Source organism: Mesorhizobium prunaredense, assembly GCF_900156895.1.
Lineage (GTDB): Bacteria > Pseudomonadota > Alphaproteobacteria > Rhizobiales > Rhizobiaceae > Mesorhizobium > Mesorhizobium prunaredense.
Window position 1 is genome coordinate 323,570 of the sequence record NZ_FTPD01000067.1, and the last position, 223,061, is coordinate 546,630.

Sequence of the window (223,061 nt, forward strand, 5' to 3'; positions counted from 1 at the left end):
GGCCAATCTCCGCCCAAGTGGGGGAGATGTCCGGCAGGACAGAGGGGGGCGCGAAGGATCGCCGACCGTGACATAGCGCGCCCCGTGTGACCCCAGGCCCGGCTACCGCACCGGCGCCGTTAACGCGAAATGAGCACTCTGCGGATCCGTGCACATCACGATCCAGCCGCCGCCGGGGACCTCCATCGGTTCCATCAGGATGTTGCCGCCATTGTCGGTCACACGCTTGGCCGCCGCGTCGATTGCGGGAACATTGAAATAGAACTGCCAGACCGGCACCGGAACCTGCTCGGGCTTGTTCATCATGCCGCCAATAGGTTCGCCGCCCGCGGCAAACAGCTGGTAGGTGCCCATCGGCCCCATATCCATGGCGTCGCCCTTGGTCCAGCCGAATTGCCCGGCATAGAAATCGAACGCGGCGCGCCAGTCGGTCGCGTAAAGTTCATGCCAGCCGATATGGCCGGGAGTCGTAGCCGGCACCGGCGGCTGGTCGGCGCCAATCGGCTGCAGGAAGTTGAAGACCGCGCCTTGCGGGTCGGCGACGACGGCAAAGCGTCCGACGCCCGGAATGTCATCGGGTTCGCGGTGAACCGCACCGCCGGCCTCCTTCAGCGATTTCGTCGAAGCATCGACATCCCTGGTGTGGATGTAACCGACCCAGGCCGGCGGCATGCCCGTCTGGCGCACTTCGTCCGGCTGCGTCATCAGCCCGCCGACGCCGTGCTCGCCGACATTCATGACGATATAGCGCGGCATGCCGGGCGCGCCGTCGAAGGGCTGCGCATTCCAGCCGACCACGTCGGTGTAGAACGCTTCGGCAGCGTCGAGATCGGTGGTCATCAGCTCGTACCAGAAGAAGGACATCGGGGAGTTTGGCATTGTCGTGCTCCTTGGGTTTCAAGTCATCGATCATGCGTGATCCATCTAGGACGATCTTCGCGACGGAATTCCGACAGCCAAGCGAAAAGACCATAGAGATGCGCGCCAAGTGATCGCGCGCGGATCTCCAAAAACATGAGTATGGTTATCATGTTTTATCAGCCTTTTCAGCAACTTGGCTGAAAATTGACCAATTGATAAAAAAACAAAACGTGCTAGCCTTCCGCAAAACAACAAGGAATGGGGAAGCGGAATGGCGACTGGTCATTTCAAGCAGGGCATTGCCGGCGGCCGGCTTTCGCCCGAGCAATATGCGGATAATTTTTCCGACCTGCATCCGCCGCTCGATCATCACGAGGCGCTGGTCGAGTCCGATCGCTGCTATTTCTGCTACGATGCGCCGTGCATGAACGCATGCCCGACCTCGATCGACATCCCGCTGTTCATCCGCCAGATCTCGACCGGCAATCCGATCGGCTCGGCCAGGACGATTTTCGACCAGAACATTTTGGGCGGCATGTGCGCCCGCGTCTGCCCGACCGAGACGCTGTGCGAAGAGGTCTGCGTGCGCGAAGTAGCGGAAGGCAAGCCGGTGCAGATCGGCCGCCTGCAGCGCTACGCCACCGATGCCGCGATGGTTGAGAATAAGCAGTTTTACCCGCGCGCCGCCCCGACCGGCAAGACAGTGGCCGTGGTTGGCGCCGGGCCGGCCGGTCTTGCCGCCGCGCATCGGCTTGCCCGCCATGGACATGATGTGACCATTCTCGAAGCCCGCCCGAAAGCCGGCGGTCTCAATGAATACGGCATCGCCGCCTACAAGAGCATCGACAATTTTGCCCAGGCCGAGGTCGATTATATCATTTCGATCGGCGGCATCGACATCCAAAACGGCAAGGCGCTTGGCCGCGATTACCAGTTGTCGGACCTGACCAGGAATTACGATGCGGTGTTCCTCGGCATGGGGCTTGGCGGCGTCAATGCGCTGCGTGCCGACGGCGAGGATGCGCAAGGCGTCACCAATGCGGTGGAGTTCATTGCCGAGCTTCGCCAGGCCAGCGATCTTGCCAGCCTGCCGGTCGGCCGGCGCGTCGTCGTCATCGGCGGCGGCATGACGGCGATCGACGCGGCGGTGCAATCAAAACTGCTCGGCGCCGAAGAGGTGACGATCTGCTACCGGCGCGGCCAGGAGCACATGAACGCTTCCGAATTCGAGCAGGATTTGGCGGCCGCCAACGGCGTCACCATCCGCCACTGGCTGCAGCCGAAGCGGGTCATTGCCGAAGGTGGCAAGGTGTCGGGCATCGAGCTCGAGTATACGGCGATGGATGGCGAAAAACTCGTCGGCACCGGCGAGCGGCTGACGCTCACCGCCGACCAGGTGTTCAAGGCGATCGGCCAGAGCTTTGTCCCGGCTGCGCTGAACGGCAGCGGCGCCTTGCTGGCGCTGGAAGCCGGCCGCATCAAGGTCGATGCCGAAGGCCGCACCTCGCTGCCAAACGTCTGGGCCGGCGGCGACTGCATCTATGGCGGCGACGACCTCACAGTCTCGGCCGTCGCGCAGGGGCGCGACGCGGCCGAATCGATCCACCGGGCACTGACCTCGAACGGGAGGGCATGAGCATGGCAGACATACGCAACAATTTCGTCGGCATCAAATCGCCGAATCCGTTCTGGCTGGCCTCGGCGCCGCCGACCGACAAGGCCTACAATGTCATCCGCGCCTTCAGGGCGGGCTGGGGCGGCGTTGTCTGGAAGACGTTGGGCGAAGAGGGGCCGCCGGTGGTCAATGTCAACGGCCCGCGCTATGGCGCGATCTGGGGCGCCGACCGCCGCCTGCTCGGCTTGAACAACATCGAGCTGATCACCGACCGCGACCTGCAGGTCAATCTGCGCGAGATCAAGCAGGTCAAGATGGACTGGCCCGACCGCGCCATCGTCGTCTCGCTGATGGTGCCTTGCGAGGAGCATGCCTGGAAGGCGATCCTGCCGGTGGTCGAGGAGACCGGGGCCGACGGCATCGAGCTCAATTTCGGCTGCCCGCACGGCATGTCGGAACGCGGCATGGGTGCCGCCGTCGGCCAGGTGCCGGAATACATCGAAATGGTGGTGCGCTGGTGCAAGGCCAACACCCGCATGCCTGTCATCACCAAGCTGACGCCGAACATCACCGACATACGCAAGCCGGCGCGTGCCGCCCTTGCCGGCGGCACCGACGCGGTGTCGCTGATCAACACCATCAATTCGATCACCGGCGTCAATCTCGATAGTTTCGCACCGGAGCCGACGATCGACGGCAAGGGTTCGCATGGCGGCTATTGCGGCCCGGCGGTGAAGCCGATCGCCATGAACATGGTGGCCGAAATCGCCCGCGATCCGGAAACGCATGGTCTGCCGATCTCCGGTATCGGCGGCATCACCACCTGGCGCGACGCTGCCGAATTCATGGCGCTCGGCGCCGGCAATGTGCAGGTGTGCACGGCGGCGATGACCTATGGCTTCAAGATCGTGCAGGAGATGATCGCCGGCCTGGAAAACTGGATGGACGAGAAGGGCCATGCCTCGCTCGCCGACATCGTCGGCCGCGCCACGCCCAATGTCACCGACTGGCAATATCTCAACCTCAATTACGTCGCCAAGGCGCATATCGACCAGGAGGCCTGCATCAAATGCGGCCGCTGCCATATCGCCTGTGAGGACACCTCGCACCAGGCGATCACCAGCATGGTTGACGGCAAGAGGCATTTCGAGGTGATCGAGGCCGAATGCGTCGGCTGCAACCTCTGCGTCAATGTCTGCCCTGTCGAGAACTGCATCACCATGGAGCCGCTGGCGGCCGGCGTGATGGACCAGCGCACCGGCAGACCGGTGTCGCCGGTCTACGCCAACTGGACAACGCATCCGAACAACCCGATGGCCAAGGTGGCCGCGGAGTAAGTTTCTCCCCGGTCGAAGCACCAGATCGGTTTCGTCCGGTTTAATTGTCGAGGTTGGCGCTGCCCCTCATCCGCCTGCCGGCACCTTCTCCCCGTATAGTGACGGGGAGAAGGGAGAATTGCCGCAACCTCGCCGCCCTTTCTGCGACGCCGACAATTGGCGAAAATCTTTGGTGATAGCGTCTTTCTCCCCGTCACTATACGGGGAGAAATGCCCGGCAGGGCAATGAGGGGCAGCGCAACCCTTTGAAAGGAACCGGAGGCCTATTGCGGATAAAAATTATCCACGATAAAATGTATCCATGAATAGGAGATCAGCACGATGAAGCTGGGCGAGGGCGTCGAAGCGGCCATGCACTGCGCCGCCATGCTTGCCGGCGTGGAAGGCGCGGCGACCATGCCGGGTGCGGCCATGGCGGAAGCGTTCGGCCTGTCGCCAAGCTATCTGCTCAAGCATCTCAACGCGCTGACGGCGTCGGGCATCCTGGAATCGGTGCCCGGGCCGTCGGGCGGTTACCGGCTGGCGCGGCCGGCGGGGCGCATAACGCTGCTCGACATTGTCCTCGCCGTAGAAGGACGCGAACCGGCCTTCCGCTGCGGCGAAATCCGTCAGCGCGGGCCGGCCAGGCTCGATGCCTCGGTCTACGTCAAACCCTGCGGCATCAGCGTCGCGATGCTGAAGGCCGAGCGCGCCTATCGCGCGGCACTCGCCGAGGCCCGGCTGTCCGACATCGTGGCGGACTATATGAGCGACTCCGATCCCCGTTCACTCGCCGCCAACTGCGCCTTCGTCGAACGCCATCAACGACCGCAGAAATCGAGTTCAACCAAGCAAGCGTGAAGGGAAAGAGAATGAAACAGAGGCTGCAATTCTTCGGCGCGGCGCCGGAAATCATGAAAGCGGTGTCGGCGCTCAACAAGGCGGTCGACGAATGCGGGCTCGAGAAAAGCCTGCTGCACCTGATCAAATTGCGGGCGTCCCAGATCAACGGCTGTTCCTATTGCGTCGAGATGCACAGCCGCGAGGCGCGCCGTGACGGCGAGACCGAACAGCGGCTCTATCTCGTCTCCGCCTGGAAGGAATCGCCGCTGTTTTCCGAGCGCGAACGCGCCGCCTTCGCCTGGACCGACGTGGTGACGAAGATCGCCGACAGCGGCGTGCCGGACGATCTCTACGCAAAAACGCTTGAACACTTCTCGGAAGAGGAACTGGTCAAGCTGTCCGTCGCGATCGGCATGATCAACACCTGGAACCGGCTCTGCGTGTCCTTCCACGCCATTCATCCAGTAGCGGCGGCCAAGGCTGCCTGAGCGAACGAAACTGGATGCGCGGGCTTTACACCGCGCGTCTCTTTTTGCTTTGGGATCAAGACCATGTTGTCGAATTTTGAGAATGAGATTCTGGTTGCCGCACGCCTGCTGCTTGGCGGCGCCTTTGTCTTTGCCGGCCTGCGCAACATCCAGAATGCAGGCTTCCTGACCCAACTGATGACGACGCGAGGCGTGCCGCAGGCGCGGCTGATGCTGTGGCTGGGGATCGTCCTGCAAATCGTTTCCGGAGCCCTGGTGATATCAGGTGTCTGGACCGCCGCCGCCGCTCTGTGCCTTGTGCTGTTCCTAATTGTCGCCACGCCGATGTTCCACAATTTCTGGGATCATCAAGGGCCAGAGCGCGCGTCCCGCATCAACGGCTTTGTCGGCAACGTGGCGTTGACCGGAGGAATTCTGGTGCTGATGGGCCAGGCGCTTTAAGGGGTACCGCGCAGCCGATTTGGTATGAATCGTCGCCTGCGCATTAATCGCTCCGTTGCGATTGCCTCGTATGATTGGCTCAGTTTCGCTTGTCGGAGCGTTTATGGAGCAAAGCTGGAATAGCTTCTGGGAAAGCGTTTCGCAGGCCCTTCACCTCGCGCTCTCGCCGCTTCGGGCGCTTGCCGAAACATTCGGCTATTTTCCGAGCGATATCCAACTCTGGTGCTTCGTCTGCGGTCTCTTTTTCCTGGTGCTTGTCGTTCCCCACACCTATGGCGATCTGGTGCTTCGGCGCCGTCGCGCCTACGCGACCGGGAAGGTGGTAAAGATTGACATGTCGGACGACGGGCCAAGCACTCCGATCATCGAATTCGTCGATCGTCTCGGCAAGGTCCGGCGTTTCGACTCGAACCTGCCGGTCAATGACGCGACCGGTTCGGTCGGGGTTGAGGTCGAGGTGATATACGATCCGCTGCATCCGAACCGGGCTCGAGAGGTCGGGCGGCCGCTCATGAAGATGGCCCACACGGTGTTTTGGTATGCGATTATCACCGCGCTGATGACCCTGGCCTTCTGGCCCGGTCTGACGTCCGATTGAGCCTTCGTCTGCGACCGTGCGCTACTTACGCTGCAAATCGCAGACCGCCGTCGCAGGTCAGTACCTGGCGCTTCCGGCCGAGCGGCGCAGCGCACTGGACTATCGAGGTCAGCTCTTCGGCTTCAGCCCGTCGATGAACAATTGTTCGAGAAACCTTGCGGCATCCTCGAAGCGGCCGTCGCCGCCGCGGTCGGGGCCGAGCACGGCGCGGACCTGAACGTCGAAATCGGCATAGTGCTGCGTCGTCGCCCAGATCGAGAAGATCAGGTGCCAGGGGTCGGTGGGCGCGATCTTGCCGGCGCGCATCCAGCCCTTGATGACGGCGGCCTTCTCGTCGACCAGCGTCTTCAGCTCGCCTTCCAGCATCGGCATGATGCGCGGCGCGCCCTGCAGGATCTCGTTGGCGAACAGGCGGCTTTCCCTGGGGAAATCGCGCGCCATTTCGAGCTTGCGCCTGATATAGCTGCGCAATTCGGTCAGCGGGTCGCCGACGTCGTCGAGTTCGCGCAGCGGCGCCAGCCAGGTATCCAGAAGCCGCTGCATCAGCGTCTCGTGGATATCCTCCTTGCGGCGGAAATAGTAGAGCAGGTTCGGCTTCGACATGCCGGCTGCTTCGGCGATCTGGTCGATGGTCGAGCCGCGAAAGCCGTTGGTTGCGAACACCTCGAGCGCCGCCTCCAGGATCAGCTCGCGCTTTTCCTGCTGGATGCGGGTACGGCGAGGGGCCGGAATTTCCATGTCGGCCGTCACCGCGGCATACCATGGGTTGGAGAGCGATCTGGACCAATTCTCTGGACCAGTTTTTCTCCGGCCTGTGGAGCGCGCCTCAGCTGCCGCATTTCCGCTAGTAATCCCTTGACCGCCGACAGGGCGGTGCTAACGTTTGTCCAATCGGTCAAAATTTGCGTAGCACGAAAACGCAGCAGAGACCAAGTGTCGGGAAGACCAAGCGTTAGCCGCACCGAAACAGGTTACAAGGGGAAGTCTTGGTCATGTCCAACCGGCTGAAAGTCACGCCGAACGATCTCAGCGCATTCTGGATGCCGTTCACGGCAAACCGGCAGTTCAAGCAGGCGCCGCGCATGATGGTGTCCGCCAAGGACATGCATTACACGACGAGCGACGGGCGCAAGGTTTTAGACGGCACCGCCGGCCTGTGGTGCGTCAATGCCGGCCACTGCCGGCCGAAGATCACCGAGGCGATCCAGAGCCAGGCCGCAGAGCTCGACTATGCGCCGGCATTCCAGATGGGTCACCCGATCGTCTTCGAATTGGCGAACCGTTTGGTCGACCTGGCGCCGGAGGGCATGGACCACGTGTTCTTCACCAATTCCGGATCGGAATCGGTCGAGACCGCGCTGAAGATGGCGATCGCCTATCACCGCGCCAAAGGCGAGGGCTCGCGCACCCGCCTGATCGGCCGCGAGCGCGGCTATCACGGCGTCAATTTCGGCGGCATCTCGGTCGGCGGCATCGTCACCAATCGCAAGATGTTCGGCACGCTGCTCGGCGGCGTCGACCACATGCCGCACACCCACCTGCCCGAGAAGAATTCGTTCACCAAGGGCGTGCCCGAGCATGGCGCGGAATTGGCCAACGAGTTGGAGCGCATCGTCGCGCTGCACGACGCCTCGACCATCGCGGCCGTCATCGTCGAGCCGGTGGCGGGTTCCACCGGCGTCATCCTGCCGCCGAAGGGCTATCTTGAGAGGCTGCGCGAGATTTGCACCAAGCACGGCATCCTGCTGATCTTCGACGAGGTCATCACCGGTTTCGGCCGTCTCGGCACGCCGTTTGCCGCCGACTATTTCGGCGTCACGCCCGACATCATGACCACCGCCAAGGGCGTCTCCAACGGCGTCATTCCGATGGGCGCGGTGTTCGTCAAGAAGGAAATCCACGACGCCTTCATGACCGGCCCCGAGCATATGATCGAGTTCTTCCACGGCTACACCTATTCGGGCAATCCGATCGCCTGTGCGGCAGCACTCGGCACGCTCGACACCTATAAGGAAGAGGGCCTGCTGACCCGCGGCCAGGAACTGGCGCCGTATTGGGAAGACGCGCTGCATTCGCTGAAGGGCGAGCCGAACGTCATCGACATCAGAAACATCGGCCTGATCGGCGCGATCGAGCTGGCGCCCATCCCCGGCAGTCCGACCAAGCGTGCCTTCTCGGCTTTTGTGAAAGCGTTCGAGCGCGGCGCGCTGATCCGCACCACCGGCGACATCATCGCGCTGTCGCCGCCGCTGATCATCACCAAGGGCCAGATCAACGAATTGATCGACCATGTGCGTGAAGTGCTGAGGGCGGTGGATTGAGAAACGCGGCGCAGCTTTCCCTGGGGGACGCTGCACAATCGATGAGGTTTTAGAAAATGGCCGCTCCGGGCGAGAATCTGCGAATCAATTCCGACCGTTTGTGGGATTCGATAATGGAGATGGCGAAGATCGGCCCCGGCGTTGCCGGCGGCAACAATCGCCAGACGTTGACCGACGCGGACGGCGAGGGGCGGCAGCTGTTCAAGCGCTGGTGCGAGGCGGCGGGACTTGAAATGGGCCTCGACGAGATGGGCACGATGTTTGCCCGTCGCGAGGGCACCGAGCCCGATCTGCCGCCGGTCTATGTCGGCAGCCATCTCGACACCCAGCCGACCGGCGGCAAGTATGACGGCGTGCTTGGCGTGCTCGGCGGCCTGGAGATCGTGCGCTCGCTCAACGAGCTCGGCATCAAGACAAAACATCCGATCGTCGTCACCAACTGGACGAACGAGGAAGGCGCGCGCTTTGCGCCGGCGATGATGGCGTCCGGGGTTTTCGCCGGCGTCCTCGACCAGGCCGACGTGTACGAACATGTCGACAAGGACGGCAAGAAATTCGGCGAGGAGCTCGAACGCATCGGCTGGAAAGGCAGCGAGAAAGTCGGTGAGCGCAAGATCCACGCCTTCTTCGAGCTGCATATCGAGCAGGGCCCGATCCTCGAGGACGAGGGCATCGACATCGGCGTCGTCACCCATGGCCAGGGATTGAAATGGCTGCAGGTGACGCTGACCGGCAAGGAGGCGCATACCGGCTCGACGCCGATGCCGAAGCGCCGCAATGCCGGGCTCGGCATGGCGCGGGTGATCGAACTGGTGCACGAGATCGCCATGGACTACCAGCCCGACGCCGTCGGCGCGGTCGGCCACATGGAGGTCTATCCGAACTCGCGCAACATCATCGCCGGCCGCACCATGTTCACCATCGACATCCGCTCGCCGGAAAAGGAAGTGCTCGACGCCATGGACGGGCGCATCCGTGAAGGCATCGACACGATCTGCGAAGCGCTCGACATCCAATATCAAATCGACCAGGTCGGCCATTTCGACCCGGTGACTTTCGATCCCGGCTGCGTCAAGGCTGTGCGGGATGCGGCCGAGCGCCTGGGTTATACGCATCGCAACATCGTTTCCGGCGCCGGCCACGACGCCTGCTGGATCAACCGCGTCGCGCCGACGGCAATGGTGATGTGCCCCTGCGTCGACGGGCTGTCGCACAACGAGGCCGAGGAAATCACCAAGGAATGGGCGGCGGCCGGCGCCGACGTGCTGTTCCACGCGGTGGTGGAGACAGCGGTGATCGTGGGGTGAGCTAGAAACCAAGATTCCGAACGCCGCTCACCAAGAAGCGCGAGAAAAACAAGGGAACAAAAAAATGTCCAAAGTCATCAAGAACGGCACCATCGTCACCGCCGATCGCAGCTGGAAGGCCGACGTGCTGTTCAAGCACGGCAAGATCATCGCCATCGGGCCGGACCTGCATGGCGACCACGAGTTCGACGCCACCGGCTGCTACGTGATGCCGGGCGGCATCGATCCGCACACCCATCTCGAAATGCCTTTCATGGGCACCTATTCGGCCGACGATTTCGAGAGCGGCACCCGCGCCGCGCTTGCCGGCGGCACCACGATGGTTGTCGATTTCTGTCTGCCGGCGCCGCAGCAGTCGCTGCTCGAGGCCCTGCAGATGTGGGACAACAAGACTTCGAAAGCCTCGTGCGACTATTCCTTCCACATGGCGATCACCTGGTGGGGCAAGCAGGTGTTCGACGAGATGGCCACTGTCGTCGACAAGGGCATCACCTCGTTCAAGCACTTCATGGCCTACAAGGGCGCGCTGATGGTCGATGACGACGAGATGTATTCGTCGTTCCAGCGCTGCGCCGATCTTGGCGCGCTGCCGCTGGTCCATGCCGAGAATGGCGACGTGGTTGCCGCCCTGTCGCAGAAGCTGCTGGCCGCCGGCAATAACGGCCCCGAAGGGCACGCCTATTCGCGGCCGCCGGAAGTGGAAGGCGAGGCGACCAACCGCGCCATCATGATCGCCGACATGGCCGGCGTGCCGCTTTATGTCGTGCATGTCTCCTGCGAGCAGGCCCACGAAGCCATTCGCCGGGCGCGGCAGAAGGGCATGCGGGTGTTCGGCGAGCCGCTGATCCAGCATCTGACGCTCGACGAGAGCGAATATTTCAACAAGGACTGGGACCATGCGGCGCGGCGCGTGATGAGCCCGCCGTTCCGCAACAAATTGCACCAGGATTCGCTGTGGGCCGGCCTGCAGGCGGGATCACTGCAAGTGGTGGCGACCGACCATTGCGCCTTCACCACCAGCCAGAAGCGCAACGGTGTCGGCGATTTCACCAAGATCCCGAACGGCACCGGCGGGCTCGAGGACCGCTTGCCGGTGCTGTGGACCACCGGGGTCAACACCGGCCGGCTGACGATGAACGAATTCGTCGCGGTGACCTCGACCAATATCGCCAAAATCCTCAACATGTATCCGAGGAAGGGCGCCATCGTCGAAGGCGCCGACGCCGACATCGTCGTCTGGGACCCGAAGCGCACAAAGACGATCACCGCCAAGAAGCAGCAATCGGTGATCGACTACAACGTCTTCGAAGGTTTTGAGGTGACCGGCCTGCCGCGCTTCGTCTTTTCGCGCGGCGAACTGTCGATCCAGGAAAACGAGGTCAAGGCGAAGCCCGGCAATGGCGAGTTCGTCGGCCGCGAGCCGAATGCCGCGGTCAATCGGGCGCTGTCGACCTGGAAGGAAATCTCCGCGCCGCGCAAGGTGGAACGGTCAGGTATTCCGGCGACCGGGGTGTGAGCTTGCGCGGGTTTGTCGACGTCGGCGCTGCCCCTCAGGGGCAGCGCAAACCTGAAGCGATTGCACTGAAGCCGGCCTCAGGCGACCAGCCCATCCAGTTCCGGCAGCAGGACGACGCTTTCCTGTTCGTTGGGATCGGTGCGGGCGATGACCGCCGAGGCCGGACTGTCGCTCAGATTGGCCGGCAGATGCGGCACGCCGGCGGGAATGTAGAAGAGGTCGCCGGCCTTGGCCACGATCTGCTGCTCGAGCCGGTCGCCGTACCAGGTATGGACCTCGCCGGAGAGCACATAGATCGCCGTCTCATGGCTTTCGTGCATATGCGCCTTGGCGCGGGCACCGGGCGGCATGGTGAGCAGGTGCATGCAGATGCCGGTAGAGCCGACCGTCTCAGTGGCGATGCCGGTGAAATAACTCAGTCCCTGCTTGCCTTCATAAGAGCTTTCGGGGCGGATAAGATGGCAGGTGGGTTTGGACGACATCGGGCAAACTCTCGATCGAGTGGGACAAGATAAGTGGAAAGCAGCATTTTGGCAAAAGCAACGGGAGTCCGGCCGGCGCGGCGGCGACGCGAAAAGCCAGGCTGCGGCCTATGACGGGACAGTCGCCAGCCGTCGTTTCGGCAAGCAAGGTCGACCTGACCTTCCAGACCAGTGACGGTCCGGTGCAGGCGCTGTCGAATGTCGACCTGACCATCGGCAAGGGCGAATTCGTCTCCTTCATCGGGCCGTCCGGCTGCGGCAAGACGACCTTGCTGCGGGTCATCGCCGATCTGGAAAAACCGACATCGGGAAGCATCGCCGTCAACGGCATGACGCCCGAGCAGGCGCGCCAGAGCCGCGCCTATGGCTATGTCTTCCAGGCGGCCGCACTTTATCCGTGGCGCACGATCGAGCGCAATGTGGCGCTGCCGCTGGAGATCATGGGCCTGTCGAAGGCAGAGCAGGCGGCGCGCATCAAGCGCACGCTCGATCTCGTCAACCTGTCCGGCTTCGAGCAGAAATACCCGTGGCAGCTTTCCGGCGGCATGCAGCAGCGTGCCTCAATCGCGCGGGCGCTGGCCTTCGATGCCGATCTTCTGTTGATGGACGAGCCGTTCGGCGCGCTGGACGAGATCGTGCGCGACCACCTCAACGAACAGCTGCTGGAGCTTTGGGAGCGGACCAACAAGACCATCTGCTTCGTCACCCATTCCATTCCCGAGGCGGTCTACCTTTCGACGCGGATCATCGTCATGTCGCCGCGCCCGGGCCGCGTCAGCGACGTCATCGAATCGACGCTGCCGAAAAAGCGGCCGCTCGACATCCGCGAGACGCCGGAGTTTTTGGCGATCGCGGCGCGGGTGCGTGACGGGCTCAGGGCAGGGCATAGTTATGAGGATTGAGGTGGATGAGCTCCCTCCTCTCCCCGACGGGGAGAGGGTGGCCGGAGCGAAGCGGAGGTCGGGTGAGGGGGCGGTCACCCGTGCCTTCGTCATCCTAGGGCGGAGCAAGGAGCGAAGCGACGCGGCGCAGACCCTAGGATCCATGCCGTTACCTCCCCGCTCCCCAACGGTGCGGAACGTCGCTCCCTGTCTTGCGGGAACGTCGGCTGCCGTGGCTTGCCTGGCGGATATTTTGCACCGCTTGGGCCTTTCGGCCGAGGTCACGGAATGGATCCTAGGGTCTACGCCCGCCGCTTCGCGGCGGCTCCGCCCTAGGATGACGAAAGCGCGTTACCCGGAGCGTGTGCCAGTCTGGCGAGGACTGCTACGTGGATAGTTTTCGCGACAAGATCGTTCCGGTGACCTCGATCCTCGCAGGCGTGGTGGTCGTCTGGTATGTTTTCGCCGTCATCCTCAACGCGCCTTTCCAGCGCGATCTCGACCGCCGTGCCGGCGAGACGCCGGGGATTGTGGAATTCATCGGCAAGACGATGTCGCAGCCGAAGCCGACGTTGCCGGCGCCGCATCAGGTGGCGGTTAATTTCTTCGAGAACACCTTTCTGCGCAAGGTCACCAGCAATCGCAGCCTTGTCTACAATGCCTGGGTGACGCTGTCCTCGACGCTGCTCGGCTTCGCTTTCGGCACGGCGCTCGGCATCCTGATTGCCGTCGGCATCGTCCATGTGGCAACGCTCGACCGCAGCCTGATGCCGTGGATCATCGCCTCGCAGACCATTCCGATCCTGGCTGTGGCGCCGATGATCATCGTCGTGCTGGCGGCGATCGGCGTTACCGGCCTGATCCCGAAGGCGCTGATCTCGACCTATCTGTCGTTCTTCCCGGTGGCGGTCGGCATGGTCAAGGGCCTGCGCTCGCCCGAACTCACCCATCTCGACCTGATGCACACCTACAATGCCAGCGCCTCGCAGACCTTCTGGAAATTGCGGGTGCCGGCATCGGTGCCGTTCCTGTTCACCTCGATGAAGGTGGCGGTCGCCGCCAGCCTGGTCGGCGCCATCGTCGGTGAGTTGCCGACCGGTGCCGTCGCCGGCATCGGCGCCAAGCTGCTTGCTGGCGCCTATTACAGCCAGACCATCGACATCTGGTCGGCGCTGGTGGCGGGCTCGGTGGTGGCGGCCCTTTTGGTGATGGTGGTCGGCATAGCCGGGCGCCTCGTCGACCGCGCCATGGGCGGGAGGCCGGCATGAGCGGTCTTCTGAGCCTTTCGTCGATCACCCCCCGCTCGTGGCAAGGGTATGCTGCGCTTGTCCTGCTTGCGGGCGCGCTGCTTCTTTGGCCGCTTGTCGATGCGGCGCCCGGCTATGGTGTCGGTACCGCGGCTTTGATTTTTTTGTTGCTGCTCCTGGCAATCGAGGCCGATAATTTCCCACCGGCAATCGGGGTGGTGTTGCTCTTCCTTGGCGCGCATGGCGCGGCGTGGCTATTGCTCGCCGGCATAACCGGCAACGAAGGCACCGCTCGCGCGTCGTTCTATCTGCTGCTTGCCGCGGCATGGCTTCTCGCCTGGCGCTGCGTGACGGTGCTGTCCGCGCTTCGCCCGGCCTCGCGCTGGGCGGCGACCGCTTTGAGGTTGATCATCCCGGCGATCTTCGGCGCCTGGATCCTGATCATCTGGGAGGCGGTAACGCGCGGCGCCGGCATCCCCTTCATCCTGCTGCCGCCGCCAAGCGCCATCGGCGTGCGCATCGCCAATTCGCTGCCGGTGCTGGCCGCCGACGTGCGGCAGACCATCTTCAAGGCGGTGATCTTCGGCTACATCGTCGGTAGCGGCGCCGGCTTCATCGCCGCCATCGCGGCCGACCGCGTGCCGTTCCTGCGCCGCGGCTTGCTGCCGATCGGCAATATGGTGTCGGCGCTGCCGATCATCGGCGTGGCGCCGATCATGGTCATGTGGTTCGGCTTCGACTGGCAGTCGAAGGCCGCCGTCGTCATCATCATGACCTTCTTCCCGATGCTGGTGAACACCGTCGCCGGGCTTGCCGCCTCCGGCCATATGGAACGCGACCTGATGCGCACCTATGCGTCGAGCTACTGGCAGACGCTGTTCAAGCTGCGGCTGCCGGCGGCAGCGCCCTTCATCTTCAACGCGCTGAAGATCAATTCGACGCTGGCGCTGATCGGCGCCATCGTCGCGGAGTTCTTCGGCACGCCCGTGGTCGGCATGGGGTTCCGGATTTCGACCGAAGTCGGACGGATGAATATCGACATGGTCTGGGCCGAAATCGCAGTTGCAGCACTTGCGGGTTCGGTCTTTTATGGCGTGGTCGCTCTTTTCGAGAGAGCAGTCACGTTTTGGCATCCCTCCGTCCGTGGTGGATAGGGCGGTGGCGGGTTTGGAATCAGGGGTTGGATTGAAGGTCCTGGTCCTAAAAGGGTGAACACTTAACTCCAGAGGGTAAAAGCATGAAAAGACTTGTTGTTTCGATGCTGGCCGGCGCGATGTCGCTTGCCGCGTTTCAGGCGATGGCCGCAGACAAGGTGACGCTGCAGCTGAAATGGGTCACGCAGGCCCAGTTTGCCGGCTACTATGTCGCCAAGGACAAGGGCTTCTATGAGGCCGAAGGTCTCGACGTCGAGATCAAGCCGGGCGGCCCCGATATCGCGCCCGAGCAGGTGATCGCCGGTGGCGGCGCCGACGTCATCGTCGACTGGATGGGCGGCGCGCTGGCCGCGCGCGAAAAGGGGGTGCCGCTGGTCAATATCGCCCAGCCGTTCAAAAAGGCCGGCATGCAGCTGGTCTGCCCGAAGGACGGCCCGGTCAAGACCGAAGCCGACTTCAAGGGCCATACGCTCGGCGTCTGGTTCTTCGGCAACGAGTATCCGTTCTACGCCTGGATGAACAAGCTCGGCCTGAAGACCGACGGCGGCCCGGACGGCGTCACCGTGCTGAAGCAGAGTTTCGACGTGCAGCCGCTGATCCAGAAGCAGGCGGATTGTATTTCGGTCATGACCTACAACGAATACTGGCAGCTCATCGATGCCGGCTACAAGCCGGAAGAGTTGATCGTGTTCAACTACTCGGCCATGGGCAACGACCTGCTTGAGGACGGTCTCTACGCCCTGGAGGACAAGCTCAAGGATCCGGCCTTCGAGGACAAGATGGTGCGTTTCGTGCGCGCCTCGATGAAAGGCTGGAAATACGCCGTCGACAATTCCGACGAGGCGGCCGGCATCGTCATGGACAATGGCGGCCAGGACGAGAACCACCAGAAGCGCATGATGGGCGAAGTCGCCAAGCTGATCGACAATGCCGACGGCAAGCTCGACCCGGCGACCTACGCGCGCACCGCCAAGGCGCTGCTCGACCAGAAGATCATCACCAAGGAGCCGACCGGCGCCTACACGACCGCCATCACCGACAAGGCCATCAAGTAAGCCGTCAACCGGGGCCTCTGGGGTCCGCAGTTCGAAAAAAGGGGACGGGCGACCGCCCCCTTTTTTAGCATGTAAAATAGCCGTTACCGGTGGAAACATCCGCTCGCCACAACAGTTGTTCCAGTGCATCCTGCTTCAGCGGATGTCATCGCCACAACGGAGAATTCCATGCGCATGCAATCCTTCTCGCCGATGCTTTCGGCGCTGGCCGTTTCGGCTTCCCTCCTGTGCGCTTCACCAGCCTCGGCCGACATGATGAAGATGAAGGCGACGCTCGATGGCGCTCAGCAGAATCCACCCGTCACCACGGAGGGCAAAGGCGAGGCCACTCTCGGCTTCAACACCGAGACGAAACAGCTCACCTGGAACGTGATGTATTCAGGTCTCAGTGGACCGGCGACGGCCGGACATATTCACGGTCCGGCCGCAAAGGGTGAAAATGCCGGCGTCGTCGTCCCGTTCAAGGGCGCTCCGAAAAGCCCGTTCAAGGGGGCGGCGATCCTGACCGACGCGCAGGCTGCCGACCTGATGGCCGGCAAATACTACATCAACATCCATACGGCGGCCCACAAGGACGGCGAGATCCGCGGGCAGATCGAGAAGGCGGCGACGATGTAGCGCAACGTCGCCCGAGGGATCGCTGCATTAGCCTGTCGAAGTTTGCGGGACAGCGCTGCGAAGGAACTCGGCCTACGCCTCTGCGCTCACGACCTGTCCCTTATCTGGGTCATTGTCCGGGTCGGCGTGATGGCCTCGGGGTCGAGCCTGATCTCGACGATCGACGGCTTGCCGCTGGCACGGGCGCGTTCGAAGGCCGGCGCGAAATCGGCCGTCTTCTCGACGGTTTCGCCATGGCCGCCATAGGCGCGGGCGAGCGCCGCGAAGTCGGGATTCTTCAGGTCGGTGGCGACGACGCGGCCGGGATATTCGCGTTCCTGGTGCATGCGGATGGTGCCGTAGATGCCATTGTTGACGACGACGACGATGATCGGCAGATCGTACTGCACGGCGGTGGCGAATTCCTGGCCGTTCATCAGGAAGCAGCCGTCGCCGGCAAAGGCGATCACATCGCGCTCGGGGAACAATTCCTTGGCGGCGACCGCTGCTGGCGTGCCGTAGCCCATCGAGCCGGAGGTCGGCGCTGCCTGCGTGGCAAAGCGCCGGGAACGGTGGAAGCGGTGCACCCAGGTGGCGTAGTTGCCGGCGCCGTTGGTGAGGATCGCATCGTCGGGCAGCATTTTTTCGAGATAGTTCATGATCGGCCCCATCTGGACGGCGCCGGGGCCGCTTTCGGGCGGTGTCGACCAGTCGAGATAGGCCGCGTGCAGCTTCGGTGTTTCATCCGCCCAGACCGGCGTGGCGGCCGGCTTGCGCCCGGCAACGGCTTCGACGAAGGCGGACGGCGAGGCGTTGATCGCCAGCGTCGGCCGGTAGACACGGCCGAGCTCGCCAGCGTCGGCATGGACATGGACCAGCGACTGGTCGGGGTAGGGGCTCTTGAGCAGCGTGTAGTCGGAGGACGGCATCTCGCCCATGCGGCCGCCGATCAGCAGCACCAGGTCGGCCTGCTTGATGGCGGTCGCCAGCTTCGGGTTGATGCCGATGCCGACATCGCCGGCGTAGTTCGGGTGGAGATGATCGAACAGCATTTGGCGGCGGAAGGAGCAGCCGACCGGCAGCGACCAGGCTTCGGCGATCGTCCGCATCCGCGCAACGGCCGCCGCATCCCAGCGCGTGCCGCCGAGGATGACGAAGGGGCGCTTTGCCTTGTTGAGCAGCGTTTCCAGAGCATCGAGCTCGGCCTCGCCCGGCCGCGTTTCGACCGGCGTGTGGGGCAGGGCTGCTGGCGCCTCGGCAAGGCTGGTCAGCATGTCTTCCGGCAGCGAGATGACGACCGGCCCGGGACGGCCGGACGTCGCTACCGCGAAGGCGCGGGTGACGAATTCGGGAATGCGCGCGGCGTCGTCGATCTCGACCACCCATTTGGCGATGTCGCCGAAGAACCTGACGTAGTCGACCTCTTGAAAAGCCTCGCGCTGCTTGGCGTGGCTGGCGACCTGGCCGATGAACAGGATGACGGGAATCGAATCCTGCATGGCGATGTGGATGCCGGCCGAGGCGTTGGTGGCGCCGGGGCCGCGGGTGACGAAGCAGATGCCTGGCTTGCCGGTCAGGCGGCCATGGCAGTCGGCCATCATCGCGGCGCCGCCTTCCTGGCGGCAGACGATGGTGCGGATCGGCGAGTCGTGCAGCGCGTCGAGCACCGCAAGGTAGGATTCGCCGGGCACGCAATAGATACGGTCCGTTCCGTTGGCTTCGAGCGCATCGACAATCAGTTGTCCGCCGGTCTTCATTTTCCTGACCTCTCCAGTTCGGCAAGGATTTCTTCGGTGTGTTCGCCGAGGCGCGGCGAGGGCCGCTCATAGACCAGCGGCGTGCCCGACATGACCATCGGCGCGCGCACCGAGGGCAACAGATTGCCATGGCTGTCGTCGAGGTCGAGCCGCATGCCGCGCGCGATGGTCTGCGGGTCGGCGAACATCTCGCCGATCGTGTTGATCGGGCTGCTAGGCACGCCTGCCGCCTCCAGCTTGGCCAGCAGCGGATCGCGATCGAAGGTTTTTAGTGCCTCGATTATACGCTCGCGCAGCTTCGCCCGGTTGGCGACCCGGGCGGGGTTGGTGGCGAAATCGGGGTTCGATGGCAGCTCGTCCAACCCGACAGCCGCGCAGAATTTGGCGAACTGGCCGTCATTGCCGATGGCCAGGATGATATGGCCGTCCTTGACCGGCACCACTTCGTAGGGCGCGATGTTCATATGCGCATTGCCCATCTGCACCGGCGATTTTCCCGAGACCAGATAGTTGAGGTTCTGGTTGCCGAGCGCCGAGATCTGGCTGTCGTATAGCGCCATGTCGATATGCTGGCCTTCGCCGGTCTTTTCGGCATGGCGCAGTGCGGCCTGGATGGCAATCACCGAATAGAGGCCGGTGAAAATGTCTGAAATGGCGACACCGGCTTTTTGCGGCTCGCGGCCAGCCTCGCCGGTGATCGACATCATGCCGGCCATGCCCTGGATGATGAAGTCGTAGCCGGCACGCGGCGCATAGGGCCCGTCCTGGCCGAAGCCGGTGATCGAGCAATAGATCAGCCGCGGGTTGATTTTGCGCAAGCTGTCATAGTCGAGCCCGTATTTCTTCAGTCCGCCGAGCTTGAAGTTCTCGATCAGCACGTCCGATGTCGCGGCCAACCGGCGCACTGTCTCGGCGCCCTCGGGCGTCGAGAAATCGATGGCGATGGAGCGCTTGCCGCGATTGCAGGAATGGTAATAGGCGGCCGAGAGGTTTTCGCCGTCATGGCTCATGATGAAGGGCGGACCCCATTTGCGGGTGTCGTCGCCGCCATCCGGGCTCTCGACCTTGATCACGTCGGCGCCGAGATCGGCAAGCAGCTGCCCCGCCCACGGTCCAGCCAGGATACGGGCGAGCTCGATTACGCGGATGCCTTTCAGCGGAGGCTCAGTCATGGATCACCGTGATTGATCGGGAACGCAGCCTGTATCAATCCCGCGTGCCGAAGTCACGGCTCTTGCAATGGGCCAAACCCGATCATGCCCCCGATCATGCCATTGCCGACCGTGCCAATCTCGATCAGGCTTGTTTGAGCACGCTGTCGGCCCATGCGGCGAAATCGTCCATGATGATATTTCGATTCACCTCGTTCAGGCTTTCGTGGCGGGTCTCGGCGTAAACCTTTGAAACGAGATTCGAAAAGCCCATCCTGCGCAGGCGCCCAGCGAGATGGCTGACCGCCTTGCCGCCGCCGGTTGCGGGATCCTTTTCGCCGCCGACCAGGCAGATCGGCAGGGTCTTGCGGATGCCGGAAAATTTGGTGTCGTCGGCGCCGTCGAAGACAAAGCCGAACAGGTCGCGCCACATCGACACCGAGGCATCCCAGCCGCACAGCGGATCGGCGATGTATTTGTCGACTTCGGCCGCGTCGCGCGACAGCCAGTCGAACGGCGTGCGGTGATCGGGGACGGCTTTGCCCCAGGCCTGGAAGGTCAGTCTCGGCAGCATGCGCGACGGCATGTCGGAGCCGAGCCGGAATTTTTCCCAGGCCAGGATGCCTTGCGCTGCACGGCCGGCGAGCCCGGCGGAAAAATTGGCGTTCCAGATGGCGGCGGCGTGCAGCCGGTTCGAATGATGAAGCATGAAATTCAGCGCGACGAGGCCGCCCATGGAATGGCCGAAGACGATGACCGGCAGGCCGGGATGGTCGCCGGCGATCAGGTCATGCACGGCGGCGACATCGGCGATGACCTTGGCGCCGCCATTCACTTTGGCGAATGTGCCGAGCGGAGCGTCTGGCGCCTTGGTTGCGCCATGGCCGCGATGGTCATGGGCATAGACATGGAAGCCGCACTCGCCCAGAAAGGTGGCGAAGCGGACATAGCGCGCCGCATGTTCGGCCAGTCCGTGATTGATCTGGACGACCGCGCGCGGGCGGCCCTCGGCGCGTTTCACGTAAAGGTTGAGCTCGGCGCCGGTCGGCGATCGGAGCACACGCTGCTGGCTGAATGACATTGTCGCTTCGTCTCCAACGCGTCTTTTGCGCCTGAACATTTGTGTGCGCCGACGCCGGTTTTGCGTCAATCCGCTGGCGGTGTTTTGCGCAGCGCAGTTCTTGCCCGCAACGCGGAGCATCGCAATTCTGACATGGAGAATTTGCTACCGAGAGGGCGGCAGTCTGTTGCCCCAGCATTATTCAACCGGAGAGTACCCATGCGTACGCTGACAGGTGTTGTTTTCGGATCGGCGCTTGCCGCCGCGTCGCTGACGGGTGCTGTGCGGGCCGAGGTAAAGATGAGCGGCTCCTTCGTCGCCGACGCCACCTGTCCAGCCACCCAGGCCATCAAGAGCGGCAAGAACCCAGGCAATATCGCGACCGATGCGGGACGGAGCTACGAGCTGCTGGCTGGCAACAAGGATGTTCCCACGCACTATCTGATCCGCGTGCCCGGGGCCGATCCGGAGCGCCGCTGGGTGAAGGTCGATTGCGGCCATGTTTCGGGTGGCAGTGCGTCCACGGAACCGGCAGCACCCGTGCCGGCCGACCAGGAGAAGCCTGCTGCGCCGGCTTCGCGAAAACCCGAATATGTCCTCGCACTGAGCTGGCAGCCGGCGTTTTGCGAAACCAAGCCCGGCAAGACCGAATGCAAGGTGCAGACCGCGGCCGGTTTTGAGGCGACGCATTTCACCTTGCATGGGCTGTGGCCGCAGCCGAACGGAAATTTCTATTGCCAGGTGGCAGCGGCCGACAAGGCAAACGACAATCCGGCGCACTGGCAGGACCTGCCGCCGGTCGAGCTTGAGCTGAACACGCGGTCGGAGCTCGATCGGGTGATGCCAGGCACCGCATCCGCTCTCGACAGGCATGAGTGGATCAAGCATGGCACCTGTTACGGCAAGAGCCAGCAGGCGTATTTTTCCGATGCGCTGAACCTGATGCGTGCGGTGAATGCGTCATCGGTGCGTGATCTTTTCACGCAAAACATTGGCCGGGATCTGACCTCCGACCAGATCCGCGCCGCCTTCGACAGTGCCTTTGGTCCCGGTGCCGGCGAGCGGGTTCGCGTCTCCTGCGTGAAGGATCCTTCGAGCGGTCGGCGGCTGATCGACGAGCTGACGCTCGGCCTAACTGGCCCGATCGGCCCGAACTCTTCGCTCAATGAACTGTTGCTGGCATCAGTGCCGACGAACAATGCCGGCTGTCCGAAAGGCATCGTCGATCCGGTGGAGTTCCAGTAACACGCCGAGCCCCTCTCGGCCCGAAGACAGATCCGAAATGCCAAAACAGTTTGCCGTTCGGCGCCGCATCGCCTACATAGCGCGCAACTTCCATTCAATCCGACATTCCAGTCGACTTTTCAGGGAAAGCTCGCGTGGCACGCCAGTTCATCTATCACATGGCCGGCCTCAACAAGGCCTATGGCACCAAGAAGGTGCTCGAGAATATCCACCTCTCCTTCTACCCGGACGCCAAGATCGGCATCCTCGGGCCGAACGGCGCCGGCAAGTCGACCATCCTCAAGATCATGGCCGGCATCGACAAGGAGTGGAGCGGCGAGGCGTGGTTGGCCGAAGGCGCCACCGTCGGCTACCTGGCGCAGGAGCCGGCGCTCGATGCGAGCAAGACCGTGTTCGAGAACGTCATGGAAGGCGTCGCCGCCAAGACCGCGATCATCGAACGCTACAACGAATTGATGATGAACTATTCCGACGAGACGGCCGACGAGTCGGCCAAGCTCCAGGACGAGATGGACCGGCTCAACCTGTGGGATCTCGAACAGCAGGTCGAGATGGCGATGGAAGCGCTGGGCTGCCCGCCCAAGGAAGCCGACGTCGCCAAGCTGTCGGGCGGCGAGCGCCGCCGCGTGGCACTGTGCCAACTGCTGCTGCGCCAGCCCGACCTTCTGCTGCTCGACGAGCCGACCAACCATCTCGACGCCGAGACGACGGCGTGGCTGGAAAAGCATCTGCGCGCCTATCCCGGCGCGGTGATGATCATCACCCACGATCGCTACTTCCTCGACAATGTCACCGGCTGGATCCTCGAGCTCGACCGCGGCCGCGGCATTCCCTATGAGGGCAACTACACCAAATATCTCGAAGCCAAGGCCAAGCGGCTCAAGCAGGAGGGCCGCGAGGACGACGCGCGCCAGCGGGCGATCGGCCGCGAGCGCGAGTGGATCCAGTCCAGCCCCAAGGCACGGCAGACCAAGTCGAAAGCGCGCATCCAGGCGTTCCAGGATCTGCTGGATGCGGCCGACAAGCGGCGTCCGAGCGACACCCAGATCGTCATTCCGCATGGCGAGCGGCTCGGCAATGTGGTGATCGAGGTCGACGGCCTGTCGAAGGGCTTCGGCGACACGCTGCTGATCGACGATCTCGAATTCAAGCTGCCGCCCGGCGGCATCGTCGGCGTCATCGGCCCGAACGGCGCCGGCAAGACGACGCTGTTTCGCATGATCACCGGTCAGGAAAAGCCGGATGCCGGCGCGATCCGCGTCGGCGAGACGGTCAAGCTCGGCTACGTCGACCAGAGCCGCGATGCACTCGACCCGACCAAGACCGTCTGGGAAGAAATCTCGGGCGGCGCCGAGGTGGTCAAGCTCGGCAAGTTCGAGGCCAACACCCGCGCCTATTGCGCCTCGTTCAATTTCCGCGGCGGCGATCAGCAGCAGAAGGTCGGCAATCTTTCCGGCGGCCAGCGCAACCGCGTGCATCTTGCCAAGATGCTGAAGACCGGCGGCAATGTGCTGCTGCTCGACGAACCGACCAACGATCTCGATACGGAAACGCTGGCGGCGCTCGAAGACGCGCTGGAAAACTTCGCCGGCTGCGCCGTCATCATCTCGCACGACCGCATGTTCCTCGACCGGCTGGCGACGCACATCCTGGCGTTCGAAGGCGACAGCCATGTCGAGTGGTTCGAGGGCAATTTCGAGGATTACGAGCAGGACAAGATCCGCCGGCTCGGCCCCGACGCCGTCAATCCGCACCGCATGACGTACAAGCGGCTGACGCGGTAAGGTTCGATCCATTGCAGGCGATCGTCGTTTGACCTAAATTGATCGAATGGAGTTGCCATGATCACGGTCAAATTGCCGCAAAAAGCCGAGAAGCTGCTGGCCGATATGGCCAGGGCCAGCGGCCGTACTGTCGATCAGGTTGCAGTTGAAGCGATCCTCGAGACAATCGAGGATTGGCAGGATGCCAGGATTGCCGAGGAACGCCTGAAGGATGACGACGGGGCGCGCATTCCGCTGGAGGAAGTGATCCGGAAGCTTGAGCTTCGCGAAGCAGCGGAACGGCGCAAGAAACCTGCCGCTGAATGACTTGGCGTGTCGAGTTCACGCGGCAAGCCGAAAAGGATATCGAACGGCTTTCAACGAAAGATCAGCGGCGCATCCTCGAGTTCCTGCATCAAAGAGTTTCGGAGCACCCCAATCCAAAGGCACTTGCCAAGCGCCTGACCGCGACCAAGCAAGAGGCTTGGCGTTTTCGCGTCGGCGACTACAGAATCATTGCCCAATTCGAGGATAGCCGGTTTGTCGTGCTCGTTGTGGAGGTCGGCAACCGTCGCGAGGTCTATCGATGAACAGCACTGCCGCAAAAGCAAAACCCGACTGGTCCGCCGCCCAATATCTCAAATTCGAGGACGAGCGCACGCGTGCGGCGCGCGATCTCGTCGCGCAGCTGCCGGTGGCGGCGCCGCGCCGGGTGGTCGATATCGGCTGCGGGCCGGGCAATTCGACGCAATTGCTGGTCGAGCGCTGGCCGAGCGCGCAGGTCAGCGGCTTCGACACCTCGCCTGACATGATCGAGAAAGCGAGGGCGCGTCTGCCTGAAGTAACCTTCGAACTGGCCGATGCGGCGGCGTGGCAGCCCGAACAGCCGGTCGACGTGATCTTTGCCAATGCAGTGTTCCAGTGGCTGCCCGAGCATCCGGCGATCTTCCAGCGGCTGATGGGATTTCTGGCGCCCGGCGGCGCGCTTGCCGTGCAGATGCCGGACAATATGGGCGAGCCGTCGCACCGGCTGATGCGCGAGACGGCGGCCGAAATGCCGTTTGCCGAAAAGCTTAGGGGTGCTGCGGGCGGGCCGCTGCCGCCGGTGTCGTTCTACTACGATCTTTTGTCGCCGTTCTCGGACCGGCTCGACATCTGGCACACCGCCTACAATCATCCGCTGGCCGATGCCGGGGCAATCGTCGAGTGGCTGAAGTCGACGGGGCTGAAGCCGTTCCTCGATCCGCTCGACGCGGACGAGCGACGGTTTTTTCTCACGCGCTACACCGCTGGGATAACCGAATCCTATCCGAAGACGGCGAACGGCAAGGTGCTGCTGCGTTTCCCGCGCCTTTTCATCGTCGCACGGCGCGCTGCCTAGAAACGATTGGCCACACCGAGACGCACTGCTGCGCTTGATTCGGTTTCGCCACAATGCGCATTTCAGCCACGCAAGGTTGTGGTCTTTTGCCTCAGGCCCTTGATTTAAGCCGGCTTAAACTAGCTTGATGCGAATAATGTTGCGCCGAACTCTCGCGGCGCCCACATCAAGCCGCAGCGCCTGCGCATGGGGACGAACTGAAAATGCATCGCGTCATCATCAGCGGCATCGGCGTTGAAATCCCCGAACCTTCGATCACCAATGAGGAATTGGTCGACAGCTTCAATGCCTGGGTCGAGATGGAGAATGTCCGCCGCCAGGCTTCGGGTGAGACGCTGCTGCAGAAATCGGACAGCGCCTTCATCGTCCATGCTTCGGGCGTGCAGACGCGCCATGTGATCGAGCGGGAAGGCATTCTCGACCCGACCCGCATGGCGCCGCGCATTCCGGCGCGGCCGGACGATGCGCTGTCGCTGGAAGCCGAGTTCGGCATCGCATCGGCCAGGAAAGCGCTCGACCATGCCGGCCTGGAACCACCTGATATCGACCTGGTAATCTGCTCGGCCTCACATCACCAGCGGCCCTATCCGGCGATCGCCATCGAGATGCAGCAGGCGATGGGCACGAAGGGCGCCGGTTTCGACATGGGCCTTGGCTGCTCGTCGGCGGCGGCGGCATTGCATATCGCGGTCAATCTGGTGCGGGCGGGCGCACACAGGCGCGTGCTGGTGACGACGCCCGAGATCATCACCGGCCATCTCAACTTCCGCGACCGGCAGACGCATTTCATCTTCGGCGATGCTTCGGTCTCGATGGTCGTCGAGGGGCTTGCCCAGGGCGACAAGCGGCCGGGACGTTTCGAGGTGCTCGACACCCGGACCTGGACGCAGATGTCCAACAACATCCGCACCAATCTCGGCTATTACACGCGCACCGCCCAGGACGATCCGTATATGATCAACCTGGAAGGCAACCTGATCAAGCAGGTCGGCAACAAGGTGTTCAAGGAAGTCACCGTCGCCGGGCACAAGTTCATCGTCGAGTTCCTGGCCGAGCACGGGCTGACGCCGCAAGCGATCCGGCGCTTCTGGCTGCATCAGGCCAATGCCCGGATGAACGCCATGATCCTGAAGCTGTCGTTCGGCCACGAGGTCGGCCATGACCGCGCGCCGATGGTGCTGGAGCGCCTCGGCAACACCGCCGGCGCCGGTGCGGTCGTCGCCTTGTCGGAAAACCACGCCGACATGAACGCCGGCGACTATGGCCTGCTCTGCGCCTTCGGCGCCGGCTACTCGATCGGCGGGGCGCTGTTGCGCATGCTCTGATCGGTGCGTGTGCCCGAGCAGTGGATTTACCGGGCCTGAGGCCAGGGAATGGTCAGGGATAGCGCACCGGGCTCGACCAGGCCGGGTCTTCGTGCTTTCGCCAATAGATCGCCATGAGGCGACTGGTAATCGCGCCGACCTTGCCGTCCGCGACCGGAATACCGTCGATCATCGTTACCGGCATGATGCCGCCGGCGGTCGAGGTGATGAAGACCTCATCGGACTGACGCAGCGCAGCGACGCTGACATCGGCCGCTGCAACGGCAAGCCCTGCCTCCGCGCCGAGATCGAAGACGGTGCGGCGGGTGATGCCTGGCAGCACGCCGACAGCCGGCGTCGACAGTTTGCCGTCATCCACGCAAAAGACGTTGAAGCCGGGGCCTTCCGCGACATTGCCGTTGAAATCGAGGAGCAGTGCGGTCTCGGCGCCGCGGTCATAGGCGTCGTAGAGGCCTCGCACCAGGTCGAGCCAGTGGTAGTTCTTGATTGTCGGGTCGATCGAGGCTGGTGGGATGCGCACCTTGTCGCTGATCGCCACATGCAGGCCGCGCTGCAATTGCTCGGCATCGGCAACCGAGCCGAAGGGAACGGCGAACGCCATGAAGCGGTTGACCGCGTCGCGCGGGTCGCGGCTGAAGGTCGGCGAGGCGCCGCGCGTGCACAGCATCTCGACATAAGCGGCGCGATGACCCGACAGCGCCACGCAGTTGTGGAGGATCTCGGCGACGCCATCGCGGTCGAACGGGATCGTCATGCGCAGCTTTTCCAGCCCGCCGAAGAAGCGATCGAGATGCAGGTCGAGGCGGAAGAAGCGACCGCCCCAGACATGCACCGTGTCGTAGGTGGCGTCGGAATGCAGGAAGCCCCAATCCAGCACCGAGATCTTGGCTTGCGACATCGGCAGATACTGCCCGTGCAGGAAGGCAACACCATCCGGGTAGGAGTGCGGGTCTATGTGACGGGCGGAGAGCGAGGGCAGTGGTTTGGCGTGCGGATCGATCAAGTTGCTCATCACGTCCTCCGTCAGGTCGTTTTTCGCCAATCAGATAGCGGGATAGAGCGGCACGGCGGGTGGTACAAGACACAGGCCGGGGTTGTGGATGAGCCATCGGGTATCTGGTTATTCCTCGCCGTCATCCTCGAGCAGACGTGTGGCGCGCCAGCGGGTCAGCACCATGTTGGTCTGTTCCATGACGAAGAAACGCGCCGAGTCGCGGTCGTAGCCTTCGGCCAGCAGTTTCTCGTAGTCGGTGTGCACATGACGGATGTGGGCTATTGTCGCCAGCCATACGGCAATGCTCGGCGGCAAGCTCTTCATATGCACCGCGCCGGCGTCGGCGCGGATCTTTTCCATGTCGGCATAGGGCGCCAGCGGCAAAAGCGCTGTCAGCGCCTTGGCGATGGCGCGGCGGCGGCCGGTCGGCGCGCTCATCGCACGACCTGTCCTGGCACGACCTGTCCGGGCTCGTCCCGCCCGGCAAAGGTCGCGTCGGCAAAGGCATCGGTCGAAGCGAAATAAGGCTTGATGTCGATCACCGGCGTGCCGTCGAGCAGGTCGATGGCATCGAGATCGATACGGCCCGTGTCGATGTCGAGGGCGACGAGCCTGGCGATATGCAACCCGACCGGGTTCGGCCGGGCCGGGGAGCGCAGCGAAAAAACGCCCTTCGGTTCAGCCGCATGGCGGGGTTTCTGAACAATCAGGGTCCGCGGTGCGTGGTGCAGCCAGGACAGGATGATGACGTGGCTGGCGCGTTCAAGCCCGAGCAGGCCCTCGCGATAGGGCAGGTCGATCGTGAGAACCGCCGGCTGTCCGGTTTCCCGCGCGGCTTTCATGTTCTTGGGGCAAGTTTCCCGCGTGGTCCAGGGCGAGGCGATGCGGCCGATGAAGACGACATGGCCGTCCGGCGGCATATCGGCGGGATCAGTTTCCAGAAGCTTTTCGCCGCTGCGCGTTTCGAACATGGTTTTCGCCCCGATCCTGCTTCCGGCTGTGCGCGATCCGCCACGCATGCGTCATTTTCTTGTCCGGAAGCGACATAGCGCTTGCAAGCCCATCAAAATCGACATAAACATATGTTTATATCTTTTTCAAAGAGAATGCTCGCATGCACGTCGCGCTCGACACCATGGTAGATACATTGAAGGCGGCGGCCGAATCCAGCCGGTTGCGCATCCTGGCGTTGCTGTCGCGCGGCGATCTCACCGTTTCCGATCTCACCGAAATCCTCGGCCAGTCGCAGCCGCGCGTCTCGCGCCACCTGAAGCTTTTGCTGGAGGCGGGGCTGATCGGCCGCTATCAGGAGGGCTCATGGGCCTTCTTCCGGCTGTCGGATACGGATGCGGCGCGGGACTTCGTGCTCAGGCTGGTCTCCGGTATCCGGGGCGCCGATCCGCAGGTCGAGCGTGACCTCGAGCGGTTGGCGGCGGTCAAGCGCAAGCGGCAGGATCGCGCCGCCGAATATTTCTCGGTAAATGCCGCAAGCTGGGATCACATCCGCTCGCTGCATGTGCCTGACCGCGCCGTGGAGGCAGCGCTGCTCAAGCTCGTCGGCAAGCGGCCGTTCCAGTCGATGCTCGACCTTGGCACCGGCACCGGGCGGCTGCTCGAGATCTTTTCGCCGCTCTACCGGCGCGGCATCGGCATCGACATGTCGCGCGAGATGCTGACGGTGGCGCGCGCCAACCTCGACAAGGCCGGCATTTCCAATGCGCAGGTGCGCCAGGGCGACATTTTTGCGCCGCCGGTCGAGCGCGACGCCTTCGATCTCGTCACCATCCACCAGGTGCTGCACTATCTCGACGATCCTGCCCGCGCCATCCGCGAGGCAGCAAGGCTGCTACGTCCGGCAGGCCGGCTGGTGATCGTCGATTTCGCTCCGCATTCGCTGGAGTTCCTGCGCGACGCCCACGCGCATGTGCGGCTCGGCTTTTCCGACCGGCAGATCACCGAGTGGTTTTCCGAGGCCGGGCTCGACCTCGAGGAGAGCCAGGAATTCGAGCCGCGCGCCGGCAACGAGCCCAAGCTCACCGTAAAATTGTGGCTCGGCCGTGACCAGCGCATGCTGATCGCCGATCCTTCCAACCACGCACAACCGGCCAATGTCTATCCGATAGGGGAAACCGCCTGATGAACCAGTTCCGCTTTTCCCGCCGCCCTGACATTGGCGACAAGATCAGGGTTTCGTTCGAGTTCTTCCCGCCGAAGAGCGACGAGATGGAAGCAAGGCTGTGGGACACCGTTACCCGGCTGCAGCCGCTCAAGCCGAAATTCGTCTCCGTCACCTATGGCGCCGGCGGCTCGACCCGCGAGCGCACGGCGCGCACGGTCAAGCGCATCCTCAACGAAACGGCGCTGACACCGGCGGCGCACATGACGTGCGTCGATGCGGCGCGTCACGAGGTCGATGAAGTCATTCAGGAATTCGCCGACATGGGTGTCACCCGCTTCGTCGCCCTGCGCGGCGATCCGGCCGAGGGCGTCGGCGCCGCCTACCGTCCGCATCCGGACGGCTATGCCAATGGCGCCGAACTGGTGGGGGCGCTGAAAGGTGTCGGCGATTTCGACATCTCGGTCTCCGCCTATCCGGAAAAGCATCCGGAGAGCCCGGACTTCGCCACCGATATCGATATGCTGAAGCGCAAGGTCGACAATGGCGCGACGCGGGCGATCACCCAGTTCTTCTTCGACAATGACCTCTACGAGCGCTATGTCGAGCGGGCGCGGCGGGCCGGCATCTACATACCGATCGTCCCGGGCATATTGCCGGTCCACAATTTTACCCAGGTCGCCAACTTCTCGGCGCGTTGCGGCGCGCTGGTGCCGGCATGGATGGCCGAGCGCTTCGACGGGCTGCAGACCGACCCGCAGACGCATGCGCTGGTGGCGTCCGCGGTGGCGGCCGAGCAGGTGCTGGACCTTGTCGAGCGCGGCGTCGGCGATTTTCATTTCTACACCATGAACCGCGCCGATCTGGTCTTCGCCGTCTGCCACATGATCGGCATCCGCTCGCATGAGGCCGAAGCCGCGGGGTCCGCCGCGGCGTAAGTCCCTGGCAAATCTGGGATGCAAAAAGGCCGGGTAAAAACCCGGCCTTTTCAATGACTTGGACTATTTTGTGCTGATCTTCCGTTGCTTGGCGGGTCTATGGAAGAAAGCCCATAATCAGCGCCCCGATGAATGCAAATGCAGCACAAATCATCAATGCGTTAATTGGCCTCGTGAGTCCCATGTCATAGCCTCCTCTTAAAGAGCTATGGCCAGAGTCTAGGGGCATTTCTGCCACAGGCAAGCGGAAACTATGCTGCAATGCGACGACATTGTGGAATTTACGACAGGCCATTTGCCGTTAGGCATTGAAATTCTTCGTCAAAATCCCGCTTCGGCCCTGTGCACAAAATGTGACGAAGCTGGGGCGAGGATAGAGATGGCCGCGCTACCGTCGCCGAAAGTCGGAATCGATTTCGGGTCGATGCGAAGATTCGACCAGTTGGAGCGTCGTGCGCGCCGATCGGATGCGAAGCTCTCAAGCGTGTCGCGCCTGGGAAGCGACGCGCCTGGGGTTCTGATGCATGTCGTTATCCGCGACAGGCATTAGCGTCGGCCGAACAGGCGGCCGTCGATGGTGACGAGGCCGAGCGCGATCAGCGCCATGCCGCCGAGTTCGAACAATTCGAGCCGTTCGCCCAGGAACAGAAAGCCGAGCAGGATCGCGCTGGCCGGCACGATGAGCGTGACCAGCGAGGCGTTGGTGGCGCCGGCCGAGGCGACGAGGTTGAAATAGAGGATGTAGGCGAAGGCGGTGGACAAAAGGGCCAGCGCAAACACTGCCGCCCAGACCGGCGGCGAGGCCGAAAACAGGTTGGCAGTGCCGTGGCCAAGCAGCACGATCGGGATCATGATGATGGTCGAGGCGGTCAATTGTCCAGTGGCGATGACCGGTGACGGCACACCCTTGAAGCGCCGGGCGATCATCAGGGCCACCGCATAGGACAGCGAGGCGCCGACCAGCGCGAATTTCGCCCAGACCGGCCCGCCCAGCCCGGCAAGCAGGCCCGGACCGATCATCACCGCAGTGCCGACGATGCCGAGCGCGATCCCGGCAAGCTTGTTCCAGGAGAGTTTTTCGTCTGATGTCAACGCGTTGGCGAGGATCAACGTCCAGAACGGCGTCGTCGAATTGAGCACCGAGGCGACACCGGCGCCAAGCTCGGTCTGGCCGGCAAAGATCAGCGAGAACGGAATGACGTTGTTGACGAGCGCCAGCAGAAAGAACAGGCCGGCTTGCGGCAAGGCGAGGCGGAAGGACGGACCGCGCAGGCCGAGATAGAGATGCAGCGCCAGCGCCGCGATGGCGACGCGAAACAGCACCAGCACCAGCGGCGGAACCTCGGCAACCGCAATGCGGGCGAAGAAGAACGAGCCACCCCAAATCGCACCGAGCAGCAGAAGCTGCGCCCAGTCTTTCAAGACCATGGGGCCGCGCATTGCCGTCGTCGTTGTGACCGCCATGGATAATCCTCCCGGATGGCTCTGAATGCCAAGCCAATCAGGCGTCTGTTCAGGCCATATCCTGTTCGACGGCAAGGGCCACCCGAAACCAGATCAGTGGGCTAGCATTCCATCATCTGCCGTAGCGCCGCAGCGTCAGGGGTGCGAGACACAGAATTGTTTTCATTCCCGCATAGGTTGGATTAATTGTGCGCAGTCTAAGCCAAGGGATTCGTCCATGCAGCAATTCGAAAATGCGCGCGAAGCGGCGCTGGCGCTTCGCCCGGACGATCCAATCTATTGCTTTCGCCCACAGGTGCTGAAGGCGGACGCCAGGCAGTTCATGGGCATGTTTCCCGGCAAGACCGCCTATGCGGTCAAGACCAACGGCGAGCAGATCGTGCTGAAGGCGCTGGTCGAGGCCGGCGTCGGCGCTTTCGACGTGGCCTCGCCCGGCGAATTCGCCGCCGTGCGCGCGGTCTCGCCGGACGCCGAGATGCTCTACATGCATCCGGTCAAGGCACAGTCGGACATCAAGCTGGCGCTGGAGAAATATGGCATCCGGGTCATCTCGCTCGACCACGAGGACGAGATCACCAAGCTGACCCGCGTGGTGCGGGCGCTCGATATCGATCCGGGTGCGATCACCGTGTTCGTGCGCATCCAGACGAAAGGATCGGCCGCCTACGAACTGTCGAAGAAATTTGGCGCCGGACCGGCCAATGCGGTCGATCTGGCCGAACGGCTGAACCGGACCGGCTACAAGGTCGGCTTGTGCTTTCATGTCGGCAGCCAGATCGAGGATCCCGACACCTATGAGCGGGCGCTGGCCTCGGCCGACTGGGTGCGCAACCGCGTCAGCTTCGACATTGCCGGCCTCGACGTAGGTGGCGGTTTTCCCGCCGAATACGGCCATGATCCCAACCGCAAGCAGATCGAAATGCCGTCGCTCGGCCAGATCATGTCGCGGCTGTCGGGCGACCTCAAGGAATACCAGTTCGACCAGATGCCGCTGGTGGCGGAGCCGGGCAGGGTGATCGTGGCGCGCTGCCTGTCGCTGATCGTGCGCGTGCTGCTGCGCAAGGGCAAGCGGCTCTACATCAATGACGGCATCTGGGCGTCGCTGTCGGATTCATGGACCGGCAAGATCACGCTGCCGGCGCGCTTCATTCCAGACCCGGCGATCCGCTCGCGCAATGGCGAGGAGAAGACCATCGTGCCGTTCAAGGTGTGCGGCGCGACCTGCGATTCCGTCGACATCCTGTCGCGGCCGTTCTGGCTGCCGGAAACGGTCGATACCGGCGACTGGATCGAGATCGGCCATATCGGCGCCTATTCGCTGTCGCTGAGGACACGGTTCAACGGCTTTTATCCCGACACGTTCGTCGAGGTGACGACGCCGTTCGATGAAGGCGATGCGCCACAAGGGTTTGCCAGCCTGGAGACGATGGCGGATTGAGGTGTCGTTAGGTCGTGAACTGCACGGCCGGCCGCGTACGGAGGTCTGCTTTCGATTTGAAGATGCTTCTTCTTCACGACTGCCTCCATGTCGCGGAAGTGCTAAATGCAGACACGTTGTCGAACCCAAGCCCATGTGCAACATAGACCAGAATGTCCACATGCCACTATGACTGGATCGCCCATCATGCCGCCCGTCGGCCGGAGGCGGTCGCGGCGGTAAATCTGGAAGACGGCCGCCGCCTCACCTACCGCGTGTTTGATCGGCGCATCGCGACCCTGGCGCGGCACCTGCAGGAGGCCTGCGCCGTCTCGCCCGGCGTGCGCGTAGCGCTGCTGGCGCACAATTCGACAGACACGTTCGAGCTACAATTCGCCTGCTTCCGTCTCGGCGCCATTTTTGTCCCGCTCAACTGGCGGCTGGCGCTTCCCGAACTGGATGCCATTGTCGCCGATTGCACGCCCGCTGTGCTCATTTACGACCCCGAGCTTGCCGGTGTCGCCGATGAGCTGACGCGCCGCCACGGGATCGTGCATCGCCTGCTGCGCGGTCCAGAGAGCCCCTACGAGCGCGCCATCGCCGCGGCGAAGCCGCTCGCAGCGCCGCACCGGCTGATGCATGACGACGTCTGCACGATACTCTATACCTCCGGTACGACAGGCGTGGCCAAGGGCTCCATCGCGACCCACGGCATGAACTTCTGGAACGCAGTGAACTGCATTGGCGTGGCCGTGCTGTCGCCGCAGACCGTGCTGCTCTGCGTCCTGCCGTTATTTCATGCGGCTGGCCTCAACATCTACGCAAATCCCACCTTCTATGCCGGCGGCACTGTCGCGGTGACACGGCGCTTCGAGGCCGGCGAGGCGCTGCGCCAGCTGGCCGATCCCATGCTTGGCGTGACGCATCTGCACGGCGTGCCGGCGCATTACCAGGCCATGGCGGCGCACGCGGATTTCGCCACGGCTGACCTCTCCCACGTCGTGGGTGCCTTCGTCGGCGCGGCACCCGTTCCCGTCCCGCTCCTCGAAACCTGGCGGCGCAAAGGTGTAGTACTCAGACAGAACTACGGCATGACCGAGACAGGTCCGCTGATCCTCAACCTCGAGGCGGCAGATGCTGCGCGCAAGGTGGACTCGGCCGGAAAGCCCGTCATGCATGTCGAAGTGCGCGTGATGGCCGATGCGGCGCGTGATGCCGCCCCGGGCGAGGTCGGCGAGCTCTGGGTCCGTGGTCCCGCCGTCACGCCGGGCTATTGGAACCAGCCGGAAGCGACGCGCGCCGCCTTCGCCGAAGGCGGCTGGTTGCGCACCGGCGATGCCGTGCGGGTCGACGAGGAGGGTTTTGTCACGATCGTCGATCGCTGGAAGGACATGTACGTCTCTGGTGGCGAGAACGTCTATCCGGCCGAAGTCGAAAATGTTCTCTACAGCCATCCTGAGGTGGCCGAGGCGGCAGTGATAGGTGTGCCCGATTCGCGCTGGGGCGAGGTGGGCTGCGCCATCGTTGTGAGAAAGAATGGTGCGGCGGTCACAGAGGCCGAGTTGCTGGCACACTGCGCCACCGCCTTGGCGCGCTACAAGGTTCCGCGCACGGCGATGTTCGTGGAAGCTCTGCCCCGCAGCGCGGTCGGCAAAGTGCATAAGCCTACGCTGCGGCACCAGTTCCGAAGTGCTGTCTCCGGGGATTCGCAAACATAGCGCGATCATTCTCCCGGTCGAAATCGGGCGGACGTCCGCTCTGGGGTCATTCTCGTTGCTTCGGGGCTTTGCGACGAGTTTGAGTGCGGCGACATAGTTCTCGGGTTGCCGTAACCAGAGATCGATCTCGATCTCGGCTTTTGCCGTCGCACTGAACGACGTTTGTGGGTTTGGGGCATAGGCTGCGGTCGGTCAGGCCACGCCGCCGCCGGCCTGGATGTTCTCACCAGTCACCCAGCGGGCCTCGTCGGAGGCGAGGAAAACCGCGACATCGGCGACGTCGCGCGGCGCTCCGATCCTGCCGAAGGGCGACATGCCGGCGGCCACGGCCCGGTCCCGCTCCGGCAGCAGATCGGTGTCGGTAAAGCCCGGCGAAAGCGCATTCACGGTGACGGAGCGCGGTCCGAGCTCGCGCGAGAGGACGCGGACGAACTGCTCGACGGCTCCTTTGCTGCCGAGATAGAGGGCGGTCTGGGTGAAGAACATCTTGGTTCCACCGGTGGAAACCGCGATGATACGGCCACCGTCGCGCACCCGGCGCACCGCTTCCTGAAGCGTGAAGAAGGTGCCTTTGGCATTGGCGCCGAAGACGTGGTCGAAGTCGGCTTCGGTGGCCTCGACCAGCGGTTTTATGACTGCGACGCCGACATTGGCGACAACGATGTCAAGTGCCCCCATCTGCTTTTCGGTTTCGTCGAACAGCCGGCGGATGTCGGAAACACTGGAGATATCGGCCCGAATGGCGACCGCCTCTCCGCCATTCTCGCGGATGGCGGCAACGGCTTCCTGAGCGGCGTTCTCGTTGCCGACATAGTTGACGACCACGGCCGCCCCGTGTGTCGCGAGCCCCTCGGCGCCGGCGCGTCCGATGCCGCGCGAACTGCCGGTCACGAGCGCGATTTTGCCTTCAAGCGAATGATACATAGCTGTCCCTTTCTCGTCTGGCTACGGCCGTTCCAAATCAGCCGGCGGTTCCATGTTGAAGTTAGGGGCATGCTATTGCTCAGATAATAGCCTATGATCGAACAGGCTTGTTAAGTCTGGGGTACATAATGCGAGGGACCGAGTTTTCCGAGCTGAAGGCGTTCGCGACGATCGTCGAGGAAGGCAGCTTTGTCCGCGCCGCGGCCAGGCTCAGGATTTCGCCGCCGGCGCTCAGCCAGACGATACGCGGGCTGGAGGAGCGTGTCGGTGTCCGGCTGCTCAACCGCACGACCCGCAGCGTGTCGCCGACCGCTGCAGGCGAAACGCTGTTTGCTCGCCTCGCTCCGGCATTCAGCGAACTCGAAGGGGCTGTCGCCGACGCGCATGCATCACGCGATCGACCGGCAGGTTCGCTGCGCATCAACGTTCCACGCATCGCCGCCATGCGGTTCATCGTGCCCATGCTCGGCGATTTCCGCCGCGCCTATCCCGATATTGCCCTCACCATTATCGTCGACGACATGCTGACCGATATTGTCGAGGGACGATTCGATGCCGGAATCAGGCTTGGTGAGCGGCTGCATAAGGACATGGTGGCGGTGAAACTCAGCGACGAGCTGGAGATGGCTGCGGTGGCGGCGCCCAGCTATCTCGAGGATCACCCCATGCCCCGTCATCCCGCCGACCTGCACCATCACCAATGCATCAGTTTCCAGTGGCCCGGTGGCGGCAACATCTATCGATGGGAGTTCGCGCGAGGCCAACGCGCTTTGGAAATAGCCGTGAACGGCGGTCTGACTGTCAACGACACGGAACTGATGATCAGGGCGGCCCTGGATGGGATCGGCGTGGCTTACATGCTGGATTGCCAGGTTCGGCCGTGGATCGAAACCGGCAAGCTCATCCGTTTTCTCGAAGCCTGGTCGCCCAGATTTCCGGGCTTTTACCTCTATCATACAAGCTCCCGGCAGGTTCCGCCGGCCTTGCGTGTCTTCATCGACTTCCTGCTTGCCAGGCGATGACGCTATTCGATGAAGGACACACCGCAGGGGTTTGCCGGCTTGGAGACGATGGCGGATTAGCCGCTAGCGAACCGTAGTGGCGAGGTGGCCGTATCAGCACCAGATCGATGGCCAGCCTTCGTGCCAGCGCGCCGCCAGGTTGGCGCGGCTTTCCTGCTTCGGCAGCGCGACGTTGAGGATCAAATTCTCGTCACGCCAGAACAAGCGGTAAGGCTCCATCTCCTCGACCAGGTCGGCGATGTCGCGTTCGCTGCAGCCAAGCTCCTGCGCGACATTGCCGACCGATCTTGGCTGCGACGCGAATGCCAGGAACACGGCGCGCTGCCAGCCGTCGAGCGCGACGACGGTCTCGTCCGCGGAAAAGCGGGTATCCGACACATAGATAGTCCCGTCGCGTTCCTCATAGTCGAGCCAAACGTGGCGCTCGCGAAATTGCCGCTTCCAATGGTTCACCTGCCGCACCAGCAGTGAGTGCGCCTGCGCCAACTCTTCGGGTGGGTGCACGTATGAACGGAAATAATAGGCATAGTCGTTGAGGTTTATCCCGTTCTCCGTCTTGTACTCGCCAGAGAAGAGGATTTTGTAGCAGTCGTGATGGACGATCTCTCCTTCATATCCAAATCGCTTCGGATTCGAATGCAGGGGCGCAAACCGTGTTACAAATGCTTCCGACCGGCTGACGGGCGGGATCAGATGATAGATCCTCGGGATCATCTTGAGGACGTTGGCATAGTCCTCCACAGTCTCGCCCGGGATATTGAACAGCAGATTGTAGTGGATGATTACCCGGCGCAGGCAGCCGTTCTTGATCGTCGTGACATTGGCGGCAGAGGTAACGCCCTTGTCCATCAGCCGCAGAATGCGGCTTGAGAAGGATTCGATGCCCGGCTGCAGTTCGACGAAGCCGGCGCGCGCCATTGCCTCCATGCGCTCGGGTGTCTGGTTGGCCTTGATCTCGCTCGACAGTTCAAACCGTGGCGTATGCTCGGCAAGCTCAGGCAAGGCAGCAACCAGCTCGCGCGACATGATATAGTCGGAAAAGCGATACTTCATCGCGCCATATCTGGCGTGCATGCGGCCGAGCATATCGACCACCGCGGCGCGCGATTTCATGCGGTATTTCAGAGCCTTTTCATCGATGCCGCAGAACACGCAATGGTGCTTCTGGCCCCACCAGCAGCCACGCGAGGCCTCGACCGGCAGAAGCTTGGTCCTGACTTCGACCTCGGCTTCGGCCCTCAGTTCGGTGATGTCGGCGAACCAATCATCATATACGGGGTCCGGACTTTCCTCGATGATGCCAATATCCGCCGGCAGACTGACGCGGTAGCCATTCGCGCAAGACCATGTGACCCCGGCAATCTTCGGCCGTTCATCGCCGGGCGTCACCGAGGCGCGCGCCAAGGCCGCCACCACCGGTTCTCCGTCGCCACGCACGACCGCGTCGATCCACGGAAAGGCACGCAACACGACATCGCCTGGCGGACCTTCGAGCGCATAACCACCGAGCACCACCAGAACTTCCGGCCGCGCGGTCTTGATTAACCGCGCCAGTGCGATGGAGGCGACCGTCTGATCGAACATGCAGGTCAGTCCCACCATTGTCGGATTGATGGCGAGGATCTTCTGCAGCGCATGGTTGAGAAAATCAGGCACGATCTTCTCGCGAATGCGTAGCACGGCTTCAGCCACCTCCAGTGGCTCGCGGTAACGCGAGTGCCGCTGGCTCAACCCTTCCGAGAGCCTTAGCAACTCATCGTACTGATCGTTGCTGAGGGTTTCCTGCAATACGCCTGTGAACAAGAATTCGTTCAGGCCCCACTCTTCCGAGAAGAAGCGGTAGGTTTCCGCCGTCATCGTGCGGAGCATGTCGAGGTAAAGATGAAAAACGCGGCTTTCTATGCCGTCGCGTGCCAACTGCCCCTTGAGGATCGACAAGCCAAGGCTTGGCTCGGACACATCAGCCCAAGGCAGGGCGGCGAGTGCGACGCGCGGGCTGCGAGCAACGAACATCGCCCGCTACATCTTCAATTCGACGGCCTGCGAATGATCTATGATAATTTCACGGATGTCTCCGGGCTTGGCCGCGCAAGCAATGACGATCACCACCGCCACGACAATCGTCACGTCATTGCCCATCTCGGCAGGCATCGTGATGCTGGCTGCGCCGACGACGACATCGAGTGCTTTCCTGGAGACCTTGACGCCCAGCTCCTTGGCCACCTCCTCACCGCGATCGCGCAACTGCCAGATGTAACGGCCATCGGCCACGACCTTGTTGTAGAAATCGAGAGCCTCCATCGCCAGCTTTCGATCGACTTCCATCGACCTGAATTCCTTTCGGCGCGAGACGATATTGATGAATGCCTCAAGTTCGCTTGCGGACCGGACGAAATGATGCCGATCCCCCCAGCGCCTAACCAACTCCTCGCGTGCGAAGAGCGGCTGTTTGTAGCTTATCGACGGCAAGGCAAGCTTGGTAGCCATGGTTCACCCCCGCATGTTTGAAGGTTGCCACAGTATAGTTTCGCGTATTTCAGAGCGACGGGCGGATTAATATTTCTTTAGTGAAGGTAAATGATCTCTTACCAGCAACTTGACGTTGCAGCCGCAACTCGGTGTAGGTGCTCAAGCATTGATTCCACAACGCTCCTCACCGGTTTACAGCTTCGCCAAAAGCTCCGGTGTCGGCCAGCCGTCGACCGGCAGGCTTAGCCGCATCTGCTCCTTGCGGATCGCCTCGCGGGTGTTGGTGCCCAGGATGCCGTCGACTGTTCCCACGTCATAGCCTCTGGCCTCGAGCTTTGTCTGCAATGCCCTCATCTGATCTCCGTTGAGGCCGGGTTCGGGATTGCGCGGATCGAATTGCGGCGCACCCGCCAGCCGTGCGGCGAGATTTGCCGCGGTCAGCGCATAGGTGAAGGACTGGTTCCATTCGAGGTAGACGTCGAAATTGTCGTAGACCAGGAAGGCCGGCCCCTTGCGTCCCATAGGCAGCGCGAGGCCTGCCTTCAGGCCGTTGTCGACAAGCGGCATGCCGTTCGGGTTGGTGACACCCCACTGAGCCCATTGCGTCAGCGGCAGCTTGTTGGTGCGGCCGGTCTGGTCCCAGGGCAAGTCGTCGGGCACGCGGACTTCCTCGATCCAGGGCTGGTCGCGTTTCCAGCCGCGCGATATGATCTTGTTGGCCGTGGTCATAATCACATCAGGTGCGCTGCCGCGCAGGTCGATCACTTCGTCGCCGTCGCCGTCGACGCCTCGGCCGAGATAGTCGGAAGGCAGCATCTGCGTCTGGCCGATTTCGCCCGCCCAGGCGCCGGTGACGTCGGCCGGGACCACGCCGCGATCGATCAGCGTCAACAATGGCACGATCTGGGGCCGGAAGAGCTGCGGGCGACGACAGTCGTGAGAGAGGGTGACCAACGCGTTCAGCGTTTGGAAATCGCCCTGCACGGCGCCGAAATCGGTTTCCAGCGCCCAGAAGGCGGCAATGACCGGGGCCTGAACGCCGAATTCGCGATCGGCGCGGGCAAACACGTCGGCATATTTCTTTAAGATGACCGCGCCCTGCTTCAGCCGATAGGCCGATATCATGCGGTTCGAAAACTCGATGAAGGTCTGGGTAAAGACGCCTTGGCCGCGATCGCGCGCCAGCACCTTTCCATCGAGAGCGGCGGTTTCCAGCGCCTCAAGTCCGGCAGTGCCGACGCCGGCGTTCTTCGCCTCGGCCGTAACGCCCTGCTTCCATGCCTCGAAATCGCCGCCGCATTGCTGTGCCACCGCCGGCGCGGCAGTGGCGGCCAGAAACAGCGCCGCGAGAATTTCCAAGCGCAATCGCATCGCCATCCTCCCGAGAAGATTACCGGCGGTTGCAGGCGTCCTTCATTGGCTGTGTCGAAAAGCAGGCTGCGGGCCCGCTGTCAACGGGTGTTCTGCCGCAGCCATTTGTTCCAGGTGGCTTCCGTGCCGTTGAACACGTTGATATCGGCCTTCCCTGGGATGCCCGGCACAATACCGGTTCCGGTGTACTGCCAGAAGGTGAACGGGTGGCTGCCGTATCTCTTGCGCGGGTGGCCGGCCACCGAACGCAGCCAGTAGGGATAGCCGCGGAAGGCCGACAGGCCGTTGTCGTCGAAGAAATCGATCGAGGTGTAGATGATCGGCTTCTTGCCATAGTGCTTTTCGACGATTTCGAGGAAAGTGCTCATCTCGCTGCGCACCGTGGCCGCATTGGGGCGCAGCTTGCAGGTCGGCGATTGCGGGTTCCATTCCATGTCGAGAACCGGCGGCATTGCCGACCGGTCTCTGGGCACGTTCTGGATGAACCAGCGCGCCTGCGTCGCGGCCGGCGTGCAAAAATAGTAGAAATGATAGGCGGCGCGCGGGATTCCGGCGGCTTTCGTGCGGCTCCAATGCTCGTTGAAATATGAATCGAAGCGATCGCCGCCTTCCGTCGCCTTGATGAAAACGAAGGAAATGCCGCTGGCCCTGGTCGCCGGCCAATCGACCGAGGTCTGGTATTTGGAGACGTCGGTGCCATGAACGGCATAGTTCCACGGCGCGCCGCTGTCCCACTCATGCGGGTCGGAGTCGTCAAAACGGGGTGCACGCACCGCAACGGTCGGGGCGCTCGATGAGGGAGGCGCAAGATCGTCGACGGTCGAGCAGGCGCCCAGCAGCGTCAGCAAGATGAAAGCCGCGAAACGGCGCATCGCTACTCCTGAACCGGTTTCAGCCGGCCGCTGATGGGTTGTTGCTGCAGGTGGTCCCTCGACCGTGCCCCCAAGCGATCGCCCCACAGGACCGCTCTCCTATCTTAAGACGCGCCGCAACGGCGCGCCTTAATCGTTGTTTTTATGCATGTCGTTTGTCCCAAAACCGCTGCGCACTTTTGGGCCGACATGCATCAGTGATCGCCGATCATGGTTGATATTCCGTTGACAGCGCTCGACCAGAACCGCGATTTTGCCGAAGCAATGGCGGCAAATCAATGGCATGGATGAGCGTCCGGGGAGAGTCGGAAGAATGCAGACTGTTCTGAGGCTGGCGAAATGGCTGCTCGGGCTGGCTGTGCTGGCGGTCGCAGCACTCGCTGCCTGGCTGTATCTGGCGCCGCCGGAACTGATCCGTGTCGGCTCGGGCTATACGGCCAAGATCGTCTGCTCGAACGTCTTCATCGCCGGACGCGATGCCGATGAGGTGCTCGCCGTCGACGTGCAGGCGCCGGGCCATCCACTGCTGCGGCTGATGCGGGTGTCCGTCGACAAGGAGCAGGGCACGGTTTCGGCCGGGCTGTTCGGCGTGTTCGGCAAGAGCGTCGCTGTCGTTCGGGACGGGCTTGGCTGCACCGCGGTTCCGGGCGGCGACATCGCCAGGGCCAAAGCAGTCGCCGGGCCGGCGCTGACACCGGCGCCACCGCTCGACGCGCTCTGGCCGGAGGGCGACAAGGTCGATGCCTCACAAAACCCCGAAATCGCGAAAATCCTCGACGATCCTGCAATGACCGGCGCCGGTATGCGGGCTGTGGTGGTGGTCAGGAACGGCCGCATCGTCGCCGAGCGTTATGGCGAAGGCTTTACCGAAAAGACGCCGCTGCTTGGCTGGTCGATGACCAAGACGGTCAATGCCGCGATCGTCGGCACGGTGGTGAAGGACGGCAAGATGGTGATGACGAACCAGGGCCTGTTCGGACCCTGGAAAGCGGACGGCCGCGCCGCCATCAGCCTCGCCGACATGATGGCAATGTCGAGCGGGCTCGAGTTCAACGAGGATTATGGCGACGTCACCGACGTGACGCGGATGCTTTATCTCGAGCCTGATATGGCGGGCTTTGCCGGATCCAAGCCGCTGACCGGCGAGGTGGGCAAGGTATTTTCCTATTCAAGCGGCACGGCAGCGATGCTGTCGCGGCTTTGGCAGGATGCGGTCGGCGACAAGGACGAGGCGTTGGCGTGGCCGAGGGTTGCGCTGTTCGACCCGCTCGGCATGCGGAGCGCGGTGCTGGAGGCCGACGAGCACGGCACCTTCGTCGGTTCATCTTATCTCTACGCCACCGCTCGCGACTGGGCGCGCTTCGGCCAATTCCTGCTGCAGGACGGTGTCTGGAACGGCAAGGAGATCCTGCCTGCGGGCTTCGTCGCCTGGATGCGGGAGCCCGCGCCTGCCTCGAAAGTCTATGGCAGGGGCCAGGTGTGGATCGAGGGTCCGGGCGACGAAGAGAGCCCCGGCGCCGGCACCGCTGCGGGCCTTCCAAGGGATAGCTATTGGATGCAAGGCCATGACGGGCAGACGGTCGCCGTCATCCCCTCGCAGCAGCTTGTAGTGGTGCGGCTCGGCCTGACGCCGGCCAAGCTCGGCTACCGGCCGCAGATCATGCTGGCAGCGCTGGTGAAGGCGTAAGCAAACCGCTCGCATAACGCGCTCGTCGTAGGCAGCGATCACATCCTGCCGCGAGCGGCAAGATACTGCTTCAATCGCGCGATCTGGTCGGCAGACCAGCCCTGCGGATCAGTCACCGCGAGCCACGCGTCGACGTAGTGTTCGGGCGCAAAGACATGACCATAGCCCATCGGCGTATTGGTCGCGACGGCCATGTCAAGGGCCAACTGTAGCATCGATACCACCGGATACCACCGCAGTTCCGGCGAGACGTCCGGGCCGCGTGGAGCGTCCATCCACTCGGGACGACGATAGAAGTCGCGATAATCGAAAAACGTAATCGCATCGCTGGCATATTGGAGGTAGACAATGCGCATGGGACCCCAAGGCGCGTCCGCCGGACCGGTCTCGCCATTCTGGTTCATGAAGCGGACGAACGAACCGTTCCGGAACCGCGGCAACCAAGCGGGCGTACCGGCATTGCGATGCTCCGTTATGCTGCGCCAAATTCTGCTCTCAAAGGGCGGACCGCTCCACAGCGCCCCTTGGACAGGATCACCAAGGATCTCGAAAAGCTCCACCGATCTCTCGGAGTTCATCGCTCCGAGGCTCAGGCCATGCAGATAGAGTTTGGGTCGCCTGTCGTCGGGAAGCGTCGTCCAGTATTCATAGACTGCGGCAAACAAAGCCCTTGCTGCTTCCGAGCCGTATTCCGGCTCGACCAGCAACGATAGCGGGCTCGACAGATAGGAGTACTGCTGGGCAACACTCGCCACGTCGCCATTGTGGAGGTATTCAACCGTATCCATCGAGGCGGGATCGATCCAGCCACTTCCGGTAGGCGTGATGACGACCAGTACGGAGCGTTCGAAGGCCCCGACGCGCTTTGATTCCTCAAGGGCAAGTTGCGCCCTCTCTTCGGCAGTGTCGGCCGCCCGAAGCCCCACATAGACCCGGATGGGTTCGCGCGCATCCTTATGCGTGAACGTGCTTATCTCGCTAGCGGTAGGTCCCGTCGCGATGAACTCTCGTCCTGCCCGTCCAAGTTCTTTCCAGCTGACGAGGGAAGCGGCACTGCCGGTCTTGAGCGGAGGTGTCGGCTGCGCTCGATCCGGTTCGACGAGGGCATCAAACGTTGCGAAGGACGAATCGGCGACGTAGAGCGCGTAGCGGACGAGCACGCCATTTGCGACCGCCCAGAACAACAGTATCGCGACAGTGAAACCGATCACATTCGAAACCCTGCGGGGGACGAAGCGGCCCGACCTTTCTGAAATCAAACGGGAGATGCGTTTGAAGAGCCGGGCCAGCGCGATGAGCATCAGGAACGTGACGATCGCGATGACGCAGACTTCAAGCGGATGCGCGCTCGTCACAGGTTCGAGGTGCATCAGTTGACGGATTGAATTTTGCCATTCCGCTGCCCACCATAAAAACAAGATGGCGATTGCTGCGCAAATGGCCGCGACGGCGATCTTGAGAGCAAGCAGGAACCGCTCACGCGGTTCTGGAAGCTCCATATAGGCCCACAGCCAGCGCCACGCGACTCCGATGCCGTATCCGGCCGCGAAACATGCCCCGGAGAGCAGGCCCTGGGTCAGATAGGTTCGAGGAACAAGGGTCGGCGTAAGAGAAGCTACGAAGAACAGCGTGCCCACGACGAGGCCGCCGGCAGAAAGCGAGCGCCATAACTTTGTCACCCAGTTACGCATTTGGCCGCTTCGCTTCTCCCAGGATAGTGGTCTCGCGATGAATACGACCAGCCCATCATGGCTTGCTCTCGCGTTTTGTAGAAGGAGGGCAGGATAAATTTCCAGCTGCTCCGCGTGGCAAGTCGCAATATCTGGTTGAGTTGCATTGCGATCGCCAAAAATCCCCGTCGCTGTTGGAGAGCCGATGTTTGCAAATGGCGCGACCGCAACGGGAAGCCCGGACGAGTCAAGAGGATACTCGGTTGAGCGTTGGCCTTTCGCGCCGGAAGACATAAGCGGCGTTCGCCAGGTCTAGTCTAAGCCGATTCAGAGTTCGTTCTCGTGAAGAGCGTGGCGAGGTGGACAGCAAAGTCCGCTCCTGACGCGCGAAGTTGCCCGTCTTCGACTCCGGCTCGGCCTGACCTGAATTTCAACACACCCTGACTAGCTGCGCTGCCCGACCACGGCGAGCCAGGCGTAGCCGCGATAAAGCGTTCTGAACCGAAGGCTTGCGCCATTCCGCTCGGATTCCGATTCCAGAACGTCGCGCAGCGATGCACGCGGCTCGACATGGAATTTTCTCAACCAGCCGCGCAGCAGCGTGCGGAACCAGCGGGGCAGGGCCTCCTGCTGGCCGAAATCGACGACGTGCAGCGAACCGCCGGGTGACAGGGCTGCAAGTGCCGCGGATATGGTCTTCTCCCAGCCGGGGATCATCGACAGCGAATAGGAGACAAAAATGCGGTCGAAACTTTCGACGGAAAATAGCGCCTTCGCGTCGAAATCAGTGGCGTCGCCGCGCGCCAGCTTGACGCGGCCGGACAGGCCTTCGCGGGCAATGGCAGCAGTGGCCGTTTCCAGCATTTCGGCTGAAATATCGAGACCGAAGAAGCGGGCGTCGGGATAAAGGCGGGCGGCGAGGACGATGTTGCGGCCGGTACCGCAGCCGAGTTCAAGCACGGTGCCGCCGGCCGGAACTTCCAGCCCTGATATCAACCGGTCGCGGCCGAGCAGGTAATATTTGCGGGTCAGGTCGTAGATGTGGCGCTGCCAGCGGTAGACGCCGTCCATCAGCTCGCCGTGCCCGGCCGGCGGTTCGCCGTGCCTGGCCGGCAGTTCGGTCGCGCTCATGCCGCCTGCTTCACATAAAGGTGGAAGCCGCCATAGATGGCCGAACGGTCGCGGGCCGAGAATTCGCGCGAGGCCTCGTCCGCATAGCTCCACTGGTCGAGCAGCGAATTCGAGACCCGGCCGGGCAACAGGCTGGGTTCGGCCGCAGTGCGGAAGATGACGCGGGCATCGGTCGACGCGGTGCGGGTGATCTCGGCCCACAGCGCATTGAGCTGGTCGTCGGTCATCCAGTCCTGCGCGTCGAGCAGGACGAAGCGGTCGACCGAACCGGCATCCTTGCCGGCAAGGAATTCGATCAGATTGGCATGGTGGATGGCGACGCGGTCGACATGGTTGCGGATTGCCTGGTAGTTGCGTCTTTCGAGATAGGCAGGCAGCGCCGCCTCGCCGGGATTGGGGTAGCGGCGGGCAAAAGCCTGCCAGGCGAAATAGTTGTTCTCCAGCGGAAAGTCGCAGGCGAGCTTTTCCAGCCGGGCCTTCAGCACGCTGGCCATGGTGCCGTCGCCCGAGGTGATCAGCGAATCGTACTGCGCCGGCGGAATGCCGAGGCCGAACAGCGAGGCTTTTCGCGATGTTGCCCATTTCAGCAACGGTTTTTCGAAGACCGGCGCCAGCTCCTCGTCGAAGAAGCGGCGCTGGTCGGCCAGGCTTTTGGCTTCCATGATGCCGGCCGGATCGACGCCGAAGAATTTGGCGGTGCGATGGCCCATGGCGATGAACAGGCCGAGCAGGCCGGTCTGGTAGAAGTTGCGGTCGAAGACGGCGATGCGGCGACGCCGGCGCCAGTTGCGATGTTCCCAGTAATGGCGGCTGACCGGGTCGAGATGCGGCGCGATGAAACGGTCGTAGGCCTGCGAATTGTGACGGGTCTCGGCAGCACCGAAGAAACGGAACAGGTCGCCCTGCGACGGCAGATGGCGCACCGCTTCGAGCTTCATGCGGTTGAGCGCGATATGGGCGGCGTTGAGATCGACGGCGTCGATCCGTTCCGGCGACCGGGTGAGATAGGCAAGGATGTTGCAGCCGCCCGAGGCGATGGTGACGACGCGGTGGCCCTGGCCAAGCTGCATCGCCTCCATGTCGACGTCGGGGTCTTCCCAGATCTGCGGATAGACGAGGCCGGAAAACAGCAAGGCGAAGAGCCGTTCTGAGAGGCCGGCCTTCGACAGCGGGCGGTTCTGGTAGACGGCCTTGCCAACTTGCTTGCCGCGGCGAAAAACCAGTTCTCCGGAAATATCCGTCATGACAAGGCGATTCCCCGTTTGCTCTGGCGCAAGCGGGTAGCGCTCAGCGATGACAGATGGATGACAGTCTGTTGAGGCGAATTCAGGCCTTGCCAAATCCGCCCGGCGTCGGCGTCGTCACGATGACGGCTTCGCCGGCATCGAGCAGCGTCTGGTCGCAAGCCTTCAAAACTTCGATGCGGCCATCCTTGCGGCGGACCTTGGTCGAGCCGATCTCGCCATCGCCGCCGCCGTCCCGGCCTTGCGGCGGGCGGCTGCGATGCGAGGACAGGATGGCGCATTCCATCTTTTCGAGGAAACGTATGGTGCGCTCGGTGCCGTCGCCGGCACTCCATTTGCCTTTGCCGCCGGAGCCTTCGCGGATGTGGAAATCCTCAAGTAGGACGGGGAACCGCAACTCCAGCACTTCCGGGTCGGTCAGGCGCGAATTGGTCATGTAGGTGTGGACGCCGGAGGTGCCGGCAAAGCCGCGACCGTTGTTCATCCGGCCTGCCGGCGAGCCGGAGCAGATCGTCTCGTAATACTGGTACTGCTTGTTGCCGAAGGTGAGGTTGTTCATCGTGCCTTGCGCATTGGCCATCGCGCCCATGGCGCCGAACAGCGCATTGGTGACATGCTGCGAGGTCTCGACATTGCCGGCGACCACCGCGGCCGGGTAGGTCGGCTTCAGCATGCAACCCTCGGGAATGATGATGTTGATCGGTCTCAGACACCCGGCATTCATCGGGATCATGTCCTCGACCATGACGCGGAAGGCGTAGAGCACGGCTGCGCGGGCGACCGGCTCGGGGGCGTTGAAGTTGTTCTTCATGACCGGCGACGTGCCGGTGAAGTCGACGGTCGCCTCGCGCCTTTTCCGGTCGACCGATATTTTTACCTTGATGACTTGGCCGGTGTCGGTCGGATACTCGTATACCGAGCTGTCGGGCAACCGCTCCAGCACGCGGCGAACGCTTTCGGCGGCATTGTCCTGGACATGGCCCATATAGGCTTCGACCACGCCAAGGCCGAAATGCTCGACCATCTTGCGCAGCTCGGCAACGCCCTTTTCATTGGCAGCAATCTGCGCCTTGAGGTCGGCGATGTTTTGGTGCGGGTTGCGTGCCGGGTAGGGGTGGTCGGTGAGCAGCGTCTCCAGCTCGTTCTCGCGGAACCGGCCGCGATCGACGATGCGGAAATTGTCGAACAGCACGCCTTCCTCGTCGACGGTGGTGGCGAGCGGCGTCATCGAGCCGGGCGCGGTGCCGCCGATGTCGGCATGATGGCCGCGCGAGGCGACGTAGAAGAGGATCTTTGGCGATTGGCCCGGCAGGGCAGAGGGGGGCAACGTCGAGCGCTCAGCTTCGCGATATGCCGCCTCGCCACTTGGAGGCGTTAGCGGGACAGCGCCCCCCTCTGTCGGCTTCGCCGACATCTCCCCCACGAGGGGGGAGATTGGGCGCTCTTTCTCAAACACCGGCGTCACCACCGTAATGTCAGGCAGATGCGTGCCGCCATTATAAGGCGCATTCAGCGCAAAGACGTCGCCGGGGTGGATGTCGCCGGAGTTCAGCCGGATGATGGTTTCCACCGAACGGTCCATGGAGCCGAGATGCACCGGCATGTGCGGCGCGTTGGCGACCAGCGCGCCATTGCGGTCGAAGACGGCGCAGGAGAAATCCAGCCGTTCCTTGATGTTGACCGAATAGGCGGTGTTTTGCAGCGTCACGCCCATCTGTTCGGCGATCGACATGAACAGGTTGTTGAACACCTCCAGCATGACCGGATCGGCCTCGGTGCCGAGCGCCGCCAGCCGGCGCTTTTTCTCGATGCGACGCAGGAGCACGTGGTTCTTGGCGGTGATTTCGGCCTGCCAGCCCGGTTCGACGACGATGGTCTGGTTCGGTTCGATGACCAGGGCAGGGCCGGCAAGCTTGTGCCCCGGTTTGAGCGCCTCGCGGCGGAAAATGCCGGCGTCTCGCCAGGTGCCGTCGATGAAGATTTGCCGATTTTCCGAAGGGCTTGCGGCGATGTCCTCAAGGATTGAATCACTTTCCTCGCGGCCGGCGCCGCCGCTGTCGATACCTTCGACGCCGACCGATTCCACGATCATCGGCTTGTCGTCATAGACGAAGCCGAACTGCGCCTTGTGGGCGGCTTCGAAATCCGCCTTGGCGCGTGCGATCGAGCCGCGCTCGAAATTCACCGGCAGCGCGGTGTCGGTGCCGTCATAGCGGATCTGCAGCACCGGTTTCGAGGTGACCGCGTCCTCGGCAATGCCTTGCGCGGCAAGTTCGTCGATGACGGCTTTTCGCAATGTCGCGATGAGCTCGTCGATTGCCGGCCTGGACACTTCCGCCAGCGGTTTCAGCAGCGCCTGCTGGCGCGACGAAAAAATCGAGGACAACCCAATGCCATAGGCCGACAGCAGGCCGGAGAACGGATGGATCAGCACCGCCTCCATGCCGAGTGCGTCGGCAACGAGGCAGGCGTGCTGGCCGCCGGCGCCGCCAAAACAATTCAGGAGATACTCGGTGACGTCGTAGCCGCGCTGCACGGAAATCTTCTTGATGGCGTTGGCCATGTTTTCGACGGCGATGGTGACGAACCCTTCGGCCACCGCCTCCGGCGTGCGGCCGTCGCCGATTTCGGCGGCGAGTGCTGCGAATTCCTCGCGCACGGCTTGCACGTCGAGCGGCTCGTTCTGGCCGGGTCCAAAAATGGCCGGGAAGAAGTCGGGCTGCAGCTTGCCCAGCATGACATTGGCGTCGGTGACGGCCAGCGGGCCGCCGCGCCGGTACGCGGCCGGGCCGGGATTGGCGCCGGCCGAATCCGGCCCGGCGCGAAAACGGCCGGCCTCGTAGTGCAGGATGGAGCCGCCGCCGGCGGCGACGGTGTGAATGCGCATCATCGGCGCGCGGATGCGCACGCCGGCAACCTCGGTGTCGAAGGCGCGCTCATAGTCGCCGTCGTAGTGGGCGACGTCGGTTGAGGTGCCGCCCATGTCGAAGCCGATGACCTTGTCGAAACCGGCGAGCTTTGCAGTCTCGACCATGCCGACGACGCCGCCGGCCGGACCGGACAGCAACGCGTCCTTGCCCTGGAACATATCGGCGGCGGTAAGGCCGCCGGACGACATCATGAACATGAGGCGGGGGGATTCCCTCCCCCTTGAAGGGAGGGTGGCGGTGAAGCCGCCGGGTGGGGTCGGCTCGACTGGGTTCGACGCTCTGGCGGTGCCTTCTGAGACGACCCCCTCTGTCGGCTTCGCCGACATCTCCCCCTCGAGGGGGGAGATTGGCGCAACGCCCAGCTCTTCTGCCACCCTCTGCACATAGCGCGACAGAATCGGCGACAAATAAGCGTCGACCACGGTCGTGTCGCCGCGTCCGACCAGCTTGATGAGCGGCGAGACCTCATGACTGACCGAGATCTGCGAAAACCCCAGTTTCCTGCAGACTTTTGCAACCGCCTTTTCGTGGTCGGGATATTTCCAGGCATGCATGAACACGATCGCCACCGCGTCGATGCCGTCGGCCCTGGCTTGTTCGATGGCCGGGCGCATGGCGGCGATGTCGAGCAGCCTTTCGACGCGGCCGTCGGCGCGCACGCGCTCGTCGACCTCGATGACGCGCTCGCTGAGCTGTTCGGGAAGGATGATCTGCTTGGCGAAGATATCGGGCCGCGCCTGATAGGCGATCCTCAGCGCGTCGCGAAATCCCCTGGTGATGAGCAGCAGCACACGGTCGCCCTTGCGCTCCAGAAGCGCGTTGGTGGCAACGGTGGTGCCCATCTTGATGTCGCCGATCAAGCTGGATGGGATCGGCGCGCCGGATTTTAGTCCGAGCAGATCGCGAATGCCCTGGATGGCGGCGTCGGCATAGGCTTCGGGATTTTCGGAGAGCAGCTTGCGCGGGTGCAGCCCGCCTTGCGGGTCCCGGCCGATGACATCGGTGAAGGTGCCGCCGCGGTCGATCCAGAAATCCCATTTGGCGGTCACGGCAGCTCTCCCAGGCATTTTATTGATTCAAATGTGCTAATTCGCCATGGTTTGGTGTTAATTCGCCATGGCTTCGCCGGCAACGCAAAAGCAGATGATGTTACATACGGAAACGCAACGTTATGAAACCCATGGGGCATTTGGTGCATTCTGTCCTCGATCGTCACCGGTAGCGGGGGCGTGATCAGAGGAGAGATGTCATGAAGAAACTCATTCTTGCGTCGGTTTCGGCGCTTGCCCTGCTTGGCGTTGCGGCTTGCAGCGACAGCGGCACGAGCGGCGACGCCACCACCACGCAGAGCACCAATCCGCCGGCGAACGAACAGCCGATGCAGCCGGCTCCTGATGCGACCAAGCCGGCCGAGCCGGCTCCGGCCCAGCCTGCGCCGGCGCAGTAGTCCTTATGTGATGAACAGAAGGCCGGCATCGTGCCGGCCTTCTGACGTCAGGACAGTCTCTTGCGGCCGCCGCCGCAAGCTTGGGCGCGGCCCAGCAGAAGGGGCCGAAATGGCGAGGTGACGAAGGCTTGCAGTTTCGCGTGCTATGGCCGCTGCTGCCTGCTAATTTTCCATGATCGACGGTTGTGCCAGCTGCTCAGGCGGCCGCGAAATCGGCTGGGCCGGCCCTGCGGCATTGTCTTCAGCTTGATAGCGGTGGGCTTGATAGCGGTGGCCAGTTAGCCCTAATAGGTGCCCATGTCGATTTGGGATCGCCTCGGCGACTTCATCACACGCGTTTCGTCCTCAACCTCGTCCGGCGTCGCCGACGTGGTCGAGGCTGTGCGCACGGTTTTCTCCGGCGACCCCGACCTGCGCCGGCGCGTCGCCTTCTCGGTGGCGATGATCGCGCTGTCGGCCAAGATGGCCAAGGCCGACGGCATCGTCACCCAGGACGAGGTGCGCGCCTTCCAGCAGATATTCGAAGTGCCGAAGGAACAGACGCGCAATGTGGCGCGGCTCTACGATCTGGCCAAGCGTGACATCGCCGGCTTCGAGACCTATGCCGCACGGATGGCGCAGCTTTGCGGCTCCGGTCATTCGAACTGCGCGATGCTGGAGGACATTCTCGACGGGCTGTTCCATATCGCCAAGGCCGACGGGCTGGTCCACGAGCGCGAAGGCCAGTTCCTGCATCGCATCGCCGAGATCTTCCGGATCGAGGAGGCGCATTACCAGAGCATTCTGGCCCGGCACGTCGACCTGGGTGCGGCCGATCCCTATGTCGTGCTCGGCATCGAGCGGGGAAAAACCTTCGAGGAGGTCAGGAAGCGTTATCGCAAGCTGGTCTCGGACAACCATCCCGACCGGCTGATCGCACGCGGCCTGCCGCAGGAATTCATCAAGATCGCAACCAGCAGGATAGCGGCCATCAACGCGGCCTATGAGATGATCGAACGGGGCCTGCGGCACGCATGAGCGGCTTCCTGCCCGACGAGCCGATCGCCGAGGTAAGGGTATCGCCGAATTTCGGTCCACGACGCGAGAAGCCCGACATGATCGTGCTGCACTACACCGGCATGGAGACCGGCGCCGGCGCCGAAGCATGGCTGTGCGATCCGGCCAGCGAGGTTTCGTCGCACTATCTCGTCCATGAGGACGGCCGCATCGTCCAGATGGTCAGGGAAAGCGACCGTGCCTGGCATGCCGGCAAGAGTTCCTGGTTCGGACGCAGCGACATCAACTCCTGTTCGGTCGGCATCGAGATCGTCAATCCGGGGCATTCGCTGGACTACCGGAATTTTCCGAAACGGCAGATCGATGCCGTGATCGGCCTGTGCAAGGGGATTGTTCAGCGCCATTCCATCCCAGCTCAACGGGTGCTGGCCCATTCCGACGTGGCGCCGGGACGCAAGATCGACCCGGGCGAGAGATTCCCCTGGAAGGCCCTGTTCGAGGCCGGTGTCGGCCATCTCGTCGAAGCGGCACCGCTCAGGCGCGGCGCGGTGCTGAAGGCCGGCGACGCGTCTGCCGAGGTCGAGGCGTTGCAGTCGATGCTGGCGCTCTACGGTTATGGCGTGGAGATATCAGGCGCTTTCGACCGGCAAACCGAAATTGTGGTCGAGGCTTTCCAGAGGCATTTCCGGCAACGCAAAGTGGATGGCGTGGCCGACGGATCGACAATTCGCACGCTGGAACGGCTGCTCGACTCGGTGAGGGCAGTTCCGCCCAAGTAGTCTTTTCCTGGCTGTAAGTTACAGCCTGTCACTTAAAGTGACTTGCCTCGCCTTTTTTGCCGCCAATTCGGCCGTCAAAGGCGATCCGTGCAAGTTGTCGGACCTACAGCCTCCCAAATGTTCCGACGTTGATTGGCGTAGCTGCGTGAAGTTCTTCGCGCGGTTCAAACAGAACAGGATCCCATGCAGAAATTGACCGTTTTAACGGCAGCTGTTGCTGCCGGCGTAATAACTTTTGCCATCGGTGCGGCCAATGGCGCGCCTTTGAGCCAGCGAGCCGACCAGGGTTTCATGACCGCGTCCGATAAGACTGCCACGCCGAAAGCCGGGCAAGACGCCGGGGAAAAAAGGACAGCCTCCGCAACGGTGAAAAAAGCTGCTGCGGTGAAGGCGAAAAAGCCAGCATCCGCAAAGGCGGAAAAGGTCTCTGCAAAGAAGGCAGTCTCTGCAAAGAAGCCAGTCGTTGCAAAGAAGGCAGTCTCCAGGCGGCATGTGAAGCGCAACAGGACCCGCATCGACCAGGCGACGACGGCGTCGATCGGCCGGAAAAGCCAGGCGGCGGCGCCGAAGCCGGCGGCCGCTGGCGATAGCGGCCAGTATTCGACGATCATCGAGCGTCATGCGGCCAGCAATGGTGTGCCGGTCTCGCTCGCCAAGGCCGTCATCATGATCGAGAGCAGGTTTCAGCCGAACCAGGTCGGCAGCGCCGGTGAGATCGGCCTGATGCAGATCAAGCCGTCGACGGCGCGGATGATGGGTTACAGCGGCTCGATCAAGGGTCTCCACGATCCCGAGACCAACATCAAATACGGCATGAAATACCTCGCCATGGCGCGCAACCTCGGCGACGGCACGACATGCGGCACGATCCTGAAGTACAATGCCGGCCATGGCGCCAAGCGGATGAACCCGATTTCCGCGGCCTATTGCGGCAAGGTCAAAGTGCAGTTGGCCGCGCTTGGAGCGCCGGCGTAATAGACCGGGACCTGCTTTTTTGTTTGCGTTTTCGAATGTGAATCCCTTTATACGCCTTGCCAGCTGGCCGGGCGGCCGCACCCGCGAAGCCGAAAGGCTGCGGGTGAGGAAAGTCCGGGCTCCATGGAGACACGGTGCCGGTTAATGGCCGGCGGGGGCGACCCTAGGGAGAGTGCCACAGAAAGCAAACCGCCACGATCCGTCGTGGTAAGGGTGAAAGGGTGGGGTAAGAGCCCACCGCGCGACTGGCAACAGGAGCGGCACGGTAAACCCCACCGGGAGCAAGACCGAATAGGGGCGGTGCGAGGGGAAACCCTCGAGGGCTGTTTCCGGCTCACCGCCCGGGTAGGTTGCATGAGGCGCATGGCAACATGCGTCCAAGATGAATGGCCGCCACGTTCTCGCGCCGCAAGGGGCGAGGGCCATACAGAACCCGGCTTACAGGCCAGCTGGCAATTTCGTCCAGGTTCTACAAGGAAACTCCCTGATATCAGCGGGTTGCGTCTTCGGGCGCGCCTGCTGGTTCAGGCGCTTCATTGACTGAATCAGCTTTCACTGGGCTGTGCATCGAGCAAGCGTTTCTTGAAACTGGTACGATTAAATCGTACCATAGGCCGGGCAATATCAGGAGCGCATCATGGGCCAGGTCGACAAACGCAGCATCACGCTTTCGCCGGAACTGGCGGCGGCGGTCGACGATGTGGTCGCCGCCGGCGAATATGCTTCGGCGAGTGAGGTGATCCGCGACGCACTCAGGCAATGGAAGGACCGCCGTGACTTGCACGGCTACACAGTCGAGGAGTTGCGCAAGCTGGTGCAGGAGGGGATCGACAGCGGACCGGCGCTGGACGGGCCGCCAATCATGGAACGACTGCGCGCCAAATATCTGAAAATGGCCGAGGCCAAAGGCCTTGAGGAGTGAAATACCGCCTGCTTCCTCAGGCATTAATCGACCTCGAACTTATCGGCGACTACATTGCCGAACACAATCCTGATGCGGCGATCCGCCTCGTGAACATCCTGGAGAGGCGTTGGGATTTATTGGCCCGGCATCCTTTCTCGGGCGCACCGCGCGAAGACATTGCGCCCGGCATCCGCCATCTGGTCGTCGGCGAATACCTCACCTTGTACCGTGTCGGCGAGGATGCAGTCGAGATCCTGCGCGTGCTGCATGGCCGGCGCAATATCGAAGCCGACGATCTGGCTTCGTGATCGGTTCGTTCAACCGCCGGCGCCGTCTAGCCCCGGGCCAGTGACGCCTCGATCGCCTGCCAAAGCGCTTCCACCGGCTCGCAGCCGACCGACAGGCGAACAAAGCCGGGCGGCACCGCATCACCCCAACGGGCGCGCCGCTCGGCCGAAGAGTGGACGCCGCCGAAGGAGGTCGCCGGCTGGATCAGGGCGCAGGCGCCGATGAACGCTTCGGCCCTGGCCTCACTCCCCAGGTCGAGGCCGACAAGGAAGCCAAAACGTTCCATCTGGGTGGTCGCCAGATTGTGTGAAGGGTCATCCTCCAGTCCAGGAAAGCGGACGGATTTCACGGCTCGATGATTTGTCAGGCGTCGGGCGATCAGTTCGGCCGATCTGCACATGCACTCGAAGCGGACTTCCAGCGTCTCGAGGCCCCGATGGACCAGCCAGGCTTCGAATGGTCCCGGGATGGAGCCCGACAGTTTGCGCCACTCGCGGATGGCGGTGATGATGCCGGCGTCACGGCTGGCGACATGGCCGAACAGCGCGTCGGAATGGCCATTGGGCGCCTTTGTGTCGGCGGCAACGACGATGTCGGCGCCGAGGTCGAGCGGGCGCTGACCGTAAGGCGTCATCGTGGTGTTGTCGGCGACGACCAGCGCGCCGGCCTCGTGCGCAAGCCGCGCCACGCCGGCCAGGTCGCAAATGTCCAGCCCGGGATTGGATGGGGTCTCGACGAACACCAGCCGGAAGCCGGAAAAACCGCCGTCCACAAAGGACTTGGTCGGTCGTGTGTCGAACGACACGCCTAAAGGCTTGAGGAAGCGCTCGGCAAGCAGGCGCGGCGTGTAGTAGCCATCGGACGGCAACAGGATGCGATCGCCTGCCTTGAGCAGGGCGAAGAAGACCGCCGCGATCGCGGCCATGCCCGACGGGAACGCTACGGACGGCGCGTCCTCAAGGTGGCCGAGCATGTCTTCCACCGCCTCCCATGTCGGATTGTCGTAGCGCCCGTACTGGCTGACGCCGGCCGGGCTGCCGGGCAGATGGAAAGTTGTCGTCATTGTCAGCGGCAGCGAGACCGGATCGCCCTTGGCGAGCTTGACGCCACGCAAATGGGCGAGGGTGGCGGCGCGCGACTTCGCTGTTTCGGACATCGTTTTTCGAACCCTGACTTTGAGGAGAAGGATGCGCAGACGCTATGCCGGGTGACACCGGCAGGCAAGCGCTGAACCGCGCCGGAAAACCGCTCTAAACGCTTCGTTAGGCTTAATGGAGCATAAACACGGGAGTGCCGTCAAAGCTGCCCTCATCGGTTGTGGCGCGCGTTTTGTGAAGCCTATTCCCGTTGACGCCCATAGTGCCCCATGATATCCCATTCAGATATTCAAGCCTTCGTTCCGCGTCAGGGTGAAGCGTACGCCAATCGGGCAGCCGCGGCGCCTGCGCGTTTGCCTGTTTTCGCCTTTCGGAACGAAGTGAGTTTTGGGCGGAACGAAGCGAGTTTTGGGCAGGGACCGCGCTGCGGCGGCGCGGGCGGGAAGATGCAGAGGGGTGCGGCGGCGCAAGCGGCCGTAACGCGTAATGGACCGGTTTCTGTCAAGCGCGGTGAACAGGATCGATGCGAAGGGGCGGGTGTCCGTTCCAGCGCATTTCCGTGCGGTTGTGCAGAAGCGCGGTTATTCGGAACTCTATGCGCTGCGCTGCCTGGACCGTCCGGCGCTGGATGTCGGCGGGCTCGACCTGCTCGACCGCTACGAGCAGCGCATCGCGCAGGAAGACCCCTTCCTGCAGACCTCGGACGACATGTCGTTCTTCTGCCATGGCGATGGAACCTTTCTCAAGCTCGATCAGGACGGCCGCATCTCGATGACCGATTTCATCCGCGAGCACACCGGCATTTCCGCGGAAGTGGCTTTTGTCGGCCGCGGCAATTTCTTTCAGATCTGGGAACCTGGGCGGCTAACCGCCTATGGGGCGGAGGCACGCGCCCGGCTTTTGCAGCTTCGGCAGGGGACGAAGCCTGGGGAGCGGCCGGAATGATGGCGGGCTACGGCGATGACCCTCACGCCGTTGGCGGACCGGCCCGTCACATTCCGGTCCTCCTTGCCGAAGTGCTGGAGGCGCTTTCGCCCAAAACTGGCGAGGTGTTCGTCGACGGCACATTCGGCGCCGGCGGCTACGCCAAAGCCATTCTGGCGAGCGGCGCCTCGGTTGTCGCGATCGACCGCGATCCGGATGCGATTGCTGCCGGTCGTGTTCTCGAGCAACAATCGGGCGGCAGGCTCCGGCTCGTCCAGGCGCCGTTCTCGACATTGGACGAGCATGTCGAAAGCGCTGACGGCGTCGTGCTCGACATCGGCATCTCCTCCATGCAGATCGATCAGGCGGAGCGCGGTTTTTCGTTCCGTGCCGACGGACCGCTCGATATGCGCATGGCGCAAGCGGGCTTGAGCGCCGCCGATGTCGTCAATTCTTTCAAGGTGGGCGATCTTGCCCGCATCTTCGGGTTTCTTGGCGAAGAGCGCCATGCCGGCCGCATCGCCCGCATGATTGAAAGCCGTCGCGAAAAACATCCGTTCGAGCGCACGCTCGACCTTGCAGATGCCATTGAGACGCATATCGGCCGCGCGCCGAAGGACAAGATCCATCCGGCGACCCGCGTCTTCCAGGCGTTGCGCATTTTCGTCAACGACGAACTCGGCGAACTGGCCAAAGCGCTGTTTGCGGCTGAACGCGTGCTGAAACCGGGCGGGCGGCTGGCCGTGGTGACGTTCCACTCCCTGGAAGACCGTATCGTCAAGCGCTTCATCGCCGATCGCGCCGATGCGGCGAGCGGATCGCGGCACCTGCCCGAGGCGCAGGCGCGCAGCGCCACATTCAAAAAGATCGGCAGCGGCGTGACGCCCGGTGAGGCCGAGATATCGGCCAATCCGCGGGCGCGCTCGGCAAGGCTGCGCGCTGCGATCCGCACCGACGCGCCGGCGCGCGCCGGCGATTTTTCGATTTTCGGGCTTCCAAAACTTCCTGATCCAAAACTTCCCGGCCCAAAACTTCCCGGCGTCGAGCGGCCGGGAGAGAGGTGAGCACGTGTTTCGTACCAGCGACATAGTCCTTATCGCCGTCATGGTTTCGGCCGCGGCCTTGACCTTCAAGACCAAGCGCGAGGCCGAGGAGCAATTGGCGGCGGTGCACAAGATCCAGGCGCAGATCCGCTACGAGGAGGATACGATCGATCTCCTGAAGGCGGACTGGAGCCTGCTTACCCAGCCGTCGCGCCTGCAAAAGCTGGCCGAGATCTATAAATCGCAACTCGAGCTCGAGCCGGTCAGCGCCCGCCAGATCATCGGGCTGGACGATCTGCCGGCAAAACCCCTTACCATCGAGGACCTTTCGTCCGAGCGGCTGGGCGGCATGGCCGACAGTTCCGGCAAGGAACCGATGGGCAACGACCCCGTGATCACCGGAGGCATCGTCCAATGATCGCCAAACTTGCCAGGGCCGCAAGAGTTCCCTTGCTCGCCAGTCTGCTGACGCGCCGCGCCAAGTCCGGCGACGACGGATCGATTGTGGTCGAAGGCGCCCGCAAGGCGACCGGCGGCAAGGGCAGGACCCGCGTCGTGATGACGATGGCGGTGTTTTTCGGCATCTATCTGACCATCACCGGGCGGCTGGTCTATCTTGGTTTCCAGAACCCCGACCTGTCCGGCGGTCCGCAGAGCCGGGTGACGGCGTCGCGGCCCGACATCGTCGACCGCAACGGCGAAGTTCTGGCGACCGACATCAAGACGGCGTCGCTGTTTGCCGAACCGCGCCGCATTGTCGACGCCGACGAGGCGATCGAAAAACTGGCGACGGTGCTTCCCGAAATCGACTACGAGCAGACCTATCACAAGCTGAAGAGCGGCGCCGGCTTCGTCTGGCTGCAGCGGCAACTGACGCCCAAGCAACAATCGGAGATTCTGCAGCTCGGCATTCCCGGCGTCGGCTTCCGCACCGAAAAGCGCCGCTTCTACCCGGCCGGCGAAACCTCGTCCTACATTGTCGGCCTCACCAACATCGACAACCAGGGCATCTCCGGCATGGAGAAATACATCGACGAACAGGGGCTGAGCGATCTTCAGGCGTCCGGCTTGGCGGTGGCCAAGGATTTGAAGCCGGTGCAGCTCTCGATCGACCTGCGCGTCCAGCATATCGTGCGCGACGAGGTCGCCACCGGCATGGAAAAATACCGCGCAATCGCGGCGGGCGCCGTCGTTCTCAATGTCAAGACCGGCGAAGTGGTCGCGATGGCCTCGGTTCCGGACTTCGATCCGAACAATCCCTATAATGCGCACGACAAGGACCGCTTGAACCGCATGTCGGCCGGCCTCTACGAGATGGGCTCGACCTTGAAGAGCTTTACCACCGCCATGGCGCTCGATTCCGGCAAAGTGACGCTGGAAAGCCGTTTCGACGCTACGCGCCCGATCAGGATCGGCCGCCAGACCATCCATGATTTTCATGGCAAGTCCCGGGTGCTGTCGGTGCCCGAAGTGTTCATCTATTCGTCCAACATCGGTTCGGCCAAGGAAGCCGAAGCGGTTGGTATCGAGGGGCACCGCGAATTCCTGCATCGCCTGGGCATCCTCGAGAGAATGCAGACGGAACTGCCTGAGGTCGCCCGCCCGACCGAGCCCAAAGTCTGGAAACAGGTCCATTCGATCACCATCGCCTTTGGTCACGGTGTGTCGACGACGCCGCTGCAGACGGCGGTCGGCTGTGCCGCGCTGATGAACGGAGGCTATCTGATCCAGCCGACATTCCTGAGACGGGCGCGGGAACAGGCGATGTCGGTGGCCAAGAAAGTCGTCAGCGACAAGACCTCCGAGAACATGCGCTATCTCTACGCACTCAATGCCGAGAAAGGCTCAGGCAGGAACGCCAGGGTTCCAGGTTATCGCGTCGGCGGCAAGACGGGAACGGCCGAGAAGGTTGTCAACGGCCGCTACTCAAAGGACAAGAACTTCAACGCCTTCGTCGCGGCTTTCCCGATGGACGATCCACAATACATCGTGCTTACCATCGCCGACGAACCGAAGCCGGAAAAACCCGGCATGGGTGCGACGGCCGCCTCGAATGCTGGCGTCATGGCTGCAAACATTATCCGACGTTCGGCTTCCATGCTTGGCGTGAAGCCAGATTTCAGCCATGAAAATGGTGCAACGCTGGTTTCCTATCAGTGATTCTGAGGGCGCGCCGGCAACTGCGCGCTATTTTGTTGCTATGAACGGGGTTCGATGAAGCTGAAAGACCTAGCCGGTATCCTGCCTGTCGAGGGGACAGCTTCCTTCGATACGGAGGTTACCGGGATTTCTTCGGATTCCCGCCAGGTAGGACCGGGCGTGGTCTTCTTCGCGCTCGCTGGCACCAAGACCGATGGCGCGGCCTATGCCGCCGATGCCGCCAAGCGCGGCGCCGCAGCGATCGTGGCCGGCAAGGGCAGCGCCGTCGCCGGACTGCCGGTGCTGGTTTTCGCCGTCGACGATCCGCGCTTGGCGCTGGCGCTGAGTGCGGCCCGCTACTTCGGCAGGCAGCCGCAAACCATGGTCGCGGTGACCGGCACCAGCGGCAAGACATCGGTTGCGGCTTTCACCAGGCAGATCTGGGAGCAGTCAGGCTTTGCCGCTGCTTCGATCGGCACAACCGGCGTGGTGGCGCCGCACCGCAACGAGTACGGCTCGCTGACCACCCCCGACCCGGTCGACCTGCACAGGCTGCTGCGCGAACTGGCGGATGCCGGCGTCACCCACGCATCGATGGAGGCCTCCAGCCATGGTCTCGATCAGCGCCGGCTTGACGGCGTGAAGCTCGCAGCCGGCGGGTTCACCAATCTCGGCCGCGATCACATGGACTATCATCCGACAGTCGAGCATTATCATCGCGCCAAGCTGCGCCTGTTCGACGCGCTGCTGCCGAAGGGCGCGCCGGCCGTCATCTTTGCCGACGATCCCTGGTCGGAGCCGACGATCCAGGCGGCAAGGGCCGCGGGACTGGATGTGCTGACGGTTGGCCGCCACGGCGAATTCCTGACACTGAAGCGGGTCGAGCACGAGCGCCACCGCCAACGCGCCGAGGTGGAAGTCGATGGCGTTCTCCACGAGATCGACCTGCCGCTGGCCGGCGATTTCCAGATCGCCAATGCCCTGGTTTCGGCGGGCCTCGCCATCTCCACTGGAACACCTGCCGCCAAAGCCCTGATGGCGTTGGAGAAATTGAAGGGCGCCCCGGGCCGGCTGGACCTTGTTGGCACCACTGCCAACGGTGCGCCGGTCTATGTCGATTACGCGCACAAGCCGGACGCGCTGGAAAACGTGCTGGCCTCGGTGCGGCCGTTCACCACCGGCCGCGTCATCGTCGTGTTCGGCTGTGGCGGCGACCGCGACCGCGGCAAGCGGCCGATCATGGGGGGGATCGCCACGCGGCTCGCCGATGTCGTCATCGTCACCGACGACAATCCGCGCTCGGAAGTGCCCGAAACGATCCGTGCCGCGATCCTTGCCGCTGCACCCGGCGGCATCGAGATCGGCGATCGGCGCAAGGCGATCCACCAGGCTGTCGCCATGCTCCATGCCGGCGACACGCTGATCGTGGCCGGCAAGGGGCATGAGGAAGGCCAGACCATCGGCGCCGAGACGCTGCATTTTTCCGACCATGAGGAGGTTCGCGCCGCGCTCCGGGAGCGCGCCGCATGAGCTTCCTGTGGACGTCAGAGGATCTCGTCGCCGCCATGGGCGGACGACCGCTCGGGCCGATGCCGGAGGGTATCAGCGGCATCTCGATCGACAGCCGCAGCCTTGAGCCGGGCGATGCTTTCTTCGCGATCAAGGGCGAGGCGATGGACGGCCATGATTTCGCGACCGCCGCCATCAAGGCCGGCGCCGGCGTGCTGGTCGTCGCCGAGGGCAAGCTGCCGTCGCTCGGGCGGCTGACGGCGCCGATGATCGTCGTGCAGGACGTGCTGGCCGCGCTGGAAAAGCTGGGGCTGGCCGCCCGCGCGCGCTCGAATGCCAAGATCATCGCGGTGACCGGTTCGGCGGGCAAGACCACCACCAAGGAAGCGCTGCGCCATGTGCTGTCGGTGGTCGGCAAGGTGCACGCATCGGCGCAGTCTTTCAACAACCACTGGGGCGTGCCGCTGACGCTGGCGCGGATGCCTGTGGATTGCGACTATGCCGTGTTCGAGATCGGCATGAACCATCCCGACGAGGTCCGGCCACTGGCCAAGATGGTCCGGCCGCATGTCGCCATCGTCACGCTGATCGCCGCGGCACATCTCGGCTTCTTCCGCAATCTGGACGAGATCGCCAAGGCCAAGGCCGAGATTTTCGAAGGGCTGGAACCGGACGGCGCCGTCCTTCTCAACCGCGACGACCCGCGCTGGAAGCTTCTGGACAAGATGGCGAGAGCCGCCGGCGTCGAGCACATCTACGGCTTTGGCGAGAACGCCCGTGCGACCTTCAAGCTGCTGACATGCGCGCTGCATGCCGATCATTCCGTCATCGCCGCCAAGATCGGCGGTCAGGAGATCACCGCCAGGGTCGGCGCGCCGGGCCGCCACATGGTGCAGAATGTGCTGGCCGTGCTGGGCGCCGCGCACCTGGTCGGCGCCGACATCGCCAGGGTGGCGCTGGCGCTGGCCGATCTTTCGGCCGAACGCGGACGCGGCAAGCGCCATGTGCTGCGCCACCCGAAAGGTCCGATCACGCTGATCGACGAGAGCTACAACGCCAATCCGGCGTCGATGAGCGCAGCAATGGCGCTGCTCAACGCGACGCCGGTGTCGGGCGAAGGCAGGCGCATCGCGGTGCTCGGCGACATGCTCGAGCTCGGCGACCATTCGGCGAAGCTGCACGCGGCCCTTGCCGATCTCATCGTCGGCACCGACACGCGCACGGTCTTTCTCGCCGGCCCGCAAATGCGGGCGCTGGCCGACATCCTGCCTGATGAGTTCGAGACAGAGTATCGCGCCGGCGCAGAGGATCTGAAACTGGTGCTTCTGTCGGCGCTGAAGCCGGGCGACGTGGTGATGATCAAATCGTCGAAAGGCATCGGGTTTTCCAAACTGGTCGACGCACTGCTCAGCAAATTTCCGGCGGCAGCCGCAACCGCCAAACAGACCTAGAGCCAGGTCGGGGGACCGAATCGCATGTTCACACTGCTCGTCGAATTCGCGGACAAGATCTCGGTCTTCAACGTCTTCCGCTACATAACCTTCCGCACCGGCGGCGCGCTGATCACCGCGGCGCTGATCGTCTTCATCTTCGGCCCGGCTATCATCAATTCGCTGAGGCTGCGGCAGGGCAAGGGCCAGCCGATCCGCGCCGACGGGCCGCAGACGCATTTCAAGAAAGCCGGCACGCCGACCATGGGCGGGCTGATGATCCTGTGCGGCATCATCGGCTCGTCGCTGTTGTGGGCGAACCTGTCCAGCATCTATGTCTGGGTGGTGCTGCTGGTGACCCTGGGTTTCGGCTCGATCGGGTTCTACGACGATTATCTCAAGGTGACGAAGCAATCGCATCTCGGCTTTTCCGGCAAGGCGCGGCTGGGGCTTGAATTCGTCATCGCCGGCATCGCCGCCTGGGTGATCATGCACAATGGCCAGGCGCCGTTCTCGTCGTCGCTGACCTTCCCCTTCGCCAAGGAGTTCCTCATCAATCTCGGCTGGTTCTTCATCCCGTTCTCGTGCTTCGTCATCGTCGGCGCCGGCAACGCGGTGAACCTGACCGATGGCCTCGACGGGCTGGCGATCGTGCCGATCATGATCGCGGCGGCGTCCTTCGGCGTCATCGCCTACCTGTCCGGCAATGCGGTGTTCGCCGAGTATCTGCAGATCCATTTCGTGCCCGGCACCGGTGAACTGGCGGTAGTCCTCGGCGCAGTGATCGGCGCCGGCCTCGGCTTCCTGTGGTTCAACGCACCGCCGGCGGCGATCTTCATGGGCGATACCGGCTCGCTGGCGCTTGGCGGCCTGATCGGCACGGTTGCGGTTGCCACCAAGCACGAGATCGTGCTGGTCATCGTCGGCGGCCTGTTCGTCGTCGAGATCCTGTCGGTCATCATCCAGGTCGGCTACTTCAAGATGACCGGCAAGCGGGTGTTCCTGATGGCGCCGATCCACCATCATTTCGAAAAGCTCGGCTGGACCGAAAGCCAGGTGGTGATCCGCTTCTGGATCATCGCCGTCATCCTGGCGCTGGTCGGCCTGTCGACCCTCAAGCTCCGATAGGAGGCCGCTTGATCCCCGCCGCATCCTTCGCAGGCAAGCGCGTTTCGCTCTTCGGGCTCGGCGGCTCGGGGATCGCCACTGCGCGCGCGTTGATCGAGGGCGGGGCGGAGGTGCTCGCCTGGGACGACAATCCCGGCAGTGTCGCCAATGCCGCGGCCGTCGGCATCGCGACCGGCGACCTGCGTGGCGCCGACTGGGCGAAGTTCTCGGCCTTCGTGCTGTCGCCCGGCGTGCCGCTGACGCATCCGAAGCCGCACTGGACAGTGGAACTGGCGCGCGCTTCAGGCGTCGAGATCATTGGCGACATCGAGCTGTTCTGCCGGCAGCGGACCTTGCTGGCGCCGGCAGCGCCGTTCATCGCCATAACCGGCACCAACGGCAAATCGACGACCACGGCGCTGACGGCGCATATCCTGAAATCGGCCGGACGCGACACGCAGATGGGCGGCAATATCGGCCGCGCGGTGATGACGCTCGATCCGCCGGAACCGGGCCGGCACTATGTCGTGGAATGCTCGTCCTACCAGATAGACCTGGCGCCCTCGATCAATCCGACCGCCGGCGTCCTGCTCAACTTGACGCCCGATCATCTCGACCGGCATGGCACGATGCAGCACTACGCCGCGATCAAGGAGCGGCTGGCGGCCGGCAGCGAAACGGCCATCGTCGGTGTCGACGATTCCTGGTGCGCCCAGCTCGCCGATCGGCTGGAGCGGGCGGGCCGGCACGTCATCCGCATTTCGAAGCGCCTGCCGCTCACCGACGGCTATTTCGCCGACGGCACCAATTTGATGGAGGCGGTGCACGGCCGTTACAGCCGCATTGCCTTTCTCGAGGGCATCGGCTCGCTGCGCGGCCAGCACAATGCGCAGAATGCGCTGGCCGCTCTCGCCGCCTGCCTCAAGGTCGGGCTCGAGCTGGGTGAGATCCAGTCGGGGCTGGAGAGCTTTCCGGGGCTGGCGCACCGCATGGAGCAGGTCGGCCGCAAGGGCCATGTGCTGTTCATCAACGATTCCAAGGCGACCAATGCCGATGCGGCAGCGCCCGCATTGTCCAGCTTTGCGCGCATTTACTGGATCGCCGGCGGGTTGCCGAAAGAGGGTGGCATCGAGCCGTTGCGCGGCCTCTTTCCGCGCATCGCCAAGGCCTATCTGATCGGCGAGGCCGCACCAGCCTTTTCGGCGACGCTCGGCGAGGCGGTGCCCTACGAGATCTCCGGCACGCTGGCCGCAGCAGTCGAGCATGCCGCAAGCGATGCGGCCAGGGACGATGGCAACGGCGAGGTGGTGGTGCTGCTTTCGCCGGCCTGCGCCAGTTTCGACCAGTTCAAGAATTTCGAAGTGCGCGGCGAAGCCTTTAGGCAAGCTGCGAGCACTGTTGATGGCGTGAAGCTCATCGGAGGGGCACGATAATGCAAAGCCGTCTCGACAAAAGTCCGGTTGCCACCTGGTGGTGGACGATCGATCGATGGTTCCTGGCTGCGTTCCTGTCACTGATGGGGCTCGGCATCGTGCTGTCCTTCGCGGCAAGCCCGGCGGTGGCCCAGCGCATCGGCCTGGACAGTTTCCACTTCGCCACAAGGCAGATCATCTTCACCATTCCCGCACTTGGCGTGATGCTGGCCGTCTCCTTCCTGGAATCGCGGCAGATCAGGCGCATGGCCCTGGCGATGCTGTGCATCACGCTGGTGCTGATGGTGGCGGTGCTCTACATCGGCGTCGAGGTGAAGGGCGCGCGTCGCTGGGTGTCGCTCGCCGGCGTGTCGCTGCAACCGTCGGAATTCCTGAAGCCTGCCTTCGTCGTCATCTGCGCCTGGCTGTTTGCCGAACACAAGCGCCAGCCCGACATTCCAGGCAACCTGTTCGCCATGCTGCTGCTGGCCCTTGTCATCTCGCTGCTGGTGGCGCAGCCCGATTTCGGCCAGACCATGCTGGTGCTCGGCACCTGGGGGGTGATGTTCTTCATGGCCGGACTGCCATGGCTGTGGATCATCGCGCTGGGCGCAGCCGGCGTCGGCGGCGTGTTTGCCGCCTATACCGTGTTCCCGCATGTCGCCGGCCGCATCGACCGCTTCATGACCGGCGAGGGCGACACGTTCCAGGTCGACATGGGCCGCGATGCGCTGATCAATGGCGGCTGGTTCGGCGTCGGGCCGGGCGAGGGCACCGTCAAGCGGGTGATACCCGACAGCCATGCCGATTTCGTCTACTCGGTGGCCGGCGAGGAGTTCGGACTGATCATGTGCTTCTTCATCATGACCATCTTCGCCTTCATCGTGCTGCGCGGCCTCGGCACCGCGCTCAAGGAGCAGGACGATTTCACACGCTATGCGGTCGGCGGCCTGGTCACGGTCTTCGGTCTGCAGTCGGTCATCAACATGGCCGTCAATCTGCAATTGATGCCGGCCAAGGGCATGACCTTGCCGTTCATCTCCTATGGCGGCTCTTCGCAGATCGCCATCGCAATCTCGATGGGCATGGTGCTGGCGCTGACGCGCAGGCGGCCGGAAAAGCGCAAGCAGTTGGGCTTCGCGCCGTCGCAGCGCGCCATGCCGGCGGAGTGAAATGTCGAGAGGCGCGATCCTTCTGGCGGCCGGCGGCACGGGCGGGCATCTCTTCCCGGCCGAGGCGCTGGCGCACGAGCTGATCAGGCGCGGCTGGACGGTGCATCTCGCCACCGATGATCGTGCCGAGCGTTTTGCCGGCCAGTTCCCGGCCGCTTGCATCCATCCGATCCAGTCGGCGACCATCGGCTCGAAAAACCCTTTCGCCGTGCTCGCCGACTTCTGGAAGATCTGGGGCGGCGTGCGGCAGGCATCGGCGGTGATCGGCCGGGTCAAGCCAGCCGTCGTGGTCGGTTTCGGCGGCTATCCGACGCTGCCGCCGCTCTATGCGGCGACGCGGCGCAAGGTGCCGACGCTGATCCACGAGCAGAACGCGGTGATGGGGCGCGCCAACCGGGCGCTCGCCGGCCGTGTCGATGCCATCGCCGGCGGGTTTTTGCCGGAAGATTCAAGCGCCGCAGGCGCCAGGACGGTGACGACCGGCAATCCGGTCAGGCCGCAAGTGCTGGAGGCGGCAAAGACGCCCTATGCGGCGTCGACCGGGAACCAGCCGTTCCGCTTTCTGGTGTTCGGCGGCAGCCAGGGCGCACAGTTCTTTTCCGATGCGGTGCCGGCGGCGGTTCGACTGCTTTCCGATGCGCAACGCAAGCGGCTTGATATCACCCAGCAGGCGCGTGCCGACGACGTCGAGCGGGTGAAGGCGGCCTATGCCGCCCTTGGCGTCGAGGCTGAGGTGTCGCCCTTCTTCACCGACATGGCGGCGCGCATGGCTGCGGCGCACCTGGTGATGTCGCGGTCCGGCGCATCGACCGTATCGGAAATCGCGGTGATCGGCCGGCCGGCGCTGCTGGTGCCCTATCCGCATGCACTCGACCACGACCAAGCGGCCAATGCCGCCGCATTGGCCGCGGCAGGTGGCGCCGAAGTGCATCCGCAATCGACGCTTTCGTCCGAGCGCATCGCCGCGCTCGTCGGAGCCCTGATGGACGATCCAGAGCGGCTGACGACAATGGCAGCGGCGGCGAAATCGGCCGGAAAACCGGACGCGGCACGGTTGCTCGCCGATCTGACAGAGGCTATTGCGTCGAAGAAAAGCGTATCGGAATTCAGGAAGGAGACGCACGTATGAAGATGCCGCAGACGATCGGCCTCGTGCATTTCATCGGCATCGGCGGTATCGGCATGAGCGGCATCGCCGAGGTGCTGCATAATCTCGGCTACCAGGTGCAAGGGTCCGACCAGGCCGACAGCGCCAATGTGCAGCGGCTGCGCGACAAGGGCATCGAGTGCTTTGTCGGTCATCATGCCGACAATATCGGCGATGCCGAAGTGGTGGTCGTCTCGACGGCGATCAAGAAATCCAATCCGGAGCTGAAGGCCGCACGCGAGAAACTGCTTCCCATCGTCCGTCGCGCCGAGATGCTGGCGGAACTGATGCGCTTCCGGCAGGCGGTGGCCATCGGCGGCACGCATGGCAAGACGACGACGACCTCGATGGTGGCGACGCTGCTCGAAGCCGGCGGGCTCGATCCGACCGTGATCAATGGCGGCATCATCAATGCCTACGGCACCAACGCCCGCATGGGCGATGGCGAATGGATGGTGGTGGAAGCCGATGAGAGCGACGGCACGTTCCTGAAGCTGCCGGCCGAGATTGCCGTCGTCACCAACATCGATCCCGAACATCTCGACCATTACGGCTCCTTCGACAAGGTGCGCGAGGCCTTTCGCCAATTCGTCGAAAACGTGCCGTTCTACGGCTTCGGCGTCATGTGCACCGACCACCCGGAGGTGCAGGCGCTGGTCAGCCGCATCGAGGACCGGCGCGTCATCACCTATGGCGAGAACGCACAGGCGGACGTGCGTTTCATCAATCACCGGATGGATGGCCCGACCTCGGAATTCGACGTGGTGATCCGCGACCGCAAGACCGGCGGCCAGTCGACGATATCAGGCCTGCGCCTGCCGATGCCCGGCCGTCACAACGTCGCCAATGCGACCGCGGCGATCGCCGTCGCGCATGAACTCGGCCTTTCGGCCGAGGCGATCAGGAAGGGCCTGTCGTCCTTCGCCGGCGTCAAGCGGCGCTTTACACGTACCGGTTCGTGGAACGGCATCGATGTGTTCGACGACTACGGCCACCATCCGGTCGAGATCACAGCGGTTCTGAAGGCGGCGCGCGACGCCACCCAGGGCCGCGTCATCGCCATTGCCCAGCCGCACCGCTTCACCCGGCTGCATGATCTGTTCGACGAGTTCTCGGTCTGCTTCAACGATGCCGACACGGTGATGGTGGCGCCGGTCTATGCGGCAGGCGAAGAGCCGATCGACGGAGTGACGTCCGAGGCTTTGGTGTCGCGAATCCGCTCCGGCGGCCATCGCGACGCGCGCTACATCGAAGGCCCCGCGGCGATTGCGCCTGTTATCCGCGACCTGGCCAAACCAGGCGATTTCATCGTCTTCCTCGGCGCCGGCAACATCACCCAATGGGCCTACGCGCTGCCGAGGGAACTCGGCGGGACGGCCTCATGACGCGCGGCCAGGCGTTGATCGACAAGCTTGGCGGCCGGCTTGCCGGCCTGCGCGGTCGCATCACGCCGAATGCCGAGATGGACAAGATCACCTGGTTCCGCGCCGGCGGGCTGGCCGACGCACTGTTCCAGCCGGCCGACGAAGACGATCTCGCTGCGTTCCTGAGAGCAGTGCCCGAAGACATACCGCTGACCACCGTCGGTATCGGCTCGAACCTGCTTGTCCGTGACGGCGGTATTGCGGGCTTCGTCATCCGGCTTTCGGCCAAGGGCTTTGGCGAAGCCGAAGTGATTGCGCCGACCACAATCAAGGCGGGCGCGGCCACGCCCGACAAACGCCTTGCCGCTGTCGCCTATCAGGCTGATATAGGCGGCTTTGAGTTTTACCACGGCATTCCCGGCGCCATCGGCGGTGCGCTGGGGATGAATGCCGGCGCCAATGGCGTCGAGACGCGCGAGCGCGTCGTCGAGGTGCGGGCGCTCGACCGCAAGGGCAATGTGCATACGCTGAGCAACGCCGATATGGGCTACGCCTATCGCCATTCGGCAGCACCTGCCGGGCTGATCTTCACATCGGCGGTGTTCGAAGGCGTCTTGGCAGACAAGGCCGCGATCAAGGCGGCAATGGACGCCGTCCAGCACCATCGCGAGACCGTGCAGCCGATCCGCGAAAAGACCGGCGGCTCGACCTTCAAGAATCCGGAGGGCACCTCGGCCTGGAAGGAGATCGACAGAGCGGGCTGTCGGGGGCTGATGATCGGCGGCGCGCAGATGTCGCCGATGCATTGCAATTTCATGATCAACACGGGAACCGCCACCGGCTACGACCTTGAATATCTTGGCGAGACGGTGCGCACGCGCGTGCTCGAAAGGTCGGGCATCCGGCTGCATTGGGAAATCAAGCGTATCGGCAAATTCCGGCCGGGGCACGAGGTCCAGGAATTCCTCGGACAGTTGCTATAAGGACTCAACAACGCAGTTTTCGAGGCCGTTTTTGCGGAAAGTGAATCTCGCGGAATCGTAAGGACTTGCCAGCGATTCAACTCTCTGATTCTCTGCCCTCAAGCGTTTCCTGATTTGAGTCGTTTCGACGCGTCACCAGCGTTTTTCCGTCAGGGGCAGCCCGCCGGGAGACTTGGGGACTCGATGGTGCAGAAATCATCAGAGCAGGGGCTGCTCCGAGCGTTTGAGTGTATGGCCCATTCCGGGGCGTGTGAGATGCAGACCCGCCGTGAAAGGGCCCGCCGTGAGAGGGAATGACGGGAAATGAAAAGCAAGCACGTGGCCGTCCTTCTGGGTGGATTCTCGTCCGAGCGGCCCGTGTCCTTGTCTTCGGGGAAAGCCTGTGCCGATGCGCTCGAGACGGAAGGCTACCAGGTCACTCGCGTCGACGTCTCGCGCGATGTTGGATCGGTGCTGGCTGAGCTCAAGCCTGATGTTGTCTTCAATGCGCTGCACGGTCCATTCGGCGAGGACGGCACCATCCAGGGCATCCTCGAATATCTTGCCATCCCCTACACCCATTCCGGCGTGCTCGGCTCGGCGCTTGCCATGAACAAGGAACAAGCCAAGAAGATCGCCAAGTCCATGGGCATTCCGGTTGCCGAATCGAAGGTGGTCAATCGCTTCGCCATCCAGGACAAGCACCCGATGAAGCCGCCCTACGTCGTCAAGCCGGTCAATGAGGGGTCGAGCTTCGGCGTCGTCATCGTGCACGAAGGGCAGTCGCATCCGCCGCAGGTCATCGGCTCGTCCGACTGGAAGTATGGCGATACCGTCATGGTGGAGCGCTATGTGCACGGGCGGGAGTTGACCTGCGCGGTGATGGGCGATGTGGCGCTCGGCGTCTGCGAGATCATCCCGACCGGCCATTCCTTCTACGACTATGATTCAAAATACGTCGCGGGCGGATCAAAACACGAATGCCCTGCAAAAATTTCACCGAATATTTACCAAAAAATACAGACACTGACGCTCAGGGCTCACCAAGCTATCGGCTGCCGGGGCGTTTCCCGGTCGGACTTCCGTTATGATGATCGACACTCCGAGAACGGCGAAATTGTCTGGCTCGAGGTCAACACTCAGCCGGGCATGACGCCGACATCCTTGGTGCCTGAGATCGCCGCGCAGGCGGGACACTCGTTCGGCGATTTGTTGAGTTGGATGGTGGAGGACGCTTCGTGTCTGCGTTGAGGTGGGGACAGGGCAAGGGGAAGGGCGCGGCCGGGCCGACGCTGTTCGGTGTGTCGTTGTCGTTCGACCATTTCGTGCTGCCGCGCCTGCTTCGCCGGCCGGCGCGCCTGCTGGCGCGTCTTGGCGAGGACGACTTCGAGGTGCCGCCGTTTTCCGCAGCCGTGCTGTCGGCGGCGCTGCTCGTATCGGGCAGTGCTTATGGCGCCTATCTCGGCGGGCATGTCGACGGTATCGTCCAGGGCATCACCGCCCGCACCGGCTTCGCCGTCGACCAGATCAAGGTCGTCGGCAACCGCGCAACCTCCGAGATCGACATTCTCGACAGGATGCAGCTCGATGGCTGGACGTCGCTGATCGGCTTCGATGCCGAAGCCGCGCGGGAACGCATCGCCACGCTGCCCTGGGTCGAGGTTGCCGCGGTGCGCAAGGTCTATCCGCACATGCTGGAGGTGCGCATCGAGGAGCGTGAGCCCTTCGCGCTCTGGCAGCAGGGCAGCGAGCTTTCGGTCATCGAGCGCTCCGGCGCCGCGATCGCGCCATTCTCCGGCGGCAAGCAGTCGCTGCTGCCGCTGATCGTCGGCACCGGCGCCCCGGCCAAGGCGCCGGATTTCCTAGCCAGGATCAAGAAATATCCAGAGCTTGCCGCACGGGTCAAAGGCTATATCCGCATCGGCGAACGGCGTTGGGACCTGAAGCTGGAAAACGGCATCACGGTCAAGCTTCCCGAGGATGGCGAGGACCAGGCGATCGCCGATCTGGTCAGGATGGACCGAGAGAACGGGTTGCTGACGCGCGATATCGCCGCCGTCGACATGCGCCTTTCCGATCGCCTCGTCGTCCAGTTGACGCCGGAGGCGGCGACGCAGCGTCAGGCCGCGCTCAATGAAAAGCCGAAAATGCCGAAGCGCAAGCCGGAGACGAAGATATGAGCTGGCTTGGCGGCAACAGCGATGCCTCGTCGCGCCGGTCCGGCATCATGACGGTGCTGGATGTCGGTTCGAGCAAGGTCTGCTGCGTGGTGGCCAAGCTCAAGCCGCGCGAGGACGGCATGCTGCTGCGCGGGCGCTCGCATCGCATCCAGGTGATCGGCATCGGCCACCAGAAATCGCAAGGCGTGAAATCGGGTGTCGTCATCGATCTCGACAGGGCCGAGCACGCCATCCGCCTTGCCGTCGATGCCGCCGAGCGCATGGCCGGGCTGACCGTCGATTCGCTGATCGTCAACATGACGGCCGGCCGGCTGAAGAGCGAAAGCTTCTCGGCAACCATCAACCTTGGCGGCCATGAGGCCGACGAGGCCGACATCAAGCGTGTGCTTGCCGCCGGCGCCAAGCAGGCGCTGCGGGCCGAACGCGAAGTGATCCATTCGCTTCCCGTCGGCTTTTCGCTGGACGCCGAGCGCGGCGTGCGTGATCCGCGCGGCATGGTCGGCGACCAGCTCGGTGTCGACATGCACGTGCTGACGGGTGACGCGGCACCGTTGCGCAATCTGGAGCTTTGCATCAACCGTTCGCACCTGTCGGTCGAGCGCATGGTGGCGACGCCCTATGCCAGCGGGCTTGCCGCGCTGGTCGACGACGAACTCGAGATGGGCGCAACCTGCATCGACATGGGCGGCGGCACCACGACGATCTCGATGTTTTCGGAAGGCAAGTTCGTTCATGGCGACGCCATCGCCATCGGCGGCAACCACGTCACGCTGGACATGGCCAAGGGCCTGTCAACCTCGCTCGACGCCGCCGAGAGGCTGAAAGTGATGCATGGCTCGGCGCTGCCCGGCAGTGCCGACGACCGCGACCTGGTCTCGATACAGCCGATCGGCGAGGATGGTGAGGTGCCGCTTCAGATTCCGCGTTCGGTGATGACGCGTATCATCCGGGCGCGCATCGACGAGACGCTCGAACTGTTGCGCGACCGGCTGAACAGGTCCGGCTACGGCAACGCCGTCGGCAAGCGCGTCGTGCTGACCGGCGGCGCCAGCCAGCTTTCCGGCCTGCCCGAGGCAGCGCGCCGCATTCTCGGACGCAATGTGCGCATCGGCCGTCCGCTCGGTGTGGCGGGCTTGCCGGAGGCGGCCAAGGGGCCGGCTTTCTCGACGCCGGTCGGGCTTCTGATCTACCCGCAGATGGCGAATTTCGAGAGCCATCCGGCGAAAGGCATTTCTGGTCTCAGGATGACCGGAACAGGCGGAAAACTGCATCGAATGAGTCAGTGGTTGAGAGACAGTTTTTAAATTGACGGGGACAGCCCCATAGGCGGCCGCAGCGGCGAAGCGGCGGGAAAGGCAAAGGACGGAGACAATGACCATCAATCTGCAAAAGCCGGATATCACCGAGCTGAAGCCGCGTATCACCGTGTTCGGTGTCGGCGGCGGCGGCGGCAATGCCGTCAACAACATGATCACCGCCGGCTTGCGCGGCGTCGAATTCGTGGTGGCCAATACCGATGCGCAGGCGCTGACCATGTCCAAGGCGGATCGTCTGATCCAGCTCGGCGCGCATGTCACCGAGGGCCTGGGTGCGGGGTCGCAGCCGGAAGTCGGACGCGCCGCGGCGGAGGAATGCATCGACGAGATCGTCGATCATCTCTCCAACACCCACATGTGCTTCGTCACTGCCGGCATGGGCGGCGGCACCGGCACGGGGGCCGCGCCTGTCGTTGCACGTGCCGCGCGCGAGAAGGGGATTCTCACCGTCGGCGTCGTCACCAAGCCGTTCCATTTCGAAGGCCAGCGCCGCATGAAGACGGCGGATCTGGGCATCGAGGAATTGCAGAAATGCGTCGATACCCTCATCGTCATCCCCAACCAGAACCTGTTCCGGCTGGCCAATGACAAGACCACCTTTGCCGACGCTTTCGCCATGGCCGACCAGGTGCTCTATTCCGGCGTCGCCTGCATCACCGACCTGATGGTCAAGGAAGGGCTGATCAACCTCGACTTCGCCGACGTCCGCTCGGTCATGCGCGAGATGGGCAAGGCGATGATGGGGACGGGCGAAGCTTCCGGCGAGGGTCGCGCCATGGCCGCCGCCGAAGCCGCGATCGCTAATCCGCTGCTCGACGAGACCTCGATGAAGGGCGCCAAGGGGCTGTTGATCTCGATCACCGGCGGTCGCGACCTGACCCTGTTCGAAGTCGACGAGGCGGCGACCCGAATTCGCGAGGAGGTCGACCAGGAAGCCAACATCATCCTGGGTGCGACGTTCGACGAGGATCTCGAAGGCGTCATCCGCGTCTCGGTGGTCGCTACCGGCATCGACAAATCGGCAGCAGAAATTGCTGCCGCGCCGATCGCCATCCGCACGGCTCCGCCAAAGCCTGTCAGCCGCCCGGCCGCTCCGGTCACGGAAAGCCGTCCGGCGCCTGTCCAGCAGGGAGGCTACGAGCCGCGCGCCGCCGATCCTGTCGCCGAGGCAATCCAGCTCGCCGAGGCGAATGCGGCGGCGATGGCGCGTCCCGCGCCGGCTTCCCAGGCGGAAGATTTCCGCCCGCAGAGCAAGATCTTCCAGGCGCCGCCGGCCCAGCCGCAGCCGATGCTGCAGCCAATGGTTCAGCAAACGATGCAGCCCGCTCCGCAGCGTGAAGTGCTTCAGCCGGCAGCGCCCCAGCGCATGCCGCGCGTCGAGGACTTTCCGCCGGTGGTGAAAGCCGAGGTGGAAGCCAAAAGCCGTCCGGCCGACCACGAGAACAGCGGACCGATGGGACTGCTCAAGCGCCTGACCAACGGCCTTACCCGTCGCGAAGAAGAGCCCGCACGGCTGCAGCCGGCGCAGCCGCGCGAGCCGAAATTGCGCCAGGCGGCACCCGAAGTGCGCCGCCTTGCCAGCCAGGATCCGCAGCTTTACGCGCCACGCCGCGGCCAATTGGACGACCAGGGCCGGCTGACGCCGCAGAGCAGGGCTGTCCAGGAAGACGATCAGCTGGAGATTCCGGCATTCCTGCGCCGCCAGGCCAACTGACCTGTTAACGGACCGTAACAGTTGTTAACAGACAGACAAGAAATTGTTTGCCTGTTAACGCTAAAAGTGCCTGTAAAACAAGGAGTTATGAGACCGTATCCGCTTCGGATCGCGGTTACAGAGAGTAAGAAACCGTGATTTGGAGACTTCCTGCCGGACCACTATCTTCGCCGCGATCAATTTCGGTTTGCTGGGATTCGGGGAAGTGGCCCTGCCTGCCGATCAAAGAGCCGCGCCCTTGGGCTTATGAAGCGGACGTAGGCGGTATGGGCTATGGGGTTTGTTTTGCACGACTATCAGACGACACTTAGATCGCGTGCGACGCTGACGGGCACCGGTGTTCACAGCGGCAATTCTGTTACCGTTCATTTCCTGCCGGCAGACGCTGATACGGGTGTCGTGTTCCAGCTTTCGAATGGAAGCGAAGTCCGGGAGTTCCGTGCGCTCGTTTCCGAGGTCGGCGCTACCGATCTGTGCACCATGCTCGGCGATCCGGCAGGCGAGCACATCGCCACAGTCGAACATCTGATGGCCACGGTTTTCGGGCTCGGCATCGACAATGTCGTCATCGAGATCGACGGCCGTGAGGTTCCGATCCTTGACGGCAGCGCCATGGCGTTCGTCGAGGCCATCGACCAGGCGGGCATCGATACGCTGCCGATCAAGCGCCGCTACATCAGGGTGGTCAAGCCGGTTCGCATCGAGAACGGTGCCTCCTGGGCGGAGTTCAGGCCCTATGACGGCACGCGATTCGAAATCGAGATCGATTTCGAAAGCCCGGCGATCGGCCGTCAGCTGTTTGCATCCGACATGAACGCCGACATTTTTCGCCGCGATATCGCGCGGGCCCGTACCTTTGGTTTCATGAAGGACGTCGAGCGGCTGTGGGCAGCCGGCTATGCGCTCGGCTCCTCGCTGGAAAACTCCCTGGTGATCGGCGACGACAACCGCGTGATCAACATCGGAGGTTTGCGCTATCCCAACGAGTTCGTGCGCCACAAGACGATGGACGCCATGGGCGATCTGGCGCTGGCCGGCGCCCGGTTCATTGGCTGCTTCCGTTCCTATCGCGGCGGCCACAGGTTGAATGCGGCAGCGCTGCGGCGCCTTTTGTCGGACCGCTCGGCCTTCGAGATCGTCGAGACGACACGCCGCGAGCGCGGTCGCACCGTCGAAAAGAGCGCCGTCTATGCACCTGTCTACGCGCCCTGGATGATCTGATTCTTAACGTTTTCGGGTATTATGGCCGCCGGCCTGTGTTGCATGAATGCACCATCGGCCGGCGAAATCACGCAAGTGTGCGGGCTGCGCCAGGCTGCCACAAAAATGTGCGAATGGCCGGAGATAGCGTTGCCGGGCACGGCGATTATGGTTATGCCTGCTGCCCCAGGGCGAAATGTCGACTGAAATGACGCCGAAAGGGCGGAATCCAATCATGTTCTTCAAGCGAATTGGTCAATCGAAAGCGCCGCATCGGGCTGTTTTCCTGGCGCTTTCGGTGGTTGTTCCATCGCTGTTCCTGTCGGCCTGCATGTCGTCCGAAAAGGATGTCGACCTGTCGACCTATGTCGAGCAGACCGAGCCGGCAGACGTTCTCTACAATCAGGGCCTCGCCAATCTGAATGCCGGGCGCCTGCAGGAGGCGAGCCGCAAATTCAGTGCGGTCGACCGCCAGCATCCTTATTCCGAATACGCCCGCAAATCGATGGTGATGGGCGCCTTTGCCGACTATCGCCAGGGCAACTATACCGAGGCGATCGGTTCGGCCAAGCGCTATCTCACGCTCTATCCGTCGACCGACGACGCTGCCTATGCCCAGTACATCATCGGGCTCAGCTACTACCGGCAGATCAGGGATGTCACCCAGGACCAGAAGGAAGCGCGTCAGACCGTGCAGACGATGCAGGATCTGGTGACGCGCTGGCCCGATTCCGAATATGTCGACGACGCCCAGGAAAAGATCCGCTTCGCCAACGACCAGCTCGCCGGCAAGGAGATGCAGATCGGCCGCTACTATCTCGAGCGCCGAGAATACATCGCCGCCGTCAAGCGGTTCCGCGTCGTGGTGGAGACCTATTCCAACACGCGCCATGTCGAGGAAGCGCTCGCGCGCCTTACCGAAACCTATTACGCGATGGGGCTGACATCGGAAGCGCAGACTGCCGCTGCCGTGCTTGGCACCAACTATCCCGACAGCGTGTGGTACAAGGATTCCTACAAGCTCCTGCAGACTGGTGGGCTGGAGCCGCGCGAGAATGCGGGCTCGTGGATCGCCAAGGCCGGGAAGCTGATCACCGGCGCCTGAGCGGCGCGTCACCATGCTTTCCAGACTGTCGATCCGCGATATCGTTCTGATCGAGAAGCTGGACATCGACTTCTCGTCCGGTCTTTCAGTGTTGACCGGCGAAACCGGTGCTGGAAAATCCATCCTGCTCGACGCGCTGTCGCTGGCGCTTGGCGCCCGCGGCGACGCCTCGCTGGTGCGGCATGGCGCGGCACAGGGCCAGATCATCGCCGTGTTCGACGTGCCGCGCAACCATCCTGCCCGCATGCTGCTTGCCGACAACGCCATCGAGGACGATGGCGACATCATTCTGCGCCGCGTGCAGACGGCGGACGGCCGTACCCGCGTCTTCGTCAACGACCAGCCTTCCAGCGTGACACTGATGCGCGATGTCGGTCACGCGCTGGTCGAGATCCACGGCCAGCATGACGAGCGAGCCCTGGTCGATCCCGGCGCCCATCGCGAATTGCTCGACAGTTTTGGCGGTCATCTCGGCGCTGTGCGGGCGACCGGCGAGGCATGGCGGTACTGGCGGGCCTGCGAGCAGGAGCTTTCGCGGCATCGCGCCAAGGTGGAAGCGGCGGCCCGTGAGGCCGACTATCTGCGCGCCGCGGTCGCCGAATTGACGAAGCTCGACCCCCAGCCCGGCGAGGAAGCCGAGCTTGCCGAGCTGCGCGCCTCGATGATGCGGGCGGAAAAGATCGCCTCGGAAATCCACGATGCGCAAGATGTGCTCTCGGGCCCGTCTTCACCCCTGCCGCAACTCGCCAGCCTGTTGCGGCGGCTGCAGCGCAAGGTGACCGAGGCGCCCGGCCTGCTCGACGATGTTGTCAGATCGCTCGATGAGGCGATGCTTTCGCTCGACGCAGCGCAATCGGGCGTGGAAGCGGCACTTCGCGCCACCGAATACGATCCGCGGCGGCTGGAACAGGCCGAGGAGCGGCTGTTTTCGCTGCGCGCCGCCTCACGCAAGCACAGTGTGGCGGTCGACGATCTGGCGCAATTGCGCGATACGATGGCCGCCGATCTCGCCGATCTCGACGCCGGCGAGGAGCGCCTGCACGGGCTGCAGAAGCAAGCCGCCGCCGCGCGCGAAACCTATGACATTTCCGCAGCCCAGCTTTCGTCGCATCGCCATGCGGCGGCGGTCGGATTGACCAAGGCGGTGATGGCCGAACTGCCGGCGCTGAAGCTCGAACGGGCAGCCTTCATCGTCGAGATGGCAAGCGAGGCCGAGAGCCGCACGGAAGATGGCATCGACCAGGTCGAGTTCTGGGTGCGTACCAATCCCGGCACAAGACCGGGCCCGATGATGAAAGTCGCCTCCGGTGGCGAACTTTCGCGGTTCCTGCTGGCGCTGAAGGTGGCGCTGGCCGACCGCGGCTCGGCGCCGACCCTGGTGTTCGATGAAATCGACACCGGCGTTGGCGGCGCGGTGGCGGACGCCATCGGCCAAAGGCTGGCGCGGCTGTCGAAGCGCGTGCAGGTGCTTTCGGTCACGCACGCGCCGCAAGTGGCGGCACGCGCGGCGACGCATTTCCTGATCTCCAAATCCGGCGGCGCCGATCGTGTCGCCACCGGCATTGCCGAGATGGATCGGGCGGCGCGCCAGGAAGAGATCGCGCGGATGCTCGCCGGAGCGACCATCACCGACGAGGCGCGTGCGGCCGCCGAGCGGCTGCTTCGCGAAAACACCGCGGCCTAAAGCGCGTCGCATTTGAACGGATTCATGTGACGCGCTTTAGGTTCTTGTTTTTATGCATGTCGTTATCGCAAAACCGCTGCGCACTTTTGCGCGACATGCATTAGCGGAGCTCATGCTCGGCGTTGTGGATCGAGTCAGGATGTGGCTCCATCCTGCTGTTCAGCAATGATTTTCCCGTGCCTGGTCTCTCCCTTATGAGAGAATCCTGTTCTATTGTGTCGCGCCACCGCTACAGCGCCGCGCGTCCTTTCGGACGCGCAAAGGACGCTGTAGCAATTTGATTTTTGCGCATGATCCTTTCCGAAGATCGTTCCGATCTTCGGGGTCATGCGCCAGGGAGCGGTGCATGGCCGAAATACCAGTCGATTCGCTCAGCGAAAGCGAGGCCGCAAGCGAGTTGAAGCGGCTGGCGGCGGAGATCGCCGAGCACGACCGGCGCTACCACACCGAGGATGCACCGATAATCACGGACGCGGAATATGACGCGCTGACGCGGCGCAACCTCGCCATCGAACAGCGCTTCCCCGCTTTGGTGCTAGAGGATTCGCCGTCGCTCCGAGTGGGCGCGCCACCGGCGGAAGGCTTTGCCAAGGTGCGCCATGCGGTGCCGATGCTCAGTCTCGCCAAGGCCTATACCGACCAGGACGTCACCGACTTCATCGAGCGCGGCCGGCGATTCTTTGACCGCGACAAGGATCTGGACATCGCATTCACGGCTGAGCCGAAGATCGACGGGCTGTCGGCGTCCCTGCGTTATGAAGGCGGTGTGTTCGTGCAAGGCGCAACGCGCGGTGACGGCAATGTCGGTGAGGACATCACCGCCAATCTCAGGACAATCGCCGACATCCCCAAGCACCTGAAAGGCTCAGGCTGGCCTGACATCATCGAGATACGCGGCGAGGTCTACATGACCTATGCGGAATTCGAGGCGCTGAAGGAACGGTCGGCGGCGGTTGGCGGCCAGGATTACGTCAATCCGCGCAATACGGCGGCCGGATCCCTGCGTCAGAAGGATCCTTCGGTTACGGCAAGCCGCAACCTCAAGTTCTTTGCCTACGCTTGGGGCTACACGTCCGAGGATCCCGCTCCGACTCAATACGGTTCAGTGCAAAAATTCGCTGAGTGGGGGTTCAAGATCAGTCCGCTGATGGTGCGAGCGAGATCGGTCGAGGAACTGGTCGCGCACTACCACCTGATCGAGGCCCGGCGCTCGTCGCTTGGGTACGACATCGACGGCGTCGTCTATAAGGTAGACCAGTTGGAATTGCAGCGCAGATGGGGTTTCGTCACCGGCGAGCCACGCTGGGCCATCGCCCACAAATTTCCGGCCGAACAGGCGATGACAACCGTGCTTAGGATCGACATTCAGGTCGGCCGTACCGGCACACTGGCGCCCGTTGCGCGGCTTGCGCCCGTCACGGTTGGCGGCGTCGTGGTCGAAAATGTCACGCTCCACAACGAAGACTACATCAAGGGTCTGGACAGTAACGGCCAGCCGATCCGCGACGGCTACGACGTGCGTATCGGCGACACTGTGGTCATCCAGCGGGCAGGCGACGTCATTCCGCAGATCGTCAGCGTCGTCATCGACAAGCGTCCGCCCGATGCCGTGCCTTACGAATTCCCGCACACCTGTCCGATCTGCGGCTCACCGGCGACGCGCGAGATCAACGAGAAGACTGGCAAGGAAGATTCCCGCCGACGCTGCACCGGCGAACTGATCTGCCCCGCGCAGGCCGTGGAAGGATTGCGCCACTTTGTGTCACGCGGCGCCATGGATATCGAAGGCTTGGGCGCTGAAAACATAGACCTGTTCTTCAATGGGGGATTGATCAAGACAGCCGCCGATATCTTCACTCTCAGGGATCGCCGTCCCGCCGTCACCAAGGCGCTGGCCGAGCGGCGCGAGGAGCAGGCCAAGCAGCGCGAGGCCGCATCGGGCAAGACGCGGAAGAATGTACGCGGTGTCGAGGAGCGCAATTACGAAGGCCTCGACAAGCTCTTCGCTGCCATCGACGCTCGCCGCGAACCCGAATTGGACCGCTTCATCTTCGCGCTGGGCATCCGCCATATCGGCGAAACGACGGCAGCCGTGCTTGCCCGAACCTTCTCGACCATCGAAGAGGTGATCCGCATCGGCAAGGAGACAGCAGCGGCAGCCGATCCGCACACCGTTTTCCCATCGATCAACGGCATCGGCGACACGGTGATAGGCGCGCTTCGCGATTTCTTCGGCAATGAACGCAACGACGACGTGCTTGAAGCGCTGCTCGCACAGGTCCACCCGAAGCCGTACATTGTCAACGTCTCGGCCGACAGCGTAGTCGCCGGCAAGACGATCGTGTTTACAGGTACGCTCGAGAAGATGACGCGCCCCGAGGCCAAGGCGATGGCCGAACGTCTCGGCGCGAAGGTCGCGGGCTCGGTTTCCGCGAAGACCGATCTCGTCGTGGCCGGACCAGGTGCGGGCTCCAAGCTCAAGCTCGCCACCGAGCTCGGCATCGAAGTGATCGATGAGGATGCGTGGTTGGCGCGGATCGGCAAGGCGTGACGGTGGCATTTAACGGTTTCGGCCAAAAGGCCATTCCCTTCCTCAAGGCGCTCGATTTTCACCAGAGCCGGGAGTGGTTTCTGGAAAACCGCGACCTTTTCGAAGGCGAGCTGCGCGACCCCTTCGGCGATCTGGTCGAAACGCTCTCCGAGCGCTTCGCGGCGGCAGGGCTGGGTTTGCGCGGCGATCGCAAGAAGTCGCTGTTCCGGATCAATCGCGACGTGCGTTTCGCCAGGGACAAGCGGCCCTACAACCGGCATCTGTCGGCAATCCTCTCGCCTGACGGCACCAAGATGGAACAGGGCGTGTTCTTCGTCCATATCGGGCTTGAGCGCTGCTTTGCCGGCGTTGCCTGGTGGCAGCCCGGACCGGCGCTGCTGCTGGCGATGCGCAACGCCATCGCGACGCGGCCGGGTGAATTCCGGGCGCTGATCGAGGCGCTGAAGCAAAACCGCCTCGAACTCGACGCGGAAGGCTGCATGAAGCGAGCGCCACGCGGCTTCGAGCATGTCACGGCGGCCGATCTCGCGGCGGCCATCCGCAACCGGCATTTCGCCGTCCGGCACGAAGTCGACCCGGCGGGAATCCACGCACCGGCGCTGGTCGACGAGCTTGTCGATTTCGCCTTGCGCGCCAAGCCGCTGCTCGACTGGGGCAGGGCGATCGAAGCCAAGGTCCCGGTGGACTGAGCACTGGCCGAAACGCGCACGCCTGAACCTGCGACCAGGGATCACTTCCGCTGATCGTTGGCTCAAGCGAATTGGTGTGACAAGGCTGACAGCGCTCCCTACATACGATCTTTCTCCCCGCATCGGCCCGAAAATCGGGATCGATTTTCGGATGGCCCGACGCGTGGATTCAAAGTGTTAGAGCGTCCTTTGCTCGTCCAAAAGGACGAGCGGCGCTCTAAGGAGTGGCTGATGTCGGCGGAAGCAATCTCCGAAAACCGCGCAAAAAGCGATTTCTGGCAAGGCGTGCGGCTCAGCCTGCCTGTCGTGGTGGCGGCGGCGCCGTTTGGACTGCTGTTCGGGGCGCTCGCCGTCGACAACGGCTTTTCGGTGCTTGAAGCCTTGCTGATGAGCGCCATGGTTTTCGGCGGCGCCAGCCAGATGGTCGGCATCGAATTGTTCGGGCAGCATGTCGCGCCATGGCTCATCGTGCTGTCGATCTTCGCCGTGAATTTCCGCCATGTGCTCTACTCCGCGGGTATCGGCCGCCGCATCGCGCACTGGCCGCCGGTGCAGCAGGCGGTCGGCTATTTCCTGCTCACCGATCCGCAGTTCGCGGTGGCCGAGCGCAAGGCGGAGGCCGGCGAGACGGTCGGCTTCGCCTGGTATATGGGGCTTGGCCTGCCGGTCTATGTGTTCTGGGTGGCCGAAAGCGCGCTCGGCGCGGCGTTCGGCAGGCTCATTCCCGATACCCATGCGCTGGGCATCGATTTCCTGCTGCCGATCTATTTCCTCGGACTGGTGATGGGCTTTCGCAAGCGGCCACTGTGGCTGCCGGTGGTCATCGCCAGCGCTGCTGCCTCCATCATTGCCTACAAGACGGTGGGCTCGCCCTGGCACGTCTCGATTGGCGCCGTGGCCGGGGTGCTGCTCGCGGTCATTCTGCCGCCGCGCCACAGCGGCGTGGAGGGGCGGCCATGAGCACGACCTTGTGGATCATCATCGCCGGCGCGATAGCGACCTATCTGACCCGCATCGGCGGCCATCTGGTGATCTCGCGCTTCGAAAACATCCATCCGCGCGTCGAGGCGGGGCTGAACGCCGTGCCTGCCGCGGTGCTGACGACGCTGGTGGCGCCGGCAGCACTTGGCGCCGGGCCGGCGGAATGGGCGGCATTGATCGTCGCCGGGCTGGTCTCGCTGCGCGGCGGGCTTATGGCGATGTTTTTGGCCGGCGCCGCCGTGCTGGTGCTGGCCCGGCAGTTCGTCGGGTAGACGAAACCCCTACACGAAAAATCAAATCTTCTGGTCGTGCGGCAGCGGTGCGGTTGCCTTTTCCAGCCAGGCCAGCGCCTCGCCGTCGAGCATCGGCCCGATCTCGGCCAGCACGCGGGCGTGGTATGTGTCGAGCCAATGCAGCTCGTCGCGCGTCAAAAGATCCGACCGCACCAGCCTGGTGTCGATCGGCGCCAGCGTCAGTGTCTCGAAGCCGTGCATGGCGATGTCGCCGCCCTCTATCGGCTCGGCCGGCGTCACCAGGATGAGATTCTCGATGCGAATGCCGTAAGAACCCTCCTTATAGTAGCCCGGCTCGTTGGAGACGATCATGCCCGCCAGCAGCTTTTCGGTGCCGGTCCTGGCGATGCGTTGCGGGCCCTCGTGCACGGCCAGATAGGAGCCGACGCCATGGCCGGTGCCATGAGCGAAATCGCAGCCATGTTTCCACAGCGCAAGGCGCGCCACGGCATCGATCTCGGAGCCGCGCGTGCCCGGGGGAAAGCGCAGCATGGAAATGCCGATCATGCCCTTCAGCACCAGCGTGAAGCGTTCGCGCATTTCCTCGGTCGGCGTGCCGATCGGCACGGTGCGGGTGATGTCGGTGGTGCCGTCCTGATACTGCCCGCCCGAATCGAGCAGGAACAGTTCGCCAGACTGAAGCTTTCGGCTGGTGGCGCGGGAAACGCGGTAGTGCATGATGGCGCCGTTCGGGCCGGCGCCGGCGATGGTGTCGAAGGACACGTCGCGCAGCGGCATCTGTGTTTCCTCGCCGGTGCTGCGGCGGCACTCCTCGAGCTTGGTGACGACCGCGATCTCGTCGAGCTTGCCGGGTTCCTGGCGGTCGAGCCAGCAAAGCAGCTTGGCCACCGCGGCGCCATCGCGGCGATGCGCGGCGCGGGCGCCGTTGATCTCGGCCTGGTTTTTCGTCGCGCGTGGAATGCGGGCAGGGTCTGGCGCGGCAATGACGGTGCCGCCATTGTCCTCGACCAGCATCCTGAGCTTCTCCGCCGCCAGCACCGGATCCAGCGCGATCTTCGCGCCGCCTTTGGCCAGGGCTGCGATAACAGCTTCGAATTCACCGGGTTGGTGCAATTCGGCGAGCTGCGTCAGATAGGCCGCGACGGTGCGTGAAAACTTGCGCTGATCCATGAAAAGCAGGTGCGATCGATCGGCGGCGAGCACGGCGAAGCCGAGCGCCAGCGGGGTGTGCGGCACGTCGCCACCGCGGATGTCGAAGGCCCAGGCGATGGAGGACGGGTCGGTCAGCACGGCATGAGTGGCGCCGTCCTTGCCGATGGCCTCGGCCAGCCGTGCCAGCTTGTCCTTGGCCAGTTCGCCGGCAAAGCCAATCGGATGAATCTCGACCGGGGCCAGCGGCGGTTCGGGCTGGTCCTCCCAGATGGCGTCGATCGGATTCTTATCGAGCGGCACCAATGTCGCCCCCGATTTTTCGGCCGACGCTTTCAGCGCTTTCACGTCGCCGATCGTCTGCAGCCACGGATCGAAGCCAAGCCGCACGCCCTTGCCGAGATTGTCCTTGATCCAGGTGGCGGGCGGATTGTCGACCAGGCTTTCGATCGAGAAGATGTCGAGATCGACCTCCTGGCGCACCTGCAGCGTGTAGCGGCCGTCGATGAACATAATGGCACGGTCGCCGAGCACGATGGCGACGCCGGCCGAACCGCTGAAGCCGGTCAGCCATTTCAGCCGCGCCGAGCGGTCGGCGACATATTCGCCCTGATGCTCGTCGGCACGAGGCACGATGAAGCCATCCAGCCCATTGGCCGCCAACCATTGACGCAGCAACGCCACACGCGGCTTGCCGACGGCGGGGTCGCCTGCGGAATCAAAGGTCTGGAACATCATGGCCTCTCCTCGGATGCTGGCGCGACCGTAGCGCATGACCCCGAAAATCGGAATCGACTTTTGCTGCGCCGATCTTCGGTCCGGATTCGATCCAACAGGGCAATCGCTTCAGGTCTGCGCTGCCCCTCATTGCCCTGCCCGTCCTCCGCAGCTGCTGCGCCGCAGCTGCGGAGGGTGGACCGGGCATTTCTCACGGGGAGAAAGACGCTATCACCAATGATTTTCGCCAATTGTCGGCGGTGCAGAAAGGGCGGCGAGGTTGCGGCAATTCTCCCCGTCACTATACGGGGAGAAGGTGCCGGCAGGCGGATGAGGGGCGGCGCCGGCATCGACAGTGGCCATCGACGTGCGCTTTTGCGCATGGACGCCATGCAGAATCGGCGATTTTCAAAAAGGTCAGCAGACCTTACCTTTTCCACGTGGAGGAACGAGTCTTACTGCCCTGCAAAGGAGACCATCATGTCCACGATTTCAGCCAGACGCGGATTTTTCAGAAGCGCCATGAACGCTCTCATCGAAGCGCGCCAGCGCGAAGCGCGTCGTTATGTGAGCGGCGTTCTGCTTGGCTTTAACGACGAAACGCTGAAAGCGAACGGCTACGATCGCGAAGAACTGAAGAAGGCGGCAAGGTCGCGCTATGTCTGAGCGAATTTGCGGCTTGCGTTGGAAGGCGCTACGCGTCACCGCTTGAGGTGGATCGTCACCCAGCCTTCGCGATGCAAGGTCCTGACATGGCGGAACTGCTGGCCGACATAGGCCGAGATCACCGCGTCGCGCTGCCGGTCGAGGATGCCTGACAGCACGATCGATCCGCCCAAGGCGATATGCCTGGCCATTTCGGGCGCCAGCCGCATCAGCGGCCGCGCCAGTATATTGGCGACGATGAGGCCAAAAGGCCCGCGCGCGGCAAAAATCGGATGGTGGAAGCCCGGCGCCGTCACCGTCTCCACCAGCGCCTTGACGTGGTTGAGCCGCGCGTTGGCGGCGGCGACTTTTGTGGCGACCGGATCGATGTCGGTCGCCAGCACCGGAATATGGGCGAGCTTGGCCAGCGCGATGGCCAGCACCGCGCTGCCGGTGCCGAGGTCGAGCGCGTTGCGCGGGCGCTCGCGCCGCACGACCTGTTCCAGCATTTCGAGGCAGCCGGCGGTGGTGCCGTGATGACCGGTGCCAAAGGCGAGGCCCGCTTCGATCTCGATGGCGAGCTCGCCGCTGTGGCGCTTCCTGCGGTCATGCGCACCGTGGACGAAGAAACGGCCGGCGCGCACCGGCTTCAGTCCCTCCAAAGAACGTTTCACCCAATCGATGTCAGGCACGGGCTCGCGCGCAATCGGCCTCGACAGGGCCAGCCCGGCAAGGATCTCCTTCAAGCGCGCCTCCACGGCATCGACATCGCCGTCGGCATAGAGTGACACTTCGTGGATGTCGCGGTCCTCGTCGACTTCGACCAAGCCAATCGGCAGGCCCTCATCTTCGAATGCCGCTTCGAACGCCGCGAAGATACGGTCGGCCTCGATCTTTCCAGTGGTGAAATAAAGCCGCGTTTGGGTCATCAAACGATTTTCTTTGTGAACATGATCTTATCCGAAAACCGTTTCCCACTTTTCGCTGGCGCGGACCTTCGGTACGGGATCATGCACTAGCCTGCCGCCGCCAGGCGCTTGAGCTTGGCGATGGCGGCGTCCGGGCTTTCGCCATAAGCGATGGTGCCGGCGAAATCGCCCCTGGCGTTGAGCAGCAGCACCGAAGCGGTGTGGTCCATCGTGTAGTCGCCGTTGCCGGTATCGACCTTTTTCGAATAGATGCCGAAGGATTTGGCCATGGCGCGGACCTTGTCCGGGTCGCCAGTGATGCCGAGGATGCGATCGGAGAAGTTGCTGATATAAGCGTTCATGATTTCGGGCGTGTCGCGCTCCGGGTCGACCGTCACGAAATAGGCGCGCAGGTTCTTGCCATCGTCACCCATCGTCTTCAGCCAGCCGGCCAGTTCGAACAGCGTGGTCGGGCAGACTTCCGGGCAGTGGGTGAAGCCGAAGAAGACGACGCTGGGGTGGTCGCGAAAGGCAGCCTCGGTGACCGGAGCGCCCTTCTGGTCGACCAGCGTGAACGGCGCGCCGAACGGCTCGCCGCCATAATGCCCACGGTACCAGTCGAAGGTGAGCCAGCCGATGCCCGCCGCCATCAGGACGAGAATGCCGACCAGTATTGAACGCATCATCAATTGGCTGTCCGTCGCGATTTTCATTGGCGCCGTATCGGCGCCTTTGCACTTTGTTGGGCGAACACTCTTAACGGTTTGATCTCGCTCGCGCAAAGATGTCGCGTTGCCGCAACCGGCTTTCCCTTAAAAAATGATCCGCTTGCAAAGTGCTGCCCGCCGTCCCACCTGAGGTCGGCAAAACTCGAACGGCAGGAGGCTTCCTTGCAAGGACTGATTGGGCAAGGACTGATTGGGCGAAAACTGATCGCCGGCGCTTTGGCCGCGTGCCTTGTCGTCGGTGCTGGTGCGGCTGTCGCCCAGGAGGTCGGCAAGGTCGGCGTCGACTGGCTAGGCAACGACATCATCATCGAGGCGATCAAGGACCCGAAGGTCGAAGGCGTGACCTGCCATGTCTCCTATTTCGACCGTGGCGTGATCGATCGCCTGCAAAAGGGCAACTGGTTCGAGGACCCATCCGATTCCTCGATCGCCTGCCGCCAAACCGGGCCGATCACCATCGGCGACATCGACATGAGCGAGGCCGGCGAGGAGGTGTTCAAGCAGGGCATCAGCCTGATCTGGAAGAAACAGGTGGTGAACCGCATCTACGATAAAGCCAACGAGACCCTGATCTATCTGTCGCATTCGCGCCAGGTGCAGGACGGTTCAGCGAAGATGTCGGTCACCACGGTGCCGCTCTATGGCCAGAACGTGGTGTGGAGCAACGGCAAGCCGAAATAGGCTCTGGAACAGGTGACGGACGATTGCTCCCGCTTGCGGGACCAGTCGCTCGGGCGTAAAGCCGCCGGCATGGACCGTCCCGAAAATCTTGTCCTGAAAGACCCCGAGCCGCGCATCCATCCGACCGCGGAATTGAAGGCATGCAAGCTTGGGCGCTACGCCTCGATCGGCGAGCGGGTCATCTTGCGCGAAGTCATAGTGGGTGACTTCTCCTATTTCGAGCGCCACGCCGAGGCGATCTACACGACAACAGGCAAGTTCTGTTCGATCGCCGCCAACAGCCGCATCAACGCGCTCGAGCATCCGATCGATCGGTTGACCCAGCACAAGGTCAGCTACCGGCCAAACGAGTATTTTCGCTGGCTCGGCGTCGATGCGGCGTTCCGCGAACGGCGGCGGGCGACGTCCGTCACCATCGGCCACGACGTCTGGATCGGCCATGGCGCGGTGATCATGCCTGATGTGACCATCGGCAATGGCGCGATCGTCGGCGCCAATGCGGTGGTGACGCGCGATGTACCTGCCTATGCGATCGTCGCCGGGGTTCCGGCCAAGCCGCTGCGCCAGCGTTTTGCCGAGAAAACCGCTGCGCGGATTGAAAGCCTCTGCTGGTGGGACTGGTCGGTCGAAAAGCTCGCCAGGGCCATTCCCGACATGCAGGCGCTTTCCATCGAGGCCTTCCTCGACCGCTGGGAGCACGAAATCCCGTGATCCTTGCGGGTCTCTGAACGGCTACGTCGGTGAAAGGAGGGAACCCGGAGCGGATGCCGGTTGTTTCTCCTGCCATGATGGAGAAGCTTTTCACCAGGATCGCCAACTATGTTGCGCATCTAGCCGGTCTGCCGTCGACATTCGCCGTCTGCTTCCTGATCATCGTTGCCTGGGGGGCAAGCGGACCGATGTTCGGGTTTTCCGATACATGGCAGCTCATCATCAACACCGGCACGACGATCGTCACCTTCCTGATGGTGTTCCTTATCCAGAACACCCAGAACCGCGATGGCGCCGCGATTCAGACGAAACTCGACGAGTTGATCCGGGTCGGCAAAGCTCACAATACTTTTATCGGCATCGAGCACCTGACCGAATCCGAGGTCGAGGAGATCCGTAGAAAATGTGAACAGGCGGCAAAACGGCATGATACGGCGGTCAAGAAAGCCGCTGCGCAAAAGCACGGCTCGAAGACGCATGTGGCGTGAGCGTCAGCTTTCCATGAACGCCGCGAAAGCGTCCTTGTGGTCCGGGTGCCAGCGCGACAGAGCAGGGCGGTTGTCGATGATGTCGCCGATCGCCCAGGCCATGCGCTTTTCGTCCATGGGCCGCGTCGCTTCGTTGTCAGGACAAAGAATGTAGAAATCGCCGCGCACCAGCGAGGCCAGCATGAAGTCGATCACCTGCTCGCCGGTCCAGGCGCCGGCGGGCTTTTCGGTCGCACCTTCGGTCAGGCCGGTAAAAGTGAACCCCGGAATGAGCAGATGCGCGGCGATGTTGGCGCCGGGCTCGTTACGCAGCGCATGTGCCAGGCCTTCGGTAAAGCTCTTCACGCCGGATTTGGAGACGTTGTAGGCAAGGTTGCCGGGTGGTGTTGTGATGCCTTGCTTGGAGCCGGTGTTGACGATCAGGCCCGGTTTTCCTGCAGCCAGCATGCGTGGCACGAAGGCCTCGACGCCATGGACGACGCCCCAGAAATTGATGTCCAGCAGCCGTTTCCAGCCGTCGCGGTTCTCCCAGGGCTTGCCGGGGTTGCTGCCGACGCCGGCATTGTTCATCAACAGCGACACGCCGCCGAAGGCATCGAATGACTTTTCGGCCAGCCGGTCGACGTCGTCGGCTTTCGAGACGTCGGTGGCGACAGCAAGCACGGCGCTGCCGCCGGCAATCGTGGCAACGGCGCGGGAAGCCTCATCGAGCCGCGCGCCGCCGATGTCCGCAAGCACGATTTTCAGGCCCATTGCCGCCAGCCGCCTGGCCGCGGCAAGGCCGATGCCGCTGGCACCGCCGGTGATGACGGCTACGCTGCCGGAGCCAAGGGCAGGCAAAGCGCTCTGGATTTCGGCGTCGGTGGTCATCGATGGTGTCCTCGTTCAGGTTGCGCCGAACTTAACGCGGCGACAGACTCGCGCAAGCCCGTTTGGGCGTCCTTGGGTTGACCACATCGGCAGGCGCTGCGCATGTTGTCCACGTAAGAAGGAGATTACCGATTGACCGACTGGATCGAGATCCTGAAAGAACAGACCGCCACCGGCGACCAGATGAGCCGCGAGGTGCCGCAAATGCTTGCCAATCCCGACATCAGCGAAGCGCAAGTGAGAACGCTGTTTTCGGCGCTCGAAAAACAGGCGGAATTCGTCGAGAAGCTGCGCATGGCGCTGGAAAAATTCGGCCATGATTTTTCGGTGATCAAGGCGGCCGAGCGGCTGGAGGAGCGCTATGCCGACCTTGCGGCCTCGGTGGCGGAAAAGCTGAAAGCGATGCGGAAATAGGCAGTCCTATTTTTCGATCTGCCTTTCGAACCGCTTGTCCGGCACGAACCAGATCATGGCAACCAACACATAGAGCGCGACGCTGATCCATTGATTGACGAAGGTCAGCGGAATGGCGGCGATGTAGAGGACCACCGAGATCTTTTCCTTGCGGTCGGTGCCTGCCGCTCTGGCGAAGGCAGTGTCGTTGCCATGCAGCCGGTGCAGCATGACGACCAGAATGAAGTAGGCGGCCGCGCAAAGCGCCAGGACAACACCGTAAACGGCGACAGGCACCGGCGCGAAATGGTTTTCACCCATGAAGGCGGTGGTCACGGGCATCAGCGACAGCCAGAACAGCAGATGCAGATTGGCCCACAGCACGCGGCCATCGACCCGCTGCACGGTGTGGAACATGTTGTGCAGATTGTTCCAGTAGATGCCGACATAGATGAAGGACAGCACGTAGCTGAGAAAGGTGGGCCATAGCGGTGCCAGCGCGGAAAACTCCGCGCCATGCGGCACCTTCAATTCCAGCACCATGATGGTGATGATGATGGCCATGACGCCATCGGAAAATGCCTCGACCCGTCCCTTGCCCATGGATTTCCTCTACTGCGCCTGGCTCATCCTAGGCGATCGAAGTGCCTGGAGGGAAGGCTTGGGCGTATCAATCGCTGTCGCGCGCGATCAGCTCCAGCGGCCAGACCTCACGGATGATCCGCGCGCCTTCGGGGCCGGCGAAGGCCGGGATCGACGCCAACAACATTTCGGCAAGCCGCCGTCCCATCGGCTCCAGGCGAGGGCGGAAGCCGGTCAGTGCCGGTGAAAAATAGCGGCAGAGCGGCGAGTCGACGATGACGATCACCGCAATGTCGTGGCCCGGCTTGATGCCCATCTCGGCCAGCGCCTTGCAGCCGCCGAGCGCCATCGCGTCATTGTTGAAGATGATGGCGGTCGGCGGGTCCTTGGAGCGCATGACCTGAGGCGTCACCGCGTCGCCGCCGGCCTCGTTGATGAAGCCTTTCGCGATCAGCCCGGGGTCGACCTCGATGCCGTGCCGCCGCAAGGCCTTGCGATAGCCGGCTAGGAACAGATAGCCGAAATTGAGGTTGAGGGACGGGCGGATGGCGGCGATGCGGCGGTGGCCGCGCGCCACCAGGCGGTCGACCGCGTCGGCCCCGGCTTTTTCGAAATCGAGGTCGAGCGACGGATAGGTCTTGCCGCCGGAGCGGCTGCGGCCGAGCGTCGCGAACGGGAAGCCGACCCTGGTCAGGTAATCGATGCGCTCGTCCTCGCGACGCGTATAGGCCAGCACCACGGCGTCGGCCCGGCGCGTCTCGACCACCCGGCGCAGGCGCTCCTGCTGGTAGTCGCCCGGCGCACCCATCACCACGATCAGGTCGAGCCCGCTTTCGGCGAGTTTCGCCTGCAGCCCGGTCAGGAACGGAATGAAGAACGGCTCGCCATATTGCTGGTCGCCCGGGTGCGGCTGCAGCATGAAGGCGATCGAGTGGGTGGCGCCGCGCCGCAGGCTGCGGCCGGACTGGTTCGGCGAATAGTTCAGCTTTGCCGCCGCATCGAGCACGCGCTGGCGTGTATCGGCATTGACGTCGGCGCGGCCGTTGAGCGCGCGCGACACGGTGCCGATCGAAATGTTCAGGTGACGCGCAAGGTCGTGGATGCTGGACGCCAAAGGACGGTTCTCCCCTTTCTTGGCTATCACCGGCCGCTCTTCAGGCCAAGGTGATTTTCGCGAGCGGCCAATTGACATTCTACGCCTTCCGGTGTGTTCTCGTAAACGTTTACGGAAAAACGTTTACGGTCATGCCGTGAATGTCGTGACGATCGGTCTGGAGGGCCGAGCGGAGGAGGAGCGCTGGATGATGAATGTCGTCCTGGTCGGCTGCGGAGCGATGAGCAAGCACTGGCTCGATGCCGCGAGGCAGATCGACGGGTTGGCTATTGTCGGCCTTGTCGACCTCGATGCCGACAGGGCGCAGGCAAGGGCGCGCGAATACGAGCTTGCCGGCGCCATTGTCGGAACCAATCTTGACGCCGTGCTCGACCAGACCAAGCCCGACGCTGTGTTCGACGTCGTGGTTCCCGCGGCCCGGCGCGATGTCGCGCTTTCGGCCTTTGCCCATCATTGCCATCTCCTGACGGAGAAGCCGCTGGCTGACAGCCCGGAGAACGCGCGCGCCATCGTCGAGGCTGCCCGACGCGCCAAGCGCGTGCACGCCGTCGTCCAGAACCGCCGCTATGTCGCCAACGTCAGGCGCATCAGGCGTTTTCTCGATTCCGGCGCCATCGGTGCGCCAACCAGCATCCACGCCGAATTCTTCGTCGCGCCGCATTTCGGCGGGTTTCGCGAGGAGATGCGCCATGTCCTGCTGCTCGACATGGCGATCCATACTTTCGACGCCGCCCGCTACATGGTCGGCGGCGCGCCGGCCGGCGTCTACTGCCAGGAATGGGAGCCGGTCAATTCCTGGTACCGGCAGGGATCGTCGGCCACCGCAATCTTCGAGCTCGGCGGCGGCAAGCTGTTCACCTATGCCGGCTCCTGGTGCGCCGACGGGTTCCGCACCAGTTGGGAGAGCACATGGCGCATCGTCGCCGAGCACGGCAGCCTGGTCTGGGACGGTGAGGATGGGCTGAGGGTGGAAGTCGCGCGGCCTATCCGTGAAGGCCTGTTCGATCGCACAGAGCCGCTCGCCGTGCCGCCGCTCGATCCGAGAGACCGCATCGGCGGCCATCTCGGCATCCTTCAGGATTTTGTGCGCGCCGTCGAAACCGGCAGCGAGCCGGAGACGCGCGGCGCCGACAACATCAAGAGCCTGGCCATGGTCTTTGCCGCGATCGAAAGCGCCGAAACCGGGCGCCGGGTCGCGATCGCACAGGAAGGGTGACGATGCCAAACCCGCTTCTCGACATCAGGATCGGCACCATGGTGCGGGCCAATCTCGATGACCCGGCCGCCTATATCAAGGCGATCCTGCCGCTCGGCTTCGAGAGCATCCAACCCTTCTTCTGGCAGACGCTGGGCGGCAAGGATCTTCCACGGCTGGCCGGCCAGATCCGCGAGGCGATCGGCGACGCCGACGTCGTCGTCTCCTCGCTCGGCGTCTTCGGCAATCCGTTGGAAAGCGGCGATATCGATCGCGGCGTGCTTGACGCCTGGGAAACGGCCATCGACCATGCGCATCTGTTCGGCACCTCGATGGTCAGCGGCTTCACCGGCCGCCTCCGCGGCAAACCGCTGCCCGACAGCCTGCCGCGCTTCCGCGAGGTCTGGGGACCACTGGCCCGGCGCGCCGCCGACAAGGGCGTGCGCATCGCCTTCGAGAATTGCGCGATGGACGGCAACTGGGCTGATGGAGACTGGAACATCGCCCACAATCCGGACGCCTGGGAGCTGATGTTCAACGAATTGCCAGATGACAATCTCGGCCTGGAATGGGAGCCCTGCCACCAACTCGTCTACCTGATCGATCCGATCCCGCAGATCCGCAAATGGGCGCCGCGCATCTTCCATGTCCACGGCAAGGACGCGACGGTGCGCTGGGACGTCATCCGCGAGCATGGCGTGTTCGGCCGGCTGCCGTTCGTGCAAATGCGCACGCCTGGCTTCGGCGACAGCGACTGGACGCGGGTGATCAGCGAATTGCGGCTGGCCGGATACAGGGGCGCCATCGACATCGAAGGTTGGCACGACCCGGTCTATCGCGGCGACCTTGAGATTACAGGGCAAGTGCGGGCGTTGGACTACCTCAAGCAATGCCGGGGAGGTGCGAAGTATCTGCCGAACCCGGCGTGAGGCTAATGCATGTCGCGCAAAAGTGTGCAGCGGTTTTGCGACAACGACATGCATCAAACAGGGAGCCGGCCAGCGAAGCATTGCGGCGAGAAGCCGAAGCATTCGTCGAAGACCCCTCGGCTTGCGAGGGAACAAAGGGAGGAACGTGCATGAGCATCACGATGAGAAGGACAGTTCTGCGCTCGACCGTCATGGGCGCCGCCACGGCGCTCGCCGCCGCAATCTCCACCTTGCCTGCCCAGGCGCTCGATGCCCAGTGGTGCAAGGACGTCCACATCCGCTTCTTCGTCGGCGGCGCCGAGGGCGACGCCTTCGGCACCATCGTCTACAATGGCGCCAAGCAGGCCGAGGCCGATCTTGGGCCGAAGGTCGACTACATCTTCTCCCAGTGGGATGTCGAGAAGATGGTGCAGCAATTGCGCGAGGCCGTCGCGGTCAAGCCCGGCGGCATCGCCATGATGGGCCACCCGGGCGATGCTTCGATCATGCCGCTGGCCGAACAGGCGCACAAGGACGGCATCAGGATGATGTACCAGAACGTGCCGGTGCCGAAGGTCACGGCAGCGTTCGGCGGCGGCTATGTCGGCGCCCAGCAGGAAGAGCAGGGCCGCGCGCTCGGCGCCGAGGCGTTCAAGCTGGCCGGGCTCAAGGCAGGCGACAAGGCGATCATGATCGGCCCGTTCGAGAACGAGAGCCGCGGCGCGCGCGAGCGCGGCACGGTCGCCGCCCTGAAAGAGGCGGGCGTCGAGGTCATCCAGCTCTCCTCGCCGCCGAGCGGCGAATGGGCTTCCGACCCCAATCTGGCCATTCCGGTGATTACCGCAGCACTCCTCAACAATCCCGACGTCAAGGCGGTTGGCTATCCCGGCGGACAGATGCTGGGCAACGTCCCGACCTACATGCAGGCGGCGGGCAGGAAGGCGGGCGATATCTTCAATTTCGGCTTCGACACCAGCCCGCAGATCGTCGAGGGCTTCAAGGGCGGCTGGGTGCAGCTGACGGCCGACCAGCAGCCGTTCCTGCAGGGTTATCTGCCGATCCTCAGCCTCTGCCAGCAGGTGGTGCTGGGCCTGGCGCCAATGAATGTCGACACCGGCGCCGGCTTCGTCACGCCTGACAATTACGAGATCGTCGCCGAGCTCGCCAAGCAGGCGCTGCGCTGATCTTTTGACACGGCTGGCGGTCTTCCGACCGCAGCCGGAACCAAGCGAGGATCGTCATGGCAGAACGCCTCATCGAACTGCGCGACATCAGCAAGTCCTACGGTCAGGTCTATGCGCTGGGCGGGGTCAATCTCAGCGTCGACCGCGGCGAGGTCGTCGGCCTGATCGGCGACAACGGCGCCGGCAAGTCGACGCTGATCAAGATTCTCTCCGGCGTCGTCAAGCCGACCAGCGGCGAGATCCTCATCCGCGGCCAGCCGGTGACCGGCTGGAGCGCCGCGCGCTCGCGCGACGCCGGCATCGAGACGGTATTCCAGGATCGGGCGCTGGCCGTGCAGCAGACGATCGTGCGCAACATCTTCATGGGCCGCGAACTCACCGGCTTTCTCGGCTGGCTGAAGGTCAACAAGGAAATCGAGGAGGCGAGCCGGCTGATGCGCGAGATCGGCTTCACCTCGAAAGTGTTCACGCCGCAGTCGATCGTCGGCCAGCTCTCCGGCGGCGAACGCCAGGGCGTGGCGATCGCCCGCGCCATCTACAAGCAGGCCGACCTGATCATCCTCGACGAGCCGACGACGGCGCTGTCGCTGACCGAGACCGCCAAGGTCTTCCATTTCGTGCGCCAGGTGCGGGCGAGCGGACGGTCGATCCTGTTCATCGGCCACAACATCCACCACGTCTTCGACATCGCCGATCGTTTCGTCGTGCTGGATCGCGGCAAGGTCGCGCTCACCGCCGACCGCAGCCAGGTCAAGTCGGCCGAAGACCTCATCAACTTCATGGAAGACGTCGCGCATCCGGGCGGATTGCCGGGACTGCACGACGCCGGCGACCCGGAGCAGAGAGCACGATGAGCAAGACGATGGAGCCCGATCTGCACGAGCCGTCCGCCGGCATCTCCCGTCCCGGCAATCCCCGGAAGGAGTGGAAACACCCATCCGATCACTGGATGCGCGGCTTCATCCTCGACAACCGCGCCGCACTCGGCACGCTTGCCGTGTTCGTGGTGATGATGACAGTGTTCATGATCGCCAACCCGACCGTCTTCACCACCTGGTACCTCTACAGTTCCGTGCTCACCACGCTGCCGGTTGCGCTGTTCGTGGTGGTGCCGCTGGTCTTCGTCGTTACCTGCGGCGAGATCGACCTGTCGTTTCCGGCGACGATGGGCTTTGCCTCATGGGTCTTCGCGCTGGTCGTGCAGTCCGGCTACGACCCGTTTCTGGGCATCGCCGCCGCCATTGCAACGGGCACGTTGCTCGGCTTCCTGGTCGGGTCGCTGGTCGTCTATGGCGGGCTGTCGTCGCTGATCGCCACGCTCGGCATGAATTTCCTGCTGCGCGGCCTGATCCAGATCATCAACGAAGGCAAGTCGACGGCGCTGACCAGCCTTGCCGACAGCTGGGCCTACAAGATCTTCTCCAGCCAGCTCTACGGCATCCCGGTGCAGATCTTCTGGGCCATCGGCTTCGTCGTGCTGTCGGCGCTGCTCTACAACAGGCATCGCTTCGGCGCGCAGGTGAAGGTGGTCGGCGACAATCCCGACAGCGCCCAGCAGATGGGCATCGACGTCAAGCGCGTGCGGGTGAAAGTGTTCGTCTTCGTCGGCATCGGGGCGGCGATCGCCGGCACCTTCTCGGTGATGATCAACTTCACCTGGTGGCCGACCGCTGGCGACGGCTATTTGCTGCCGGTGCTGGCATCGGTGTTCGTTGGCGGCACGCCGACCTGGGGCGGCGTCGGTACCGTCGTCGGCGGCGCCATCGGCGCCGTCACCGTGTCGTTCATCCAGACCGGCGTCGTCGCGGCAGGCCTGAGCGGCTTCTATGTCCAGTTCTTCAACGGGCTGATCATCATCCTGTCGCTGCTCGGCCACAAATGGAACCAGGCGCGGTATCGCTGAGGGGGAGACTCACACCCCGGTGACAAACCCGTCCAGCACTCGTTTCTGGCCGGCCTTGTCGAAGTCGATGGTCAGCTTGTTGCCGTCGATGGCGGCAATGTTGCCGTTGCCGAATTTCTGGTGGAAGACGCGGTCGCCGACGCTGAAGGCCGACGGCTTGTCGGCAACGGATTTGGCAACCAGCTCGCCGTCGATGGTGCGGCCCTTGATCGAGGTGCGGCCGGCGCCATAGCCACTGTCGGTCTCGCCATATCCGATGCGCTCGACCTGGTGGCCGGAGCGCGAGCCCCAGTTGCGGTCGGTCGCCTCGGTGCGGTTCTGCTGCGCGCGCTGCCAGCCCGGCGTCGCATAGGTGCTGGAGAAGGCGCCGGACTTTTCTGCGCCGACATTGTCGAAGCGCGAAGCGCCGTAAGGATTCTGCCGTCCTGCCCCCTGGCCGCCCCGTCCGGAGGCGAAGGAGCCGCCGCCATAGGCATTGCCGTAACCGCCATAGGAGTTGCCGCTCTCGGCGACCTCGACATGGGCTTCCGGCAATTCATCGAGGAAGCGCGACGGGATCGTCGATTGCCACAGGCCGTGGATGCGGCGGTTGGAGACGAACCACAAATGCAGGTTCTTCTTGGCGCGGGTCAGCCCGACATAGGCCAGCCGCCGCTCTTCCTCCAGCCCGGAGCGGCCGCCCTCGTCGAGCGCGCGCTGATGCGGGAATAGTCCTTCCTCCCAGCCGGGCAGAAAAACCGTCTCGAATTCGAGGCCCTTGGCCGAATGCAGCGTCATGATGTTGACGGCGTCGAGCTCGGCGTTCTGCTCGGCGTCCATCACCAGAGCTACATGTTCGAGGAAGGAGCGCAGCGATTCGTACTCCTCCATGGAGCGGATCAGTTCTTTGAGGTTTTCCAGCCGGCCGGGCGCTTCTACCGAGCGGTCGTTCTTCCACATGTCGGTGTAGCCGCTCTCCTCCAGGATGGTCTCGGCCAGCTCGGTGTGCGGAGTGGTCTCCAGCGCCTTCTGCCAGCGCTCGAAATTGGCGGCGACCTCGCGCAGCGCTGCGCGCGGCTTTGGCTTCAGCTCGTCGCTTTCGGCGAGTTTTTCCGCAGCCTCCAGCATCGGGATGCGCAGCGCCCTGGCGGTGTCGTGGATCTGGCGGATGGTGGCTTCGCCCAGCCCGCGCTTCGGCACGTTGACGATCCGCTCGAAGGCGAGGTCGTCTGCGCCTTGCGCGACGACGCGGAAGAAGGCCAGGGCGTCGCGGATTTCGAGGCGCTCGTAAAAGCGCGGGCCGCCGATGACGCGGTAGTTGAGCCCGAGGGTGACGAAGCGGTCCTCGAACTCGCGCATCTGGAACGAAGCGCGGACAAGAATGGCCATGTCGTTGAGATTGTGCTTCTGCCGCTGGTAGGCCTCGATGGTTTCGCCAACGGCGCGGGCCTCTTCCTCGGAATCCCAGGCGGCATGGACATGCACCTTCTCGTCGTCCTCGGCAATTTTTTCGGTGAACAGCGTCTTGCCGAAGCGGCTTTCATTGTGGGCGATGAGGTGGGAGGCGGTGCCGAGGATGTGCGCGGTGGAGCGGTAGTTGCGCTCCAGCCGGATGATCGTGGCGCCGGGGAAATCCTTGTCGAAGCGCAGGATGTTGTCGACCTCGGCCCCGCGCCAGCCATAGATCGACTGGTCGTCGTCGCCGACGCAGCAGATGTTGACTTTGTAATCGCTCACGGGCTGTTCCGCGCCTGCCGGCGCGGGCCCTCCGCGGGGGCCTCGCAACGGCTCGGACGGACGGTCGTCCTTGCGGCCTTTGGCCGGAATTCCCGATTCATCGTTCGGAGTTGCCGGTCTATAGCTACCCCCCTCCGTTCTATCCGGAACTCCGGAAAGACTTGGAACGCGACCACCCGGAGAGCCACTTCGTGGTCCGCCCGGCCGCTGCGCCAGCAGCCGCAGCCACATGTATTGGGCGGTGTTGGTGTCCTGGTACTCGTCGACGAGAATGTATTTGAAGCGCTTGTGGTATTCCTTCAGCACGTCCGGATTGGCGCGGAAGATGCGGATCGGGTGGCACAGGAGATCGCCGAAGTCGCAGGCGTTCAGCGTCTTCAGCCGCTCCTGATAGGCCTTGTAGAGCTCGCGGCCCTTGCCGTTGGCGAAGGCGCGGGCGTCGCCCTCGGCAATCTCGGCGGGGCCAAGCCCCTTGTTCTTCCAGCCGTCGATCATCTGGGCGAACTGCTTGGCCGGCCAGCGTTTGTCGTCCAGTCCTTCGGCCTGGATGAGCTGCTTGATCAGGCGCACGACGTCGTCGGTGTCGAGAATGGTGAAGTCGGATTTGAGCCCGGCAAGCTCGGCGTGGCGGCGCAGCAGCTTGACGCCAATCGAGTGGAAGGTGCCGAGCCACGGCATGCCTTCGACATTGCCTTCGCCTATTAAGAGGCCGATGCGCTGCTTCATCTCGCGCGCCGCCTTGTTGGTGAAGGTGACGGCGAGGATCTGCGACGGGAAGGCCTTGCCGGTGGCGAGGATGTGGGCGATGCGGGTGGTCAGGACGCGCGTCTTGCCGGTGCCGGCGCCGGCCAGCACCAGAACCGGGCCTTCGGTGGTTTCCACCGCCAGCCGCTGCTCGGGGTTGAGCCCGTTGAGATAATCAGGCGCATTGGTGTGGCCGCTGCGGGCAGCCATGGCGCGCGCAGCAATGCCCGACGGGGCCACGGGCCGCGCGTTCGGTTCGTCAAAAAAAGGCATATCTTCCGAAAAGCCGGACATCTCCCCCGAATGTAGTGATTCGGCAGCGAAAGGCCAGAAGTGTCTCCGTTTTGTTCTCTGTCCAGGGCCAGAACCTGCAAACGGGTAGATTTAACCAGCCGACCTCGTGGAGCGCTGCATGCTGGGCCTCACTGATCCGTGACTGGACCATGCCGCCCTCGGCCCTATCTTGCGCGGCGGGATTGTTTCCCGAAGCCGAGGAGAGCGCCATGACAAAACCGAGCCCTGCCAGCCCAGCCGTGAAGAGACCCGCCATTACCCAGGCGATGATCGACGCCTATGACGAATACACGCATCTGACGCTCGACCGGCGGCGCTTCATGGAACAGTTGACCAGGCTTGCCGGATCAGGTGCCGCTGCTGCCGCAATCGCACCGCTGCTGGCGGCGAATTCGGCCCGGGCGGCGATTGTTGCCGAGGACGATTCACGCGTGACCGGCGAGGACATCAGCTATCCCGGCAGCGGTGGCGAGATGAAGGGCTATCTGGTCAAGCCGGTCGGCCAGCCCGGCAAGCTCGGCACCGTCATCGTCGTGCATGAGAACAGGGGGCTCAACCCGCATATACGCGACGTGGCGCGGCGCGTGGCGCTGGAAGGATTTGTGGCGCTTGCCCCGGACTTCCTGTCACCGCTCGGCGGCACGCCGGCCGACGAAGACAAGGCGCGTGACCAGTTTTCCAAACTCGATCCGGCTCAGACCACCGCCAATGCGGTCGCAACGGTCGCTTTCCTCAGGGGCCGCGAGGATGGCAACGGCAAGATCGGCGCGGTCGGCTTCTGCTGGGGCGGCGGCACGGTGAACGCACTGGCTGCCAACGCGCCGGATCTGGCTGCCGCTGTCGCCTATTACGGCATGCAGCCGAAGGCCGAGGATGTGCCGAAGATCAAGGCGGCGCTGCTGCTGCATTATGCCGGGCTCGACACCCGTATCAATGCCGGTATCGACGCCTTCAAAAAGGAACTCGATGCAGCCAAGGTCGAGCACACGATCCATGTCTATGAAGGCGCCAATCATGCCTTCAACAATGACACGTCAGCGGCTCGCTACGACAAGAACGCGGCGGACCTCGCCTGGGGCCGGACGATCGCCTTTCTCAAGGAGAAACTTGCCTGATCAGGCATTTGCCGGTTTGTGAAGAACGACGCCGGCTACCACCAGCGCGATGCCGATGCAATCGGTAGGGCTGGGTATCTGGCGGAGCACAATGACGCCGATCAGCGTGGCGGTGACAGGCAGCAACGACAGCATCAGCGCGAAGCTCGATCGCGGCAGCCGCGACATGGCAAGCTGGTCGCAGATATAGGGGATGACCGACGAGCAGATGCCGACGCCGATGGCGGCGATGAGCAGTGGCGGCGCCGTGAAAGCCGGCAGCGCATCGGTGAAGCCGATCGGCAGCACGATGAGGCAGGCGACCGCCATGGCTGCGCCGAGGCCGGCGATGCCGTCGCCAGCGCCGGCGCGGGCAACGCGATGGCCAAGCACGATGTAGCCGACGAACAGCGCGCCGTTGAGGAAAGCCCAGAACAGGCCGATCGGGTCGCTTGACCATTTGACGTCGATCAGCAGCAAGGTGCCGATAACGGCAACGGCAAGGGCTGCGAGATTGCGCGGGCTTCTGACGCCGACCAGTGCAACGCCGATGGTGCCGACGAATTCGACCGCCGCGACCAGCGAGATCGGCAAGCGGTCGAGTGCCAGGTAGAAGGAGCAATTCATCACGCCGAGGCAGGCGCCGAAGGCGAGAAGCAGCAGCCGTGTCGGCCGGTCGGCGCGGGCGAAGGCCGTCCACGGCCGGGTCAGCGGCGCGAAGACAAGGGCGGCCGTGACGATGCGCAGCCAGGCCATGCCAAGCACGCCGACATGCGGGAAAAGCAGCACGGCGAAAGCCGGCCCGAGATAATGGAACACAGCGCTGACGCCGAACCAGACATGCGGCGGCAGCGATGTCGCCAGCCTGCCAAAGACAGGGCGGGCGAGGGCAGGGGTAGCAGCTGGGGCTTGCGCTTGATCATCCATAGGATCATTATCGCAGGCAGATTTACCTGTTTATATGGGCAACGGCCAACCAAAGAGATCATTTATTTTCCAGAACCAAGGAGTTTTTCCTGAAACGCATTCGAAACGAAAATGCTGATCTGGATGCGGCGGATCTGAAAATCCTGCGCCTGCTGGAAAAGGATGCGCGCACCAGCACCGCCGAACTGGCGCGCTCGGTCGGCCTGTCGGCGCCGAGCGTGGCCGAACGCATCAAGCGGCTGCAGGAGAGCGGCGTGATCGAGGCCTACACTGTGCGGATCAACCCGGCCGCGCTCGGCATGAAGCTGTCGGCATGGCTGCGCATCAGGCCGGTGCCCGGGCAGTTGGCTGTGGTCGCCGAGATCATCCGCGACTTGCCGGAAATCGCCCAGTGCGATCGGGTGACCGGCGAGGACTGTTTCATCGCGCTGGCGCATGTCGGCTCGGTGGCCGAACTCGAACGGGTGATCGACCGCATCATTCCGTTTGCGATGACCAACACCGCAATTATCCAGTCGTCACCGGTGGTGGCGCGTTCGCCGCTGGCGGCGGTGAAGCACGAGCCCTGATGCTGAAGGGCGAGTGAGCATCTGTCAGCAAGGCACCATTGGCAAAGCTGCCAATCTCCCCCTTGCGGGGGAGATCGGACTTCGCTTCGGCTTTCGCCCACGACCGACGCTGGAAGGCAAGCGGGGCGGGGCAACCGGAAAGTATTTCTTTCCGCACCGATCAGGCGTGGCCGCGCTTCATCCGCGCTTGCTTCAGGATGGCGCGCCAGCGGATCATGGCGAACGGGATCGGCTCGTTGTTGTTGGCGATGGTAAAAATCTCGTTGTTGAGGTTCTTCAGCGAGCGCCAGAAATCATAGTCGCTGATGCGTGGGTCGGCCGCCAGCCTGTCCGCCTCGACCTTGATGTCGGTTTTCATGCAATTTCCCCGATCCGCTTCAGTCCCCGCCGCCCGTATCGCAACTCGTCTTCGACCGCCGCGCTGAGTCGTTCAACGCCTCAATTCGGCTTGTTCACGTTAAAACCCTGGTAAGGTTAACGGCGGTCTGACTGCGGTTCTGGCGCCTTGCGACGAATACCGATCGAACGGCCGGCGCGCTCAGGCATCGGCAGCGCCGCATGGGCGGCGCGCATGACTTCGACCTTGGCCAGGACATCGGCCGGGAAGGGCGCCACCTTCGGTCCGGACATGTCGACATGCAGCGACAATGATTCGGAGGTGGCGGCGAGCCAGCCGTCGACATGGCGGATTTCCTGGTAGGCTCTCAGCCGCTTGTCGTCATGGTCGAGGAGTTGGAACGAGACATAGACCTTGTGGTCGAGATGCAGCTCCCTGATATAGCAGACATGGACTTCCGCCGTGTAGATGGTCAGCCGGCGCTGCTTCGCATAATCCGGTCCCATCCCCATTATTTCGAACGCCTCGTCGGAGCAGCGGTCGAACAGGACGTTGTAATAGGCCATGTTGAGATGGCCGTTATAGTCGATCCAGTCTTTTTCGATGGCCATGGCAGGAGAGACGAAGGGGGCGGCGGTGGACATCGAAACTTCCTTCTGGCTGGACAGGACGTGGTTGGTGAGACTAGAGCGACGTGCGTCCAATTGGACGCACAAAGTACGCTCTAGCACATTGAATCTTCGCATCGTGCTTTCCGAAAATCGATTTCGATTTTCGGGCCGATGCGATAGGCATCCATAAGTCCATAACAAGGGTGGACACTGGTCCATTCGCGGAGGAATAGATGGCTCTGAGCGACCTCAATCCGGTCGAGCGCAACGAAGGAGGCATCGCTGCGGTGCTCGGCATCCTCAAGCAGCGGCTCGGCGAGCGGTTCCAGACCGGGCAGGCGATCCGCGCCCAGCACGCGCATACCACCACCTACATTCCGACCCAGGCGCCGGACGGCGTGGCATTTCCAGAGACGACGGCGGAGGTGCAGGAGATCGTGTCGGCATGCGCCGCGCACCGCGTGCCGGTGATCGCCTTCGGCGTCGGCTCCTCGCTGGAGGGCCATACCAACGCGCCGGGCGGCGGCATTTCTGTCGATACGTCGCGGATGAACCGCATCCTCGCGGTCAACCCGCAGGATCTCGACTGCACGGTCGAGCCCGGTGTGACGCGCGAGGATCTCAACCGGCACCTGCGCGACACCGGCCTGTTCTTTCCGATCGATCCGGGCGCCAATGCGTCGCTCGGCGGCATGGCGGCGACGCGGGCGTCGGGCACCAACGCGGTGCGCTACGGCACGATGCGCGAGAATGTGTTGTCGCTGACGGCGGTAATGGCCGACGGCGAGACGGTGACGACCGGAAAGCGCGCAAAAAAGAGCTCGGCCGGCTACGATCTGACGCGGCTCCTGATAGGCTCCGAAGGCACGCTCGGCATCATCACCCAGCTGACGCTCAAGCTGCAGGGCATTCCGCAGGCGATTTCCGGCGGCGTCTGTCCGTTTCCAAGCGTCGAGGCGGCCTGCAACGCGGTGATCGCGACAATCCAGATGGGCATTCCGGTGGCGCGCATCGAACTGGTCAATGCGCTGCAGATGCGGGCGATGAAGAGCTATTCGAAACTCGACTATCCCGAGAGCCCGTGCCTGTTCGTCGAATTCCATGGCAGTGATGCCGGCGTTGCCGAGCAGGCCGAAACCTTCGGCACGATCGCCGAAGAATATGGCGGCGGACCATTCCTGTGGACCAGCGTCGCCGAGGAACGGACGAAGCTGTGGAAGGCCAGGCACGACGCCTATTGGTCGTCGCTGACGCTGCGGCCGGGCGCCAAGGGGCTGTCGACCGACGTCTGCGTACCGATCTCGCGCTTTGCCGAATGCGTCACGCAAACCGAGGCCGACATCGCCGAGATGGGGTTGATCGCGCCGATCGTCGGCCATGCCGGCGACGGCAATTTCCACGTGCTGGTGCTGATGGACGCGGACGATCCGAAGGAAATCGAGCAGACGGAAGAGTTTGTCGCGCGGCTGAACATGCGGGCGATCGGCATGGATGGAACCTGCACCGGCGAGCACGGCATCGGACAAGGCAAGATCGGCTTCCTGCGCCATGAACTCGGCCACAGTGTCGACATCATGCGCACGATCAAGCAGGCGCTCGATCCGCAGAACATTATGAACCCTGGGAAGATACTGCCGGCCGACTAGAGCCTTTTGCTCCTGGGGCGATCGATTTGCCTCTTTATAGACACGCTGATGCGGGTAGAGTGCGGCTGATTTTCAATCAACTGCTTGGGGGTTGATGCTCGCACGCCTGTTCGTGATCTTCGGTGGCTTTTTCGTGCTGGTGCTGTGTGCGGCGCTGGTGGTGCCGTATTTTATCGACTGGACGGGCTATCGGGCCGATTTCGAGCGCGAGGCGAGCGCCATTCTGGGCCGCAAGGTCACCGTTCAGGGCGATGCAACGGCGAAACTGCTGCCGTTTCCCTCGGTGACCTTCTCGAATGTCACTGTCGCCGGCGGCCCCCGCGGCCAGCCGGCAATGACCGTCGAGACCTTTTCGATGGATGCCGAACTGGCGCCCTTCCTGAGCGGCGAGGTGCTGATCTTCGACATGCGGCTGGTGCGGCCGAAGGCGACGATCGACATTGCCGCCGATGGCACAATCGACTGGGCGATACGCCCGTCATCGCCCTTCGATCCCAGCCAGATCTCGATCGAGAAGCTGACGGTGACGGACGGAGAGATCGCGCTACGCCATGCCGCCGGCGGCCGCAGCCACCTTCTTTCCGAGATCAATTCGACAATCTCTGCCAGATCGCTGGCCGGACCCTGGCGGATGGATGGTTCGCTGCGGCTCGACGGCCTGCGCAGCACGGTCGTCGTCTCCACCGGCAAGGCTAGTGGCGACGGACAGTTGCGGCTCAGGCTCAAGGCCGATCCAGACGCCTATCCGCTGGTCATCGAAGCGGATGGCAATGCCGGCATTGTCGACGGGGCCGCGATCTATTCGGGCCAGTTCAAGGTCACAAGTTCTGACAAGAATGGCGCCGACAAGCGTTTGGCGCAGCTTGACGGCACCGACGGTGAGATGATGAAGGCCAGCGCGGCCAAGCCGGAGCCGGGGTTCAGGCTGAACGGCAAGTTCTCGCTCGACCACCGGAAGCTTGGTGTCGAGGAATTCCGCTTCGAGACCGGGCCACTCGACAATCCCTACACCGCCGACGGCAAGGCTGCCGTCGACCTTGGGCCGAACCCTCGCTTTTCGATCGAGGCCGATGGCGCTCAGGTGCAGTTCGATGAAGCCGTCGGCGCAGCGACCGGACTGACGCTATCCGAGCGCGTCGCGGCGCTGGAGCAGGCGCTGCTCGCCCTGCCCAAGCCGACCATACCGGGGAGCGTCGAGGTGAAGCTGCCGGCAGTGGTGGCCGGCGACACGACGGTTCGTGACGTGCGCCTTTCGGCCGAGCCGGCCGATGCCGGCTGGTCGGTGAAGTCGCTGGGCGCGACGCTCCCGGGCCGCGCCAGGCTGGAAGCAAACGGCATGCTCAGCCTCGAGGATCAGTTCGGCTTCAGCGGTTCGCTGCTTCTGGCCGTGGGGCAGCCTTCCGGCTTCGCCGCCTGGCTGTCGAAGGATGTCGACGAGGCGATCCGCCGGCTTCCGGCCGCCGGCTTCAAGGCCAAGGTTGACCTGACCGGGAACCGCCAGGCCTTCAGCGACCTCGAGCTCGTTCTCGGCAAGGCGAAATTTTCCGGCCGCATCGATTCCAGCCAGGGCGAAGACGCCAGGCCGTCGGTGCTGATGCGGCTCGACGGCGGCGAGCTCGACGTCGACGGGCTCGCCGCCTTCGCCTCGATCTTCATCAGTGACAAGGGCGCCAACCGTTTTTCCGACCGCGACCTCGATTTCCAGATCAAGGCCGGGCCGGTCAGAGCCGGCGGACTGACCGCCGATACGGTCGATACGGCGCTCAGGCTGCGCGACGGTCTGCTCGAAATCGACCGGCTCTCGGTTGGCGGGCTTGCCGGCGCCTCGATCAGCGCCACCGGCCGGATCAAGGATTTCCCAGCGAGCCCGACCGGCAAGCTCGATGCCTCGGTGGTTGCCGTCGATCTCAAGCCGTTGGTCGACGTCGCGGCGAAGCACTATCCCGGCAATGCCGTGCTGAAGGGGCTGGCGGGGCGTGTGGCCGCCTATCCCGAGCTGTTCCAGAATGCGCGCATCGATCTGGTGACAAGTGCCGCCGCCAATGGCGACGGCACGACGGGACTGGCGGTCAGCGCGCAAGGCAGGGCAGGCGGCTCGGCGTTTTCAGCATCGCTGTCCGGCAAGGGACTGGCCGATCGGCTTCTCGAGGCGCCGGTGTCGGTGACCTTCAACGCCAGGAATACCGACGCCACCGCGCTTCTGGCGCTTTACGGCCTGCCGGCGCTGCCGCTCGGCATGGTTGGCGAGGCGACCACCGAAGTTTCGGCGAAAGGCACGCTTGGCGGCGGCATGGCGACGAGCTTCAACCTGACCGGCGACGACTTCAAAGCCGGTTTCGACGGGACGATCGCCAGCACGCCACAAGGCGCCACCGCCAAGGGCAAGGTCAGCCTGGAAGCCGCCGACATCGAGCCGTGGCTGATGACGACAGGCATCGGCCTGCCGGGCCTGGGGACAGGCATGTCGACGTGGCTCGCGGCCGACGCCGACTTCGGCAACGGCCTTCTGGTGCTGTCCGGCCTCAGCGGCGCCATCAACGAGGCGGCAGTTTCCGGTGACCTCAATGTCGACGTCAAGGACGGGCTGCCGCATCTTGCCGGCGCGCTGGCGCTCGATGAGCTGGATCTCGACCCGATGGCGGTGGCAGTGTTTGGCGACCAGGCCTTTCTGGGCGCCGGCAGGGCTTGGCCGACTGCCCCGTTCAGCCAGAAGGCCAGCCTGCCGTTCACCGCCGAACTCGAGCTGACCACGGCGTCGCTGGTCGCCGGCCCGTTGGCCGCGGCCTATGACGCGGCACTTTCGCTGAAGCTCGACCAGGAAGGCATCCGCGTTTCGGACCTCAAGGCAAAGTTCGCCGGCGGTGCGCTTTCCGGACTGTTCGAGCTGAAGAACAATGACGGCACCGGGCTTTTCTCCGGCCAGCTGAAACTTGCCGGCGCCGATCTGGCCACGGTGCTGCCAGAGACTGGCATCAGCGGAACCGGCGCTTTCTCGGCGGCGCTCTCGACCAGTGGCAAATCGGTCGATGCGATGGTTGCGGCGCTGTCCGGTTCCGGCACGGCGGCGCTGAAAGGCCTGACCATTGCCGGCGTCAATCCCGACGCCTTTGGCGCCTTCATCGCCAAGGCCGACGCCATTGGGCGCGATATCGACGCGGCCAAGACCGCCGGCTTTGCGCCGCAGATCGCCGCGGACGGCAGTTTTCCGGCTGGGGATGCCGACATCGCCTTCACGATCGCCGGTGGAACGCTGAGGGCGCCGCCGGTCAATCTTGAAAATCCGGCGGCGACGCTGTCCGCCGACATCACGGCGGACCTGAAGGCCAGCATGGTCGCTGCCAGTGGTTCGATCACTTATCGGCCCGGCGACGAAGCGCTGGTCGGCTCCGATCCGACCGTGAGTTTCAGCGTCGACGGGCCGTTCGGCGCCGCGAAGCGGCGATTCGACAGTGAGCCGCTGGCGCAGTTCCTGACCCAGCGCGCGCTGGAAAAGGAGCAGCAGCGGGTCGAGGCGATGCAGGCGGCGCTGCTTGAAAAACAGCGGTTGCGGCGCGAAGTGCGTTACTACGCGGCCCTGCAAGCCGAGCGCGACAGGGCAGCCGAAGAATTGCGCAAGCAGCAGGAGGCGGCGCGGCTGAAAGCCGAGGCAGATGCCAGGGCGAAAGCCGAAGCCGAGGCAAAGGCTAAAGCCGAAGCGGAGGCGAAGGCCAAGGCGGATGCGCAGGCGAGGGCTGAAGCCGAGGCTAAAGCCAAGGCCGAGGCGCAGGCGAAGGCTGAAGACGAGGTCAGAGCCAAGGCGGATGCCGAGGCCAAGGCTAAGGCGGATGCCGAAGCGAGAGCCAGGGCGGCGCAACAAGCGGCGGACGAGGCAGCGAAGGCCGAAGAACAGCGACGCCGGAAAGCGGAAGAGGCAAGGCGGACGGAAGAGGCGAGGCGGATCGCTGCGGAACAAAAGGCAAAGCTCGACGCCGAGCGCAGGGCTGCCGCTGAGCAGGCGCAGAAAATCGAGCGGGCGCGTCAGTCACCGGTCAATGTCAACCCGGGGCCAGCAGAGTCCGCGCCAAAACCCACGCTTGAACCTTCGTCGATCGACAATCTGCTGAAGTCGCTGGGCGGCGGATAGCGCCTACCTAGACATCCGGGCTAGACCGGTTTCATCCCTCGCTTCGCCCATTCCAGGACGTAGAGCCTGAGCGCCGAGGACAGGTTGGCATCGCGCGGCCGGGCCTCGTCGATTTCGGCGACGAGGGCGGCGAGAGTCAGTTTGCGTGCGGCAGCGATGGCGACGAGATCGTCGAAAAACGGCTTTTCGAGCGAATAGCTGGTGCGATGGCCGCGAATGGTCACCGAGCGTTTCTCGACCGGGCTCACCGGACCTGACTCATTTCACTTCAGGCATCGGACTTATCCGAAGAACCCGCCGCATTTTTCGGCCTGACACCTGGGGAATCCGCATCGCCCGAGGTTTCGCGGCGATGGCCGGCGACGAATTTTTCTGCCTTGTCGGAGATCGAACGGTCACGCTCCCGGTCGGCCTTGGAGCGGCCGTGCAGCGCCCGGTTCTGTTCGGCCAGGCGCTCCTGCTCGGCTCGTGCCTTCCGCTTGCGGGCCTGGCGGAGGTTGACGATGTCGGCCATGTCGCGCGGCCCGTCGGTCACTTCTTGCGGAAGGCGTCGAGCGACACCACTTCGGCGCCCTTGGCGGCGGCGTCGGCTGCGGCAGGCTTCTTTTCGGCCTCAGCGGTCTTCTTCTTCTCAGGCTTTTTCTCGGCGACGACGGCCAGCGGTTCGGAAGCGGGCTTGCCGGCCAATTCCCCTTCTGCCGAGATTTCCGTCTTCACGTCGAATTCCAGCTCGAAATTGACGGACGGGTCGTAAAAGCCGCGCACGGCCGAGAACGGGATTTCCAGCTTTTCCGGCACGTCGGAGAAAGACAGCCCGACCTCGAAGCCGGTGTCGGTCACCTTCAGGTCCCAATACTGGAACTGGATGACGATGGTCATCTGTTCGGGATAGCGCTCGCGCAAGCGGGAAGACACGCGCACGCCGGGGGCGCCGGTCAGGAAAGTGATGAAGAAATGATGGTTGCCGGGGAGGCCGGTGCGCGCGACTTCGGCCAAGACCTTGCGCATAACGCCGCGCAATGCCTCCTGGGCCAGAATGTCGTAGCGAATGTGGTCGTCGGCCATGTCGCTGTCGGGTTCCGTTGAATCGTCCGCATAGCTGTAATCAAGCTTGAGCGCGGCGTAAACCGGATATAGATGCCGGCAGGCCAGATGCGAGAGGGCATGCCTCAGATTTGATCGCTCAGGCGCCAGCGAGCGCGCTGTGCTTTTGCGCATCGGCCGCCGGCTGCCGCTTAGCGAAGGCGCGCAGGAAGGTGCGCACGCCATGTGTCGCGGATTGCAGCACTTCATCATCGGTCGGCGTGCCGCCGAGCATGAAGGTCGTCTGCAATTCGGCATTGGCGAGGGCCTGGAACTGGCGCGCCGCGACATCGGGGTCCTCGATGTCGAGGAAACCGGCATGGGCGAGGCGGGCGAAACGGGCGGCGATCGCCGGCCATGTCCTGCCCGGTCCCTGTTCGCGCCATTCGGCAAACAGCTCGGGATAGCGCTCGCCCTCGGTCTGGATCAGCTTGCGCAGGAATTTTCCGTCGCGGTTGCAGATGCAGTTGCGGGTCATGCGCACGGCGAAGGCGATCAGATCGGCCTCGAGATCCTTCGGCTGGTCGGGAAAGGTGGAAATGGTGGCGAAGATACCGGCATTGCAGCGCTCGGTGAGGTCGCGGACGATGGCGACGAAGAGTTTCTCCTTGTCGCCATGGTGATTGTAGATCGTCTGGCGCGAAACGCCGGCCTCGGCGGCAATCATGTCGATATTGGCGCCGGCGAAGCTTTCGCGGCAGAACACCTCGCCGGCAGCGTCCATGATGGAGGCGCGCTTTGCCTCATGGCCGCGTGGCGGGATGCTGTCAGGAGGAACGTCGTGCTTCATGAAAACTATATAGAGGTGATTGACGAATTAGACAAGAGTGTCTAAATTTATGGACTTAACCTTAGAGGAATTCCCTCCGCAGGAAGTCGGAATTCCACGGAATGGGACGTCCCAGGATTACACGCCGGTCGGCAAACCAGATTGAAAGAAGCCCGCTATCATGAATCCCCAATTCCTCCGCATCGCGGTTGTGCTCGGCCTGTTGTCGGCCATCGGTCCGTTCGCCATCGACATGTATCTTCCGGCGCTGCCTTCGATCGGTGCCGATCTGCAGGCCAGCACCGCTGCCGTGCAGATGAGCTTGCTGATCTTCTTTCTGTCCATGGGTTTTGGCCAGATCGTCGTCGGACCGATCTCCGACATGGTTGGGCGCAAGCTGCCGCTCTATGGCGGCCTCGCCCTGTTCATGGTCGGCGGCATCGGCTCGGCGCTGGCGCCCTCGGTCGAATGGCTGATCGCCTTCCGTTTCCTGCAAGGGCTCGGCGCCAGTGCAGGCATGGCGGTGCCGCGCGCCATCGTGCGTGACCTGCACACCGGCACCGAAGCTGCCAAGCTGATGTCACTCTTGATGCTGGTGTTTTCGGTGTCGCCGATCCTGGCGCCGCTGACCGGCAGCGTCATTATCGAGAATTTCGGCTGGCGTGCCGTGTTCTGGACGGTGACGGGTGGGGCGATGCTCGCCGCCATCCTGCTGGCGACCTCGCTGAAGGAGACGCGGCCGGTCGAGGCGCGTGCAGGCAGTTCGTTCGGCACCGCGCTGTCGGCCTACCGCTTCCTGATGGGCGACCGCAACTTCCTTGGCCTGGCGGCCATCGGCGGCTTCGGGCTGGCGAGCTTCTTCGTCTATCTGTCGAGCTCGTCCTTCATCCTGATAGAACACTACGGGCTGTCGCCGTCGGTCTACAGCGTGTTCTTCTCGATCAACGCGGTCGCCTTCATCGGCATGTCGCAACTGACGGGGATGCTGTCCGAAAGGTTCGGGCTGAGGCCGGTGGTGCGGGTCGCGGTGGTCGGCTATGCGACGACGATGGTGGTGCTGTTCGCGGTGATGGCGTCCGGCGTCGACCGGCTCGACGTCATGGCGGCGCTGCTGTTCGTCGGGTACGGGTTCCTCGGCCTGGTGATCCCGACGACTTCGGTGCTGGCCATGGAGGAGCATGGCGCGATCGCCGGCACGGCCTCGGCGCTGATGGGCACCCTGCACTTCGCCATCGGCGCGGTCGCCATGGGCATCGCCGGGGTGTTCTTCGACGGCACGCCGCTGCCTATGGTGGCCGGCATCATGCTTTGCGCGGTGATCTCCTTCACGCTGACCAAGGTGACGCTCGGCCGTGGACGGCAGGTTGTTGAGGCGCCGGCGGAATAGATGCTTTCCAGCGAGAGCATGAACAAGGCCGGTCAGTCCCGGCCTTTTTCATGTCTGGGCGCGGCCAGCAGCCTGCTGCCGTCACAATATCCGAGGGGGAGATGGGGAATCGGAGGGGAAGTCGGAATCGAAGCGTGAGAAGTGGAGGTTTCTGTTGCCAGGTACCTCCGAACCCCGCCTAGAAGTGCGAACCACTAGGGCTTGAATTGAAGCTGTCGCACCGCTTACGCGGCGAGACGTGCTTCCGCATAGTTGTCGTTGGCAACTATAAGTTCAGCCCGATAACGGTGGTACAATGCCGGGCAAAAGTACGATCTTTACACCTTCGTCGATCCTATTTCGCCCCCAGCAAAAGCCGCTCTTCGCAGAGCGGTTTTTGGTGGAGGCGCCGGGTACCGCCCCCGGGTCCGAACGGCTTATTTCATCGCCTGTTTATCGCCATAGTCGGTCGAGCCGACGAAACAGATATAGGGACGGATCGTGGAAAATGAAAGGCCTCAATGATGCTTTGTCTGCTGTGTCAAACAGCATCGCCAAAGGCTTGACTTGTCAACGCTCTCAACCGAAGCTTTGCGGCGGTGAGGAGTTGCCGATTGGCGCATACTTTGCGGCAGCGCGCCACAGCCTCATCGACTGGATCCATGGCGCCGACGAGGGGAGAATTTGATGGCCGATTATCTCGCAGACGTGAAGAAGTACGACGCCGCGGCGGATGCCGACGCCGTCGCCAAGATCGTGAAGCATTTGGGCATTGCGCTCAGGAATCGTGATTCCTCGCTGGTCTCCTGCACGGACCCCGACGAACTCGGTCGCGTCAAGGCCAACTGGGTTGCCAAAAAGCTCGGCATCGCCGACGGCGGCAAGGCGGACGCGGCCATCGAAAAGACCTGCAAGGCGATGGAGGCCGACAACACCAAGAGCCGCGTGACCTTTTATTACCTGGTCGCCAAGGATCTGGGCAAGCTCGCCAGCCTCTGAGGATCGCATGTCAATTTGCGGATGTGACGCGGCAGGGCAATCGCTTCAGGTTGAAATCGCACGGCCAATCACTAGCGTTGCAGGAGAGGCACCGCCGTTGCGGGCAGCTCTTTTCTCCCCGTCACTATACGGGGAGAAATGCCCGGCAGGGCAATGAGGGGCGGCGCGAACGTCCGGTGGGGGAAAGCGACGCTGGTGCCGTTATGGTATGTTCGGCCGGCAGCCAGTCGGATATGATCGCCGGTAACCCGAATCGAGCAGAAGCCGATGCGCCAGTATCTCGACCTCTTGAAGCACGTGCTGGAAAACGGCGCCGATCGCGGTGACCGCACCGGCACCGGAACGCGCTCGGTGTTCGGCTACCAGATGCGCTTCGACCTCGCGCGCGGCTTTCCGGTCACCACCACCAAGAAGCTTCACCTGAAGTCGATCGTGCATGAACTTCTGTGGTTCCTGGCCGGCGACACCAATATCAAATATCTCAACGACCACGGCGTCTCGATCTGGGACGAATGGGCCGACGAGAATGGCGACCTCGGCCCGGTCTACGGCAAGCAATGGCGCTCCTGGCCGGACGGCCATGGCGGCACCATCGACCAGATTGCCAATCTCTTGAAGGAGATACGCAAGAATCCTAATTCCCGACGGCTGATCGTTTCGGCGTGGAACCCGGCCGAAGTGGAAGCCATGGCGCTGCCACCCTGTCATTGCCTTTTCCAGTTCTATGTCTCGGAAGGCAGGCTATCCTGCCAGCTCTACCAACGTTCCGCCGATATCTTTCTCGGCGTGCCGTTCAACATCGCTTCCTATGCGCTGCTCACCTTGATGGTGGCGCAGGTGACGGGGCTGAAGCCTGGCGATTTCGTCCATACGCTGGGCGATGCGCATCTTTATGCAAACCATTTCGAGCAGGCGCGCGAACAGTTGCAGCGCACGCCCAAGGCGTTGCCGACGCTTTGGATCAATCCGGAGGTGAAGGACCTTTTTGCCTTCCGCTTCGAAGATTTCCGGCTGGAAAACTACCTCGCCGATGCGACGATCAAGGCGCCCATCGCGGTGTGAGCCGCAAAAATCGGGCCCTTTACCCACCCAGTCTCGAAATCGCTCGGCTGCGGCGCTGCGCCGTCCTCCCGTCAATGCCGACCGCGACATCTCGATGCTTTGACCCGCGGCATCGGCCTGCAACGTTGCGCTGTATCCACCCCAATTGATCGCGAGCGGTGGCGGTGTCATGCAATGCCGTCGGCGGGCTATCGGGCTGAGTCTGGCAAAAAGCCTTCCCTTGTTATATTCAGGCGGATATATCGACTGGCAGGGTCGCGCCGATCGGATTTCAAAGTCCAGGAGAGTTTCATGCTGGTGCGCAAAGGTTTCGGATTGAAGGCGGTCGCCATTGGCGGTCTTGCGATATTGATCGCGGCCATGCCGGTTACCCATGCGGATGACAGGCTGATCGTCTTTGCCGCCGCAAGCATGAAGAACGTACTGGATGCAGTGAATACCGCCTGCGCCGCCGATGTCGGCGAGGCGGCGATCATTTCCTATGCGGCAAGCTCCGCATTGGCCAAGCAGATCGAGGGCGGCGCGCCAGCCGATGTCTTCATCTCGGCCGACCGCGACTGGATGAACTATCTGTCCGACAAGAAGCTGACCAAGCCGGGTTCCGAGGTGAAGTTGCTCGGCAACCAGATCGTGCTGGTGGCGCCGGAGGGTTCGACGGTCGAAACCAGGATCGAAAAGGGTTTTGATCTTGCCGGGCTGATCGGTGACGGCAGGCTTGCGATGGGCGATTTCAAGGCGGTGCCGGCCGGCAAATATGGCAAGGCGGCGCTTGAATCGCTCGGCGTCTGGTCCTCGGTCGAAGGCAAGTTGGCACAGGCCGAGAACGTGCGCGCCGCGCTCAAGCTCGTCTCCACAGGTGAGGCAGCGCTCGGCATCGTCTACGCCACCGACGCGCATGCCGAGCCCGGCGTCAAAGTGATCGGCACCTTCCCGCAGGATTCGCACCCGCCGATCGTCTACCCGGTTGCCCAGATCGCGGATTCGAAGGACAAGGATGCGCCGGCATTCCTGAAATGCCTGCTATCCGCCAAGGCAGGCGAACTCTTCAAGGCGCAAGGTTTTACGGTCCTCACGCCGAGCAACTGAGGCACGCCAGAAGATGAATTGGCTGCTGGACCTCACTCCCGACGAATGGAACGCGGTCCGGCTGTCGATCAAGGTGGCGACAGTGGCGATGGTCGCCAGCCTGCCGCCCGGCATATTGATCGCGCTTGTGCTTGCCCGTGGCCAATTCTGGGGCAAGACGCTGCTCAACGGGCTGGTGCATCTTCCGTTGATCCTGCCGCCGGTGGTTATCGGCTATCTGCTGCTGCTCTCCTTCGGCAGGCGCGGCCCGGTCGGAGCGTTCCTGGCCGAGCATTTCGGCATTGTCTTCTCCTTTCGCTGGACGGGTGCCGCATTGGCCTGCGCTGTCATGGGCTTTCCCCTGATGGTGCGGGCGATCCGGCTGTCGATCGAGGCAGTCGACCGCAGAATCGAGGCGGCGGCCGGGACGCTTGGCGCCAATCCGCTGTGGGTGTTCGCGACGATCACGTTGCCGCTGATCCTGCCCGGCCTGATTACCGGCGCGATCTTGTCGTTCGCCAAAGCGATGGGCGAATTCGGCGCAACGATCACTTTCGTTTCCAACATCCCCAACCAGACGCAGACGCTGCCGTCGGCGATCTACACGTTCACGCAGGTGCCGGGCGGCGATGCCGGCGCGTTCAGGCTGACGCTGATCTCGATCGTCATCTCGATGGCAGCACTTGTCGCATCGGAGGTGCTGGCGCGGCGCGTCGGCAGGCGGATGGATATCGAATGACGGTCGTGGTCGACATCAGCCATCGGCTTGGCGACTTCGAGGTCGACGCCCGCTTCGAGAGCGCCGGGCGGCTGACCGCGCTGTTCGGACCCTCGGGCTCCGGCAAGACGACGCTGATCAACATGATTGCCGGACTGATCCGGCCGGACAAGGGGCGGATCGAGGCCGACGGCCGTGTGCTGGTCGATACGGATGCGGGTCGGTTCGTGCCGAAGCACAAGCGCCGCATCGGCATGGTGTTCCAGGACGCGCGGCTGTTTCCGCATATGAGCGTGGCCAGCAATCTGCGCTACGGCCGCTGGTTCACGCCGACGGCGGAACGCTATGCGGACATCAGTGCCGTTGTCGACCTGCTCGGCATCGGTCCTTTGCTCGACCGGCGGCCGGCAAAGCTTTCCGGCGGCGAGAAACAGCGCGTGGCGATCGGCCGGGCGCTGCTCGCCAGCCCGAAACTGTTGCTGATGGACGAGCCGCTGGCTTCGCTCGACGAGGCCCGCAAGGCAGAAATCCTGCCTTACATCGAGCGGCTGCGCGACGAGACGAAAATCCCGATCGTCTATGTCAGCCATTCGGTCTCAGAGGTCGCGCGGCTGGCAAGCAACGTCGTTGTGCTGGCGCAAGGCAAAGTCGCTGCTTGCGGCCCGACCGGGGCGATCATGCAGCGGCTCGACCTGTTGCCGGCGGAGGAGCGCGGCGAGGGCGGCGCAGTACTGGATACCGCGGTGCTGCGCCACGACGATGTCTTTGGCATGACCGTGCTCGGCTCGGTGGCGGGCGAGATCCGAGTGCCGCTTCTGGCAGTGCCGGTCGGTGCGCCGATGCGCATTCGCATCCGTGCCCGCGATGTGATGATCGCCACCGAACAGCCGACGGGTCTCAGCGCGCTCAACATCTTGCAGGGCACGATCGTGACGATGGCGCCGGGCGAAGGTCCCGCAGTCGAGATCGGCATCGACTGCCATGGAGCAACCGTGCTTGCCCGGATCACCGAGCAATCGCGACAGACGCTGAAACTCCGGCTTGGTCGAGAGGTCTACGCGGTGGTCAAGACGGTTAGCTTCGACCCGGCGAATATGAGCGCCGGCCTGCCAGTCGAGGCGGACGGATGACCGGCGGATGATTGTCGCTATATCATTTTGGAATAGCGGTAGCGCCGGAGAGCATCTAGGATGGATGGCGGGACTGCGGAGGAGCAAATGCCGTCGCTGAGCTTGCGGATAAACCTCGATCCAGAAGGGCGCATCGGGCCGGGCAAGATCGAGCTTCTGGAGCAGATTGCCGCCTTCGGCTCGATCTCGGCGGCGGCGCGCGGCATGGAAATGTCCTACAAACACGCCTGGGATCTGGTCGAGGACATGAACCGGGTGTTCGGCAAGCCGCTGGTCGCGGCGCAGACCGGTGGCAAAAAGGGCGGCGGCGCCCAGTTGACGCCGGCGGGGCTTGCGGTGGTCAGCCGCTTTCGCGCCATCGAACGGGCTGCGGCTTCCGCGGCGGCGGCGCATCTGGAAGCTTTACAGGCGGAGATCGATGCCGGGTGAGGCTGGTGGAACCTGTATCGGCCGAACCTAAAGCGCGTCGCATTTGAACGGATTCATGTGACGCGCTTTAGGTTCTTTTTTATGCATGTCGTTATCGCAAAACCGCTGCGCACTTTTGCGCGACATGCCTACTCCTCCGGCTCGCCGGGTTTGCGCAGCAGATAAGTGTCCATGATCCAGCCTTTTTTCCGACGCGCCTCGTCGCGGGTCCTGACGATCTCGTCGCCGACGTCGCCAAGGCGGCCGGAAATGAGGATCTCGTCGGGCGTGCCGAGATAAGCGCCCCAGTGGATGAGGAGGTCGTTGTCGTCCAGCGTGTTGAAGGCGCACTTGCCGTCCAGCATGACGACGGTGCTGCCGGCATTGTCGGGCAAGCCTTCCTCGGTGAGCCGGCGGCCGGTGGTGATCTGAACCGCATCGCCGATGCGGTTCAGCGCAATCTTATGGCTGGCGGCGAGCGCCTGGACGGCAGTGATGCCGGGGATCACCTCGAGCTCGAACTCGACATTGCCTCTCATGCGCACCCGCTCCAGGATGCGCAGCGCGCTGTCGTAGAGCGAGGGATCGCCCCAGATCAGGAAGGCGCCGCAGCCATCTTGCGAAAGCTCGTCGCGGATCAGGCTTTCATAGATCGCGGCGATCGCCTCGTGCCAGTCATCGACGGTCGAGCGATAGGAGGGCGCTGGCTCGGCCCGCACCGGCACGTCGAATTCGACCCGGCGCGAGTTTGGATTGGTGACGAATCGATCGCAGATATGGCGGCGCAGTTCTGCGAGATCGCTCTTCCTGGCACCCTTGTCGGGAATGAACAGCACGTCGGCGCGGTTCAAGCCGTCGACCGCCTGCACGGTCATGTGGTCGGGATTGCCGGCGCCGATGCCGATGACGAGAAGCTTGCGCATGGGCGAACTCCTGCCCGATCGGAACGTCACTGTCCAGACTGGCCCGGCAGGTCGGCATGGCATGTGCGCAAGCGCGGAAGGGCTTTGAAACTCCACATTGAAACGTCTAGAGCGACGTGCGTCCACTTGGACGCACAAAGTATGCTCTAGCACCTTAAATCGTCGCATCGTGCTTTCCGAAAATCGATTCCGATTTTCGGGCCGATGCGATAGAGCGACGTGCGTCCACTTGGACGCACAAAGTACGCTCTAGCACCTTAAATCGTCGCATCGTGCTTTCCGAAAATCGATTCCGATTTTCGGGCCGATGCGATAGAGTCGTAGCGGCATCTCGCCCAGGGAGCTTCCATGTTCCGTTACGTCCTGACCGCCGCGCTGGCGCTTTCGGCCACGCCCGTGTTCGCCAATGATTCGATCGCCGAATTGGGGACGGGCGGCCTGATCCTGTCGCGCAGCGACGCGGTCGCCATGGAGAGCGAGGACCTCTACATCTCGCCGGAAAAGGTGACGGTCGACTATGTCTTCCGCAACAACACCGACAAGGATGTCGACGCGATCGTCGCCTTTCCGATGCCTGACATCGAAGGCGATCCGAACGAGATGCCGGCAATTCCCGACGGCCAGAGCGACAATTTCCTCGGCTTCGAGGTGACGATAGACGGCGTGGCGGCAAAGCTGCAGCTCGAGCAGAAGGCGTTTGCGCTCGGCATCGACATCAGTGCCGATCTCGAGTCGCAGAACGTGCCGTTCTACCCGTTCGGCGATGCGGCCAGGGCGGCATTGGCGAAGCTGCCGCAAGCGGTTGCCGACGACTGGGTCGACCGCGGCCTCATCATCGAGGACACCGCCGACGACGGGTCGGGCATGAAAACCGTCTATGTGCCGTTCTGGCAATTGCGTTCGACCTATTGGTGGCGCTCGACCTTTCCAGCCAGCAAGGCAGTCCGCGTCGCCCATCGCTACAAGCCCAGCGTCGGCGGCACCTCCTCGGTCAGCTTCTTCTATGACGGCCAGTTCCAGGGCCAATACGCCGCCTACAAGACCCGTTACTGCATGGACGGCACGTTCGAGAATGCGATTCGCAAGGCGGCGAAGAGCAATCCCGACGGCACTCCGAGATATTTCGAAAACCGCATCGCCTATGTCCTGACCACTGGCGGCAACTGGGCGACGGGCTCGATCGGCAAGTTCAAGCTGACCGTCGACAAGGGCGATCCGAAGAACCTGGTCTCGTTCTGTGGCGAAAACGTCAGGAAAGTCGGGCCGACGCGTTTCGAGATGACGGCAGACAATTTCTACCCTGAGCACGACATCGACATATTGCTGCTGGCACCTTCGCGCGATGGCGGGAGCGGCGGCTGATGGACGTCGCGATCTATGTCGCCATCGCCGAAAACGGTGTGATCGGGCGCGATGGCGGTTTGCCGTGGCGGCTTTCCAGCGATCTCAAGCGGTTCAAGGCCGACACGATGGGCAAACCTATCGTCATGGGTCGCAAGACCTATGAAGGCATCGGCCGGCCTCTGCCTGGCAGGCTCAATATCGTGGTGACCCGCGACAAGACCTGGCGCGCCGAGGGCGTCGAAACCGTGCATTCGCTCGACGAGGCGATCCGCCTGGCGAAGGCGCGCGGGCGCTGCATGGCCGGCGCCGACGAAATCTGCGTCATCGGCGGCGGCGAGATCTATGCCCAGGCGCTGCCGCTGGCCGACCGCCTGCATGTCACCCATGTCCTTGCCGCGGTCGACGGCGACGCGCATTTCCCGCCGATCGACCCGGATTTGTGGCGCATCGGCCGCTCGCAGGACGTTCCGGCCGGTGAAAAGGATAGTCATGCGACACGCTATTCGGTTTACGAGCGACGCCGCGACGTGCATTGAGAGACGGTAAAGGGTCGCGACGGTCCAAAACGGACGGTGACGACGACCGATCGCGTTGAAAGCGCGCCGTCGCATCCCTATAGAAGGACAACACTGGATTTTGCGTCGTCAGGCCGGCGCGTGAGGGAGCGAAAGGACATTCATGCCCTGGAACGACAAAAGCGGCGGAGGCGGCGGCCCATGGGGCGGCGGCAACAATCCAGGACCCTGGGGGCAGGGACCAAAGGGGCCCAGCGGTCCGCAGGGCTCACCTCCCGATCTCGAAGACATCATCCGGCGCGGCCAGGACAGGTTGCGGCGTGCTTTGCCGGGTGGCGCTGGCGCCAGCCCAGCCGTGTTCGGATTGATCGCGGCAGCGCTTATAGCGCTGTGGGCGTTCAAGGCGGTCTATACCGTGCAGCCCGACGAGGTTGCGGTCGAACTCAGATTCGGCGTGCCAAAGGCGGAGTTCTCGCAGCCAGGCCTGCATTTCCATTGGTGGCCCATCGAGACGGTCGAGACGGCCAACATTGCCGAACAACTCGTCAACATCGGCGGCGGCACCGCCTCCGGCAACGGTTCAGGGCTGATGCTTTCGGGCGACCAGAACATCGTCAACGTCCAGTTCTCGGTGGCCTATCAGGTCTCCGATCCGAGGGCCTATCTGTTCGACGTGTCCGATCCCGACGGCATGCTGCGCCAGGTCGCCGAAAGCGCCATGCGCGAAGCGGTCGGCCGGCGGCCGGCGCAGGACATCTTCCGCGACGATCGCGAGGGCATTGCAGCGTCCGTGCGCGAAATCATCCAGACGACGCTGGACGGCTACAAGGCCGGCCTGAACGTCAACGCGATCTCGATCGAGGATGCCGCACCGCCGCGCGAAGTGGCCGACGCCTTCGATGAGGTGCAGCGCGCCGAACAGGACGAGGACAAGTTCGTCGAGCAGGCCAACCAGTATTCCAACCAGAAGCTCGGCCAGGCGCGCGGCGAGGCCGCACAGATCCGCGAGGAGGCGGCCGGCTACAAGAACCGGGTCGTGCAGGAGGCCGAAGGCGAGGCGCAGCGCTTCATCTCGGTCTATGACGAATACGCCAAGGCGCCGGATGTGACGCGCCAGCGGCTTTATCTGGAAACGATGGAGAGGGTTCTGAGGGATTCCAGCAAGGTCATTATCGAGCAAGGCAGCGGACCAGGGGTCGTCCCCTATCTGCCGCTGCCGGCATTGCAGCAGAAGGCGCCGGCGCCGGCGCCGGTGCTGGGAGGAAACCAGTGATGGCCAACCGTCTTCCCATCATCGCCGTCATCGCCGCGGTCGTCCTGTTCCTGCTCTATTCATCGGTCTTCGTTGTCAATGCGCGCCAGCAGGCACTGGTGCTCAGGTTTGGCGAGATCGTCGACGTCAAGAGCCAGCCGGGCATCTATTTCAAGGCGCCGTTCGCCTTTTTCGATGCCGACAGCGTGCAGTTGATCGAAAACAGGGTGCTGCGCTTCGACCTCGACAACATCCGCGTCCAGGTTTCGGGCGGCAAGTTCTACGAGGTCGACGCCTTCATCGCCTATCGGATTTCGGATCCGCGCGTGTTTCGCTCCGCGGTGTCCGGCCAGATCGAGCTGGCCGAGGCACGCTTGAGGACGCGTCTCGACGCCGCCTTGCGCCGTGTTTACGGTCTGCGCGACTTCGAGGCGGCGCTCTCGGAAGAGCGAGCCGTGATGATGCGCGAAGTGCGCGATCAGCTGAGGCCCGACGCCACGTCGCTCGGCCTGCAGATCGAGGATGTCCGCATACGCCGGACCGATTTGACGGCGGAAGTCTCGCAACAGACATATGACCGCATGAAGGCTGAGCGTCTGGCCGAAGCCGAGCGGCTGCGGGCGCGCGGCAACGAGGCGGCGCAGCGCATCAGGGCGCGCGCCGACCGCGAAGTGGTGGAGATCGTAGCCGAGGCACGGAGGGAGTCTGAAATCCTGCGCGGTGAAGGCGAAGCTCAACGCAGCGCCACCTTCGCGAACGCCTACCAGCGCGATCCAGCCTTCTTCGACTTTTACCGGTCGATGAATGCCTACGGCACGGCGCTGGACAATACCGGGACGACGATGGTGCTGTCGCCGAATTCGGAATTCTTCCGTTTCTTCCGCAATCCCGCCGGCGCGGCAGCGCCGGCTGCACCAGCAGCGCCTGGTGCAGCAGCAGCACCCGGTGCACCGGCAGCGCAGCCAGGCACCGGCCAGTAACGGCCGGTGCAGGACTTTCTGGCCGCAATAGGCCTGGTTCTCGCGCATGACCCCGAAAATCGGAATCGATTTTCGGAAAGGATCATGCGCCAAATTAAAGTGCTACAGCGTCCTTTGCGCGTCCAAAAGGACGCGCGGCGCTGTAGTGTCGAGGGCCTGGTCTATGGCGGCTTTCCCGGCCTCGCCAAAAAACTTGCCGGCGAGGTTCTGTCGATGCCGGAGAAGACGCTGCGGATCGCCGGGCTGATTGCAATCGCCGTAGGTGTCGGCCTGGTCTGGCTGGTGCGTGGTGGATGACGATGATTTCGGGATAACGGAGGATTTATCCTCCGCCGATAGCCATAGCCGCAAACGTGCCGTATTTCTTGCCAACATGGCTCGACGCAGCGTTTTCGGCGAGCGCTTTTCTTCTCAGAGACACCGGGAGACTTCTCGATGACATCCAACAGCTTTTTGCGCGCGGCGAGGCGGACGTTGACCGCGGGTGCTGCAGCACTTCTTATCGGCGCCGCTACCGTCCCGTCGCTGGTGACGCCCGCGGCCGCCGACGACGGTCCGGCTTCGGTCGCCGATCTCGCGCAGGGCCTGCTCGGCGCCGTGGTCAATATATCGACCTCGCAGAGGGTGAAGGGCACGGAAGGCCCGGGCGCGGTGCCGATGCCGCAGCTTCCAGAGGGCTCGCCCTTCCAGGACTTCTTCGACGATTTCTTCAAGAACCGTCCCGGCGAACAGGGCAACCCCTCGCAAAAGGTGCAGTCGCTGGGCTCAGGCTTCGTGGTCGACGCCGAGCAAGGCATTGTGGTGACGAATAACCACGTGATCGCCGATGCCGACGACATCGAGGTGAATTTCTCCGACGGCGTGACGCTGAAGGCGACGCTGGTCGGTACCGACACCAAGACCGACGTGGCGGTGCTGAAGGTCGATCCGAAAGGGCACAAGCTGACGGCGGTGAAATTCGGCGATTCCAGCAAGATGCGCGTCGGTGACTGGGTGATGGCGATCGGCAATCCGTTCGGCCTCGGCGGCACCGTGACGGTCGGCATCGTCTCGGCCCGCAACCGCGACATCAATTCCGGCCCGTATGACGATTTCATCCAGACCGATGCCGCGATCAACCGCGGCAATTCCGGCGGGCCGCTGTTCAACAGCGCCGGCGAGGTGATCGGCATCAACACGGCGATCATCTCGCCGTCCGGCGGCTCGATCGGCATCGGTTTTTCCATTCCCTCGCAGCTGGCGTTGGGCGTCGTCGACCAGCTCCGCCAGTTCGGCGAGACGCGGCGCGGCTGGCTCGGTGTGCGCATCCAGCCGGTGACCGACGACATTGCCGAGAGCCTCGGCATGGCGACCGCCAAGGGCGCGCTGGTCGCCGGCGTCATCAAGGGCGGGCCTGTCGACAACGGCACCATCCTGGCGGGCGACGTCATCATCAAGTTCGACGGCAGGGACGTCAATGAAATGCGCGACCTGCCGCGCGTCGTCGCCGAGAGCACGGTCGGCAAGGCTGTCGACGTGGTCATCGTGCGCAAGGGCGTCGAGCAGACCGTGAAGGTGACGCTTGGCCGGCTCGAAGATGGCGAAAAGCTTGCCAGCGGCGAGAACGGCAATACCGACAAGGACACTGGCGACGAGGCGCCTGCCGTCTCGACGGCTTCCGTGCTCGGCATGACCGTTGGCGAGCTCAACGACGAGACGCGGACGAAATTCGGCATCGCCGCCGAAGTCTCCGGCGTCGTCATCACCGACGTCGCCAAGGATTCGGCCGCTGCCGAACGCGGCATCCAGGCCGGCGAGGTGATTACCGAGATCGCGCAGGAATCGGTCGCCACGCCCAAGGATGTCATGGACCGGATTGCTGCGCTGAAGGAGCAGGGACGTAAGAATGCGCTGCTGATGCTGGCGTCGAAGAGCGGCGAATTGCGGTTTGTGACGATCCGGATGGACTGAGCCGGAGGCACGTGCTGATGGTGTGTCGCTGAACCAGTGGATCGCGTCGGCCGCGGCGCAAAAGGTTGGAGCGATGGAGACAGCGGCCGATTTCCTGCGTCGACGGGCTGGTGATGCATCGGGCGATGATTTCGCGAAAGTGCTCGATCGGGTCGGCGCCAAACCGCCGCAACCCGGCGACGAGCTGCCGTTTAACAAGCACTGATCAGGGCCGGTTTTTTTGCCAATCCGTGGCTGTCAGCCTGTAGAACACGTGCCGCTTGAGCATGGCGTGGCTGTCCGGAATGCCGGGGTGGTCGAAATCGCTGGCCGGGTCGGGGGTCATGCCCAGGCGTTCCATGACGGCGGTGGACCGGCTATTGTCCTTCACGGCGAAGGATACGATTTCGTCGAGGCCAAGCGTTTCGAAGCCATAGGCGAGCCAGGCTTCGGCCGCCTCGGTGACATAGCCATGGCCCCAGAATTCGGGCGCCAGACGCCAGCCGATCTCGACGGTGCCGGCCGGCAGGAACGGCAAATGATCGGTGTCGAGGAGACCGACAAAGCCGATGCATTGGCGCGTTTCAATTATCTCGGCGGCAGCGAAACCGTAGCCATCCTCGGCAATCCAGGCGCGGAACTCGTCCATCTTGGCGTCGGCCTGCGCGCGGTCGCGGCGAAACGGAAAGAATTCCATGACGCGCTCGTCGGAGTTGATGCGGTAGAAGAGCTCGCGGTCGCGATCCTCCCAGTTGCGCAGGATCAGGCGTTCGGTGCGGATCGGCGTCACTCCACAAACTCCTCCCGCCGGTAGCCCTGCAGATAGAGAAGCGCGGTCAGGTCGCCATGGTCGATGCGGAATTTTGCCTCCACCGCCACGACCTGCTTGGCATGAAGCGCCACACCGGTGCCGGCAAGGCGGATCATGTCGAGGTCGTTGGCGCCATCGCCGACAGCAATGGCGTCGGCGGTCGTCAGCCCGAGGCGCGCCGAAACCTCAAGCAGCGCATCGGCCTTGGCGGCACGCCCCAGGATCGGCTCGGCGACCAGCCCGGTAAAGCGGCCATCCTGCTCGATCAGGCGGTTGGCGCGGTTCTCCTGAAAGCCGAGCATGGCGGCGATGCGTGAGGTGAAGACGTTGAAGCCACCCGACACGAGTGCAGTCCACGCGCCGTTGGCCCGCATGGTCTGGACAAGCGCGCGGCCGCCGGAAGCGAGCGTCAGGCGATTGGCGATGATGCGGTCGACCACGGCAGTGTCGAGACCTTTCAGCAGCGCCACCCGCTCGCGCAAGGCCGGCTCGAAAGCGATCTCGCCATTCATCGACCGCGCCGTGATGGCGGCGACGTAATCCTTGACGCCGATCTCGTCGGCGAGCTCATCTATGCACTCCTGGTCGATAACGGTCGAATCCATATCGGCGATAAGGATTTTCTTCCGCCGTCCCTCGGGCCGCTGAACGATCACGTCAACCGGTTCGGGTGCAAGCACGGCGCGCAGGCTGGCGGTCGTTTCAGCGGCTTCGGCCGTCTCGGGCAGAGCGAATTCGCAGGCGATGCCTTCGGCCAGCCAGCGAACAGTGCTTGCGCCGACCGACCGTGACGCCATATTCGCAAGCGCCGGCGACAATGCGCGGCCGGCGGGATGGGATACAAGCGTGGCGATCAGCGGCATCGAAAATTCCGGCGGGCAGGCGGGCGAGGGCCGCGTTAAGAACGCGATCCTGATAGCCGGGCCGACCGCCAGCGGCAAGTCCACCCTTGCGCTCGACCTCGCCGAGCGCAACGGCGGCGTCATCGTCAACACCGATTCTATGCAAGTCTATTCGGTGCTCGACGTGCTGACGGCGCGGCCGACTGCTGCCGAACTCGCTCGCGTCCCGCATTTCCTCTACGGACATGTCCATCCCTCCACCGCCTATTCCACCGGCGCCTGGCTGCGCGACGTGATGAAGCTCATCGACGACGGTACGTTCGTCGAACGGCCGGTGATTTTCGTCGGCGGTACCGGGCTTTATTTCCGGGCGCTTGCGGAAGGCATTTCGGAAATGCCCGGCATTCCGCAGTCGATCCGTGATCGCTGGCGCTACGAACTCCAGGAGCAGGGCGCAGCCAAGCTGCACCGCATCCTGCTGCGCGAGGATTCTGCAGCCGGCATGATGCTGAAGCCGACCGACGGCCAGCGCATCGTGCGGGCGCTGGAGGTGCTCGACGCATCGGGCCGTTCCATCCTGGAATGGCAGGCGGCGCGCGGCCGTCCACTGATCGACAGGGCCAGCACGCGCTTCCTTGTGATCGAGCCGGACCGAGCGGAGCTGGTGGAGCGGATCGAGGCGCGGTTCGACCGCATGATGGAGAAGGGCGCTCTCGACGAGGTCAGGCAGATCACCGATCTTGGCCTCGATCCGGACTTGCCGGCGATGAAAGCGATCGGCGTTCGCGAGCTCCAGGCCGCAATGGCCGGCGAGCTGAGTTTTCCCGAAGCGATCGAGCGCGCGAAGATCGCGACGCGACAGTATGCCAAGCGCCAGGCGACCTGGTTCAGGCATCAGTTGGGTCCGGAATGGCTGAGATTTGCGCCCTGGTGATCGTGTGGAATCCACGATCCTGGATACCCTTTCCAGTGCAACCTGAAAAGTTGACTTTAAAGGAAGACTTCCCGTTGAAGTTGTCCTAATTAACTCTCCGTAAGGCCGTCGATGCCATAACGTCTTTGGGGTTTTGCAACGGGGAGCAGATGCGTTTTCACAAGGCGGAATCAGCCTTTTTCGTCTTCATCTTCGTGATCCTGGCCGCCGGCCTGGTGACGCTTCACGCCTATGGGCTTCTGCAGGCGCTCGCGGCGGAGATCAATACGCCTGCCGGGATTGAGAAGACCATTTATCTCAACAAGCTGTTGTTTGGGACCGGCGTTCTTTTGGCGACTGCCCTGTTCTTCGGCATTTTCTTCATCTACCCGCTGATCCGCAAGCAGGCGACGGAAGAAGGCAAGCTACGCGCCATGACGGTTTCGCTCAGCGCCCGTTCGGAAACGCTGGAGCATGCGGCGCTGACCGACGGCCTGACCGGCATGCAGAACCGGCGCTATTTCGACGATGCACTGAAGGAATATCTCGAGGAATTTCGTCGCATCGACAAGCCGGTCGGGCTGATGATCCTTGATCTCGACCATTTCAAGCAGGTCAACGATACCCACGGTCATGACGTCGGCGACGAGGTGTTGCGGGCGGTCGCCAATTGTCTCAAGGACATGACGCGTTATCACGACGTGGTGGCGCGGCTGGGTGGCGAAGAGTTCGCGGTGGTCACGCCCAACATGGATGGCGAACTTCTGTCCAAATTCGCCGAGCGCATCCGCAAGGCGATCGCCAGCATGTCGATACTATCGGGCAATGTCCGGCTGAAGATCACCACCAGCGTCGGTCTTGCCGTCTGGGATCGCAAGGAAACCGCCGAAGAGTTCTATCGCCGCGCCGATCGCCAACTCTACGAGGCCAAGAGGCAAGGCCGCAACCGCGTCTGCGCCTGAAATCCCGTCATTAAATTCGTGATGCTGGCCGTCTGGTGCCGTTTTCTGCGCTACTACAGCGCCGCGCGTCCTTTTGGACGCGCAAAGGACGCTATAGCATTTTGATTGTGCATGATCCTTTCCGAAAATCGATCTCGATTTTCGGGGTCATGCGCGTGCTCACGGACTAAATGTCCGCTCCGCTCCGGTTCTCGAAAACGACGCCATCCGACTCAGCCTGACGAATTTCCTGACGGGATTTACCCTGGGCTTGACAGGCTGACAGGTCTGCAACGGAAGCTCGATGGGCTCGGCGGCTTGAAGCCGCCCGATCAATCGTTCTGCGGGCGCAGGCCGAAGGTTGTCGGCCTGAGGCCATAGCGCATGTCGAAATCGTCGTCGGGTTGGACGCGCGGGGCGGGCGGCTTGCGATAGTCGGGATCGCCGGCCTGCCGGCTCGAATCGACGACTTCGGCGAAGGCCATCGCCTGCTGCGGTTTTGGCACGTTGCGAAGCCTTTCGACGATCGCCACCAGATCGACATCATTGCCAACCTTGGACGGCAAGGCTTCCTCGCGCTTGGCCGTGCCCGGGATCAGGCCCTCGGACAGTTTTTCGAATTTCATTCGCATGGTCGTCGCCACGCCTTCACCAAAGGCGATGGCTTCGCGCTGGCCCATCGAAGACAGGAATGCCAGTGTCGAGGCCGAGGAATCGGCGATCGCCGAGCGGATGATCGCCTGGTCCTGCTCGTTGGCGAGCCGCATCGCAAAAAAGGTCGAGCACTGCGACAGGATGGTGGGGTCGAGTTCGCCCGGGCGCTGGGTGACGATGCCGAGATAACAACCATATTTGCGGCCTTCCTTGGCGATGCGCGACAGCGCGTGCCGGGTCGGCGCGAAACCAAGGCGCGGATCGGCCGGCATGTAGCGGTGCGCTTCCTCGCACAGCAAAAGCAGCCGCAGCCGGCCTTCGCTCCACAGCGCCAGGTCGAAGGCCAGACGCGCCAGCACCGAGCAGACGGAATTGACCACTTCCGAAGGCATGCCTGCCATCTCGAAGCAGGTCACCGGGCGCCCGTGATGCGGCACGCGGAAAATGTTGCCGATCGTCTCGTGGATGGTGTCCTCGATCAGCCGCGAGTTGAACATGAAGCGGTAGCGCGGATCCGAGGCTGCCGATTCGATGCGCGTCTTCAGCGATTTGAGGGTGGGGCGGTCGTTCTTGCTTTCCAGAAGTCCCATGCGCTCGTCGATCTGCTTGATGAGATCGACAATGCGATAGGGCACTGGCGTGTCCGCGGTCAGCGCATCGCTGCCGCGCCTGAGATAAGTGCCCGAATTCGGGTTGCGATAAAGGTTTTTGGCCGCGGGAATGAGATCGCGCAAGGCGTCCACCTCTTCCGGCACGATCTCTCGACCGCGAAACAGCACTTCAGCAAACTCCTCGAGCTTGAACATCCAGAAGGGCAGGTCCAAGGTGGTCGAATCGACCCTGACGCAGTGCTCTGGCAACGATGCGGCGAACTCGTTGTGCGGATCGAGGATGAGAACGCGCAGGTCGGGTCGAGCGGCGATCGACTTGCGCAAAAGCAGCGAGACGGCGGTGGATTTGCCGACGCCGGTGGTGCCGACAATAGCGAAATGGCGCGCCAGCGTGTCGTCGATAGCGATGTGGGCGTCGATCGCCTCATCCTGTGACAGCGTGCCGATGGTGATCGAGTGACGCCCGGCAAGGTCATAGACCGCCTGCAGGTCGCGACTGCGGATGCGGTGGGCGATGGCGCCGATATGCGGATAGGTGGTGATACCGCGGTCGAAAATCGGTTTGGCGCCGGGCTCGGCGCCGTCGCGCACCTCGCCGATGAGCTCGATACTGACCTCGATCGGGTTCTGGCCCTCATCGTGCCAGGCGCGATCCGACTTGCCGACCGCGTAGACCAGCCCGACGGTTCGCGTGTTGCCAAGGTTGATGGAGATCATCTTGCCGACGCTCCAATGGCCGGTGACCGTGCCTACGATGTCGGCGGCATGGGCGCTGATGGTGGCGCGCGCGCCGTCGCACTGGACGACATTGCCCAGAACGCGCTTGTCGCTCTGCTCCGCCTTGCGGCGCTCCTGCAATGTCGGCTCTCCAACGGAGACTTCGCGGTCGACGAACATGGACAGGCTGTTCCCCATTTCCCTTTTCCATTTTCCCCAGAGCGATCGACCTTACGCCGACGGGGTTAAGGTGGGGTGAGGTCGGATGGTGTAGGGACCATTAAGCCGGTCGCGAAAATTGAACCGATCGGCATCAGCCAATCCCGGCGACAGCCTCGAATTTCTATCCCGCGTGGTGGACCTGCTGCAGCCCGTAGACCGGCGTCGCGATGCCCTCGTGCCGTGCTTTCAACTGCAGCGACAGGAACTGCGAATAGTGGCGTGACTGGTGCAGATTGCCGCCGTGGAACCAGAGCGCTTCCTGTTGTGTCGGCTTCCACATGTTGCGCTGCTCGCCCTCCCAAGGACCGGGATCCTTGGTGGTGTTCGAGCCGTGCCCCCAGCATTTCCCGACTTTGTCGGCGACCTCTTTCGAGATCAGCTCCGCCGCCCAGCCGTTCATCGAACCGTAGCCGGTGGCATAGACGACGACATCGGCCGGCAGCTCGGTGCCGTCGCTGAGCAGGACCGAATGTTCCTTGATCTCCTTCACGTCGATGCCGCTCTTCAGCTTGATGGCGCCGTCGATGATCAGCTGGGAGGCGCCGATATCGATATAGTAGCCGGAACCGCGCCTGAGATATTTCATGAACAGGCCCGAACCGTCGTCGCCCCAGTCGAGCATGAAGCCAGCTCTTTCCAGGCCCTCGTAGAAGGCGGCATCACGCTCCTTCATCTTCTCGTAGAGCGGGATCTGGAATTCGTGCAGGATCTTGTAGGGCAGCGAGGCGAAGATGAGATCGGCCTTGGCCGTGGTCATGCCGTTTTGCACGGCCTGCTCCGAATAGAGGGCTCCGAGCCCGATATCCATCAGCGTGTCGGATTTGACGATGTGCGTGGTCGAGCGCTGCACCATGGTGACGTCGACGCCGGCTTCCCAGAGTGCGGCGCAGATATCATGCGCGGAATTGTTCGACCCAATGACGACGACTTTCTTGCCAGCGTAGCTGTCTGGACCGGGATGTTTCGAGGAATGGTGCTGGTCGCCCTTGAAATTCTCCATGCCTTTGAACTGCGGGATGTTGGGCCGGCCCGACATGCCGGTGGCCAGCACCAGCTGCTTCGGCTTCAGCGTGATGTCCTTGCCGTCGCGATGGACGACGACCGTCCATTCCTTCTTCTGATCGTCGTAGGTGGCGCTCATGGCCTGCGTGGAGGACCAATAGTTCAGCTCCATGACCTTGGTGTACATTTCCAGCCAGTCGCCGATCTTGTCCTTGGGCGAGAAGACCGGCCAGTTCCGAGGAAAGTCGATATAGGGTAGATGATCGTACCAGACCGGATCGTGCAGGCAGAGCGACTTGTAACGTTTGCGCCATGAATCTCCGGCCCGCTCGTTCTTCTCGACGATGATGGTCGGCACGCCGAGCTGCCGCAGCCGGGCACCGAGCGCGATGCCGCCCTGGCCGCCGCCGATGATCAGCGTGTTGGGCTGATTGACAAAGCCGAGGTCGGTCGCCTCCTTCTCGCGCTCCTCCTTCCAGGTCGGCCGGTTTTTGCCGTGACCGTGCTTGGCACCCATCGGCCGGGCGAAGCCGGCGGGTTCCTCATGGCCCTTCAGCTCGACCATGGTGGTGAGCAGCGTCCAGATCTTGCCGTTCTTCAGCCTGATATGGCCGAAGCCGCGCGCAACCTCCGTTTCGAAACTGATCCAGCCTTCGAGCAGCCCGTCGCTCTCTGTGGCGTCTTCGCCTTTCGCAAGCGCCCAGTTCGATGGCTTTATCGTCGCCAACTGGCTCATCAGCATATCGCGCACCTGGTCGCGACCTTCCATGGTCTTGATGTTCCAGGTGAAGGTCACCAGATCGCGCCAGTAGCAGTCTTCCTGAAAGCACCCGACCGCCCCGTCGATGTCGCCGGCGGCGAGCGCTGCGCTGAATTGGTCGAGCACGTCGGATAGTTTCTTGGCTGGGGGCTTGTCGAGCATCAAATTTCCTCCCGTGAAGTGCTGGTCGTCATCGCGGCTTGCCGGACCCTCCCAGGCCGGTCGACCGGAGTATCGCGGCAAACTGTGCGCCGCGTCACGTCGTCAAATAGTTTGGCGCGGTTTCAATGGCTTATCGGGATGATCGCGGCCCTTTGTACTGCCGGCGATCGTACCGGAGCGGTGTCTTGTGGCGAAAATAGCTGGCTCGATGCGATGATGGACAACCGGCGCGTCTGATATGCAGGGTCAAAGCCTTTCTGGCGTCTTTCATATTCGCCGTTGACAGCGGCGCAAAACCAATTCTATTGTCCGCCACCATGAAAACGGCACTCATTCTCGTAGTAGGAAAGCGTGTGGGCAAGGCGGTGTAACCGCCGGGCGAAAACCTCCCATGCGCAGACACAGGCTCCCTCGGGGGGCCTTTTTTATTGCCCGAAACACGACTAAACGACCAGCAATCGCCCGATGGCGGACAATACGGGACCAGACCGATGAGCAGTGGACAGAACGAACGGCGCGAAATGCCAAGGACCGAAATGACTGGTGCCGAAATGGTGGTGCAAGCGTTGAAGGACAACGGCGTCAAGCATGTTTTCGGCTATCCGGGCGGCGCAGTTCTCCCGATCTATGACGAGATCTTCCAACAGGACGAGGTCGAGCACATCCTCGTCCGTCACGAGCAGGGCGCCGGTCATGCGGCGGAGGGCTATGCGCGCTCGACCGGCAAGGCCGGCGTCATGCTGGTGACATCGGGGCCGGGCGCCACCAACGCGGTCACACCGCTGCAGGATGCGCTGATGGATTCGATCCCGCTGGTCTGCCTGACCGGTCAGGTGCCGACCTCGCTGATCGGCTCGGATGCCTTCCAGGAGTGCGACACGATCGGCATCACGCGGCCCTGCACCAAGCACAATTGGCTGGTGAAAGACGTCAACGATCTCGCGGCGATCATCCATGAGGCCTTTCACGTCGCGACGACAGGTCGCCCCGGTCCGGTCGTCGTCGATATCCCGAAGGACGTGCAGTTCGCCAAGGGCATCTATGTGCCGCCGCAGACGGCGCCGCGCACGAGCTATCAGCCTAAGGTCCAGGGCGACCTGGAAAAGATCAAGGCCGCGGTCGAGCTGATGGCCAACGCGAAAAGGCCGATCCTCTATACGGGCGGCGGTGTCATCAATTCCGGCCCGGAAGCCAGCCATTTGCTGCGCGAACTGGTCGACCTGACCGGGTTCCCGATCACCTCGACGCTGATGGGCCTTGGCGCCTATCCGGCTTCGGGCAAGAACTGGATGGGCATGCTCGGCATGCACGGCACCTATGAAGCCAACATGGCGATGCATGATTGCGACGTCATGGTCTGCATCGGCGCGCGCTTCGACGACCGCATCACCGGCCGGCTCACCGCGTTCTCGCCGAATTCGAAGAAAATCCATATCGACATCGATCCGTCGTCGATCAACAAGAACGTCCACACCGATGTGCCGATTATCGGCGATGTCGGCCGGGTGCTGGAGGATCTGGTGCGGCTGTGGCGGGCGACCGCCAGGGCCGACAAGAAGGCGCTGCACCCGTGGTGGGAGCAGATCGCGAAATGGCGGGCGCGGGATTCGCTTGCCTACAAGATGAACCACGACGTGATCATGCCGCAATATGCCGTGCAGCGGCTCTATGCGCTGACCAAGGACATGGACACCTACATCACCACCGAGGTCGGCCAGCACCAGATGTGGGCGGCGCAGCACTATCATTTCGAGAAGCCGAACCGCTGGATGACCTCCGGCGGGCTCGGCACGATGGGCTACGGCCTGCCGGCGGCGCTCGGCGTGCAGATTGCGCACCCGGATGCGCTGGTCATCGACATTGCCGGCGACGCCTCGGTGCAGATGACGATGCAGGAGATGAGTGCCGCGGTGCAGCACGAGGCGCCGATCAAGATCTTCATCCTCAACAATCAGTATATGGGCATGGTGCGGCAATGGCAGCAGCTTCTGCACGGCAACCGGCTGTCGCATTCCTACACCGAGGCGATGCCGGATTTCGTCAAGCTTGCCGAAGCCTATGGCGGCCACGGCATCCGCTGCGAGAAGCCGGACGAGCTGGACGACGCCATCAAGGAGATGATTTCGGTGAAAAAACCGGTCATCTTCGACTGTCGGGTCGCCACACTTGCCAACTGCTTCCCGATGATCCCGTCGGGCAAGGCGCATAACGAGATGCTGCTGCCGGACGAGGCGACCGACGAGGCGGTGGCAAACGCCATCGACGCCAAGGGCAGGGAACTGGTGTAACGCCTAATGCCCGAGCCGAGGCAGGGCTGTCGGAAGAAGCCGTGCGGAAACAGAAAAACAGCTCAAAGTTTGAAATCGAGATTCATGTCATGAACGCGCACCTTCAACCCACCGGTTCCGCCTACTTCATCGCCAAGGAGACGGAAAGACCGGAAATCCACACGCTTTCCGTGCTGGTCGACAATGAGCCGGGCGTGCTTGCCCGGGTCATCGGCCTGTTTTCCGGACGCGGCTACAATATCGAGAGCCTGACCGTTTCCGAAACCGAGCACGAGAAGCATCTGTCACGCATCACCATCGTGACGCGCGGCACGCCGCATGTGCTGGAGCAGATCAAGCACCAGCTCGAGCGCATCGTGCCGGTGCACCGTGTCGTCGACCTCACCGTGCGCTCGCACGAGCTCGGCCAGGAACGGCCGCTGGAGCGGGAACTCGCGCTGGTGAAAGTGGCCGGCACCGGCGAGGGCCGCGTCGAGGCGCTGAGGCTGGCCGATGCCTTCCGCGCCAGCGTCATCGACGCCAACACCGAGCATTTCATTTTCGAGATCACCGGCAAGGGCTCCAAGATCGACCAGTTCATCGCCATCATGAAGCCGCTCGGCCTGGTTGAGATCTGCCGCACCGGCGTGGCGGCGATGAATCGCGGCCCGCAAGGGATGTAAACCGTCTGACGCTATGGCTCCAACGCTCTGTCGCCGCCTGTTTGTTGGCTGCGGTCGTGGGCGGCCTTTGTGCGCCAGAACTAAAAAGACAATATTGCTGACCTGCTTGGGAGGAAGCCATGACCCTCGATGCATTTCTTGCCCTGCTGGTCTATGCCTTCGTGACTTCGATCACGCCGGGTCCGAACAACTTCATGCTTCTGGCTTCCGGCGTGAATTTCGGTTTTGCCAAAACCATTCCGCACATGCTGGGCATCAGCATCGGCTTCCTCGTGCTGTTGCTTGCCGTCGGCTTCGGTCTTGGCGCGGCGCTGACTGCGTTTCCGGTTCTCCACACCGCATTGAAGATCGCTGGCGGCGTCTATCTTCTCTATCTCGCCTGGAAGATCGCCATGTCGCGTTCGCTCAGCAGCAAGGGCGAGACCAAGGCGCGACCGATGCGCTTCATCGATGCGGCAGCGTTCCAGTGGGTCAATCCCAAGGCGTGGGTGATGGCGATCACCGCCATGGCCGTCTATGCCGTTCCGGAGCATCCGTTTCTGTCGGTGGCGCTGGTTTCGATAGCCTTCACCGTCGTCAACCTGCCGAGCGTTTCGGTGTGGGCAGGTTTCGGCACGGCGCTGCGCGGTTTTCTGTCGGACCCGGTGCGGCTGAAATGGTTCAACATCGCCATGGGCGTGCTGTTGGCGGCGACGCTGTGGCCGATGCTGCGGTAGGTTTATTGATGTTCAGGTCATGCCGGCCTGCAAATGCGCTTCCGGTTGCCAACTATACGCTCCGTTCCGTTTCTCGGAAACCATCATTTTGGTCGCTTGCCGCCTGTCTTCGACTCCGGCTCGGCCTGACCTGCAGCTCAACACACCTTAAGGAAAAATTGCTGGACGAACCACAGAAGGCGGCCGCGGAATAAGCCGCCGCGAGGTCGTCGGTTTCGCCTATGCTCAAGTCGTCGCGCTTGCGGCCGGAGCGGTGCGGTCGTAATCTGACGCCATGTCCCACGACCACGACAACGAGCTTGATCCTTTTGCCGCCCGGGTGCGGGCGCTGGAGACGATCCTCACCCAGAAAGGGCTGATCGATCCGGCCGCGATCGACGTGATCGTCGACACCTATGAGACAAAGATCGGTCCGCGCAACGGCGCCAAGGTGGTGGCGAAGGCGTGGGTCGAGCCGGACTTCGCTGTCTGGCTGAAACGCGACGCGACGGCGGCGATCGGTTCGCTCGGCTACACCGGCCGGCAGGGCGAGCACATGCAAGCCGTGTTCAACACGGCGGACACGCACAACCTCGTCGTCTGCACGCTGTGCTCCTGCTACCCGTGGTCGGTGCTCGGCCTGCCGCCGGTCTGGTACAAGGCGCCGCCCTATCGTTCGCGCGCGGTCATCGATCCGCGCGGCGTGCTAGAGGAATTCGGGCTGACCTTGCCGGCAACGACAAGAATCCGGGTGTGGGATTCGACCGCCGAATTGCGTTACCTGGTCGTGCCGATGCGGCCGAAGGGCACCGAAGGCTGGAGCGAGGAGCGGCTGGCGGATCTGGTGACGCGCGACGCGATGATCGGCACCGGACTGGCGCGGGAGCCGGCATGAACGGGCCGCAGGATCTCGGCGGGCAGATGGCGTTTGGGCCGGTCGCGCCCGAAAAGGACGAGCCCTGTTTCCATGCCGACTGGGAAAGGCGGGCGCTTGGCGTGACCTTGTGCGCCGGCGCCATGGGCGCCTGGACCATCGACGAGAGCCGGCATGCGCGGGAATCGCTGCATCCCGCCGACTATTATGGCTCGAGCTATTATGAGATCTGGATCAAGGCGCTCGAAACCTTGCTGAAGCGGCACGGCTTCGTCAGCGACCGCGATCTGGCCGCGGGCAAGGCGGTCGACCCTGCCGCGATGCCAAAGCGGGTGCTGAAGGCCGAAAACGTGCCTGATGTGTTGGCCAAGGGCGGACCATGCGACCGGCCGATCGCCACGCCGGCCCGGTTCAAGGCAGGCGATCTGGTGCGCACGAAGAATTTCCATCCGGCCGGCCACACAAGGCTGCCACGCTACGCACGCGGCAAGCAAGGCGCGGTCGAGGCGGTGCGCGCTGGTTTTGTCTTCCCCGACACCAATGCACATGGCCAAGGCGAGAACCCGCAATGGGTCTATACGGTGGTTTTTGACGGCGCGGAGATCTGGGGCGAGGGCGCCGACCCGACGCTGAGCGTGTCGATCGACGCCTGGGAGAGCTATCTTGAGCCGGCGTGAGGCGAAGTCAGCCACCGCCACGCTGCCGGCGGGCGTCGATGCGCCGGTATTCGCCGAGCCGTGGCAGGCGGAAGCCTTCGCCATGACGGTCGCGCTGCACGGCAACGGCCTGTTCTCCTGGAGCGAATGGGCGGACGCCCTGTCCGCCGAGGTCAAGCAGCCTGATGCCGCAAGCGATGGCCACGATTATTACGAGCACTGGCTGGCGGCGCTGGAGAATTTGCTGTCGGCCAAAGGGGTTGCCGGCAAGGGCGACATCGATGCGCTCGCTGCCGCCTGGGAACGCGCCGCGCATGCAACGCCGCACGGCAAGCCGATCCTGCTCGAGAACGATCCCGGCCCGACCGGCTAGGTCGTGGCCCGCCCGACCGAAGGTCGTGGCGCCCCGGCCGGCTAGACCATCTCGAACCATGTTCGTTCTCTTTACGTTCTGATCTCTGCCTGATAAATTGCGTCATTGGCGGCGGTGCAGGCCGCCGCCGACGAACGTGGTGGCCTTGTCTTTCCCTCGCGAATCCGGTCTCTCGCGCTGATGGAATTCTCTCCTCAACAGGACGATGCGCTGAAGGCGGTCGCCACCTGGCTCAAGACCGGAAAGCCGCAGCTGTTCCGGCTGTTCGGCTATGCCGGCACCGGCAAGACGACGCTGGCGCGCTATTTCGCCGAGCATGTCGACGGCCAGGTGCAGTTCGCCGCCTTCACCGGCAAGGCGGCGCAGGTGCTGCGTTCCAAGGGCGCGGTCAATGCCCGCACCATCCATTCGCTGATCTACCGGCCGAAGGGCGAGGAATCGGTGGCGGATGAGGTGACCGGCAAGACTTCGATGTCGCCGACCTTTTCGCTCAACCGGCAAAGCCCGATCTCGCGGGCCAAGCTCGTCGTCATCGACGAATGTTCGATGGTCGACGAGCAGCTCGGCCGCGACCTGAAGAGTTTCGGCACGCCGATCCTGGTTCTCGGCGATCCCGGCCAGTTGCCGCCGATCTCGGGCGGCGGCTTCTTCACCGAGCATGAGCCGGATATTCTGCTCACCGAGATCCACCGGCAGGCGCGCGACAACCCGATCATCCGGCTGGCGCTCGACGTCCGCGAGGGCCGCGAATTCATGCGCGGCGACTATGGCGCGGCGCAGGTGATCGGCAAGGAAGACGTCACCCAGGAACTGGTGCTGAAGGCGGACCAGGTGCTGGTCGGCACCAACAGGACGCGGCGCCGCTATAATCAGCGGCTGCGCGAGCTGAAGGGGTTCAATGCCGACTATCCACAGGCCGGCGACAAGCTCGTCTGCCTGCGCAACGATCCAGCCAAGGGTCTGCTCAACGGTTCGCTGTGGAAGGTGATGACCTCGTCGCGCGAGACGGTGAAACCCGGCATCAATTTGCTGGTCTCACCGGAGGAGGACGATCCGGACCGCGGCGTCGCCAAGATCAAGCTGCTCAAGGCGGCGTTCGAGGACCCGGACGCCGACATTCCCTGGCAGCAGAAAAAACGTTTCGACGATTTCGACTATGGCTACGCGCTGACCGTGCACAAGGCGCAAGGCTCGCAGTGGAACGAGATCGTGCTTTTCGACGAAAGCTGGGCGTTCAAGGAAACCCGCCAGCGCTGGCTGTACACGGCAATCACGCGCGCGGCGGAACGGCTGACGATTGTCAGATAGGCCGATCGAGCAGCCCCCATGGACTCGGAATCTGGGTGGTACTGCGTCAGCGTGGGGCCAGCGGTCTGGCGCCGAGCCATTCCCAGGCGGATGCTTCGTCCTTTGCCTCGAAATGCCTGAGCTCGACAGGCGAGGAAGCAGGCAGCAAGCTCTGTGCGTTGGGTACCCAGTTCGGCTCGCCGACCGCAGCGCAGCGGCCGACATGCTCCACCGCATGGGCCGTGCCCTGTTCAAGCGTTTCGTCCGACACATCGGCCCAATCGACGCCTTCATGGTCGATCAGGCGCACCAGCACGTCGATTTTCGGGTGCAGCGCGTAAGCCGCCTCCAGCAAACCGAACAGGTTTTCCGCGTCGGCAGCCGTGACATGGCCGACGACGTCGATGGCGAACAGGTCGTCGCGGTCGGTGTCGATGCGGCGAACCGCCGGCACGTCTTCAAGATAATTCACGGGTCTTCCTCTTGCTGGATATTATACCTCCCCCTGGAACACCGGAAACCCCCTGTCTGTTCCCGCCAAAGGCGGTATAGATGCCGCGATTATATCCGGACCCGAGAAGCCATGCCTGCAAAACTCTCCGTCAATCTCAATGCCATCGCCATGCTGCGCAACCGGCGCGACCTGCCGTGGCCAAGCCTCATCGGGCTCGGGCGCCTGGCGCTGGCCGCGGGCGCGCATGGCCTGACCGTGCATCCGCGGCCAGACGAGCGGCACACCAGGCATTCCGACCTGCCGGCGATCAGGGCGCTGATCGATGACGAATTCCCCAAGGCAGAGTTCAACATCGAGGGCTATCCAAGCGAGGATTTCCTGGCGCTTGTGGAAAAGCACCAGCCGGAGCAGGTGACGCTGGTGCCCGACGACCCTGCCCAGGCTACCTCCGACCATGGCTGGAACTTTGCCGCCGAGGCGGCGTTCCTGACACCGATCGTCAAACGGCTGAAAAAGGCGGGCATTCGCGTGTCGTTGTTTTCCGACCCCGATCCGTCGGGCATGAACGCCGCGCGCGACACCGGCGCCGACCGGATCGAGCTCTACACCGGTCCATATGGCAGCTATCATTCTGATTCGGAAAAAGCGGCGAACGAGCTGGAAAGATTGGGAAAAACCGCGGATGCCGCGCTTGCCGCCGGGCTTCAGGTCAATGCCGGCCATGATCTGGTGGTGAGCAACCTGCCGGCATTGGCAAAACGCATCCCGGCATTGGCCGAAGTGTCGATCGGACATGGGTTGACAGCCGATGCGTTGGAGTATGGCATGGCCGGCACGGTCAAAAGATTTCTGAAGGCCTGTGGGTGGTAGAGATGGAAGCCTCGCTTTGCGGACATGGCAGCCATCACGTTGGGGCACTTGATATTGCATCGCAGCAAGCGTAGAGCACCGCGCGCTTATCGGAGTGTTGTCCATGGCCCTTACCAACAGTGGTAGTGAGGCAGAACCCGTCGAACAATCGAGCCATCCTGAGGTCGAACAGCACAGCACCAAGGTTCTGATGCTGGGCGCGCTCGGCGTGGTCTATGGCGATATCGGCACCAGCCCGATCTACGCATTCCGCGAGGCGTTGCACGCTTCGGCGGGCGGCAATGTCGCCGACCGCGGGGATATCCTTGGCGTGCTGTCGCTGATCATCTGGTCGCTGACGATCATCGTGACCATTAAATACATCATGTTCGTGCTGCGTGCCGACAATGGCGGCGAGGGCGGGGTGCTGTCACTGATGGCGCTGGCGCGTGGCAGTTTCCCGAAGCGGTCAGCGGCGATCCTCGGCATCGGCATCGTCGGCGCGGCACTATTTTTCGGCGACGCAGTCATCACCCCGGCAATTTCAGTGCTATCGGCGGTCGAGGGCATGAATGTCGTAACGCCCACGTTCCAGCCTTATGTGGTGCCGCTGACGCTGGTCATCCTGGCGATCCTGTTTGCGGTGCAGCGATTCGGAACCGGCGGCGTGGCGCTGATCTTCGGTCCGATCACCGCGGTCTGGTTCCTGGCGATCGGACTTTCCGGGTTGAACCACATCATGGACGACCCGGAAATCCTGCTGGCAATCAGCCCGCATTACATCGTTGCATTCCTGGTCAATTCGCCTGATGTCGCCTTCGTGACCATCGGCGCCATCTTCCTCGCGGTCACTGGCGCCGAGGCGCTCTATGCCGATCTCGGCCATTTCGGGCGCAAGCCGATCGTGCTTGCCTGGCTGGCGGTAGTGTTTCCTTGCCTGCTGCTCAACTATGCCGGGCAGGGCGCTTTCGTGCTGGCGCATGGTGGTACCGTCGGTCATCCCTTCTTCGAGATGAACGAAGGCTGGACGCTGATACCCATGGTGGTGCTGGCGACGGCGGCCACCGTGATCGCCAGCCAGGCGGTGATTTCAGGCGCTTTCTCGCTGACCAGGCAGGCGGTACAGCTCAACATGCTGCCTCGGCTGCAAATCCTGCATACGTCGGAAAAACAGTCCGGCCAGATCTACATGCCGCGCGTCAACTTGCTGCTGGCGCTGGTGGTGATGCTGCTGGTCGTCGGTTTCGGCGAATCCAGCAGACTGGCGGCGGCTTATGGTATTTCGGTGACCGGCAACATGCTGGTGACGACTGTGCTGCTCTACGTGATCATGGCCCGCATCTGGAAATGGCAGCTCTGGCTGGCCACCAGCCTGACGGCGCTGTTCGTATTTATCGATATCGGCTTCTTTGGCTCCAACATCGTCAAGGTGTTCGAAGGCGGCTGGGCGTCACTCGCTGTGGCCTTTGCAGTCGTGCTGGCCATGTGGACCTGGGTACGCGGCAGCCGCTACCTGTTCGACAAGACCCGCAGGAACGAGATTCCGCTCGATTTCCTTGCCGGCAATCTGTTGAAGAAGAAACCGCAGCTGGTGTCGGGAACGGCCGTGTTCCTGACCAGCGACCCCATGAGCGCACCGACTGCGCTGATGCACAGCCTGAAGCACTACAAGGTGCTGCACGAACAGAACGTCATCCTCTCGGTGGTGACAGCGCAGCAGCCTGTCGTGCCCGACAGTGACCGGGTCAAGATGGAAACGATCAACGATCTGTTCATGCGGGTGACACTGACCTTCGGCTACATGGAACAGCCCAACATCCCGCGTGCGCTGGCGATCTGCCGCAAGCAGGGCTGGAAGTTCGACATCATGACGACCTCCTTCTTCCTGTCGCGGCGTTCGCTCAAGGCGTCACCCAATTCCGGCATGCCGGTGTGGCAGGACAAGCTGTTCATCGGCTTGGCGCGCACGGCAGCCGATGCGACGGAGTATTTCCAGATCCCGACCGGACGTGTTGTCGAGATCGGAACGCAGGTGGCTATCTAGGGCATGCCGATATTCAGGTGATGCCGGCCTGCGAACGGCGGGTTCCTGCGCTTCCCTACAGCGCCGCGCGCCCTCTTGGGCGCGCAAAGGACGCTGTAGAACTTTGATTTGCGCATGACCTTTCCGAAATCGATCTCGATTTCGGGGTCATGCGCGGGCTCACGTACCCGAAAGTACGCTCCGCTCCGGTTCTCGGAACCCGCCATTCTCGACTCGGCCTGACCTGAATCTCGACATGCCCTAAACCACGGCCGACTTCAGCCGGCTAGAGCTGCCTTGTTCGCTTCAAGAAACTGCTTCAGCGATTGCGGCTTCCTGCCCGACAGTGACTCGATCGCGTCGGTCACCATGCCGATGCGGCCGGAGCGCGTGTTGGTGTCGAAGGAAGTGACGATTGGGGCAAAGCCCTCGGGAACGCCGGCAGCCTTCAGGCCCTCGGTCAACGCCTCGTCCGAAAGCTGGACGACCTCGATCGGCTTGCCGGTCACGTCGGTCACCAGGGCCGCGATCTCGGCGACCGTATGGGCCTGCGGACCGGTCAGCGTGTATGTCGTGCTTTCGGTGGCGCCCGAGGCAAGGCTGGCGGCGATCGCCGCGGCCATGTCGTCGCGAGCGCCATGGGCGATGCGGCCGTCGGCTGCGGATGTATACCAGTGTCCCGAGGCAATGGCGTGCGGCAGCGACATGAACAGGTTCTCCTGATACCAGCCGTTGCGGAAAATCGTGTAGGGGATGCCGCTCGCCTTGATCGCCTGCTCGGTCCCGTAGTGATCGCCCGCAAACAGCACCGGCGATCCCGGCTCAGGATTGGGCATTGAGGTGTAGAGCAGATGCGAAACGCCGGCCTGCCTGGCGGCTGCGACGGCATTCTCATGCTGCTTGAGCCGCTTGCCCCGAAGATCGATCTCGCCGGTTGAGACGATCAGGATCCTGTCGGCGCCCTTGAACGCTTCGACAAGCGACGCGGTGTCATCGAAATCGGCTTGCCTGATGATGACGCCGCGCGCTGCCAGTTCGGCGAGGTTGTCCGGATTGCGGGTGGCGGCGATGATGCGTGCGGGCGGAACCTTGAGCGTGTCCAGCAGATGATCGACGACGCCGCGGCCAAGCTGGCCGGAGGCGCCGGTGACGAGAAGGGTATCGGTCATGGGAAGTCCTGTCGTTGCGCCGGAGCGGCGGGTGCTTATATAAGTCTCAAAAAGAGACCAGCACTAAAATAGGAATTGACCGACCCTCGTAAAGAAGGCAGTTTTGCGGGAGGTAGGCAGGCGCAGGGAACCAGCGATGGACAGCAAAGTCGTCAGTCTGAAGTCGAAGCTCGAGATTTACAAAGCGTGCAGCGGCGGGGGCAACATTGCCGACTGTCCGGTGCGCGATGTAATCCAGGGCATCAGCAACAAATGGAGTTCGCTGCTGATGATGGCGCTGGCCGAAAAGCCGTACCGGTTCGGCGAATTGCGGCGGCTGGTGCCCGACATTTCACAGCGCATGCTCACCCAGACGCTGCACGATTTGCAGCGCGACGGTTATGTCCATCGCGAGGTCTTCCCGACCAAGCCGCCGAGCGTCGAATACAGTCTGACCGATCTCGGACGCTCGATGTTCGGACCCCTGCATCAACTGCTCCAATGGGCCGAGCTCAATCATGGCGCGGTGCGCGCCGCGCGGAACGCTTTCGACGCCGCCGACGCTTAACCAACTCCCAGAAGGATGGACGGTGGCTGGAACCGTGGTCGATCCGTTCAGGTATCAAGGAAGCGCAGTGGCCGCCTCGCTGCGGCGGATGAGTTTCGAAAGGTGCGAACCCTTCGCTTGCAGGAACGCATGAAGGCGCTGTGGATAGTCCGGGGTGACAGCGTCCTTCACCGACTGGCGTTCGTGCAATCGCTTTCGCCAGGCCTCGACACGAGGCTTTCCGCTCAGGATGCCGAACGCGCCGATCCGATCGAAGGCGTCGAAATAGCGGAAGATTGGCCCAAAGACAGCATCGACCAGTGAAAAGCGCTCGCCGGCAAACCATGGCCCAGCTCGGCCAGACGTCAGTTCTATTTCGAGACGATCGAACATTGCCGACAGAGCTTCGCTTTCGGCAAGGAAGGCGGCCTCGGTCGGTGCGGAATAGAACCGACCAATGGCGTTGAGGATGGCCGAGCCGAACTCGATCCAGGCGCGATGCCGGGCGCGGGCCAGCGGGTCGGCAGGGTGGAGTGGGTTGGCCAGCGTTTCCTCGAGAAATTCGAGGATGACCGCCGATTCGAAGATCACCGTTGCCTCGCCGTTCTGCGGCACGCGCAGCAGCGGTACCTTGCCGAGCGGCGATATCGCCTTGAACCAGGCCGGTTTTTTGGCGAGATCGACGGTGATCCGCTCGAACGGTACGTCCTTTTCGGCAAGCGAGATCGCCGCGCGCTGCACATAGGGGCAAAGGTGGTGGCTGACGAGAACGAGCTTGTCGGTCACCAGGCCGCCCGTCTCCGGGGTGTCGGCGATCTCGCAGATTTCATGTTTCATGGCAGTGCCTTCCGATATAAATGCATCTGCATCTATATAGATGCATTTGCATCCACTGGCAAGCTTGATGCAATTGCATCTATCACCTATGCTGCATCATGACGGAGAATCCTTCGCCGGCGGCCATCAAAGCCTGGGCGCGCCTGATGCGCGTTTCGCGCCAGCTGCTGGAAAGAGCCGAAGACGCGCTGAAGGACGCTGGCTTGCCACCGCTTGCCTGGCACGACGTGCTGCATGAGCTTGCCGAAGCCGGCGAGGGCGGCTTGCGGCCGTTCCAGCTGATCGAGCGCACCCTGTTTGCGCAGTACAACGTCTCGCGGCTGCTGGCGCGGCTCGAAGCGGATGGGCTGGTCGAGAAGCTCAGGGTTGCCGATGACGGTCGCGGACAGACTGTCCGCATTACGCGGAAGGGGCGCGAGGCGCGCCGCCGGATGTGGGCCGTCTACGGACGATCGATCGCCGAGCTGGTCGGCGCCAGGCTCTCCAATGATGACCTGGAAACCTTGTCGGCTCTGCTCGGGCGGCTGCGTCATCCGGCGACGCCGGAGTGATGTGGTCCCGTTGGCGCCGAAGGTCGATTGCAGCCGTCAGGCACTGCCCCAGAGGAATGCCAGTGCCGCCAGGACGCCAAGCATGACGCGAACCAGATGCAGATTGCCCCATTTGACGATCAATGACCGGGCCTGCCGATTGGAGGCGGCCGCGTCCATCGCTCCCAGCAATCGGTTTGTCGGCATCATTACGATCAGCGTCCATGGCCATGGCAGGATGATCAGCACCGCCCCGATGAGATAGGCGAGACTGCCGGTCTGCCACCAGGCAATGACACCAAGAACACAGGCGACGACGGCGATCGACGCCTGCATGGCGGCGCCGCGCTTGTAGGAAGGCTGCCATTCCTGCAGCAGTGCACGGTCGTCGAGGCGAAGCCGCGCCGGCTGCTCGGCAACGCTGATATAGATGGCGGCGCCCGCGAAAGCGGCGGCAACCGTCAATGCAAGCAGGCCGACGAGCATTTTTCTCTCCGCGACAAGTCGTTCGAGCGGTGGCCGTTCCGGTCGCGGCCGTCCCGGCCCAGAAGCGTCAAAAAGCGGAGATAGGGCTTGCACCGGGTCCGACAATACGTCATAGACACGCCGAACCGTAACGTACGGTACGGCCCTGGCGCCGCCGTTATCGAGCAGGAAAAGAGTTTGTTGCAGGCAAGCGTCGACAACGACACCAGCGAAGCGCTGACCGAGCGGCAGAAAGCCGTGCTCGACGCCGCACTTCGCCTGCTGGTCGAGGAGGGGGACCAGTTGACCATGACCGCTGTCGCGCGGCGGGCAAGCTGTTCCAAGGAAACGCTCTACAAATGGTTCGGCGATCGCGACGGGCTGTTGACGGCAATTGTTCAATGGCAGGCCTCCAAGGTGCGGGTGGTGCCGGTCGACGGCAAGGGGCTTACCCTTGCTTCGCTGACGGTGAGCCTGGCACGTTTCGCTTCGGACTGGCTCAAGGTGATTTCGAGCGACACATCGATCGCGCTGAACCGCGTCGCCATTGGCCGTGCTGGCGCAATCCGGCGCAAGGACGGCAACGACGATCTCGGCGCCATCGTGCTGGAGAACGGGCGTTTCGCGCTGGCCCGGCGCCTGAAGCCGGTGCTGGAGGCCGGTCGGCAGGCCGGGCTTCTCGAGTTCTCGGATGCCGAAGCGGCATTCCGCACCTTTTTCGGGCTGGTCGCCCGCGACGTGCAGATCCGCCTGCTGCTCGGCGACCGGCTAAAATTGACTGATGCGGCGATTGGCGGCGATGCCGTCCGGGCGACGCAGCAGTTTCTCGCTCTTTACGGAGCAAAAACCGGGCCGCAAGGCCTCTAGAGCCGGATGATTTCAGGTCAAGTCGACCTGAAATCTGAATCCGGCTCTAAATCAAAGAGATAGAGCATGATGTCGTCCGAAAACCGCTTCACACTTTTCGACATCATGCTCTGAATTCAAAAACGGGAAGGAAGAAAAATGCGTGTCTACTACGATCGCGATGCCGATCTCAACCTGATCAAGGGCAAGAAGGTCGCCATCATCGGCTATGGCAGCCAGGGCCGGGCGCATGCGCTCAATCTCAAGGATTCCGGCGTTAGGGAAATCGCCATCGGCCTCAAGGCCGGCTCGGCGACCGCCCAGAAGGTCGAGGCCGACGGGCTCAAGGTGATGGGTGTGGCGGACGCCGCCAAATGGGCCGACCTGATGATGATGGCGACGCCGGACGAGCTGCAGGCCGACATCTACAAATCCGAAATCGCGCCGAACATCCGCGACGGCGCGGCGATCGCCTTTGCCCACGGCCTCAACGTGCATTTCGGCCTGATCGAGCCAAAGGCCTCGGTCGACGTCGTCATGATCGCGCCGAAGGGACCCGGCCACACGGTGCGCGGCGAATACCAGAAGGGCGGCGGCGTGCCGTGCCTGGTCGCGGTCAACCAGGACGCTTCCGGCAATGCGCTTGATCTCGCTCTGTCCTATGCCTGCGGCGTCGGCGGCGGCCGTTCGGGAATCATCGAGACCAATTTCCGCGAGGAATGCGAGACCGACCTGTTCGGCGAGCAGGTTGTGCTGTGCGGCGGTCTGGTCGAGCTGATCCGCGCTGGCTTCGAGACGCTGGTGGAAGCCGGCTACGCGCCGGAAATGGCCTATTTCGAGTGCCTGCACGAGGTCAAGCTGATCGTCGACCTGATCTATGAAGGCGGCATCGCCAACATGAACTACTCGATCTCGAACACCGCCGAATGGGGCGAATATGTTTCGGGCCCGCGCATCATCACCGCCGAGACCAAGGCCGAGATGAAGCGCGTGCTGAAGGATATCCAGACCGGCAAGTTCACCTCGGAATGGATGCAGGAGTACCGCGCCGGCATGTCGCGCTTCAAGGGCATCCGCCGCAACAACGACAGCCACCAGATCGAGGAAGTCGGCGCCAAGCTGCGCGCGATGATGCCGTGGATTTCGAAGAACAAATTGGTCGACAAGGCCAAGAACTGATCGAAATCCACGTTCGTTTCCTTGCGCGTCCTCGGGCTTCGCCCTGCGGGCGCGCGGAGATTTCGAAGAACAAGCTGGTCGACAAGGCCAAGAACTGATCGAAACCCGCAATTTAGCACAGGAAAAGCCGGCGGAGCGCTCCGCCGGCCTTTTTCACATCAATGGCCATGTGATCTCGCCGGTCTCGGTGACGGCGCGCTTCTTCTTCGCCCGCCGTCGCGCTAGCATGTTCAGCCCCTCGACCAGTGCGGAGAAGCCCATCGCGGCGTAGATGTAGGCCTTTGGCACGTGGTAGCCCATGCCGTCGGCAATCAGCGTCATGCCGATCATCAGCAGGAAGCCCAGCGCCAGCATGACGATGGTCGGGTTCTTCTCGATGAAGTTGGCGAGCGGCGTCGCCGCCAGCATCATCACCGACACGGCGACGGTAACGGCAATGTACATGATGCCGATTTCGTCGGTCATGCCGACGGCGGTGATGATCGAGTCGATCGAGAAGACAAGGTCGAGCAGGAGGATCTGGAAGACCGCGCCAGCCAGGCTGAGCTGTAATGTCTCGCCCATGATGTTGTCCTTGTGGTCCTCGGGATCGACGGTGTGGTGTATTTCCTTGGTCGCCTTCCAGACCAGGAACAGGCCGCCGGCGATCAGGATCAGGTCTCGCCATGAGAAAGCGTGGCCGAAAGCAGCGAACACGGGCGCGGTCAGCCCAACAATGATTGAGATCGTCGCCAGCAGCACCAGACGCATCACCAGCGCCGCCGAGATGCCCAGCCGCCTCGCGCGGGCCTGCTGATTCTTGGGCAGCTTGTTGGTCAGGATCGAGATGAAGATCAGGTTGTCGATGCCAAGCACGACCTCGAGCGCGACAAGTGTCAGCAACGCGACCCAGGCTGTCGCGGATGACTCGCCCGATGTCCGATCTGACAGGCCGATATCCTTCAATTGTCTGTCCGAGAGGTCGCCGAGAAGCCGCGCGGTACGACGCGCGAAGCGCGGCAGCGAAACCAGCGAGGCCCCATCGCGGCCTTGTCGCGTTTTCGAAAATGCTCATGGTCCATCCTTTGTGTAGGTTGCGATTGGTGGCCGGATCGGGGACCGGATGTCATCCAAATCCATCCATGCGAGTCCGGTCGCCACCAGGTGCCGCAGATCCGCGGATCAGAGCCGCGCCTCGAGGATTAAGTTGAACGGCGTCGCGAAAGCGCGGCGGAAGCGGCTGAAGCCGGCTTTTCCTTTGCCCAGACGACGAGCGGAACTTCGGGCGAGACCTCCACGACCACGCCCAGCACCGATCAGGGGACTGACACCACCACCACCAGCGGCATGAACCCGAACTCGGCCAAGGATTGCGCGCCTGACCAGCAGGCCGGCAGCGCGCAGGAGGCCGCCCCTGGTCAGCAGGACACGGACGCCAAGACCGCCGCCCCGGCCAAATGAAGAAGACCACCGAAGATTGCTGATTGGCAACGCCATACAAGGGGAAGGCCGGCGCCGCTTGGGGGGCGTTGGGGTAGAATGCCTGCAGGGCGCCGGCCTGGCGGATTGGGGTCCGCCATTGGATAGTATCAAATTTGGCGATTCGAGTAATTCCGTGATCGCGGAATGTGAGGAGGCGGTCGACGACGCTCAGTCCTTGCATCATCACCGTCTTGCACAGAGCCATCGTTTTTATCTGCCGGGCTTTCTAACCCGGCCAGTTGCCGGTCGGCCATTTCTTTAGCGAGGCTCACCAGGGCATCGACCCTTTTGCATCTGGTCCGCGTCACCGCTATTGGCAACGCGTTTCCGGATCGTCTTATCGCAATGTCCCTTGGGCGGCTAATAGCCTGTACTTTTCGAAGATCGCCAGCTTCTGCGGATAGGTGATCCGTACCTTGGCGTTGCACCCGTCGCATCTGAAGTGCGCGATCGTTCTTAGCGCAGAGCCCTTCCTTACCGCCGGATGCGAGCAATTCGGACAATCGAATGCGAGCGCAACATCAGACAAATCTTGGGCTAGACCCATTTCCATCTCCTTCGCAAGCGCTGTGGCTATACTCTGGCGGGACTCAATGGGGCAATGCAGACGCCAATCCGGCTGCGCCAACGCGGGACAATTCGCCTCGGAACGCCGCCAAGCTAGTGCGCCTTCTCTGCGCCCCTCGAAAGACGAAGAGACCTAACTTCATCCAGCAGTTCGCGCTCCTTGGTAGTAATGTTTCGGAAGATTGCGACAATCGCCACCGCTAAGGCCTCGGCATCCCGGTTTGAAGAGTCGATGTTTTCATCTGCGCAAACCTGATCGAACACGCGTTCGCAAAGAGCCAGATCATGAGGGCTGAGGCAGGTGCGATTGGAACGCCGACGCAGCATCTGTGCGAACCTTTCAGGGCCCGTTGCCCATGTTTGCGGCGGGCTTTTTTTGCCGATGAACCGCTGAGGCGTGTATTGGAATAGGTTTACTCGCTGACCGACGATGGGCCTTTCAATAGTCCCAAAATCAGCGCGCACTCGCGAGCTCTATACTGTCCAGCAATCATAAGTTGTCGGTAATCTCGCAGTTTTTGTTCTGGGACATGAAATCCTCGCCGAAATTCCGCCGCCTCTTTCGGAGTTCGAGTGCAACCGAGTTTACTGGCGGTGACTTTCAAACTCGCCAGTGAGCATCCGACCTTGGCTGCAATATCTTTCAAAGGTTCGTTATTAAAATATCCATCAAGAATTATCTTGCGACGAGCTTCAGATTTGAGCTTTGCGTTCATTTCGTTGTCTCCTCAACTACGCTTTCACCGCGCCAGACTCTATACGCGCCAGGTTGAAGAGTGTCGTTATCGTCGCATCCAGAAACTTATCTCGGAATGCATTTCTTGCCGTAACCCAGCGTGATGGCGCTCTGTGGACTCGCGTTCCGCTGGTCTTGCCAGATGCCTGTGATACACCACATGATTGCGGTGGAGATGGGCATACCGGAATCGGATACGGCACTACGCGATGGACGCTAAGAGGCAGGACAAGGCGCTTGCGAGGCAGGCGATTGAGCGCGATCGACGTCGTTGGCCGCGCGAAGCTCAACCTGACAATGAGGCTGCCCCGTCACTTCCGCCGGCGCTCGAACCTCTGCCCTTTTCGACGCTCGGACTAGCGCCAGAGGATCAATTCGTCGCCTGGCAGGCGCATATGGCTCCGCTTGTCGAGATCAAGTTGCCGGATGACAAATCGCTCGACGATGGCTTTCCCGCCGACCACACGGCTTGGAACCTCGGCGGTATGCTGATCGTTCAACAGCGCGCACCGGCACATAGTTATATGCGTTCTGCTGCGAAGCTTCGGTCCAGCTCGATCGATCACTGGTATATCGCTTTGCCGTATACTGGCCGGTCGTGGACGGAGGTCGATCGTCGCGTAGCGGAAAACCAGCCGGGCAAATTGGAGATTAGATCGCTTGGCTACCCGTTTCGCGGGAGGGCAACGGAATCCCAAAGTCTCTTTCTCTATTTGCCGCGTGATTTGTTCGCCGATGCGGCGGCGACCCTGGACGCAAAGAATAATTCAATTCTGTCCGGCAACTTTGCCGACCTTTTGCTCGACTACCTCAACAACATCGAAGCAAGACTGCGCAGTCTCACGGCTGACGATCTGCCCCGCATCGTGCACGCAACACGCAGCATGATCATTGCCTGCCTTTCGCCCCCGGCGGAACATGCCGCGGCCACCGAACAATTGGTGAGTGTCGCGCTGATGGAGCGAGCCCGTCGATACGTCCACAACAATCTGGATGCGGCTCATCTGACGCCGGATTCAATGTGCCGGGCGCTCGGCGTCTCGCGCTCTCGTCTTTATCAGTTGTTCGAACCGAGCGGTGGTGTCCTCCACTACATACAAAGTCGCCGACTTCTGGCAGCCCATGTTGCACTTAGCGATCCGGCGGACAGCCGGCGCATTGTTAATATTGCCGAAGCCGTCGGGTTTAGTTCAGCGGCTAATTTCAGCCGAGCATTTAGCAAGGAATTCGGTTACAGCCCCCGCGAAGTCCGAAGTTCGGTGGTGTTGCCGCGCCCCGCCCACTCTGTTTCGCATGCCGGACACGAGGAGGCCTCTTCCTTTGAACATTGGCTCAAAGCGCTCGGAAGCTGAGTACAGGATCGCGGATGGTTGAAGTGGGGCGGGCTCAAAACAGGGGCGGGGAAGATCAGCCGCCTCATGGACAGAATATTTGTCGCTGCCAATCACAGCGGAGCATACATTGCAACTGCGCCGCATGAGACACTTGTTGAGACTGCGAGTTGTATGTTTGCCAAGCTTGACGGTTATGCTATTTCGGGGTGGGGGACGTGGATTCTCACCGCCTATGGAGATCGCTATTGCACCCGGAGGCATCAGGCTTCGGCGCGGAGAGTGAGGGGCCTTCCTCAAGCGATGCACCACGTCCCGGCGAAGCGCTGCTCGCTGACCTTTTGGCGAACACGACCGAACTTTTGTCGTTCTATGATCGCGACTTCTGTCTGACGCACTACGCAACCAAGCTCAAAGGCGTATACGGAGGCGCGGTGGTGCCGGGTGCCGCCGTTTGGGAAATCTACCCGGGCTTCCTCGATGCGAGGTATCGCGACGAATTTCTTCGTGTGTTCCGCGGCGGCTCACCGGCAAGCATCGATTTGCCGCGATCATCGGGCGAAGCGCCGCGGTCCGCTTTCGTTTTCGCGACCTCAAATGGTGTGGGAATCATTGAATCACGGGGGCGCGATGGGCGGAGCGTAGTGGAGGAGCAAGAGCATGTAATTCTGCTCCATCAGGCGACGCACGACGCGCTGACCGGACTGCAGAATCGGCGGCGATTCGGCGAGCGACTGCAGCAGGCAATGGCGGCCCTCGGCGGATCAAAGCCGAAAGCCGCCCTTCTGCAAATCGACCTTGACGATTTCAAAGCGGTCAACGACACGCTCGGCCATGGCGCAGGCGACACTCTTCTTCAACTCGCGGCGGGTCGTATTCGCGACGCGCTGCAGGACGGCGAATCCGCATACCGGTATGCCGGCGATGAGTTCGCTGTCATCCAATTGGGAAAGGAGCAGCCGGCAGAGGCTGAGCGCCTCGCCGGATCGCTAGTCGACGCGTTCAAGAAACCGTTCGTCATTAACGGCATTCCCGTCTTCGTCGGCTCGAGTATCGGAATTGCTTTCGGGCCGGAGCACGGGACCGATGGCGAACAGTTGATGAAAGCCGCTGACATTGCCCTTTATGCGGCCAAGACAGATGGACGCGGCTGCGCTCGAACCTTCAACCGTTCGATGCTGCTCTTGCTCGAGCAACGCGAGAATCTGAGGCGCAGCCTTCGAACCGCGCTGGAGCGGGGCGAGCTTTATCTGGAGTATCAGCCGCTCATCCGGCCTCCCTCGTCGGTGATGGGTTTCGAAGCGCTGCTGCGGTGGCGGCACCCCGAAGTCGGAACCATTCCACCCAACGTGTTCATACCGATCGCCGAAGCCGACGGTCTGATGGACGAGATTGGACGATGGGTGCTCGAGGAAGCCTGTCGCCAGGCATTGACGTGGCCTTCCTCGCTGACAGTCGCAGTGAACCTGTCGCCGGCTCAGTTCCTTAGCGGTTCGCTGACGGACACGGTCGCTCAGATCATCGACGCAGTGGGAATCGAAGCCGACAGACTTGAACTTGAGATAACCGAGACGGTCCTGCTTGAAAAGACGATCGACAATATCGACACGTTGAACACTCTGAACGTTTTGGGAATACGAATTTCGCTCGACGATTTTGGAACATACTATTCATCGTTAAGCTACCTTAAAAACTTTCCCTTCGATACTTTGAAGATAGATCGGTACTTTATTGCGGACCTGGAGACCGATCTCAAAAGCCAAACGATCGTGCGATCGATCATGACTCTGGCGCACGGCCTGGGGATAAATGTCACTGCCGAGGGGGTCGAGACGTCGGCACAGGCATGGTGGCTGATCAAGGAGAATTGCGATTGCCTGCAAGGCAACTTCCTGGGAAAGCCGCTTGGAGCCGAGGCGATTGGCGATTTCATCAGGCGGTCCCCGCTGAGGGTGGTTCGGGCGATGGAGGAATCAAATCGGGCGCTCTAGCGCCTTGCACCCTTTGTTAACGATGAAGTGGGGATTTGTAGAACGATCGAGGCAGATACCGCGCAATTCTTCGAGTTAGTGCGAGACTGACTCATCACGGGCGCGGTAAGACTTTTCGTCGCGGAGGCCATCACCCCGCGAGGGCTCAACACTGATGGAACAAGTAAGGATGCCGATGGGAACTGTTCATCATGACCTGGCTGGCGAGCCGAGTTTTGAGCCGATGATTCAGATCGACATGGAAATCAAAGCTTTTGTCTCCGCCTGGAAACATTGCGACTATGTCTCGACATACATGGCCCGGATGATCAGCCAAAACAGGTCAGACTCGGTCCGGCATTCAAATCTCTTTTCTTCCGCCTTTAACGAATTGCTGGAAGTCGCCTTTCGTACGCGCCATGCCGACGGCGAATTGGCATGCAGGGTGTCTCGCCATGGCGCGACGGACAGGATCGAGTTGACATTCCCTTGCGTGCCAGAGGAGCGTCAATTCTACGAACAAGCTGTGTCGCTGGTCGCAGGATCCGAGGTCCGGGAGCGATATCTCAATTCGGTATCCGGGGATCTCGCCCCGAGCCGGGAGGTGGTTCTTTTGGAACTGGCCATCGACTACAACGCGACACTCAGGGTCGAGGAAGCCGACGGTGATGCGATCAAGCTTGTCGTGGATCTCCCGCTCGAGGGCTTGCAAAATTGAACCCTTACGACCTTCTCCCACGTTTCAAGGCGCAATACGACGCCAACAATCAGGAGTTCTCCATATCGGGGGTGGTCCGGCCTCAGGCAATCGATGAACTTGGACCCAGCATAGCATTGCTTCGCGATGCGATCGGCCGTGTGCGCGGCGTTCTCTACGTCAATGTCAGACGTCTGACTCAGATGAACAACGCTGCGTTTCACGCCTTTTCGAGGATCATTCTCGACGCTTGTCGGGCTCGACCCGATCTCAAATTCATCGTCATCACGTCAAGCGTCGTCGGATGGACGTCACGAAAGTTCGGTCGCTTGAGCGGAATCGAACCGAACATCACGGTCGAGGAGTATGACAGCGAATTCTATCCGGGGCAGGGCTTCCTTGAGGAAGGCGGGTTCGTGCCGATCCTGCGCACACAAACAAAGATGACCTGGCGCCACGAGCGCGCAATCTTGCCCCGACACGGCATGAGGCCCGGGATCGTGATGGCCGACATCTGTTGCGGCATAGGTGATTTCGCCGTGCTCGTGCAGAAGGAGTTCCAGCCATCGCGGATCGTCGCCCTCGACCACTCCAGGTCGAGCCTCGCCTATGCGCGAAACGTGGCTGCGGAGTTCGATATCAAGGGCATCGAGTACACTTATGGCGATGCATCAGAAATGCTGCTCGAGGAAAATCAGTTCGACCTCGTCACGTGCCGCCATTCGCTGCAGGTGTTCAACAAGCCCGAACTGATCCTCAGGGAACTGTTTCGCATCTGCAAGCCGGGCGGACGTGTCTACATCACCAATGAAAAAAATTCGCACTGCCTGGGCGAACCACGCGCCGACAGCATCCAGTGGACCTATAACGAGGTCGCCAAGCTGTGGGCGCACTTCCAGATGGATATTGAGCTCGGCCCGAAGAGCAAACGCTACCTGACCGAAGCGGGGCTCGAAGACATTCGGGTCGAGTCCTTCATGGTCACCAACCACGACGGCGATCCACAGGACTTCGCGGACGTCATAGCGGCATGGGAGAATGTTTATGCAGGCGAGATGGCTACCAAGCGAGGTGACACACCGGCGTTTATCAGGCGGTTCCGACAGGGCTTCCAGGACCACATCTTCGCTGCGCTCCACTCCAAGGGCTATGCCGGCTGGCCGATCTGGGTTGCATCGGGACGCAAGCCGCTATGACCGATTTGGATGCAACACCGCCCAGACCCTGGCCTGTCCTCCGGCTTAACAGCTTCCGCGCTAAATTCTTGATCGTTGTGGGTGGGGCGGTGCTGTTCGACCTCCTCGTCGGCGGCGGCGTCGCGCTGTGGAATGTGAACCGGCTTTCCCGGGACGCGACGCACCAGATCGAGAGCGGCCTCACCAAGGCAAGCCAGGAATACCTCCAGAACTATATCGAGACGACGGCGCTGCGCGCCGATCTCCTGTTCGGCCGCATGCACTCCGAGGTGACCGCACTTGCAGCCTCCATGCAGAGACTAATAGATTATCCGGAAGCAAAAGATGCGATCGGCAGGGCGTTGGCGAAGAACCCCTATTTTAATGCGCCGCTTGCATATGACGCCACGGGAAACTGGGTACAGACCCGGCAAGGGTCACCTTCGGTCATGAGTGTCTGGGGATATCTCCTCTCCGCTGATCACCAACCGAAGCCCGAAATTCTCCGCGACATTCAGGAGAGTGCGATCTTCGATATTTTTGGCACAAGCCAGATGTCAACTGGCGCCAAGAAGCTGCAGGTCTACTACGTAGGGCCGAAGGCAGGGCCGATCATGCGCACGATTCCTTATTCCGATCAGGCGCAGACCTTCGACAAGCTTTATCCAGGCCACGACAAAGCGAATTTCTGGGATTTCTTCTTTCCTGGCGTCTATGAAGGCTGGGAAGGCTGGATCAGGGAGCCCGATTCGCGCCCCGTAAAGGGCGATGACATCACTGCGACTGCTCCTTATATCGACGCGATTACCGGCAAGCTCATAGTGAGCTTCTTCCACCCACTCTGGACGAAAGACCGCAGTAATGTCGCCGGCATGGTCGCTGCCGACGTTACGCTCGATCAACTCGCTGACATCGTCGAAAGCGTGAAGGTCGCCGATACGGGCTTCGGTTTTCTCACCATGTCGAACGGCAATGTGCTCGCGATCAAGCCTGAAGGCGAGAAAATGCTCGGGCTCAAGATCGCAAGTGGTGCGGCAGGTCAAGGCGTTACCGGCCTCGATCGCTCGCTCAAAAAGAGTACGCACGCGACCGTCGCAGCGCTCGAACTTCCCGCCGACGACAAGACAGTCATTAAGCATATTTCGATTGAGGAAAACGGCAAAGCCCAACCGTACATCGTCGCACTTCGCCGACTAAACCCAGTCAATCTCTGGAATAGTACGGGGTCCATCACGGCCGAAACTCTGATGCTTGGCTTCGTCGTCCCCGAACGGGAAATTTATGCTTCCCTCCTTGCAGCGCAGCAGAGCATTTCCAGCGCAACCAACCGGATCCTGATCACCCAAGTCATCGCAGTTATCGTTTCGCTCCTGATCGTCTTTTTGGCTGTCTTCGGAATTTCAAAGCGGATCACTGCAGGCCTCAGTGCGCTTGCCGGGGCCGCCAAGCGGTTGCAGGCGAAAGACTATTCAGTCCGGGTAAGCATTCCGACGCGCGACGAGGTTGGAGCGGTGGGGGTCGCTTTCAACCGGATGGCTGAGCAGATCAGCTTTCACACGGAAAACCTCGAGCAGCTCGTCGACGAACGAACCAGGGAGCTCGGGGACGCCAACCAGGAGATTTCGGCACTCAACGAAAAGCTGCGAGACGAGAACGTACGCCTCGGTGCCGAGCTCGCGGTTGCCAGGCAGATCCAGATGATGGTCCTGCCGAAACAATTCGAACTCGAAGCGATTCCTGGGCTGGAGATCGCAGCCTACATGCGTCCGGCTGACGAGGTTGGCGGCGACTACTATGACGTCCTGCAGAACGGGTCACGGGTCAAGATCGGCATCGGCGACGTGACCGGTCATGGTCTTGAGAGCGGCGTGCTGATGCTGATGGTCCAATCCGTTGCACGCGCGCTGCAGGAGACCGACGAAGCGAATCCGCACCAGTTTCTGGATCGGCTGAACAGAGCGATCTACAAGAACATCGAGCGGACGAACACCGACAAGCATCTCTCGCTGGCCTTTCTTGACTTCGAAGATGAGCGGGTAACGCTATCCGGCCAGCATGAGGACGTTCTTGTCGTGCGTGCGGATGGGGAAGTCGAACGTATCGATACGATTGATCTGGGTCTGCCGGTTGGCCTGGAGAATGACATCTCGAAGTTCATTGCCACGCGTGACATCCTGTTCGGAAGCGGCGACGTGATCGTGCTGCACACCGACGGTGTGACCGAGGCGGAAAACCACGAAAGAAAGTTGTTCGGGTTCGAGCGCCTCAGCCAGAGCGTACAAAGACGTCACGGCAGCAGCGCCGAGGACATCAAGACTGGGATCATCGACGATCTGATGGCCCATATCGGGATCCAGAAGATCCACGATGACATCACCCTCGTGATCATAAGGCACACATAGCAATGACAACGCTGTTCGGTACGCCTGACATTGCAATCGGGATTAAGGAGAGCGTCAGTCGCGTACGGCTGTTCGACGGACCTCTCGATTTGAGTTGGCGTCATTGTGCCACGACCTCGGACTTCATCGCCGATGTTTTCGCGTTGCGCTTCCGGTCGTCCCGCAATGATTACATGGAAGTGCGGCACAGCATCGTCTATCTGGTCAACGAGCTCATCGAAAATGCCGTCAAGTTTCGTGCACCGGGCGAGATCCTGATCGAGGCGTCGATGGATTCGGAGTGCTTCAAGCTCAAGGTGTCGAATGACGTCGATGGTAAAATTGCGTCTGGGTTCCAAAACCTCCTGGCGGACATCACGGCTGGCGACCCAGTGGACCTGCTGATACAGCGAATTGAGCTGAATGCCGCGAACCCCGAGGTGACAGGCTCCGGACTCGGATTGCTGACGTTGATGAGCGACTACGGCGCACGCCTGGCTTGGATATTCAGCGCCGCCGACGAAAGCGATCGGATTTGCGTGGAGACATATGCCTCTATTCCGATCTCGCAAATTCACAACTAAATGAAACGAAGCCAGGCTATGGAAATCAAGACAGACGACTACCGCGTGTGGACTGAAGGAAGCGAAATTTTCTTCGACGGTGCAATGCGGCTTGCCAGTTCCGACGCCGGTGCGCCTATCACGGCGTTGGCGGCCAGTGTTCTTGCCTCGAATCCCGCTTCTATTACGCTCAATCTGAAGGACCTTCACTTCCTCAACTCTTCCGGCATCAACCTGCTGGCGAAATTTACCATCGAGGTGCGCAAGCATCCCGATGTTCGACTCGTCGTGCGTGGAACGCCCGACATACCCTGGCAGTCGAAATCATTGCCGAATCTGAAGAAGCTGCACCCCGCTGTGGTGCTTTTGTTGGACTGACCAAGCTAGTCCGCAATCAGTGCAATTCCAGGAAAAGTGCGAACGGTTTTCCGTCCGGAATTGCAGTCAAGAAATAAAGAGATAGAGCGGTTCTGCGGTTCCGTGAAATGACGAACCGCTCTAGCCAAGGGCTGCGTAGGCTGGCGCAAATCCCGGACCCAATAAGCCGGTCGGGAACGGTGCAAGAGCGCCGCGCCGAGCAAGATATGTACGCCAGGATAAGTATTAGGATGCAAAGCTAACGACAGATCGGCCTCGTGCGTAGATGCTTGCAATGGCTTGGCGGGGGCTTGGCGGGGGCTCGGCACAGGTGGCAGGCATCATGTTGGGGTGATGTCGTGCTGCCTGTGCCGATTAGCCGCCGCTGCGCGGTCAAAGGTGGCGTCATTGAGTAAGCGTGCCAAGGTCAATGGCGGCCGGCTGAAGTTTCTTCCGCCGCAGATCCCGACTCGGGTCGGGCGGCCGCCTGAAGATGAGGGCTGGGTCCACGAGGCCAATCTTGACGGCTATCGAACCCAGATCATCATCGATAATGGCGGCGTGCGTCTTTACAGCAAGAACGGCCGTGACTGGACCACGAAATACTGGCCAATCGCACTAGCCGTCGATCTGCCATGCCGGACTGCCATTCTCGACGGCGAGGTCATTGTTCCCGGCGAGCAGGGCGCTTTCGATTGCCCTGCGCTGGAAGCCGCGATCTGGAACGAGCCGAGCCGGCTGGTGTTCGTCACTTTCGATATCCTCCATCTCGACGGCCGCGATCTAATCTCCTTGCCGCTGCTGCAGCGCAAGCAGGCGCTATGGCAACTGGTTGAGCCTGGCCTCGGCAAGATCCAATACAGTGAGCACTTCGAGGGCAGTGCGCTGGCGCTCTTCCGCACCGTCGAGAAGATCGGGCTCAATGGAATTATCTCGAAGCGCGCCGACAGCCGCTACAGGAGCGGACTGTCGAACACATGGCTGAAGGCCAAATAATTCGAAGAAGCCGACTCCCGAGTTGGGGTTCGTTTATGAGCTAGGTACGGCTCCAATGGCCCTGATCGCTGCTCACGGGGCGTCCTCACCGATTTGAGGTCGTGCAAGATTACCACAATAGGTATCCACGCTATGAAATAGCCAAGAAGAGATTCGCTCCGCTTGCTGCGTAACCGGCCTGCGCGGGCGGAGGCGACACGCATACCAATCTGGCGGAACAAATCATGATTCATTCTCATTGTGGTGATCATCAAGGGAGATTGATCATGAGTGACCGGCACAATCCAAAAATCGAGGCACCGGCAAATGTCGAAAAGGACCCGGAAGATTGGATCAGCGGAGATGATCCCATGACCCCCGCACAAGCCTCCTATTTGAGAACTTTGGCCGAACAGGCCGACGACCCTGACGCCTATGCTGACGGCCTCAGCAAGGCGGACGCCTCTAAACGCATTGATGCACTCCGGGAGAAGTTAGGCCTGTAGTGCCCGCTCGTGGCTGTTGGTCTCCAGCGACCGGGGGGCCGTTCCATCGAACCAGGCGACAGCGCTCTTCGCTCTGGGTCTGTTGAGTATCAACGCCGGGAATGAGCTGCATTGCGTTCTGCAACCGCTCGCTGGATAGTCCTGGCGATGTTGCAGACCTTAATGACTCATTGGCCCCAGATCCTCGCGATCATTCCGGTGGTGATGGCGGCCATCGGCATCGTCCACGCCATAATGACGAAGGAAGACGTCCGCGCCGCCACAGGTTGGGTCGGCGTGATGTTCCTGTCGCCATTCCTTGGCGCGATCATCTACGCCGTTGCCGGCATAAACCGCATCCGTCGTGCAACGATCAGCGCCATGCGGCCCCTTTCCAGCGAGGCGGCTTCCGCAAAACATGAGCGCAACATTGCCGCCGAGGAATTGATTGCCGAGCGGTACGGCCAACGCTTCACCGGCCTGAAGACATTGGGCGACAGGGTGGCCCGGCGTCCCCTGACCTCGGGAAACGCGATTGCGATATTGGAGACAGGTGACGAGGCCTATGCCGCAATGTGCCGAGCGATTGATGGCGCTCAACGCACTATCCTTCTCGAGACCTACATCTTCGACAATGACGATGTCGGGCGGCTTTTCGTGGAATCTCTCGCCGGAGCCGTCCAGCGGGGTGTCAGCGTTCGCGTGCTGATCGACGCCGTCGGGGCGCGTTACTCCGTCCCCAGCATTCTTGGGCGTCTGCGAGAGGCAGGAATCACAGCAGACCTCTTCAACGGCAACATTGTCATGGGCCTGCGTCTTCCCTACGCCAACCTCAGAACGCACCGGAAGATCCTGGTCGTCGACGGCACGATTGCGTTCACCGGAGGGATGAACATCCGAAAGGGATTCTCAGCCGAGTTCGCCGGCTCCTCCAGCGCGAGGGACACGCATTTTCAGGTCACCGGGCCGGTCGTGGCCGAACTTTTTTCGGTTGCCGCCGAAGATTGGCGCTTCGTGAGCGGCGAGCTCCTGAAAGACGACACCTGGCAAGTGGCCACGCTTCCCGCGGCTCCCGGACAACCGATGCTGGCGCGAGCGGTTGCATCCGGGCCGGATGCCAGCATCGAAACGAACCACAACTTGCTGATCGGGGCATTTTCCGTCGCCCGCAAATCGATCCGCATCATGTCGCCCTATTTCCTGCCGGATCGGGAACTGATCAGCGCGCTGACGACCGCGGCCAGGCGAGGCGTCGAGATCGACATCGTGGTACCGGCGGTGAACAATCTCTTCCTTGTCGACCGGGCGATGACGGCGCAATTCGATCAGGTCCTGAAGCACTATTGCCGCGTATGGCGCACGGAGGGCTCGTTCGATCATTCGAAGCTGCTGTCGGTCGATGGAGTTTGGGCTTATATAGGATCCTCCAATCTTGATGCCCGGTCCCTGCGGCTGAATTTTGAGATTGATATAGAGGTTCTTGATGCAGGCTTTGCCGTGGAGATTGAAGCGCGGATCGGATCGGCAATCGCCTCCGCCGCGTCTGTAACGATCGAAACCTTGAGAGCCCGGCCATTCATCGTCCGCCTGTTCGACCGAGTGTTGTGGCTGGGATCGCCCTACCTTTAGAGGCTTTCTCGTTCTGCCGGGGGGAATTCGGGTGACGCAGCCATCGCTCCTTTTGAGCGCCGCATCTCGTCAGGGCAGGGAAGCAGCGATTGCAGATCCTGTTTGAGTGAGACAAAGCTAAGTCTTGAAGGTAGTGAGGACGAGCAGCAGACTCATGCAAAGAACTGGACATAGCTTTCCTGCAAGTGTGCTCAAATCCATTCGCGACAGAAAAAAGCAGAAGGCGAAGGCTGCGCCGTCCGAAGCGACACGCCCCGCGGGGACTCTGGTCGCATCTTACAACGTTCACAAATGCGTGGGCGTCGACAGAAAATTCGATCCCGAACGAATCGGTCGCGTCATCCGGGAAATCGGCCCGGATGTCATTGCGTTGCAGGAAGCGGACAATCGCTTTGGAGATCGTGCCGGCCTTCTGGATCTGCTGCGTCTCGAATTGGAAACAGGCCTGGTGCCGGTGCCGGTGTCCGGAAACGGCAAAGGGCACGGCTGGCACGGCAACGTTCTGCTTTTCAAACGGGGCATCGTTCGCAATGTCCATCAGATAAAGCTCCCGGGGCTGGAGCCGCGCGGAGCCCTGGTTGCCGAAATCGATCTGGACGAGAAACGAACTCTGCGCATTATCGCAGCCCATCTCGGCTTGCTGCGCCGATCGCGCTCCGAACAGGCCCGTGTCGTGCTCGAAATCATGAACAGACCGGACGAAAAACCAACACTGCTGCTCGGCGATTTGAACGAATGGCGACTCGGAAACCGTTCCGCGCTGAATACGCTGCACACGACTTTCGGTCCCGCGCCGCCGGCGGTCCCCACCTTTCCATCGAGTCTGCCGCTGCTGTCGCTCGACCGGATCATGGCAAATCGACACGGAATGATCTCAACCGTCGAAGCCCATGACACGCCGCTTTCGCGGGTCGCCTCCGATCATCTACCGCTTACAGGATTCGTTCACCTATGATGTAGCTGCCCAGCCCCATGGATGGAGATCGGTTCAAAGGGAAGCTCTAGTCTAGACTAAGACTAGCGGAGCGGGGGCGGCCCAGCGGCTTTGGTTGCGGGGGGAGGCCGCTGGGCCTGACCAGCGAGCCTTCGGGGGGCGTGCTCACGTGGCTGGTGAATACGTGAGTCAATGCTAATGCAATCGAAACATGCGAACGAAGTACGTGTCGGTAATTCCGCTGCGCAGAAGCCATAAAGTGTCCTGCGATGGGTCAATAAGTCTGGCACGGCAGTTGCATGGTCAGGTATGGGGGAACGGGGCGGAGGCCCGTCGCTTCGCAAATGTAGCGGCGGGTCTTCTGCATAGAGGTCGCGTCCCAGCCTACGCGCCGCCGTCCGTCTCGCTTTCCTCGTCTATCGCCCGGACCGGCAGATAGGCGTTGGTTCCAGCCATTCGCGCAACACGATCTGGATGAGGTCGGATCGGCCGATTCCCATCTCGGCAGCGATGGAATCGAGCGTGTCTGCGGTGGCTGGCTCCAGCGGCACGCCGGAGACGTTTCTAAGCATCAATGCAGCGCGACGCAGGACGACCCGGAGATCCGCGCGCGACATATCGGCGATGGGGTCGGCGGCGCTTTCAAGCTCTTCCGAAACAGACAGGCGGGTCATTCAGAGGGCCGCATAGTCAGTGGCAGTGATAGCTGCCCGTCTTGTGGTTCGTCATGGTGCACTGCTGGGCGGCTTTCGATTCTTCAGTATGTTGGCCTCGCGCAGCAGTGATGATCGATCCGTTCCTAGCAATTCTATGAGCGTGAGAGCCTGATCCCGGGTGATCCCGGTTTCACGTGCGAGCGCCTGCGCCTGGAGTTCCTTTTGCCGCTCGGGTTCACTTTTTCTATCTTCGCCCATGGTTAGATGTTCCTTCCCACTACGGAACCCAACTTGCGACATAGCGCCTTGTTCCTCTTGTTCCGAAATTCGTTCGTCCGCTCTGTTGTTCGTGTTCAAGCTGGAACTAATGTCCGTTCGGTAGCTTATGCCCAGATGAGCGCACGCGGCATCACTTTCCTGCACAAGTGGATTGCGAACAGCGTTCCTAAAACGGCCCGGCCGGATGTGATTTCGATCAATGAGCTGACCCACAAGCTGTTTGCCGACGCGAAGTCAGTGGGCATCAGGCGTGAAGAGATCGACGAGGACGTCGACAGTCTCTACCGCACCATCCTTAATGCCATCGTGCATTTCGACCCGGGATTGTCGGAGTAATGGGTCATCCACGGGCGCCCGCCTGAAGCGCGCGCAGGTGAACGCGTATGGCAGGGCTTTGCCGTCGTCGAATTTCTCCAGGCCGGGAGGGAGATGACGCGCCGACATTTGCCGTCGAGCGTTCGTAGTAATTGGGTCCAGTCGGCATAACAGCGTCCGACGCCGGCCGCGCTAACCGCGCGTACTGGCGTTCGGTTCCGCCGCGCTTTCCGATGGATTTGCAATCAACCTTGCAGATCGCCGATCCCTTGCCAACAGCAACTTCTTTTTTTTGCCAGTGAATGCCGAGATGGAGCATCAGACTGCCAAGGACACCACCACAGGTGCGCAGCAGCCGATGGGTGCGCGAGGTGCCACGGTCGCCGACACGCTGGGCGGATCGGCCGATGCCGCCGACCAGCAGTCGCGTTCGGGCGAGCACAACACTCAGCGCGCAGATCACTTGGAATCTCCGCGCAACTTCGCTTGGCGCAATCACTGACATCAGCATTGGCGACGAGTTTGCAAGGACGGCTCATCATGGGCTATGGCAAGTCAGATCGCGAGCGTATGAATACCTTCAGGCGCAGTCCCCATCCTGCTCAGACCCCGCGGATGGCAAGCGCGACATCGCGGAGAACGGCGGCACATCAAGCTTCAGCCAGCCGTCCGAATTCGCTTGCCATTCCGCTGTTTGCCTGCCGGCGTTGGTACCCCAGGCGATGACGCGATAGGTGCCGCGAGCCAACCCGGGCAGCTCCAAGGCAGCCGGAACCGGCACAGCGCCGGCACGAAGCATACCGTTTCGCCCGATCGTGTCGCGGCGAACCAGCCAGACCACTGCCTGGGAATCGTCGCCGCAGGCGACAGTAAGTTAGCGGGTCGCCCGCCCAACCAGAAATATTTCAGCCGAAGGGGAACCTCACGGTCGCAGGCAAGTTCGGTACGCAATGTGGGGGAGATTGCGCCATCTCATCGGATGTATCGTTGTCGTGCTTGCGATATTCTCCTTCCTCGGATTCCATTAGGAGAGACCATGCAGCGCGACGACGATCAACGAGGCTCGGCTTGAGAGCGCCAGTCTGTCATCCTGAGGTCGACCTCTGCTCACCGACAATACCTGGACTCGGCTCCGCTCACGCTCGCTTGGTCAACATTCGACGCTTGCACCCGTACCACTCAGGCGACGTGATGGCGGCCCGAATGAAATTGTGGTGGAGGTCGAAACTAGCAATGGCCGATCGCCTAGCGGGAGCGCTGGCGCGAGCCTTGGCCGACGGGTTGCACTTATGAGCAACGAGCCGGCGCGTCTGCCAGGCGAATATCCGTCCGAGTTTGCCAGTTTCTTCATGGCTGGCTTCGAATGTTCCTCGCATCGGCGCGGCGACGGAGTGCGCCTCGATTTGAATCGCGCAACCGCACACGACAAACATGCTCTCGGCGACTATCGCAGCTGTGCTGCCCTTGGGCTTCGCACGATCCGCGACGGCTTGCGCTGGCACCTGATTGAAACAGCGCCAGGAGTCTTCGACTGGTCGGGTTGGATCTCAATGATCGAAGCAGCCCACGCGGCGGGGGTGCAGGTCGTCTGGGATATCTTCCACTATGGCTCACCAGATCACGTAGACCAAGGCGCCCCAGACTTTACAGAAGCCTATGTCCGCTTCGCCGCTGAAGCTGTCCGGGTCCACCGCTCCGTCACGGGAGTAGCTCCCTTGGTGTGCCCGATCAATGAGATCTCATTTTTCGCATGGGCGATAGAGGTCGGCTATTTCCCACGCGTGGGGCCGAAGAAGCGGGGATGGTTCAAGCGACAGCTTGTGAGGGCAGCGGTTGCCGGCGTCAAGGCGATGCGCGATGCCGAACCTGATTGCCGGTTCATATGGGCTGAACCGCTAATTCATGTTGCGCCCCGTGACCATAGTCGTGCCGAGCAGCGGCGCGCGGAAAATGTTCGTCAGGGCCAGTTTGAAGCCTATGACATGCTGACGGGCCGTGCCGAGCCTGAATTGGGCGGCAGCGAGGACTGTGTCGACGTCATCGGACTTAACTTTTATCCGCACAACCAATGGTACTTTCAGGGGCCAACGATACCGATGGGCCACCACGAATATCGGGCGCTTTCCGAAATGTTGGTCGAAGTCGCAGAGCGCTACAGAAAGCCCATGTTCATCGCCGAGACAGGCGCTGAAGGATCAGGCCGGCCGGCATGGCTCCATTATGTTTGCGATGAGGTCCGTGACGCAATGAGCCGTGGTGCCCCGGTTCAGGGTATATGTCTGTACCCGGTGACCGCGTATCCCGGCTGGGACAATTTGCGCCACGCGGAAGTCGGCTTGTTCTCTACGATTCATGCCGACGGTTCGCGCAGTCTTCGCCAGCCGGTTGCCGATGAATTGGATCGCCAGCGCAGATTGTTCGCGGCAGGTGTTTCGTAGCGGTCGAAGAAGGAGCGGGCCACTTAGGTGGGGAACTGCTCCGAATGTTGGCCGAGCATCGTCCGCTGCGTAAGCATCTGCACGGTGCCGGTTGCCGGCAGGCTCTGTTGAATGCGCGCGAACGTCGCCAAAGCTTGACCGACGACCTGATCCATATTGTAGTAGCGGTACGTGGCTAGGCGCCCGACGAACCACACGTCGGAGCACGCCGCTGCCAGTGCTTCATAGCGTTTGTACAGCGCCTCGTTTTCCGCCCGCGGCACCGGGTAATAGGGATCGCCGATATCGGTTGGATATTCGTAAGTCAGGCTGGTCTTCGGGCTCTGCTGACCGGTCAGATGCTTGTACTCGGTAATGCGGGTATAGTTTTCCGTCTGCGGATAGTTGACAACGGCGACCGGCTGAAACTGCTCGCAATCAAGCGTCGCGTGTTCGAACCGCAGTGACCGATAAGGCAGACGACCAAGGCTCCAATCGAAATATTCATCAATCGGCCCGGTGTAGATCATCCGCTGAAAGGGGATCTTGTCGCGAATTTCGCGATAATCGGTCTGCAGCATGATCTTGATCCTTGGGTTGTCCAGCATGCGCTGGAACATGCGTGTATACCCGCCAGCCGGCATATTCTGGAAAGTGTCGCCAAAGTAGCGATCATCGCGGTTGGTTCGGGTAGGGACCCGCGCAGTCACGGACTTGCTTAGTTGGGCCGGATCGACGCCCCACTGCTTCCTTGTATAGCCGCGAAAGAATTGTTCGTAGAGTTCTCTGCCAACGGTGCTCACAACCACGTCTTCGGCGGTTCGGACTTCCTCGACCGTTTCTCGCCGGGATGCGAAGAACTCCTCCAACTGCTCGGGCGTCAATTCAAGATCGTACAGGCGATTGATCGTGTCGAGGTTGATCGGTATCGGCAGCAGTTTTCCGTCGACCGAAGACAGTACGCGATGTTCGTAAGGCCTCCATTCGGTGAATTGCGAGAGATAGTCGATGATCGATCGGGCGTTGGTGTGGAATATATGCGGCCCATAGCGGTGGACCAGAATTCCCGCTTCGTCGTAACAGTCATAAGCGTTGCCGCCGATGTGATTTCGCCGGTCGATGAGCAGGACGCTTTCATGCCGTTGCGATGCGATGCGTTCGGCGAGCACGCTGCCAGCGAAGCCGGCGCCGACAATCAACCAATCGAACATGGTCAGGCTCCCCGGCGCAAAGGCACAATGCTTTTCATTGCATAGGCGCGCTGAATATGGGCAGCCATTGCTTCCCACGTTCGTTCCCAGGACATGTTAGCGAGGTAGGCATCGACTTCCTTCAGCAGGAAATTCCGGGGACGTGACAGAACGGACCGAAGCTTGGTTTCGATATCTTCGGCGTCGACGATGTCGACCAGGCCTTCAGCACCATAGGTGCGCACGACGTCCACAATCGCCGTGGAGACCACCGGCAGCCCGGCGGCCAGGAACTCAGGAGTTTTGGTCGGGCTGATATAGCGTGTCGCCTCATTGAGCGCGAAGGGCATCCAGCCGGCGCTCCAATGCCCGAGATAGCGAGGCAGGTCGGCGTAGGACTTGGCACCCAGCCAATGCAAGTTACTTGCGCGCGGCAGGCTTAGCGGGTCGATCTTGACCACCGGGCCGAGCATGACGAAATGCACTTCGGGCATTGCCGCAGCCGCCTGTGCGATCATTTCAACGTCGAGCCGTTCGTCGATCACGCCGAAGAAGCCCACTCTCGGTTGAGGTATGTCTGCCTGGTCTACAGGGTCATCGCCGGGCTCTCTTGCCTTGTGGAAATGCGCAACGTCGATGCTGCTGGGGAAGGGAAAAATCGACCTATGGAGGCTTCGTTTGGCCTCGTACAGACTCTGCCCGCCCGTGAACACGACATCAGCGCGCTGGAACAGCGCTTTTTCCATCTGCGTCAACTCTGCCGGTGCGTTCTTGAAGGCGGAGAGTTCATCCATGCAGTCGTAGACGCATACATCGCAGACTAGATGGTCACTGAAACGCAGCGCCATGGGCGTGTAGTACCATATAGTCAGCCGGTCATGCGGAGTTGAGTTGACGATCTGGTCGACGAACCTGCGCTGGATGGCGTCTGCCTTTGTTGCGGAAATGCCGACCGGAAGAACCGGGGTTACGATTGTGATCATTGCAGACGGATCGTTCACCCGCATCGAAGGATAGCGTGTTTCCTCGTAGACCGGCTCCTCAAAGTAAATTAGCTGCTGCTGTTTTGAGGCGTGCGTCAGAATATGCTGCGGGCGTTGGTGTACGAAATCCCACCTGAGGTGAGAAAAGCAAAGTAAAATAGACGATTTTAGGGGGATATTTGGTTTATTTTTTTTGCCGCCCGCTATTTTCATGTAAGAATCCCTTTAGTTATAGTTTACAATTCTCAGATTAACATATGTTAACCGAAGATCGCTCCTGCTGAAGCCTTCATCCGTACATCTAACTTTCATTTGAGTAAGTTGTTCCACGGATTTTAATTGGCTGGAGCCGCCGAGCCGGCCACTAGCGCACTTGTTCGAAGAGAAGCGGCGCTGCTACCAACACCCGACGGACAGCGCCTCGGCCAAGGCGGGGGCCCTTGCAGCTTCAGATCTCGCCAAATGTGGCGCATTGCCACAGAACGGCTGAAATCCGCTCAGTCGTTCAACAACCATTCATGAGCGCAGGTATAAAAGTTAATGAGCTGCGCATGATTCGTTTTGGTCGCCACAAATGGCCCAACGCATGGGCCAGGCAGCCACCGTGAGAGAGCCGCAAGGAATGAAGTTTAACTTTGAAACCAACGTCTTTCCGTTGTTTCACCCGCAGTCCGTGGATGATCTGAAGGATCCTTGTCCGGTGTTCGACGGCACGCTTTGGCACGTCTTCGGTTCCAGCGGCACTGTCACGACCGAGAGCTGGAAAATACTACATGCCACGGCTCCGGACCTTTATGGGCCGTGGACTGAGCATGAGGCGCTCGACTTGGCGGTAACCGGATCGGGCATAGCGGCGCCCGGCGTCATCCATGAGTGCGGCGTTTTCCACATGTTCATCCAGACCGAATTCATGAAGTCCGGCGGACGTTGCGAGCATGCGGTGTCCAATGATGGCTTTCATTGGGTGGTGCTGAATCCGGCGATATTGTCCCTGCCGGACACCGATGAGGACGGGATCTACGATCCCCATCCGGCGATCATCGGCGGCAAGCGCTACATCGTCTATTCAGGCATGCCTAAATTCACCAGGGTGCCGCAGCCTGACGTCTATCTGGCGCGCAGCCAATCCGATTCCTGGTTCGGGCCGTGGAAACGTCTCGGTAAGATATTGGACCATCTCGACGTTCCCCATCACAACGCGCGCGAGCATCCGGACTACGAATGGGGGATCGAGGGCGCCCAACTGGTCGAATTGCCTGACGGTCGCGTGCTTCTCAACGCCACCTGCTTCCTTCCCGACGGTCCGCGCGGAAGTCGTCAGCGCGTATTCTTCGCCATCGCCGACGAGGTCCAGGGTCCCTACGTGTCGGTCGGCCCCGTGCTTGATCCTGGTGAGCCTGGGGAGAACGGCCATTCGACAGTGATGATCGACGGCGGGAAACTGACCTTGTTTTACCAGAGCAGACGTGAGGCAACGAACCATCGCTGGCGTTTCGGACTGGCTAGGTGCGACCTGGATCAGCAAGTCCTTTCACGAGTCGCCTAACAGGGACGACCAGCCCACTTCAGATAATCATCTTTGTAATCGGGTTGCTGCCGCGTCCTCAATCAATCCCGATCGGTGAGGCCAGGCGGCGTCACGATTGGCGGGAGACATCGTTCTCGCAGAGAATTCTTTTAGGTGGAAGGGCTGGTCTCGCCGCCGGCGACTTTGGCGAGCAGCATCCCCAAGGTCAGGCGCGCTCGTTCATGGCTGCGCCGACAAAAATATTCTCAAGAATCTCGATAGATAGAGACGCCAAGTATCAGAGCATCACGCGATCCCTCGATAGCGAAATGGCTGGCGGAGCGGGAAGTGAATTGAACCAGGGGTTGACCCACGAAGTCAGAGTGACGTGCAGCGAGACGTCTCAAAGGAACCTTTCCGGCGTTGCGAGCTTGTTGAGCATGCGTTTCACAACCCCGTGAACGACAACAAAAAAACGCTGGAACCAAAAGGAAATCCGCCATGGCGAAAGAAAAGACATTGGATGATCTCTTCCTCGATACGCTCAAAGATATCTATTACGCGGAAAAGAAGATCCTGAAGGCGCTTCCCAAGATGGCGCGCGCCGCCTCATCGGCCGATCTGAAGGCAGCCTTCGAGAAGCACAAGGACGAAACCGACGGTCATGTCGAGCGCCTGCAGCAGGTTTTCGAGCTCCTTGGCAAGCGGGCACAGGGCAAGACGTGTCCCGCGATCGACGGCATCATCGAGGAGGGCGAGGAGATTATGGAGGAGTTCAAGGGAACTCCCGCACTGGACGCCGGTCTGATCTCCGCTGCCCAGGCTGTCGAGCACTACGAGATCACCCGCTATGGCACGCTGAAGCGCTGGGCCGAGGTTTTGGGCATGAGCGACGCCGCCAAGCTGATCGAACAGACGCTCGGCGAAGAGTCTATGACAGACGAGGCGCTCACCGGATTGGCGGACGCCTCGGCCAACGAAATGGCCAAGGCCGCCTGATCACACACCAGCCACCCCAACTGTGTTGGGGTGGCTGTTTTACTTCCAGCATCCGTTCTTTCGATAGGAGACAATCATGGGTCGAGGCATTCTACTCTGGCTGCTCGGAGTTCCTATTCCGATCATCATCCTTCTCGCGCTGTTCATGCGGTAGGAGGAATTCATGGCATCAACCATCCTGGGGACGGACGTCGCCGCGCCGGTCGAGTCCTCGTCATCCGCAGTCAACTGGGGACCGATCATCGCCGGCGCCTTCGCTGCCTCGAGCCTGACGTTCATCCTGATGCTTCTCGGGTCCGGCCTCGGGCTCACGATGGTGTCTCCATGGTCCAACGAGAGCGCCAGCGTGACGACCTTTGCCGTGTCCACCGCGATCTGGCTGGTCATCGTTCAATGGCTGTCATCGGGTCTGGGCGGCTATCTGACCGGGCGCCTTCGCACCAAATGGGTCGGCATTCACAGCGATGAGACCTTCTTCCGGGATACCGCACACGGCTTTATGGCTTGGGCACTCGCCACGCTGCTGGTTGTGTTCGTGCTCGGCTCGACCCTGTCCGCGGCAATCGGCACCGGCGCTCAGGCGGCCTCGACAGTGGCCTCGGGAGTAGCAATGGGTGCCTCGGCAGGCGCGACCGCAAACGCCGGGAGCGACGGAGGCAGCGATGCGACGTCGTATTTCGTCGATGCGCTGTTCCGCCCGACCGATCCTTCCAGGCTGGCGGCGCCGGGCGCGGAGAGCGATGCGACAGCAGCCGCACAAGCTTCCCGCATCCTCATTACGAGTGCGGCGGCCGGCGAAGTCTCGGCCGACGACAAGACTTATCTAGGCCAACTCGTGGCCGCTCGCACTGGCCTGTCGCAAGCGGATGCTACTGCCCGGGTTGATGCGGTGCTTGCTCAGGTCGAGGCGGCCAAAGTCCAAGCACAGGAAGCAGCCGACACAGCTAGAAAAGCCGGCGCCACCTTCGCGCTGGTTGGCGCGCTTTCTCTCATCATCGGTGCGTTCATCGCCAGCGCAGCGGCTGCGTTAGGCGGCAAGCAGCGTGACGACGAAGAAGACGCGCTCTATCTCACAGCTAGTCGAGGCTGAAGACCTCTACTCCCGGCCGACCCAGAGGGTCGGCCGGGACTCCATCTCCCGCCGCTCTCCCTTGCTATTGTGCAGTGCAGCAACGATATTGCTGCACGCGCGTTGCACAGATTGCCGTCCATTCCGGGCGTCAGAACAGGGACGGCTCCATTGCGAAAAATCTCCGAGACCATCGCCCGCCTCGCCGCGCTGGCGCGACATGCCACGCATACCGCGGAACTCGGTGCGTCAGACCATCTCCAGACGCTGGCCGACTTCGGTACCAATCCTGGCGGGTTGGGAGCGAAGTTCTACATTCCCAATGACCTATCCAAGGCCACCCCGCTCGTAGTCGTGCTGCATGGCTGCACACAGAACGCGGCCGGCTATAACCATCATTCCGGCTGGTCCCCACTCGCCGACGAGGCTGGCTTCGCGCTGCTCTTTCCCGAACAGCAACGCGGCAACAATCCGAACCTCTGTTTCAACTGGTTCCAGCCTGGCGACACCAAGCGTGGTTCGGGCGAGGCGCTTTCGATTCGCCAGATGATCGAGACGATGGTCGTCACCCACGGTCTCGACCGAAGGCGAATCTTCGTCACCGGCCTCTCGGCCGGAGGCGCAATGGCAGCGGCCATGCTGGCGACCTATCCGGAAGTGTTTGCCGGCGGTGCGTTAATTGCCGGCCTGCCCTACGGCAGCGCAACGACAATCCCGGAGGCCTTCGATCGCATGCGCGGCCACGGCGGTCCTTCGGAACAGGATCTGCAACGGGCCCTCCGCGGCGCAACGGATCATCGGGGACCGTGGCCGAGGATTTCGATTTGGCACGGTGCCGCTGACCACACGGTTTCGCCTTCCAACGCGGAAGCGATCGCAGGCCAATGGCGGGGAGTCCACCGGCTTGAGAAAGCGCCGACGCATCGGGAAGCTGCCGGACCGCACGAAAAGCAGGTCTGGCGTAACGCCGCGGGAGAAGCCTTGATCGAAATCAACATGATCGCCGGGATGGGCCACGGCACGCCGCTCGGCAACGGCCTCGGCGCTCCGGGGCCTTATATGATTGATGTCGGCATCGCCTCCACACGCGAGATCGCGCAGTTTTGGGGGATCGCGGCAACGGAGGAAAGCGACTCCCGGAAATCGAGGCCGCAAGTGCCCTTCAACCAACCGCCACTACCCCAGTCACCGGCGCCAGGTATAGAAAATGCGAAGACGAAGCCCCCACAGTCGACTGCCATCCATCAGTTCCCGCGTCACCCGGAATCGGGCCAACCCGGCGTGAAGAAGATCATCGAGGATGCCCTGCGGGCAGCGGGCCTGATGCGCTAGGCGGGCGGCGCAAATCGCTCGCCGACTGTCTCGCCGGCCCGCGAAGGTCGAGCGGCTCCGACCAGGCAAGGGAACGCGTCGTTCTTTGGAATCTGTCCGCTTTTCAGCGAGCAGCTTCCCCGCGCGGAGACGGCGATCGGTGATCCAGTGTTGGTAGTAACCGACTTGGCTGATAGCGCCATGAAGGCCGCGGGTGCACAAGGCATCGCCAGTGGCGACATCAACGAAGAGATCGGAAGCGTTTACGAAGTGATTATCCATGCCTTGCAAACGTAGCGGACGAGCGGATTGAGGGCACGCACAGGGACAGCGCGGTTACCTTCTGGAAATCTGACAAACACCCGAGCGAAGTATTCACCGCGGCTCCCGCACCATGCTGAGATAGGTTGGATCGAATTCGGCAATTTCCTGCAGTCGGTGCCAGTTCAAAATGGTCACAGTGTAGTTCGCCCAGCTTATCACCCCAACTTTACGCAACGCGCCGATCACCCGGTTCATATGAACAACAGACAGGCCAAGCACGTCGGCCAGCTCGGCCTGTGACAGTGGCAGGTGGAAACTCATGCCGCTGGTGCGCTTCACGACCTGCAGGCGCACGAAAAGCTCGCAGACAAGGTGAGCAAGATGCGCTGTCTTCGACCGCCGCCCCATGGCCACGATCCACTCGCGGTGGATCGCGCCGTCTACAAGAGTATCAAGCCACAATAGCCGGGTCAGATGTGGAGCTTCCTCTGTGATGACCCGCAGCCGGCTATGCTCTGCGATAATCACTCGACAGGGCGACAACGCCACTATGCCGTGGTCCATCGTTTTCAGAAGGAATGCGTGAAGGTCGACAAAATCGCCCGGCACCTGCAATGAGGTGAATTGCCGCCCGCCGTCTTCGAGCACTTTATAGCGGGCGGCCAGGCCCTCAAGAATCAACGTGCTGTTGGTTGGCCTGGATCCCTCCGAAACCAGGTCCTGTCCGGTCGAAAAATCCTTCTCGAACGACATGGCGCCGGCCAACAAAGCCTTTTCCGCATCGGAGAGGGCATCGTGCTGGCCGAGGTTGAGATATAGGGACTCAAGCATCCTAGCCTCCAGCAATCGCGCCTGAACGCCGATCGCCGAGAGGTTATTTGGAAGCGCACTGCACGGCTTCGGACTCTAGGCCTTCGGAAGATGGCGGACACTAACAATTGTTACAATGCACCCCATCATACTGAAATGCCATCGCCGCGGAACAATGGCGATCAACCCGAATTAGAACACGATGATAGCGTCGGGTTTTCCGAAGATGCAGCGCTTCTATTTTGACGTCTACGACTCGGATGGTCCAGAGACGGACACCGAGGGGCAATTGTTAGAGACGCCCGAACGAGCAAGAAGAGAGGCGCTTCGGATATTGCACGACATCGCACACGACGAGATGCCGGATGTCAATCTTGTGACGATCACAGTCAAAATCCGAACCGACGGTGATCGGCAAATTTTCGAGGTGTCACTCACCCTGACATCAGATTGGAGTCGTTAGACATACTAACGGTAGTCGGGAGCACGCGCAGCTAAACTCGCGCCTGCCGCGCCGCCTTCTCAAACGCAATGAAGGCGATATCCGGCGTACAGGTTCCTTCCCTTGCTGCGACGAGAAGGCGAGCCTCCCTGTAGACGTCTGCCTCTTTGTTCGGCCATTGCCCAGCCAATGCTAGCTCAGCCTCGGTGATCAAGCGTCCATCCACAAAGCGGATCAAGAGCGGTAGAAACTTACCCATCGTGCGCGAACCCCGTTTTGCGAGATCGGCATATGGAGCGAGACAATGGCTGACCATAACAATGCTCGGGAAACCGGCGCTACCAAGTATCCAGCGAAGAGGGTGCTGATCCCTCTGACCGATTTTCTCAGGATGCCGCTGGAAACAGAGGCCGCGCAACGGAATTGGGTTGACGAGGCGCCGAGGCCAAGTGAACGACAAGACGCACCAGTCCGATGGCCAAAACATGACGATTCCCCCTGATGCTCCTAAGCCTCGCGAGTAGCGCGGGTCGCATCCATGCTTTGCAATATTGTTGTGCGCTTCTACTTTGGCGCGAATGGCGGTGTCCGGTGAAACGCGCGGCCGTTTTAGGCCGCGCTAAGAAATCAGCGCGAAGCTTTGTAGAGCTTGGCTGCAATTTCCATCATTTCTTCGGGTGCATAGTCTGGAGTGAAGGCAGAAGGCACGCCGCTTAATTGGTGTATCTTACCTCCATCAGGCATACCTTCGATGACTTCAAGCTCGCCGGGCGGGTCACCGGGAAGCGCCGTTTCGCCCTGTCCCCATATTCCGGCAATGTCCTTGTAGTCCTCCGGACTGAATGTATAGAGCCGTCGGTGCGAACCCTCATCAAGGTATTTCTGGCACTCCGGAATGTTTCCGAGATAGATGTTTGGAGTCGGCAGCATCTTCTCGATTTCAATGCCTGTCAGGTTCTTGATTGCCAGCGCATAGGCGTGCGCGTGAACCGAACCCCGCACGAGGAGATAGCCGCAAACCTCACGGCCGGTCGGATCAGTTAGGGACTCGTAGACCCGCAGCTTGTGCAGTCTGGCCCCGCATTCCAGGTGGAAATTATGGAGCAGATCAACGATGACATTTCCCGTCGTCGTGACAAAATCCATGTTCCAGGACGAACCGTTACTGTTCATCGGCATGGCCCCGCCGGCATTGGAGAAGAATGCCCCAGCCAGGCGAATGTCCTTCATTGCCTCATAAGGTGCGCCTGAGATGTCCCCGCCGTCCTTCTCATCCGCGCCTTCGAGGTCAGGGCCGTTGTTCAGCATGGCAACGCCGTTACTGACGAGCTCGACGTGACCAAGCTCCTCTGCGGTTATTGCTGCCACCAGGCCGTAAAAGGGCTTGAGCTTCGACTTGCTACGAAAATTGAAGCTTTGGAAAAGGTAGTTTCCCAGGGTCGACATTTCACCGTATTTGCCCCCGAGCAATTCTTGCAGGGCGGCACCCGCGTTGGGATCCACCTGGGTAGGAGCGGGTAGTTCAATCTGTAACTTGTCCACGCGCAAAAACATTTGGAGCTTCCTTTGATTAGAGTTCAGTGAAGCCCAACTTCCCCGCATAAGAGTTGTTCCGCAGCCGTCGCGGCGAAAGGTCGATTACAAATTGACGAATTCTGACTAGCAGTTCTGCAAAGATTCGACGCTAAATTCGGCATCGGCCAGGCCGGCTAGGATCGTGAAGAAGGGGCCGCACCAAGCTTCTTCGCAAATACGTGTGACGCCGGGATACCTACATCAAATGCAAATGACCGACGGGCATTCAAGGCCCACGGTGGATGAGTCGCTGGCACATCGAACGGGCGCCGGTGCTTGAGAGTGAACATCGTACTCCCGCCCTTAAAAGGAGTTTCGCGATGGACAAACGCGAGGAATGCGCCGCCGTTTCTGCTCATGACTATTCGGTCATCAAGGGTGCCTTCAAGGCTATGGTGGCTGAAGGGCTGCCTGAACACGTGTGGGCCGAAGTTGCCGAGAGAATGGTTGGCGATTTGACCAGGTCGATCGACATTGATCCCGAGCTAGTCATGAGGATAATTCGCAGATGACTCAACGGCGCGTCGACAAGGAGAAGTTTGAGCGGGCCGACCGCGAGGCGAAGCTCGCGCTCGAGACAGAGCGGCGTCATCGTGAAGCGAAAACCGCGCGTCTTCGTGAGCAGCGGCTCGCTGCCGAGGCGAATGCCAACCCAGAGCGAAGCTACTCGCCGAAGCTCTCATCGTAGCCAAATTTGAACACTTACCCTTGCCGTTCGTCGACAATCTGAACCAATGACTTTGCGAGTGTCGGACACAAGCGCGCGACCAGTAATTATTTCTTAGCGCGTCGAGCGCAGTTGGACTATTCCCAACGGACCGAAAGGCTCAGCCCACGTTGTCCGTGCTGTTCGGATCGATCTTCGTCAGTCGCTCTCTGGCATCGATCACGCGCCTTTGCGCGGCCCTTATCCGGCCGCACAACGCGAGATTAAGGGCGACGCCACCGTCCTCGTCCAGCAACTCATTCGCGCGCTTCAGAGAGTTCTCGGCTCGTTTTACACCCTGTCTGGCCTTGGCCACTTCGAGGCGATAAATTTCAAACATCTTTTCCGCGTCCTTTGCGGTTGCGGTCCCTTCGATAGTAGTTAACCGGCGTCGATCCCGTTTGTTCCGGCCGCGCCGGTGGCTATTTCCCGCTTATCAAAGAGTGGGGGATTGCCGCGCGAGAACGTTGCGCACGTTCGACACCTGCCTTTGGCCATTGCGCGCTGTGCGAACGCCGCGGTCGATGAACGGAACGCGCTGGACCATCAGTCCGGCAATGAAGGCGACATCACGAGAGAGGCGATCGAGCTTGGCCACGACCACCGGGCATTTTGTCTGGCGGGCAAGGGCGAGGGCAGCGGCGGGTACCAAGCGTCAGGCTTTCACCACTAGGAGATTCTCTCTCCTAACTTCGTCGACTGCTTAGAGGGCGCCGTTCAGGGGATTTTAGCCGTAGTGCCAGGGGGGCTTTGGCTCGGTGCCGGTGAACATGATGCCGATGCGGTCCTCGCGGCGCCAGCGGACCACTGCCTTGTAGGCGATGCCGTCGGTCGGCACATAGAGCAGGAATTCGTCGGGCACGCGAGCATCGATCGAGACCTTCAGTTCGGCGCCGCCGTCATGCATGTTGCGCACCGTGCACGTGACCTCGGACCTGGTCATGCCGGTCAGGATCGTCGCGCCCTTGAAGACGCGCTGCCTTCGTTTGTCCCGGTGTTCGTCTTCAGCCATCGCGCGCCAATCCCCGGCGATCGTCGCATTTCATGTGGTGCGATTGGCAAGATAACTAGGCCTGCCGGATAAACATAGCGTTATCGTCGGCGGCGAAACGATTTCGCGGTGCCCTGGCCGGACAAAGAACAGTTCAGAAGAAGGCTGAGCCAGACGGAAACGGCGCCGCGAGGGGCGGCGCCGTCTGGAATGCATCAGTCGATCACCTATAGGGCGACCAGCATTGCCGGCGCGGGCCGTTATAGGGTTGGAACGTGTTGTCCCAGGTGCGATACGACCGGTATCGATTGTAGCACCAGCGGACATGGGGGCTCGAATAGTAACCGTTGTTGTAGTAGCCCCGGTTGTAGTAGCCCTGGTTGTAGTAGCCCTGGTTGTAGTAGCCCTGGTACAGGCTGCCAAGGCCGAACCCAAGGCCCAAACCGAGAAGCGCGGCGGCGCCGTCGTCGTCGTCGTCGTCGTAGTAACGGCCGTAATAGCCGCCACCGTAGTAACGGCCGTAATTGCCGCCACCGTAGTACCGGCCACGATTCTGGCGCCAGTGCCGCCCACCGTTCCAATTGCGACGGTTCCAGTTGCCCCGGTTCCAGTTGCCACCGTTCCAATTGCGACGGTTCCAGTTCCGGGCTCCTGAGAAATTACGGCCACGCATCCAGACGTTATTATTGCCGCCAGCCCAGCCATCGCGCACCGGCACGATTTCGCGTGCCGCGGCGGCAGTTGGGAGCGGGACGTCAGGCTGAATGGGCCCGGCCATGGAAGGCGCCGAGAGGCCGGAAACAAGACCCAAGGCCAACATGCCCGATCGAATGGTAGTCAAAAAGAGCGGTTTCATTTCACTCTCCGAAGATTCAGGCCCCACGCTCAGGATAACCCTAATCATGGACCTTTGCGTCTGAACGGAAGATGAACGGAAAGGTTCCATCAACCATGAATGGGCATCGCCCAGCCCCCTTGTTTTCGGCTGCGCTTGCAGGCAAAGGTCACGGCATGTCGCTGCGCCTCGCCACCTTCAATGTCGAAAACCTGATGAACAGGTTCGATTTTTCCGGATACCGCAACCAGCTCAACGAAGATCGCACGCTGGCGCTCTTCGACATCCAGAGCGAGGCCGAGTACAAGATGCTGGAGCAGGCGCGGGCGATCGCGCTATCCGACGATACGCGCCAGCTGACGGCACTGGCCATCGCTGCCAGCCGCGCCGACATCATCTGCATGCAGGAGGTCGACAATATCGAGGCGCTGAAGGCTTTCGAATACGGCTATCTGTTCAAGATGGTCGGGCATGGCTACCGCCAGAAATACACCACCGCCGGCAATGATTCGCGCGGCATCGACGTCGCCGTGATGATGCGTAATGAGACCGCGCAGGGCCAGCCGATCGAATTCGTGCGCATGACAAGCCACGCCTATGTCACGTTCGAGCAGTTCGGCCTGTACACGCCGGAACTGGCAGCGTTGGGGCATCAGGCCAACCAGCGCATCTTCCGGCGCGACTGCCTGGAAATCGACCTGACTGTCGGCGGCGTGCCGCTGACGCTCTATCTGGTGCATTTCAAGTCGATGGGCTCGCCCCGCAACGGTCTCGATGGGCGCCAGGCGACAATGTCGCTGCGCATCGCCGAGGCGCAAGCGGTGCGCCGGATCATCGAGGAGCGTTTCGGCAGGGATCACGCCGCCGACAAATACTGGGCGATCTGCGGCGACATGAACGACTATCGGCAGCGCGTGAAGATCTCCGGCGACGCCTTTGACGGCTACCGCTTTGAGGTGATCGACGAGAGCCAGTCCTGCCTCAACGTGCTCACCGCCGGCGGCTTTTGCGAGAATGCGGTCGAGCGGCGCCCGGAAATGGACCGTTGGACCTTGTACCATACGCGCGGGCCGCAAGAGCGGCATCTGTGCCAGCTCGACTACATCCTGTTGTCGAAGGCACTGGCAGCCAAGAATGCGACCGCCGTTCCCGACATCATCCGCAACGGCCAGCCCTGGCGCACGATCTTTCCGGCGGGCCAGGAGGTGGACCGCTTTCCGCGTGCCGGCTGGGACCGGCCGAAGGCGTCGGATCATTGTCCGGTGGCGATCACCCTGGAAATAGCCTGAGGATCGTTTTCGTTGAGCTTCGACCTGCCGCGCAACATCATCCTGCCGGTCGACGCCGTCGACGTCAGGCTCGACCCCGGCCCGCATCCGTTCGAGCGCGACAATGCGCAAGCGATCGCCGAGAATTGGCGACGCGAGACCGCAGCCAACCCGGCGTTGTTCGACGGCACCGTGGTGCTGCTTTCGGCGCTCCGCTATCGCGACAGCAGCCTCGTCGGCCGCTGCCATGCGGTGCGCTACTCGACCTTCATGCTTTGGCGCGGCAATCGGCAGGTGGCCGGGGCCGAGCACGCCTATGCCCATGCCATGCTGGTCGCCGGCGACAATGCGCTGGTGGCGATCCGCATGGCGTCGCACACGGTCAATGCCGGTCGCGTCTATTTCGCCGCCGGCTCGTTCGAGCCAACCGATTTCCGCGACGGCCTTGTCGATGTCGACTTCAACATGATCCGCGAGGTGCGGGAAGAAACCGGCCTCGACCTTGCCGGCGCGGCACGCGGCAGGCGCTACTATGCCCTGTCGACGGCAACGGGCACGGTAATCTTTCGCCGCTATCGCGAGACTGCATCCGCCGACGAGGTGGCGCAGCGCATCAGTGCCTTTGTCGCCGCCGAGGCAGAGCCGGAAATCGACGGGCCTGTCATCATCCGCAATGCCGATGACCTGCCGGACGGGCTGATGCCGCACATGAAGCCACTGATCGAGTGGCATTTTGCCGGCAAGGGATAGTTTGCCGGCAAGAGATAGTTTGCCGACAAGGGTTAACGACGCATTTTGTTCTCGATGGTTTTGCGATCGTTGCGGGCAGCGACGAAAAACAGCACGACGCCGACACCCAGCGCTGCACCCATCGCCGTTCCCATCGTCTGGCCGACTACCTGCTGGAAATCGGCGGTGACATGATCGGGGTTGGCCATGCCCTCGCTGGCCAGGATGCGGACAAGGCGAGAATTATGGGTCGGAAGGCGACGCACGCTCCGCGCGCTATTCATGCCTCAGAGCGTCGATCGGATCGAGCCGTGCGCCGCGCAGCGCCGGGAAAAAACCGAACACCATGCCGATCAGCGCCGAGAAGCCGACGGCGAGCAGGATCACCGCCAGGCTTGGCGCAAACGGGATCGCCAGCGTCAGCGAGGCGAGGCCGGCCAGCGCCAGGCCGATCAGGATGCCGATGATGCCGCCGAGCAGCGACAGCACGGTCGCCTCGACGAGGAACTGAATGAGGATGTGCTTTTCATGCGCGCCGATGGCCAGCCTTATGCCGATCTCGCGGGTGCGCTCGGTGACCGACACCAGCATGATGTTCATGATGCCGATGCCGCCGACCAACAGGCTGACGCCGGCGACCGCACCCAGCATGCCGGTCATCGTCGTGGTGGCGCTCGCCATGGCGTCGGCGATCTGGGTCATGTCGCGTATCGAGAAATCGTCTTCGCGGTCCGGCGGGATGCGGCGTGCATCGCGCAAAATGTCCTCGACGCGCGGCAGCAGCTCGGTGGTCGGCGTCCGGTCGTCGGCGGCGACGTAGATCGAGTCGATGTCGCGGTTGCCGGCGATGCGGCGCTGGTAGGCGGCGAGCGGCATCAGCACGACATTGTCCTGGTCCTGGCCGAAGCCAGTATAGCCCTTCGGCTCGAGCAGGCCGACGATCTTGCACGAGGTGCGGTTGACGCGAATGATCTCGCCTTCGGGGTCGCCGGCGCCGAAGAACTGCTGGCGCACGGTTTCGCCGATCAGGCAGACGCCAGTGCCCGAGCGGATTTCCGAATCGCTGAACGGGCGGCCCGAGACCAGCTTCCAGTCGCGCGCATCGAGATAGGCGCTGTCGGTGCCGGTGACACCCGACGTCAGGCTTTCGGTGCCGAAGATGACGCGGACCTGCTTTTGCGAAGCGGGCGAGATGGCGCGGGCGCCGCTCAAATGTGCGACAAGCGCGGCAAGTTCCTTGCTGCCGAGCGGATTTGTGGCCTGGTCGAGTCCTCCCGGTCCGCCGGGCCCAGCCGGGCGGCCGGGGCGGACAACGAGCAAATTGCTGCCGAGCTTGGAAATGTCGGCCTTTACCTTTTCGGTGGTGCCTGAGCCGATGGTGAGCATGGCGATGACGGCGGCAACGCCGATGACGATGCCGAGCAGCGTCAGAAACGAGCGCAGCACGTTGCGGCGGACCGAAAGCAGCGAGAGGCGGACGGTTTCCCAGATCATGGTCTAGAGCCTGATCCATCCCGATAGAACCGGGATGGGGCTCTATCTCTGTGTTTAGCCATGATCTCTTCCGAAAACCGGATTCCACTTTTCGCTGACGCGGTCCTTCGGTTCGGGATCATGGCTGGGCCACCTCGAGATTCACAGCGTCGGAGGCGACGTGGCCGTCGAGGAAGCGGATCGTGCGCTCGGCATAAGCAGCGACATCGGCCTCGTGTGTCACCATGGCGATGGTCAGGCCAAGCTCGGTGTTCAGCCGCGTCAGGAGCTCCATGATCTCGTGCGTGCGTGCGGTGTCGAGATTGCCGGTCGGTTCGTCGGCGACGAGCAGGGTCGGCCTGGTGACGATGGCGCGCGCGATCGCCACGCGCTGCTGCTGGCCGCCGGAGAGCTCGGCCGGCGTGTGGTGCTCGCGGCCGACGAGGCCGACCTCGGCCAGCGCTTTCATCGCAAGGTCATGTCGCTCGCGGGCGGCGGCGCCGCGATAGATCAGCGGCAGTTCGACATTTTCCACCGCGGTGGTGCGCGGCAGGAGATTGTAGCCCTGGAAGACGAAGCCGACATAGAGATTGCGCAGCATGGCGCGGCGGTTGCGGTCGAGGCGGCCAGCATCGATGCCCATGAAGCTGTAGGTTCCGGCCGTCGGTGTGTCGAGGCAGCCGATGATGTTCATCGCCGTCGACTTGCCCGAGCCGGACGGACCCATGATGGCGACGAATTCACCGCTGCGGATGGCAAGATCGACGCCAGCCAGCGCATGGACCGTGGCCTCGCCCTGGCCATAGCTTTTCCAGACCTTGTCGAAGGTGATGAGCAGCGAGCCCGACATGATTTCAGCTCTGCTGCTGCGCTGCGGTGATGACTTGCGCACCTTCTGCGAGACCGGAGGTGATCTCGGTCAGCTCGCCATCGGTGGAGCCGACCTTGACGTTGACCGGCCGAGGCCGGCCATTCTCCAGCACGTAGAGCGTGCGCGAGCCGTCGGTAGGCTGCGCCGTCGCCTGGCGCTGGCGGTTGCCACGTGGACGGCCCATACGGCCGGTGAACAGGTCGCTCAGGCTCCACGCTCGGGCAGCAGATGCCGCCGGCCGGTAACGGAAAGCTGTCGACGGCACGGTGAGCACGCCCTTGGCCTCTCTGGTGACGACCGAAACGGTGGCAGTCATGCCGGGCCGCAACAGAAGCTCGTTGTTGTCGACCTCGAACCGCGCGTCGTAGGTGACGACGCCGTCGGTCGTGACCGAGGCATAGGAGATGTCGCGGATCTCGGCATCGAATGGCCGCTCGGGAAAGGCGTCCACGGTGAAGCGGGCATGCTGGCCGGGCTTGACCGCGCCGATGTCGGCCTCGTCGACCGCTGCCTTCAACTCCATGTTCCTGAGGTCGGCGGCGATGACGAACAGCACCGGCGCTTGCAGCGAGGAGGCAACCGTCTGGCCGGGATCGACCGAGCGCGTCAGAACGATGCCGTCGATGGGCGCATAGATGGTGCTTTTGGCGAAGTCCGTCTGCTGCGCCTTGAGATCGGCATTGGCGATGGCCAGATTGGCTTTGGCGCTGTCGAGCGCTGCCTTTGAGCGGTCGCGCGTCGCTGTCGCCGCTTCAAGCGACTGGTCAGTCGCCATGCCGCGCTTGGTGAGCGCCGCCGCGCGCGCAACCGCCCTTTCGTTTTCGGTGAGGGTTACGGTGGCGGTCTCGACATTGGCAGCCGCCGCCTTGGCGGAAGCCTCGGCGCGCTCGATCTGCACCTCCAGCTTGGCCGTATCGAGCGCCGCCAGCACATCGCCCTTCTTCACCTGCTGGTTCTCGTTGACCGCGACCGAGCGGACGACGCCGGACAGTTCGCTCGAAATGTCGACCTGGGTGAGGGGCTGCAGTGTGCCGGTCGCCGATACTTCGACCGTGAGATCGGCGACAGCGGCCGGCACAGTGGTATAGTCGATCTTGGCGGGAGACGCGGCATACCATTGGTACCCCGCCAGGCTTGCGGCGACGACGACCAGCACAAGCAGGCCATAAAGCCAGCCGCGACGCCGTTTCTTCTTCAGACCCAGGCGGTCGAGCCCGAGTGCCGTCTCTATGTCGGAAGTGGATTCCGTCTTTGGCAGATTGACAATCTGGTCCACGCCGGACCCCTATAATACCAGTGATGTCCCAACCGGTGCACTGATCAGGCCGAATGGTTCAAATATCAAATTAAATTTCGCCCATGTTTGGGCCCTGTTGGGATTGAGGCAGAAGGTTTTCTACAATGCTGACCCGGAATTACTTACTTTACGACGTGTTCACCACCGAGCGGCTGGCCGGCAATCCGCTTGCCGTCGTGCTGGACAGCAAAGGGCTGGACACGGCGGCGATGCAGGCCATCGCGGGCGAGTTCAACCTGTCGGAAACCGTTTTCGTGCTGCCGCCTGACAATCCCAAGCACCGCGCCCGCATCCGCATCTTCACGCCCGATTATGAGATGCCGTTCGCCGGCCATCCGACGGTGGGCGCTGCGATTGCGCTTTCCGAGATGGCTGGCGATGGCGACACCGCCGGCATCTTTGTCCTGGAAGAAAACATCGGCCCGGTGCGCTGCGCCGTCAGCAAGCACGATGGCGCCAGCTTTGCCGAGTTCGACCTGGCCAAACTGCCGGAGCAGCTGGAATTGTCCGCTGACCCGGAGGCGATCGGGGCGGCACTTGGCCTGGGGCCGCACGAAATCGGCTTCGAAAACCATCGCGTCTCGTTCTGGTCGGCCGGCGTGCCCTACGTGACCATTCCGGTCGCCGATCTGGAGGCGGCGGCCCGGATAAAGCTGGACAACCAGGCGTGGTCGGAACTGGCGCCTCGCAAGAGCGATTGGGCTCTCGCCAGCCCGTATGTCTATTGCCGCGAGACGGTGAACCACGACAGCGCCTTTCATGTCCGCATGATCGTGCTGGGCAATCCATCCTATGAAGACCCGGCGACCGGTTCGGCAGCCGCCGCCTTCGCCGGCGCGATCATGCATTTCGACGGCCCGAGAGAGGGTGTTTCCCAGCGTTGGATCGAACAAGGGCTGGAGATGGGGCGGCCTTCGCGCATCCGCCTCGAACTGAATGTCGAAGGCGGCAAACTGGCCGCCGCCCGCATCGGCGGCCATGCCGTCAAGGTGGCGGAAGGCCGGATGTTCGTCTGATCGCGATCGGCTCGAGCCGATTTGTCGGGAAATGAATCCGGCAGGGCTGGACATGGCGAATGGCGGCGGCTATATGCCCGCCGACGCTGGTTTTACCGGCGAGTGGGTGCGTAGCTCAGTTGGTAGAGCAGCTGACTCTTAATCAGCGGGTCACAGGTTCGATCCCTGTCGCACCCACCATTTATTCCGTTGATATTGCCCGCTTTTTCGCTGCTTGGAAAGAGTGTCGCGAACATCGCGGTTTCCAATCCTGACGCTTGGTTTCCAATTCGCGTTCGCTTCCAGTTGCAGCGCGGGCTGCTTTACCTCAGCCCAGCGGGACTGCAAAAGCTTCATCCCGTCCACGGCCAGATGTTCACGCGGACCTCGCGCCAACGTACCGTTCTTCCATCCCGGTCGGCTTCTCGGCAATGCCGAGGCATCTATCGATATCCGGACGACACCAGAGTCCGGCGGAGGATCGCGACCAGTAAGAGAAGGCGACTGTTCAAAATCTGTCCGAAAGCGTACAAGACTAAATCGTCATGCATGCAATGGGCGCTGATGCTTAGGAGAGACCACCGCACTCCTGCCCCAAATGCGAGGCATTCGTGTGATGGCAGAAGGACCCAACCCGGCCGGCCTGACCGACGACCATGTACGCGCGCTTGCGCAAGAGTCAGGTGCTACTGAGCAGCAAATACGTGACATCGCATCGCTGATCGGGTTCGATCGTGGCTCGATCCTTAGGGAAGCGCGTCTGTTGAGCCATGATCTAAGGCCGAAGCTCTAGGACTTGGTCACTAGCCTGATCTGGACACTGAGACAGCCGTATCGATCTCGCGAATAGGCTGAATGGATTCTGCCCTGGCACGCGGGGCGTTTTCCTCAGCCTTTGGGCGGCTTGGACACGTCTTCTTCCGACATCGGCTTTTCTGGTCCGGCGTTCTCGCCAATACCGGACTTGGCGGCAAAACTGTAGAGAAGGCCTGCCACGACAAGCACCAAAAGCGTGCCGAGCGCCGCCACTTGCCACAGACCGAGCCCGCAGGCCACGCCAATTGCCCCAGACAGCCACATGCCTGCACCGGTCGTCAGCCCGTGGATCTCGCCTTTCGAAAACAAAATCGATCCGGCAGCAAGGAACGCGACGCCAGCGGTAACCGCTTCGACAACACGAATCGGATCGACCCTTACGGAATCCTGCTGAAACATCGGCGCGTGAATGATTTCAATCGTCAGAATACCGAAGGTAGCCGCTGCCACGCAGACCAGGATATGGGTGCGAAGCCCGGCAGGCCGATTTCGCCATTCGCGTTCGAACCCGATCGCCGCACCGAAGATCGACGCCAGCAGAAGCCTCGCCGCAATAACGGGAAACGGGACGTATGTCGGATGGCCGAATTCCTGGAAAAGCTGTTGCATGCGTAACCCGGGCTGACCGGCCACAACGTGCTCGGGCCGGCCAGGTTCCCCAATGCTGCCGTGATCCATCGAGGAATCAGTCAAAACTTGATTCAGGTTGAGGAGATTACTTCTCCGAAACACCAGCCTCGGCAAAGCTTGCCATGCTGGTATGGCATTCGAGCGCGGAGCGGACGATGTTGACGGCGAGGCAGGCGCCGGAGCCTTCGCCGAGCCGCATGCCGAGGTCGAGCAGCGGCGGCAGGCCGAGCGCTTCGAGCAGCCGGCGATGGCCGGATTCGGCCGAGACATGGGCGGCAAGCGTGTGGGCGAGGCCGGCGGGGTGCAATCTTGCCAGCGGTGCGGCGGCGGCGGTGCAGACGAAGCCGTCGAGAAGCACCGGCACGCCTAAATGGCGCGCCGCCAGCGTCGCGCCAAAGATGGCGGCGAGTTCGCGCCCGCCAAGTGCTGCTGCGATCCCCAGCGGGTCGGCAAGGGCCTCGGCGTGGCGCTTGAGGCCGGCCTCGATGGCGGTGATCTTGCGCACCAGGCCGGCATCGTCGACACCGGTGCCGCGCCCGGTCCATTTTTCCGCGCCGCCACCGAACAAAGCGGCCGAGATGGCTGCCGCCGGCGTGGTGTTGCCGATACCCATTTCGCCGAAACAGACGAGGTCGAGGTCTTTCGTCACCGCGCCGTAGCCGGCCGAGACGGCGGCGAGGAAGGCTTCGCCGTCCATTGCCGGCACTTGCGTGAAATCGCCGGTCGGATAATCGAGGTCGAGCGGAATGACGTCGAGTTCCGCACCGGCGATGCGGGCAAGCTGGTTGATGGCGGCACCGCCGCCAGCGAAATTCGCCACCATCTGCACGGTGACCTCCGACGGGAAGGCCGACACGCCCTGTGCGGTGACGCCGTGGTTGCCGGCAAAGACCAGGACTTTTACGTGATCGAGCTGCGGCATGTCGCGGCCCTGCCAGCGGGCCAGCCAGGCGGCTATGGCTTCCAATCGGCCAAGGCTGCCTTGCGGCTTGGTCAGCGTGTCCTGGCGGCGGGCGACAGCATCTGCCGCGGCGTCGCTGCCGGCAGGCAGATCGAGGCAGGCCGCGCGCAATTCATCGAGCGATTTGAAAGGCATGGGGGCAAAGTCTCCGAAACAGAGTCAGGAAAGGCAAACGGAAGCGACGAGCAGGATTGCGATTTCGCCAAGCTGCTGCAGCGCGCCGACCGTATCGCCGGTCTGGCCGCCGATCTGGCTGAGGCAAAGCATGCGGAAGCCGGCAAACAACAGGCCGAGCAGGATGAATGCGGCGGCCGCGCCACCGAAGCCTAGCGCCAGCAGCGCGACGGCGCCGAGCACGGCGCCGGCAATGGCGGTTTCGGCCGACACGGTGCCTGCATCGGCGGAGAGGCCGTCGCTGCGCGCCGCCGGCAAAAGATGCATGAAAGCGCCGAACAAGCCGCGCGAGGCGGCATGCGCGGCGATGAGAGCCAAGAACACGTAGGCGGGGCTGGCGAACTCCGAAAGCACGCTCCAGCGGATCAGCAGCGACAGAGCGAGCGCGCAGGCGCCATAGGCGCCGATGCGGCTGTCGCGCATGATCTCCAGTTTTTTCTCGCGCGTTTTGCCGCCGCCAAAGCCGTCGGCGACGTCCGAAAGCCCGTCTTCATGCATGCAGCCGGTGGCGAGCAAGGTCGCGGCAAGGGCAAGAGCCGCTGCCGGGCCGGCGGCAAGGCCGAGCCAGGTCCCGACCGCGTAGACCAAGGCGCCAATCAGAGCGACGGCAAGGCCGGCAACCGGCGCCGCCCAGATCGCGGCAGCAAGGCTGCGGTCGCGAAGATCGACGACCGGCAGCGGCAGCCGTGTGAAGAAGACGACGCAGAGCGCGATGTCATCGAGGATTTGCCGAGGCGAGAGGGTCATTCGCCTCTCGCAATGGCATGGAAGAATGTGCCGCTGACATGGCCGCGCCGGTATCCGGAGGCGCCGAGCGGATTGCCTTGGCCGTCAGCGAGGTCGGCCAACGGTTCGTCACTGCCGGTGGCAATCATCTGCGCGTAGTGGAATTCGTGGCCGCGGATCAGCGCGCCTTGGGTTCCCAGCGGGCAATCGGCGCGCAGCCGCGCCTCGCGGTAGCCAAGGTTCATCTTTCTCTTGGCAAAACTGGTCGAGTGGCCGAGCAGGCCGAGCATCCTGTGCGTCTCGCCCAAAGCGTCCTCCAGCGCCTCGCCCAGAACCATGAAGCCGCCGCACTCGCCATGCACCGGCCGTGTTGCCGAAAACGCCTCGATGCCGGCCCTGAATTTCGCAGCCGCCGCGAGGCGGCCGGCGTGAAGCTCGGGATAGCCGCCCGGCAGCCAGCAGACATCGCAATTTTCGCCGGGCGCTTCGTCGGCAAGCGGCGAGAAGGCGACGATTTCCGCCCCGGCCTTGCGCCAATGCGCGGCGACATGCGGATAGAGAAACGTGAAGGCGGCATCCTCTGCCAGTGCGATGCGTTGGCCGGGCGGTGGCAGCGCGTCGTCGAAACTGCCGGAAGCGGGTGCGAATGGCGCCGCCAGCGCCATGATGGCGTCGAGGTCGAGCGAGCGTTCGACCATGTCGGCCAGCCGGTCGAGATGCACCATCAGATTCTCATATTCGCCGGCCTGGACGAGGCCGAGATGGCGCTCCGGCAGGTTGAGCGAGGGATCGCGCAGGATCGCGCCGACCACCGGCAGGCCGATCGCCTCGATCGCGTCGCCGCAGAGACGGCGGTGGCGCTCGCTGCCCAGCCGGTTCAGCACGACGCCGGCCATGCGCACATCAGGGTCATAGGTGGCAAAACCCTTGGCGACGGCCGCCGCCGTGGTCGACTGCCCGGACACGTCGAGCACCAGCAGCACCGGCAGGCCGTAGAGCCGGGCGAGATCGGCGGCCGAGCCGGTGCGGCCCGGAGCAGCGGGAATCCCGTCGAACAGGCCCATGGCGCTTTCGAGGAAGATGAAATCGGCATCTTCAGTTGCGTCGCCTGCCAGCGCGTTGAGCAAAGCAGGCGGCATCGCCCAGCTGTCGAGATTGACGCCGGAAAGGCCTGTCGCGGCGGTGTGGAAGCCTGGGTCGATATAGTCGGGGCCGGACTTGGCGCCGCGAACCTTGAGGCCGCGCCGGGCGAGCGCGCGCAAAATACCGATGGTGACGCTGGTCTTGCCCGAGCCTGAGCGCGGCGCGCCGATGATGATCGCGCGGGTCATGGCTCGCCCGCCAATGCCGCGCGCATCGCGACGATGTCGCCGACGACGATCAGCGCCGGCGCGGTCAACCCGGCGGCGGCCGCCTCCTCGGCGATGGTGGCGAGGGTGGCGACGACGATGCGCTGCTGCGACGTCGTCGCGGCGACGATCACCGCAGCAGGCGTCGAAGGCGGCAGGCCACCCTCAAGCAGCGAGGCTGATATCAGCGGCAGATTGGCCATGCCCATATAGACGACGACCGGCTGGCCGGTGCGGGCGATTGCTTTCCAGTCGAGGTCGTCGTCGGTGCCGGCGGCGTGGCCGGTGGCCAGGATCACCGCCTTGTTGATGCCGCGCATGGTGGCCGGGATGCCGGCTCCGGCAAGCGCGCTAAGGCCCGAAGTCAGGCCGGACAGGACGCGGAACGGAATGTTTTCGCGCGCCAGCGCCAGCGCCTCTTCGCCGCCGCGGCCGAAAATATAGGGGTCGCCGCCTTTCAGCCTGACGACGCGGCGGCCCTCGCGCGCCAGCCGCACCAGCAAAGCGGTGATGTCGTCCTGCTTCATCGACGGCTGGCCGCCACGCTTGCCGACGTAAAACAGCTCGGCGCCCGCCGCCACTGCGACGACATCGGGAGAAACCAGCGCGTCGTAGACGAGGGCATCGCACTGCCCAAGCGATGCCAGCACTTCCAGCGTCAGGCAGCCGGGATCGCCGGGGCCGGCGCCGGCCAGCCAGACATGGCCCGGCTCCAACTGGCGCGGCTTGAAGTTCAGCCGGGCCAAAGCCTGTTCGATCGTGGTGTTTCCACCTCTGATTCCGGTGCCGTCGTTCACAGTCCGTCCCGTCCGCGAAAACGCCGCTGGTAGTGGGCGTCGTAAAGTGAGCTCTCGCCAAAGCCTTCCGCCGCCAGCGAGCGGCCGACGAAGATGATGGCCGTGCGCTCCATCGGATCGGCGGCCAGTTGCGCCTCGATCGTCGCCAGCGTGCCGGTCAGCACGCGCTCGTCCGGCCAGGAGGCACGGAAGACGATCGCTGCCGGGCAATCGGCGCCATAGAACGGCGTCAGCTCGGCGACGATCCGGTCGATGGCGTGGATGGCAAGATGGATGGCCAGCGTCGCGCCGGTGCGGCCGAAGCCGGCCAGCGTCTCGCCAGGCGGCATTTTGGACGCGCGGCCGGAGATGCGGGTCAGCACCAGGCTCTGCGCGACTTCGGGGATGGTCAGCTCGCGGCGCAGCGCTGCCGCGGCAGCCGCGAAGGAGGGCACGCCCGGCGTCAGCGTATAGGCGATGCCGTGCTTCTCCAGCCGGCGGATCTGCTCGGCGACGGCGCTCCACACCGACAGGTCGCCGGAATGCAGGCGGGAGACGTCGTGGCCGGCCTGGTGGGCCGCCACATACTCCGCTTCGATCTCGTCGAGCGACATCGGCGCGGTGTCGATCAGCTTCGTGCCGGGCGCGCAGTGCTGCAACAGTTCCGGGGCGACGATCGAGCCGGCATAGAGGCAGACCGGGCAGCTTGCCAGCAGCCGGCTGCCGCGCAAGGTGATGAGGTCGGCCGCGCCGGGTCCGGCGCCGATGAAATGGACGGTCATGCCGCATCTCCGCTGATGGCGATGGCGCAAGTGGCCGGGCCAAGCACGGTGCGCGGCCCGAGCAGTTTTGCGCCTTTGCCCGCGGCAGCAAGCGCCGAGGCTTCGGAAACTGAAGGCGTGCCGGCACGCGCCTGGGACAGGTCGGAACGGCTGATCGTGCGCGACGATGCGGCCTCGAGCGCAGCGTCCTCGACAACGATCACTGGCAGGGCGAGTTCGCGCCCCGCCGAAAAGATTGCCTGCTCGTCCTGCTTCAGAGAAGCGGTGGCGAGCGCCGAAAGCGCCGTCATCGCCAGCCCATGCGCTTCCAGAGCGGTCTCTATCGCGGCAAGCACGTCCCTTGCGCTGACATTCTTGCGGCTGCCGATGCCCGCGACCATCATGGCTTGACCCAGCTCCATTGGGTGACCGGCATGGCCGGCCGCCATGCCTGCATCGAGCCAACCGGCGAAGCGCGGGATAGTGCGATGCGGGTGAGTTCGCCGCCGAGCGACGCGTGACGGGAGAGAAGCAGCGCCTCCATCTCCAGCGTCACCGCGTTGGCGACCAGCCGGCCGCCAGCACGCAGGGCCTCGATGGCCGTTTCCAGCACGCCGGTATCGCTGCCGCCGCCGCCGACGAAGATCGCGCCCGGCGTCTCCAATCCGGCGAGTGCCTGCGGTGCCGAGCCCTCGACGACGGCAAGACCGGGTACGCCGCAGGCGGAACCGTTGCGGCGGATGCGAGCGGCGCGGGCCGGATCGGCCTCGATGGCAATGGCGCGCATCGTCGGATGGGCGAGCATCCATTCGATGCCGATCGAGCCGGAACCGGCGCCGATGTCCCACAGCAACTCGCCGCGCCTGGGGGCGAGGGCGGACAGGGTAATGGCGCGCACTTCGCGCTTGGTGATCTGGCCGTCATGCGCGAACAAATGATCGGCAAGGCCCGATGTCAACGGCAGGATGCGTGCTTCTGAAGTTGAGTCAACTTCGACCGCCAGCACATTGAGCGGGTTGATCTTTTCCAGGTCGAACGCGCCTGCGCGCGCCGAGCGCAGCCTTTCGTTCGGGCCGCCCAGCGCCTCAAGAATCGTCAGCCGCGAGGCACCGAAGTCGAGTTCGGTCAGCAGGCGCGCAATCGCCGCTGGCGCATCGCCGTCCGAGGTCAGCGCGAGGATGCGGCTGCCCGGATGCAGCAACGGCCGGACCAGGTCGAGCGGGCGGCCGTGCAGCGAAATGGTCTCGATATCCTGCAGCGCCCAGCCGAGGCGGGCGGCGGCCAGCGAGAAGGCAGAAGCGGCGGGGATCACCTGCATCTCCTGGGGAGGAATTTTGCGAGCAAGGGTGACGCCGACCCCATGGAAGAACGGATCGCCTGAAGCCAGCACGCAGACGCGTCTGCCGGAAAGCGCCAGCACGTCGCGCATCTCGGCATCGAAAGGGGTCGGCCAGGCACGGGCCTTGCCTTTGCTGAGCGATGCGACGAGCGCAAGGTGGCGCGTGCCGCCGAAGACGAATTCGGCCTCGGCGATCAGCCGCTTGGCCTCGTCGCCGAGACCCGCTACACCGTCCTCGCCGATACCGACGATTGTTAGCCACCTTGAGTTGAGCTTGGCGCAGCGCGGACCCTCAGCAGGCATGATGACCCACCGCATTCTGATCCTCGGCGGAACCACCGAAGCCCGGCAACTGGCGGGAAAGCTGGCCGCGCGCGCCGATGTCGCGCTCACGCTGTCGCTGGCCGGGCGCACCGAAAATCCTGTCGCGCAAGGTGTGCCGACGAGGGTAGGCGGTTTCGGCGGCGCCGACGGGTTGGCGGCGTTTCTTCGCGACACCCGTATCGAGCTGCTGGTCGACGCCACGCATCCCTATGCGGCGCAAATCTCGGCCAATGCCGCGGCAGCGGCGCATGGGGCCGGTGTGCCGATCATCGCGCTCAGGCGCCCAGGCTGGGAGCCGGCCGAAGGCGACCGCTGGACGCTGGTCGACAGCGTTGCCGGCGCGGTGACGGCGCTGGCCGCTGCGCCGCGCCGCGTCTTCCTGGCGCTCGGACGGCAGGAGGTCGCCGCCTTCGAGGCCGCACCCCAACATCACTATCTTGTCCGCAGCGTCGATCCGGTCGAGCCAAGGCTTGCCGTGCCCGATGCGAGCTATCTCTTGGCGCGCGGGCCGTTCCGGGAAGCCGACGAACGTGCACTGCTTCTGGAACACCGCATCGACGTCGTCGTTTCCAAGAACAGCGGCGGCGAGGCGACCTACGGCAAGATCGCCGCAGCGCGGTCGCTCGGCGTCGAGGTGGTGATGATCCGCAGGCCGACGCTGCCGGACGTTGCGTCGGCTGAAACCGTCGAAGCCCTTGCCGCGATGGTCGGTCATTTTCTTAGGCCCGCCGCCGAGCGCGGCGTATAGACCAGCGCCGGTTTTTCACCGCGCTTGATGATCCTGGTTTCTGGCGAGCCGATGATGATGCAGGTCGCCATGTCGGCCTTTTCCGCATCGGCGTCCGCCAGCAGAAAAACCTCGATGCGCTCGTCGGGACGGCCGGCGGCGCGGCCGAAGACGACCGGCGTGGTGCCGGGCAGGATCGCCGTGAGGCATTCGAAGGCGCGGCCAAGCTGCCAGGGGCGCGCCTTGCTGATCGGATTGTAGAGCGCGATGACGAAGCCGGCGCCGGCCGCCGCCAGCAGCCGCAATTCGATGAGGTCCCATGGTTTTAGATTGTCGGACAACGAGATGGCGCAGAAATCATGGCCGAGCGGTGCGCCGATCCGGGCAGCGACGGCGAGCATGGCGGTGATGCCGGGCAGCATCGCCACGTCAACGGCACGCCATTCGGCCGGACCGGCCTCGATCGCCTCGCAGACGGCTGCCGCCATGGCAAAGACGCCGGGGTCGCCGCCCGAGACGACGGCGACATCGTGGCCCTGCGCAGCCATTGTCAGCGCGTCCTTGGCACGGGACAACTCCTCGCGATTGTCGGAGGCGACGCGGGTCTGGTCGGGGCGCAGGTCGAGCCGGTCGAGATACGGCTTGTAGCCGTAGAAGAATCTTGCCTCGGCGACGGCGCGGCTCGCTTCCGGCGTCACCTGGTCGGCATTGCCGGGCCCGAGGCCGATAACGGTCAGGCGGCCGCTCATGCTTCGGCTCCCCATGCGGCGGGCCGGCCGGACCAGCCGGCGACCAGCACGATGGCGAAGTAGGGCGCCTTGTCGTCCTGCTTGTCGGCCAGCCGCATCGAAACGCCGCCCGGCATGGTGCCGCGCTCGACATAGACGGCACGCGCCAGCTTGTCGGTCGCCTCCAGCGCGCGCCTGATCTTGGGCAGGTTGCGGCCAACCTTCATGATGACGGCGGCATCGGTGTCGGCGAGGCGGCGGGTCAGCTCGAATTCGCTCATCGTGCCCGGCAGCACGGTCAATACATCGTCGCCCTGGACGATCGGCGTTCCGGTCGCCGACCAGCAGCCGGACATCGCGGTGACGCCGGGAATGACCTCTGTTGGAAAGCGGTGCGCCAGCCTGACATGCAGGTGCATGTAGGAGCCGTAGAACAGCGGGTCGCCTTCCGAAAGCACCGCTACCATCCTGCCGGCGCTGAGATGCTTGGCGACCTTTTCGGCCGACTCTTCGTAGAAATCCGCTATCTGCGACCGATAATCGCTGTGATCCTTGTCGACTTCGGTGGTCACGGGATAGAGCAGCGGCAACTCGATCAAATCAGGACGAAAATGCGCGCCGACGATGGCGCGCGCATTGCTGTTGTTGCCGCGCTTGGCGAAATGCGCAACCACGTCGGCCTCGGCCAGCGCGCGCACGGCCTTGAGCGTCAGCAGCTCGGGATCGCCGGGACCGGTGCCGACGCCAACAAGCCTGCCTTTTACAATCGCGTTCACAGGCCCGGCCTCGCCAATGCGTTGAGGGCGGCGGCGGTCATGGCGCTGCCGCCCAGCCTGCCGCGCACGATCGCGTAGGGCACGCCGTAGGAATTCTCGGCCAGCGCGTCCTTCGATTCGGCAGCACCGACGAAACCGACCGGCATGCCGATGATAACAGCCGGTTTCGGCGCACCGTCGCGCAGCCTTTCCAGCAGGTAGAAAAGTGCGGTCGGCGCATTGCCGATGGCGACGACCGAACCGGCCATGCGCTCGCCCCACAAATCAATGGCGGCGGCCGAACGGGTGTTGCCGATCTTTTTCGCTATGTCGGAGGTTTGCGGGTCGCGCAGCGTGCAGATCACCTCGTTACCGGCCGGCAACCGGGCGCGCGTGATGCCGTGCGAGACCATCTCGGCGTCGCAGAAGATCGGCGCGCCGGCCGCCAGTGCCGCGCGGGCGGCGGCAACAAAAGCTTGCGAAAAAACAAAGTTCTGCGCGGCCTCGACCTGGCCGCAGGCATGAATCATGCGGATGGCGACATCGGCTTCGGCATTGGAAAAGCGCGACAGATCGGCCTCGGCGCGAATGATGGCAAAGGAGCGCTCATAGATCGCCGTGCCGTCATGGATGTAGTCGTAGGGGGCGGGCATGTTCATTCCTGTCGGTAGGGTTCGGTGACACCGGCCGCGCCAAGCCTTGTCAGGCAGGCGGCGGTGGTCTCGCCTCGAAATCGTGCTTCGCGGATCGCTGCGGCAATGCGGCCAACGCCGCGCGCGGCGTCATAGCCTGGCCTGTATCCGGCAGGAAGGGCCTTTGCCGTCCCGTCCACGACAAGTCCGGCTCCGCTATCGCCGCCGACCAGTGTCAGCGCCGCCGGGCCGGGATGGGCGCAGCCCTTGGCACAGCCGGAGATATGGAGGGTGACGGAGGCATCGAGGAGGTCGCGGTTTTCTGTGGCGATGGTTTCGGCGATGTCGCGCGTCGCGATCCGGCCGGAGGCGCAGGCCGGCGCACCGGGGCAAGCGGCGATTTTCGTGCGCGGGTCGGCAGCGTCGGTGACGAAGCCGAGGCTGGCGGCGGTCTGCTGAAGCGAGTGGCAGGCGGCCGGGGAGAGGCCGATGAAAAGCAGCGCGCGGTGTGGCGCGAGGCGAATTTCGGTCGCACCAAGGGTGAGGGCGTGTTGCGTGAGGCCGATGAATTTTTGCGCCGGCATGCTGCCGAAGGGCAGGCCGATGCCGAGGGCGATGCCATCTGTCAGATCGAAAACGCCAATGGGGAGGCGAGCCGGCACAGGAAAGCGCTCCACGGCGCCCCCCTCTGTCCTGCCCTCTTTGCCACCACTTGGCATCTCCCCCACTTGGGGGGAGATCAGCTTCGCCGGCGGCTCCCCCTCGGCACCTTTGGCAATTGGCGAAAGCGGAGACCAGGGCGCAATCTCCCCCCTCGTGGGGGAGATGTCCGGCAGGACAGAGGGGGGCGCGAAGGAATGCCAACTTGCGAGGGATGTTAACTGCCTCTCCGTCAAATCCCGTGCATGGGCTTCGCGCCCTTTTTCGGCAACCATCCTTAGAATTGCGATGGCGATATCACGCGCCGCTTCTTCCTCGACCATGACGAGGGATTTCGCACCCTGTCCGTCTCCGGCAACGGACATCTTCCACTGAATTGTCGCGTCCACCCGCACCGCAGCCAGCCGCACATCGGCCGTAACGACATCCATGCCAAGCCGTCCGCCGCCATCGACGATCACCGAAACCTTCGGGCCAAGGCGCTGTGCCAGCCCAGCTTCAGCAATCGCCGCCCGAATCCGCTCGGCCAGCGGGCGCGGATCTGCGATCTCCTGCGGATCCAGCCCGGCCAGCGGGCCGGTCTCCACCGGCACGCCGGTGCGCACGGCGATGCCGAGCGCGTCGACCTCCATTGCCAGCAGCCGGGCGCTAGCCGGCGTCAGGCCGCGTATCTGCAGGCTGCCACGCGCGGTCACTTCCATGATGCCGTTGCCGTGCTGCGACGCGGATTCACCGAGTCCGATCAAGGACTTCGGCGAGAGTCCTCCAGCGACCGGGTTGAGCCGCACCAGAAGCCCGTCGCCGGTCTGCATCGGCGCGGACAAAGCGGGGCAGGCGCCGCGTCGGGAGAAGGCGTTCATGCCGCCACCCCCTGGGCTTCGGCGATCAGTGCGGCGAGGTCGTCGTCGACGGAGTTGCGCAGCGGGTGCCAAAGACCGCGCCGCCGCGCCGACAAAAAACGCTCGGCGATGATTTTCGCGGCCACCGGATTTTCGCGCAGGATGAAGGCGCGCACCTCGGGATCGCCGAGATAGGCGTCGTGCACGGCCTCGATCAGCGTGCCCGGTATGGCATGGGTGGTCTCGGCGAAACCGACGAGACGATCGACGGTCTCGGCAAATTCCGAGGCGCCGCGCGGCCCGTGCCGCATCTGGCCGGCAATGAACTGCGGGTTGACCGCGCGGGCGCGAACGACCCGAGATACGGCTTCTCCAACCGAGCGCGGCTTCGGCTTTTGCGGATCCGTGGTGTCGAGGACGATGACGTCGGCGTTCTTGCCGAGGGCAGCAAGCGCCGCCGAAAAACCACCGATGAAGGCGACATCGGCGGAGCCTTCCAAAATGTCGCGGCCGGGGTCGTCTCCGGTATGGACGAGAAGGTCGGCCTCGGCGACACGATCCTCGAACGCGCCGGGCGCTGAAATCGCTTCGCCCTCGGCGCCGCCATAGGCATGCGAGGTGGCGTCGAGATAGGCTTGACCGATTTCTTCGCGCGCGGCCCAGTCGCCGCTCGACAGCAACTCTTCGACGCCGGCGCCGTAAGTGCCGGGCGAGGTGCCGAAAATGCGCGGGCTGACCGTGCCATCCGCGCGGGTTTTTGCAGCGAGCGGGTTTTCCGATGCATCCTCGTCCCGGGCGGCGACGGCGTTGGCGGCCGCATCGATCAGGGCGATCTGGGTCGGGAACATGTCGCGGAACAGGCCTGAAATGCGCCAAGTGACATCGACGCGCGGCCGGCCAAGGGTGGCCGGCGGCAGCACCTCGATGCCGGTGACGCGGCCGGTGGCGCCATCCCATTGCGGCCGGCAGCCCATCAGCGCCAGGCCTTGCGCGATCTCTTCGCCGCCGGTGCGCAGCGAGGCCGAGCCCCAGAGGTCGATGACCAGCGAGCGCGGCCAGTCGCCATGCGATTGCGTGTAGCTGCGCAAGACCTCGTCGGCGGCCGCCCTGCCGAGCTCGAACGATGTCGGCGTCGGCATGGTGCGTGGATCTGATGTGAACAGGTTGCGGCCGGTCGGCAGCACATCGCGCCGGCCACGCGCCGGTGCGCCGGCCGGACCGGCAGCGACATGGCGGCCGTCGAGGGCCGTGATGAATGCTGACTTCTCGGCGCCCGCGCTTTGCTGGCGCAGCGGATCGGTCTCGCCCTCGGGCGAGCGGCCAAAGATGTGCAGCCCGTCCTTGATGGCGAAATCCTTCAGGTCGCAGAGCCAGGCGTCGATGCGGCGCAGCGCTTCGTCGGGCGCGTCGGTTCCGGCGACGCCGGCCTCGGAGGCGAGACCGGTCTTTTCAGCGGTTTCGACGATCAGCCTCGCCAGGCGATCGCGGCGGCGGCGGTCGAGCCCGTCAGCCTGGGCATATTCGTCGACCAGCCGCTCAAGCTGCTGCTGGTTCTCGTCCAGCCCGGCGCCGGTCAGCGGCGGCGGCAAATGGCCGAGGGTGACGGCGGCAATGCGCCGCTTGGCCTGCGCCGCCTCTCCCGGGTTGGAGACGATGAATGGATAGACGACGGGCAGGGGCCCGGTGACGATCTCGGGAAAACAGTTTTCGCTCAGCGCCACGGTCTTGCCGGGCAGCCATTCCAGCGTGCCATGGGCGCCGACATGGACGAGGGCATGGACATCGAGCGCCTTGCGCAGCCACAGGCCAAAGGCGATCAGCGCATGGCGCGGCGGCAAGGTCGGGTCGTGATAGTCGGCGCGACGGTTCGTGGAACGCCCGCGGTCGGGGGCGAGCGCCACGGTGATGTTGCCGAAGGTGGCGGCGCGGAAGGGGAAATGCCTGTTGTTCGCCAAACTCAAAGATTGGCGCTCTACGGCGCCCCCCTCTGTCCTGCCGGACATCTCCCCCACTTGGGGGGAGATTGGCGGCTCCATTGCCGGCTCTCCTCCTGCAGCGTTGGAAATTGGCGAAAGCAGAGATGAGGGCGCAATCTCCCCCCTTGTGGGGGAGATGTCCGGCAGGACAGAGGGGGGCGCCTCGCGCGAACCTGTCTCATCTGCCGCATTCCCCCATGCGGCCGTCACGGCAGCCATTGCTTCGGCAGGCAATACCATCGAAAGGTCGAGATAGTCCTCTAGCCCCAATCCTTCGTCACCACGCTCCAACTCATCCAGCAACGCACGCGGCGTTTGCGGAATCCCTTCAACGGTGTAGCCCTGTTCGCTCAGGTCATGCAGCATCGCCAGCACGCTGGACGGCACGTCGAGGCCGACGGCGTAGCCGGTGCGGCCGGGGGCGCTCGGATAGTCGGGGATCAGGATGGCGAGCTTGCGTTTTTCGCGCGGCGTGCGCTTCAGGCGCACGAACGCCTCGACACGGTTCGCCACCTGCGCCACGCGGTCCGGCTCCGGCCGGTTGGCGAAGGCGCGGAAAGCCAATGCCGGATCGACCTCGCTTTCGCCCTTGAAGGAAACGGCGCCGGCAAGGATGCGGCCGTCGAGTTCAGGCAGGACGACATGCATGGCAAGATCGGCGGGCGCCAGGCCGCGCTGATTGTCTTGCCAGATGTCGCGGCGTGTCGTCGCGACGATGACCTGGAAGACAGGAACGCCGGCGCGGTCGAACAGGGTTTCGACGCCGGGCTCAGCGCCCGAGGCGAAGGCGGTCGCTGTGATGATGGCGGCCGGCTTCAGCGTGGCAAGCGCGGTTTCGACAAAGGCGAGCGAGGCCGGGTCCTTGAGGCTTGAGACGAAGATCGGCACGGGGGCCATGCCGCGCTGCCGCAGCGCTTCGAACAATGCATCGATGGGCGCGACATCGGCGGCGAGCAGCATCGAACGGTAGAAGAGAATGGGCACGACGTCCCCCTCCCCCTCGAGGGGAGGGTGGCCTGCAGGGCCGGGTGGGGTCGTTGCGGCAGTGCTCGACGTTTTTTGCTGTTGGCGCACTTCAAAGCGTTGGCGCACTTCACAGGCGACCCCACCCCCGGCCTGCGGCCGGACCCTCCCCTCAAGGGGGAGGGGGACGACACCGCGCCCCGGCTCATAAAATCCCGCCTTCGGCACGACAACCGGCTCAATGTCCGCCACATCCCGGCCCGCCAGCCGCGCCAACCTCCGCACCAGCGCCGTCATATTCTCCGGGCCGCCTTCGCGAAAATATCCCAGCAAGCCGTCGAGCTCTTGGCGCGGCAGCGTCGAGCCTTCGATCAGCCGCAAATCCTCGTCGCGGCATTCGCCGGGCAGCAGCGCCAGTTTTATGCCGTGTGCGCGGGCGGTCGAGGCGAGTTGGTCGCAGCCGTAGCGCCACCAGTCGTAGCCGCCGAGGATGCGAACCAGAATAACCCTGGCGTGCCGGGCGACGCTGTCGATCCAGAGATCGACGGACATCGGATGGCGCAGGTCGCGCAAAGCCGCCAGCCGCATCGACGGCAGGCGATCCGCATCTGCCTGCCACGCCGCCGCCAGCCCGGCCAGATCGCTGTCGGTGAAGGACAGCGCCACGACATCCGCAGGCATCTGCCTGAGATCGACAGGCTCGGCGAGATCGTCGAGCGAGGCGGATGTGGTGGTGAGGATGTGCATCGCGGCTCGGTGCCTGAGGTCAGCCGGCGAGGATACGCTCGATGGCCGGGCGGTTCAGCCCTTTCAGGCCGATGACGACGAGCCGCGAGCGGCGGTCGTCGTCGGCGGTCCAGGCGCGGTCGTAATAATGGTTGACGCGCGGGCCGACAGCCTGCAGCAACAGCCGCATCGGCTTGCCGCCGACCTCGACGAAGCCTTTTACGCGCAGCACGTTCTCTTCCTCCGCCGCCGTGGCGACACGCAACGCCAGTTCATCGGGATTGGCGATCGAGGGAATATCGATGACGAACGAGTCGAAATCGTCATGCTCGTGATCGAGCTCGTCGTCGTGATGGGTCTTGCGGTTCTCGATGTCGTCCTCGACGGCAAGGCCGAGGCCGAGCAGCACGGAGGGATCGACCTTACCCTGCGAGGCCGGCACGATCTTCACCGCGCGGGCGGCATGGTTGCCGATGACGGCATTGGCGCGGGCCGAGCCGGCGGCGTCCATCAGGTCGCTCTTCGACAATATGATCAGGTCGGCGCAGGCGAGCTGGTCCTCGAACACCTCCTCGACCGGATCGTCGTGGTCGAGCGTCTCGTCCTGCGCGCGCTGCGCCTGCAGGGCGTCCATGTCGTTGGCGACGCGGCCTTCGGCCAGCGCCGGTCCGTCGACCACGGCAATGACGCCGTCGACCGTCACCCGGCTCTTCACCGTCGGCCACTGGAAGGCCTGGACCAGCGGCTTGGGCAGGGCCAGCCCGGAGGTTTCGATCAGGATATGGTCGACCCTGGGCGTCAGCGACAGGATCTGGTCGAGCGCCGGGACGAAATCGTCGGCGACGGTGCAGCAGATGCAGCCATTGGCCAGTTCGACAATGTTTTCCTCAGGGCAGGTGTCGATGCCGCATCCCCTGAGAATCTCGCCGTCGATGCCGATGTCGCCGAACTCGTTGACGATGATGGCCAGCCGCTTGCCGCCGGCATTTTCGAGCAGATGGCGGATCAGCGTCGTCTTGCCGGCGCCGAGGAAGCCGGTGACGACGGTGCAGGGCACGCGGGAGACGGAAGTGGTCATATCTGGTCCTTCAAAAGGTCGAGGGGAGGGATGCGGGCAACGAGGCCGCGCTTCAGGCAATCGGGGCGGCCGCGCCATGGAATGAGGCCGTCGGTCGAGGTGGCGGAGAGCTTTGCACCGGCGACCAGATCGGCGCCGCTGGTCGCGGTCAGGTCGCCGAAGACATAGCTCCAGCAGCCGTCGCGCAAAATCGCGGCGCTGAGGCGGCGCTTGCAGTTGCCGAGGCATTCGACGCTGCGGATACGGATGTTTTCGCCAGAGGCGGCGCGGCGCGTGTCTTCGGCCAACAATTCGCCGGCGCGAGGATGGCCGTCGGAGCCGGTCTCGTCACGGCAGGAGGCGCAGACGATCACGGTGACGTCGGCCAGAGCATCATCACCGCCGGACAATACGCCCGCTGTCTCAGCCGGAAAACTGCTGTCGCGTTCCAAATCAGGCTCCTTGCCCGGAAAACCCGCCGGGCGATCGGATTCTTATGTCCTAGACGGCAGGTCTCCTGGCTCGCGGGTCATCGCCTTGGTGCCGCCTTCCCGGGATTTTCCCAGTGGTTATCGGCCTTGGCTCGTCGCTTACAGTTGCGGGGACAGCCGCGGATTTGAAATCGGATTTCGCACCGCATTCCCTCTTGGCTCCTCCCTTTGCCGAGAGGAGACCGTCTGAACCGGATTTAGGCTTGTGGAGGCAGTCGTGTCAACGCACGTCTACGACGCGGCAAAGTCGGCGAGAGCCGAACCCAAATCCCCGGCCGGCGTCACCTCGATGCGTTCCAAGCCGAGCCAGCCCTGCATCAGCTGCAATTCCTCAAAAAGTTCGGCGGCGGTTTGCGGCGGGGCGCTGGGCTCGGCATAGGCGGCATGGACGCGCAGCACGCCGGCCGGTCGGTCGGCCTTGAGGTCGATGCGCGCCACGATTCTGTCGCCGAGCAGGAACGGCAGCACATAATAGCCGTATTGGCGCTTTTCGGCAGGGGTGTAGATCTCGATGCGATAGCGGAAGTCGAACAGTCTTTCCGTGCGCGCGCGCTCGAAGACAACCGGATCGAACGGAGCGAGCAGCGCACGCGCCTTGATCTTGCGAGGAAAACGGGCGTCCTTGTGAAGATAGGCTGTTTTGTCCCAGCCTTCGACGCGGACCGGCAAAAGATCACCGGCGTCGACCAGTTCCTCGATGCGGCCCTTGATATCAGCGGGAGAGAGGCGGAAATAGTCGCGCAGGTCGCCTGCTGTCGCGACGCCGTGGGCGCGGGCTGAGATGCGCAGCAATTCGCGGTGCGCATCCTCAGGCGCGGGCACCGGCAGGGCAAGTATCGCCGGCGGCAGCACGCGCTGCGGCAGATCATAAAGCCGCTCGAAGCCACGACGCGACGCCGTGGTGATGCGGCCGGCCCAGAACAGCCATTCGAAAGCATGCTTGGCGTCGCTCCAGCCCCACCAGCCGCCGGAGCCTTTCTGGCCTTCGAGGGCGGAAGCGGCGATCGGACCGCGTTCGACGACCTCGCGATAGATGTCTTCAATGTAGGCGGCGCGTTCGCGGCCCCACTTGGCCAGCCCGTTATACATTTCCTCGCCGCGCTCGGCCCGCTCCATGCGCCAGCGCATCAGTGGATAGGTTTCGACCGGCAGAAAGGAGGCTTCGTGCGCCCAATATTCGAAGACCTTGCGCTGACGCGTCACGGCGGCGTTGTCGAGCAGGGCGAGCGGGTAGGGGCCAAGCCGCGAATAGAGCGGCATATAATGGGCACGCACCACCGCGCTGACGGAATCGATCTGCAGCAGACCGGTCCGGGCAAGAACGCGGGCCAGATGGCGGCGATCAGGCGTGCTGCCGGGGCGAGGATCGGCAAACCCCTGTGCGGCAAGCGCGATGCGTCTGGCCATGGCGAGCGAGATTTTTTCCTTCATGCAGACGGCATTCTGTTGGCGTTCGACCAAAGGTGGGAGAGATGATTCCGCACCATGCTAGCAGGGTTTTGGCGGCATCTATGTCAGGAGAGAAAAGTGGAGTAAAACGTGAAGGAAATCAAACAGGAGCGGATCGGACCAGTTTATCCGGATATGCCGTCGAGCACCGTGTTTTGAACAAGGTTTGACTTGCTTCGCCGAAAGCCCTGCGCTAACCCTCGCCGCGTTGCAGCATAGAGCCCCCTAAAACGGTTCAGTGGTTAAACTGTCACGCTTCCGCAAGTGGGTCCGGTGCTGTAATCAGAGTGGATTGGCCGCCAACGGAAAGCTGCAGCATGAACGTATTGTTGAGTTCGTACCTGCCCATCGTCCTGTTTATCGGCGTGGCGCTGGTCGTCGGCCTGGCGCTGCTTGCCGCACCCTTCCTGGTGGCCTACCGCAATCCCGATCCGGAAAAGCTCTCCGCCTATGAATGCGGCTTCAACTCCTTTGACGATGCCCGCATGAAGTTCGACATCCGCTTCTACCTGGTGTCGATCCTGTTCATCATCTTCGATCTGGAAGTGGCCTTCCTGTTTCCGTGGGCAGTGTCTTTCAGCCAGATCGGCATGCTCGGCTTCTGGTCGATGATGGTGTTTCTGGCGGTGCTGACCATCGGCTTTGCCTATGAATGGAAGAAAGGAGCGCTGGAATGGGATTGAGCGACAATTCCGGCACGCTCGTCGCGCCGAAGCCAAAAGGCATTCTCGACCCCAGCACCGGAAAGCCGGTGGGGGCGAATGATCCCTTCTTCCTCGAGATCAACAACGAGCTTGCCGACAAGGGCTTTCTCGTCACCTCGACCGAGGCGCTGATCACCTGGGCGCGCAGCGGCTCGCTGATGTTCATGACTTTCGGTCTTGCCTGCTGCGCGGTCGAGATGATCCACACCTCGATGCCGCGCTATGACTCGGAGAGGTTCGGCGTTGCGCCGCGCGCCTCGCCGCGCCAGTCCGACATCATGATCGTCGCCGGCACGCTGACCAACAAGATGGCGCCGGCGCTGCGCAAGGTCTACGACCAGATGCCGGAGCCGCGCTACGTCATCTCGATGGGCTCCTGCGCCAATGGCGGCGGCTATTATCACTATTCCTATTCGGTGGTGCGCGGCTGCGATCGCGTCGTGCCTGTCGACATCTATGTGCCCGGCTGTCCGCCGAGCGCGGAAGCGCTGCTCTACGGCATCCTTCTGTTGCAAAAGAAGATCCGCCGCACCGGCACGATCGAGCGGTGAGCGGGATGATGAGCCTGAATGAACTCTCGACCTATCTCGGCGAGAAGCTGAGCGGCCGGATCGGCGATGCGGTGTTTGCCTATGGCGAACTCACCATCTCGGTCGAGCCGCACGATCTGATCGAGGTGGTGAGCTTCCTGCGCGACGATCCAAAATGCCAGTTCATCTCGATCATCGACGTCTGCGGCGCCGATTATCCATCGCGGGCCAAGCGCTTCGACGTCGTCTATCACCTGCTGTCGCCGAAGCAGAATGTTCGCATCCGCATCAAGCTCCAGGCGGACGAGGAGACGGTGGTGCCGTCGATCACCGGTGTGTTTCCGGGCGCCGACTGGTTTGAACGCGAGGCCTACGATCTCTATGGCGTGCTGTTTTCCGGCCATCCCGATTTGCGCAGGATCCTGACGGACTACGGCTTCGAAGGTCATCCGCTGCGCAAGGATTTCCCGCTGACCGGTTTCGTCGAGGTGCGTTACGACGACGAGGCCAAGCGGGTCATCTACGAGCCGGTCGAGCTCAAGCAGGAATTCCGCAATTTCGATTTTCTCAGCCCTTGGGAGGGGACGGATTACGTCCTTCCAGGCGACGAAAAAGCCAAGACGAATTGAGACGCCAGAATGGCTGAAACTTCCGTCCGCAACTTCAACATCAATTTCGGCCCGCAACACCCTGCAGCGCATGGTGTTTTGCGTCTTGTGCTAGAACTCGACGGCGAAGTCGTCGATCGCGTCGATCCGCATATCGGGCTGTTGCATCGCGGCACTGAAAAGCTGATCGAAGCCAAGACCTATCTGCAGGCCGTGCCCTATCTCGACCGGCTCGACTATTGCGCGCCGATGAACCAGGAGCATGCCTTCGCGCTGGCCGCCGAGCGGCTGCTCGGCATCGAGGTGCCGAAGCGCGGCCAGCTGATCCGCGTGCTTTATTGCGAGATCGGCCGCATCATGTCGCACATCCTCAATGTGACGACGCAGGCAATGGATGTCGGCGCGCTGACGCCGCCGCTGTGGGGTTTTGTCGAGCGCGAAAAGCTGATGGTGTTCTATGAGCGGGCCAGCGGTTCGCGCATGCATGCGGCCTATTTCCGGCCCGGCGGCGTCCACCAGGACCTGCCGCAGCAGCTGGTCGAGGATATCGGCAACTGGATCGATCCGTTCCTGAAATCGCTCGACGACCTCGACGCACTGCTCACCGGCAACCGCATCTTCAAACAGCGCAATGTCGACATCGGCACCGTCTCGCTGGCCGATGCCTGGGCCTGGGGCTTTTCGGGCGTCATGGTGCGTGGATCCGGCGTCGCCTGGGATCTGCGCAAGTCGCAGCCCTATGAATGCTATGCCGAGATGGATTTCGACATTCCGATCGGCAAGAACGGCGACTGCTACGACCGTTATCTCGTGCGCATGGAAGAGATGCGCCAGTCGGCGAAAATCATGCGCCAGTGCGTCGACCTGCTGCTCGGCAAGGAAGGCAGCGGGCCGGTGTCGAACCTAGACGGCAAGGTGGTGCCGCCGAAGCGCGCGGCGATGAAGCGTTCGATGGAAGCGCTGATCCATCACTTCAAGCTCTACACCGAGGGCTACCGCGTGCCGGCCGGCGAGGTCTATGCGGCGGTCGAAGCGCCGAAAGGCGAGTTCGGCGTCTATCTGGTCTCGGACGGCACCAACAAGCCCTATCGCTGCAAGCTGCGCGCGCCCGGCTTCGCGCATCTGCAGGCCATGGATTTTTTGTGCCGCGGCCACATGCTGGCCGACGTCACCGCCGTTCTCGGCTCTCTCGACATCGTGTTTGGTGAGGTCGATCGATAAATGTCAGTCCGCCGTCTCGCAGAAGCCAGCCTCCAGCCAGCCTCCTTCGCCTTCAATCGGGCGAATGCAGCAGCGGCGAAGCAATGGATCAAGAAATATCCGAAGGGCCGCGAGCAGTCGGCGATCATCCCGTTGCTGATGCTGGCGCAGGAGCAGGAAGGCTGGGTAACCAAGGCGGCGATCGAGACGATCTCCGACATGCTCGGCATGCCCTACATCAGAGGGCTCGAAGTCGCGACCTTCTATACGCAGTACCAGCTCAATCCGGTCGGCACCCGCGCGCATATCCAGGTCTGCGGCACCACGCCCTGCATGCTGCGCGGCTCGGAAGCTCTGATGGACGTGTGCCGCTCAAAAATCCATCACGACCAGTTCCACACCAACGACAAGGGCACGCTGTCGTGGGAAGAGGTCGAATGCCTTGGCGCCTGCGTCAACGCGCCGATGGTGATGATTTTCAAGGACACGTTCGAGGATCTGACGCCGGAGGTGCTTGCCGAGATCATCGACCTCTATGATGCCGGCAAGGGCGCCTCGGTGACGCCGGGGCCGCAGAACGGCCGCATCACCTCCGAGCCGATCACCGGTCTGACGACGCTGAAGAGCGAAAAGGCAATCCTGAAGACGACCCGCGACAGGGAAGCCAAGGCGGCTGCCAAGGCCGCCAGGGCGGCTGCACCAGCGGCAATTGTCGCGACGCCGGCGGCTCCGGCCGCACAGGCACCGGCGGCCCCGGTCGCGCCGTCGAAAGCCAGCAAGCCGAAGACCGATGCGCCCGAAACCAGCCCGGCGCTGGAGACGCCTTCTCCGGCAAAGGTCGCACCAGAGACGGAAAAGGCGGCGAGCGTCAGAGCACCGCGGCATTCGGCCGCCAATGCCAACAAGGCCGCGCCGGAAGTCGAAAAGGTTTTGAAACAGCGCAGCGGTCCGATAGTCAAGGCTGAGCCAGCGGCTGCTTTCAAGGCGCCGGAGTTGAAGGAAGCGCCGATCGGCGCTGCCGGCAAAAAGGCCATCAAGCCAGCCAAGCCTTCGCTCGAGGACAAGAACCGTCCGGCCGGCATCGCAAAGCCGGCACTGGTCGACGATCTCAAGCTGATCTCGGGCGTCGGCCCTAAGATCGAAGGCATCCTGCATTCACTTGGTATCTTCACCTACGCGCAAGTCGCGTCATGGAAGAAGGCCGAGCGCGAGTGGGTCGATGGCTATCTCAGTTTCCACGGCCGCATCGAGCGCGAAGACTGGGTCAAGCAGGCCAAGGCGCTGGCCAAGGGCGGGGTCGCCGAATATATCCGCGTCTTCGGCAAGAAGCCGGTCTGAGGGACGAACAATGCTTCAGGACAAAGACCGCATCTTCAACAACATCTACGGCCGCTTCGACAAGTCGCTGGCCGGTGCGATGGCGCGCGGCGCCTGGGACAACACGCCCGGCATCATCGCCAAGGGGCGCGACTGGATCGTCAACGAGATGAAGGCATCAGGCCTGCGCGGCCGCGGCGGCGCCGGCTTCCCGACCGGGCTGAAGTGGTCGTTCATGCCCAAGCAGAGTGACGGCCGGCCGAGCTATCTCGTCGTCAATGCCGACGAATCCGAACCCGGCACCTGCAAGGACCGCGACATATTGCGCCATGACCCGCATACGCTGGTCGAAGGCTGCCTGATCGCCGGCTTCGCCATGGGCGCGATCGCCGCCTACATCTATGTGCGCGGCGAGTTCATCCGCGAGCGCGAGGCGCTGCAGCGCGCCATCGACGAGGCCTATGCGGCCAAGCTGATCGGCAAGAACAACATTTCCGGCTACGATTTCGACATCTACATGCACCATGGCGCCGGCGCCTATATCTGCGGCGAGGAAACGGCGCTGCTCGAAAGCCTCGAAGGCAAGAAGGGCCAGCCGCGGCTGAAACCGCCGTTTCCGGCCAATGTCGGCCTCTATGGCTGCCCGACGACGGTCAACAATGTCGAGTCGATCGCGGTGGCGCCGACCATTTTGCGCCGCGGCGCTGCCTGGTTCTCGTCCATCGGCCGGCCCAACAATGTCGGCACCAAGCTGTTCTGCGTTTCGGGCCACGTCAACACTCCGTGCACCGTCGAAGAAGCGATGTCGATCCCGTTCCGCGAGCTGATCGAGACGCATTGCGGCGGCATTCGCGGCGGCTGGGACAATCTGCTGGCGGTCATTCCGGGCGGCGCTTCGGTGCCGCTGGTGCCGGCGGAGCAGATCATCGACGCGCCGATGGATTTCGATGCGCTGCGTGACCTGAAATCGGGTCTCGGCACGGCGGCTGTCATCGTCATGGACAAATCGACCGATATCGTGAAGGCGATTGCCCGGCTTTCCTACTTCTACAAGCACGAGAGCTGCGGCCAGTGCACGCCGTGCCGCGAAGGCACCGGCTGGATGTGGCGGGTGATGGAGCGGCTGGTGCGCGGCGAGGCGCAGAAGCGTGAGATCGACATGCTGCTCGACGTGACCAAACAGGTCGAAGGCCACACGATCTGCGCGCTGGGCGATGCGGCGGCGTGGCCGATCCAGGGCCTGATGCGGCATTTCCGCGGCGAGGTGGAGCGGCGTATCGACGAGTTTTCGCGCAATGCGCACCGGGCAGAGCCGGTGATGGTGGCGGCGGAATAGACGAATTTGAAGCGGGCGAGTGCCCGATTTGAGATACGGGCGAATGCCCGATCTGAGATACGGGCAAGAGCCCGATCTGAAATACGGGCAAGTGCCCGATTTGAGGAAACAGGCCGGGGCATACGGAAGAAACGACCAGGAGACCACCTATGTCGCTGCATTCGAGACCCGATTATTTGATGCCAGATTTGGACCCGTTCGAGAAGATGAACCAGGACCTGACCAGGATGATGCCGAAGGAGATGGCCAGCGCCGTCAATCTCCTGGCGCATCCTGTCGCGGGTGCGGCAGCGATGTCGGCGCTTGGCATCGGGCTTGCCAATCATGCCTTTGGGGTGTGGATGGGCGTGCTCTCGGGCGCCGCCGAGGCCTCGCAGCGGCTCTTCCAGCCGATCGTCGACGATTTCGATGCCAGGGTCGAAGGCTTTTCGCAGACAGGGACAAGCTCCTCGACCAAGGCGCGCGCGACGACGAAAACCTTGATCGCCGAGGCGCAGTCCTTCGCCAGGGACGTGAACGACATAGCCGCGAACAGTAGGGATGATGCACGCAGCGTCGTGGATGCGGCTGCCGCCCCGGCCGGGTTGATGCCCGAGGATTTCAAGCAGCCCAAGGCCATGGATCGCCCGGAAAATCCGGCCGACCTCAAGGCGATATCGGGCATCGGGCCGAAACTGGAACAGGTGCTGAACGGCCTGGGCGTCTGGACGTATGGCCAGATCGCGGCATGGACGCCGGAAGAGATCGCCTGGGTCGACGATTATCTGTCGTTCAAGGGCCGCATCGGTCGCGACAACTGGCTTGGCCAGGCGGCGGCGCTGGCCGCGGCCAAACGTTGAATTCAATGCCGGGCGCGGTTTCGGCTGCGCCCGGAAAGAAAGATTGCGGAATGTCCGCAGGGGTTTGAGACGAAATGGCAAAGCTCAAGGTCGACGGGAAAGAGATTACTGTACCCGACCACTACACGCTGCTGCAGGCAGCCGAGGACGCCGGCGCGGAAGTGCCGCGCTTCTGCTTCCATGAGCGGCTGTCGATCGCCGGCAATTGCCGCATGTGCCTGATCGAGGTGAAGGGCGGGCCGCCCAAGCCGCAGGCGTCCTGCGCCATGGGCGTGCGCGATCTGCGTCCGGGACCAAATGGCGAAACGCCGGAAATCTTCACCAACACGCCGATGGTCAAGAAGGCCCGGGAAGGCGTGATGGAATTCCTGCTGATCAACCATCCGCTCGATTGCCCGATCTGCGACCAGGGCGGCGAGTGCGACCTGCAGGACCAGGCGATGGCGTTCGGCGTCGATTCCTCGCGCTATCACGAGAACAAGCGGGCGGTCGAAGACAAGTATATCGGGCCGCTGGTCAAGACGATCATGAACCGCTGCATCCATTGCACGCGCTGCGTCCGCTTCACCACCGAAATTGCCGGCATTTCCGAGCTCGGCCTGATCGGCCGCGGTGAGGACGCCGAAATCACCACTTATCTCGAAAGCGCGATGACATCGGAACTGCAGGGCAACGTCATCGATCTTTGCCCGGTCGGTGCGCTGACCTCCAAGCCCTACGCCTTCCAGGCGCGGCCGTGGGAACTGACCAAGACCGAATCCATCGACGTCATGGATGCCGTCGGCTCGGCGATCCGCGTCGACAGCCGAGGCCGCGAGGTGATGCGCATCCTGCCGCGCACCAACGAGGCGGTGAACGAGGAGTGGATTTCCGACAAGACCCGCTTCATCTGGGACGGCTTGCGCACCCAGCGCCTCGACCGCCCATATGTCCGCAAGAACGGCAAGCTGGCCCCGGCAAGCTGGGCCGAGGCTTTTTCCGCGATCAAGGAAGCGGTGTCGAGCACCGCGCCCGACAAGATCGGCGCCATATCAGGCGATCTCGCCGCCGTCGAGGAGATCTATGCGCTGAAGCTGCTGATGGCCTCGCTCGGCTCGAAAAGCACCGACTGCCGCCAGGATGGCGCTGCGCTCGATCCGTCGCTCGGCCGGGCAAGCTATCTCTTCAATCCGACCATCGAGGGCATCGAGCAGGCCGACGCGGTGCTGATCATCGGCGCCAATCCGCGCTTCGAGGCGTCCTTGCTCAACGCCCGCATCCGCAAGCGCTGGCGGGTCGGCAACCTGCCGGTCGGCGTCATCGGCGATATCGGCGATACGCGCTACGACTATGAGCAGCTCGGCGCCGGACCGGAATCGCTGAAGGATTTGACCGACGGCAACGGCAAATTCTTCCAGGTGCTGAAGCAGGCGACGCATCCGCTTGTTATCGTCGGTCAGGGCGCGCTGTCGCGCTCGGACGGCGCGGCCGTGCTCGGCCAGGCGGCGAAGCTCAGCCTGGCCGTCAATGCTGCGAGAGCCGACTGGAACGGGTTTGCCGTGCTGCACACTGCGGCGGCGCGTGTCGGCGGTCTCGATGTCGGCTTCGTGCCGGGCGAGGGCGGCAAGAACGTCGCCGGCATGCTGGGCGACATGGAGGTGCTGTTCCTGCTCGGCGCCGACGAGATCGACATGGCCAAGACCGGCGGCGCCTTCGTCGTCTATATCGGCACGCATGGCGACCACGGCGCGCACCGCGCCGACGTCATCCTGCCGGGCGCCGCCTATACCGAAAAATCGGGCACGTACGTCAACACCGAGGGCCGCGTGCAGCAGACCAACCGTGCCGGCTTCGCGCCGGGCGATGCGCGCGAGGACTGGGCGATCCTGCGGGCGCTGTCGGATGTGTTGGGCAAGAGATTGTCGTTCGATTCGCTGCCGCAGCTGCGCGCAAAACTCTATGGCGAATACCCGCATCTTGCCCGCATCGACCAGGTCGCGGCCGGCAATGCTGACGATGTCGCCAAGGTGGCAAAGCTCGGCGGGCGGCTGGGCAAGGGCGCCTTCACCTCGCCGGTCAAGGATTTCTACCTGACCAATCCGATCGCGCGGGCTTCCGCAGTGATGGCGGAGTGCTCGGCGCTGGCGAAAAACGGCTTCAGGCAGGCGGCGGAATAGCATGGACACCTTCTTCTCCTTCTACGTGCTGCCGGCGCTGCTCATCCTGCTGAAGTCAGTCGTGCTGATCGTCGTGCTGTTGATCTTCGTCGCCTACATCCTGTACGCGGACCGCAAGATCTGGGCGGCGGTGCAGTTGCGCCGCGGCCCGAACGTCGTCGGCCCATGGGGCACGCTGCAGGCTTTCGCCGACCTTCTGAAGTTCGTGTTCAAGGAGCCGGTGATTCCGTCCGGCGCCAACAAGGGCGTTTTTCTGCTGGCGCCCTTGGTTTCGGCGGTTTTGGCGATCTCGGCCTGGGCGGTGATACCGGTCAATGAGGGCTGGGCGATCGCCAACGTCAATGTCGGCATCCTCTACGTCTTCGCCATCTCCTCGCTCGAGGTCTATGGCGTGATCATGGGCGGCTGGGCGTCCAACTCGAAATATCCGTTCCTCGGCGCGCTGCGCTCGGCCGCGCAGATGGTGTCCTACGAGGTCTCGATCGGCTTCGTCATCGTCACAGTGCTGCTTTGCGTCGGCTCGCTCAACCTGTCCGACATCGTGCTGTCGCAGCAGGACGGGCTGGGCACGCGGGTCGGCCTGCCCAACACCTTCCTCGACTGGCATTGGCTGTCGCTGTTCCCGATGTTCGTCATCTTCTTCATCTCGGCGCTGGCCGAAACGAACCGCCCTCCCTTCGACCTGGTGGAAGCCGAATCGGAACTCGTCGCCGGCCATATGGTCGAATATTCATCGACGCCGTTCCTGCTGTTCTTCCTCGGCGAGTATGTCGCCATCGTGCTGATGTGCGCGCTGGCCACCATCCTGTTCCTCGGCGGCTGGCTGCCGCCCTTCGATTTCGCTCCCTTCACCTGGGTGCCGGGTCTGATCTGGTTCGTCCTCAAGGTCTGCCTGGTGTTCTTCATGATCTCGATGGTGAAGGCCTTCGTGCCGCGCTACCGCTACGACCAGCTGATGCGGCTCGGCTGGAAGGTCTTCCTGCCGATCTCGCTGGCGATGGTGGTGATTGTCGCCGCGTTCCTCAAGATCACGGGGTTTGCGTGATGGGCGATCCGGCAATCCTGGTGCTTGGCGCCGCTGCCGGCGCCTTGGTGGCATGGCTGACGTCTATTTCCGCGTTGCCGACTGCGCTGCACATGTTTGGGCGTTCAAAAGGGCTCGGCCTGCCCCTTTCCATCGAGGAAAAGCAAATGCGCGAGCATTTGGTCCGTAGGCTCTACACTGTGGTGGCTCCGCTCGTATGTGGCGTCGGCGGCGCCGTATTCGCGTTGCAAATGTTCGGGAGTGGCGAATGGGTGCGTTAACTCAAGCCGCAAAATCGCTGCTGCTGCAGGATTTCGTCAGCGCCTTCTTCCTGTCGATGCGCCAGTTCTTCGCGCCGAAGGAGACGATCAACTATCCGCATGAGAAGGGGCCGGTGAGCCCGCGCTTCCGCGGCGAGCATGCGCTGCGCCGCTATCCGAACGGCGAGGAACGTTGCATCGCCTGCAAATTGTGCGAGGCGATCTGCCCGGCGCAGGCGATCACCATCGAGGCCGGCCCGCGCCGTAATGACGGCACCCGCCGCACGGTGCGCTACGACATCGACATGGTGAAGTGCATCTATTGCGGCTTCTGCCAGGAAGCCTGTCCGGTCGACGCCATCGTCGAGGGGCCGAATTTCGAGTTCGCGACCGAGACGCGCGAGGAACTTTATTACGACAAGGACAAGCTCTTGGCCAATGGCGACCGCTGGGAGCGCGAACTGGCGCGCAATATCTCGCTGGACGCGCCGTACCGATAGGGCTGCTCTCTTCTCCCCGTTCACGGGGAGAAGATGCCGGCAGGCAGATGAGGGGCGGCGCCAACGCCTCGAAATTCAGCCCTGCCCCTCATCCGGCCCTTCGGGCCACCTTCTCCCCGTAAACGGGGAGAAGGAAATGGAATGACGCATGGACGAGGCGAAGGGCCTCGTTTAAGGAACACGCGGCTTCGGCACCGGAGGCGGAACCAAGCCACACATCGAACAGGACGAACGTCCTGTTCGGACAGGAACCCGGGGGAACCCATGCTGAATGGACTAGAGGCGGCCTTTTTCTACCTCTTCGCCTTTTTCGCGGTGGCGTCGGCGTTCATGGTCATTTCGGCGCGCAATCCCGTGCATTCGGTGCTGTTCCTGATCCTGACCTTCTTCAATGCCGCCGGCCTGTTCATGCTGACCGGCGCCGAGTTCCTGGCGATGATCCTGCTCGTCGTCTATGTCGGCGCGGTCATGGTGCTGTTCCTGTTCGTCGTCATGATGCTCGACGTCGATTTCGCCGAAATGAAGGAAGGCGCCCTGCAATATGCGCCGATCGGCGCGCTGGTCGGGCTGATCCTGGCGGCTGAGCTGATCATCGTGCTCGGCGGCTATACGTTCGCGCCGCAACTGGCGGCGACGGTTTCGAAGCCCATTCCGGACCTTGCCGCGCGCTCGAACACCGCAGCACTCGGCGACATCCTCTATACCGACTACCTCTACTATTTCCAGATTGCGGGCCTTGTGCTGCTGGTCGCCATGATCGGCGCCATCGTGCTGACGCTGCGCCACAAGCCGGGCATTAAGCGGCAGTCAATCGCCGCCCAGGTCGGCCGCACGCCGGCAACGGGAATGGAAATCCGCAAGGTCAAGACGGGCGAAGGAATCTGAGATGGTTGTCGGCATCGCACACTATCTGACCGTATCGGCGATCCTGTTCACGCTCGGCGTGTTCGGCATTTTCCTGAACCGCAGGAACATCATCGTCATCCTGATGTCGATCGAGCTGATCCTGCTCGCGGTCAACATCAATTTCGTCGCCTTCTCGGCAGCACTCGGCGATCTCGTCGGACAGGTGTTCGCGATGTTCGTGCTGACGGTCGCAGCGGCTGAAGCGGCGATCGGCCTCGCCATTCTCGTCGTCTTCTTCCGCAACCGCGGTTCGATCGCGGTCGAAGACGTGAACATGATGAAGGGTTGACGGAAACCACCATGTATCAGGCCATCGTCTTCCTTCCTCTGCTCGGCTTCCTGATCGTCGGCCTGTTCGGCACGTCGCTCGGCGCCAAGGCGTCCGAATACATCACCTCCGGCTTCCTGGTGATATCAGCCGTGCTGTCGTGGGTCGCCTTCTTCTCGGTCGGCTTCGGCGAGGGCGAGGTGTTCACCGTGCCGGTGATGCGCTGGATCCAGTCGGGCGGGCTGGAGGCCGCATGGGCGCTGCGCATCGACACGCTGACGGTGGTGATGCTGGTCGTCGTCAACACGGTGTCGGCGCTGGTCCACATCTACTCGATCGGCTACATGCATCACGACCCGAACCGGCCGCGCTTCTTCGCCTATCTGTCGCTGTTCACCTTTGCCATGCTGATGCTGGTGACGGCCGACAACCTCGTGCAGATGTTCTTTGGCTGGGAAGGCGTCGGTCTCGCCTCCTACCTGCTGATCGGCTTCTGGTACAAGAAGCCGTCGGCCAATGCCGCCGCGATCAAGGCCTTCATCGTCAACCGCGTCGGCGATTTCGGTTTCGCGCTCGGCATCTTCGGCGTGTTCGTGCTGTTCGGCTCGGTCAATCTCGGCACCATCTTCGCCAATGCGGCGACGTTCATTCCGGCTGAAGGCGGCTCGCAGGGCGCTGCCGTGCTGACCTTCCTCGGCTATGCACTCGACAAGCAGGCTGCGATGACCGTCGTCTGTCTCTTGCTGTTCATGGGCGCCATGGGCAAGTCGGCCCAGGTGCCGCTGCACACCTGGCTGCCGGACGCCATGGAAGGCCCGACGCCGGTCTCGGCGCTCATCCATGCCGCCACCATGGTGACGGCCGGCGTGTTCATGCTGGCGCGGCTGTCGCCGCTGTTCGAACTGTCGCATTCGGCGCTTATCGTGGTCACCTTCATCGGCGCCTTCACCGCCTTCTTCGCGGCGACCGTCGGCCTCGTCCAGAACGACATCAAGCGCGTCATTGCCTATTCGACCTGCTCGCAGCTCGGCTACATGTTCGTGGCGCTCGGCGTCGGCGCCTATGGCGCGGCGATCTTCCATCTGTTCACGCATGCCTTCTTCAAGGCGCTGCTGTTCCTCGGCTCGGGCTCGGTGATCCACGCCGTCTCGGACGAACAGGACATGCGCAGGATGGGCGGCCTCAGAACGCTCATTCCGAAGACCTACTGGATGATGGTGATCGGTACGCTGGCGCTGACCGGCGTCGGCATTCCGGTGACTGTGATCGGCACCGCCGGCTTCTTCTCCAAGGACGCGATCATCGAAAGCGCCTTTGCCGCGCACAATCCGGTCGCCGGCCTTGCCTTCGTGCTGCTGGTCGTCGCCGCCTGCTTCACCAGCTTCTATTCCTGGCGGCTGATCTTCATGACCTTCCACGGCCAGCCGCGGGCGAGCCACGAGGTCATGCACCATGTCCATGAATCGCCGCCGGTCATGCTGGTGCCGCTGTTCATCCTGGCGGCGGGCTCGCTGTTCGCCGGCGTGATCTTCCATGCCGCCTTCATCGGCGAGGGCTATGCCGAGTTCTGGAAGGCGTCGCTGTTCACGCTGCCGGAAAACCATATCCTGCACGACATCCACGAAGTGCCGCTGTGGGTGAAGCTGGCGCCGTTCATCGCCATGCTGATCGGCTTTGCGATTGCCTGGCAATTCTACATCCGCGCGCCGGAAATGCCGAAGAATTTGGCGGCGCAGCATCGCGGGCTCTACGCCTTCCTGCTCAACAAGTGGTATTTCGACGAACTCTACGACCTCCTGTTCGTGCGGCCGGCAAAACGCCTCGGCCACTTCCTGTGGAAGACCGGTGACGGCACCGTCATCGACGGGCTTGGTCCGGACGGCGTTTCGGCGCGCGTCGTCGACGTCACCAACCGGGTCGTCAAGCTGCAGACCGGCTACCTCTATCATTATGCCTTCGCCATGCTGATCGGCGTTGCCGCACTCGTCACCTGGATGATGCTCTGATGACCGCCTGGCCGATCCTCTCGCTGGTCACCTTCCTGCCGCTGGTTGGTGTGCTGTTCATTCTGCTGATCAATGACGACAGCGAGAATGCGCGCCGCAACATCCGCGCCATCGCGTTGTGGACGACTGGTATCACCTTCATCATCTCGCTGTTCATCTGGACCGGCTTCGACAATGCGGAGCCTGGCTTCCAGTTCGTCGAGAAGTTTGCCTGGCTTGATTCCGGCATCTCCTACCATATGGGCGTCGACGGTATCTCCATGCTGTTCGTCATCCTGACCACCTTCCTGATGCCGCTCTGCATCCTGGCTTCGTGGGAATCGATCGAGAAGCGCGTCAAGGCCTACATGATCGCTTTCCTGCTGCTGGAGACGCTGATGATCGGCGTGTTCTGCGCGCTCGACATCGTCTTGTTCTATGTCTTCTTCGAAGCCGGCCTGATCCCGATGTTCATCATCATCGGCGTGTGGGGCGGCAAGCGGCGCGTCTACGCCTCGTTCAAGTTCTTCCTCTACACGCTGGCCGGCTCGGTGCTGATGCTGCTCGCCATCATGGCGATGTTCTTCCAGTCCGGCACCACCGACATCCCGACGCTCCTGACGCACAACTTCCCGGCCTCCATGCAGACCTGGCTATGGCTTGCCTTCTTTGCCTCCTTCGCCGTGAAGATGCCGATGTGGCCGGTGCACACCTGGCTGCCGGACGCCCATGTCGAGGCGCCGACGGCCGGTTCGGTGATCCTGGCCGCCATCCTGCTGAAGATGGGCGGATATGGCTTCCTGCGCTTCTCCTTGCCGATGTTTCCGATCGCCTCGGAGATGTTTGCGCCGCTGGTCTTCGCGCTGTCCGTCGTCGCCATCATCTACACCTCGCTGGTGGCGCTGATGCAGGAGGACATGAAGAAGCTGATCGCCTATTCGTCGGTCGCCCATATGGGCTTCGTCACCATGGGCATCTTCGCGATGAACCAGGAAGGCGTCCAGGGGGCGATCTTCCAGATGCTGTCGCACGGTCTGGTCTCCGGCGCGCTGTTCCTGTGCGTCGGCGTCATCTACGATCGCATGCACACGCGCGACATCGACGCCTATGGCGGGCTGGTCAACAACATGCCGAAATACGCCACCGTGTTCATGATCTTCACCATGGCCAATGTCGGCCTGCCCGGCACCAGCGGCTTCGTCGGCGAGTTCCTGACCATGCTCGGCGTGTTCCGGGTCAACACCTGGGTGGCGTTCTTCGCCGCCACCGGCGTCATCCTGTCGGCGGCCTATGCGCTTTGGCTGTATCGCCGGGTGATCTTCGGCGCGCTGAGCAAGGACAGCCTGAAAGGCCTGCTCGACCTGTCGACGCGCGAGAAGGTGATCATCTACCCGCTGGCCGTGCTGGTCATCTTTTTCGGCGTCTACCCGGCGCCGGTCTTCGACGCGACCGCCGCGTCGGTCAAGGCGCTCGTCACCAATGTCACCGCATCCATCGACACCGCGCAGACCGCGGCGGCGAACTGACCCGAGAGGTTTGCGAACCATGACGCCGGACCTTCTCTCCAGCCTGTCGCTGTCGACACCAGAGCTGATCCTCGCCGTCGGCGCCCTGGCGCTGCTGATGCTCGGCGCCTATTCGCGCGCCAACACCACCACCACGGTGAGCGGCCTTGCCGTCGCCGTCCTGGTGGTTGCCGGCGTCTGGACGATCTTTTCCACCGGGCAGGGCAACGCTTACGGCGAAGCCTTCGTCCAGGATCCCTTCGCCCGCTTCATGAAGGTGCTGGCGCTGATCGGGTCGGCGGTGACGCTGGTCATGTCGATGCGCTTCGCCAAGGCGGAGCATTTCGACAAGTTCGAGTATCCGGTGCTGATCCTGCTGTGCACGCTCGGCATGATGCTGATGATCTCGGCCAACGGCATGATCGGGCTTTATCTCGGCCTCGAACTGCAGTCGCTGGCAATCTACGTGCTGGCGGCGATCAACCGGGACAATCTGCGCTCGACCGAGGCGGGGCTAAAATATTTCGTCCTCGGCGCGCTGTCGTCGGGCATGCTGCTTTACGGCATCAGCCTCGTCTACGGCTACACCGGCAACACCGGCTTCCAGGAGATCGCCGCAGCACTTGGCGGCGGCGAGCGGCAGCTTGGCCTGGTCTTCGGCCTGGTCTTCGTGCTGGCCGGCCTTGCCTTCAAGATATCGGCGGTGCCGTTCCATATGTGGACGCCCGACGTCTATGAAGGCGCGCCGACGCCGGTGACGGCCTTCCTCGCTGCGGCGCCGAAGATGGCGGCGATGGCGCTGATCGTGCGCGTCACCATGGACGCCTTCCAGCCGATCGCCGCCGACTGGCAGCAGATCATCGTCTTCATCTCGATCGCCTCGATGCTGCTCGGCGCCTTTGCGGCTATCGGCCAGACCAACATCAAGCGGCTGATGGCCTATTCCTCGATCG

At 62.8% G+C, this 223,061-nt stretch carries 217 protein-coding genes, 1 tRNA gene, 2 other RNA genes, 3 pseudogenes and 1 riboswitch (1 of these 224 cut by a window edge); of the genes and pseudogenes, 144 read left to right on the forward strand and 79 right to left on the reverse strand.

Features of this window, described 5'->3' with window-relative positions; all coding sequences use genetic code 11:
- Positions 1-102: 102 nt before the first annotated feature.
- Positions 103-879 (reverse strand): VOC family protein, encoded by a 777-nt coding sequence (locus BQ8794_RS30810; RefSeq protein ID WP_077383036.1) that lies wholly within the window; start codon positions 877-879, stop codon positions 103-105.
- Positions 880-1,132: 253 nt separating this feature from the next.
- On the opposite strand from BQ8794_RS30810, the gene BQ8794_RS30815 reads away from it, so the two are divergent.
- The 6 genes from BQ8794_RS30815 to BQ8794_RS30840 all read left to right on the forward strand — a co-directional run bounded on the left by BQ8794_RS30815 (position 1,133) and on the right by BQ8794_RS30840 (position 6,162).
- Positions 1,133-2,497: an NAD(P)-dependent oxidoreductase gene (locus BQ8794_RS30815; protein WP_077383038.1), complete on the forward strand. Its 1,365-nt coding sequence runs from the start codon at positions 1,133-1,135 to the stop codon at positions 2,495-2,497.
- A gap of 2 nt (positions 2,498-2,499) precedes the next feature.
- Complete coding sequence (gene preA, locus BQ8794_RS30820) at positions 2,500-3,813, forward strand: NAD-dependent dihydropyrimidine dehydrogenase subunit PreA (RefSeq protein WP_077383516.1); 1,314 nt, start codon at positions 2,500-2,502, stop codon at positions 3,811-3,813.
- 321 nt (positions 3,814-4,134) lie between these two features.
- Positions 4,135-4,653 (forward strand): RrF2 family transcriptional regulator, encoded by a 519-nt coding sequence (locus BQ8794_RS30825; RefSeq protein WP_077383041.1) that lies wholly within the window; start codon positions 4,135-4,137, stop codon positions 4,651-4,653.
- A gap of 11 nt (positions 4,654-4,664) precedes the next feature.
- Positions 4,665-5,123, forward strand: a complete 459-nt coding sequence (locus BQ8794_RS30830) for a carboxymuconolactone decarboxylase family protein (protein WP_077383044.1) — start codon at positions 4,665-4,667, stop codon at positions 5,121-5,123.
- Between the two features lie 63 nt (positions 5,124-5,186).
- Positions 5,187-5,564 carry a DoxX family protein gene (locus BQ8794_RS30835; protein ID WP_077383047.1) on the forward strand — a complete coding sequence of 126 codons (378 nt, stop codon included), beginning with the start codon at positions 5,187-5,189 and terminating at the stop codon, positions 5,562-5,564.
- Between the two features lie 103 nt (positions 5,565-5,667).
- Positions 5,668-6,162, forward strand: a complete 495-nt coding sequence (locus BQ8794_RS30840; RefSeq protein WP_077383050.1) for a DUF3592 domain-containing protein — start codon at positions 5,668-5,670, stop codon at positions 6,160-6,162.
- 108 nt (positions 6,163-6,270) lie between these two features.
- Here the strand turns inward: BQ8794_RS30840 and BQ8794_RS30845 are convergent, their stop codons facing one another.
- A complete protein-coding gene (locus tag BQ8794_RS30845; protein ID WP_077383519.1) occupies positions 6,271-6,900 on the reverse strand; it encodes a TetR family transcriptional regulator C-terminal domain-containing protein in 630 nt (209 codons plus the stop codon).
- A gap of 254 nt (positions 6,901-7,154) precedes the next feature.
- Between BQ8794_RS30845 and aptA the strand changes: the two genes are divergently transcribed.
- From aptA to hydA, 3 genes are all read left to right on the forward strand, one after another.
- Positions 7,155-8,483 carry an omega-aminotransferase AptA gene (gene aptA / locus BQ8794_RS30850; protein ID WP_077383054.1) on the forward strand — a complete coding sequence of 443 codons (1,329 nt, stop codon included), beginning with the start codon at positions 7,155-7,157 and terminating at the stop codon, positions 8,481-8,483.
- Positions 8,484-8,539: 56 nt separating this feature from the next.
- Complete coding sequence (locus BQ8794_RS30855) at positions 8,540-9,790, forward strand: Zn-dependent hydrolase (RefSeq protein WP_023798692.1); 1,251 nt, start codon at positions 8,540-8,542, stop codon at positions 9,788-9,790.
- A gap of 64 nt (positions 9,791-9,854) precedes the next feature.
- Positions 9,855-11,306: a dihydropyrimidinase gene (gene hydA, locus BQ8794_RS30860; RefSeq protein ID WP_077383057.1), complete on the forward strand. Its 1,452-nt coding sequence runs from the start codon at positions 9,855-9,857 to the stop codon at positions 11,304-11,306.
- 77 nt (positions 11,307-11,383) lie between these two features.
- On the opposite strand, the gene BQ8794_RS30865 is transcribed toward hydA, so the two are convergent.
- Entirely contained in the window at positions 11,384-11,788 is a 405-nt protein-coding gene (locus BQ8794_RS30865; protein ID WP_077383060.1) for a cupin domain-containing protein, read from the reverse strand.
- 110 nt (positions 11,789-11,898) lie between these two features.
- Between BQ8794_RS30865 and BQ8794_RS30870 the strand changes: the two genes are divergently transcribed.
- The 5 genes from BQ8794_RS30870 to BQ8794_RS30895 all read left to right on the forward strand — a co-directional run bounded on the left by BQ8794_RS30870 (position 11,899) and on the right by BQ8794_RS30895 (position 16,743).
- A complete protein-coding gene (locus BQ8794_RS30870; protein WP_077383063.1) occupies positions 11,899-12,690 on the forward strand; it encodes an ABC transporter ATP-binding protein in 792 nt (263 codons plus the stop codon).
- A gap of 368 nt (positions 12,691-13,058) precedes the next feature.
- Entirely contained in the window at positions 13,059-13,937 is an 879-nt protein-coding gene (locus tag BQ8794_RS30880; protein ID WP_077383521.1) for an ABC transporter permease, read from the forward strand.
- Positions 13,934-15,070, forward strand: coding sequence for an ABC transporter permease (locus BQ8794_RS30885; RefSeq protein WP_077383066.1), 1,137 nt, complete (start codon positions 13,934-13,936; stop codon positions 15,068-15,070). The genes BQ8794_RS30880 and BQ8794_RS30885 overlap by 4 nt, the downstream gene beginning before the upstream one ends.
- Before the next feature lie 83 nt (positions 15,071-15,153).
- Entirely contained in the window at positions 15,154-16,125 is a 972-nt protein-coding gene (locus BQ8794_RS30890; RefSeq protein WP_023798699.1) for an ABC transporter substrate-binding protein, read from the forward strand.
- A 168-nt stretch (positions 16,126-16,293) separates the two neighbouring features.
- A complete protein-coding gene (locus BQ8794_RS30895; RefSeq protein ID WP_077383069.1) occupies positions 16,294-16,743 on the forward strand; it encodes a CHRD domain-containing protein in 450 nt (149 codons plus the stop codon).
- An 86-nt stretch (positions 16,744-16,829) separates the two neighbouring features.
- Here BQ8794_RS30895 and BQ8794_RS30900 read toward each other — a convergent pair whose 3' ends face one another.
- From BQ8794_RS30900 to BQ8794_RS30910, 3 genes are all read right to left on the reverse strand, one after another.
- On the reverse strand, positions 16,830-18,479 hold the full coding sequence (locus tag BQ8794_RS30900; RefSeq protein WP_077383074.1) for a thiamine pyrophosphate-binding protein: 1,650 nt from the start codon (positions 18,477-18,479) through the stop codon (positions 16,830-16,832).
- Positions 18,476-19,651, reverse strand: a complete 1,176-nt coding sequence (locus BQ8794_RS30905) for a CaiB/BaiF CoA transferase family protein (RefSeq protein ID WP_077383077.1) — start codon at positions 19,649-19,651, stop codon at positions 18,476-18,478. Before BQ8794_RS30905 ends, BQ8794_RS30900 begins: the two co-directional genes overlap by 4 nt.
- 124 nt (positions 19,652-19,775) lie before the next feature.
- The gene (locus tag BQ8794_RS30910; RefSeq protein WP_077383523.1) at positions 19,776-20,711 is read right to left on the reverse strand and encodes an alpha/beta fold hydrolase; all 936 of its coding nucleotides are present in this window, start codon (positions 20,709-20,711) and stop codon (positions 19,776-19,778) included.
- Between the two features lie 198 nt (positions 20,712-20,909).
- Here BQ8794_RS30910 and BQ8794_RS30915 point away from each other — a divergent pair, with 198 nt between their 5' ends.
- The 6 genes from BQ8794_RS30915 (at position 20,910) to BQ8794_RS30940 (ending at position 26,404) form a co-directional block, all read left to right on the forward strand.
- Positions 20,910-21,935, forward strand: coding sequence for a ribonuclease T2 family protein (locus BQ8794_RS30915; RefSeq protein ID WP_077383081.1), 1,026 nt, complete (start codon positions 20,910-20,912; stop codon positions 21,933-21,935).
- Between the two features lie 134 nt (positions 21,936-22,069).
- Positions 22,070-23,719, forward strand: a complete 1,650-nt coding sequence (gene ettA / locus BQ8794_RS30920) for an energy-dependent translational throttle protein EttA (protein WP_077383084.1) — start codon at positions 22,070-22,072, stop codon at positions 23,717-23,719.
- A 57-nt stretch (positions 23,720-23,776) separates the two neighbouring features.
- Positions 23,777-24,025, forward strand: a complete 249-nt coding sequence (locus BQ8794_RS30925) for a DUF6290 family protein (protein ID WP_077383087.1) — start codon at positions 23,777-23,779, stop codon at positions 24,023-24,025.
- On the forward strand, positions 24,022-24,288 hold the full coding sequence (locus BQ8794_RS30930; protein WP_077383090.1) for a type II toxin-antitoxin system RelE family toxin: 267 nt from the start codon (positions 24,022-24,024) through the stop codon (positions 24,286-24,288). Before BQ8794_RS30925 ends, BQ8794_RS30930 begins: the two co-directional genes overlap by 4 nt.
- A complete protein-coding gene (tam, locus tag BQ8794_RS30935; RefSeq protein WP_077383092.1) occupies positions 24,285-25,079 on the forward strand; it encodes a trans-aconitate 2-methyltransferase in 795 nt (264 codons plus the stop codon). The genes BQ8794_RS30930 and tam overlap by 4 nt, the downstream gene beginning before the upstream one ends.
- Positions 25,080-25,282: 203 nt before the next feature.
- Positions 25,283-26,404: a beta-ketoacyl-ACP synthase III gene (locus tag BQ8794_RS30940; RefSeq protein ID WP_077383095.1), complete on the forward strand. Its 1,122-nt coding sequence runs from the start codon at positions 25,283-25,285 to the stop codon at positions 26,402-26,404.
- Between the two features lie 52 nt (positions 26,405-26,456).
- Here the strand turns inward: BQ8794_RS30940 and BQ8794_RS30945 are convergent, their stop codons facing one another.
- The 3 genes from BQ8794_RS30945 to tsaA form a co-directional block, all read right to left on the reverse strand.
- Positions 26,457-27,416, reverse strand: coding sequence for an aminotransferase class IV (locus BQ8794_RS30945; protein WP_077383525.1), 960 nt, complete (start codon positions 27,414-27,416; stop codon positions 26,457-26,459).
- Between the two features lie 108 nt (positions 27,417-27,524).
- A complete protein-coding gene (locus BQ8794_RS30950) occupies positions 27,525-27,836 on the reverse strand; it encodes a DUF2293 domain-containing protein (RefSeq protein WP_077383099.1) in 312 nt (103 codons plus the stop codon).
- Positions 27,833-28,369, reverse strand: a complete 537-nt coding sequence (tsaA, locus tag BQ8794_RS30955) for a tRNA (N6-threonylcarbamoyladenosine(37)-N6)-methyltransferase TrmO (protein WP_167378906.1) — start codon at positions 28,367-28,369, stop codon at positions 27,833-27,835. Before tsaA ends, BQ8794_RS30950 begins: the two co-directional genes overlap by 4 nt.
- A 143-nt stretch (positions 28,370-28,512) precedes the next feature.
- Between tsaA and BQ8794_RS30960 the strand changes: the two genes are divergently transcribed.
- Together BQ8794_RS30960 and metF are read left to right on the forward strand one after the other, a co-directional pair.
- A complete protein-coding gene (locus BQ8794_RS30960) occupies positions 28,513-29,535 on the forward strand; it encodes an ArsR/SmtB family transcription factor (protein ID WP_077383105.1) in 1,023 nt (340 codons plus the stop codon).
- Complete coding sequence (metF, locus tag BQ8794_RS30965) at positions 29,535-30,452, forward strand: methylenetetrahydrofolate reductase [NAD(P)H] (RefSeq protein WP_077383108.1); 918 nt, start codon at positions 29,535-29,537, stop codon at positions 30,450-30,452. Before BQ8794_RS30960 ends, metF begins: the two co-directional genes overlap by 1 nt.
- A gap of 546 nt (positions 30,453-30,998) precedes the next feature.
- Here metF and BQ8794_RS30975 read toward each other — a convergent pair.
- Positions 30,999-31,916: a DMT family transporter gene (locus BQ8794_RS30975; protein WP_077383114.1), complete on the reverse strand. Its 918-nt coding sequence runs from the start codon at positions 31,914-31,916 to the stop codon at positions 30,999-31,001.
- Positions 31,917-32,133: 217 nt separating this feature from the next.
- On the opposite strand from BQ8794_RS30975, the gene BQ8794_RS30980 reads away from it, so the two are divergent.
- Entirely contained in the window at positions 32,134-33,354 is a 1,221-nt protein-coding gene (locus tag BQ8794_RS30980) for an alanine racemase (RefSeq protein WP_077383117.1), read from the forward strand.
- Positions 33,355-33,506: 152 nt separating this feature from the next.
- Positions 33,507-35,051, forward strand: coding sequence for an acyl-CoA synthetase (locus BQ8794_RS30985; protein ID WP_077383120.1), 1,545 nt, complete (start codon positions 33,507-33,509; stop codon positions 35,049-35,051).
- A 192-nt stretch (positions 35,052-35,243) separates the two neighbouring features.
- Here the strand turns inward: BQ8794_RS30985 and BQ8794_RS30990 are convergent, their stop codons facing one another.
- Positions 35,244-35,975, reverse strand: coding sequence for an SDR family oxidoreductase (locus BQ8794_RS30990; RefSeq protein WP_077383123.1), 732 nt, complete (start codon positions 35,973-35,975; stop codon positions 35,244-35,246).
- A gap of 128 nt (positions 35,976-36,103) precedes the next feature.
- On the opposite strand from BQ8794_RS30990, the gene BQ8794_RS30995 reads away from it, so the two are divergent.
- Positions 36,104-36,997, forward strand: a complete 894-nt coding sequence (locus BQ8794_RS30995) for a LysR family transcriptional regulator (RefSeq protein ID WP_077383126.1) — start codon at positions 36,104-36,106, stop codon at positions 36,995-36,997.
- A 93-nt stretch (positions 36,998-37,090) separates the two neighbouring features.
- Here BQ8794_RS30995 and BQ8794_RS31000 read toward each other — a convergent pair whose 3' ends face one another.
- The 4 genes from BQ8794_RS31000 to BQ8794_RS31015 all read right to left on the reverse strand — a co-directional run bounded on the left by BQ8794_RS31000 (position 37,091) and on the right by BQ8794_RS31015 (position 41,709).
- Positions 37,091-39,010 carry a RiPP maturation radical SAM C-methyltransferase gene (locus tag BQ8794_RS31000; protein WP_077383129.1) on the reverse strand — a complete coding sequence of 640 codons (1,920 nt, stop codon included), beginning with the start codon at positions 39,008-39,010 and terminating at the stop codon, positions 37,091-37,093.
- A 6-nt stretch (positions 39,011-39,016) separates the two neighbouring features.
- Positions 39,017-39,484: a hypothetical protein gene (locus BQ8794_RS31005; protein ID WP_077383132.1), complete on the reverse strand. Its 468-nt coding sequence runs from the start codon at positions 39,482-39,484 to the stop codon at positions 39,017-39,019.
- 174 nt (positions 39,485-39,658) lie between these two features.
- Positions 39,659-40,837 carry a lytic murein transglycosylase gene (locus BQ8794_RS31010; RefSeq protein ID WP_077383527.1) on the reverse strand — a complete coding sequence of 393 codons (1,179 nt, stop codon included), beginning with the start codon at positions 40,835-40,837 and terminating at the stop codon, positions 39,659-39,661.
- An 80-nt stretch (positions 40,838-40,917) separates the two neighbouring features.
- Positions 40,918-41,709, reverse strand: a complete 792-nt coding sequence (locus tag BQ8794_RS31015) for a glycoside hydrolase family 25 protein (protein WP_077383135.1) — start codon at positions 41,707-41,709, stop codon at positions 40,918-40,920.
- Between the two features lie 313 nt (positions 41,710-42,022).
- Here BQ8794_RS31015 and BQ8794_RS31020 point away from each other — a divergent pair, with 313 nt between their 5' ends.
- Positions 42,023-43,396 (forward strand): serine hydrolase domain-containing protein, encoded by a 1,374-nt coding sequence (locus BQ8794_RS31020; RefSeq protein WP_077383138.1) that lies wholly within the window; start codon positions 42,023-42,025, stop codon positions 43,394-43,396.
- A gap of 38 nt (positions 43,397-43,434) precedes the next feature.
- Here BQ8794_RS31020 and BQ8794_RS31025 read toward each other — a convergent pair whose 3' ends face one another.
- The 4 genes from BQ8794_RS31025 to BQ8794_RS31040 form a co-directional block, all read right to left on the reverse strand.
- Positions 43,435-45,087, reverse strand: a complete 1,653-nt coding sequence (locus BQ8794_RS31025; protein WP_077383141.1) for an alpha/beta hydrolase — start codon at positions 45,085-45,087, stop codon at positions 43,435-43,437.
- A gap of 423 nt (positions 45,088-45,510) precedes the next feature.
- The gene (locus BQ8794_RS31030) at positions 45,511-46,197 is read right to left on the reverse strand and encodes a class I SAM-dependent methyltransferase (protein WP_077383143.1); all 687 of its coding nucleotides are present in this window, start codon (positions 46,195-46,197) and stop codon (positions 45,511-45,513) included.
- A complete protein-coding gene (locus BQ8794_RS31035) occupies positions 46,194-47,441 on the reverse strand; it encodes a BtaA family protein (RefSeq protein WP_077383146.1) in 1,248 nt (415 codons plus the stop codon). The genes BQ8794_RS31030 and BQ8794_RS31035 overlap by 4 nt, the downstream gene beginning before the upstream one ends.
- 82 nt (positions 47,442-47,523) lie before the next feature.
- Positions 47,524-51,420, reverse strand: coding sequence for a hydantoinase B/oxoprolinase family protein (locus BQ8794_RS31040; RefSeq protein WP_077383149.1), 3,897 nt, complete (start codon positions 51,418-51,420; stop codon positions 47,524-47,526).
- A 200-nt stretch (positions 51,421-51,620) separates the two neighbouring features.
- Here BQ8794_RS31040 and BQ8794_RS31045 point away from each other — a divergent pair, with 200 nt between their 5' ends.
- The 3 genes from BQ8794_RS31045 to BQ8794_RS31055 all read left to right on the forward strand — a co-directional run bounded on the left by BQ8794_RS31045 (position 51,621) and on the right by BQ8794_RS31055 (position 53,593).
- On the forward strand, positions 51,621-51,818 hold the full coding sequence (locus BQ8794_RS31045; RefSeq protein ID WP_077383151.1) for a hypothetical protein: 198 nt from the start codon (positions 51,621-51,623) through the stop codon (positions 51,816-51,818).
- A 297-nt stretch (positions 51,819-52,115) separates the two neighbouring features.
- The gene (locus tag BQ8794_RS31050) at positions 52,116-52,835 is read left to right on the forward strand and encodes a J domain-containing protein (RefSeq protein ID WP_023798724.1); all 720 of its coding nucleotides are present in this window, start codon (positions 52,116-52,118) and stop codon (positions 52,833-52,835) included.
- Positions 52,832-53,593, forward strand: a complete 762-nt coding sequence (locus tag BQ8794_RS31055; RefSeq protein WP_077383154.1) for an N-acetylmuramoyl-L-alanine amidase — start codon at positions 52,832-52,834, stop codon at positions 53,591-53,593. Before BQ8794_RS31050 ends, BQ8794_RS31055 begins: the two co-directional genes overlap by 4 nt.
- A 164-nt stretch (positions 53,594-53,757) precedes the next feature.
- Here BQ8794_RS31055 and BQ8794_RS36935 read toward each other — a convergent pair whose 3' ends face one another.
- Positions 53,758-54,096: a hypothetical protein gene (locus tag BQ8794_RS36935; RefSeq protein WP_244555181.1), complete on the reverse strand. Its 339-nt coding sequence runs from the start codon at positions 54,094-54,096 to the stop codon at positions 53,758-53,760.
- Between BQ8794_RS36935 and BQ8794_RS31060 the strand changes: the two genes are divergently transcribed.
- The 4 genes from BQ8794_RS31060 to BQ8794_RS31075 all read left to right on the forward strand — a co-directional run bounded on the left by BQ8794_RS31060 (position 54,086) and on the right by BQ8794_RS31075 (position 55,780).
- Complete coding sequence (locus BQ8794_RS31060; protein WP_342188916.1) at positions 54,086-54,568, forward strand: lytic transglycosylase domain-containing protein; 483 nt, start codon at positions 54,086-54,088, stop codon at positions 54,566-54,568. The genes BQ8794_RS36935 and BQ8794_RS31060 overlap by 11 nt on opposite strands.
- 59 nt (positions 54,569-54,627) lie before the next feature.
- Positions 54,628-55,025, forward strand: an RNA gene (gene rnpB / locus BQ8794_RS31065) — RNase P RNA component class A.
- Between the two features lie 180 nt (positions 55,026-55,205).
- Positions 55,206-55,490: a type II toxin-antitoxin system ParD family antitoxin gene (locus tag BQ8794_RS31070; RefSeq protein WP_027153799.1), complete on the forward strand. Its 285-nt coding sequence runs from the start codon at positions 55,206-55,208 to the stop codon at positions 55,488-55,490.
- On the forward strand, positions 55,487-55,780 hold the full coding sequence (locus BQ8794_RS31075) for a type II toxin-antitoxin system RelE/ParE family toxin (RefSeq protein ID WP_077383160.1): 294 nt from the start codon (positions 55,487-55,489) through the stop codon (positions 55,778-55,780). The genes BQ8794_RS31070 and BQ8794_RS31075 overlap by 4 nt, the downstream gene beginning before the upstream one ends.
- Before the next feature lie 26 nt (positions 55,781-55,806).
- On the opposite strand, the gene BQ8794_RS31080 is transcribed toward BQ8794_RS31075, so the two are convergent.
- Positions 55,807-56,916: a cystathionine gamma-lyase gene (locus tag BQ8794_RS31080; RefSeq protein WP_077383163.1), complete on the reverse strand. Its 1,110-nt coding sequence runs from the start codon at positions 56,914-56,916 to the stop codon at positions 55,807-55,809.
- A gap of 427 nt (positions 56,917-57,343) precedes the next feature.
- On the opposite strand from BQ8794_RS31080, the gene mraZ reads away from it, so the two are divergent.
- From mraZ to BQ8794_RS31195, 23 genes are all read left to right on the forward strand, one after another.
- A complete protein-coding gene (gene mraZ, locus BQ8794_RS31085) occupies positions 57,344-57,802 on the forward strand; it encodes a division/cell wall cluster transcriptional repressor MraZ (RefSeq protein ID WP_077383166.1) in 459 nt (152 codons plus the stop codon).
- A complete protein-coding gene (gene rsmH, locus BQ8794_RS31090; protein ID WP_077383169.1) occupies positions 57,799-58,845 on the forward strand; it encodes a 16S rRNA (cytosine(1402)-N(4))-methyltransferase RsmH in 1,047 nt (348 codons plus the stop codon). Before mraZ ends, rsmH begins: the two co-directional genes overlap by 4 nt.
- Positions 58,846-58,849: 4 nt before the next feature.
- Positions 58,850-59,242: a cell division protein FtsL gene (gene ftsL / locus BQ8794_RS31095; RefSeq protein WP_077383172.1), complete on the forward strand. Its 393-nt coding sequence runs from the start codon at positions 58,850-58,852 to the stop codon at positions 59,240-59,242.
- Entirely contained in the window at positions 59,239-60,984 is a 1,746-nt protein-coding gene (locus tag BQ8794_RS31100; protein ID WP_244555172.1) for a peptidoglycan D,D-transpeptidase FtsI family protein, read from the forward strand. The genes ftsL and BQ8794_RS31100 overlap by 4 nt, the downstream gene beginning before the upstream one ends.
- Positions 60,985-61,038: 54 nt before the next feature.
- Positions 61,039-62,493: a UDP-N-acetylmuramoyl-L-alanyl-D-glutamate--2,6-diaminopimelate ligase gene (locus BQ8794_RS31105; RefSeq protein ID WP_077383174.1), complete on the forward strand. Its 1,455-nt coding sequence runs from the start codon at positions 61,039-61,041 to the stop codon at positions 62,491-62,493.
- Positions 62,490-63,923 carry a UDP-N-acetylmuramoylalanyl-D-glutamyl-2,6-diaminopimelate--D-alanyl-D-alanine ligase gene (locus tag BQ8794_RS31110; RefSeq protein ID WP_077383176.1) on the forward strand — a complete coding sequence of 478 codons (1,434 nt, stop codon included), beginning with the start codon at positions 62,490-62,492 and terminating at the stop codon, positions 63,921-63,923. Before BQ8794_RS31105 ends, BQ8794_RS31110 begins: the two co-directional genes overlap by 4 nt.
- Before the next feature lie 24 nt (positions 63,924-63,947).
- Positions 63,948-65,030, forward strand: coding sequence for a phospho-N-acetylmuramoyl-pentapeptide-transferase (mraY, locus tag BQ8794_RS31115; RefSeq protein ID WP_023798736.1), 1,083 nt, complete (start codon positions 63,948-63,950; stop codon positions 65,028-65,030).
- An 8-nt stretch (positions 65,031-65,038) separates the two neighbouring features.
- Entirely contained in the window at positions 65,039-66,442 is a 1,404-nt protein-coding gene (gene murD / locus BQ8794_RS31120) for a UDP-N-acetylmuramoyl-L-alanine--D-glutamate ligase (protein WP_077383179.1), read from the forward strand.
- Positions 66,442-67,593, forward strand: a complete 1,152-nt coding sequence (gene ftsW, locus BQ8794_RS31125; RefSeq protein ID WP_077383182.1) for a putative lipid II flippase FtsW — start codon at positions 66,442-66,444, stop codon at positions 67,591-67,593. Before murD ends, ftsW begins: the two co-directional genes overlap by 1 nt.
- Before the next feature lies 1 nt (position 67,594).
- Positions 67,595-68,722, forward strand: coding sequence for an undecaprenyldiphospho-muramoylpentapeptide beta-N-acetylglucosaminyltransferase (murG, locus tag BQ8794_RS31130; RefSeq protein WP_077383185.1), 1,128 nt, complete (start codon positions 67,595-67,597; stop codon positions 68,720-68,722).
- A complete protein-coding gene (gene murC, locus BQ8794_RS31135; protein ID WP_077383188.1) occupies positions 68,719-70,125 on the forward strand; it encodes a UDP-N-acetylmuramate--L-alanine ligase in 1,407 nt (468 codons plus the stop codon). The genes murG and murC overlap by 4 nt, the downstream gene beginning before the upstream one ends.
- Positions 70,122-71,087, forward strand: a complete 966-nt coding sequence (gene murB, locus BQ8794_RS31140) for a UDP-N-acetylmuramate dehydrogenase (RefSeq protein ID WP_077383531.1) — start codon at positions 70,122-70,124, stop codon at positions 71,085-71,087. Before murC ends, murB begins: the two co-directional genes overlap by 4 nt.
- A 303-nt stretch (positions 71,088-71,390) precedes the next feature.
- Positions 71,391-72,317 carry a D-alanine--D-alanine ligase gene (locus BQ8794_RS31145; RefSeq protein ID WP_077383190.1) on the forward strand — a complete coding sequence of 309 codons (927 nt, stop codon included), beginning with the start codon at positions 71,391-71,393 and terminating at the stop codon, positions 72,315-72,317.
- Complete coding sequence (locus BQ8794_RS31150) at positions 72,305-73,246, forward strand: cell division protein FtsQ/DivIB (RefSeq protein ID WP_077383193.1); 942 nt, start codon at positions 72,305-72,307, stop codon at positions 73,244-73,246. Before BQ8794_RS31145 ends, BQ8794_RS31150 begins: the two co-directional genes overlap by 13 nt.
- Complete coding sequence (gene ftsA, locus BQ8794_RS31155; RefSeq protein WP_077383196.1) at positions 73,243-74,550, forward strand: cell division protein FtsA; 1,308 nt, start codon at positions 73,243-73,245, stop codon at positions 74,548-74,550. The genes BQ8794_RS31150 and ftsA overlap by 4 nt, the downstream gene beginning before the upstream one ends.
- 67 nt (positions 74,551-74,617) lie before the next feature.
- Positions 74,618-76,276, forward strand: coding sequence for a cell division protein FtsZ (gene ftsZ, locus BQ8794_RS31160; protein ID WP_023798745.1), 1,659 nt, complete (start codon positions 74,618-74,620; stop codon positions 76,274-76,276).
- A 273-nt stretch (positions 76,277-76,549) separates the two neighbouring features.
- A complete protein-coding gene (lpxC, locus tag BQ8794_RS31165; RefSeq protein WP_077383199.1) occupies positions 76,550-77,497 on the forward strand; it encodes a UDP-3-O-acyl-N-acetylglucosamine deacetylase in 948 nt (315 codons plus the stop codon).
- 214 nt (positions 77,498-77,711) lie between these two features.
- Positions 77,712-78,581 (forward strand): outer membrane protein assembly factor BamD, encoded by an 870-nt coding sequence (locus tag BQ8794_RS31170; RefSeq protein ID WP_077383532.1) that lies wholly within the window; start codon positions 77,712-77,714, stop codon positions 78,579-78,581.
- A gap of 13 nt (positions 78,582-78,594) precedes the next feature.
- Positions 78,595-80,265, forward strand: coding sequence for a DNA repair protein RecN (gene recN / locus BQ8794_RS31175; RefSeq protein WP_077383201.1), 1,671 nt, complete (start codon positions 78,595-78,597; stop codon positions 80,263-80,265).
- Between the two features lie 346 nt (positions 80,266-80,611).
- Positions 80,612-82,816 (forward strand): NAD-dependent DNA ligase LigA, encoded by a 2,205-nt coding sequence (gene ligA / locus BQ8794_RS31180; protein ID WP_077383204.1) that lies wholly within the window; start codon positions 80,612-80,614, stop codon positions 82,814-82,816.
- A complete protein-coding gene (locus BQ8794_RS31185; RefSeq protein WP_077383207.1) occupies positions 82,813-83,505 on the forward strand; it encodes a DUF2461 domain-containing protein in 693 nt (230 codons plus the stop codon). Before ligA ends, BQ8794_RS31185 begins: the two co-directional genes overlap by 4 nt.
- 231 nt (positions 83,506-83,736) lie before the next feature.
- Complete coding sequence (locus tag BQ8794_RS31190; protein ID WP_077383534.1) at positions 83,737-84,465, forward strand: AzlC family ABC transporter permease; 729 nt, start codon at positions 83,737-83,739, stop codon at positions 84,463-84,465.
- Entirely contained in the window at positions 84,462-84,758 is a 297-nt protein-coding gene (locus BQ8794_RS31195; RefSeq protein WP_077383210.1) for an AzlD family protein, read from the forward strand. The genes BQ8794_RS31190 and BQ8794_RS31195 overlap by 4 nt, the downstream gene beginning before the upstream one ends.
- A gap of 21 nt (positions 84,759-84,779) precedes the next feature.
- On the opposite strand, the gene BQ8794_RS31200 is transcribed toward BQ8794_RS31195, so the two are convergent.
- The gene (locus BQ8794_RS31200; protein ID WP_174654562.1) at positions 84,780-86,627 is read right to left on the reverse strand and encodes an aminopeptidase P family protein; all 1,848 of its coding nucleotides are present in this window, start codon (positions 86,625-86,627) and stop codon (positions 84,780-84,782) included.
- Between the two features lie 459 nt (positions 86,628-87,086).
- On the opposite strand from BQ8794_RS31200, the gene BQ8794_RS31205 reads away from it, so the two are divergent.
- Complete coding sequence (locus BQ8794_RS31205; protein WP_077383213.1) at positions 87,087-87,272, forward strand: hypothetical protein; 186 nt, start codon at positions 87,087-87,089, stop codon at positions 87,270-87,272.
- Between the two features lie 35 nt (positions 87,273-87,307).
- Here the strand turns inward: BQ8794_RS31205 and BQ8794_RS31210 are convergent, their stop codons facing one another.
- Positions 87,308-88,180 (reverse strand): 50S ribosomal protein L11 methyltransferase, encoded by an 873-nt coding sequence (locus BQ8794_RS31210; RefSeq protein ID WP_077383215.1) that lies wholly within the window; start codon positions 88,178-88,180, stop codon positions 87,308-87,310.
- A gap of 86 nt (positions 88,181-88,266) precedes the next feature.
- Positions 88,267-88,845: an SCO family protein gene (locus BQ8794_RS31215; protein WP_077383537.1), complete on the reverse strand. Its 579-nt coding sequence runs from the start codon at positions 88,843-88,845 to the stop codon at positions 88,267-88,269.
- Positions 88,846-89,049: 204 nt separating this feature from the next.
- On the opposite strand from BQ8794_RS31215, the gene BQ8794_RS31220 reads away from it, so the two are divergent.
- From BQ8794_RS31220 to BQ8794_RS31230, 3 genes are all read left to right on the forward strand, one after another.
- The gene (locus tag BQ8794_RS31220; protein WP_077383217.1) at positions 89,050-89,568 is read left to right on the forward strand and encodes a CreA family protein; all 519 of its coding nucleotides are present in this window, start codon (positions 89,050-89,052) and stop codon (positions 89,566-89,568) included.
- A 69-nt stretch (positions 89,569-89,637) separates the two neighbouring features.
- Positions 89,638-90,279, forward strand: a complete 642-nt coding sequence (locus BQ8794_RS31225; RefSeq protein WP_077383220.1) for an LbetaH domain-containing protein — start codon at positions 89,638-89,640, stop codon at positions 90,277-90,279.
- Between the two features lie 77 nt (positions 90,280-90,356).
- Positions 90,357-90,767, forward strand: coding sequence for a low affinity iron permease family protein (locus BQ8794_RS31230; RefSeq protein ID WP_077383539.1), 411 nt, complete (start codon positions 90,357-90,359; stop codon positions 90,765-90,767).
- Between the two features lie 3 nt (positions 90,768-90,770).
- Here the strand turns inward: BQ8794_RS31230 and BQ8794_RS31235 are convergent, their stop codons facing one another.
- Positions 90,771-91,637: an SDR family NAD(P)-dependent oxidoreductase gene (locus BQ8794_RS31235; protein ID WP_077383222.1), complete on the reverse strand. Its 867-nt coding sequence runs from the start codon at positions 91,635-91,637 to the stop codon at positions 90,771-90,773.
- Positions 91,638-91,769: 132 nt separating this feature from the next.
- Between BQ8794_RS31235 and BQ8794_RS31240 the strand changes: the two genes are divergently transcribed.
- A complete protein-coding gene (locus BQ8794_RS31240; RefSeq protein WP_077383224.1) occupies positions 91,770-92,051 on the forward strand; it encodes a hypothetical protein in 282 nt (93 codons plus the stop codon).
- A 6-nt stretch (positions 92,052-92,057) separates the two neighbouring features.
- Here the strand turns inward: BQ8794_RS31240 and BQ8794_RS31245 are convergent, their stop codons facing one another.
- Positions 92,058-92,633, reverse strand: a complete 576-nt coding sequence (locus BQ8794_RS31245) for a TMEM175 family protein (protein ID WP_077383227.1) — start codon at positions 92,631-92,633, stop codon at positions 92,058-92,060.
- Between the two features lie 67 nt (positions 92,634-92,700).
- Positions 92,701-93,726: a LacI family DNA-binding transcriptional regulator gene (locus BQ8794_RS31250; RefSeq protein WP_077383540.1), complete on the reverse strand. Its 1,026-nt coding sequence runs from the start codon at positions 93,724-93,726 to the stop codon at positions 92,701-92,703.
- Between the two features lie 187 nt (positions 93,727-93,913).
- Between BQ8794_RS31250 and BQ8794_RS31255 the strand changes: the two genes are divergently transcribed.
- The 5 genes from BQ8794_RS31255 to BQ8794_RS31275 all read left to right on the forward strand — a co-directional run bounded on the left by BQ8794_RS31255 (position 93,914) and on the right by BQ8794_RS31275 (position 98,916).
- Entirely contained in the window at positions 93,914-94,942 is a 1,029-nt protein-coding gene (locus BQ8794_RS31255; RefSeq protein ID WP_077383542.1) for a Gfo/Idh/MocA family protein, read from the forward strand.
- Positions 94,943-94,944: 2 nt separating this feature from the next.
- Positions 94,945-95,850, forward strand: coding sequence for a sugar phosphate isomerase/epimerase family protein (locus BQ8794_RS31260; protein WP_077383229.1), 906 nt, complete (start codon positions 94,945-94,947; stop codon positions 95,848-95,850).
- A 149-nt stretch (positions 95,851-95,999) separates the two neighbouring features.
- Positions 96,000-97,013, forward strand: coding sequence for a substrate-binding domain-containing protein (locus BQ8794_RS31265; protein ID WP_077383232.1), 1,014 nt, complete (start codon positions 96,000-96,002; stop codon positions 97,011-97,013).
- 56 nt (positions 97,014-97,069) lie between these two features.
- Positions 97,070-97,867: an ATP-binding cassette domain-containing protein gene (locus BQ8794_RS31270; protein WP_077383235.1), complete on the forward strand. Its 798-nt coding sequence runs from the start codon at positions 97,070-97,072 to the stop codon at positions 97,865-97,867.
- Positions 97,864-98,916, forward strand: coding sequence for an ABC transporter permease (locus BQ8794_RS31275; protein WP_077383237.1), 1,053 nt, complete (start codon positions 97,864-97,866; stop codon positions 98,914-98,916). Before BQ8794_RS31270 ends, BQ8794_RS31275 begins: the two co-directional genes overlap by 4 nt.
- Positions 98,917-98,925: 9 nt before the next feature.
- Here the strand turns inward: BQ8794_RS31275 and BQ8794_RS31280 are convergent, their stop codons facing one another.
- The gene (locus tag BQ8794_RS31280; protein ID WP_077383240.1) at positions 98,926-101,670 is read right to left on the reverse strand and encodes an ATP-dependent helicase; all 2,745 of its coding nucleotides are present in this window, start codon (positions 101,668-101,670) and stop codon (positions 98,926-98,928) included.
- Between the two features lie 209 nt (positions 101,671-101,879).
- Between BQ8794_RS31280 and BQ8794_RS31285 the strand changes: the two genes are divergently transcribed.
- The gene (locus tag BQ8794_RS31285) at positions 101,880-102,785 is read left to right on the forward strand and encodes a dienelactone hydrolase family protein (protein ID WP_077383242.1); all 906 of its coding nucleotides are present in this window, start codon (positions 101,880-101,882) and stop codon (positions 102,783-102,785) included.
- Here BQ8794_RS31285 and BQ8794_RS31290 read toward each other — a convergent pair whose 3' ends face one another.
- Positions 102,786-103,691 carry an EamA family transporter gene (locus BQ8794_RS31290; RefSeq protein WP_077383245.1) on the reverse strand — a complete coding sequence of 302 codons (906 nt, stop codon included), beginning with the start codon at positions 103,689-103,691 and terminating at the stop codon, positions 102,786-102,788.
- A gap of 89 nt (positions 103,692-103,780) precedes the next feature.
- On the opposite strand from BQ8794_RS31290, the gene BQ8794_RS31295 reads away from it, so the two are divergent.
- Positions 103,781-104,260, forward strand: a complete 480-nt coding sequence (locus tag BQ8794_RS31295) for an Lrp/AsnC family transcriptional regulator (protein ID WP_077383248.1) — start codon at positions 103,781-103,783, stop codon at positions 104,258-104,260.
- Positions 104,261-104,420: 160 nt separating this feature from the next.
- Here BQ8794_RS31295 and BQ8794_RS31300 read toward each other — a convergent pair whose 3' ends face one another.
- A complete protein-coding gene (locus tag BQ8794_RS31300; protein WP_077383251.1) occupies positions 104,421-104,618 on the reverse strand; it encodes a hypothetical protein in 198 nt (65 codons plus the stop codon).
- A 116-nt stretch (positions 104,619-104,734) separates the two neighbouring features.
- Positions 104,735-105,241, reverse strand: a complete 507-nt coding sequence (locus BQ8794_RS31305) for a thioesterase family protein (protein ID WP_077383254.1) — start codon at positions 105,239-105,241, stop codon at positions 104,735-104,737.
- Between the two features lie 200 nt (positions 105,242-105,441).
- Between BQ8794_RS31305 and BQ8794_RS31310 the strand changes: the two genes are divergently transcribed.
- Positions 105,442-106,854 (forward strand): FAD-binding oxidoreductase, encoded by a 1,413-nt coding sequence (locus tag BQ8794_RS31310; RefSeq protein ID WP_077383257.1) that lies wholly within the window; start codon positions 105,442-105,444, stop codon positions 106,852-106,854.
- A 94-nt stretch (positions 106,855-106,948) separates the two neighbouring features.
- On the forward strand, positions 106,949-110,977 hold the full coding sequence (locus BQ8794_RS31315; protein ID WP_077383259.1) for an AsmA family protein: 4,029 nt from the start codon (positions 106,949-106,951) through the stop codon (positions 110,975-110,977).
- A 20-nt stretch (positions 110,978-110,997) separates the two neighbouring features.
- Here BQ8794_RS31315 and BQ8794_RS31320 read toward each other — a convergent pair whose 3' ends face one another.
- The 4 genes from BQ8794_RS31320 to BQ8794_RS31335 form a co-directional block, all read right to left on the reverse strand.
- Positions 110,998-111,225, reverse strand: a complete 228-nt coding sequence (locus BQ8794_RS31320; RefSeq protein WP_077383262.1) for a ribbon-helix-helix domain-containing protein — start codon at positions 111,223-111,225, stop codon at positions 110,998-111,000.
- A gap of 20 nt (positions 111,226-111,245) precedes the next feature.
- Positions 111,246-111,491: a DUF4169 family protein gene (locus tag BQ8794_RS31325; RefSeq protein WP_077383544.1), complete on the reverse strand. Its 246-nt coding sequence runs from the start codon at positions 111,489-111,491 to the stop codon at positions 111,246-111,248.
- A 17-nt stretch (positions 111,492-111,508) separates the two neighbouring features.
- Positions 111,509-112,042, reverse strand: coding sequence for an SspB family protein (locus BQ8794_RS31330; protein ID WP_077383545.1), 534 nt, complete (start codon positions 112,040-112,042; stop codon positions 111,509-111,511).
- Positions 112,043-112,160: 118 nt separating this feature from the next.
- Positions 112,161-112,850 carry a TetR/AcrR family transcriptional regulator gene (locus BQ8794_RS31335; RefSeq protein ID WP_077383265.1) on the reverse strand — a complete coding sequence of 230 codons (690 nt, stop codon included), beginning with the start codon at positions 112,848-112,850 and terminating at the stop codon, positions 112,161-112,163.
- Between the two features lie 160 nt (positions 112,851-113,010).
- Between BQ8794_RS31335 and BQ8794_RS31340 the strand changes: the two genes are divergently transcribed.
- Positions 113,011-114,216 (forward strand): multidrug effflux MFS transporter, encoded by a 1,206-nt coding sequence (locus BQ8794_RS31340; protein WP_077383268.1) that lies wholly within the window; start codon positions 113,011-113,013, stop codon positions 114,214-114,216.
- Between the two features lie 140 nt (positions 114,217-114,356).
- Here BQ8794_RS31340 and ssrA read toward each other — a convergent pair.
- Positions 114,357-114,713: a transfer-messenger RNA gene (gene ssrA / locus BQ8794_RS31345) on the reverse strand.
- On the opposite strand from ssrA, the gene BQ8794_RS35885 reads away from it, so the two are divergent.
- The 7 genes from BQ8794_RS35885 (at position 114,704) to BQ8794_RS31375 (ending at position 119,598) form a co-directional block, all read left to right on the forward strand.
- Positions 114,704-114,883: a hypothetical protein gene (locus tag BQ8794_RS35885; RefSeq protein ID WP_167378907.1), complete on the forward strand. Its 180-nt coding sequence runs from the start codon at positions 114,704-114,706 to the stop codon at positions 114,881-114,883. The two genes, ssrA and BQ8794_RS35885, sit on opposite strands and share 10 nt — an antisense overlap.
- Positions 114,883-115,194: a DUF2853 family protein gene (locus tag BQ8794_RS31350; RefSeq protein WP_077383271.1), complete on the forward strand. Its 312-nt coding sequence runs from the start codon at positions 114,883-114,885 to the stop codon at positions 115,192-115,194. Before BQ8794_RS35885 ends, BQ8794_RS31350 begins: the two co-directional genes overlap by 1 nt.
- Positions 115,195-115,461: 267 nt before the next feature.
- The gene (locus BQ8794_RS31355) at positions 115,462-116,256 is read left to right on the forward strand and encodes a thymidylate synthase (RefSeq protein WP_077383273.1); all 795 of its coding nucleotides are present in this window, start codon (positions 115,462-115,464) and stop codon (positions 116,254-116,256) included.
- Positions 116,257-116,547: 291 nt separating this feature from the next.
- Positions 116,548-117,342, forward strand: coding sequence for a molybdate ABC transporter substrate-binding protein (modA, locus tag BQ8794_RS31360; RefSeq protein WP_174654564.1), 795 nt, complete (start codon positions 116,548-116,550; stop codon positions 117,340-117,342).
- 13 nt (positions 117,343-117,355) lie between these two features.
- Positions 117,356-118,060, forward strand: coding sequence for a molybdate ABC transporter permease subunit (gene modB / locus BQ8794_RS31365; protein ID WP_077383276.1), 705 nt, complete (start codon positions 117,356-117,358; stop codon positions 118,058-118,060).
- Entirely contained in the window at positions 118,057-119,169 is a 1,113-nt protein-coding gene (modC, locus tag BQ8794_RS31370; protein WP_077383279.1) for a molybdenum ABC transporter ATP-binding protein, read from the forward strand. The genes modB and modC overlap by 4 nt, the downstream gene beginning before the upstream one ends.
- Positions 119,170-119,256: 87 nt before the next feature.
- On the forward strand, positions 119,257-119,598 hold the full coding sequence (locus tag BQ8794_RS31375) for a winged helix-turn-helix domain-containing protein (RefSeq protein ID WP_023798788.1): 342 nt from the start codon (positions 119,257-119,259) through the stop codon (positions 119,596-119,598).
- A 128-nt stretch (positions 119,599-119,726) separates the two neighbouring features.
- Here BQ8794_RS31375 and cobF read toward each other — a convergent pair whose 3' ends face one another.
- Positions 119,727-120,500, reverse strand: coding sequence for a precorrin-6A synthase (deacetylating) (gene cobF, locus BQ8794_RS31380; RefSeq protein WP_077383282.1), 774 nt, complete (start codon positions 120,498-120,500; stop codon positions 119,727-119,729).
- A 348-nt stretch (positions 120,501-120,848) separates the two neighbouring features.
- Between cobF and BQ8794_RS31385 the strand changes: the two genes are divergently transcribed.
- The 7 genes from BQ8794_RS31385 to BQ8794_RS31415 all read left to right on the forward strand — a co-directional run bounded on the left by BQ8794_RS31385 (position 120,849) and on the right by BQ8794_RS31415 (position 126,746).
- A complete protein-coding gene (locus BQ8794_RS31385; protein WP_077383285.1) occupies positions 120,849-121,862 on the forward strand; it encodes a DUF4424 domain-containing protein in 1,014 nt (337 codons plus the stop codon).
- Positions 121,862-122,380, forward strand: a complete 519-nt coding sequence (locus BQ8794_RS31390; protein WP_077383287.1) for a dihydrofolate reductase — start codon at positions 121,862-121,864, stop codon at positions 122,378-122,380. Before BQ8794_RS31385 ends, BQ8794_RS31390 begins: the two co-directional genes overlap by 1 nt.
- A gap of 142 nt (positions 122,381-122,522) precedes the next feature.
- Positions 122,523-123,632: an FtsH protease activity modulator HflK gene (gene hflK / locus BQ8794_RS31395; protein WP_077383290.1), complete on the forward strand. Its 1,110-nt coding sequence runs from the start codon at positions 122,523-122,525 to the stop codon at positions 123,630-123,632.
- A complete protein-coding gene (hflC, locus tag BQ8794_RS31400) occupies positions 123,632-124,591 on the forward strand; it encodes a protease modulator HflC (RefSeq protein WP_077383293.1) in 960 nt (319 codons plus the stop codon). The genes hflK and hflC overlap by 1 nt, the downstream gene beginning before the upstream one ends.
- A gap of 84 nt (positions 124,592-124,675) precedes the next feature.
- A complete protein-coding gene (locus BQ8794_RS31405) occupies positions 124,676-124,888 on the forward strand; it encodes a DUF2065 domain-containing protein (RefSeq protein ID WP_077383296.1) in 213 nt (70 codons plus the stop codon).
- 138 nt (positions 124,889-125,026) lie between these two features.
- The gene (locus BQ8794_RS31410; protein WP_077383301.1) at positions 125,027-126,541 is read left to right on the forward strand and encodes a DegQ family serine endoprotease; all 1,515 of its coding nucleotides are present in this window, start codon (positions 125,027-125,029) and stop codon (positions 126,539-126,541) included.
- Positions 126,542-126,563: 22 nt separating this feature from the next.
- Entirely contained in the window at positions 126,564-126,746 is a 183-nt protein-coding gene (locus tag BQ8794_RS31415; protein WP_244555173.1) for a hypothetical protein, read from the forward strand.
- Here BQ8794_RS31415 and BQ8794_RS31420 read toward each other — a convergent pair whose 3' ends face one another.
- Together BQ8794_RS31420 and serB are read right to left on the reverse strand one after the other, a co-directional pair.
- Positions 126,747-127,310: a GNAT family N-acetyltransferase gene (locus BQ8794_RS31420; protein WP_077383304.1), complete on the reverse strand. Its 564-nt coding sequence runs from the start codon at positions 127,308-127,310 to the stop codon at positions 126,747-126,749.
- Positions 127,307-128,194: a phosphoserine phosphatase SerB gene (gene serB / locus BQ8794_RS31425; protein ID WP_077383548.1), complete on the reverse strand. Its 888-nt coding sequence runs from the start codon at positions 128,192-128,194 to the stop codon at positions 127,307-127,309. The genes BQ8794_RS31420 and serB overlap by 4 nt, the downstream gene beginning before the upstream one ends.
- Here serB and miaA point away from each other — a divergent pair.
- Together miaA and BQ8794_RS31435 are read left to right on the forward strand one after the other, a co-directional pair.
- Positions 128,184-129,153, forward strand: a pseudogene (miaA, locus tag BQ8794_RS31430) (tRNA (adenosine(37)-N6)-dimethylallyltransferase MiaA). The gene serB and the pseudogene miaA sit on opposite strands and share 11 nt — an antisense overlap.
- A gap of 103 nt (positions 129,154-129,256) precedes the next feature.
- On the forward strand, positions 129,257-130,048 hold the full coding sequence (locus BQ8794_RS31435; protein WP_077383307.1) for a GGDEF domain-containing protein: 792 nt from the start codon (positions 129,257-129,259) through the stop codon (positions 130,046-130,048).
- A 311-nt stretch (positions 130,049-130,359) separates the two neighbouring features.
- Here the strand turns inward: BQ8794_RS31435 and BQ8794_RS31440 are convergent, their stop codons facing one another.
- Positions 130,360-132,189: an ATP-binding protein gene (locus BQ8794_RS31440; RefSeq protein ID WP_077383310.1), complete on the reverse strand. Its 1,830-nt coding sequence runs from the start codon at positions 132,187-132,189 to the stop codon at positions 130,360-130,362.
- Positions 132,190-132,352: 163 nt separating this feature from the next.
- A complete protein-coding gene (locus BQ8794_RS31445) occupies positions 132,353-134,155 on the reverse strand; it encodes an NAD(P)/FAD-dependent oxidoreductase (protein ID WP_077383313.1) in 1,803 nt (600 codons plus the stop codon).
- Between the two features lie 491 nt (positions 134,156-134,646).
- On the opposite strand from BQ8794_RS31445, the gene BQ8794_RS31450 reads away from it, so the two are divergent.
- The 7 genes from BQ8794_RS31450 to BQ8794_RS31480 all read left to right on the forward strand — a co-directional run bounded on the left by BQ8794_RS31450 (position 134,647) and on the right by BQ8794_RS31480 (position 141,011).
- On the forward strand, positions 134,647-136,443 hold the full coding sequence (locus tag BQ8794_RS31450; protein ID WP_077383315.1) for an acetolactate synthase 3 large subunit: 1,797 nt from the start codon (positions 134,647-134,649) through the stop codon (positions 136,441-136,443).
- A gap of 89 nt (positions 136,444-136,532) precedes the next feature.
- A complete protein-coding gene (gene ilvN, locus BQ8794_RS31455) occupies positions 136,533-137,105 on the forward strand; it encodes an acetolactate synthase small subunit (RefSeq protein ID WP_077383552.1) in 573 nt (190 codons plus the stop codon).
- Positions 137,106-137,224: 119 nt separating this feature from the next.
- Complete coding sequence (locus BQ8794_RS31460; RefSeq protein WP_077383317.1) at positions 137,225-137,821, forward strand: LysE family translocator; 597 nt, start codon at positions 137,225-137,227, stop codon at positions 137,819-137,821.
- 274 nt (positions 137,822-138,095) lie between these two features.
- On the forward strand, positions 138,096-138,695 hold the full coding sequence (gene nthA / locus BQ8794_RS31465) for a nitrile hydratase subunit alpha (protein WP_077383320.1): 600 nt from the start codon (positions 138,096-138,098) through the stop codon (positions 138,693-138,695).
- The gene (gene nthB / locus BQ8794_RS31470; RefSeq protein ID WP_077383322.1) at positions 138,692-139,351 is read left to right on the forward strand and encodes a nitrile hydratase subunit beta; all 660 of its coding nucleotides are present in this window, start codon (positions 138,692-138,694) and stop codon (positions 139,349-139,351) included. The genes nthA and nthB overlap by 4 nt, the downstream gene beginning before the upstream one ends.
- Entirely contained in the window at positions 139,338-139,703 is a 366-nt protein-coding gene (locus tag BQ8794_RS31475; RefSeq protein ID WP_077383324.1) for a nitrile hydratase accessory protein, read from the forward strand. The genes nthB and BQ8794_RS31475 overlap by 14 nt, the downstream gene beginning before the upstream one ends.
- A 180-nt stretch (positions 139,704-139,883) precedes the next feature.
- Complete coding sequence (locus BQ8794_RS31480; protein ID WP_077383553.1) at positions 139,884-141,011, forward strand: ATP-dependent DNA helicase; 1,128 nt, start codon at positions 139,884-139,886, stop codon at positions 141,009-141,011.
- A gap of 46 nt (positions 141,012-141,057) precedes the next feature.
- Here BQ8794_RS31480 and BQ8794_RS31485 read toward each other — a convergent pair whose 3' ends face one another.
- A complete protein-coding gene (locus BQ8794_RS31485) occupies positions 141,058-141,462 on the reverse strand; it encodes a SpoIIAA family protein (RefSeq protein WP_077383326.1) in 405 nt (134 codons plus the stop codon).
- A gap of 111 nt (positions 141,463-141,573) precedes the next feature.
- Between BQ8794_RS31485 and BQ8794_RS31490 the strand changes: the two genes are divergently transcribed.
- Together BQ8794_RS31490 and BQ8794_RS31495 are read left to right on the forward strand one after the other, a co-directional pair.
- Positions 141,574-142,314: a pyridoxine 5'-phosphate synthase gene (locus BQ8794_RS31490; protein WP_077383329.1), complete on the forward strand. Its 741-nt coding sequence runs from the start codon at positions 141,574-141,576 to the stop codon at positions 142,312-142,314.
- A gap of 103 nt (positions 142,315-142,417) precedes the next feature.
- On the forward strand, positions 142,418-144,337 hold the full coding sequence (locus tag BQ8794_RS31495; protein WP_077383330.1) for a potassium transporter Kup: 1,920 nt from the start codon (positions 142,418-142,420) through the stop codon (positions 144,335-144,337).
- 257 nt (positions 144,338-144,594) lie between these two features.
- Here BQ8794_RS31495 and BQ8794_RS31505 read toward each other — a convergent pair whose 3' ends face one another.
- Positions 144,595-145,485: an SDR family oxidoreductase gene (locus BQ8794_RS31505; protein ID WP_077383334.1), complete on the reverse strand. Its 891-nt coding sequence runs from the start codon at positions 145,483-145,485 to the stop codon at positions 144,595-144,597.
- Positions 145,486-145,621: 136 nt separating this feature from the next.
- Between BQ8794_RS31505 and BQ8794_RS31510 the strand changes: the two genes are divergently transcribed.
- The gene (locus BQ8794_RS31510) at positions 145,622-146,032 is read left to right on the forward strand and encodes a winged helix-turn-helix transcriptional regulator (RefSeq protein WP_077383337.1); all 411 of its coding nucleotides are present in this window, start codon (positions 145,622-145,624) and stop codon (positions 146,030-146,032) included.
- Positions 146,033-146,086: 54 nt separating this feature from the next.
- Here the strand turns inward: BQ8794_RS31510 and BQ8794_RS31515 are convergent, their stop codons facing one another.
- Entirely contained in the window at positions 146,087-146,848 is a 762-nt protein-coding gene (locus tag BQ8794_RS31515; RefSeq protein ID WP_077383339.1) for a glutathione S-transferase family protein, read from the reverse strand.
- 98 nt (positions 146,849-146,946) lie between these two features.
- Between BQ8794_RS31515 and BQ8794_RS31520 the strand changes: the two genes are divergently transcribed.
- Positions 146,947-147,399 carry a MarR family winged helix-turn-helix transcriptional regulator gene (locus BQ8794_RS31520; protein WP_077383342.1) on the forward strand — a complete coding sequence of 151 codons (453 nt, stop codon included), beginning with the start codon at positions 146,947-146,949 and terminating at the stop codon, positions 147,397-147,399.
- A 36-nt stretch (positions 147,400-147,435) separates the two neighbouring features.
- Here BQ8794_RS31520 and BQ8794_RS31525 read toward each other — a convergent pair whose 3' ends face one another.
- Positions 147,436-147,864: an anthrone oxygenase family protein gene (locus BQ8794_RS31525; RefSeq protein WP_077383344.1), complete on the reverse strand. Its 429-nt coding sequence runs from the start codon at positions 147,862-147,864 to the stop codon at positions 147,436-147,438.
- A 177-nt stretch (positions 147,865-148,041) separates the two neighbouring features.
- Here BQ8794_RS31525 and BQ8794_RS31530 point away from each other — a divergent pair, with 177 nt between their 5' ends.
- Together BQ8794_RS31530 and ilvC are read left to right on the forward strand one after the other, a co-directional pair.
- Positions 148,042-148,710 carry a TetR/AcrR family transcriptional regulator gene (locus BQ8794_RS31530; protein WP_143744781.1) on the forward strand — a complete coding sequence of 223 codons (669 nt, stop codon included), beginning with the start codon at positions 148,042-148,044 and terminating at the stop codon, positions 148,708-148,710.
- Between the two features lie 138 nt (positions 148,711-148,848).
- On the forward strand, positions 148,849-149,868 hold the full coding sequence (ilvC, locus tag BQ8794_RS31535) for a ketol-acid reductoisomerase (RefSeq protein ID WP_077383347.1): 1,020 nt from the start codon (positions 148,849-148,851) through the stop codon (positions 149,866-149,868).
- A gap of 153 nt (positions 149,869-150,021) precedes the next feature.
- On the opposite strand, the gene BQ8794_RS31540 is transcribed toward ilvC, so the two are convergent.
- Both BQ8794_RS31540 and BQ8794_RS35315 read right to left on the reverse strand, forming a co-directional pair.
- Positions 150,022-150,879, reverse strand: coding sequence for a TerC family protein (locus tag BQ8794_RS31540; RefSeq protein ID WP_342188969.1), 858 nt, complete (start codon positions 150,877-150,879; stop codon positions 150,022-150,024).
- A gap of 1,430 nt (positions 150,880-152,309) precedes the next feature.
- Complete coding sequence (locus BQ8794_RS35315) at positions 152,310-152,612, reverse strand: hypothetical protein (protein ID WP_143744785.1); 303 nt, start codon at positions 152,610-152,612, stop codon at positions 152,310-152,312.
- A gap of 229 nt (positions 152,613-152,841) precedes the next feature.
- On the opposite strand from BQ8794_RS35315, the gene BQ8794_RS31555 reads away from it, so the two are divergent.
- The 11 genes from BQ8794_RS31555 to BQ8794_RS31605 all read left to right on the forward strand — a co-directional run bounded on the left by BQ8794_RS31555 (position 152,842) and on the right by BQ8794_RS31605 (position 165,150).
- Positions 152,842-153,984, forward strand: coding sequence for a helix-turn-helix domain-containing protein (locus BQ8794_RS31555; RefSeq protein ID WP_077383352.1), 1,143 nt, complete (start codon positions 152,842-152,844; stop codon positions 153,982-153,984).
- A 227-nt stretch (positions 153,985-154,211) separates the two neighbouring features.
- A complete protein-coding gene (locus BQ8794_RS31560) occupies positions 154,212-155,954 on the forward strand; it encodes a putative bifunctional diguanylate cyclase/phosphodiesterase (protein ID WP_425293599.1) in 1,743 nt (580 codons plus the stop codon).
- Positions 155,955-156,129: 175 nt separating this feature from the next.
- A complete protein-coding gene (locus BQ8794_RS31565) occupies positions 156,130-156,651 on the forward strand; it encodes a ubiquinone biosynthesis methyltransferase UbiE (RefSeq protein WP_077383354.1) in 522 nt (173 codons plus the stop codon).
- The gene (locus BQ8794_RS31570; RefSeq protein WP_077383357.1) at positions 156,648-157,826 is read left to right on the forward strand and encodes a class I SAM-dependent methyltransferase; all 1,179 of its coding nucleotides are present in this window, start codon (positions 156,648-156,650) and stop codon (positions 157,824-157,826) included. Before BQ8794_RS31565 ends, BQ8794_RS31570 begins: the two co-directional genes overlap by 4 nt.
- Positions 157,823-160,207 carry a SpoIIE family protein phosphatase gene (locus BQ8794_RS31575; RefSeq protein ID WP_077383359.1) on the forward strand — a complete coding sequence of 795 codons (2,385 nt, stop codon included), beginning with the start codon at positions 157,823-157,825 and terminating at the stop codon, positions 160,205-160,207. The genes BQ8794_RS31570 and BQ8794_RS31575 overlap by 4 nt, the downstream gene beginning before the upstream one ends.
- Positions 160,208-160,209: 2 nt before the next feature.
- On the forward strand, positions 160,210-160,770 hold the full coding sequence (locus BQ8794_RS31580) for a slr1658 superfamily regulator (protein WP_077383361.1): 561 nt from the start codon (positions 160,210-160,212) through the stop codon (positions 160,768-160,770).
- Positions 160,771-160,788: 18 nt separating this feature from the next.
- The gene (locus BQ8794_RS31585; protein ID WP_077383364.1) at positions 160,789-161,127 is read left to right on the forward strand and encodes a slr1659 superfamily regulator; all 339 of its coding nucleotides are present in this window, start codon (positions 160,789-160,791) and stop codon (positions 161,125-161,127) included.
- 387 nt (positions 161,128-161,514) lie between these two features.
- On the forward strand, positions 161,515-162,102 hold the full coding sequence (locus tag BQ8794_RS31590) for an ATP-dependent DNA ligase (RefSeq protein ID WP_077383366.1): 588 nt from the start codon (positions 161,515-161,517) through the stop codon (positions 162,100-162,102).
- 266 nt (positions 162,103-162,368) lie between these two features.
- Entirely contained in the window at positions 162,369-162,587 is a 219-nt protein-coding gene (locus tag BQ8794_RS31595; protein ID WP_077383368.1) for a DUF3072 domain-containing protein, read from the forward strand.
- Positions 162,588-162,734: 147 nt separating this feature from the next.
- A complete protein-coding gene (locus BQ8794_RS31600; protein WP_077383370.1) occupies positions 162,735-164,195 on the forward strand; it encodes a phospholipase D-like domain-containing protein in 1,461 nt (486 codons plus the stop codon).
- A 154-nt stretch (positions 164,196-164,349) separates the two neighbouring features.
- The gene (locus tag BQ8794_RS31605) at positions 164,350-165,150 is read left to right on the forward strand and encodes an endonuclease/exonuclease/phosphatase family protein (protein ID WP_077383372.1); all 801 of its coding nucleotides are present in this window, start codon (positions 164,350-164,352) and stop codon (positions 165,148-165,150) included.
- A 395-nt stretch (positions 165,151-165,545) separates the two neighbouring features.
- Here the strand turns inward: BQ8794_RS31605 and BQ8794_RS31610 are convergent, their stop codons facing one another.
- Both BQ8794_RS31610 and BQ8794_RS31615 read right to left on the reverse strand, forming a co-directional pair.
- Positions 165,546-165,803: a ribbon-helix-helix protein, CopG family gene (locus tag BQ8794_RS31610; RefSeq protein ID WP_342188950.1), complete on the reverse strand. Its 258-nt coding sequence runs from the start codon at positions 165,801-165,803 to the stop codon at positions 165,546-165,548.
- A gap of 51 nt (positions 165,804-165,854) precedes the next feature.
- Positions 165,855-166,043: a hypothetical protein gene (locus tag BQ8794_RS31615; protein WP_077383559.1), complete on the reverse strand. Its 189-nt coding sequence runs from the start codon at positions 166,041-166,043 to the stop codon at positions 165,855-165,857.
- Positions 166,044-166,178: 135 nt separating this feature from the next.
- Here BQ8794_RS31615 and BQ8794_RS31620 point away from each other — a divergent pair, with 135 nt between their 5' ends.
- The gene (locus BQ8794_RS31620; RefSeq protein ID WP_077383375.1) at positions 166,179-166,400 is read left to right on the forward strand and encodes a DUF768 domain-containing protein; all 222 of its coding nucleotides are present in this window, start codon (positions 166,179-166,181) and stop codon (positions 166,398-166,400) included.
- 277 nt (positions 166,401-166,677) lie between these two features.
- Positions 166,678-166,776: pseudogene (locus tag BQ8794_RS36940) on the forward strand (ribonuclease); the annotation flags it as partial.
- Positions 166,777-166,959: 183 nt separating this feature from the next.
- Here BQ8794_RS36940 and BQ8794_RS36145 read toward each other — a convergent pair.
- Positions 166,960-167,178 carry a hypothetical protein gene (locus BQ8794_RS36145; protein ID WP_210189881.1) on the reverse strand — a complete coding sequence of 73 codons (219 nt, stop codon included), beginning with the start codon at positions 167,176-167,178 and terminating at the stop codon, positions 166,960-166,962.
- A 490-nt stretch (positions 167,179-167,668) separates the two neighbouring features.
- Here BQ8794_RS36145 and BQ8794_RS31635 point away from each other — a divergent pair, with 490 nt between their 5' ends.
- Positions 167,669-168,817: a glycoside hydrolase family 1 protein gene (locus BQ8794_RS31635; RefSeq protein ID WP_077383379.1), complete on the forward strand. Its 1,149-nt coding sequence runs from the start codon at positions 167,669-167,671 to the stop codon at positions 168,815-168,817.
- A gap of 23 nt (positions 168,818-168,840) precedes the next feature.
- Here the strand turns inward: BQ8794_RS31635 and glf are convergent, their stop codons facing one another.
- Together glf and BQ8794_RS31645 are read right to left on the reverse strand one after the other, a co-directional pair.
- Complete coding sequence (gene glf / locus BQ8794_RS31640) at positions 168,841-170,007, reverse strand: UDP-galactopyranose mutase (RefSeq protein ID WP_077383381.1); 1,167 nt, start codon at positions 170,005-170,007, stop codon at positions 168,841-168,843.
- A gap of 2 nt (positions 170,008-170,009) precedes the next feature.
- Positions 170,010-171,182: a glycosyltransferase family protein gene (locus BQ8794_RS31645; RefSeq protein WP_077383383.1), complete on the reverse strand. Its 1,173-nt coding sequence runs from the start codon at positions 171,180-171,182 to the stop codon at positions 170,010-170,012.
- Positions 171,183-171,555: 373 nt separating this feature from the next.
- Here BQ8794_RS31645 and BQ8794_RS31650 point away from each other — a divergent pair, with 373 nt between their 5' ends.
- From BQ8794_RS31650 to BQ8794_RS31670, 5 genes are all read left to right on the forward strand, one after another.
- Positions 171,556-172,515: a glycoside hydrolase family protein gene (locus tag BQ8794_RS31650; protein WP_244555174.1), complete on the forward strand. Its 960-nt coding sequence runs from the start codon at positions 171,556-171,558 to the stop codon at positions 172,513-172,515.
- A gap of 462 nt (positions 172,516-172,977) precedes the next feature.
- On the forward strand, positions 172,978-173,475 hold the full coding sequence (locus tag BQ8794_RS31655) for a YciE/YciF ferroxidase family protein (protein WP_027153941.1): 498 nt from the start codon (positions 172,978-172,980) through the stop codon (positions 173,473-173,475).
- Between the two features lie 163 nt (positions 173,476-173,638).
- Positions 173,639-174,565 (forward strand): hypothetical protein, encoded by a 927-nt coding sequence (locus tag BQ8794_RS31660; protein ID WP_077383385.1) that lies wholly within the window; start codon positions 173,639-173,641, stop codon positions 174,563-174,565.
- A gap of 150 nt (positions 174,566-174,715) precedes the next feature.
- A complete protein-coding gene (locus BQ8794_RS31665) occupies positions 174,716-175,876 on the forward strand; it encodes an extracellular catalytic domain type 1 short-chain-length polyhydroxyalkanoate depolymerase (protein WP_077383386.1) in 1,161 nt (386 codons plus the stop codon).
- A 150-nt stretch (positions 175,877-176,026) separates the two neighbouring features.
- Positions 176,027-176,152, forward strand: a complete 126-nt coding sequence (locus BQ8794_RS31670) for a DUF768 domain-containing protein (RefSeq protein WP_167378910.1) — start codon at positions 176,027-176,029, stop codon at positions 176,150-176,152.
- Positions 176,153-176,230: 78 nt separating this feature from the next.
- On the opposite strand, the gene BQ8794_RS31675 is transcribed toward BQ8794_RS31670, so the two are convergent.
- Positions 176,231-176,950 (reverse strand): Crp/Fnr family transcriptional regulator, encoded by a 720-nt coding sequence (locus BQ8794_RS31675; protein WP_077383388.1) that lies wholly within the window; start codon positions 176,948-176,950, stop codon positions 176,231-176,233.
- A gap of 205 nt (positions 176,951-177,155) precedes the next feature.
- Here BQ8794_RS31675 and BQ8794_RS37525 point away from each other — a divergent pair, with 205 nt between their 5' ends.
- On the forward strand, positions 177,156-177,392 hold the full coding sequence (locus BQ8794_RS37525; protein WP_077383563.1) for a DUF6894 family protein: 237 nt from the start codon (positions 177,156-177,158) through the stop codon (positions 177,390-177,392).
- A gap of 31 nt (positions 177,393-177,423) precedes the next feature.
- Here the strand turns inward: BQ8794_RS37525 and BQ8794_RS36150 are convergent, their stop codons facing one another.
- Together BQ8794_RS36150 and BQ8794_RS31690 are read right to left on the reverse strand one after the other, a co-directional pair.
- Entirely contained in the window at positions 177,424-177,858 is a 435-nt protein-coding gene (locus BQ8794_RS36150) for a DUF982 domain-containing protein (RefSeq protein WP_210189882.1), read from the reverse strand.
- Between the two features lie 140 nt (positions 177,859-177,998).
- Complete coding sequence (locus BQ8794_RS31690; RefSeq protein ID WP_077383390.1) at positions 177,999-178,925, reverse strand: manganese catalase family protein; 927 nt, start codon at positions 178,923-178,925, stop codon at positions 177,999-178,001.
- A 341-nt stretch (positions 178,926-179,266) separates the two neighbouring features.
- On the opposite strand from BQ8794_RS31690, the gene BQ8794_RS31695 reads away from it, so the two are divergent.
- Together BQ8794_RS31695 and BQ8794_RS31700 are read left to right on the forward strand one after the other, a co-directional pair.
- Complete coding sequence (locus BQ8794_RS31695) at positions 179,267-179,458, forward strand: hypothetical protein (RefSeq protein WP_077383391.1); 192 nt, start codon at positions 179,267-179,269, stop codon at positions 179,456-179,458.
- Positions 179,455-179,634 carry a hypothetical protein gene (locus BQ8794_RS31700; protein ID WP_077383392.1) on the forward strand — a complete coding sequence of 60 codons (180 nt, stop codon included), beginning with the start codon at positions 179,455-179,457 and terminating at the stop codon, positions 179,632-179,634. The genes BQ8794_RS31695 and BQ8794_RS31700 overlap by 4 nt, the downstream gene beginning before the upstream one ends.
- Positions 179,635-179,773: 139 nt before the next feature.
- Here the strand turns inward: BQ8794_RS31700 and BQ8794_RS31705 are convergent, their stop codons facing one another.
- The 4 genes and pseudogenes from BQ8794_RS31705 to BQ8794_RS31720 form a co-directional block, all read right to left on the reverse strand.
- Positions 179,774-179,992 (reverse strand): hypothetical protein, encoded by a 219-nt coding sequence (locus tag BQ8794_RS31705; RefSeq protein ID WP_077383393.1) that lies wholly within the window; start codon positions 179,990-179,992, stop codon positions 179,774-179,776.
- 183 nt (positions 179,993-180,175) lie between these two features.
- Positions 180,176-180,295, reverse strand: a pseudogene (locus BQ8794_RS36945) (recombinase family protein); the annotation flags it as partial.
- Between the two features lie 84 nt (positions 180,296-180,379).
- Positions 180,380-180,664, reverse strand: a complete 285-nt coding sequence (locus tag BQ8794_RS31715; RefSeq protein ID WP_077383394.1) for a PilZ domain-containing protein — start codon at positions 180,662-180,664, stop codon at positions 180,380-180,382.
- Positions 180,665-180,866: 202 nt separating this feature from the next.
- Entirely contained in the window at positions 180,867-181,499 is a 633-nt protein-coding gene (locus BQ8794_RS31720; protein ID WP_077383395.1) for a BA14K family protein, read from the reverse strand.
- A 155-nt stretch (positions 181,500-181,654) separates the two neighbouring features.
- Between BQ8794_RS31720 and BQ8794_RS31725 the strand changes: the two genes are divergently transcribed.
- Together BQ8794_RS31725 and BQ8794_RS31730 are read left to right on the forward strand one after the other, a co-directional pair.
- A complete protein-coding gene (locus BQ8794_RS31725; RefSeq protein ID WP_077383396.1) occupies positions 181,655-182,767 on the forward strand; it encodes an endonuclease/exonuclease/phosphatase family protein in 1,113 nt (370 codons plus the stop codon).
- A gap of 12 nt (positions 182,768-182,779) precedes the next feature.
- Positions 182,780-183,496, forward strand: a complete 717-nt coding sequence (locus BQ8794_RS31730; RefSeq protein WP_077383397.1) for a hypothetical protein — start codon at positions 182,780-182,782, stop codon at positions 183,494-183,496.
- A 32-nt stretch (positions 183,497-183,528) separates the two neighbouring features.
- Here the strand turns inward: BQ8794_RS31730 and BQ8794_RS31735 are convergent, their stop codons facing one another.
- The 4 genes from BQ8794_RS31735 to BQ8794_RS31750 form a co-directional block, all read right to left on the reverse strand.
- Positions 183,529-183,684 carry a hypothetical protein gene (locus BQ8794_RS31735; RefSeq protein WP_167378886.1) on the reverse strand — a complete coding sequence of 52 codons (156 nt, stop codon included), beginning with the start codon at positions 183,682-183,684 and terminating at the stop codon, positions 183,529-183,531.
- Positions 183,685-183,751: 67 nt separating this feature from the next.
- Entirely contained in the window at positions 183,752-184,969 is a 1,218-nt protein-coding gene (locus BQ8794_RS31740; RefSeq protein WP_077383399.1) for an ABC transporter permease, read from the reverse strand.
- Positions 184,970-185,087: 118 nt separating this feature from the next.
- A complete protein-coding gene (locus BQ8794_RS31745; RefSeq protein WP_174654568.1) occupies positions 185,088-185,798 on the reverse strand; it encodes an ABC transporter ATP-binding protein in 711 nt (236 codons plus the stop codon).
- A gap of 4 nt (positions 185,799-185,802) precedes the next feature.
- Positions 185,803-187,095: an efflux RND transporter periplasmic adaptor subunit gene (locus tag BQ8794_RS31750; protein ID WP_077383400.1), complete on the reverse strand. Its 1,293-nt coding sequence runs from the start codon at positions 187,093-187,095 to the stop codon at positions 185,803-185,805.
- Positions 187,096-187,220: 125 nt separating this feature from the next.
- Between BQ8794_RS31750 and BQ8794_RS31755 the strand changes: the two genes are divergently transcribed.
- The 3 genes from BQ8794_RS31755 (at position 187,221) to BQ8794_RS35895 (ending at position 188,904) form a co-directional block, all read left to right on the forward strand.
- Positions 187,221-188,132: a PhzF family phenazine biosynthesis protein gene (locus tag BQ8794_RS31755; RefSeq protein WP_077383401.1), complete on the forward strand. Its 912-nt coding sequence runs from the start codon at positions 187,221-187,223 to the stop codon at positions 188,130-188,132.
- Positions 188,133-188,236: 104 nt separating this feature from the next.
- A tRNA-Lys gene (locus BQ8794_RS31760) sits at positions 188,237-188,312 on the forward strand.
- 415 nt (positions 188,313-188,727) lie between these two features.
- Positions 188,728-188,904: a hypothetical protein gene (locus tag BQ8794_RS35895; protein ID WP_167378912.1), complete on the forward strand. Its 177-nt coding sequence runs from the start codon at positions 188,728-188,730 to the stop codon at positions 188,902-188,904.
- Between the two features lie 95 nt (positions 188,905-188,999).
- Here BQ8794_RS35895 and BQ8794_RS31765 read toward each other — a convergent pair whose 3' ends face one another.
- The 8 genes from BQ8794_RS31765 to cbiE form a co-directional block, all read right to left on the reverse strand.
- Complete coding sequence (locus BQ8794_RS31765) at positions 189,000-189,536, reverse strand: MgtC/SapB family protein (RefSeq protein WP_077383402.1); 537 nt, start codon at positions 189,534-189,536, stop codon at positions 189,000-189,002.
- Positions 189,537-189,642: 106 nt separating this feature from the next.
- Positions 189,643-190,653 (reverse strand): nicotinate-nucleotide--dimethylbenzimidazole phosphoribosyltransferase, encoded by a 1,011-nt coding sequence (gene cobT, locus BQ8794_RS31770; protein ID WP_077383403.1) that lies wholly within the window; start codon positions 190,651-190,653, stop codon positions 189,643-189,645.
- Positions 190,654-190,677: 24 nt separating this feature from the next.
- Entirely contained in the window at positions 190,678-191,439 is a 762-nt protein-coding gene (locus BQ8794_RS31775; RefSeq protein WP_077383404.1) for an adenosylcobinamide-GDP ribazoletransferase, read from the reverse strand.
- Positions 191,436-192,749 carry a cobyrinic acid a,c-diamide synthase CobB gene (locus BQ8794_RS31780; protein WP_077383405.1) on the reverse strand — a complete coding sequence of 438 codons (1,314 nt, stop codon included), beginning with the start codon at positions 192,747-192,749 and terminating at the stop codon, positions 191,436-191,438. The genes BQ8794_RS31775 and BQ8794_RS31780 overlap by 4 nt, the downstream gene beginning before the upstream one ends.
- Complete coding sequence (gene cobA / locus BQ8794_RS31785) at positions 192,746-193,564, reverse strand: uroporphyrinogen-III C-methyltransferase (RefSeq protein WP_077383406.1); 819 nt, start codon at positions 193,562-193,564, stop codon at positions 192,746-192,748. Before cobA ends, BQ8794_RS31780 begins: the two co-directional genes overlap by 4 nt.
- Positions 193,561-194,325 (reverse strand): precorrin-4 C(11)-methyltransferase, encoded by a 765-nt coding sequence (cobM, locus tag BQ8794_RS31790; protein ID WP_077383407.1) that lies wholly within the window; start codon positions 194,323-194,325, stop codon positions 193,561-193,563. The genes cobA and cobM overlap by 4 nt, the downstream gene beginning before the upstream one ends.
- Positions 194,322-194,708, reverse strand: coding sequence for a cobalamin biosynthesis protein (locus tag BQ8794_RS31795; protein WP_077383408.1), 387 nt, complete (start codon positions 194,706-194,708; stop codon positions 194,322-194,324). Before BQ8794_RS31795 ends, cobM begins: the two co-directional genes overlap by 4 nt.
- The gene (cbiE, locus tag BQ8794_RS31800; protein WP_077383570.1) at positions 194,705-195,946 is read right to left on the reverse strand and encodes a precorrin-6y C5,15-methyltransferase (decarboxylating) subunit CbiE; all 1,242 of its coding nucleotides are present in this window, start codon (positions 195,944-195,946) and stop codon (positions 194,705-194,707) included. Before cbiE ends, BQ8794_RS31795 begins: the two co-directional genes overlap by 4 nt.
- A gap of 1 nt (position 195,947) precedes the next feature.
- On the opposite strand from cbiE, the gene BQ8794_RS31805 reads away from it, so the two are divergent.
- Positions 195,948-196,715, forward strand: coding sequence for a cobalt-precorrin-6A reductase (locus BQ8794_RS31805; protein ID WP_077383567.1), 768 nt, complete (start codon positions 195,948-195,950; stop codon positions 196,713-196,715).
- Here the strand turns inward: BQ8794_RS31805 and BQ8794_RS31810 are convergent.
- From BQ8794_RS31810 to BQ8794_RS31845, 8 genes are all read right to left on the reverse strand, one after another.
- Positions 196,679-197,443 carry a precorrin-3B C(17)-methyltransferase gene (locus tag BQ8794_RS31810; protein WP_077383409.1) on the reverse strand — a complete coding sequence of 255 codons (765 nt, stop codon included), beginning with the start codon at positions 197,441-197,443 and terminating at the stop codon, positions 196,679-196,681. The genes BQ8794_RS31805 and BQ8794_RS31810 overlap by 37 nt on opposite strands.
- Positions 197,440-198,198: a precorrin-2 C(20)-methyltransferase gene (locus BQ8794_RS31815; protein ID WP_077383410.1), complete on the reverse strand. Its 759-nt coding sequence runs from the start codon at positions 198,196-198,198 to the stop codon at positions 197,440-197,442. Before BQ8794_RS31815 ends, BQ8794_RS31810 begins: the two co-directional genes overlap by 4 nt.
- The gene (locus BQ8794_RS31820; protein ID WP_425293600.1) at positions 198,195-198,836 is read right to left on the reverse strand and encodes a precorrin-8X methylmutase; all 642 of its coding nucleotides are present in this window, start codon (positions 198,834-198,836) and stop codon (positions 198,195-198,197) included. The genes BQ8794_RS31815 and BQ8794_RS31820 overlap by 4 nt, the downstream gene beginning before the upstream one ends.
- On the reverse strand, positions 198,833-200,329 hold the full coding sequence (gene cobG, locus BQ8794_RS31825; protein ID WP_077383411.1) for a precorrin-3B synthase: 1,497 nt from the start codon (positions 200,327-200,329) through the stop codon (positions 198,833-198,835). Before cobG ends, BQ8794_RS31820 begins: the two co-directional genes overlap by 4 nt.
- The gene (locus tag BQ8794_RS31830) at positions 200,326-203,994 is read right to left on the reverse strand and encodes a cobaltochelatase subunit CobN (protein WP_077383412.1); all 3,669 of its coding nucleotides are present in this window, start codon (positions 203,992-203,994) and stop codon (positions 200,326-200,328) included. The genes cobG and BQ8794_RS31830 overlap by 4 nt, the downstream gene beginning before the upstream one ends.
- 19 nt (positions 203,995-204,013) lie before the next feature.
- Entirely contained in the window at positions 204,014-205,051 is a 1,038-nt protein-coding gene (gene cobW / locus BQ8794_RS31835) for a cobalamin biosynthesis protein CobW (RefSeq protein ID WP_077383413.1), read from the reverse strand.
- A complete protein-coding gene (locus BQ8794_RS31840; protein WP_077383414.1) occupies positions 205,048-205,482 on the reverse strand; it encodes a DUF1636 family protein in 435 nt (144 codons plus the stop codon). Before BQ8794_RS31840 ends, cobW begins: the two co-directional genes overlap by 4 nt.
- 38 nt (positions 205,483-205,520) lie before the next feature.
- Positions 205,521-205,723: riboswitch (cobalamin riboswitch) on the reverse strand.
- A 29-nt stretch (positions 205,724-205,752) separates the two neighbouring features.
- A complete protein-coding gene (locus BQ8794_RS31845; RefSeq protein ID WP_077383415.1) occupies positions 205,753-206,952 on the reverse strand; it encodes a winged helix-turn-helix domain-containing protein in 1,200 nt (399 codons plus the stop codon).
- A gap of 335 nt (positions 206,953-207,287) precedes the next feature.
- Between BQ8794_RS31845 and BQ8794_RS31850 the strand changes: the two genes are divergently transcribed.
- From BQ8794_RS31850 to nuoN, 16 genes are all read left to right on the forward strand, one after another.
- Positions 207,288-207,653, forward strand: coding sequence for an NADH-quinone oxidoreductase subunit A (locus tag BQ8794_RS31850; RefSeq protein ID WP_077383416.1), 366 nt, complete (start codon positions 207,288-207,290; stop codon positions 207,651-207,653).
- A complete protein-coding gene (locus tag BQ8794_RS31855) occupies positions 207,644-208,225 on the forward strand; it encodes a NuoB/complex I 20 kDa subunit family protein (protein WP_027156092.1) in 582 nt (193 codons plus the stop codon). The genes BQ8794_RS31850 and BQ8794_RS31855 overlap by 10 nt, the downstream gene beginning before the upstream one ends.
- A gap of 5 nt (positions 208,226-208,230) precedes the next feature.
- The gene (locus tag BQ8794_RS31860) at positions 208,231-208,833 is read left to right on the forward strand and encodes an NADH-quinone oxidoreductase subunit C (protein WP_077383417.1); all 603 of its coding nucleotides are present in this window, start codon (positions 208,231-208,233) and stop codon (positions 208,831-208,833) included.
- Positions 208,834-208,842: 9 nt separating this feature from the next.
- Positions 208,843-210,033 (forward strand): NADH-quinone oxidoreductase subunit D, encoded by a 1,191-nt coding sequence (locus BQ8794_RS31865; protein ID WP_077383418.1) that lies wholly within the window; start codon positions 208,843-208,845, stop codon positions 210,031-210,033.
- A complete protein-coding gene (locus BQ8794_RS31870; RefSeq protein WP_077383419.1) occupies positions 210,034-211,350 on the forward strand; it encodes an NADH-quinone oxidoreductase subunit E in 1,317 nt (438 codons plus the stop codon).
- A gap of 10 nt (positions 211,351-211,360) precedes the next feature.
- Positions 211,361-212,665 (forward strand): NADH-quinone oxidoreductase subunit NuoF, encoded by a 1,305-nt coding sequence (nuoF, locus tag BQ8794_RS31875; RefSeq protein ID WP_077383420.1) that lies wholly within the window; start codon positions 211,361-211,363, stop codon positions 212,663-212,665.
- Positions 212,666-212,814: 149 nt separating this feature from the next.
- Positions 212,815-213,504, forward strand: coding sequence for an NADH-quinone oxidoreductase subunit E (locus tag BQ8794_RS31880; RefSeq protein WP_077383421.1), 690 nt, complete (start codon positions 212,815-212,817; stop codon positions 213,502-213,504).
- Positions 213,505-213,578: 74 nt separating this feature from the next.
- Positions 213,579-215,660: an NADH-quinone oxidoreductase subunit NuoG gene (nuoG, locus tag BQ8794_RS31885; protein WP_077383422.1), complete on the forward strand. Its 2,082-nt coding sequence runs from the start codon at positions 213,579-213,581 to the stop codon at positions 215,658-215,660.
- 1 nt (position 215,661) lies between these two features.
- Positions 215,662-216,705 (forward strand): NADH-quinone oxidoreductase subunit NuoH, encoded by a 1,044-nt coding sequence (nuoH, locus tag BQ8794_RS31890; RefSeq protein WP_023798860.1) that lies wholly within the window; start codon positions 215,662-215,664, stop codon positions 216,703-216,705.
- Complete coding sequence (locus BQ8794_RS31895) at positions 216,705-216,965, forward strand: hypothetical protein (protein WP_077383424.1); 261 nt, start codon at positions 216,705-216,707, stop codon at positions 216,963-216,965. Before nuoH ends, BQ8794_RS31895 begins: the two co-directional genes overlap by 1 nt.
- Entirely contained in the window at positions 216,953-217,444 is a 492-nt protein-coding gene (gene nuoI / locus BQ8794_RS31900; protein ID WP_077383425.1) for an NADH-quinone oxidoreductase subunit NuoI, read from the forward strand. The genes BQ8794_RS31895 and nuoI overlap by 13 nt, the downstream gene beginning before the upstream one ends.
- 264 nt (positions 217,445-217,708) lie before the next feature.
- Positions 217,709-218,329: an NADH-quinone oxidoreductase subunit J gene (locus BQ8794_RS31905; protein ID WP_077383427.1), complete on the forward strand. Its 621-nt coding sequence runs from the start codon at positions 217,709-217,711 to the stop codon at positions 218,327-218,329.
- Position 218,330: 1 nt separating this feature from the next.
- Positions 218,331-218,639, forward strand: coding sequence for an NADH-quinone oxidoreductase subunit NuoK (nuoK, locus tag BQ8794_RS31910; RefSeq protein ID WP_077383429.1), 309 nt, complete (start codon positions 218,331-218,333; stop codon positions 218,637-218,639).
- A gap of 11 nt (positions 218,640-218,650) precedes the next feature.
- Positions 218,651-220,624 (forward strand): NADH-quinone oxidoreductase subunit L, encoded by a 1,974-nt coding sequence (gene nuoL, locus BQ8794_RS31915; RefSeq protein WP_077383572.1) that lies wholly within the window; start codon positions 218,651-218,653, stop codon positions 220,622-220,624.
- On the forward strand, positions 220,624-222,129 hold the full coding sequence (locus BQ8794_RS31920; protein ID WP_077383431.1) for an NADH-quinone oxidoreductase subunit M: 1,506 nt from the start codon (positions 220,624-220,626) through the stop codon (positions 222,127-222,129). The genes nuoL and BQ8794_RS31920 overlap by 1 nt, the downstream gene beginning before the upstream one ends.
- Positions 222,130-222,148: 19 nt before the next feature.
- On the forward strand, positions 222,149-223,061 hold the 5' portion of the coding sequence (gene nuoN, locus BQ8794_RS31925; RefSeq protein ID WP_077383432.1) for an NADH-quinone oxidoreductase subunit NuoN. Its footprint extends 524 nt past the window's final position; only the first 913 of its 1,437 coding nucleotides appear in the window; its start codon is at positions 222,149-222,151; its stop codon lies beyond the right edge, outside the window.

What these genes read in the sequence shown, in the direction of transcription:
- BQ8794_RS31110 (WP_077383176.1), top strand. Translation starts at nt 62,490, where the DNA reads ATGAGCTTCCTGTGGACGTCAGAGGATCTCGTCGCCGCCATGGGCGGA.
- BQ8794_RS31610 (WP_342188950.1), bottom strand. Translation starts at nt 165,803, where the DNA reads ATGACCCGCCTGTCTGTTTCGGAAGAGCTTGAAAGCGCCGCCGACCCC.
- nuoK (WP_077383429.1), top strand. Translation starts at nt 218,331, where the DNA reads ATGGTTGTCGGCATCGCACACTATCTGACCGTATCGGCGATCCTGTTC.
- BQ8794_RS30870 (WP_077383063.1), top strand. Translation starts at nt 11,899, where the DNA reads ATGACGGGACAGTCGCCAGCCGTCGTTTCGGCAAGCAAGGTCGACCTG.
- nuoL (WP_077383572.1), top strand. Translation starts at nt 218,651, where the DNA reads ATGTATCAGGCCATCGTCTTCCTTCCTCTGCTCGGCTTCCTGATCGTC.
- BQ8794_RS31035 (WP_077383146.1), bottom strand. Translation starts at nt 47,441, where the DNA reads ATGACGGATATTTCCGGAGAACTGGTTTTTCGCCGCGGCAAGCAAGTT.
- cbiE (WP_077383570.1), bottom strand. Translation starts at nt 195,946, where the DNA reads ATGCCTGCTGAGGGTCCGCGCTGCGCCAAGCTCAACTCAAGGTGGCTA.
- BQ8794_RS31200 (WP_174654562.1), bottom strand. Translation starts at nt 86,627, where the DNA reads ATGATGTTCCAGACCTTTGATTCCGCAGGCGACCCCGCCGTCGGCAAG.
- BQ8794_RS31515 (WP_077383339.1), bottom strand. Translation starts at nt 146,848, where the DNA reads ATGAAACATGAAATCTGCGAGATCGCCGACACCCCGGAGACGGGCGGC.
- BQ8794_RS30990 (WP_077383123.1), bottom strand. Translation starts at nt 35,975, where the DNA reads ATGTATCATTCGCTTGAAGGCAAAATCGCGCTCGTGACCGGCAGTTCG.
- BQ8794_RS31435 (WP_077383307.1), top strand. Translation starts at nt 129,257, where the DNA reads ATGCGTTTTCACAAGGCGGAATCAGCCTTTTTCGTCTTCATCTTCGTG.
- BQ8794_RS30890 (WP_023798699.1), top strand. Translation starts at nt 15,154, where the DNA reads ATGAAAAGACTTGTTGTTTCGATGCTGGCCGGCGCGATGTCGCTTGCC.
- modA (WP_174654564.1), top strand. Translation starts at nt 116,548, where the DNA reads ATGCTGGTGCGCAAAGGTTTCGGATTGAAGGCGGTCGCCATTGGCGGT.
- ligA (WP_077383204.1), top strand. Translation starts at nt 80,612, where the DNA reads ATGGCCGAAATACCAGTCGATTCGCTCAGCGAAAGCGAGGCCGCAAGC.
- BQ8794_RS31805 (WP_077383567.1), top strand. Translation starts at nt 195,948, where the DNA reads ATGACCCACCGCATTCTGATCCTCGGCGGAACCACCGAAGCCCGGCAA.
- nuoH (WP_023798860.1), top strand. Translation starts at nt 215,662, where the DNA reads ATGGACACCTTCTTCTCCTTCTACGTGCTGCCGGCGCTGCTCATCCTG.
- BQ8794_RS31330 (WP_077383545.1), bottom strand. Translation starts at nt 112,042, where the DNA reads ATGGCCGACGACCACATTCGCTACGACATTCTGGCCCAGGAGGCATTG.
- BQ8794_RS31440 (WP_077383310.1), bottom strand. Translation starts at nt 132,189, where the DNA reads ATGTTCGTCGACCGCGAAGTCTCCGTTGGAGAGCCGACATTGCAGGAG.
- BQ8794_RS31245 (WP_077383227.1), bottom strand. Translation starts at nt 92,633, where the DNA reads ATGGGCAAGGGACGGGTCGAGGCATTTTCCGATGGCGTCATGGCCATC.
- BQ8794_RS30925 (WP_077383087.1), top strand. Translation starts at nt 23,777, where the DNA reads ATGATCACGGTCAAATTGCCGCAAAAAGCCGAGAAGCTGCTGGCCGAT.
- BQ8794_RS30910 (WP_077383523.1), bottom strand. Translation starts at nt 20,711, where the DNA reads ATGTCATTCAGCCAGCAGCGTGTGCTCCGATCGCCGACCGGCGCCGAG.
- BQ8794_RS30985 (WP_077383120.1), top strand. Translation starts at nt 33,507, where the DNA reads ATGTCCACATGCCACTATGACTGGATCGCCCATCATGCCGCCCGTCGG.
- BQ8794_RS31300 (WP_077383251.1), bottom strand. Translation starts at nt 104,618, where the DNA reads ATGAAAACCGACATCAAGGTCGAGGCGGACAGGCTGGCGGCCGACCCA.
- BQ8794_RS30895 (WP_077383069.1), top strand. Translation starts at nt 16,294, where the DNA reads ATGCGCATGCAATCCTTCTCGCCGATGCTTTCGGCGCTGGCCGTTTCG.
- BQ8794_RS31335 (WP_077383265.1), bottom strand. Translation starts at nt 112,850, where the DNA reads ATGAAGCACGACGTTCCTCCTGACAGCATCCCGCCACGCGGCCATGAG.
- BQ8794_RS31410 (WP_077383301.1), top strand. Translation starts at nt 125,027, where the DNA reads ATGACATCCAACAGCTTTTTGCGCGCGGCGAGGCGGACGTTGACCGCG.
- BQ8794_RS31905 (WP_077383427.1), top strand. Translation starts at nt 217,709, where the DNA reads ATGCTGAATGGACTAGAGGCGGCCTTTTTCTACCTCTTCGCCTTTTTC.
- BQ8794_RS30995 (WP_077383126.1), top strand. Translation starts at nt 36,104, where the DNA reads ATGCGAGGGACCGAGTTTTCCGAGCTGAAGGCGTTCGCGACGATCGTC.
- BQ8794_RS31275 (WP_077383237.1), top strand. Translation starts at nt 97,864, where the DNA reads ATGAGCAAGACGATGGAGCCCGATCTGCACGAGCCGTCCGCCGGCATC.
- murB (WP_077383531.1), top strand. Translation starts at nt 70,122, where the DNA reads ATGACGCGCGGCCAGGCGTTGATCGACAAGCTTGGCGGCCGGCTTGCC.
- tam (WP_077383092.1), top strand. Translation starts at nt 24,285, where the DNA reads ATGAACAGCACTGCCGCAAAAGCAAAACCCGACTGGTCCGCCGCCCAA.
- BQ8794_RS31015 (WP_077383135.1), bottom strand. Translation starts at nt 41,709, where the DNA reads ATGCGCCGTTTCGCGGCTTTCATCTTGCTGACGCTGCTGGGCGCCTGC.
- BQ8794_RS31830 (WP_077383412.1), bottom strand. Translation starts at nt 203,994, where the DNA reads ATGCACATCCTCACCACCACATCCGCCTCGCTCGACGATCTCGCCGAG.
- nthB (WP_077383322.1), top strand. Translation starts at nt 138,692, where the DNA reads ATGAACGGGCCGCAGGATCTCGGCGGGCAGATGGCGTTTGGGCCGGTC.
- BQ8794_RS31215 (WP_077383537.1), bottom strand. Translation starts at nt 88,845, where the DNA reads ATGATGCGTTCAATACTGGTCGGCATTCTCGTCCTGATGGCGGCGGGC.
- hydA (WP_077383057.1), top strand. Translation starts at nt 9,855, where the DNA reads ATGTCCAAAGTCATCAAGAACGGCACCATCGTCACCGCCGATCGCAGC.
- ftsZ (WP_023798745.1), top strand. Translation starts at nt 74,618, where the DNA reads ATGACCATCAATCTGCAAAAGCCGGATATCACCGAGCTGAAGCCGCGT.
- BQ8794_RS31660 (WP_077383385.1), top strand. Translation starts at nt 173,639, where the DNA reads ATGGCATCAACCATCCTGGGGACGGACGTCGCCGCGCCGGTCGAGTCC.
- murC (WP_077383188.1), top strand. Translation starts at nt 68,719, where the DNA reads ATGAAGATGCCGCAGACGATCGGCCTCGTGCATTTCATCGGCATCGGC.
- BQ8794_RS31820 (WP_425293600.1), bottom strand. Translation starts at nt 198,836, where the DNA reads ATGAACATGCCCGCCCCCTACGACTACATCCATGACGGCACGGCGATC.
- BQ8794_RS31190 (WP_077383534.1), top strand. Translation starts at nt 83,737, where the DNA reads ATGTCGGCGGAAGCAATCTCCGAAAACCGCGCAAAAAGCGATTTCTGG.
- tsaA (WP_167378906.1), bottom strand. Translation starts at nt 28,369, where the DNA reads ATGTTCGAAACGCGCAGCGGCGAAAAGCTTCTGGAAACTGATCCCGCC.
- BQ8794_RS35895 (WP_167378912.1), top strand. Translation starts at nt 188,728, where the DNA reads ATGGCAGAAGGACCCAACCCGGCCGGCCTGACCGACGACCATGTACGC.
- preA (WP_077383516.1), top strand. Translation starts at nt 2,500, where the DNA reads ATGGCAGACATACGCAACAATTTCGTCGGCATCAAATCGCCGAATCCG.
- cobF (WP_077383282.1), bottom strand. Translation starts at nt 120,500, where the DNA reads ATGCGCAAGCTTCTCGTCATCGGCATCGGCGCCGGCAATCCCGACCAC.
- BQ8794_RS30960 (WP_077383105.1), top strand. Translation starts at nt 28,513, where the DNA reads ATGCACGTCGCGCTCGACACCATGGTAGATACATTGAAGGCGGCGGCC.
- ilvC (WP_077383347.1), top strand. Translation starts at nt 148,849, where the DNA reads ATGCGTGTCTACTACGATCGCGATGCCGATCTCAACCTGATCAAGGGC.
- nthA (WP_077383320.1), top strand. Translation starts at nt 138,096, where the DNA reads ATGTCCCACGACCACGACAACGAGCTTGATCCTTTTGCCGCCCGGGTG.
- BQ8794_RS31865 (WP_077383418.1), top strand. Translation starts at nt 208,843, where the DNA reads ATGGCTGAAACTTCCGTCCGCAACTTCAACATCAATTTCGGCCCGCAA.
- cobW (WP_077383413.1), bottom strand. Translation starts at nt 205,051, where the DNA reads ATGACCACTTCCGTCTCCCGCGTGCCCTGCACCGTCGTCACCGGCTTC.
- BQ8794_RS30980 (WP_077383117.1), top strand. Translation starts at nt 32,134, where the DNA reads ATGCAGCAATTCGAAAATGCGCGCGAAGCGGCGCTGGCGCTTCGCCCG.
- cobM (WP_077383407.1), bottom strand. Translation starts at nt 194,325, where the DNA reads ATGACCGTCCATTTCATCGGCGCCGGACCCGGCGCGGCCGACCTCATC.
- BQ8794_RS30840 (WP_077383050.1), top strand. Translation starts at nt 5,668, where the DNA reads ATGGAGCAAAGCTGGAATAGCTTCTGGGAAAGCGTTTCGCAGGCCCTT.
- BQ8794_RS31000 (WP_077383129.1), bottom strand. Translation starts at nt 39,010, where the DNA reads ATGTTCGTTGCTCGCAGCCCGCGCGTCGCACTCGCCGCCCTGCCTTGG.
- cobT (WP_077383403.1), bottom strand. Translation starts at nt 190,653, where the DNA reads ATGCCTTTCAAATCGCTCGATGAATTGCGCGCGGCCTGCCTCGATCTG.
- BQ8794_RS31280 (WP_077383240.1), bottom strand. Translation starts at nt 101,670, where the DNA reads ATGTCCGGCTTTTCGGAAGATATGCCTTTTTTTGACGAACCGAACGCG.
- BQ8794_RS31810 (WP_077383409.1), bottom strand. Translation starts at nt 197,443, where the DNA reads ATGAGCGGCCGCCTGACCGTTATCGGCCTCGGGCCCGGCAATGCCGAC.
- BQ8794_RS31715 (WP_077383394.1), bottom strand. Translation starts at nt 180,664, where the DNA reads ATGGCTGAAGACGAACACCGGGACAAACGAAGGCAGCGCGTCTTCAAG.
- mraZ (WP_077383166.1), top strand. Translation starts at nt 57,344, where the DNA reads ATGGACCGGTTTCTGTCAAGCGCGGTGAACAGGATCGATGCGAAGGGG.
- BQ8794_RS30815 (WP_077383038.1), top strand. Translation starts at nt 1,133, where the DNA reads ATGGCGACTGGTCATTTCAAGCAGGGCATTGCCGGCGGCCGGCTTTCG.
- BQ8794_RS35885 (WP_167378907.1), top strand. Translation starts at nt 114,704, where the DNA reads ATGAAAGGCCTCAATGATGCTTTGTCTGCTGTGTCAAACAGCATCGCC.
- BQ8794_RS31025 (WP_077383141.1), bottom strand. Translation starts at nt 45,087, where the DNA reads ATGCGTAACTGGGTGACAAAGTTATGGCGCTCGCTTTCTGCCGGCGGC.
- BQ8794_RS31495 (WP_077383330.1), top strand. Translation starts at nt 142,418, where the DNA reads ATGGCCCTTACCAACAGTGGTAGTGAGGCAGAACCCGTCGAACAATCG.
- metF (WP_077383108.1), top strand. Translation starts at nt 29,535, where the DNA reads ATGAACCAGTTCCGCTTTTCCCGCCGCCCTGACATTGGCGACAAGATC.
- modB (WP_077383276.1), top strand. Translation starts at nt 117,356, where the DNA reads ATGAATTGGCTGCTGGACCTCACTCCCGACGAATGGAACGCGGTCCGG.
- BQ8794_RS30825 (WP_077383041.1), top strand. Translation starts at nt 4,135, where the DNA reads ATGAAGCTGGGCGAGGGCGTCGAAGCGGCCATGCACTGCGCCGCCATG.
- nuoG (WP_077383422.1), top strand. Translation starts at nt 213,579, where the DNA reads ATGGCAAAGCTCAAGGTCGACGGGAAAGAGATTACTGTACCCGACCAC.
- BQ8794_RS31575 (WP_077383359.1), top strand. Translation starts at nt 157,823, where the DNA reads ATGACCGATTTGGATGCAACACCGCCCAGACCCTGGCCTGTCCTCCGG.
- BQ8794_RS31880 (WP_077383421.1), top strand. Translation starts at nt 212,815, where the DNA reads ATGTCGCTGCATTCGAGACCCGATTATTTGATGCCAGATTTGGACCCG.
- BQ8794_RS30905 (WP_077383077.1), bottom strand. Translation starts at nt 19,651, where the DNA reads ATGACTGAGCCTCCGCTGAAAGGCATCCGCGTAATCGAGCTCGCCCGT.
- BQ8794_RS31355 (WP_077383273.1), top strand. Translation starts at nt 115,462, where the DNA reads ATGCGCCAGTATCTCGACCTCTTGAAGCACGTGCTGGAAAACGGCGCC.
- BQ8794_RS31020 (WP_077383138.1), top strand. Translation starts at nt 42,023, where the DNA reads ATGCAGACTGTTCTGAGGCTGGCGAAATGGCTGCTCGGGCTGGCTGTG.
- nuoF (WP_077383420.1), top strand. Translation starts at nt 211,361, where the DNA reads ATGCTTCAGGACAAAGACCGCATCTTCAACAACATCTACGGCCGCTTC.
- BQ8794_RS31100 (WP_244555172.1), top strand. Translation starts at nt 59,239, where the DNA reads ATGATCGCCAAACTTGCCAGGGCCGCAAGAGTTCCCTTGCTCGCCAGT.
- BQ8794_RS31745 (WP_174654568.1), bottom strand. Translation starts at nt 185,798, where the DNA reads ATGTCGGGCTCGCTGCTCATCACCTTCGACAAGGTCTGGAAAAGCTAT.
- BQ8794_RS31720 (WP_077383395.1), bottom strand. Translation starts at nt 181,499, where the DNA reads ATGAAACCGCTCTTTTTGACTACCATTCGATCGGGCATGTTGGCCTTG.
- BQ8794_RS31565 (WP_077383354.1), top strand. Translation starts at nt 156,130, where the DNA reads ATGGGAACTGTTCATCATGACCTGGCTGGCGAGCCGAGTTTTGAGCCG.
- BQ8794_RS31225 (WP_077383220.1), top strand. Translation starts at nt 89,638, where the DNA reads ATGGACCGTCCCGAAAATCTTGTCCTGAAAGACCCCGAGCCGCGCATC.
- BQ8794_RS31340 (WP_077383268.1), top strand. Translation starts at nt 113,011, where the DNA reads ATGAATCCCCAATTCCTCCGCATCGCGGTTGTGCTCGGCCTGTTGTCG.
- BQ8794_RS31235 (WP_077383222.1), bottom strand. Translation starts at nt 91,637, where the DNA reads ATGACCACCGACGCCGAAATCCAGAGCGCTTTGCCTGCCCTTGGCTCC.
- BQ8794_RS31850 (WP_077383416.1), top strand. Translation starts at nt 207,288, where the DNA reads ATGAACGTATTGTTGAGTTCGTACCTGCCCATCGTCCTGTTTATCGGC.
- cobG (WP_077383411.1), bottom strand. Translation starts at nt 200,329, where the DNA reads ATGAACGCCTTCTCCCGACGCGGCGCCTGCCCCGCTTTGTCCGCGCCG.
- BQ8794_RS31620 (WP_077383375.1), top strand. Translation starts at nt 166,179, where the DNA reads ATGAGCGCACGCGGCATCACTTTCCTGCACAAGTGGATTGCGAACAGC.
- BQ8794_RS31070 (WP_027153799.1), top strand. Translation starts at nt 55,206, where the DNA reads ATGGGCCAGGTCGACAAACGCAGCATCACGCTTTCGCCGGAACTGGCG.
- BQ8794_RS31255 (WP_077383542.1), top strand. Translation starts at nt 93,914, where the DNA reads ATGATGAATGTCGTCCTGGTCGGCTGCGGAGCGATGAGCAAGCACTGG.
- BQ8794_RS31595 (WP_077383368.1), top strand. Translation starts at nt 162,369, where the DNA reads ATGAGTGACCGGCACAATCCAAAAATCGAGGCACCGGCAAATGTCGAA.
- BQ8794_RS31645 (WP_077383383.1), bottom strand. Translation starts at nt 171,182, where the DNA reads ATGAAAATAGCGGGCGGCAAAAAAAATAAACCAAATATCCCCCTAAAA.
- BQ8794_RS31145 (WP_077383190.1), top strand. Translation starts at nt 71,391, where the DNA reads ATGAAAAGCAAGCACGTGGCCGTCCTTCTGGGTGGATTCTCGTCCGAG.
- BQ8794_RS30950 (WP_077383099.1), bottom strand. Translation starts at nt 27,836, where the DNA reads ATGAGCGCGCCGACCGGCCGCCGCCGCGCCATCGCCAAGGCGCTGACA.
- BQ8794_RS31310 (WP_077383257.1), top strand. Translation starts at nt 105,442, where the DNA reads ATGGCTCTGAGCGACCTCAATCCGGTCGAGCGCAACGAAGGAGGCATC.
- BQ8794_RS31375 (WP_023798788.1), top strand. Translation starts at nt 119,257, where the DNA reads ATGCCGTCGCTGAGCTTGCGGATAAACCTCGATCCAGAAGGGCGCATC.
- BQ8794_RS31845 (WP_077383415.1), bottom strand. Translation starts at nt 206,952, where the DNA reads ATGAAGGAAAAAATCTCGCTCGCCATGGCCAGACGCATCGCGCTTGCC.
- BQ8794_RS31895 (WP_077383424.1), top strand. Translation starts at nt 216,705, where the DNA reads ATGGGCGATCCGGCAATCCTGGTGCTTGGCGCCGCTGCCGGCGCCTTG.
- BQ8794_RS31045 (WP_077383151.1), top strand. Translation starts at nt 51,621, where the DNA reads ATGAAGAAACTCATTCTTGCGTCGGTTTCGGCGCTTGCCCTGCTTGGC.
- nuoI (WP_077383425.1), top strand. Translation starts at nt 216,953, where the DNA reads ATGGGTGCGTTAACTCAAGCCGCAAAATCGCTGCTGCTGCAGGATTTC.
- aptA (WP_077383054.1), top strand. Translation starts at nt 7,155, where the DNA reads ATGTCCAACCGGCTGAAAGTCACGCCGAACGATCTCAGCGCATTCTGG.
- BQ8794_RS31055 (WP_077383154.1), top strand. Translation starts at nt 52,832, where the DNA reads ATGAGCGGCTTCCTGCCCGACGAGCCGATCGCCGAGGTAAGGGTATCG.
- BQ8794_RS30855 (WP_023798692.1), top strand. Translation starts at nt 8,540, where the DNA reads ATGGCCGCTCCGGGCGAGAATCTGCGAATCAATTCCGACCGTTTGTGG.
- BQ8794_RS31510 (WP_077383337.1), top strand. Translation starts at nt 145,622, where the DNA reads ATGGACAGCAAAGTCGTCAGTCTGAAGTCGAAGCTCGAGATTTACAAA.
- BQ8794_RS31315 (WP_077383259.1), top strand. Translation starts at nt 106,949, where the DNA reads ATGCTCGCACGCCTGTTCGTGATCTTCGGTGGCTTTTTCGTGCTGGTG.
- BQ8794_RS31290 (WP_077383245.1), bottom strand. Translation starts at nt 103,691, where the DNA reads ATGGATGATCAAGCGCAAGCCCCAGCTGCTACCCCTGCCCTCGCCCGC.
- BQ8794_RS30835 (WP_077383047.1), top strand. Translation starts at nt 5,187, where the DNA reads ATGTTGTCGAATTTTGAGAATGAGATTCTGGTTGCCGCACGCCTGCTG.
- BQ8794_RS31210 (WP_077383215.1), bottom strand. Translation starts at nt 88,180, where the DNA reads ATGACCCAAACGCGGCTTTATTTCACCACTGGAAAGATCGAGGCCGAC.
- modC (WP_077383279.1), top strand. Translation starts at nt 118,057, where the DNA reads ATGACGGTCGTGGTCGACATCAGCCATCGGCTTGGCGACTTCGAGGTC.
- ftsA (WP_077383196.1), top strand. Translation starts at nt 73,243, where the DNA reads ATGAGCTGGCTTGGCGGCAACAGCGATGCCTCGTCGCGCCGGTCCGGC.
- BQ8794_RS31870 (WP_077383419.1), top strand. Translation starts at nt 210,034, where the DNA reads ATGTCAGTCCGCCGTCTCGCAGAAGCCAGCCTCCAGCCAGCCTCCTTC.
- BQ8794_RS31635 (WP_077383379.1), top strand. Translation starts at nt 167,669, where the DNA reads ATGAGCAACGAGCCGGCGCGTCTGCCAGGCGAATATCCGTCCGAGTTT.
- BQ8794_RS31795 (WP_077383408.1), bottom strand. Translation starts at nt 194,708, where the DNA reads ATGATGGTCGCGGGCATCGGCAGCCGCAAGAATGTCAGCGCAAGGGAC.
- BQ8794_RS30945 (WP_077383525.1), bottom strand. Translation starts at nt 27,416, where the DNA reads ATGAGCAACTTGATCGATCCGCACGCCAAACCACTGCCCTCGCTCTCC.
- BQ8794_RS31230 (WP_077383539.1), top strand. Translation starts at nt 90,357, where the DNA reads ATGGAGAAGCTTTTCACCAGGATCGCCAACTATGTTGCGCATCTAGCC.
- BQ8794_RS31030 (WP_077383143.1), bottom strand. Translation starts at nt 46,197, where the DNA reads ATGAGCGCGACCGAACTGCCGGCCAGGCACGGCGAACCGCCGGCCGGG.
- BQ8794_RS30915 (WP_077383081.1), top strand. Translation starts at nt 20,910, where the DNA reads ATGCGTACGCTGACAGGTGTTGTTTTCGGATCGGCGCTTGCCGCCGCG.
- BQ8794_RS31305 (WP_077383254.1), bottom strand. Translation starts at nt 105,241, where the DNA reads ATGTCCACCGCCGCCCCCTTCGTCTCTCCTGCCATGGCCATCGAAAAA.
- BQ8794_RS31690 (WP_077383390.1), bottom strand. Translation starts at nt 178,925, where the DNA reads ATGTTTTTGCGCGTGGACAAGTTACAGATTGAACTACCCGCTCCTACC.
- BQ8794_RS31735 (WP_167378886.1), bottom strand. Translation starts at nt 183,684, where the DNA reads ATGGCCAACCCCGATCATGTCACCGCCGATTTCCAGCAGGTAGTCGGC.
- BQ8794_RS31555 (WP_077383352.1), top strand. Translation starts at nt 152,842, where the DNA reads ATGGACGCTAAGAGGCAGGACAAGGCGCTTGCGAGGCAGGCGATTGAG.
- BQ8794_RS31765 (WP_077383402.1), bottom strand. Translation starts at nt 189,536, where the DNA reads ATGCAACAGCTTTTCCAGGAATTCGGCCATCCGACATACGTCCCGTTT.
- BQ8794_RS31920 (WP_077383431.1), top strand. Translation starts at nt 220,624, where the DNA reads ATGACCGCCTGGCCGATCCTCTCGCTGGTCACCTTCCTGCCGCTGGTT.
- BQ8794_RS31675 (WP_077383388.1), bottom strand. Translation starts at nt 176,950, where the DNA reads ATGCTTGAGTCCCTATATCTCAACCTCGGCCAGCACGATGCCCTCTCC.
- BQ8794_RS31265 (WP_077383232.1), top strand. Translation starts at nt 96,000, where the DNA reads ATGAGCATCACGATGAGAAGGACAGTTCTGCGCTCGACCGTCATGGGC.
- BQ8794_RS37525 (WP_077383563.1), top strand. Translation starts at nt 177,156, where the DNA reads ATGCAGCGCTTCTATTTTGACGTCTACGACTCGGATGGTCCAGAGACG.
- BQ8794_RS31725 (WP_077383396.1), top strand. Translation starts at nt 181,655, where the DNA reads ATGTCGCTGCGCCTCGCCACCTTCAATGTCGAAAACCTGATGAACAGG.
- BQ8794_RS31615 (WP_077383559.1), bottom strand. Translation starts at nt 166,043, where the DNA reads ATGGGCGAAGATAGAAAAAGTGAACCCGAGCGGCAAAAGGAACTCCAG.
- BQ8794_RS31585 (WP_077383364.1), top strand. Translation starts at nt 160,789, where the DNA reads ATGGAAATCAAGACAGACGACTACCGCGTGTGGACTGAAGGAAGCGAA.
- BQ8794_RS31005 (WP_077383132.1), bottom strand. Translation starts at nt 39,484, where the DNA reads ATGGCTACCAAGCTTGCCTTGCCGTCGATAAGCTACAAACAGCCGCTC.
- BQ8794_RS30845 (WP_077383519.1), bottom strand. Translation starts at nt 6,900, where the DNA reads ATGGAAATTCCGGCCCCTCGCCGTACCCGCATCCAGCAGGAAAAGCGC.
- BQ8794_RS31650 (WP_244555174.1), top strand. Translation starts at nt 171,556, where the DNA reads ATGGGCCAGGCAGCCACCGTGAGAGAGCCGCAAGGAATGAAGTTTAAC.
- BQ8794_RS31525 (WP_077383344.1), bottom strand. Translation starts at nt 147,864, where the DNA reads ATGCTCGTCGGCCTGCTTGCATTGACGGTTGCCGCCGCTTTCGCGGGC.
- murG (WP_077383185.1), top strand. Translation starts at nt 67,595, where the DNA reads ATGTCGAGAGGCGCGATCCTTCTGGCGGCCGGCGGCACGGGCGGGCAT.
- BQ8794_RS31170 (WP_077383532.1), top strand. Translation starts at nt 77,712, where the DNA reads ATGTTCTTCAAGCGAATTGGTCAATCGAAAGCGCCGCATCGGGCTGTT.
- BQ8794_RS31695 (WP_077383391.1), top strand. Translation starts at nt 179,267, where the DNA reads ATGGACAAACGCGAGGAATGCGCCGCCGTTTCTGCTCATGACTATTCG.
- BQ8794_RS31705 (WP_077383393.1), bottom strand. Translation starts at nt 179,992, where the DNA reads ATGTTTGAAATTTATCGCCTCGAAGTGGCCAAGGCCAGACAGGGTGTA.
- BQ8794_RS30975 (WP_077383114.1), bottom strand. Translation starts at nt 31,916, where the DNA reads ATGGCGGTCACAACGACGACGGCAATGCGCGGCCCCATGGTCTTGAAA.
- BQ8794_RS31445 (WP_077383313.1), bottom strand. Translation starts at nt 134,155, where the DNA reads ATGCTCGACAAGCCCCCAGCCAAGAAACTATCCGACGTGCTCGACCAA.
- BQ8794_RS31050 (WP_023798724.1), top strand. Translation starts at nt 52,116, where the DNA reads ATGTCGATTTGGGATCGCCTCGGCGACTTCATCACACGCGTTTCGTCC.
- BQ8794_RS31080 (WP_077383163.1), bottom strand. Translation starts at nt 56,916, where the DNA reads ATGTCCGAAACAGCGAAGTCGCGCGCCGCCACCCTCGCCCATTTGCGT.
- BQ8794_RS31195 (WP_077383210.1), top strand. Translation starts at nt 84,462, where the DNA reads ATGAGCACGACCTTGTGGATCATCATCGCCGGCGCGATAGCGACCTAT.
- BQ8794_RS31105 (WP_077383174.1), top strand. Translation starts at nt 61,039, where the DNA reads ATGAAGCTGAAAGACCTAGCCGGTATCCTGCCTGTCGAGGGGACAGCT.
- BQ8794_RS31505 (WP_077383334.1), bottom strand. Translation starts at nt 145,485, where the DNA reads ATGACCGATACCCTTCTCGTCACCGGCGCCTCCGGCCAGCTTGGCCGC.
- BQ8794_RS30810 (WP_077383036.1), bottom strand. Translation starts at nt 879, where the DNA reads ATGCCAAACTCCCCGATGTCCTTCTTCTGGTACGAGCTGATGACCACC.
- BQ8794_RS31755 (WP_077383401.1), top strand. Translation starts at nt 187,221, where the DNA reads ATGCTGACCCGGAATTACTTACTTTACGACGTGTTCACCACCGAGCGG.
- BQ8794_RS30900 (WP_077383074.1), bottom strand. Translation starts at nt 18,479, where the DNA reads ATGAAGACCGGCGGACAACTGATTGTCGATGCGCTCGAAGCCAACGGA.
- BQ8794_RS31205 (WP_077383213.1), top strand. Translation starts at nt 87,087, where the DNA reads ATGTCCACGATTTCAGCCAGACGCGGATTTTTCAGAAGCGCCATGAAC.
- rsmH (WP_077383169.1), top strand. Translation starts at nt 57,799, where the DNA reads ATGATGGCGGGCTACGGCGATGACCCTCACGCCGTTGGCGGACCGGCC.
- BQ8794_RS30865 (WP_077383060.1), bottom strand. Translation starts at nt 11,788, where the DNA reads ATGTCGTCCAAACCCACCTGCCATCTTATCCGCCCCGAAAGCTCTTAT.
- mraY (WP_023798736.1), top strand. Translation starts at nt 63,948, where the DNA reads ATGTTCACACTGCTCGTCGAATTCGCGGACAAGATCTCGGTCTTCAAC.
- BQ8794_RS31270 (WP_077383235.1), top strand. Translation starts at nt 97,070, where the DNA reads ATGGCAGAACGCCTCATCGAACTGCGCGACATCAGCAAGTCCTACGGT.
- BQ8794_RS30940 (WP_077383095.1), top strand. Translation starts at nt 25,283, where the DNA reads ATGCATCGCGTCATCATCAGCGGCATCGGCGTTGAAATCCCCGAACCT.
- BQ8794_RS31480 (WP_077383553.1), top strand. Translation starts at nt 139,884, where the DNA reads ATGGAATTCTCTCCTCAACAGGACGATGCGCTGAAGGCGGTCGCCACC.
- lpxC (WP_077383199.1), top strand. Translation starts at nt 76,550, where the DNA reads ATGGGGTTTGTTTTGCACGACTATCAGACGACACTTAGATCGCGTGCG.
- BQ8794_RS31450 (WP_077383315.1), top strand. Translation starts at nt 134,647, where the DNA reads ATGAGCAGTGGACAGAACGAACGGCGCGAAATGCCAAGGACCGAAATG.
- serB (WP_077383548.1), bottom strand. Translation starts at nt 128,194, where the DNA reads ATGCCGCTGATCGCCACGCTTGTATCCCATCCCGCCGGCCGCGCATTG.
- hflK (WP_077383290.1), top strand. Translation starts at nt 122,523, where the DNA reads ATGCCCTGGAACGACAAAAGCGGCGGAGGCGGCGGCCCATGGGGCGGC.
- BQ8794_RS30885 (WP_077383066.1), top strand. Translation starts at nt 13,934, where the DNA reads ATGAGCGGTCTTCTGAGCCTTTCGTCGATCACCCCCCGCTCGTGGCAA.
- ftsW (WP_077383182.1), top strand. Translation starts at nt 66,442, where the DNA reads ATGCAAAGCCGTCTCGACAAAAGTCCGGTTGCCACCTGGTGGTGGACG.
- BQ8794_RS31580 (WP_077383361.1), top strand. Translation starts at nt 160,210, where the DNA reads ATGACAACGCTGTTCGGTACGCCTGACATTGCAATCGGGATTAAGGAG.
- BQ8794_RS31460 (WP_077383317.1), top strand. Translation starts at nt 137,225, where the DNA reads ATGACCCTCGATGCATTTCTTGCCCTGCTGGTCTATGCCTTCGTGACT.
- recN (WP_077383201.1), top strand. Translation starts at nt 78,595, where the DNA reads ATGCTTTCCAGACTGTCGATCCGCGATATCGTTCTGATCGAGAAGCTG.
- BQ8794_RS31860 (WP_077383417.1), top strand. Translation starts at nt 208,231, where the DNA reads ATGATGAGCCTGAATGAACTCTCGACCTATCTCGGCGAGAAGCTGAGC.
- BQ8794_RS31260 (WP_077383229.1), top strand. Translation starts at nt 94,945, where the DNA reads ATGCCAAACCCGCTTCTCGACATCAGGATCGGCACCATGGTGCGGGCC.
- BQ8794_RS31775 (WP_077383404.1), bottom strand. Translation starts at nt 191,439, where the DNA reads ATGACCCTCTCGCCTCGGCAAATCCTCGATGACATCGCGCTCTGCGTC.
- BQ8794_RS31325 (WP_077383544.1), bottom strand. Translation starts at nt 111,491, where the DNA reads ATGGCCGACATCGTCAACCTCCGCCAGGCCCGCAAGCGGAAGGCACGA.
- BQ8794_RS30830 (WP_077383044.1), top strand. Translation starts at nt 4,665, where the DNA reads ATGAAACAGAGGCTGCAATTCTTCGGCGCGGCGCCGGAAATCATGAAA.
- ilvN (WP_077383552.1), top strand. Translation starts at nt 136,533, where the DNA reads ATGAACGCGCACCTTCAACCCACCGGTTCCGCCTACTTCATCGCCAAG.
- BQ8794_RS35315 (WP_143744785.1), bottom strand. Translation starts at nt 152,612, where the DNA reads ATGAACGCAAAGCTCAAATCTGAAGCTCGTCGCAAGATAATTCTTGAT.
- BQ8794_RS31390 (WP_077383287.1), top strand. Translation starts at nt 121,862, where the DNA reads ATGGACGTCGCGATCTATGTCGCCATCGCCGAAAACGGTGTGATCGGG.
- BQ8794_RS31740 (WP_077383399.1), bottom strand. Translation starts at nt 184,969, where the DNA reads ATGATCTGGGAAACCGTCCGCCTCTCGCTGCTTTCGGTCCGCCGCAAC.
- BQ8794_RS36145 (WP_210189881.1), bottom strand. Translation starts at nt 167,178, where the DNA reads ATGCTTCGTGCCGGCGCTGTGCCGGTTCCGGCTGCCTTGGAGCTGCCC.
- BQ8794_RS36150 (WP_210189882.1), bottom strand. Translation starts at nt 177,858, where the DNA reads ATGTTTTGGCCATCGGACTGGTGCGTCTTGTCGTTCACTTGGCCTCGG.
- BQ8794_RS31600 (WP_077383370.1), top strand. Translation starts at nt 162,735, where the DNA reads ATGTTGCAGACCTTAATGACTCATTGGCCCCAGATCCTCGCGATCATT.
- BQ8794_RS31350 (WP_077383271.1), top strand. Translation starts at nt 114,883, where the DNA reads ATGGCCGATTATCTCGCAGACGTGAAGAAGTACGACGCCGCGGCGGAT.
- BQ8794_RS31655 (WP_027153941.1), top strand. Translation starts at nt 172,978, where the DNA reads ATGGCGAAAGAAAAGACATTGGATGATCTCTTCCTCGATACGCTCAAA.
- BQ8794_RS31490 (WP_077383329.1), top strand. Translation starts at nt 141,574, where the DNA reads ATGCCTGCAAAACTCTCCGTCAATCTCAATGCCATCGCCATGCTGCGC.
- BQ8794_RS31010 (WP_077383527.1), bottom strand. Translation starts at nt 40,837, where the DNA reads ATGCGATTGCGCTTGGAAATTCTCGCGGCGCTGTTTCTGGCCGCCACT.
- BQ8794_RS31700 (WP_077383392.1), top strand. Translation starts at nt 179,455, where the DNA reads ATGACTCAACGGCGCGTCGACAAGGAGAAGTTTGAGCGGGCCGACCGC.
- glf (WP_077383381.1), bottom strand. Translation starts at nt 170,007, where the DNA reads ATGTTCGATTGGTTGATTGTCGGCGCCGGCTTCGCTGGCAGCGTGCTC.
- BQ8794_RS31405 (WP_077383296.1), top strand. Translation starts at nt 124,676, where the DNA reads ATGCGCCAAATTAAAGTGCTACAGCGTCCTTTGCGCGTCCAAAAGGAC.
- BQ8794_RS30930 (WP_077383090.1), top strand. Translation starts at nt 24,022, where the DNA reads ATGACTTGGCGTGTCGAGTTCACGCGGCAAGCCGAAAAGGATATCGAA.
- BQ8794_RS31520 (WP_077383342.1), top strand. Translation starts at nt 146,947, where the DNA reads ATGACGGAGAATCCTTCGCCGGCGGCCATCAAAGCCTGGGCGCGCCTG.
- BQ8794_RS31385 (WP_077383285.1), top strand. Translation starts at nt 120,849, where the DNA reads ATGTTCCGTTACGTCCTGACCGCCGCGCTGGCGCTTTCGGCCACGCCC.
- BQ8794_RS31605 (WP_077383372.1), top strand. Translation starts at nt 164,350, where the DNA reads ATGCAAAGAACTGGACATAGCTTTCCTGCAAGTGTGCTCAAATCCATT.
- BQ8794_RS31855 (WP_027156092.1), top strand. Translation starts at nt 207,644, where the DNA reads ATGGGATTGAGCGACAATTCCGGCACGCTCGTCGCGCCGAAGCCAAAA.
- BQ8794_RS31780 (WP_077383405.1), bottom strand. Translation starts at nt 192,749, where the DNA reads ATGACCCGCGCGATCATCATCGGCGCGCCGCGCTCAGGCTCGGGCAAG.
- hflC (WP_077383293.1), top strand. Translation starts at nt 123,632, where the DNA reads ATGGCCAACCGTCTTCCCATCATCGCCGTCATCGCCGCGGTCGTCCTG.
- BQ8794_RS31285 (WP_077383242.1), top strand. Translation starts at nt 101,880, where the DNA reads ATGACAAAACCGAGCCCTGCCAGCCCAGCCGTGAAGAGACCCGCCATT.